The 229,647-nt window shown below is 69.0% G+C and carries 202 protein-coding genes (2 of these 202 running past the window's edge); 103 read left to right on the top strand and 99 right to left on the bottom strand.

Going from position 1 to position 229,647, the window contains the following annotated elements; translation table 11 throughout:
* The 5 genes from AC4HOU_RS17380 to AC4HOU_RS17360 form a co-directional block, all read right to left on the bottom strand.
* Positions 1–1,218, bottom strand: the start of a protein-coding gene (locus AC4HOU_RS17380) for an ABC transporter ATP-binding protein (protein ID WP_490724762.1). 2,622 nt of this gene lie to the left of the window's left edge; 1,218 of the gene's 3,840 nt are visible here — the first part of the coding sequence; its start codon is at positions 1,216–1,218; the stop codon falls past the left edge of the window.
* 226 nt (positions 1,219–1,444) lie between these two features.
* Positions 1,445–2,227, bottom strand: a complete 783-nt coding sequence (locus AC4HOU_RS17375; protein ID WP_490724761.1) for an ABC transporter permease — start codon at positions 2,225–2,227, stop codon at positions 1,445–1,447.
* Positions 2,224–3,219 carry an ATP-binding cassette domain-containing protein gene (locus tag AC4HOU_RS17370; RefSeq protein ID WP_490724760.1) on the bottom strand — a complete coding sequence of 332 codons (996 nt, stop codon included), beginning with the start codon at positions 3,217–3,219 and terminating at the stop codon, positions 2,224–2,226. Before AC4HOU_RS17370 ends, AC4HOU_RS17375 begins: the two co-directional genes overlap by 4 nt.
* Positions 3,216–3,962, bottom strand: coding sequence for a hypothetical protein (locus AC4HOU_RS17365; RefSeq protein ID WP_163809301.1), 747 nt, complete (start codon positions 3,960–3,962; stop codon positions 3,216–3,218). The genes AC4HOU_RS17370 and AC4HOU_RS17365 overlap by 4 nt, the downstream gene beginning before the upstream one ends.
* Before the next feature lie 161 nt (positions 3,963–4,123).
* The gene (locus AC4HOU_RS17360) at positions 4,124–5,149 is read right to left on the bottom strand and encodes a glutathione S-transferase family protein (protein WP_490724759.1); all 1,026 of its coding nucleotides are present in this window, start codon (positions 5,147–5,149) and stop codon (positions 4,124–4,126) included.
* Positions 5,150–5,199: 50 nt separating this feature from the next.
* On the opposite strand from AC4HOU_RS17360, the gene AC4HOU_RS17355 reads away from it, so the two are divergent.
* Together AC4HOU_RS17355 and AC4HOU_RS17350 are read left to right on the top strand one after the other, a co-directional pair.
* The gene (locus AC4HOU_RS17355) at positions 5,200–5,994 is read left to right on the top strand and encodes an enoyl-CoA hydratase/isomerase family protein (RefSeq protein WP_195019933.1); all 795 of its coding nucleotides are present in this window, start codon (positions 5,200–5,202) and stop codon (positions 5,992–5,994) included.
* A 122-nt stretch (positions 5,995–6,116) separates the two neighbouring features.
* Positions 6,117–7,421 (top strand): class I adenylate-forming enzyme family protein, encoded by a 1,305-nt coding sequence (locus AC4HOU_RS17350; RefSeq protein WP_490724758.1) that lies wholly within the window; start codon positions 6,117–6,119, stop codon positions 7,419–7,421.
* Positions 7,422–7,430: 9 nt separating this feature from the next.
* On the opposite strand, the gene AC4HOU_RS17345 is transcribed toward AC4HOU_RS17350, so the two are convergent.
* Positions 7,431–8,177 (bottom strand): tyrosine-protein phosphatase, encoded by a 747-nt coding sequence (locus tag AC4HOU_RS17345; RefSeq protein WP_194991386.1) that lies wholly within the window; start codon positions 8,175–8,177, stop codon positions 7,431–7,433.
* A 384-nt stretch (positions 8,178–8,561) separates the two neighbouring features.
* On the opposite strand from AC4HOU_RS17345, the gene AC4HOU_RS17340 reads away from it, so the two are divergent.
* Together AC4HOU_RS17340 and AC4HOU_RS17335 are read left to right on the top strand one after the other, a co-directional pair.
* On the top strand, positions 8,562–9,038 hold the full coding sequence (locus AC4HOU_RS17340; RefSeq protein WP_228806688.1) for a TetR family transcriptional regulator: 477 nt from the start codon (positions 8,562–8,564) through the stop codon (positions 9,036–9,038).
* A gap of 45 nt (positions 9,039–9,083) precedes the next feature.
* Positions 9,084–10,271 carry an alanine racemase gene (locus AC4HOU_RS17335; protein ID WP_490724757.1) on the top strand — a complete coding sequence of 396 codons (1,188 nt, stop codon included), beginning with the start codon at positions 9,084–9,086 and terminating at the stop codon, positions 10,269–10,271.
* Between the two features lie 218 nt (positions 10,272–10,489).
* Here the strand turns inward: AC4HOU_RS17335 and AC4HOU_RS17330 are convergent, their stop codons facing one another.
* Together AC4HOU_RS17330 and AC4HOU_RS17325 are read right to left on the bottom strand one after the other, a co-directional pair.
* Positions 10,490–14,314 carry an AAA domain-containing protein gene (locus AC4HOU_RS17330; RefSeq protein WP_490724756.1) on the bottom strand — a complete coding sequence of 1,275 codons (3,825 nt, stop codon included), beginning with the start codon at positions 14,312–14,314 and terminating at the stop codon, positions 10,490–10,492.
* 115 nt (positions 14,315–14,429) lie between these two features.
* A complete protein-coding gene (locus AC4HOU_RS17325) occupies positions 14,430–16,232 on the bottom strand; it encodes a DEAD/DEAH box helicase (RefSeq protein ID WP_163809311.1) in 1,803 nt (600 codons plus the stop codon).
* Between the two features lie 62 nt (positions 16,233–16,294).
* On the opposite strand from AC4HOU_RS17325, the gene AC4HOU_RS17320 reads away from it, so the two are divergent.
* Positions 16,295–17,149 carry a carbon-nitrogen hydrolase family protein gene (locus AC4HOU_RS17320; protein WP_163809313.1) on the top strand — a complete coding sequence of 285 codons (855 nt, stop codon included), beginning with the start codon at positions 16,295–16,297 and terminating at the stop codon, positions 17,147–17,149.
* A gap of 11 nt (positions 17,150–17,160) precedes the next feature.
* Positions 17,161–17,793, top strand: a complete 633-nt coding sequence (locus AC4HOU_RS17315; protein WP_163809315.1) for a phosphoribosyltransferase — start codon at positions 17,161–17,163, stop codon at positions 17,791–17,793.
* Positions 17,794–17,820: 27 nt separating this feature from the next.
* On the opposite strand, the gene AC4HOU_RS17310 is transcribed toward AC4HOU_RS17315, so the two are convergent.
* From AC4HOU_RS17310 to AC4HOU_RS17290, 5 genes are all read right to left on the bottom strand, one after another.
* Positions 17,821–18,564 (bottom strand): ESX secretion-associated protein EspG, encoded by a 744-nt coding sequence (locus AC4HOU_RS17310; protein WP_163809317.1) that lies wholly within the window; start codon positions 18,562–18,564, stop codon positions 17,821–17,823.
* A gap of 8 nt (positions 18,565–18,572) precedes the next feature.
* Positions 18,573–19,892, bottom strand: coding sequence for a PPE domain-containing protein (locus tag AC4HOU_RS17305; protein ID WP_490724755.1), 1,320 nt, complete (start codon positions 19,890–19,892; stop codon positions 18,573–18,575).
* On the bottom strand, positions 19,885–20,256 hold the full coding sequence (locus AC4HOU_RS17300) for a hypothetical protein (protein ID WP_163809321.1): 372 nt from the start codon (positions 20,254–20,256) through the stop codon (positions 19,885–19,887). The genes AC4HOU_RS17305 and AC4HOU_RS17300 overlap by 8 nt, the downstream gene beginning before the upstream one ends.
* Positions 20,257–20,299: 43 nt before the next feature.
* On the bottom strand, positions 20,300–21,037 hold the full coding sequence (locus AC4HOU_RS17295; RefSeq protein ID WP_490724754.1) for an alpha/beta hydrolase: 738 nt from the start codon (positions 21,035–21,037) through the stop codon (positions 20,300–20,302).
* 161 nt (positions 21,038–21,198) lie between these two features.
* Positions 21,199–22,158: a helix-turn-helix transcriptional regulator gene (locus AC4HOU_RS17290; RefSeq protein WP_490724753.1), complete on the bottom strand. Its 960-nt coding sequence runs from the start codon at positions 22,156–22,158 to the stop codon at positions 21,199–21,201.
* A gap of 94 nt (positions 22,159–22,252) precedes the next feature.
* Here AC4HOU_RS17290 and AC4HOU_RS17285 point away from each other — a divergent pair, with 94 nt between their 5' ends.
* The gene (locus AC4HOU_RS17285; RefSeq protein ID WP_194990220.1) at positions 22,253–23,401 is read left to right on the top strand and encodes an epoxide hydrolase family protein; all 1,149 of its coding nucleotides are present in this window, start codon (positions 22,253–22,255) and stop codon (positions 23,399–23,401) included.
* Positions 23,402–23,583: 182 nt separating this feature from the next.
* On the opposite strand, the gene AC4HOU_RS17280 is transcribed toward AC4HOU_RS17285, so the two are convergent.
* Complete coding sequence (locus AC4HOU_RS17280; protein ID WP_228816007.1) at positions 23,584–24,393, bottom strand: hypothetical protein; 810 nt, start codon at positions 24,391–24,393, stop codon at positions 23,584–23,586.
* Positions 24,394–24,635: 242 nt separating this feature from the next.
* Between AC4HOU_RS17280 and AC4HOU_RS17275 the strand changes: the two genes are divergently transcribed.
* Together AC4HOU_RS17275 and AC4HOU_RS17270 are read left to right on the top strand one after the other, a co-directional pair.
* A complete protein-coding gene (locus AC4HOU_RS17275; RefSeq protein ID WP_014352622.1) occupies positions 24,636–25,808 on the top strand; it encodes an acyl-CoA dehydrogenase family protein in 1,173 nt (390 codons plus the stop codon).
* Positions 25,809–25,817: 9 nt separating this feature from the next.
* Positions 25,818–26,945, top strand: coding sequence for an acyl-CoA dehydrogenase family protein (locus AC4HOU_RS17270; RefSeq protein ID WP_194990222.1), 1,128 nt, complete (start codon positions 25,818–25,820; stop codon positions 26,943–26,945).
* Positions 26,946–27,210: 265 nt separating this feature from the next.
* Here the strand turns inward: AC4HOU_RS17270 and AC4HOU_RS17265 are convergent, their stop codons facing one another.
* Positions 27,211–27,822: a hypothetical protein gene (locus AC4HOU_RS17265; RefSeq protein WP_195019926.1), complete on the bottom strand. Its 612-nt coding sequence runs from the start codon at positions 27,820–27,822 to the stop codon at positions 27,211–27,213.
* A gap of 316 nt (positions 27,823–28,138) precedes the next feature.
* Between AC4HOU_RS17265 and AC4HOU_RS17260 the strand changes: the two genes are divergently transcribed.
* Positions 28,139–28,414, top strand: a complete 276-nt coding sequence (locus tag AC4HOU_RS17260; protein ID WP_163809114.1) for a hypothetical protein — start codon at positions 28,139–28,141, stop codon at positions 28,412–28,414.
* A gap of 59 nt (positions 28,415–28,473) precedes the next feature.
* On the top strand, positions 28,474–29,322 hold the full coding sequence (locus AC4HOU_RS17255) for a GNAT family N-acetyltransferase (RefSeq protein ID WP_194990224.1): 849 nt from the start codon (positions 28,474–28,476) through the stop codon (positions 29,320–29,322).
* 93 nt (positions 29,323–29,415) lie between these two features.
* On the opposite strand, the gene AC4HOU_RS17250 is transcribed toward AC4HOU_RS17255, so the two are convergent.
* On the bottom strand, positions 29,416–30,021 hold the full coding sequence (locus AC4HOU_RS17250) for a TetR/AcrR family transcriptional regulator (RefSeq protein WP_194990225.1): 606 nt from the start codon (positions 30,019–30,021) through the stop codon (positions 29,416–29,418).
* 236 nt (positions 30,022–30,257) lie between these two features.
* On the opposite strand from AC4HOU_RS17250, the gene AC4HOU_RS17245 reads away from it, so the two are divergent.
* On the top strand, positions 30,258–32,048 hold the full coding sequence (locus AC4HOU_RS17245) for an ABC transporter ATP-binding protein (protein ID WP_194990226.1): 1,791 nt from the start codon (positions 30,258–30,260) through the stop codon (positions 32,046–32,048).
* The gene (locus tag AC4HOU_RS17240; RefSeq protein WP_195019925.1) at positions 32,045–33,790 is read left to right on the top strand and encodes an ABC transporter ATP-binding protein; all 1,746 of its coding nucleotides are present in this window, start codon (positions 32,045–32,047) and stop codon (positions 33,788–33,790) included. Before AC4HOU_RS17245 ends, AC4HOU_RS17240 begins: the two co-directional genes overlap by 4 nt.
* Before the next feature lie 208 nt (positions 33,791–33,998).
* Here AC4HOU_RS17240 and AC4HOU_RS17235 read toward each other — a convergent pair whose 3' ends face one another.
* Positions 33,999–34,550 (bottom strand): TetR/AcrR family transcriptional regulator, encoded by a 552-nt coding sequence (locus AC4HOU_RS17235; RefSeq protein ID WP_195019924.1) that lies wholly within the window; start codon positions 34,548–34,550, stop codon positions 33,999–34,001.
* A gap of 271 nt (positions 34,551–34,821) precedes the next feature.
* On the opposite strand from AC4HOU_RS17235, the gene AC4HOU_RS17230 reads away from it, so the two are divergent.
* The 4 genes from AC4HOU_RS17230 (at position 34,822) to AC4HOU_RS17215 (ending at position 39,226) form a co-directional block, all read left to right on the top strand.
* Positions 34,822–35,988, top strand: coding sequence for a cytochrome P450 (locus tag AC4HOU_RS17230; protein WP_195020839.1), 1,167 nt, complete (start codon positions 34,822–34,824; stop codon positions 35,986–35,988).
* 149 nt (positions 35,989–36,137) lie between these two features.
* Positions 36,138–37,223 (top strand): S-(hydroxymethyl)mycothiol dehydrogenase, encoded by a 1,086-nt coding sequence (locus AC4HOU_RS17225; RefSeq protein ID WP_195019923.1) that lies wholly within the window; start codon positions 36,138–36,140, stop codon positions 37,221–37,223.
* Entirely contained in the window at positions 37,220–37,843 is a 624-nt protein-coding gene (locus AC4HOU_RS17220; RefSeq protein ID WP_163809347.1) for an MBL fold metallo-hydrolase, read from the top strand. The genes AC4HOU_RS17225 and AC4HOU_RS17220 overlap by 4 nt, the downstream gene beginning before the upstream one ends.
* Before the next feature lie 165 nt (positions 37,844–38,008).
* Positions 38,009–39,226: a cytochrome P450 family protein gene (locus tag AC4HOU_RS17215; RefSeq protein ID WP_195019922.1), complete on the top strand. Its 1,218-nt coding sequence runs from the start codon at positions 38,009–38,011 to the stop codon at positions 39,224–39,226.
* Between the two features lie 147 nt (positions 39,227–39,373).
* On the opposite strand, the gene AC4HOU_RS17210 is transcribed toward AC4HOU_RS17215, so the two are convergent.
* The 8 genes from AC4HOU_RS17210 to AC4HOU_RS17175 form a co-directional block, all read right to left on the bottom strand.
* Entirely contained in the window at positions 39,374–41,578 is a 2,205-nt protein-coding gene (locus AC4HOU_RS17210) for a molybdopterin oxidoreductase family protein (RefSeq protein WP_195019921.1), read from the bottom strand.
* A gap of 100 nt (positions 41,579–41,678) precedes the next feature.
* A complete protein-coding gene (locus AC4HOU_RS17205; RefSeq protein ID WP_163809353.1) occupies positions 41,679–42,155 on the bottom strand; it encodes a nitroreductase family deazaflavin-dependent oxidoreductase in 477 nt (158 codons plus the stop codon).
* Between the two features lie 22 nt (positions 42,156–42,177).
* Positions 42,178–42,756 carry a TetR/AcrR family transcriptional regulator gene (locus tag AC4HOU_RS17200; protein WP_163809355.1) on the bottom strand — a complete coding sequence of 193 codons (579 nt, stop codon included), beginning with the start codon at positions 42,754–42,756 and terminating at the stop codon, positions 42,178–42,180.
* Between the two features lie 19 nt (positions 42,757–42,775).
* The gene (locus tag AC4HOU_RS17195) at positions 42,776–44,248 is read right to left on the bottom strand and encodes an FAD-dependent oxidoreductase (RefSeq protein ID WP_195019920.1); all 1,473 of its coding nucleotides are present in this window, start codon (positions 44,246–44,248) and stop codon (positions 42,776–42,778) included.
* A gap of 36 nt (positions 44,249–44,284) precedes the next feature.
* The gene (locus tag AC4HOU_RS17190; RefSeq protein ID WP_194991469.1) at positions 44,285–44,722 is read right to left on the bottom strand and encodes a carboxymuconolactone decarboxylase family protein; all 438 of its coding nucleotides are present in this window, start codon (positions 44,720–44,722) and stop codon (positions 44,285–44,287) included.
* A 67-nt stretch (positions 44,723–44,789) separates the two neighbouring features.
* Complete coding sequence (locus AC4HOU_RS17185) at positions 44,790–45,671, bottom strand: NAD(P)-dependent oxidoreductase (protein ID WP_195019919.1); 882 nt, start codon at positions 45,669–45,671, stop codon at positions 44,790–44,792.
* Positions 45,668–46,420 (bottom strand): SDR family oxidoreductase, encoded by a 753-nt coding sequence (locus tag AC4HOU_RS17180; RefSeq protein WP_163809363.1) that lies wholly within the window; start codon positions 46,418–46,420, stop codon positions 45,668–45,670. Before AC4HOU_RS17180 ends, AC4HOU_RS17185 begins: the two co-directional genes overlap by 4 nt.
* Before the next feature lie 32 nt (positions 46,421–46,452).
* Positions 46,453–47,931, bottom strand: coding sequence for an aldehyde dehydrogenase (locus tag AC4HOU_RS17175; protein ID WP_490724752.1), 1,479 nt, complete (start codon positions 47,929–47,931; stop codon positions 46,453–46,455).
* Positions 47,932–48,232: 301 nt separating this feature from the next.
* Here AC4HOU_RS17175 and AC4HOU_RS17170 point away from each other — a divergent pair, with 301 nt between their 5' ends.
* The 7 genes from AC4HOU_RS17170 to AC4HOU_RS17140 are packed head-to-tail and all read left to right on the top strand — an operon-like array spanning position 48,233 to position 54,078.
* Positions 48,233–49,438: a cytochrome P450 gene (locus tag AC4HOU_RS17170; RefSeq protein WP_194991472.1), complete on the top strand. Its 1,206-nt coding sequence runs from the start codon at positions 48,233–48,235 to the stop codon at positions 49,436–49,438.
* Between the two features lie 46 nt (positions 49,439–49,484).
* Positions 49,485–50,294, top strand: coding sequence for an SDR family oxidoreductase (locus AC4HOU_RS17165; RefSeq protein ID WP_163809370.1), 810 nt, complete (start codon positions 49,485–49,487; stop codon positions 50,292–50,294).
* Between the two features lie 2 nt (positions 50,295–50,296).
* Entirely contained in the window at positions 50,297–50,545 is a 249-nt protein-coding gene (locus AC4HOU_RS17160; protein WP_163809372.1) for a ferredoxin, read from the top strand.
* Positions 50,545–51,096, top strand: coding sequence for a Cif family virulence factor (locus tag AC4HOU_RS17155; RefSeq protein WP_163809374.1), 552 nt, complete (start codon positions 50,545–50,547; stop codon positions 51,094–51,096). Before AC4HOU_RS17160 ends, AC4HOU_RS17155 begins: the two co-directional genes overlap by 1 nt.
* Positions 51,097–51,100: 4 nt before the next feature.
* Complete coding sequence (locus AC4HOU_RS17150) at positions 51,101–52,351, top strand: hypothetical protein (protein WP_490724751.1); 1,251 nt, start codon at positions 51,101–51,103, stop codon at positions 52,349–52,351.
* A gap of 21 nt (positions 52,352–52,372) precedes the next feature.
* Positions 52,373–53,596: a cytochrome P450 gene (locus AC4HOU_RS17145; RefSeq protein ID WP_163809379.1), complete on the top strand. Its 1,224-nt coding sequence runs from the start codon at positions 52,373–52,375 to the stop codon at positions 53,594–53,596.
* Positions 53,593–54,078 carry a glutathione peroxidase gene (locus tag AC4HOU_RS17140; RefSeq protein WP_163809380.1) on the top strand — a complete coding sequence of 162 codons (486 nt, stop codon included), beginning with the start codon at positions 53,593–53,595 and terminating at the stop codon, positions 54,076–54,078. The genes AC4HOU_RS17145 and AC4HOU_RS17140 overlap by 4 nt, the downstream gene beginning before the upstream one ends.
* 90 nt (positions 54,079–54,168) lie before the next feature.
* Here the strand turns inward: AC4HOU_RS17140 and AC4HOU_RS17135 are convergent, their stop codons facing one another.
* Positions 54,169–55,521 carry a cytochrome P450 gene (locus AC4HOU_RS17135; protein WP_194992364.1) on the bottom strand — a complete coding sequence of 451 codons (1,353 nt, stop codon included), beginning with the start codon at positions 55,519–55,521 and terminating at the stop codon, positions 54,169–54,171.
* A gap of 213 nt (positions 55,522–55,734) precedes the next feature.
* Here AC4HOU_RS17135 and AC4HOU_RS17130 point away from each other — a divergent pair, with 213 nt between their 5' ends.
* Entirely contained in the window at positions 55,735–56,895 is a 1,161-nt protein-coding gene (locus tag AC4HOU_RS17130) for an MCE family protein (protein ID WP_267469111.1), read from the top strand.
* A 146-nt stretch (positions 56,896–57,041) separates the two neighbouring features.
* Here the strand turns inward: AC4HOU_RS17130 and AC4HOU_RS17125 are convergent, their stop codons facing one another.
* The 5 genes from AC4HOU_RS17125 to AC4HOU_RS17105 all read right to left on the bottom strand — a co-directional run bounded on the left by AC4HOU_RS17125 (position 57,042) and on the right by AC4HOU_RS17105 (position 61,312).
* Positions 57,042–57,971 carry a hydroxymethylglutaryl-CoA lyase-like TIM-barrel protein gene (locus AC4HOU_RS17125; RefSeq protein ID WP_194989936.1) on the bottom strand — a complete coding sequence of 310 codons (930 nt, stop codon included), beginning with the start codon at positions 57,969–57,971 and terminating at the stop codon, positions 57,042–57,044.
* The gene (locus AC4HOU_RS17120; RefSeq protein WP_163809386.1) at positions 57,962–58,141 is read right to left on the bottom strand and encodes a hypothetical protein; all 180 of its coding nucleotides are present in this window, start codon (positions 58,139–58,141) and stop codon (positions 57,962–57,964) included. The genes AC4HOU_RS17125 and AC4HOU_RS17120 overlap by 10 nt, the downstream gene beginning before the upstream one ends.
* The gene (locus AC4HOU_RS17115) at positions 58,138–59,370 is read right to left on the bottom strand and encodes a CaiB/BaiF CoA transferase family protein (protein ID WP_194989937.1); all 1,233 of its coding nucleotides are present in this window, start codon (positions 59,368–59,370) and stop codon (positions 58,138–58,140) included. Before AC4HOU_RS17115 ends, AC4HOU_RS17120 begins: the two co-directional genes overlap by 4 nt.
* A gap of 136 nt (positions 59,371–59,506) precedes the next feature.
* On the bottom strand, positions 59,507–60,442 hold the full coding sequence (locus tag AC4HOU_RS17110) for a TauD/TfdA dioxygenase family protein (RefSeq protein WP_163809390.1): 936 nt from the start codon (positions 60,440–60,442) through the stop codon (positions 59,507–59,509).
* Between the two features lie 99 nt (positions 60,443–60,541).
* Positions 60,542–61,312: a deoxyribonuclease IV gene (locus AC4HOU_RS17105; protein ID WP_036539336.1), complete on the bottom strand. Its 771-nt coding sequence runs from the start codon at positions 61,310–61,312 to the stop codon at positions 60,542–60,544.
* 109 nt (positions 61,313–61,421) lie between these two features.
* On the opposite strand from AC4HOU_RS17105, the gene AC4HOU_RS17100 reads away from it, so the two are divergent.
* From AC4HOU_RS17100 to AC4HOU_RS17085, 4 genes are all read left to right on the top strand, one after another.
* Positions 61,422–62,927: a serine/threonine-protein kinase gene (locus AC4HOU_RS17100; RefSeq protein ID WP_194989938.1), complete on the top strand. Its 1,506-nt coding sequence runs from the start codon at positions 61,422–61,424 to the stop codon at positions 62,925–62,927.
* A gap of 396 nt (positions 62,928–63,323) precedes the next feature.
* A complete protein-coding gene (locus AC4HOU_RS17095) occupies positions 63,324–65,213 on the top strand; it encodes a serine/threonine-protein kinase (RefSeq protein ID WP_490724750.1) in 1,890 nt (629 codons plus the stop codon).
* Between the two features lie 78 nt (positions 65,214–65,291).
* On the top strand, positions 65,292–66,068 hold the full coding sequence (locus tag AC4HOU_RS17090) for an ABC transporter ATP-binding protein (RefSeq protein ID WP_194989940.1): 777 nt from the start codon (positions 65,292–65,294) through the stop codon (positions 66,066–66,068).
* Complete coding sequence (locus tag AC4HOU_RS17085) at positions 66,068–68,656, top strand: ABC transporter permease (RefSeq protein WP_194989941.1); 2,589 nt, start codon at positions 66,068–66,070, stop codon at positions 68,654–68,656. Before AC4HOU_RS17090 ends, AC4HOU_RS17085 begins: the two co-directional genes overlap by 1 nt.
* Positions 68,657–68,722: 66 nt before the next feature.
* Here AC4HOU_RS17085 and AC4HOU_RS17080 read toward each other — a convergent pair whose 3' ends face one another.
* The 5 genes from AC4HOU_RS17080 to AC4HOU_RS17060 all read right to left on the bottom strand — a co-directional run bounded on the left by AC4HOU_RS17080 (position 68,723) and on the right by AC4HOU_RS17060 (position 77,184).
* A complete protein-coding gene (locus AC4HOU_RS17080; protein WP_194989947.1) occupies positions 68,723–69,913 on the bottom strand; it encodes an ADP-ribosylglycohydrolase family protein in 1,191 nt (396 codons plus the stop codon).
* Positions 69,914–70,017: 104 nt separating this feature from the next.
* The gene (locus tag AC4HOU_RS17075; protein WP_194989942.1) at positions 70,018–71,211 is read right to left on the bottom strand and encodes a VWA domain-containing protein; all 1,194 of its coding nucleotides are present in this window, start codon (positions 71,209–71,211) and stop codon (positions 70,018–70,020) included.
* Positions 71,208–73,589: a DUF5682 family protein gene (locus AC4HOU_RS17070; protein ID WP_194989943.1), complete on the bottom strand. Its 2,382-nt coding sequence runs from the start codon at positions 73,587–73,589 to the stop codon at positions 71,208–71,210. The genes AC4HOU_RS17075 and AC4HOU_RS17070 overlap by 4 nt, the downstream gene beginning before the upstream one ends.
* Positions 73,586–74,680, bottom strand: coding sequence for an ATP-binding protein (locus AC4HOU_RS17065; RefSeq protein ID WP_163809403.1), 1,095 nt, complete (start codon positions 74,678–74,680; stop codon positions 73,586–73,588). Before AC4HOU_RS17065 ends, AC4HOU_RS17070 begins: the two co-directional genes overlap by 4 nt.
* A complete protein-coding gene (locus tag AC4HOU_RS17060; protein WP_195019916.1) occupies positions 74,677–77,184 on the bottom strand; it encodes a DUF5691 domain-containing protein in 2,508 nt (835 codons plus the stop codon). The genes AC4HOU_RS17065 and AC4HOU_RS17060 overlap by 4 nt, the downstream gene beginning before the upstream one ends.
* Before the next feature lie 439 nt (positions 77,185–77,623).
* Here AC4HOU_RS17060 and AC4HOU_RS17055 point away from each other — a divergent pair, with 439 nt between their 5' ends.
* The 4 genes from AC4HOU_RS17055 (at position 77,624) to AC4HOU_RS17040 (ending at position 81,305) form a co-directional block, all read left to right on the top strand.
* A complete protein-coding gene (locus AC4HOU_RS17055) occupies positions 77,624–80,050 on the top strand; it encodes an AAA family ATPase (RefSeq protein WP_195019915.1) in 2,427 nt (808 codons plus the stop codon).
* A 125-nt stretch (positions 80,051–80,175) separates the two neighbouring features.
* A complete protein-coding gene (locus tag AC4HOU_RS17050; protein WP_163809409.1) occupies positions 80,176–80,544 on the top strand; it encodes a hypothetical protein in 369 nt (122 codons plus the stop codon).
* 60 nt (positions 80,545–80,604) lie between these two features.
* Positions 80,605–80,994: a YchJ family protein gene (locus AC4HOU_RS17045; protein ID WP_228815141.1), complete on the top strand. Its 390-nt coding sequence runs from the start codon at positions 80,605–80,607 to the stop codon at positions 80,992–80,994.
* A gap of 35 nt (positions 80,995–81,029) precedes the next feature.
* A complete protein-coding gene (locus AC4HOU_RS17040) occupies positions 81,030–81,305 on the top strand; it encodes an Rdx family protein (protein WP_194992625.1) in 276 nt (91 codons plus the stop codon).
* Between the two features lie 12 nt (positions 81,306–81,317).
* Here the strand turns inward: AC4HOU_RS17040 and AC4HOU_RS17035 are convergent, their stop codons facing one another.
* Positions 81,318–81,536: an FmdB family zinc ribbon protein gene (locus AC4HOU_RS17035; protein ID WP_163809413.1), complete on the bottom strand. Its 219-nt coding sequence runs from the start codon at positions 81,534–81,536 to the stop codon at positions 81,318–81,320.
* 174 nt (positions 81,537–81,710) lie between these two features.
* Here AC4HOU_RS17035 and AC4HOU_RS17030 point away from each other — a divergent pair, with 174 nt between their 5' ends.
* Positions 81,711–83,279, top strand: coding sequence for a carboxylesterase/lipase family protein (locus AC4HOU_RS17030; RefSeq protein WP_228815140.1), 1,569 nt, complete (start codon positions 81,711–81,713; stop codon positions 83,277–83,279).
* 55 nt (positions 83,280–83,334) lie between these two features.
* Here the strand turns inward: AC4HOU_RS17030 and AC4HOU_RS17025 are convergent, their stop codons facing one another.
* The 3 genes from AC4HOU_RS17025 to AC4HOU_RS17015 form a co-directional block, all read right to left on the bottom strand.
* Positions 83,335–84,639 carry a cytochrome P450 gene (locus AC4HOU_RS17025; RefSeq protein WP_195019914.1) on the bottom strand — a complete coding sequence of 435 codons (1,305 nt, stop codon included), beginning with the start codon at positions 84,637–84,639 and terminating at the stop codon, positions 83,335–83,337.
* A 121-nt stretch (positions 84,640–84,760) separates the two neighbouring features.
* Positions 84,761–85,483 (bottom strand): TIGR03089 family protein, encoded by a 723-nt coding sequence (locus AC4HOU_RS17020; protein WP_163809924.1) that lies wholly within the window; start codon positions 85,481–85,483, stop codon positions 84,761–84,763.
* A gap of 39 nt (positions 85,484–85,522) precedes the next feature.
* Positions 85,523–86,983: an LCP family protein gene (locus AC4HOU_RS17015; RefSeq protein ID WP_490724749.1), complete on the bottom strand. Its 1,461-nt coding sequence runs from the start codon at positions 86,981–86,983 to the stop codon at positions 85,523–85,525.
* A gap of 203 nt (positions 86,984–87,186) precedes the next feature.
* Between AC4HOU_RS17015 and rfbD the strand changes: the two genes are divergently transcribed.
* From rfbD to manB, 3 genes are read left to right on the top strand one after another with little or no spacing between them, the layout of a single operon-like run.
* Positions 87,187–88,068 carry a dTDP-4-dehydrorhamnose reductase gene (gene rfbD, locus AC4HOU_RS17010; protein WP_163809416.1) on the top strand — a complete coding sequence of 294 codons (882 nt, stop codon included), beginning with the start codon at positions 87,187–87,189 and terminating at the stop codon, positions 88,066–88,068.
* 11 nt (positions 88,069–88,079) lie between these two features.
* On the top strand, positions 88,080–88,979 hold the full coding sequence (locus tag AC4HOU_RS17005; RefSeq protein WP_138455653.1) for a glycosyltransferase family 2 protein: 900 nt from the start codon (positions 88,080–88,082) through the stop codon (positions 88,977–88,979).
* A gap of 43 nt (positions 88,980–89,022) precedes the next feature.
* Entirely contained in the window at positions 89,023–90,102 is a 1,080-nt protein-coding gene (gene manB / locus AC4HOU_RS17000; RefSeq protein WP_138449425.1) for a mannose-1-phosphate guanylyltransferase, read from the top strand.
* Between the two features lies 1 nt (position 90,103).
* Here the strand turns inward: manB and AC4HOU_RS16995 are convergent, their stop codons facing one another.
* Positions 90,104–90,316, bottom strand: coding sequence for a DUF4287 domain-containing protein (locus AC4HOU_RS16995; protein ID WP_194989736.1), 213 nt, complete (start codon positions 90,314–90,316; stop codon positions 90,104–90,106).
* A gap of 195 nt (positions 90,317–90,511) precedes the next feature.
* On the opposite strand from AC4HOU_RS16995, the gene AC4HOU_RS16990 reads away from it, so the two are divergent.
* Both AC4HOU_RS16990 and AC4HOU_RS16985 read left to right on the top strand, forming a co-directional pair.
* Positions 90,512–91,972, top strand: coding sequence for a phytoene desaturase family protein (locus tag AC4HOU_RS16990; protein ID WP_163809420.1), 1,461 nt, complete (start codon positions 90,512–90,514; stop codon positions 91,970–91,972).
* A 103-nt stretch (positions 91,973–92,075) separates the two neighbouring features.
* A complete protein-coding gene (locus AC4HOU_RS16985) occupies positions 92,076–93,149 on the top strand; it encodes an HtaA domain-containing protein (RefSeq protein ID WP_195019913.1) in 1,074 nt (357 codons plus the stop codon).
* Positions 93,150–93,211: 62 nt separating this feature from the next.
* Here AC4HOU_RS16985 and AC4HOU_RS16980 read toward each other — a convergent pair whose 3' ends face one another.
* From AC4HOU_RS16980 to AC4HOU_RS16950, 7 genes are all read right to left on the bottom strand, one after another.
* The gene (locus tag AC4HOU_RS16980) at positions 93,212–94,132 is read right to left on the bottom strand and encodes a cation diffusion facilitator family transporter (RefSeq protein WP_163809423.1); all 921 of its coding nucleotides are present in this window, start codon (positions 94,130–94,132) and stop codon (positions 93,212–93,214) included.
* Positions 94,133–94,305: 173 nt separating this feature from the next.
* The gene (gene manA, locus AC4HOU_RS16975) at positions 94,306–95,526 is read right to left on the bottom strand and encodes a mannose-6-phosphate isomerase, class I (RefSeq protein ID WP_195019912.1); all 1,221 of its coding nucleotides are present in this window, start codon (positions 95,524–95,526) and stop codon (positions 94,306–94,308) included.
* Entirely contained in the window at positions 95,526–96,749 is a 1,224-nt protein-coding gene (locus AC4HOU_RS16970; RefSeq protein WP_163809427.1) for a tobH protein, read from the bottom strand. The genes manA and AC4HOU_RS16970 overlap by 1 nt, the downstream gene beginning before the upstream one ends.
* Positions 96,750–96,984: 235 nt before the next feature.
* Positions 96,985–98,361 (bottom strand): phosphomannomutase/phosphoglucomutase, encoded by a 1,377-nt coding sequence (locus tag AC4HOU_RS16965; RefSeq protein ID WP_195019911.1) that lies wholly within the window; start codon positions 98,359–98,361, stop codon positions 96,985–96,987.
* Positions 98,362–98,429: 68 nt separating this feature from the next.
* Positions 98,430–98,810, bottom strand: a complete 381-nt coding sequence (locus AC4HOU_RS16960) for a DUF3499 domain-containing protein (protein ID WP_036539183.1) — start codon at positions 98,808–98,810, stop codon at positions 98,430–98,432.
* Between the two features lie 140 nt (positions 98,811–98,950).
* Positions 98,951–99,430, bottom strand: coding sequence for a metallopeptidase family protein (locus AC4HOU_RS16955; protein WP_165448897.1), 480 nt, complete (start codon positions 99,428–99,430; stop codon positions 98,951–98,953).
* Positions 99,431–99,522: 92 nt separating this feature from the next.
* On the bottom strand, positions 99,523–99,756 hold the full coding sequence (locus tag AC4HOU_RS16950; RefSeq protein ID WP_029901515.1) for a WhiB family transcriptional regulator: 234 nt from the start codon (positions 99,754–99,756) through the stop codon (positions 99,523–99,525).
* A 512-nt stretch (positions 99,757–100,268) separates the two neighbouring features.
* On the opposite strand from AC4HOU_RS16950, the gene cofD reads away from it, so the two are divergent.
* The 9 genes from cofD to ahcY all read left to right on the top strand — a co-directional run bounded on the left by cofD (position 100,269) and on the right by ahcY (position 108,651).
* Positions 100,269–101,267 carry a 2-phospho-L-lactate transferase gene (gene cofD / locus AC4HOU_RS16945; protein WP_175585760.1) on the top strand — a complete coding sequence of 333 codons (999 nt, stop codon included), beginning with the start codon at positions 100,269–100,271 and terminating at the stop codon, positions 101,265–101,267.
* Positions 101,264–102,610 carry a coenzyme F420-0:L-glutamate ligase gene (locus AC4HOU_RS16940; RefSeq protein WP_194989733.1) on the top strand — a complete coding sequence of 449 codons (1,347 nt, stop codon included), beginning with the start codon at positions 101,264–101,266 and terminating at the stop codon, positions 102,608–102,610. The genes cofD and AC4HOU_RS16940 overlap by 4 nt, the downstream gene beginning before the upstream one ends.
* Entirely contained in the window at positions 102,607–103,125 is a 519-nt protein-coding gene (locus AC4HOU_RS16935) for an NUDIX hydrolase (RefSeq protein WP_163809433.1), read from the top strand. Before AC4HOU_RS16940 ends, AC4HOU_RS16935 begins: the two co-directional genes overlap by 4 nt.
* Positions 103,126–103,326: 201 nt before the next feature.
* On the top strand, positions 103,327–104,571 hold the full coding sequence (locus tag AC4HOU_RS16930; RefSeq protein WP_195006759.1) for an alkane 1-monooxygenase: 1,245 nt from the start codon (positions 103,327–103,329) through the stop codon (positions 104,569–104,571).
* Entirely contained in the window at positions 104,568–104,750 is a 183-nt protein-coding gene (locus AC4HOU_RS16925; protein WP_490724748.1) for a rubredoxin, read from the top strand. Before AC4HOU_RS16930 ends, AC4HOU_RS16925 begins: the two co-directional genes overlap by 4 nt.
* A gap of 24 nt (positions 104,751–104,774) precedes the next feature.
* The gene (locus tag AC4HOU_RS16920) at positions 104,775–104,957 is read left to right on the top strand and encodes a rubredoxin (protein ID WP_104359917.1); all 183 of its coding nucleotides are present in this window, start codon (positions 104,775–104,777) and stop codon (positions 104,955–104,957) included.
* Between the two features lie 41 nt (positions 104,958–104,998).
* A complete protein-coding gene (locus AC4HOU_RS16915) occupies positions 104,999–105,619 on the top strand; it encodes a TetR/AcrR family transcriptional regulator (RefSeq protein ID WP_194989731.1) in 621 nt (206 codons plus the stop codon).
* A 296-nt stretch (positions 105,620–105,915) separates the two neighbouring features.
* Positions 105,916–107,076: an alkane 1-monooxygenase gene (locus AC4HOU_RS16910; RefSeq protein ID WP_175585761.1), complete on the top strand. Its 1,161-nt coding sequence runs from the start codon at positions 105,916–105,918 to the stop codon at positions 107,074–107,076.
* Between the two features lie 90 nt (positions 107,077–107,166).
* Complete coding sequence (gene ahcY / locus AC4HOU_RS16905) at positions 107,167–108,651, top strand: adenosylhomocysteinase (RefSeq protein WP_163809441.1); 1,485 nt, start codon at positions 107,167–107,169, stop codon at positions 108,649–108,651.
* 70 nt (positions 108,652–108,721) lie between these two features.
* Here the strand turns inward: ahcY and AC4HOU_RS16900 are convergent, their stop codons facing one another.
* Entirely contained in the window at positions 108,722–108,961 is a 240-nt protein-coding gene (locus AC4HOU_RS16900) for a hypothetical protein (RefSeq protein WP_194989730.1), read from the bottom strand.
* Positions 108,962–109,159: 198 nt separating this feature from the next.
* Between AC4HOU_RS16900 and AC4HOU_RS16895 the strand changes: the two genes are divergently transcribed.
* The 7 genes from AC4HOU_RS16895 to AC4HOU_RS16865 all read left to right on the top strand — a co-directional run bounded on the left by AC4HOU_RS16895 (position 109,160) and on the right by AC4HOU_RS16865 (position 117,375).
* On the top strand, positions 109,160–109,807 hold the full coding sequence (locus tag AC4HOU_RS16895; protein WP_194989729.1) for a dTMP kinase: 648 nt from the start codon (positions 109,160–109,162) through the stop codon (positions 109,805–109,807).
* A 78-nt stretch (positions 109,808–109,885) separates the two neighbouring features.
* Positions 109,886–110,563, top strand: a complete 678-nt coding sequence (gene mtrA, locus AC4HOU_RS16890; RefSeq protein ID WP_014352544.1) for an MtrAB system response regulator MtrA — start codon at positions 109,886–109,888, stop codon at positions 110,561–110,563.
* Between the two features lie 72 nt (positions 110,564–110,635).
* Positions 110,636–112,477: an MtrAB system histidine kinase MtrB gene (gene mtrB / locus AC4HOU_RS16885; protein WP_416381959.1), complete on the top strand. Its 1,842-nt coding sequence runs from the start codon at positions 110,636–110,638 to the stop codon at positions 112,475–112,477.
* A complete protein-coding gene (gene lpqB / locus AC4HOU_RS16880) occupies positions 112,474–114,297 on the top strand; it encodes an MtrAB system accessory lipoprotein LpqB (RefSeq protein ID WP_163809450.1) in 1,824 nt (607 codons plus the stop codon). Before mtrB ends, lpqB begins: the two co-directional genes overlap by 4 nt.
* A 57-nt stretch (positions 114,298–114,354) precedes the next feature.
* Complete coding sequence (locus AC4HOU_RS16875) at positions 114,355–114,987, top strand: ComF family protein (protein WP_194989783.1); 633 nt, start codon at positions 114,355–114,357, stop codon at positions 114,985–114,987.
* 194 nt (positions 114,988–115,181) lie between these two features.
* A complete protein-coding gene (hpf, locus tag AC4HOU_RS16870; protein WP_194989784.1) occupies positions 115,182–115,913 on the top strand; it encodes a ribosome hibernation-promoting factor, HPF/YfiA family in 732 nt (243 codons plus the stop codon).
* Between the two features lie 169 nt (positions 115,914–116,082).
* On the top strand, positions 116,083–117,375 hold the full coding sequence (locus tag AC4HOU_RS16865) for an acetyl-CoA C-acyltransferase (protein WP_163809456.1): 1,293 nt from the start codon (positions 116,083–116,085) through the stop codon (positions 117,373–117,375).
* Between the two features lie 71 nt (positions 117,376–117,446).
* On the opposite strand, the gene bluB is transcribed toward AC4HOU_RS16865, so the two are convergent.
* From bluB to AC4HOU_RS16835, 6 genes are all read right to left on the bottom strand, one after another.
* Entirely contained in the window at positions 117,447–118,100 is a 654-nt protein-coding gene (bluB, locus tag AC4HOU_RS16860) for a 5,6-dimethylbenzimidazole synthase (RefSeq protein ID WP_194989786.1), read from the bottom strand.
* Between the two features lie 104 nt (positions 118,101–118,204).
* Positions 118,205–119,458: a fatty acid desaturase family protein gene (locus AC4HOU_RS16855; RefSeq protein ID WP_163809461.1), complete on the bottom strand. Its 1,254-nt coding sequence runs from the start codon at positions 119,456–119,458 to the stop codon at positions 118,205–118,207.
* 95 nt (positions 119,459–119,553) lie between these two features.
* Positions 119,554–120,984: a fatty acid desaturase gene (locus tag AC4HOU_RS16850; protein ID WP_194989787.1), complete on the bottom strand. Its 1,431-nt coding sequence runs from the start codon at positions 120,982–120,984 to the stop codon at positions 119,554–119,556.
* Positions 120,985–121,112: 128 nt separating this feature from the next.
* On the bottom strand, positions 121,113–122,261 hold the full coding sequence (locus tag AC4HOU_RS16845; RefSeq protein WP_163809465.1) for a ferredoxin reductase: 1,149 nt from the start codon (positions 122,259–122,261) through the stop codon (positions 121,113–121,115).
* Between the two features lie 106 nt (positions 122,262–122,367).
* A complete protein-coding gene (locus AC4HOU_RS16840; protein ID WP_194989794.1) occupies positions 122,368–122,898 on the bottom strand; it encodes a DUF6912 family protein in 531 nt (176 codons plus the stop codon).
* A gap of 37 nt (positions 122,899–122,935) precedes the next feature.
* Entirely contained in the window at positions 122,936–124,360 is a 1,425-nt protein-coding gene (locus AC4HOU_RS16835; RefSeq protein WP_195019904.1) for a WS/DGAT/MGAT family O-acyltransferase, read from the bottom strand.
* A gap of 330 nt (positions 124,361–124,690) precedes the next feature.
* Here AC4HOU_RS16835 and secA point away from each other — a divergent pair, with 330 nt between their 5' ends.
* Positions 124,691–127,534 (top strand): preprotein translocase subunit SecA, encoded by a 2,844-nt coding sequence (gene secA, locus AC4HOU_RS16830; protein ID WP_490724747.1) that lies wholly within the window; start codon positions 124,691–124,693, stop codon positions 127,532–127,534.
* A gap of 161 nt (positions 127,535–127,695) precedes the next feature.
* Here secA and AC4HOU_RS16825 read toward each other — a convergent pair whose 3' ends face one another.
* Both AC4HOU_RS16825 and AC4HOU_RS16820 read right to left on the bottom strand, forming a co-directional pair.
* Complete coding sequence (locus AC4HOU_RS16825; protein ID WP_324191282.1) at positions 127,696–129,996, bottom strand: helix-turn-helix transcriptional regulator; 2,301 nt, start codon at positions 129,994–129,996, stop codon at positions 127,696–127,698.
* A 238-nt stretch (positions 129,997–130,234) separates the two neighbouring features.
* Positions 130,235–131,062, bottom strand: a complete 828-nt coding sequence (locus AC4HOU_RS16820) for an SDR family NAD(P)-dependent oxidoreductase (protein ID WP_194989791.1) — start codon at positions 131,060–131,062, stop codon at positions 130,235–130,237.
* A 247-nt stretch (positions 131,063–131,309) separates the two neighbouring features.
* Between AC4HOU_RS16820 and AC4HOU_RS16815 the strand changes: the two genes are divergently transcribed.
* Genes AC4HOU_RS16815 through AC4HOU_RS16760 form a run of 12 tightly spaced genes read left to right on the top strand, consistent with a single transcriptional unit; the run spans position 131,310 to position 145,401 of the window.
* A complete protein-coding gene (locus AC4HOU_RS16815; RefSeq protein ID WP_194989792.1) occupies positions 131,310–132,479 on the top strand; it encodes a DegT/DnrJ/EryC1/StrS family aminotransferase in 1,170 nt (389 codons plus the stop codon).
* A complete protein-coding gene (locus tag AC4HOU_RS16810) occupies positions 132,476–133,585 on the top strand; it encodes a DegT/DnrJ/EryC1/StrS family aminotransferase (RefSeq protein ID WP_194989793.1) in 1,110 nt (369 codons plus the stop codon). The genes AC4HOU_RS16815 and AC4HOU_RS16810 overlap by 4 nt, the downstream gene beginning before the upstream one ends.
* Positions 133,582–134,859, top strand: coding sequence for a nucleotide sugar dehydrogenase (locus AC4HOU_RS16805; protein ID WP_280498776.1), 1,278 nt, complete (start codon positions 133,582–133,584; stop codon positions 134,857–134,859). The genes AC4HOU_RS16810 and AC4HOU_RS16805 overlap by 4 nt, the downstream gene beginning before the upstream one ends.
* Positions 134,860–134,875: 16 nt before the next feature.
* A complete protein-coding gene (locus AC4HOU_RS16800; RefSeq protein WP_195019901.1) occupies positions 134,876–136,492 on the top strand; it encodes a class I adenylate-forming enzyme family protein in 1,617 nt (538 codons plus the stop codon).
* A gap of 41 nt (positions 136,493–136,533) precedes the next feature.
* Positions 136,534–137,727, top strand: coding sequence for an acyl-CoA dehydrogenase family protein (locus AC4HOU_RS16795; RefSeq protein WP_195019900.1), 1,194 nt, complete (start codon positions 136,534–136,536; stop codon positions 137,725–137,727).
* A complete protein-coding gene (locus AC4HOU_RS16790) occupies positions 137,724–138,860 on the top strand; it encodes an SDR family oxidoreductase (protein WP_194990156.1) in 1,137 nt (378 codons plus the stop codon). Before AC4HOU_RS16795 ends, AC4HOU_RS16790 begins: the two co-directional genes overlap by 4 nt.
* Positions 138,857–139,858 (top strand): NAD-dependent epimerase/dehydratase family protein, encoded by a 1,002-nt coding sequence (locus tag AC4HOU_RS16785; RefSeq protein ID WP_195019899.1) that lies wholly within the window; start codon positions 138,857–138,859, stop codon positions 139,856–139,858. Before AC4HOU_RS16790 ends, AC4HOU_RS16785 begins: the two co-directional genes overlap by 4 nt.
* Positions 139,855–141,363, top strand: coding sequence for a PEP-utilizing enzyme (locus AC4HOU_RS16780; RefSeq protein ID WP_194990154.1), 1,509 nt, complete (start codon positions 139,855–139,857; stop codon positions 141,361–141,363). Before AC4HOU_RS16785 ends, AC4HOU_RS16780 begins: the two co-directional genes overlap by 4 nt.
* A complete protein-coding gene (locus tag AC4HOU_RS16775; protein ID WP_194990153.1) occupies positions 141,360–141,689 on the top strand; it encodes an acyl carrier protein in 330 nt (109 codons plus the stop codon). Before AC4HOU_RS16780 ends, AC4HOU_RS16775 begins: the two co-directional genes overlap by 4 nt.
* On the top strand, positions 141,686–143,392 hold the full coding sequence (locus AC4HOU_RS16770) for an AMP-binding protein (protein WP_195019898.1): 1,707 nt from the start codon (positions 141,686–141,688) through the stop codon (positions 143,390–143,392). Before AC4HOU_RS16775 ends, AC4HOU_RS16770 begins: the two co-directional genes overlap by 4 nt.
* Complete coding sequence (locus AC4HOU_RS16765; RefSeq protein WP_195019897.1) at positions 143,392–144,810, top strand: PEP/pyruvate-binding domain-containing protein; 1,419 nt, start codon at positions 143,392–143,394, stop codon at positions 144,808–144,810. Before AC4HOU_RS16770 ends, AC4HOU_RS16765 begins: the two co-directional genes overlap by 1 nt.
* Before the next feature lie 3 nt (positions 144,811–144,813).
* Complete coding sequence (locus AC4HOU_RS16760; RefSeq protein WP_195019896.1) at positions 144,814–145,401, top strand: hypothetical protein; 588 nt, start codon at positions 144,814–144,816, stop codon at positions 145,399–145,401.
* A 38-nt stretch (positions 145,402–145,439) separates the two neighbouring features.
* On the opposite strand, the gene AC4HOU_RS16755 is transcribed toward AC4HOU_RS16760, so the two are convergent.
* The 7 genes from AC4HOU_RS16755 to AC4HOU_RS16725 are packed head-to-tail and all read right to left on the bottom strand — an operon-like array spanning position 145,440 to position 152,378.
* Entirely contained in the window at positions 145,440–146,690 is a 1,251-nt protein-coding gene (locus AC4HOU_RS16755) for a benzoate/H(+) symporter BenE family transporter (protein ID WP_490724746.1), read from the bottom strand.
* Positions 146,687–147,091 (bottom strand): DUF6917 domain-containing protein, encoded by a 405-nt coding sequence (locus AC4HOU_RS16750; protein ID WP_194990148.1) that lies wholly within the window; start codon positions 147,089–147,091, stop codon positions 146,687–146,689. The genes AC4HOU_RS16755 and AC4HOU_RS16750 overlap by 4 nt, the downstream gene beginning before the upstream one ends.
* Complete coding sequence (locus AC4HOU_RS16745) at positions 147,088–148,014, bottom strand: Gfo/Idh/MocA family protein (RefSeq protein WP_280498775.1); 927 nt, start codon at positions 148,012–148,014, stop codon at positions 147,088–147,090. The genes AC4HOU_RS16750 and AC4HOU_RS16745 overlap by 4 nt, the downstream gene beginning before the upstream one ends.
* Complete coding sequence (locus AC4HOU_RS16740) at positions 148,011–149,141, bottom strand: Ldh family oxidoreductase (RefSeq protein WP_195019894.1); 1,131 nt, start codon at positions 149,139–149,141, stop codon at positions 148,011–148,013. The genes AC4HOU_RS16745 and AC4HOU_RS16740 overlap by 4 nt, the downstream gene beginning before the upstream one ends.
* Positions 149,138–150,448, bottom strand: coding sequence for a M20/M25/M40 family metallo-hydrolase (locus tag AC4HOU_RS16735; RefSeq protein ID WP_195019893.1), 1,311 nt, complete (start codon positions 150,446–150,448; stop codon positions 149,138–149,140). Before AC4HOU_RS16735 ends, AC4HOU_RS16740 begins: the two co-directional genes overlap by 4 nt.
* Entirely contained in the window at positions 150,445–151,338 is an 894-nt protein-coding gene (locus tag AC4HOU_RS16730) for a sugar phosphate isomerase/epimerase family protein (RefSeq protein WP_194990145.1), read from the bottom strand. Before AC4HOU_RS16730 ends, AC4HOU_RS16735 begins: the two co-directional genes overlap by 4 nt.
* A gap of 5 nt (positions 151,339–151,343) precedes the next feature.
* Entirely contained in the window at positions 151,344–152,378 is a 1,035-nt protein-coding gene (locus AC4HOU_RS16725) for a Gfo/Idh/MocA family oxidoreductase (RefSeq protein WP_194990144.1), read from the bottom strand.
* A gap of 192 nt (positions 152,379–152,570) precedes the next feature.
* Here AC4HOU_RS16725 and AC4HOU_RS16720 point away from each other — a divergent pair, with 192 nt between their 5' ends.
* The 3 genes from AC4HOU_RS16720 (at position 152,571) to AC4HOU_RS16710 (ending at position 156,750) form a co-directional block, all read left to right on the top strand.
* Positions 152,571–153,503, top strand: a complete 933-nt coding sequence (locus AC4HOU_RS16720) for a UbiA family prenyltransferase (RefSeq protein WP_195006757.1) — start codon at positions 152,571–152,573, stop codon at positions 153,501–153,503.
* 71 nt (positions 153,504–153,574) lie between these two features.
* Positions 153,575–154,237: an ABC transporter ATP-binding protein gene (locus AC4HOU_RS16715; protein ID WP_490724745.1), complete on the top strand. Its 663-nt coding sequence runs from the start codon at positions 153,575–153,577 to the stop codon at positions 154,235–154,237.
* Positions 154,234–156,750, top strand: coding sequence for an ABC transporter permease (locus tag AC4HOU_RS16710; RefSeq protein ID WP_195006756.1), 2,517 nt, complete (start codon positions 154,234–154,236; stop codon positions 156,748–156,750). Before AC4HOU_RS16715 ends, AC4HOU_RS16710 begins: the two co-directional genes overlap by 4 nt.
* Before the next feature lie 109 nt (positions 156,751–156,859).
* Here AC4HOU_RS16710 and rsgA read toward each other — a convergent pair whose 3' ends face one another.
* From rsgA to AC4HOU_RS16690, 4 genes are all read right to left on the bottom strand, one after another.
* Positions 156,860–157,861 carry a ribosome small subunit-dependent GTPase A gene (gene rsgA / locus AC4HOU_RS16705; protein ID WP_228807156.1) on the bottom strand — a complete coding sequence of 334 codons (1,002 nt, stop codon included), beginning with the start codon at positions 157,859–157,861 and terminating at the stop codon, positions 156,860–156,862.
* On the bottom strand, positions 157,858–159,144 hold the full coding sequence (gene aroA / locus AC4HOU_RS16700) for a 3-phosphoshikimate 1-carboxyvinyltransferase (RefSeq protein ID WP_195006755.1): 1,287 nt from the start codon (positions 159,142–159,144) through the stop codon (positions 157,858–157,860). The genes rsgA and aroA overlap by 4 nt, the downstream gene beginning before the upstream one ends.
* A gap of 61 nt (positions 159,145–159,205) precedes the next feature.
* Positions 159,206–160,708, bottom strand: coding sequence for an aldehyde dehydrogenase family protein (locus AC4HOU_RS16695; protein WP_195019892.1), 1,503 nt, complete (start codon positions 160,706–160,708; stop codon positions 159,206–159,208).
* 140 nt (positions 160,709–160,848) lie between these two features.
* Positions 160,849–161,418, bottom strand: coding sequence for a hypothetical protein (locus AC4HOU_RS16690; RefSeq protein WP_195019891.1), 570 nt, complete (start codon positions 161,416–161,418; stop codon positions 160,849–160,851).
* Between the two features lie 146 nt (positions 161,419–161,564).
* Here AC4HOU_RS16690 and AC4HOU_RS16685 point away from each other — a divergent pair, with 146 nt between their 5' ends.
* Positions 161,565–162,359 carry an SOS response-associated peptidase gene (locus AC4HOU_RS16685; RefSeq protein ID WP_163809488.1) on the top strand — a complete coding sequence of 265 codons (795 nt, stop codon included), beginning with the start codon at positions 161,565–161,567 and terminating at the stop codon, positions 162,357–162,359.
* A gap of 156 nt (positions 162,360–162,515) precedes the next feature.
* Here the strand turns inward: AC4HOU_RS16685 and AC4HOU_RS16680 are convergent, their stop codons facing one another.
* Both AC4HOU_RS16680 and ybaK read right to left on the bottom strand, forming a co-directional pair.
* Positions 162,516–162,818 carry a hypothetical protein gene (locus AC4HOU_RS16680; protein WP_490724744.1) on the bottom strand — a complete coding sequence of 101 codons (303 nt, stop codon included), beginning with the start codon at positions 162,816–162,818 and terminating at the stop codon, positions 162,516–162,518.
* 119 nt (positions 162,819–162,937) lie between these two features.
* Positions 162,938–163,432 (bottom strand): Cys-tRNA(Pro) deacylase, encoded by a 495-nt coding sequence (ybaK, locus tag AC4HOU_RS16675; protein WP_490724743.1) that lies wholly within the window; start codon positions 163,430–163,432, stop codon positions 162,938–162,940.
* 294 nt (positions 163,433–163,726) lie between these two features.
* Here ybaK and AC4HOU_RS16670 point away from each other — a divergent pair, with 294 nt between their 5' ends.
* Both AC4HOU_RS16670 and rsrA read left to right on the top strand, forming a co-directional pair.
* Positions 163,727–164,455 (top strand): sigma-70 family RNA polymerase sigma factor, encoded by a 729-nt coding sequence (locus AC4HOU_RS16670; protein ID WP_490724847.1) that lies wholly within the window; start codon positions 163,727–163,729, stop codon positions 164,453–164,455.
* Entirely contained in the window at positions 164,452–164,751 is a 300-nt protein-coding gene (rsrA, locus tag AC4HOU_RS16665; protein ID WP_375139355.1) for a mycothiol system anti-sigma-R factor, read from the top strand. The genes AC4HOU_RS16670 and rsrA overlap by 4 nt, the downstream gene beginning before the upstream one ends.
* A gap of 95 nt (positions 164,752–164,846) precedes the next feature.
* On the opposite strand, the gene AC4HOU_RS16660 is transcribed toward rsrA, so the two are convergent.
* Complete coding sequence (locus AC4HOU_RS16660; RefSeq protein WP_022597109.1) at positions 164,847–164,921, bottom strand: 50S ribosomal protein bL37; 75 nt, start codon at positions 164,919–164,921, stop codon at positions 164,847–164,849.
* A 249-nt stretch (positions 164,922–165,170) separates the two neighbouring features.
* On the opposite strand from AC4HOU_RS16660, the gene AC4HOU_RS16655 reads away from it, so the two are divergent.
* Complete coding sequence (locus tag AC4HOU_RS16655) at positions 165,171–165,386, top strand: biotin/lipoyl-binding carrier protein (protein WP_014352520.1); 216 nt, start codon at positions 165,171–165,173, stop codon at positions 165,384–165,386.
* A 31-nt stretch (positions 165,387–165,417) separates the two neighbouring features.
* Entirely contained in the window at positions 165,418–166,932 is a 1,515-nt protein-coding gene (locus tag AC4HOU_RS16650; protein WP_163809495.1) for a sensor histidine kinase, read from the top strand.
* Positions 166,933–167,123: 191 nt separating this feature from the next.
* On the opposite strand, the gene AC4HOU_RS16645 is transcribed toward AC4HOU_RS16650, so the two are convergent.
* Positions 167,124–167,378 (bottom strand): WhiB family transcriptional regulator, encoded by a 255-nt coding sequence (locus tag AC4HOU_RS16645; protein WP_011211115.1) that lies wholly within the window; start codon positions 167,376–167,378, stop codon positions 167,124–167,126.
* Between the two features lie 250 nt (positions 167,379–167,628).
* Positions 167,629–168,573, bottom strand: a complete 945-nt coding sequence (locus AC4HOU_RS16640) for a diacylglycerol/lipid kinase family protein (protein ID WP_194992044.1) — start codon at positions 168,571–168,573, stop codon at positions 167,629–167,631.
* 76 nt (positions 168,574–168,649) lie between these two features.
* Between AC4HOU_RS16640 and AC4HOU_RS16635 the strand changes: the two genes are divergently transcribed.
* Positions 168,650–169,066 (top strand): hypothetical protein, encoded by a 417-nt coding sequence (locus AC4HOU_RS16635; RefSeq protein ID WP_048833594.1) that lies wholly within the window; start codon positions 168,650–168,652, stop codon positions 169,064–169,066.
* 27 nt (positions 169,067–169,093) lie between these two features.
* Here the strand turns inward: AC4HOU_RS16635 and AC4HOU_RS16630 are convergent, their stop codons facing one another.
* From AC4HOU_RS16630 to AC4HOU_RS16610, 5 genes are all read right to left on the bottom strand, one after another.
* Complete coding sequence (locus AC4HOU_RS16630; RefSeq protein ID WP_163809497.1) at positions 169,094–169,774, bottom strand: endonuclease V; 681 nt, start codon at positions 169,772–169,774, stop codon at positions 169,094–169,096.
* Entirely contained in the window at positions 169,774–170,259 is a 486-nt protein-coding gene (locus AC4HOU_RS16625; RefSeq protein WP_163809499.1) for a GNAT family N-acetyltransferase, read from the bottom strand. The genes AC4HOU_RS16630 and AC4HOU_RS16625 overlap by 1 nt, the downstream gene beginning before the upstream one ends.
* Positions 170,256–170,864, bottom strand: coding sequence for an acid phosphatase (locus AC4HOU_RS16620; RefSeq protein ID WP_490724742.1), 609 nt, complete (start codon positions 170,862–170,864; stop codon positions 170,256–170,258). The genes AC4HOU_RS16625 and AC4HOU_RS16620 overlap by 4 nt, the downstream gene beginning before the upstream one ends.
* Before the next feature lie 184 nt (positions 170,865–171,048).
* A complete protein-coding gene (locus AC4HOU_RS16615) occupies positions 171,049–172,275 on the bottom strand; it encodes an Rv3212 family protein (protein ID WP_490724741.1) in 1,227 nt (408 codons plus the stop codon).
* 159 nt (positions 172,276–172,434) lie between these two features.
* Entirely contained in the window at positions 172,435–174,249 is a 1,815-nt protein-coding gene (locus AC4HOU_RS16610) for a DEAD/DEAH box helicase (protein ID WP_195006982.1), read from the bottom strand.
* A 483-nt stretch (positions 174,250–174,732) separates the two neighbouring features.
* Between AC4HOU_RS16610 and AC4HOU_RS16605 the strand changes: the two genes are divergently transcribed.
* Positions 174,733–175,779, top strand: a complete 1,047-nt coding sequence (locus AC4HOU_RS16605; protein WP_195006753.1) for an alpha/beta hydrolase — start codon at positions 174,733–174,735, stop codon at positions 175,777–175,779.
* A gap of 81 nt (positions 175,780–175,860) precedes the next feature.
* Positions 175,861–176,562: a ferritin-like fold-containing protein gene (locus AC4HOU_RS16600; RefSeq protein WP_163809507.1), complete on the top strand. Its 702-nt coding sequence runs from the start codon at positions 175,861–175,863 to the stop codon at positions 176,560–176,562.
* 14 nt (positions 176,563–176,576) lie between these two features.
* Here AC4HOU_RS16600 and AC4HOU_RS16595 read toward each other — a convergent pair whose 3' ends face one another.
* Positions 176,577–177,836, bottom strand: a complete 1,260-nt coding sequence (locus AC4HOU_RS16595) for an MFS transporter (protein WP_490724740.1) — start codon at positions 177,834–177,836, stop codon at positions 176,577–176,579.
* 90 nt (positions 177,837–177,926) lie between these two features.
* Here AC4HOU_RS16595 and AC4HOU_RS16590 point away from each other — a divergent pair, with 90 nt between their 5' ends.
* Positions 177,927–178,505, top strand: a complete 579-nt coding sequence (locus AC4HOU_RS16590; RefSeq protein WP_490724739.1) for a helix-turn-helix domain-containing protein — start codon at positions 177,927–177,929, stop codon at positions 178,503–178,505.
* Positions 178,506–178,547: 42 nt separating this feature from the next.
* On the opposite strand, the gene AC4HOU_RS16585 is transcribed toward AC4HOU_RS16590, so the two are convergent.
* The gene (locus AC4HOU_RS16585) at positions 178,548–179,375 is read right to left on the bottom strand and encodes a helix-turn-helix domain-containing protein (protein ID WP_256672933.1); all 828 of its coding nucleotides are present in this window, start codon (positions 179,373–179,375) and stop codon (positions 178,548–178,550) included.
* A 102-nt stretch (positions 179,376–179,477) separates the two neighbouring features.
* Between AC4HOU_RS16585 and AC4HOU_RS16580 the strand changes: the two genes are divergently transcribed.
* Positions 179,478–180,026: a YceI family protein gene (locus tag AC4HOU_RS16580; RefSeq protein WP_163809515.1), complete on the top strand. Its 549-nt coding sequence runs from the start codon at positions 179,478–179,480 to the stop codon at positions 180,024–180,026.
* Positions 180,027–180,143: 117 nt separating this feature from the next.
* Positions 180,144–180,371: a DUF3107 domain-containing protein gene (locus tag AC4HOU_RS16575; protein WP_036539130.1), complete on the top strand. Its 228-nt coding sequence runs from the start codon at positions 180,144–180,146 to the stop codon at positions 180,369–180,371.
* A 74-nt stretch (positions 180,372–180,445) separates the two neighbouring features.
* Here AC4HOU_RS16575 and fasR read toward each other — a convergent pair whose 3' ends face one another.
* Positions 180,446–181,138: an HTH-type transcriptional activator FasR gene (gene fasR, locus AC4HOU_RS16570; RefSeq protein ID WP_163809517.1), complete on the bottom strand. Its 693-nt coding sequence runs from the start codon at positions 181,136–181,138 to the stop codon at positions 180,446–180,448.
* Positions 181,139–181,409: 271 nt separating this feature from the next.
* On the opposite strand from fasR, the gene AC4HOU_RS16565 reads away from it, so the two are divergent.
* From AC4HOU_RS16565 to AC4HOU_RS16555, 3 genes are all read left to right on the top strand, one after another.
* Positions 181,410–182,408 (top strand): DUF3152 domain-containing protein, encoded by a 999-nt coding sequence (locus AC4HOU_RS16565; RefSeq protein ID WP_280212701.1) that lies wholly within the window; start codon positions 181,410–181,412, stop codon positions 182,406–182,408.
* 170 nt (positions 182,409–182,578) lie between these two features.
* Complete coding sequence (gene moeZ / locus AC4HOU_RS16560; protein WP_163809519.1) at positions 182,579–183,763, top strand: adenylyltransferase/sulfurtransferase MoeZ; 1,185 nt, start codon at positions 182,579–182,581, stop codon at positions 183,761–183,763.
* Between the two features lie 76 nt (positions 183,764–183,839).
* On the top strand, positions 183,840–184,691 hold the full coding sequence (locus AC4HOU_RS16555; protein WP_194990264.1) for a TIGR02569 family protein: 852 nt from the start codon (positions 183,840–183,842) through the stop codon (positions 184,689–184,691).
* Between the two features lie 112 nt (positions 184,692–184,803).
* On the opposite strand, the gene AC4HOU_RS16550 is transcribed toward AC4HOU_RS16555, so the two are convergent.
* Both AC4HOU_RS16550 and AC4HOU_RS16545 read right to left on the bottom strand, forming a co-directional pair.
* Positions 184,804–186,279 (bottom strand): MFS transporter, encoded by a 1,476-nt coding sequence (locus tag AC4HOU_RS16550; RefSeq protein ID WP_490724738.1) that lies wholly within the window; start codon positions 186,277–186,279, stop codon positions 184,804–184,806.
* A gap of 214 nt (positions 186,280–186,493) precedes the next feature.
* Positions 186,494–187,177 (bottom strand): FadR/GntR family transcriptional regulator, encoded by a 684-nt coding sequence (locus tag AC4HOU_RS16545; RefSeq protein WP_195019886.1) that lies wholly within the window; start codon positions 187,175–187,177, stop codon positions 186,494–186,496.
* A 64-nt stretch (positions 187,178–187,241) separates the two neighbouring features.
* Between AC4HOU_RS16545 and AC4HOU_RS16540 the strand changes: the two genes are divergently transcribed.
* From AC4HOU_RS16540 to AC4HOU_RS16515, 6 genes are all read left to right on the top strand, one after another.
* Complete coding sequence (locus tag AC4HOU_RS16540) at positions 187,242–188,504, top strand: CynX/NimT family MFS transporter (protein WP_195019885.1); 1,263 nt, start codon at positions 187,242–187,244, stop codon at positions 188,502–188,504.
* A gap of 294 nt (positions 188,505–188,798) precedes the next feature.
* On the top strand, positions 188,799–190,274 hold the full coding sequence (locus AC4HOU_RS16535) for a nitrate/nitrite transporter (protein WP_163809526.1): 1,476 nt from the start codon (positions 188,799–188,801) through the stop codon (positions 190,272–190,274).
* Positions 190,275–190,300: 26 nt separating this feature from the next.
* Positions 190,301–192,850, top strand: a complete 2,550-nt coding sequence (nirB, locus tag AC4HOU_RS16530; protein WP_490724737.1) for a nitrite reductase large subunit NirB — start codon at positions 190,301–190,303, stop codon at positions 192,848–192,850.
* Between the two features lie 125 nt (positions 192,851–192,975).
* Complete coding sequence (gene nirD / locus AC4HOU_RS16525) at positions 192,976–193,377, top strand: nitrite reductase small subunit NirD (RefSeq protein ID WP_490724736.1); 402 nt, start codon at positions 192,976–192,978, stop codon at positions 193,375–193,377.
* The gene (locus tag AC4HOU_RS16520; RefSeq protein WP_163809533.1) at positions 193,374–194,594 is read left to right on the top strand and encodes a uroporphyrinogen-III synthase; all 1,221 of its coding nucleotides are present in this window, start codon (positions 193,374–193,376) and stop codon (positions 194,592–194,594) included. The genes nirD and AC4HOU_RS16520 overlap by 4 nt, the downstream gene beginning before the upstream one ends.
* Entirely contained in the window at positions 194,591–195,343 is a 753-nt protein-coding gene (locus tag AC4HOU_RS16515) for a sirohydrochlorin chelatase (protein WP_195006981.1), read from the top strand. Before AC4HOU_RS16520 ends, AC4HOU_RS16515 begins: the two co-directional genes overlap by 4 nt.
* Before the next feature lie 149 nt (positions 195,344–195,492).
* Here the strand turns inward: AC4HOU_RS16515 and AC4HOU_RS16510 are convergent, their stop codons facing one another.
* The gene (locus AC4HOU_RS16510) at positions 195,493–195,882 is read right to left on the bottom strand and encodes an ArsR/SmtB family transcription factor (RefSeq protein WP_195019884.1); all 390 of its coding nucleotides are present in this window, start codon (positions 195,880–195,882) and stop codon (positions 195,493–195,495) included.
* Positions 195,883–195,920: 38 nt separating this feature from the next.
* Between AC4HOU_RS16510 and AC4HOU_RS16505 the strand changes: the two genes are divergently transcribed.
* The gene (locus AC4HOU_RS16505; RefSeq protein ID WP_490724735.1) at positions 195,921–197,294 is read left to right on the top strand and encodes an MFS transporter; all 1,374 of its coding nucleotides are present in this window, start codon (positions 195,921–195,923) and stop codon (positions 197,292–197,294) included.
* Positions 197,295–197,458: 164 nt separating this feature from the next.
* Here AC4HOU_RS16505 and AC4HOU_RS16500 read toward each other — a convergent pair whose 3' ends face one another.
* Entirely contained in the window at positions 197,459–197,794 is a 336-nt protein-coding gene (locus AC4HOU_RS16500) for a TfoX/Sxy family protein (protein WP_163809539.1), read from the bottom strand.
* Between the two features lie 79 nt (positions 197,795–197,873).
* Positions 197,874–198,329 (bottom strand): VOC family protein, encoded by a 456-nt coding sequence (locus AC4HOU_RS16495; RefSeq protein WP_163809541.1) that lies wholly within the window; start codon positions 198,327–198,329, stop codon positions 197,874–197,876.
* Positions 198,330–198,501: 172 nt separating this feature from the next.
* Here AC4HOU_RS16495 and AC4HOU_RS16490 point away from each other — a divergent pair, with 172 nt between their 5' ends.
* The 3 genes from AC4HOU_RS16490 (at position 198,502) to AC4HOU_RS16480 (ending at position 200,763) form a co-directional block, all read left to right on the top strand.
* A complete protein-coding gene (locus AC4HOU_RS16490) occupies positions 198,502–198,861 on the top strand; it encodes a VOC family protein (protein ID WP_163809543.1) in 360 nt (119 codons plus the stop codon).
* Between the two features lie 18 nt (positions 198,862–198,879).
* Positions 198,880–199,962 (top strand): CapA family protein, encoded by a 1,083-nt coding sequence (locus AC4HOU_RS16485; RefSeq protein WP_490724734.1) that lies wholly within the window; start codon positions 198,880–198,882, stop codon positions 199,960–199,962.
* Between the two features lie 162 nt (positions 199,963–200,124).
* A complete protein-coding gene (locus tag AC4HOU_RS16480; protein ID WP_490724733.1) occupies positions 200,125–200,763 on the top strand; it encodes an NUDIX hydrolase in 639 nt (212 codons plus the stop codon).
* Between the two features lie 12 nt (positions 200,764–200,775).
* On the opposite strand, the gene AC4HOU_RS16475 is transcribed toward AC4HOU_RS16480, so the two are convergent.
* The 9 genes from AC4HOU_RS16475 to AC4HOU_RS16435 all read right to left on the bottom strand — a co-directional run bounded on the left by AC4HOU_RS16475 (position 200,776) and on the right by AC4HOU_RS16435 (position 213,297).
* Positions 200,776–201,777, bottom strand: coding sequence for an alpha/beta hydrolase (locus AC4HOU_RS16475; protein ID WP_490724732.1), 1,002 nt, complete (start codon positions 201,775–201,777; stop codon positions 200,776–200,778).
* A gap of 258 nt (positions 201,778–202,035) precedes the next feature.
* The gene (gene narI, locus AC4HOU_RS16470; RefSeq protein WP_163809548.1) at positions 202,036–202,794 is read right to left on the bottom strand and encodes a respiratory nitrate reductase subunit gamma; all 759 of its coding nucleotides are present in this window, start codon (positions 202,792–202,794) and stop codon (positions 202,036–202,038) included.
* Positions 202,791–203,471, bottom strand: a complete 681-nt coding sequence (narJ, locus tag AC4HOU_RS16465) for a nitrate reductase molybdenum cofactor assembly chaperone (protein ID WP_194990662.1) — start codon at positions 203,469–203,471, stop codon at positions 202,791–202,793. The genes narI and narJ overlap by 4 nt, the downstream gene beginning before the upstream one ends.
* 187 nt (positions 203,472–203,658) lie before the next feature.
* Positions 203,659–205,401, bottom strand: coding sequence for a nitrate reductase subunit beta (gene narH / locus AC4HOU_RS16460; protein ID WP_228815608.1), 1,743 nt, complete (start codon positions 205,399–205,401; stop codon positions 203,659–203,661).
* 10 nt (positions 205,402–205,411) lie between these two features.
* Positions 205,412–209,146: a nitrate reductase subunit alpha gene (locus AC4HOU_RS16455; RefSeq protein WP_195019878.1), complete on the bottom strand. Its 3,735-nt coding sequence runs from the start codon at positions 209,144–209,146 to the stop codon at positions 205,412–205,414.
* 376 nt (positions 209,147–209,522) lie between these two features.
* Positions 209,523–211,283, bottom strand: coding sequence for an NTP transferase domain-containing protein (locus AC4HOU_RS16450; RefSeq protein WP_490724731.1), 1,761 nt, complete (start codon positions 211,281–211,283; stop codon positions 209,523–209,525).
* A 105-nt stretch (positions 211,284–211,388) separates the two neighbouring features.
* On the bottom strand, positions 211,389–212,132 hold the full coding sequence (locus AC4HOU_RS16445) for a VOC family protein (protein ID WP_163809553.1): 744 nt from the start codon (positions 212,130–212,132) through the stop codon (positions 211,389–211,391).
* A gap of 71 nt (positions 212,133–212,203) precedes the next feature.
* Positions 212,204–212,521, bottom strand: a complete 318-nt coding sequence (locus AC4HOU_RS16440; RefSeq protein ID WP_490724730.1) for an MGMT family protein — start codon at positions 212,519–212,521, stop codon at positions 212,204–212,206.
* The gene (locus AC4HOU_RS16435; protein ID WP_163809555.1) at positions 212,521–213,297 is read right to left on the bottom strand and encodes an alpha/beta hydrolase; all 777 of its coding nucleotides are present in this window, start codon (positions 213,295–213,297) and stop codon (positions 212,521–212,523) included. Before AC4HOU_RS16435 ends, AC4HOU_RS16440 begins: the two co-directional genes overlap by 1 nt.
* A gap of 97 nt (positions 213,298–213,394) precedes the next feature.
* Here AC4HOU_RS16435 and AC4HOU_RS16430 point away from each other — a divergent pair, with 97 nt between their 5' ends.
* Positions 213,395–217,777 carry a PD-(D/E)XK nuclease family protein gene (locus tag AC4HOU_RS16430; RefSeq protein WP_490724846.1) on the top strand — a complete coding sequence of 1,461 codons (4,383 nt, stop codon included), beginning with the start codon at positions 213,395–213,397 and terminating at the stop codon, positions 217,775–217,777.
* Positions 217,774–221,127, top strand: a complete 3,354-nt coding sequence (locus AC4HOU_RS16425; protein ID WP_490724729.1) for an ATP-dependent helicase — start codon at positions 217,774–217,776, stop codon at positions 221,125–221,127. Before AC4HOU_RS16430 ends, AC4HOU_RS16425 begins: the two co-directional genes overlap by 4 nt.
* On the opposite strand, the gene AC4HOU_RS16420 is transcribed toward AC4HOU_RS16425, so the two are convergent.
* Entirely contained in the window at positions 221,102–221,512 is a 411-nt protein-coding gene (locus AC4HOU_RS16420; protein WP_195019873.1) for a DoxX family protein, read from the bottom strand. The genes AC4HOU_RS16425 and AC4HOU_RS16420 overlap by 26 nt on opposite strands.
* 175 nt (positions 221,513–221,687) lie before the next feature.
* Here AC4HOU_RS16420 and AC4HOU_RS16415 point away from each other — a divergent pair, with 175 nt between their 5' ends.
* Both AC4HOU_RS16415 and nudC read left to right on the top strand, forming a co-directional pair.
* The gene (locus AC4HOU_RS16415; RefSeq protein WP_175585775.1) at positions 221,688–222,758 is read left to right on the top strand and encodes a potassium channel family protein; all 1,071 of its coding nucleotides are present in this window, start codon (positions 221,688–221,690) and stop codon (positions 222,756–222,758) included.
* A gap of 34 nt (positions 222,759–222,792) precedes the next feature.
* Positions 222,793–223,692, top strand: coding sequence for an NAD(+) diphosphatase (gene nudC / locus AC4HOU_RS16410; protein ID WP_163809558.1), 900 nt, complete (start codon positions 222,793–222,795; stop codon positions 223,690–223,692).
* Between the two features lie 27 nt (positions 223,693–223,719).
* On the opposite strand, the gene AC4HOU_RS16405 is transcribed toward nudC, so the two are convergent.
* Positions 223,720–223,950, bottom strand: coding sequence for a mycoredoxin (locus AC4HOU_RS16405; RefSeq protein WP_175585776.1), 231 nt, complete (start codon positions 223,948–223,950; stop codon positions 223,720–223,722).
* 155 nt (positions 223,951–224,105) lie between these two features.
* Here AC4HOU_RS16405 and AC4HOU_RS16400 point away from each other — a divergent pair, with 155 nt between their 5' ends.
* From AC4HOU_RS16400 to AC4HOU_RS16385, 4 genes are all read left to right on the top strand, one after another.
* On the top strand, positions 224,106–226,262 hold the full coding sequence (locus tag AC4HOU_RS16400) for an ATP-dependent DNA helicase UvrD2 (protein WP_195020834.1): 2,157 nt from the start codon (positions 224,106–224,108) through the stop codon (positions 226,260–226,262).
* A gap of 106 nt (positions 226,263–226,368) precedes the next feature.
* Entirely contained in the window at positions 226,369–226,689 is a 321-nt protein-coding gene (locus AC4HOU_RS16395; protein WP_194991798.1) for a hypothetical protein, read from the top strand.
* Between the two features lie 137 nt (positions 226,690–226,826).
* A complete protein-coding gene (locus AC4HOU_RS16390) occupies positions 226,827–227,150 on the top strand; it encodes a WhiB family transcriptional regulator (protein WP_014352469.1) in 324 nt (107 codons plus the stop codon).
* A 263-nt stretch (positions 227,151–227,413) separates the two neighbouring features.
* Positions 227,414–227,971, top strand: coding sequence for a hypothetical protein (locus tag AC4HOU_RS16385; protein ID WP_163809561.1), 558 nt, complete (start codon positions 227,414–227,416; stop codon positions 227,969–227,971).
* Positions 227,972–228,024: 53 nt separating this feature from the next.
* Here the strand turns inward: AC4HOU_RS16385 and AC4HOU_RS16380 are convergent, their stop codons facing one another.
* Complete coding sequence (locus AC4HOU_RS16380) at positions 228,025–229,368, bottom strand: ABC1 kinase family protein (protein ID WP_195019872.1); 1,344 nt, start codon at positions 229,366–229,368, stop codon at positions 228,025–228,027.
* A gap of 76 nt (positions 229,369–229,444) precedes the next feature.
* Positions 229,445–229,647, bottom strand: partial view of a hypothetical protein gene (locus AC4HOU_RS16375; protein WP_228815132.1) — the 3' end only. The gene runs 658 nt beyond the window's last position; the window shows 203 of its 861 coding nt (coding positions 659–861); its start codon lies beyond the right edge, outside the window — the gene reads right to left on this strand; it ends in the stop codon at positions 229,445–229,447.

Genomic DNA, 229,647 nt, shown 5'->3' with positions numbered 1-229,647 from the left:
CCGGATCGCGCCGGAGTCGGGTGCGTAGAACCGGGGAAGCAGCAGGGACAGGGTGGTTTTGCCCGACCCCGCTGGCCCGATGATCGCCACCGTTTCCCCCGGCCGCACGGTGAGGTCGAGATCGCGCAGCACCGGCCGGTCCGGATCGAAACCGAAGGTCAGCGCGTCGATGTCGACACCGAGCGGTCCATCGGGCAGGTCCAGTGGATGCTCCGGATCGGCGACGGTGGGCGCGGCGTCGATCACCTGGAACACCCGTTCGGCGGCAGCCCGGGTGAGCTGGGCCATGATCACCACCGAGGCCATGGTGCGCGCGGTGGTGGTCATGGTGGCGACGTAGGCGGTGAAGGCGAGAAACGTGCCGAGGCCGATGCTGCCTCCCATGGCCAGCACCCCGCCGAGGGCGACCACACCGACCAGGCCCACCTGGGGGATGGCGGCCAGCGTCGGCGCGAAGCGGGAGTTGATGGTCGCGGCCCGCATGCGCTCGGCGAACAGCGTGCGGCCGTGCCGTTCGAGCAGGTCGACCATCCGCGCTTCCTGGCCGAACCCCTTGACCACCCGGACGCCGGTGACCGTTTCCTCGACGTGCTGGGCGAGGTCGGCCGCGCGTTGCTGCGCCGACCAGGTGGCCGCGTACAGCTTGGGCCGGATGCGGTACACCACCACCGCGATGGCGGGCACCACCAACAGCGCGACCGTGGCCAGCAGCGGCGACAGCCACATCATCACCGCCGCGGCGAGCACGAATTGCAGCAGCGACATTCCCGACAGCGGGGCCATCGCCAGCAGCCCCTGCACCAGTTGCAGGTCGGTGATCGAACGCGACACCACCTGCCCGGTGCGGATGGCGTCCTGCCCGGCGCCATCGAGCCGTTGCAGTGAGCCGAGCAGCTTCACCCGCAGCGCGTGCTGGACATCCAGCGACAGTCGTCCGGCCAGTAGCCGCCGCCCGAAGGAAGCGAGGAACCGGCCGAGGGCGAGCAGCACGAGCAGCCCGGCGACGGTCCCGATCACTCCGGTATCGCCGATGCCCGCCGCATCGACGGCCCGTTTGGTCAGCAGCGGCGCGACGATCTCGGCAGCCGCTCCCGCCAGCACCGCGGCAGCGATCCCGAGCACGGTGCGCCGATGGCGCGTGCTCTCCAGCCACAGCCGCCGAATCCAACCGGGCGCCCGCCCCACGCTTTCCGACCCCCCGACGACTTCTGTACTCACCCGCGCTCCTCCGCCTCCCCGAGTTTCTTGGCCGGACTCGGGTACCGAACCGGTAGCGTCGGCGGCCGGCGGTTTGTGCGTCTCTGGGCCTGTTGTGGACGTACCCGACGAGTTACCCGGCCCATCCGAGATCAGATGTTCCGGTGGCATCGACCATAACGACACCCACCGACAGACGGTTGTTCCCGCCGGACGATCGACATGAGTGAGTCGACCCGGTATCAGCTCACAGGTCGCGGGCGCGCACCGACCACCAGCCCAGGCCACCGATGCCGATGGTCCACAGCAGCAGCACCACGATCGCCGCCGGTGTCGGCGCCAGCAGGTCGGCGTCGGCGAAGGAGCCGGGCATCAGGGCGCTCACCGTCGACGACCCGGGCAGCAGGGTCGCCACTCCGGCGATGCCGAGGCCGGTGGTCACCAGCCAGATCAGCGGCTCGATCACCAGCAGCCAGCCGAGCACCAGCGCGACGCCGGTCCCGGGCGAGCGCAGCCACAGCCCCACGCCGGAGCCGATGACCGCCCAGCACACCGCCGCGACCAGCCCGCCGCCGAGCGCGGCGAACAGCTGCGCGGTGATCTCGAACTTCCCGTTGCCGAAGGCGAAAAGGCAGCCGAGCGCGACGAGCTCGACCGCCACCGCCGCACCCAGCGCAACAGCCGCCGTGACCAGCATTTTTGCGCCGACCAGCCGATCGCGGTCCGGAGTGAACATGGCCGTGATGGCCATCGTGTCGTGCCGGAATTCGGCACCGGCAGCGGCCGCGCCGTACCCGCCGGCCGCCAGCACGACCGCGATCAATGCCAGATACAGGCCGATGGTGGCGGCGCCGGTGGCCGGCTCGCCCTCGGGGTCGGCGGGTCCGGACAGGATCGCGGTGACCGAACTGGTCACCACGGCACAGGCGACCACCAGCGCCGCGAGCAATCGCGGCCAGCGCAGCGTCGCGGTCTTGCGGAGTTCGGAGTTGATCGCCGGCAGCAGGTCCGCGGGCAGGACGTCGATCATCGTGGAATCCCGTACGGCATCGGAGACGGTTGCGGAGGTCGAGCGGCGTGTGGCGGGGCGGCGGTGCCGGTGACCACCGGCCGGTGACGGGCCGCGGCGGTGAGCGAGGCCAGCACGCGGTCCGGGTGGATGGGGTCGGCGACGATGCTGTCGATGCGGACGCCTGCCGTACCGGCGACCGCCAGGATCTGCTCCTGGCTCGCCTCGGCGACGGCGAGCCTGCCGTCCTGGCGGATGACGGCATCGGTGTATCCGGCCACTGCCAGCGCCGTGGCCAGCGCGATCGCCGAGGATGTCGCCACAACCAGCCGGTCGGGATTATTGCGCCGCAGCCGCGACGGGCTGCCCTGGTACACCACCGAGCCCTCGCTGAGCACGATGATGGTGTCGGTGAACGGCAACACCGCGGCCAGGCTGCGCCCGGTGATCAGCGCGCTCCCGCCGCGGCCCGCGTGTCCGCGCAGGAAATCGGTGAGCCAGGCGTGTTCGACGCTGTCGAGTTCGAGGGTGGGGTCGTCGAGCACCAGCAATTGCGGGTTCGGCAGCAGGGCGGTCGCTATCGCGGCGCGCAGCTGACGTCCCGGGCTGAGCCCGTCGGGCTTGGTGCCGGCGAAGTCGGTCAGTCCGGTCAGCTCCAGGACCTCGCGCACCCGCCGGTCCAGCAGTCCAGCCGCGGCGGCGTAGATCCGCAGGTGGTCGCGGATGGTGCGGCCGGGGTGCAGCCCGCGCGGGTCGAGCACGCCGCCGACCACGGGTGCGTAGTCGGGCCGGTTAGCGACATCGAAACCGCCCGCCTGCACCGCACCGGCGGTGGGTTCGAGCAGCCCGAGCAGCACACCGGCCACCGTCGTCTTGCCGGCGTCCTCCGGGCCGACCAGCGCCGCGACGGTGCCGGGTGCGACCGTGAAACTCACGTCGCGCACGGCCTCGGTCAGGTCGTAGCGCTTGGTCAGTCCGCGGACGGCGAAGGCCTGCGGTCGTGCGGCGCTCACCGCGAGACGGCCGGGGGCGGCGGATAGGCGGAGGGCACCGCAGACGCTTCCAGCGCCGGCAGCGGATCGGCGTCGATGATCTGCGGCTGATCGGCCGGGAAGTGGGCAGGCGCGGGACCGAAGGCCTTGCGCGCGTTGTTGATCGTGGCCTTGCCGAGGGCGCGGTTGCCGGCCCCGCCGATCACCGCGCCGATGCCCGCTGGCAGCACCTTGCCCGCCATCAGGCCGGCGCGTTTGGTGATGAATCGGACGATGAACCGTTTGAGCAGCGACTCGTTCATACCTGCCACGCCGGGAATGCGGGTCGCGAACGCCGTGCCCCAGTTCTTGGCGGAATGGCCGATGCTCTTCTGCACGATCTCCATGCCGGTATCGCCGAGCACGACCGCGAGCACCAGCGCTCGCCGCTGCTCCTTGTCCTGTGGCCGCACACCGTGTACCGAGGCGACCGCGAGCGTGAACACCGCGGAGGCCTCCATGAAGAAGGTGGTTTCGGCGCTGACCGCGGCCAGCGCCGCGACCGTGCCAACGCCAGGCACCGCGGCCGTGGCGCCGACCGCGCTACCGCTGCCGGTGACCGCGAGCAGGTACTGCTTTTCCAGCCGCTCGATGATCTGCGCCGGGCTCTCGTCCGGATGCGCGCGCCGCAGCCGCGCCACGTACTTGGCGACCGCGGGGGCTTGCAGGCGGGATCCGGTATCGAGTAGCTCGACCACCGCTTTCTCGAACGCCTTGGTGAACACGGCCTCATCCTCCTCTTCGGCCTCTGCTGCGCAACTGTAGGGCACCTGCGCCATCAGCTCGTTCTGACAACGGATTACCCGCTGCAATAGGTTCCGACCCCACCGCGCGCCGATCGGCACGGTGGTTCGGGTCACGGCCCGGCGGCCGGGAGAACGGCTGCCTACCGCGGCTCGCGCAGCGCGGGCACTCGCTCGCTCAGCGGCGGCGGAGGCGGCGGGGTGCCATCGCCGAAGGGCCTGCCACCCAGCGCCTCGCGCCCGTGCGGGGTCAGCCAATTCGACAGATCGGGGCCCTTGGGCACGATGCGAGTGGGGTTGATATCGGTGTGCACCACGTAGTAGTGGGTCTTGATCTGTCCGAAATCGACGGTGTCACCGAATCCGGGCGTCTGGTAGAGGTCGCGCGCGTAGGCCCACAGCACCGGCATTTCGGCGAGCTTGTTGCGGTTGCATTTGAAATGCCCGTGGTAGACGGCGTCGAACCGGGCCAGTGTGGTGAACAGCCGCACGTCGGCCTCGGTGATGGTGTCGCCGACCAGATAGCGCTGCCCGGCCAGCCGGTCGCTGAGCCAATCCAGGGCGGTGAAGAGCCGGTCGTAGGCGTCGTCGTAGGCGTCCTGGGCGCCGGCGAAGCCGCAGCGGTAGACCCCATTGTTGACCTCGGTGAAGACCCGGCGGTTCACCTCGTCGATCTCCGCGCGCAGCGGCGGCGGATACAGCTGCGGCGCGCCCGGCCGATGGAACTCGGTCCATTCGGTGGAGAAATCAAGGGTGATCTGGGCGTAGTCGTTGGTCACCACCTGGCCGGTCGGCACATCGACCATCGCGGGCACGGTGATGCCGCGCGGGTAATCCGGGAAGCGGGCCAGGTAGGCATCGCGCAGGTGGTGGATGCCGAGCACCGGATCGACCTCGCCGTGGTCGAGATCGAAGGTCCAGCTGAGCTTGTCGTGGGTTGGTCCGCACAGTCCGAGCGAGATCACCTGTTCGAGCCCGAGCAGGCGACGCACGATGAGGGTGCGGTTGGCCCAGGGGCAGGCGCGGGCGGCGACCAGCCGGTACCGATCCGGCGCCACCGGATAGCCGTCTCGGCCGTCCGCGGTGATCCTGGTGGTGATGTAGTTGGTGTCACGCTTGAACTCGCCTGGCTCGACGTAGCTGCCTGCCTCCGATTCCGCCTTGGTCACACCGACAGTCTCGCAGATCCGGGGCGAGGCGAGGGCTTTACTCTGACCGAATGAGTGACACCAAACCCACCAGACTGGAACGCGAGATCGTCGGCGACGGTGCCGAGGTCGCGACATTGACTCTGGCGAATCCGCCGCTGAATCTGTTCGACCAGGCCATGTTCGATGCCCTCGTCGCCGATATCGCCGAGTTGACCGCGCGTCCGCCGCGCGCGCTGCTGTTGCGCGCCGAAGGCAAGGTCGTCTCCGGTGGGGTCGATGTGCACACCTTCGACGGCCTGACCGCCGAGCAGGGCGCCGAGCTCTGGCGCGATCTGTTCGCCAGGATCTGCCATCCGCTCGAGGCCCTGCCGTGCCCGGTGGTGTTCGCGGCGCACGGCCTCACCCTCACCGCGGCCTTCGAGATCGCGCTGGCCTGCGATCTGATCCTGGCCGCGCCCAAGGCGAAGTTCGGGCTGGTGGAGATCGTGGTCGGGCTGACGCCGTCGATGGGCGGCCCGCAGCGGCTGGCCGAGCGCGCGGGGTCGGGCCGGGCCCGCGAGCTGGTCATGACCGGCGACCTCTACGACGCGGCGACCATGGCCGAATGGGGTGTGGTGAACGGGGTGCACGAGGACCTCGACGCCGCCGCCACCGCCCTGGTGCACCGGCTGGCGCAGGGCCCGACCCGCGCGCACGCCGCGACCAAGAAGATCGTCGAGGCCTGGCGTTCGGGCGGTGTGGCGCATGCCGATTCGGTGACGCCCGAGGTGTCCGGCGAGCTGTTCGCCACCGAGGATCTGCGTGGCGCGGTCCGCAGCTTCCTGGAGCTCGGTCCGGGTAAGGCGACCTATACCGGACGCTGATCGGCCTTGCTCCCGGGCATCCGTGGATGACGACACGGAAACATTCGCCGACTCCGACCGCGAATTTGTGATCTGCGTCATATAGTCACAGTGCCCGACGGTTCGAAGCACGCGGAGGTCCGATGAGAGACGGTACGACGAGGCTCATCGGGCCGAGCGCGAACGAGGATGCTCAGGACGGTCTGCTGGTCGAATACCCGGCCGGGGAGCGGGCAGGCGATCCGCTGGCCCGCGGCGCCGACGGCGTGCTGCGCTACGGCAATCTCACCCCCGCGCTCACCGAACTGCTCGACCTCCAGGTGCATGCCTTCACCAACCGGGAGGCCGTGGTCGAGGTGGGCGGGCCCCGGCTCACCTACCGGGAGCTGTGGCATTCGGCCTCGCGCATCGCGGGCGGCCTGCAGGAGCACGGCATCGGCTACGGCGATCGGGTCGCGGTGCACCTGCCGGTCGGTGCGCGCTGGGTGCAGGCGTTCCTCGGCGCTTTGCTCAGCGGCGCCGTGCCGGTGCTGGTGCACGACGGGCTACCGGCCGCGGTCGCCGAGCGCGTGATCGCCGACAGCGGCGCCGATTTCGTCCTCGGTTCCGGTGGCCGCGGCTGCGGCTCGACCAGGGCCGGTGGCGGCGCCGAGGCGGAATTGCCCGACGGTGCTGCCTTCATCGACGACGGCGCCGCCCTCGACGATCTCGCCCTGCTCTGTTACACCAGCGGCACCGCCCCGGGCCCGCTGCTCCCCAAGGGCGTCGAGCTCACCAACGAGAACCTGCTCTCGGCCATCCGTTCGGTGGTCGGCGCCCTCGATCTGCCCACCGACGGATTACGCAACCTGGTGCTGCTGCCATTGGCGCACGCCAGCGGCTGCGTCGACCAGTTGCTGCCCACCTTCGCCGTCGGCGGCACCGTTGTGCTCGCGCCCGATACCGGACGGCTCGCCGAAACCCTTGCCGCCGAACGCATCGACATGATCGCCGCGACCCCGCGCGTCCTCGGCGCCCTGCTGCCGGAGCTGGCCGCCGAGCGCGCCGACGGCCTGCGTACCGAGAGTGTGGCGCGCATCAGCACCGCTGGCCATCGCGCCGAGCGCCAGACGGCCGGACTCGACGCGGACGAAGTGCGCGCGGTGTTCCCCGACGCGCGCCAGTGGGCGGTCTGGGGTGCCACCGAGACCAGCGGCATCGGGCTCGCCGTCGATGATTCGCCCGCCGATCCGACGGTGCTCGGATTGCCGTTCGGCGGCACCGAATTGGCGCTATGGGGTCCGCGCGCCGGGCACGGTCACGGCGAACTGCTGTGCCGGGGCCCGAACGTCACCCGCCGCTATTGGAACGACCCGAAGGCCACCGCGGCTCGTTTCACCGGCACCTGGTTCCATACCGGCGATCAGGTCACCATCGGCGCCGACGGTCTGGTTCGGCGCAGCGCGTAACCGGACCGCTCAGCCGACCAGGCGTTCACGCAGGCGTGCGCGCAACTCGGCGGTCAGGCCGACGGCATCCAGGTACCGGTCGATATCGCCGTGCAGCTCGCGCACCGAGTCCAGCCCGCTGCGCAGGTACTCCTCCCGCACGCCCAGCAGGTCGTCGGAGAAGACGTGATCCGGGCCGAGGTTCTCGATCAGCATCGCCTTCAGCACCGGGACCGCGGAGTTGCTGAGCAGGTAGTCGGCCAGCACGTCCGGCTCGTCGACGCCCACCGCGCGCAGCAGCGTCGCGATGGCCCAGCCGGTGCGATCCTTGCCCGCCGCGCAATGCACGAGCACCGCGCCGTCGCCGCGCACGACCGATTCGGCCAGGGCGAGGATGGCCGCGTGTGCCTCCGGACGTGCCGGGAACATCCGGTAGACCTCGATCATGTGCGCCTTGGCCGCGCCCGTCGCCGGATCGTGCGGCGGCGCTTCGCCCATATCGGAGTCGAACGGGGTGACCATGAGCCGGATGCCGTCGGGCAATCGGTCGGCGCCGTGTTTGGCGATCTCCGGCTGGCCGCGCAGGTCGTGCACGGCGCGCACGCCGAGTTCGCGCAGCACCGCGTGGCCGGTCTCGTCCAGGCTGCTGAGCTGTGCCGATCGCAGCAGGACGCCGGGCCGGATGGTGCCGCCGCCCGCGGTGGGCAGGCCGCCGAGGTCGCGGAAGTTGAAGGTGCCGGGGATCCGCAGGTGGCCGGCCAGGGGCGAGAGAGTCACTTGCTCAGGCTAACGTTCACCGGACGGGCACGGCCAGATGTCCGTTTTGCGAGGTCCAATTGTGTGATCGGACACAGCGCCCGGGCCGTGGAGTCGATCATGTCGTACGCTGATCGATGCTTTGTGCCGTACACGGGGAGGGGCGAGAGTGATGTTCGCGGAAGCGATTCCAGCGCAGTGCGGAAGAGTTCGACAGCGTTCCGTTTAGGTAACAAAACAATCTTTTAGTCTGAATTTACCCATGGAACTAGTTCTTAAACCCTGAAAACCTTCTACCATTGATGAACGCTGCCTGGATGGGCTGCACTTTCCCGACAAGTGCCCGCCAGGTAGTGAATCGCGGCCGACGAGGTACGCGAGATCTGTTCGCCGAGGGAGTCGTCGTTGATCGCACGTGGAGAATTGGTGGAGGCCCGATTGCGGCCGACCGTCTGCGAGGCAGTCGAGAATGCGGCTGCTTCGCTCGATATGCACGGTGTGCGCGCGCTGCGAGTGCTGCTGCACGCCGGTTTCAGCGCCTACTGGCCGTTGGTGAAGGCCACTCCGGCCAAGCAGTTGGAGGCCTACGAGGAGGCCGTCCAGCGCTTGCGTGAGCATTGGGACGGCGAGACCGAGGCCGATTCTGCCGCCGGGACTGGCCTGTTCCAGGACATGGATGCCGAGGCCGTCGTCTTCCTGGAGTTGTGCGCCCGGCATGCGGGCGCGCAGTGGCTCGAGCCGGTGGAAGCCATCGCCGCCTACGTCGTATCGGTCTTGCAGGGCGCGGTGCTGCGCTGGCTGGCCGACCGCGACGACGAGACGATCCTGGTGGTGCTCGACGATCTGGTATCGAGCCTGGCCACCCGCGCCGCGGACGCGTAACCGGTCTCCGCACAGTACTGGACGCCTGACCAGTTGCATGGTTGAGTGGGTGGGGTGACCGAAACGTCGCCGATCGCGCGGCTGCACGCCGCCACCGCCGATCTCGAGCCGCCCCTCGCCGCCCTCGACCTGGCCGCCCTGCGCGCCAATGCCGCCGACCTGGTGCGCCGCGCCGGTGGCGTTCCCATTCGCGTCGCCAGCAAATCCGTGCGCTGCCGCGCCGTGCTCGAAGAGGTCCTCGGTGCCGGGCTGACAGCCGACGGCGGATTCGCCGGAATCATGTCGTATTCGCTGGCCGAGGCCATCTGGCTGGTCCGGCTCGGCGCGCGTGATGTGCTGCTCGGCTACCCCGTCACCGACCGTGCCGCGCTGGCCGAACTCGGCGCCGACCCGGTGCTGCGCGACGCCATCACCTTGATGATCGACCATGTCGATCAGCTCGACCTCATCCGGGCGGCGGTCGGCAGCGAGAACGTGCGGCCGCGGGTCTGCCTGGATGTGGATGCCTCGCTGCGTATCGGGCCGCTGCATCTGGGGGTGCGGCGCTCACCGATTCGCAGTCCCGAACAGGCCGCCGTCTTGGCCGAAGCGGCGCATCGCCGTGGCTTCGACGTAGTCGGTGTGATGACCTACGAGGCCCAGATCGCGGGCCTGCCCGACAGCAATATCGCGGTGCGGCTGGTGAAGAAGGCCTCGGCCGCCGAGATCGGCCGCCGTCGCGGTGCGGTGGTCGATGCGGTGCGGTCGGTGGCCGGGCCGTTGCAGATCGTCAACAGCGGCGGAACTGGATCGATCGAGGTCAGCACGGCCGATGCCGTCGTCACGGAGGTCACCGCGGGATCCGGCCTCTACGCGCCCACGCTGTTCGATGACTACCGCGCGTTCAGCGTCACGCCGTCGCTGTTCTTCGCGCTGCCGGTGGTGCGCAAACCCGCCGACAAGATCGCCACCCTCTTCGGCGGCGGCTATATCGCTTCCGGCCCGGCCGGTGCGTCGCGGGTGCCGAAGCCGGTGTGGCCCACCGGTGTACGACTGATCGGCACCGAGGGCGCGGGAGAAGTGCAGACCCCGGTGACCGGCGCCGCCCACCTGCGCATCGGCGATCGGGTATGGATGCGCCACGCCAAGGCCGGGGAGCTGTGCGAGCGGTTCGACCGTGTGCACCTGGTCGACGGCGACGGCCGGCGCACCGCCGTGCCGACCTATCGCGGCGAAGGAAAATGCTTCGGCTGAGCGGGGCGTATACCGCGGAATAGGGGTCGAAAATTACCGGCTGTAGTAGTCGGAAATAAGAACGCCGAAATACGAAACCGACTGGTTTGAATAATTGCGGGCCCGTGCCGCCATTTCGCTGAGTCGTAACCGAGCGGGACGAACGCAATCGTCGGCCCGTTATACGGGTACTCCCAACCGGTATGTGCGGCGCCGAATTCGGCGGTCGCGCGCTCGGTTCAGCCCAGACGCAGAAAGCGCGACAACTCGGTCAGTTCCGCCGGTGTGCTGGGCAGGTACTCGGTCAGCAGGGGAGAGCGAATGATGATCGCCTTCCACAGCGCTCGGCACAGCGCGCCCTGCACGAGCGTGCGCGAGATCAGCGTCGACAGCCCGTGTGGCGCATCGGCCGGGCTCGACGTCGCCAGGGACACGATGACCACGGCCGCCTCCCGCCCGCGGAACAACTCCGGCGTGCCCACCAGCACATCGTCGATCTTGGCGCGGGCCAGCAGCGTCGAGATCCGCGCCACCTGAGCGCGATACGGGGTGACGACGAAGATGTCGTGCGGATGCAGCCGCCGCGTCGTCGCGCCGATCGTCCACGTCAGGCCGAGCAGCGCGCGCACCCGGCGCACCACCTCGCGGGCCTCGGCCACCGATTCGCTCGCATTGCCGTGGTGGTCCACCAGCACGGTGTCGATGCCGGGTTCGGTATCGGCGAGGCGGCGGGCCCGGGTGACGGTGTCGCTGGCGCGCAATCGGCCGCTGTAGTAGAGCCGCGAAATGGGTTCGGCCACCCGCGGATGCATTCGCCAGGTGCGGTCCAGGAAATAGCCGCGCTCGGCGGGCAGCGTGTCACAGCCGTCGATGAGCCGGCCGAGCACTGATGCGCCGACCGGTTCCGGATGGGCGGCGCCGAGGCGCTGGACGGGCGCGAACGGGACGCTCGGGGTTAGTGCTGGTGCGGGTACCGGATCGCCGATGACCAGCAGGTTGCGCGCGCTCACCGCGGCCGCGACCGCGTCGGCCAGGGGGAATCGCCCGGCGTCGGCGATCACCAGCAGATCCAGATCCCGATACGGCACCAGCTCCGGGTCGGCGAAATCGGCCGGGGCGCCGCCGATCACGCAGCCGTTGATCGCGTTGTCCAGGAAGCGCCGATACCGGCCCGCCTCGATGACGGCCCATTCGGGCGCCGGGATCGTGACGTCCTTCTTGGCCACCAGCTGCGGCAACACGCCGACCTCGACCACGGCGTCCAGCAGGTTCTCCACGATCGCCGGCGTCGGCGCCACCACGCCGACCCGCCATCGATAGCGGGTGACCATGCGCTCGATCACCCGCGCCGCGGTCGCCGTCTTCCCGGTGCCGGGCGGGCCCTGTACCGCCACATAGGAATCGTCGAGTGAGCGCACCGCCTCGGTGATGGCGGCGGCGTGATCACCGTGCACCCGGGGCAGCGGCCCACCGCCGCGCAGCCGGGGTGGGCGGCGGGCGAGGATGTCGAAGATCGCGCCGGCCGGGATCTGCGGCAACGTCATCAGCAGCTGCTGGGCCTGGTATTCGATCGCGGCGTGCACGTGGTCATCGGGAGCCGGCAGCCCGGGTGCGATCGCGGTGGGCAGATCGTCGAACGGGGCGCAGCCCGCGGGCAGGCGCTCCTCGAGCCGGACGGTGTCGTCGAACTCCGCGTCCACCGAGCATCCGAGCACCGTGGCGGTCGCCGTCGCACGCTGCCCGGCCGCCGCGACCATGCCCTCGGCCACCGGACGGTCGTAGAAGGTATGCACCGACGTGCCCGGCGCCAGCCCGCTGCCCGCGCCCATTCGCCCGGTCAGCGTGATGAATCGGCGCACGGTATCCCCGCGCGGGCCGATGTGCCATTTGGTGTCGACGGTGCCCCAATCGGCGACGAGCACGCCGGGCGCCTCCGGCCATTCGTCCACCGGATGGGTGAGCCGATCGGCATGCGCCCACCACAGCGGCTGCCGTTCCCGGCGCCGGAATCCCAGTGCCGCCGACATCAGCGAAGCAACCTGGCGGGCACTGGATTCGGCGTCTGGCCGGCACTCGGTCGAGCCCGAAGCTGCTGGCCCGTACTCGGTCGAGCCCGGAACCGCCGCCTCGTACTCGGTCGAGCCCGAAGCTGCTGGCCCGTACTCGGTCGAGCCCGGAACCGCCGCCTCGTGCCCGGCCGAGCTCGGAGCCGCTGCCTCGTATTCGGCCGTGCCTGGAGCAACTGCCTCGTGTTCGGTTGATCCGCACCGCAGCTCGATCACCGTGTCCAATGCGGAATCGGGGTTCTCGACCGGCGTGGAGCCGAGGGACCGGGCCGCTGCCGCACCGGTGTCGCCGATCGGCGCGGCCGGATCGGGCTCGTGCGGAGTTCTCCGCGTCGCACGCGTCGGTGAGGGTGCGGTGGTAGCCGCCGCGGGGAAGGGCTCGCCCGGTGCGGCCGGCACAGCAGGTGTTGCCACCGCGCTCGCGGCTATGTGCTCGTCCTGCGGTACGCGCTCGGCGAATTCGGCGAGGGCGGCTTCCAGTGGAGTCGGCCGGCCGAGCGGTTCCAGCCTCGCGGCGCGGCGCTCGGCGGCGGGCGCGGCCGGTGCGATGTGTAGTTCAGCGGCGCGGTCGAGCAGCCAGTCGCGCAGCCGCAGCACCGTCACACAGTCGCGGTCGGCATCCGCGCGGGGTTCGGGCGCGGGCAACAGCGCGCGCAGCCGGGCCGGCTCGTACGAGTCGACGCCGATCAGCAGCGCGCTACGCACGATCGGATACAGGTCGACGAAAACGCCGCCGCGCAGCAATTCGTCGATCAGATCCTCGCCGGTGCCGAAGCGGCCACCCGCGCACAGCAGGGCCGAGCGGACCGCCGCGGTGTAATGGAACACGTGCAGCCCTGGGTGGATCCGCCTGCGCCGGGCGATGATGTCGAGCACCTGGTCGAGCGCCGCGCGCTGCCGTGTCCGGGTCTCGGCGCCGGCATTGTCGAGTGCCGCCGGAACCAGTAGTGACACGTGCACACCGGCGGCGTCGGTGAGCTCGACGCGCAGCTGATCCGCCGGTGCCGGGTCGATGGTGAGGGCGAGATCGCCCGGGGTGCGGGCCGGCAGTGCGCCGAGCGCGGTGGGATCGATCGTGGTGTGGGCGGGACGGCCGGAATCGTCACGGCGCAGCTGGATCTCGGCTTGTCTGCGCAGCCGCAGCAAGGTGCGCGGACCCAGCTCGGGCACGGGCGGCAGCGGCTCGGCCGTCGTGCCCAGCCGGTCGATGGTGCCGATCCCGGCCTCGCGCAGCCGGGCCCGCGCGGTGCCGTTCATCCCGGCCACCAGCAGCAGATCGCGGGCGCTGGTGAGCGCGTCGACGCACACCGCGCATCGTCCGCAGGCCAGATAGCGCGGGTCGCCCCATTGGGCGGGCAGCAGTTCGCCCAGCTTCTCGTCCACGATGTGACGGACCCGTGCGCGGCGCGCGCGAAACACCGGAAGCAGTTCCGCCACGGGCAATGTGTGCGTCCGGCCGCGGTGTGACTGCGCGATCAGCGGGTCGACGGGAATCCCGGCTGCCTCGATCGCCGCCGCGCAACCGGCCAGTTCCAGCGCCGAGGTGATGTCGACGTCGTCCTCGCCGACGCCGTGCACGCGATACCGGACGCGATGCGCGGCGCGCACCAGAAAATCGGCGCGGCAGGCGAATTCGCCGTCGAAGAAGACCGCGCCCGCGATCACCGGTGCCTTGGCCCGTAGTGCGGCGAGGGTGTGGGCGTTGGCGGCGGTCAACGCGGCCGCGACATCGCCGTCCGCGCGATCCAGCTCGGTCCGCTCGGCGAAGCCGCCGATCTCGACGAGATCGGCGCCGTGCCGTCGCCGCAGCTCCGCCAGCAGTACGGCCCGTTCGGTCCGCCGGTTCTCCTCGGTTGAGTTCGGCGATGGGGTTGCGGCAGGCGCGGCACTCGCGGTGCCCAGATCGGCGTCGAGGGCGTGCAGCATCGCGAATTCGCACCGCGCGGCGCGGGCGAGGTCTGCGGCGGTGCTGACGACACGATCACCGAACACGAACAAACGCGGCCCTCCTGTGCCCGGACGGGACACCGGTCAGCGCTTCCTTGCGCACCGGACGGCAACACCTTAGCCAGCGGATCCGGTCGCGCCGCAGCCTGCCCGGCCCGGCGTGGCGTCAGGACCGGGGCTTGCGCCGCTCGTAGCGCTTACCGGAATCGCGCTCCCGGCGCGGGCCACGGGTGAACGAACGCTGCCCCGGCGGGCCCTGATCGAGCTGCAACTGGATGAGCTGACCGCTGATCCTGGTGCGCCGCAACGCTTCCAGCGTCTCCTGCGGCAGATTCGCGGGCAGCTCGACCAGGCTGTGGTCGGGCCGGATGCTGATATGACCGAAATCGCTGCGCCGCAGGCCGCCCTCGTTGGCGATCGCGCCCACGATCGCGCCCGGCACCACCCGATGCCGCTTGCCGACGCTGATCCGGTAGGTGGCCAGCTCCGCGCCGGTGGCCCGATGCCGTCCGCCGGAACCGCCGGGACGTTCGTCGTCGAAGCGGCGCGGCGACCGTTCGCGCTGCGGCCGCTCCACCGGCTCCGGTTCCGGTTCCATGAAGAAGTTGTCGCCGTCGTAGGAACCGACGGCCAGCGCGGCCGCGATATCGACCAGCGGGATGTTGTGCTCGCGCTCGTACTCCTCGATCAACTTGCGGAACAGCGCGAGGTTGGCGGAGTTGAGGTTTTCGGTGATGGCGTCACCGAACTTCGACACTCGCTGGGCATTGACGTCGTCGACGCTGGGCAGCTGCATCTCGGTGAGCGGATGCCTGGTGGCGCGCTCGATGGCCTTGAGTAGATGCCGCTCGCGCGGGGCGACGAACAGCAGCGCCTCACCGGAGCGGCCCGCGCGGCCGGTGCGGCCGATGCGGTGCACATAGGACTCGGTGTCGTGCGGGATGTCGTAGTTGACCACATGCGAGATGCGTTCCACGTCGAGGCCGCGGGCGGCGACGTCGGTGGCGACGAGGATGTCGAGCGTGCCCGCCTTGAGCTGGCCGATGGTGCGCTCACGCTGGGCCTGCGCGATATCGCCGTTGATGGCGGCGGCGGAGAAACCACGGGCCCGCAGCTTCTCGGCCAGCTCCTCGGTGGCCTGCTTGGTGCGCACGAAGATGATCATCGCCTCGAACGACTCGACCTCGAGGATGCGGGTCAGTGCGTCGAGTTTGCGCTGATGCGACACCTGCACCCAGCGCTGGGTGATGTTGACATTGGTGGAGGTCTTGGCCTTGACGGTGATCTCGACCGGATCGTTGAGGTACTGCTTGGAGATCTTGCGGATCGCCGCGGGCATGGTGGCCGAGAACAGCGCGACCTGCTTGTCGGCCGGAGTGTCGGCGAGGATGCGCTCGACGTCCTCCTGGAAGCCCATCTTCAGCATCTCGTCGGCCTCGTCGAGCACCAGATATTGCAGCTGCGACAGGTCGAGCGTGCCCTTTTCCAGGTGATCGATCACGCGCCCGGGCGTGCCGACCACGACGTGCGCGCCGCGCCGCAGCCCCGACAGCTGCACGCCATAGCTCTGACCGCCGTAGATCGGCAGCACATGCAGGCCGGGGATGTGCGTGGCGTACCGGCCGAAGGCCTCGGCCACCTGGATGGCCAGTTCACGGGTGGGGGCGAGCACCAGCGCGCGTGGAGCCTTACCGCCGGCCTCCAGCCCCATCAGGATCGGGATGGCGAAGGCGGCGGTCTTGCCGGTGCCGGTCTGCGCCAGACCGACGACGTCGGCGCCGGAGAGCAGTGGCGGGATCGTCGCGGCCTGGATCGGCGACGGCGATTCGTAGCCGACATCGGCGATGGCCCGCAGAATGCGGTCATCGATGCCGAGATCGGCGAACGTGGGGTCGACAGGGCTGGTATCGCCGCCCGCGGCGGCGGATTCGTCGTCGCTGGAAACGCTGTCGACCTGATTTGTGCTCATTGAGCAGCAGTTTACTGCCTTGCGGTGGCTGTCCCGGCCACCGGGCCAATACGGTGAGACCTATGCAACCGCAGAACACGGCCGCGACCGCGGCGACCGGGTCCGGGCGCGTCGAGGTCGCGGTGGTCCAGTTCGCGCCATCGACCGAGCCTTCACAGAATCTGCATCAGCTGCGCGAGCACGTGCGCGCGGCCGCCGAGGCCGGGGCGCAGGTGGTGGTCGCGCCGGAGTATTCGATGTTCGCCGTCAGCAGGCTCGACCATCGGGTCGTAGCCGTCGCCGAGCCGCTGACCGGGCCGTTCGTCACCGGACTCGCCGCGATCGCCGCCGATTACCACGTGCATCTGGTGGCCGGTGTGGTCGAGACGACCACGCCGGGAGAGGGCCGCATCCACAACACACTGGTCGCACTCGGACCGGACGGGACGCTACTGACGCAGTACCGCAAGGTGCACCTCTACGACGCGTTCGGCCACCGTGAATCCGAGGTCGTGCGGCCGGGAGCCGTGACCGATCCCGCGACGTTCACCGTGGGCGAGCTCACCTTCGGTTTGCAGACCTGCTTCGATCTGCGCTTCCCCGAGGGCTGCCGCCGGGTGGCCGCGGCCGGCGCGCAGGCCCTGCTGCTGCCCGCCCAATGGATTCCCGGACCGGGCAAGGTCGAGCAGTGGACGACGTTGTTGCGCGCCCGCGCCATCGAGAACACCGTCTATGTCGCGGCCGCCGATCAGAGTGCGCACCGTGGCGCGGGATCATCGATGATCGTCGACCCGGCCGGCGTGGTCCTGGCCGCACTCGGCGAGGAACCGGGCGTGCTCGTCGCGACCGCCGACATCGCACGGGTGCACGAGGTGCGGCTGGCCAACCCCAGCCTGGACCTGCGGCGATTCGAGGTCGTCGAGCGCGTGTCGGAGTAGCGTTCGAAGTAATGGTGTACAGCGATCGTGCCGCCGCCGGTCGCGCGCTGGGTAAGAGATTGTCCTACCTGCACGCGTCGAATCCGCTGGTGCTCGGTCTGCCGCGGGGCGGGGTGCCGGTGGCCGCCGCGGTGCGCGAGGTGATCGGCGGCGATCTGGACATATTGCTGGTGCGCAAGCTGGGCGTGCCCTGGCAGCCCGAGCTCGCGGTCGGCGCCATCGGCGAGGACGGCGCCAAGGTGATCAATACCGACGTGCTGGCCCACACCGGGCTCACCCATGACCGGGTCGACGAGATCGAAGCCGTCGAGCGGGCCGAGCTCGAACGTCGCCGGGCCGTCTGGCGCGGCGACCGCGAGGCGCTCGAGGTGGGCGGACGCACCGTCGTCCTCGTCGACGACGGCATGGCCACCGGTGCCAGCATGCTGGTCGCCTGCCGGGTCGCGCGGCTGCGGATGCCGGACCAGATCGTGGTCGGGGTGCCGGTGGCCTCGGCCGAAGCCATGGACCGGGTCGCGCTCGAAGCCGACGACGTGGTCTGCCCGCTGGTCCCGCCCAGCCTCGGCGGTGTCGGCAATGCCTACCGCGATTTCCATCAACTCGCCGACCACGAAGTGACCGAGCTACTGCGCGCCGACGTCTAGCCCGAGAGCGTCACCGGACCGGGGATCTCACCAGTGGTCGGCGAAGGTGCGCCGCTGTGCGGCGGTGACCATCGGCCGCAGATGCCCGGTGAACTGTTCGGCGTCCACCGCGACGATGTCGACGCTGTTGCCGGTGCGCACCAGGTAGCGGCCGTCGTCGGTGAGATCCACCCAGCACAGCACCCCGAAAGGATCCAGTTCCTCGTTACGCCGCACCGACACCACGATCTGGCCGATGCCGTCGCGGCGCTGCCGCAGCAGGGTCCGGATCCTTGCCGGTTCGGTGGGCCCGGCGACGGGCATCGTCACGAGATTGCGGCTGTCCTCGATCACCCGCGACAGCGGTGCGTTGAGCCGGGGTCCGGTGCCCGCCGGGAAGCCGGGAAGCATCGACACCACCCGGCCGGGCAGTGATGTGGCGCCGCCGGCGATCACCGTCAGCTCGGCACCGCGGTCCGGTGCACTGCCCGGGCGCTGGGCGGCGACCACCGCGACATTGCCGCTGGCGGCGCCGAGCACCCGGACCGGCGTGGGCGCGCCGTCCTCACCGCTGCGTTCACCGAACACCTCGACGCACACGTCCGGCCGGGCCAGCACGCGCAGCGCGGCCTCCAGGTCGGCGTCGAGGGTGCGTTCACACCATTCGGTCAGCGCGGGCAGTTGCGCGGCGCGTTCGGCGGTGTCACGCGCGGACAGTCGCACGGCCAGCGGGTAGGGGATACGGTCGCCGTCGGTCCGGGACCAGGCCATGGCGAACTGGTCCGGGGTCATGCTCCAGTTCACTCGTGTTCGGTCCACTCACCGAGGACCGGCGGCGTGGTGGGGTCGAGCGAGCCGATCAGCTCACCGCCCGCACCACCCGGTTCGAGGAAGGTCAGTTCGTCGTCGACGTAGTGCAGGTCGTCGTCCTCGTCGTCGAATTCGTCGGTCTTGGCCGGCGCCTGCTTCGGCGGGACCGGGCCTTGGCCCGAGCGGGTGGTGTCGGCGGCGGCCAGCGCGCCGCCCATCAGCCCGCCCATGGCGCCGGCGCTCATGCCGGTGATGGCCTCGCTGCTCGAGCCGTGCGAATCCTGCCGCTTCTCTTCCCGTTTGCGCTGGTCGTCGCCGCTGGTGTTCGCGGGAACCGAGGCGGGGGCCGCGACGGATGCGGGGGAGGTGACAGCAGATGCCGGTGCCGTGGCCGGCATTGCCGCCGGGCGGTCGACCGGTGCCGCCGAGGCGACAGCGGTGGGTGCGGTGCTCGCGGCGGCCGGGGTGGTGGCGGGCGGCGCCTGCGGTGCTGCCTCCGGTGCCGCGACGAGCGGTGCGGCGGCGGTCGCGGGAATCGTCGGCGGGGCGGCGGCGCCCGGCTCCGTGGCCTCGGCCGCCGGCGCCGCCGGCTGCTGCCCCGCCTCGGGCTCGGGGACACCGATGACGGCACCGACCGCGGCCGGTTGCGTGACCGGCCTGTCCGCGGCGGTATCCGGGACCACGATCGACACCGGGCCCGGCCGCGCGGCTTCCGGAGCAGGATCGGCCGCGTTCCCGGCCACCGCGTCCGGGAACGCGGGGATTCCGGCACCGGTGGGGATGAACGCGCTGGTGTAGATGCTCTCCATCACCCGGACCACATCCTGGCGGGAGTTCTCGACGGACTTGGCCGCGGTGACGTTCTCGCTCGCGCGTGAAGGATCCAGCAGCGCCGCCGCCAGATCCGGCTCGGTCTCCGAGGGGCCGGGCACCGCGCCACGCAGCGCCTCGGCCGCATCACCTGCCTGCCCGAGCCGCTGCCCGACCACCGTCATCACATCGGCGAGCTGCCTGCCCAACTGTTCGAAATCGCGCACCGCCGCGGCGGCCTGCTGGGCGGCGGCGCCGCGCCAGCCGTCGGCGATGGCCGAACGAATCTCGGTGTGCGCCTGGTCGATCGCATCGGTCAGGCCGGTGGCGGTGTTCTGCCAGGTCTGCTGGCCTGCCAGCAGGGTGGCGGGGGCCAGCTGCTGCACGGCGGCATGGATCTGCTGGTGAGTGAGGTTGTCGAAGATCTCGACCGTCGACGCGTAGTCGGGGTCGACGCGCTGGTGAGCGCCGCGTTCGGCGGCGCGCGGCATATTACGCATCGGCGGCCACCTTCCTGGTGGCGGCGGCGACGGCGTCGTCGGTATCGCGGTAGGCCGCGGCGGCGGCGCGGAAGGTGTGCGCGAGGCCGCGCGCGGCGGCCGCGTAATCGCGCAGCTGCGCGATGGCGTCGCCGGCCTTGCCCTCGAATCCGCGGCGCAGTGCGTCACCGGAGGCGAAGCCACCGAAACCCGGCAGTGTGGTGGCAGCGGCGAGTTGCTGGATCTGGATGTCGACCTGATCGGCGAGCTGTTCGTAGCGCAGGGCGCATTGTTCGTGCGCCCCCTCGGCCACCAGGACACCGTCGATCCACAGATCTCCGTTGTCGATCGCGGTACCGAGTGCGGCGATATCGTTGCGCTGCACCTCGTCCCCCTTCTTCCCATCGAGCTGCCTGCGCAGCTGTCGGTCACGAGCGCCGTGCCAACCCCTTGACGACTCCCAGCGTCCACTCCGCGATGTCGGCAGCGACCCGCGCGTGCACCGGCTCGTGCAGCAGATCGTGCCCGGCGTCGGCGTACTCCCGCAAATCTACCGATTCGTGGCGCTCAGTCCATACCCGCATCGCCTCGACCGGGGCGCGGCGATCGTCGGCGCCGTGCACGGCCAGCACCGGAAGCCGCGGCGGCAGCGGCGTTCCCGCGGCCTCCGGCGCCCCGCCGCCGAGCGCGCGGCGCGGCACCCCGGACAGCACCAGTGCGGTCAGCGTGTCCGCGGGCAATGACGGGACCAGCGGATAGTCGGCGGCGACGGTGTCGGTGCCGCGGATCGCGTCCGGATCGGCGGACTCCGCCGGTGGGAAGGCCGCGCCGAGTGCGCCGAGCGCGGTGACCGCGCCGAGCGAATGGCCCATCAGGATCAGCGGTGTCTCGGGGACTTGCGCCTGGACCAGTTCGATCATCGGTACCGCGTCTGCCACCAGTTCCCGCAGGGTGCCCGGCTGTTCTGGATCGCCTTCGCTGAGTCCGTGTCCGGCCGTGTCCAACGCCCACATCTCGATGTTCGCGCCGCGCAGCACCCGCGCGAACCGGTGGTAATGCCCACTGTGCTGACCGATGCCCGGCAGCAGTACCAGCACCGCCACCCGGCCCTCGTCCGGCCACCGCCGATAATGCATCCGGCCGCGCGCGCCGTCGAAGTAACCCATCACCGCATCGTCGCAGAATTCTTGGGGCAGTTGGGGACTCACGTTCTGGTACTGGTGCGTAGTTTTGCGGGCTCGAATATGGGATCCGTCACAGCCGGGCGGGCGCGGGACGTCGACGTCGGCGGCGGTGGATTCGCCGTCGGAATCATCGAGCAGTCCGGTTACCGAACAGCTCGCAGCGCCCGCTCGGCGAGGTCCCGGACGCGGTCCCGGAGTTCGGGCGGCTCGTGTACCTGGAACTCCGCGCCGAGGGCGAGCAGGCGTTGGGCCAGCCATTCGGGGGAGTCGTCGCGCTCGCAGTCCATCCGGCAGGAGGTGGGGCCGACCTCGATCAGGTCGCCGGGATCGTCACCGAGCCGGCCGGCGACCCGGGCCAGTGGCGCCTCGATGGTGACGCGGACCCGCAGCATCGGCGTGCCCCAATCGGTGCGGCGGCCCGCGACATAGGCCGCCGGATCCTCGGCGGGCAGGGCGCGCGGGGTGAACCGGGCGCCGGTCGGGCGGACACGGTCGATCCGATCGACCCGGAATATCCGCCAGTCCTCGCGGTCGAGGTCATAGCCGACCAGATACCAGCGCCGCCGGGACGGTACCAGGCCCGCCGGTTCGGCGTGCCGGGTGGTGCGTGCCCCCGTGCCGTCGCGATAGTCGAAGCGCACCCGCTCGGTATTGGTCACCGCGACGGCCAGGGCGGTGAGGACGTCGGCGTCCACTCCCACTCCCGCACCCGACGGCACCATCAGCGCGGTCCCCAGCACCCGTACCCGGCGCCGCAATTTCGCGGGCAGGACCTGCTCGAGTTTGGCCAGTGCGCGCACCGAGGCCTCCTCGATGCCGATGACGGCCGACCCGGCGGCTGCGCGCAGCCCGACCGCCAGCGCCACGGCCTCGTCATTGTCGACCAGCAGCGGCGGCATGGCGGCACCGGCGACCAGCCGATAACCACCGGCCGCGCCCATCGTCGCCTCGACCGGATACCCCAGATCCCGCAGCCGCTCGATATCGCGGCGCACGGTACGTCCGGTGACGCCGAGCCGTGCGGCCAGTTCGCTGCCCGGCCATTCCCGTGGTGTCTGGAGCAGCGACAGCAGCCGCAGCAGGCGTTCCGGAGTGTCGTTCATATTTCCCGAGGATTCCCGATAACTAGGACCTGATCAGTCCTATATGACTCCTAGCGTAGTCCGCGGATCACCCCCGAGCTCACAGGAGAAACCGATGTTCCCGATTCGCCCCTTCCGGATCGACATCCCGCAGGCCGACCTCGACGACCTGCACGAGCGGCTGGCCCGTACCCGCTGGAGCGCCCACCGGTTGCCGGGGGAGGGCTGGGAGCGCGGGGTTCCGCTGGACTACCTGAAGGAGCTGGCCGAATACTGGCGCACCGGATTCGATTGGCGGGCCCATGAAGCAGCGTTGAACGAGTTCCCGCAGTTCATCACCGAGATCGACGGTCTCGATGTGCATTTCGTTCATGTGCGCTCGGCGGACCCGGAGGCGATTCCGCTGCTGCTGACCCATGGCTGGCCGAATTCGTTCGTCGAGTTCAGCAAGACCATCGGCCTGCTCGCCGACCCACGGGCGCACGGTCTCGACGACGCCGTGGCCTTCCATGTGGTGGTCCCGTCGGTGCCCGGCTTCGCCTTCTCGGCCCCGCCCGCCGAGCCCGGCATGAGTACCGCGCGGGTGGCCGCGATGTGGGTGACGCTGATGGAGCGGCTCGGTTACGACCGATACGGCGTCCAGGGCGGCGACCTCGGCGCCTATATCGCACCAGAGATGGCCATCGCGGCCCCGGATCGGGTGATCGGCGTGCACCTCGACGGCGGTATCGGCATGCCGACCGCCGCGGACGTCCCGGCCATGACCGACGACGAACGCTCCGAATGGGATCTGATGCAGCAGTGGATGACCGGCGTCGATCACCACGCGCTATTGCATGCGGCCCCGCAGACCTTCGCGCACGCCTGGACCGATTCGCCGGTCGGCCTGCTGGCCTGGATGGTGCAGAAGTTCCACGAGTTCTCGCCGCTGCCCGAGTACACCATCGACCGCGACCACCTGCTCACCGATATCGCGCTGTACTGGTTCACCGACACCGCGGGTACGTCGTCGTGGCCGATGTACAACGGTCTCGGTGACGGCGGGTTCGCGTGGCCGAAAGGTCAGCGGCTGGTGCCGACGGGGACCTACGGCGGCGGGTCGGCGTTGATGCGGCGGTTGGCGGAGCGGGACAACGACATCGTGCACTGGCCGGAGGGGAATCGGGGCAATCACTTCGTCGCGATGGAAGTTCCGACTGCGCACGCCGCAGACATCGGCAAGTTCTTCGGCAGTGTCCGGTCAGCAGGTGAGCGGAACGGTTGAGCGTACGATCGAAATCGCTGGCCGCGCAGCGGGTCTGACGAGCGGTCGGCAGACCCGTCCACGTGGGGGATGATCCACATTTGGTCGCGATGGATCTGCCGGATCAGCAGTGGTCCCCGCGCAGGCGGGGGTGTGGCGGCCGAGAGTAGTACGGGCCGCCCGGGTCGGACGGCCCGTTACGCTCAGCGCCCGCCCTGCACCTGAGTGCCGGCAGGAACCTGCGGCTTGGGCGGCGCGGTGGTCGCGGCAGGAGCGGGCGCCGGAGCGGGCTCGGGTGCGGGCGGCGCCACGGCTTCGCCGGAACCGGCATTGCCGGAATCGCCGGGTGCGGGCGCCGGGGCCGGGCCGGGAGCCGGTGCCGGGCTCTCGGCGGGCGGCGGCAGCTGCACCGGCTGCTCGGCCACGGAGAACGTGCCGACGGTGGGCATCATCACGCAGCGCGCGCCGGGGTAATCGATGGTGCCCCACATGGAGGCCAGCACCGTGCCCGGCCCGCTGTTGACGGTCTTGGCCAGCGCCGGGGTGCCGAGTTCGGTGCGCTCGTCGAGCATGTCGATGCCGCTGGCCCCGTTGTTGATGTTCACCCACGCCACCACCAGGCCCGAGGACAGCGGGACGCCGGAATGCGCGGGCGTGGCGTGGAACATGAGGGTGCCCGGCGCGCTGTTGAGGCCGACGTTGGCGCTGGGGCCGTTCGCCGTTCCCGCGCCGATGATCGTGGTGACCAGGCCGTTGACGCCGCAACCGAAGGTGGGCGCCGGATAGGCGAAGGGGGCGAAGGCGCCGTTGATCTCGCGCAGCTTCGCCACATCGACCAGCTCGGTGTAGTCGCGCAGCGCCCCGACACCCGCGGTCGCGGCCTTGTCGCCTTCGGCGCGGTCGGCGAGCGCGGTCAGTCCCTTCTCGACCGGGGTCGGCGCCGGATCGGCGGTGGCCGTCGCGGTGAACGTCAGGGCGGCGCCTACTCCCAGGCAAGCCGTGGCCGCGGTCACACGTGCGATGGTTCTGCCGTTCACTGACTCAACTCCCTCGATCCGAACCACGGGACGGCCCGCGTCCCGTGCAGCAACGTACCAGGGGTGGCAGCTGTCCGCCGGGGTTGCTCGCGGCGACGGCGCAGATCAGCCCATCAGAGCATCGGTACGCGTGTCGCCCGGTTGTGATCCACTCGACAATGCACGATCTCCAAGGGGTAGGTTGGTCCGGGAGATACGAGACACGCAGGGAGATGCGTATGAAACTAGCCCTTTCCCCCGACGACGTCGCCTTCCGCGACGAGCTGCGCACGTTCTATCGCAACGAGATCCCCGCCGACATCCGTGACCGGGTCAAATACGGCCACGAGCTGTCACGCGAGGACATCGTCACCGCGCATAAGATCCTCAACGACAACGGCCTGGCCGTGCCCAACTGGCCGGTGGCCTGGGGCGGCAAGGACTGGACGCCGATGCAGCGCCACATCTGGCAGGACGAGATGCAACTCGCCTGCGTGCCGGAGCCGCTGACGTTCAACGCCCAGATGGTGGGCCCGGTCATCGCCCACTTCGGTTCCGAAGAGCTCAAGCAGCGCTTCCTGCCGCCCACCGCCGCGCTCGATATCTGGTGGTGCCAGGGCTTCTCCGAACCCGATGCCGGCTCGGACCTGGCCTCGCTGCGCACCACCGCGGTGCGCGACGGCGATTCCTACATCGTCAACGGCCAGAAGATCTGGACCACGCTGGCCCAGTACGCGGACTGGATCTTCTGCCTGGTCCGCACCGACCCGAACGCGCCGAAGAAGCAGGCCGGTATCTCGTTCCTGCTCTTCGATGTGAAATCGCCCGGCGTCACCATCCGCCCGATCAAGCTGATCGACGGCGGCTACGAGGTGAACGAGGTCTTCTTCGAAAACGTCCGGGTGCCCGCCGATCAGCTGGTCGGTGAGGAGAACATGGGCTGGACCTACGCGAAGTTCCTGCTCGGCAACGAGCGCACCGGCATCACCGGCGTCGGCCGGACCAAGGTCAAGATCGGGGTGGCCAAGGAATACGCCGCCGCCACCCGGTCGGGGTCGGGCACTCTGCTCGACGATCCGCTGTTCGCCGCGCGGGTGGCCGAACTGGAGAACGAACTGCTGGCGCTGGAGCTGACGCAGCTGCGGGTGGTCTCCAACTCCTCGGACGGCAAGCCGAATCCGGCGTCGTCGGTGTTGAAGCTGCGTGGTTCGGAATTGCAGCAGGCGGCCACCGAGCTGCTGCTCGACATCGCCGGCCCGGACGCCCTTCCGGTCGGCGCGGACGACATCGCCTCGCCCGGCTGGGCCCAGCGCAGCGGCCCCGGCTACCTGAACTATCGCAAGACAACCATCTACGGAGGTTCGAGCGAGGTGCAGCGCACCATCATCGCCTCCACGATCCTCGGATTGTGAGGCGACACCATGGATTTCGATCTCACCGATGAACAGGTCATGCTGCGCGACACCGTCCGCGAACTGCTGGCCCGCACCTACGATGCCGAAACCCGGCTGAAGGTCACCGAGACCGAGCTCGGCTGGAGCCGCGATGTGTGGCGTCAGCTGGCCGAACTCGGGGTGCTCGGGTTGAGCTTCTCCGAGGAGGACGGCGGCATGGGCGCCGGTCCGGTGGAGACCATGCTGGTCCTCGAGGAAGTCGGGCGCAGGCTCGCGCCCGAACCGATCCTGGACGCGGTGCTCGTACCGGGTGGGCTGGTGGCCGCGGCGGGTACGGCCGACCAGCGGCAGCGGATCCTGCCGGGGCTGGCCGCCGGTGACAAGCTGCTCGCCTTCGCGCATGCCGAACCGGGTATCCGCTGGCCCTCGGCGGAGATCACCACGCGCGCGGTGCCGCAGGGCGACGCCTATGTGCTCGCGGGTGTGAAGAACCCGGTCGCACACGCTGATTGCGCGGACGAGTTCGTGGTCAGCGCGGCCCTGCCGGACGGTGGTGTCGGCCTGTTCCTGGTCGCCGCCGACGCCAAGGGTGTCAACCGCACCCCGTACGCCACCGTCGACGGGCAGCGCGGCGCCCAGCTCGAATTCGATTCCAGCCCGGCGGAACTGCTCGGCGACAACGCCGATTCCTCCGCCGCGGTGCGGTCGGTGCTCGCGCAGGCTCAGGCCGGTCTGTGCGCCGAATCCATCGGCGCCATGGAGGAGGCGCTGCGGCTGACCACCGAATACCTGAAGACGCGCAAGCAGTTCGGGGTCACCCTGTCGAAGTTCCAGACGCTGACCCAGCGCGCGGCCAATATGTATGTGTCGCTGGAGTTGGCGCGCAGCATGAGCCTCTACCTCACCGCGTCGCTGGCCGACGGCAAGGACGACGCCGTCACGGTCTCGCGGGCCCGGTTGCAGGTGGGCCGATCCGCGCGCCACGTCGGTCAGGAGGCCATCCAGATGCACGGCGGCATCGGTGTCACGGCCGAATACCCGGTGGGCCACTACGTTGCCCGCCTCACCGCCATCGAGCGCACGCTCGGCGGTGGGCTCGAGCACCTCAATGTGCTCGCGTCGCAGGTGGGTAACTACGAGTTGCCGGAACTGTAAGTAGTCGCACGGTAGAACGGCCCCGGTGCGCTCACCGGGGCCGTTCGCTGTTTCACGGTGAAGGTGGACGCTGATACTCCCGTGCCGGGTGCCGGGTGCCGGGTGCCGGGTGCCGGGCCGGATGCCGGACGTCGGGTGCCCGGCCGGCGCCGGATGCAGCTCGGGATGCCGGGTGCCGGGCCGGGTGCCGGATGGCGGGCCGCGTGCCGGATGCGGCCTGAGCGGTCGTGATGCCCGGTGACCGGAGGACGGCTACCGGGTCGACTCAGTTCTCGCCGGGCCGCGTCGGCGCGACGTGCGGCGCACGCGGAGTCGGCTGCGGGTATCCCGATTCGGGTAGGTCCGGCAGTTCGGTGAAGGCGGGCCGGGTCGTCGGCCGGATGAACGTCGTCGTCTCCGGGTCGGGGCTTTCCCGATCCGCGCCGTCCGGCTCGTAGGTCGGCAGCGGGCGGGTGGTCCGGGCCGGGCGCGTGGTGGGGGTGCTGGTGGGTTCCCAGTCCTCGGTGGTGGCCGGCGGCTCCGTCGTCGTGGTGCGCTGGGCGCGCGGCCGGCGGGTAGTGGTCTCCGAGTCCTCGTCGACGCTGTCGGTGGAATCCTCGTCGGGGATCTCGGTGGCCCAGTGCGCGGGCAGGGTGCGGCGCGGGCCGGGATCGGGGGCGATCTTCCAGGTGGGCGAGGGCGGAATGATCACCTTCGACGCGGTGATGGTGGTGCCCTCGACGACCGGCGCCGGGGCATGCGACCCGGAACGGATCGGTGGTGGCGCGACGTAGGTGTCCTCGCTGCCGACGCCGCAGGCGCCGATGAGGACCAGACCGAGGGACACGGCACCGGCGGCCGCCACGGGACCGACGATTTTCGCCCTGTTGCTCTCCATCGGTGACGCTCCTGGGTAAGTACGAGTCGCGCTCACCCTAGACGAGCCCCGCTGTCCCGGCCAGATGGTGGTCGGCGTTATCCGCATGTGCCGGTGGCTGATCGGCTACCACGAACCGGCTCTGAAACATTGTTAGGTCAGATAACGAAGTGGTCACCTCGGCGTGTCGCGCAGCCGGGTGCGGCAGGATTCATTCGTTGTGGTCGTAGCGTATGTGATGCAAGTTACGCGTGAGACGCCTGAAACCTGGATGAGAGCGCATCGAGCGGTTGGCGCGCACGGAATTACTCAGAACGGCGTCATCGAGGAGTAGATGATGGGAGCTTCTTCGACCACCCCCCTGTCCGCCGCGGCCGCACCGGCCACGGCGCCGTCGCCGGATCTCGGCGACGCACCCGCACGTGCCGTACCCGCCGTCGTATCGCGGGTGCTGGCCTGGGTGTTCTTCATCGGTGGGCTCGTCGGTGCGATTCTCGGCATCGCGGGTCTGCACGTCGAAATCACCGTCGCCGGGCTCATTCTGGCCTGCACCACCGGCCTGATCCTGCTCAAACTGCGGGCCGACGCGGCCGGCTCCGCGGCCGCGAGCTGACCGGCGAGCCCGCCGAAAAGCGCGGGCACGCACCAGGCTTCGTTCTCTAGCCTGGATCCATGGAGATCGAGACCACTGGCGATGCCGTCCGATTCCGCGATCGGGCCGCCGCGGTGCTGCGCGAGGATCCCTTGCGGCACACGGTGATCGCCACGACCGTCAACAACATCGCCTCCGGGCTGGACAGCCCGCCGGTGCCGCCGGTGTTCGTCACCGCACGCAACGGCGGCGCCACCGGCATCGCCATGCGGGCCGGCCGTCGTGATATCTACCTCGGCGCGCTCTCGCCGGATGTCATCGCCGCCGTCGCGGACACCTTCGCCGCCACCGCACCGGATGCCGGTGGAGTGGAAGGCCCGACCGCCGTCGCCGAAGCCTTCGCCGAGCACTGGTGCGCGGCGCAGGGTGGCGACCCGGTTCCCGCCTTCGACACCACGCTGTACCGGCTGGGTGATCTCATCGCACCCTCCGTGCCCGGCTCCGCCAGGCAAGCCACCGAAGCGGATCTGGACCTGTGCATGTCGTGGATGACGGCCATGCGCGTCGAGACCGGCATCCCGGCCGGCGCCCCGTCGGCCGACGCGCTGCGCGCACGGATCCGCGCGGGCTCGTGGTGGTTGTGGGAAGACGGCGGCGCACCCGTGAGTCTCGTCGCCCGCCAGCTGCCGTCGTTCGGCTGGTCGCGCATCGGGCCCGTGTTCACTCCGCCGATCGCCCGTGGCAAGGGATACGCGAGTGCGCTCACCGCGCACGTCTCGCGGGTGGTGCTGGCCGAATCCGTCGATGTGTGCCTGTTCGCCGACACCGCCAACGACCTCACCAATCGGCTCTACCGCAGGCTGGGTTTCCGGCCGGTCGGCGACTACACCGCGTTCCGGTTCGCCAGCGCCGGATCCGCTGAGCGGTGAGCGGTTCGGAGGCGTCCGCTCGGCGTCGTTTCCGGTGACGATCCGTTCGGCGTCGCGGCGGCGGCCGGACCGGCTCGGGCCGCTGGTGCTTCGTCAGGCCGAAGTCTCGCCGGCCGGCCAGATGCCGCGCAGCGGTCGCAGTCCGTCCTCGACGTAATCGGCGACGGGGCGGGTGCCGCCATCGAGGTACCACTGTTCGAGGGCGGCGAAATATCCGAACGCCAACGCGTTGGCGGCTACCCGGGCCTGGGTGTCGGTGAGCCGGCCGGTCGACGCGATCAGTGGGGTGAGCCGTTGCGCGGTGCGGTCGGCCGAGGCGCAGGCGGCCATCCGCACCGACGGCTCGGTGAAGTGGTATCGAATACGGCGCCACGGCCCCGCGGCGTCGGTGGTGTCTTTCGTGTCGGGTTCGTCGGCGGCTTCGTCGCTGCGTACCGAGCGCAGCAGGCTGGCGATGGGATCGCGCGGGTCGACCATCGCTTCGATCTCCTCCGCGCTGAGCGTGTCGAATTCGTCGGCGACGATGATCCCCTCTTTTGTGCCGAAGAGGCGATAGACCGTCGACGGTGACACCTCGGCGGCCGCGGCGATCTCGTCGATGGTGACGGCGCTGAAGCCCTTCTCGTCGAAGAGGTCGAGGGCTCGTTCCTGGATGGTGTGCATCGCCTTGACGCGCCAGCGTTCGCGAAGTCCGCTCATGTGATCACGGTATCAGCAAGTAACTGTCTGGAGCATGAGGCTGTCTTTCAGACATTGACTGTCTGTAAACAGGATCGTACAGTCACTCTCTAGAGACAGTGACTTTCTGAAACCTGCGACCCGCGCGCACCGATCGCGCAGACCGCCCCACCCCGAAGGACCGGTGCCATGCATCGACCCGGCCACCACGAACCCGTCCCGGCAGTTGCCCGGAGGCGCCACGCGAGGGGACTGACATGACCGCCACCGACCTCGCCGATGCGCCGACCGCATCGTCCGAACCGCGATCCGCCCGTACGAACGACACCTCGGCAGCGGCGCTGCTGCGCCCGCACGTTCGGGGCTTCGCCGCCGTCATCGGCCTGCAAGTCATCGGTGCTGTTGCCGGGCTGGCGCCGCTGATCGCCGTGGTGGAGCTGGGCCGGGTGCTGCTGTCACCCGGCCCGATCGATGACGGCCGGGTCTGGGCGGCGGTGCTGCTCGGGGCGGGCGGCCTGTCCGTCCGGCTGCTGTTCACGGCCGCCTCGTCCGGGCTCGGGCACGTTCTCGACGGCCGGGTGCAGTTGTCGCTGCGCCGGCGGCTCGCCGCACATCTGGGCCGCGTGCCGATGGGTCTGCTCGCCCGGCGCCGCACCGGCGAGCTGGCCAAGGTGGTCGGCGAGGATGTGAGCGCGGTGCATCCGTTCATCGCGCATGCTCCCGGTGAGCTGGTGTCAGCGTTCGTGGTGCCGCTGGTGTCGCTGATCTATCTGCTCACCGTCGATTGGCGGCTCACCCTGATCACGCTGATCCCGGTGCTGCTGGCGGTGGCCCTGGTTCCGTTGATGATGACTCCGGCCCGGCAGCGCGAACAGCAGGAATTCGATGCGGCGATGGGGCGTATCGCCGACACCGCGGTCGAGTTCGTCCAAGGCATCGCGGTGGTGAAAGCCTTCGGCGGTGGTGACCGCGCGCACCGCCGATTCCGCACGGCGGTGGACGATTTCGCCGGCACCTTCGTGCGCTGGGTGCGCGGCATCTCCCCGATCGCCGCCGGGATGCAATTGGCGTTGTCGCCGCCGTTCGTGCTGCTCGTGGTGTTGACGGGCGGCGCGGCATTGATCACCGGCGGCAGCCTGGCGGCCGCGGACCTGCTGCCGTTCCTGCTGCTCGGGCTGGGCTTGACCGCACCGGTCGCGGCGCTCGGCCACGGATTCGACGATCTGCAAGCGGCCGGCCGTGCGCTCGGCCGGGTCCGTGCGGTGCTCGACGTCGAGCCGTTACCCGAACCAGCGCGCCCGGTCGCGCCACGAGGCCATCGGGTGCAGCTGCGCGATGTCCGATTCGCCTACGACTCCGGCCACGAGGTGCTGCGCGGCATCGACCTGGTGCTCGAACCGGGCACGGTCACCGCGCTCGCGGGACCGTCGGGCAGCGGCAAATCCACCCTGGTGCAACTGCTTCCGCGGTTCTTCGATCCGACGCACGGCAGCATCAGCATCGGCGGGGTCGACCTGCGCGAGATCGGCAGCTCCGCGCTCTACCGGACCGTCTCGTTCGTCTTCCAGGACGTGCGGCTGCTGCGCGCCTCGGTAGCCGACAATATCGCTCTCGCCGTGCCGCATGCCGAGCGCGAGCAGGTGGTGCGGGCCGCCCGGCTCGCGGGAATCCACCAGCGGATTCTCGAACTGCCACACGGCTACGACACGGTGCTCGGCGTCGACGCCGGACTGTCCGGCGGTGAGGCACAGCGGCTCTCGCTCGCCCGTGCGCTGCTGGCGGACACGCCGATCCTCGTCCTGGACGAGGCCACCGCATTCGCCGACCCGCTGACCGAACACGCGGTACGCCGGACCCTGTCGACACTGCGCGGTGAGCGGACCCTGCTGATCATCGCCCACCGGCTGGAGACCATCGCCGACGCCGACACCGTCGTCCTGCTGCGCGACGGCGAGATCGTCGAGCGCGGCGCGCCCGCCCGACTTCTGGCAGCCGACGGCGCATTCGCCGAATTCTGGCGCACACATCGAGGAGCTGAACTGCCATGATCGCCCTGCTGCTGCGCGTGCTCGGGCATACGTACGCCGGTCCGGTGCGCCGCGCCGTGGTCCTGATGACCGTCACCGCCATCGCCGAAGGATCGGCCTACGCCCTCCTGGTCCCGGTGCTGCGGGAGTTGTTCGGAAGCAGCCCCGGCAACGCCCGGCCGTGGCTCGCGGTATTCGCCGCCGCCGTCGCCGGTTACGCGGTGCTGCGCTATGTGAGCGATCTGGCCGGATTCCGGGCCGGAACCACGCTGCTGCGCGGTACCTATCACCGGCTCGGCGATCATCTGGCCCGGCTGCCGATCGGCTGGTACGGGCGTGACCGGGTGGGTGAGGTGTCGGTGCTGGCCAGCCGGGGCGTGCTGGAAGCGATGAGTGTGATCGCGCATCTGCTCGCGCCGTTCATCGCCGCGGTCGTGACGCCGCTGACGATCGTCGTCGTGATCGCCGTCGTCGACTGGCGGCTCGGCCTTGCCGCCCTGATCGCGGTGCCGCTCGTGGCGGCGATCCAGTCTCGGACCGCACCGGCGATGGCGGCCGCCGACGCCGAACGCCACGACCGCGACCGGCAGGCCGCCGGTCGCGTCATCGAATACCTCCAGGCACAGCCGGTGCTGCGGGCGGGCGGGCGCACCACCGAGCGATTCGGCCTGCTCGACGACGCGCTGCGCGGCATCGAGCGTGCCGCCCGCCGCTCCGCGCTGTCGGCCCTGCCCGGGGTCGTCGGTCTCACCGTCACCGTCCAGGCGATGTTCACCGCGCTGCTGGCCCTCGGGGCCTACCTCGCTGTGGGCGGAACCCTCGGCGCCGTCGAGGTCCTGGCGATCCTGGTGCTCGCGGCCCGCTGCGCCGACCCCGTGCTCGCGCTGGCCGACATCGGCGGCAAACTCCGCAGCGCACGCGCACAACTCGTCCGGATCGACGCGCTGCTGCGCACCGAGCCGCTGCCGGAGCCCGCGCACCCGGCCCGGCCGAGCGGCCACGAGCTGGAGTTCGACGCGGTCACCTTCCGTCGTGGCGGCCGCACGGTGATCGACGAGCTGAATCTGACCGTGCCGCAGGGCCGTCGGGTGGCGATCGTCGGGCCCTCCGGGGCGGGCAAGAGCACCCTGCTGCACCTCATCGCGCGCTTTCACGATGTGGACGCCGGCGCCGTGCGAGTGGGCGGTGTCGATGTCCGCGACCTCGGCACCGCCGCCCTGATGGCGCAGATCGCCGTCGTCTTCCAGGACGTCTACCTCTTCGACGGCACCATCGAAGACAACATCCGGCTCGGCAGGCCCGACGCCACCGACGCCGAAGTCCGCGCCGCCGCGAGCGCTGCCCAGCTGGACGAGGTGATCGAACGACTGCCCGGCGGGTGGCGCGCCGAGGTCGGTGAAGCCGGTGCCCGGTTGTCCGGTGGTGAACGTCAGCGCGTGTGCATTGCCCGCGCCCTGCTGAAGGACGCGCCCATCGTGCTGCTCGACGAGGTGACCTCCGCCCTGGATCCGGCCAACGAAGCGGCCGTGCACCGTGGCATCGAACGCCTGATGGCCGGGCGCACGGTGGTGCTGGTGGCTCATCGGCTGCACACCGTGCGCACCGCCGACCACGTCGTCTTCCTCGACGACGGCCGGATCGTGGAGGCGGGGTCCCCTGCGGATCTGCTGCGCAAGGGTGGTCGCTTCGCCGAGTTCTGGGGCATGTCCGTCGGCAGCGGGGCCGGCGGCGCGAGCGGGGATCGGTCTCAGGTCGTGTCGTGATTCATCCGATAGGCGGATGCCACCGGTTTGCGCCGTCACTACGGTGGGTAAAGGGTCGGGCCGCATGAGGAGGAAGACGTGAACATCATCGATCTCGGTTCGTCGGCACTGAACCTGGCGAACACCGTCACATCGCTGGCCGCCAACGTGACCTACCTGTTGCAGGCCTGGGGCCTGCTGTAATCCGAACAGCAGCAGGCACCTCGGGTCAGCGCCGGGTGGCGAAACCCGGTGCCACGAAGCGCCGCACCACCTGGCGTTCGGTGGCGGCGTCGGGGAGGGGCCAGGTGAGCAGGGCCAGCACCACTCGCACGATCCATTGCGCCGCTTCGTCGTCGGGGGCGCCGGTGAGGGTGGCGGCGATTCGGGACAGCACGGGGGAGCCGGTGAGCGCTTCCTCGCCGGTGGCGCGGGAGGCAAGCCAGCGGTACAGCACGGGATCGGCGCGGATCGCCGCCACCGAGGCCAGAATGGCTTCGACCACGCGGCGTGGACCGGTGTGACTGCCGATCGCGGCGGCGACGCGCTCGGAGACGGTGGCCGCCGAGTGCGCGAGGACGGCGTCGACGAGGGCGGCCTTCCCGCCGACATGGCGGTAGAGGGTGGCCCGCGAGCAACCGGCCCGTGCGGCCACCTCGTCCACGCCGACGTCATCGATGCCGCGTTCGAGGAACAATTCGGTGGCGGCGGCTTCGATGCGTGCGACAGCGGCCGCGCGGCGATCGCCGCCGGTGAGCCAGTCTCCGTGGTGCTGAGCCATGCCGGCGCCTCCTGAGATCGGTTGTCGTCTCAGGATGAGACAACCTCCATAATTTGTGTACCCCCGTAACCCGGCGAAATCCCCCGGAGGGTCGATGACGTCACCTCGGGGCTCTCTGCCGGATGTCTCGAGGCGAGACCACTGTTGACCCGGGTATCGGCAACAGCGCAGCGTCGAACCCGGTAACGGCAGACGAGAGCGGGAGCGCGCAGTGGTGGCACCGAGCGATATCGACATCTTCGACCCGGCGTATCTGGACGACCCGTATCCGATGTACCGGATGCTGCGCGAGCAGTCGCCGGTGTGGCGGGTTCCTGGAACCGACTTCTTCCTGGTGACGTCCTGGGACCTGGTGACCGAGGCGGCCACCCGGGTGGAGGACTTCTCCTCGAACCTGACCGGGGTGATGATCCACCAGCCGGAAGGCCCGCCGCTGGTCTTCGATATCGACGGTGGTGGTCGGGCCGTTCATGTGCTGGCCACAGCAGACGATCCGGTGCACGCCGCACACCGCAAGCTGGTCTTCCCGTATCTCGGCGCGCGCGTACGCGGCCTCGGGCAGCTGGTGCACGACCTGGTCGACCGGCTCTGGCAGGAGCAACTGCGCGGCGATCGCATCGATATCGCCACCGGGATCGCCGACCGGCTGCCGCTCGGGGTGGTCGCCGACATCATCGGATTGCCATCGCCGGACGTGCCGCGGTTGCTCGCCTGGGCCTATGACAGCACCGAGATGCTCGGTGGCATCGTCGCCGAGGGGCGGCTCCCGCGGCTGGTCACCTCCGCCGCCGAACTGGCCGGCTATCTGCATGATCAGCTCGCCCGCGCCCTCGCGCGCCCGGAAGGCACCGTGCCGGGCCTGCTGGACGTGCTCGCTTCGGCGTGCCGGCGCGGTGATCTCGAACCCGAGGTCGCCGTGCTGATCCTGGTGCAGCTGGTGGGCGCGGGCGGCGAGTCGACGGCGGGCCTGATCGCGAACGCGGCGCGGATCCTGGCCGAGCACCCGGTCTTACAGGATCGGCTGCGCACCGACACCGCCGCGATCCCGGCCTTCCTCGAGGAAGTGGCGCGGGTGGAATCGCCGTTTCGCGGACACCATCGCCATATCACCCGGGAGACCACGCTCGGCGGAGTGGTGCTGCCCGCGGGCGGTCATCTGTTGCTGATGTGGGGCGCGGCCAACCGCGACCCCGGCACCTTCGCCGAGCCCGACATCGTCGATATCGACCGCTCCGGCCGCACCACCCTGGCGTTCGGCAAGGGCGCGCATTTCTGCATCGGCGCTGCCCTGGCCAGGATGGAAGCACTGGCCGCGATCACCGTGCTGCTCACGCGCAGCAGCGGATTCGGCCTGGTGGACGATGCCCCGCCGCAGTGGGTTCCCAGCCTGATGGTCCGTCGGCACGCTCGGCTGCCATTGTGGATCCGGCAGCGCTGACCGGCGGCAGGGGCGGCTCCGGCGACGCCTGTGTCACTTCGGTTCCGGTCACCGGTACTCGAGGCGGGGATGGCCGACTTCCGGCCATACGTCCGGCTACGGTGAGAGCAGTGGCCCGCTCGGGCCGCGCCGCGCAGAGAGGAGAGATCGTGCCGCAGAACGTCCGAGGTGTCATCGCCCGTCGATCGGGTGCTCCGGTGGAACTCGTCACGGTCGTGATCCCGGATCCCGGCCCCAACGATGTGGTGGTGCGGGTGCAGGCGTGCGGGGTGTGCCACACCGATCTGACCTACCGTGAGGGCGGCATCAACGACGAATTCCCGTTCCTGCTCGGGCACGAGGCGGCGGGCATCGTGGAGACGGTCGGGGAATCGGTCACCCATGTCGAGGTGGGCGATTTCGTGGTGCTGAACTGGCGGGCGGTCTGCGGGCAGTGCCGCGCCTGTAAGCGGGGGCGGCCCTGGTACTGCTTCGACACCTTCAACGCCAGCAAGCCGATGACGCTCGAGGACGGCACCGAGCTCACCCCCGCCCTCGGCATCGGGGCGTTCGCCGACAAGACGCTGGTGCACGAGGGTCAGTGCACCAAGGTCGATCCGGAGACCGATCCGGCCGTCGCCGGACTGCTCGGCTGCGGTGTGATGGCCGGGCTCGGCGCGGCGATGAACACCGGCACTGTGGGCCGCGGTGATTCGGTGGCCGTGATCGGCTGCGGCGGTGTCGGCGATGCGGCGATCGCGGGCGCGCGGCTGGCGGGTGCGACGACGATCATCGCCGTCGACCGCGACCCGAGCAAGCTCGACGCGGCCCGCGAACTGGGTGCCACCCACGTCATCGACGCATCCACTGCCGACGCGGTGGCCGAAATCCAGGAACTCACCGGCGGTTTCGGCGCCGACGTGGTGATCGACGCGGTCGGCCGCCCGGAAACCTGGAAGCAGGCGTTCTACGCCCGCGACCTGGCGGGCACCGTCGTCCTGGTGGGCGTGCCGACTCCGGACATGACCCTCGAGATGCCGCTGATCGATTTCTTCAGCCGCGGTGGCGCGCTCAAATCCTCCTGGTACGGCGACTGCCTGCCCGAACGTGATTTCCCCACGCTGATCGAGCTGTATCGGCAGGGCAGGCTGCCGCTGGAGAAGTTCGTCACCGAACGAATCGGGCTCGACGCCGTGGAAGCGGCGTTCCACACCATGCACGGCGGCAAGGTGCTGCGTTCGGTGGTCGTGCTGTGACGCGGGTGGAGCGCATCGTCACCTCCGGCCAGTTCTGCCTGGACGGCGGCTGCTGGGATGTGGACAACAACATCTGGCTGGTCGGCGACGGCAACGAGGTGCTGATCATCGACGCCGCCCACGACGCCCGCCCGATCCTGGACGCGGTCGCGGGCAGGCACGTCACCGCCATCGTGTGCACGCACGCCCACAACGACCATGTCACCGTCGCTCCGCAGCTGTCGGCCGCCACCGGCGCGCCGATCCACCTGCATCCCGACGATGACGTGCTGTGGCAGCAGACCCATCCGGGCATCGAATACACCGCGCTCGCTGATCGGCAGCGGCTCGAGGTCGGCTCCACGCATCTCGAGGTGCTCCACACGCCGGGCCATTCCCCCGGCTCCTGCTGCCTCTACCTGCCCGAGCTCGGCGAAGTGTTCAGCGGCGACACCCTTTTCGAGGGCGGGCCGGGGGCCACCGGCCGCTCGTACTCGGACTACCCGACCATCCTGGCCTCGATCAACAACCGGTTGTTCGCGCTGCCGGAGGAGACGGTGGTGCACACCGGGCACGGGCCCGACACCACGCTGGGCGCCGAGCGCGCGAATGTCCCGGCCTCGGCGGACACCGAGTCCTGATCGGCGGACGGGCAGCGAAACCTGTTCTGCCGATGGCGGATAAGCGCTCACCAGCCGTGGCAATCGCCGGGTCGACGCGGGCGGGAATTCTGAGAGGATATCCGGCGCAAGGTATTTCATCGACCACGCGCCGCATAGATTGCGCTGTCTCGAAGGGCCACAGCCATGACGAGCCTGCCTGCTTTTCCCGCCGCCGACGAACGGCCACTCGATACCTGTCGCCGACTACAGAAGATCGCTCCCGTCGTCGAAGTCGAGTTTCCCGGTGGAGTGCCCGCCTATCTGGCGCTGACGCACAAGGCGGTCGAGGAGATCCTCGCCGGCGACAACAAGACCTTCGCCCGCGACCCGAAGCACTGGCCCGGGCTCTATGACGGATCGATCCCCGAGGACTGGCCGTTCCGGGCCATCGTCCAGGGCGATCACCTGTCCACCAAGGACGGCGCGGACCACCGCCGGTTGCGCGGGCTGGTCGGCAAGGGCTTCACACCCGCCCGGGTACGTGCGCTGGAACCGCGCATCCAGCAGCTCATCGACGGACTGCTGGACGATGTCGAGCGGGCCGGAGACGGGGTCGATCTGGTACCCGCCTTCTGCGACGCGCTGCCGATGGCCGTGATCAGTGAACTGTTCGGGGTGCCCGAGTCCGAGCGGGCCCAGCTGCGCCGGTGGACGCTGGCCTCGCTGTCGCAGAACGCCACGGCCGAGGAAGCCTTCGACACCCAGGTCGCGCTGCGTGGGTACCTGTACGAACTGGTGCGGCGCAAGGAGAACGAGCCCGGTGACGACCTCACCACCGATCTCGTTCGCGCTCGCGACGACGGGGAGCGGCTCACCACCGACGAACTGGTCGCGGTGTTGTGGCTGATGCTCATCGCCGGGCACGAGACGACCGTGTATCTGCTCGGCAATGCCGTGGTCGCGCTGTCGCAGCATCCCGATCAGCTCGCGACGACCAAGGCGCAGGACCGGTGGGCCGAGGTCGTCGAGGAGACCCTGCGCTATCGGCACTCGGTGATGATGACGAGCTTCCGGTTCACCCTCCAGGACGTGACCATCGCCGGTGTACCCATACCCAAGGGCAACGCGGTGGGGGTGGTCTATCAGGCTGCGGGTGTCGATCCCGAGCAGCACGGTGATACCGCGAACCAGTTCGACATCAACCGCGAGAAGGCCGCGCACCTCGGGTTCGGGCATGGACCGCGCTACTGCGTGGGGGCGCCGCTCGCGCGATTGGAGGGCCGCCTCGCGCTGGCCGCCCTGTATCGACGGTTCCCCGATCTGAGCCTGGCGATCGATGCGGATGACATCCCGCACGCCCCGTCGTTCTTCACGATCGGCCCACTGTCCATTCCGGTGAACCTCGGTACTGCCCGGGGCTGATACGAGCCTCGGGCGGATTCCGCGTGACGCATCGGGCTTGCCCCGGAGCGTCACGCGGGCCGGTGAAACGCCCACCCGGCCTTTCGGCGCACGTGGGTGCCCGTTGCCCCGGCGTCGCCGGGTGACAGTGGCCGTGCCGGATATCGGTCAGGGCGCCGCGGTGGTCGACACCGCGGCCGTCGCGGCGGCGCCGGGCGTCACCGCGCTCACCCGCACCCAGGTGTTGTTCACCGCGGCCGCGCCCGAGAGCGGGTCGGTGAGCGACGGGTCGTGCAGCAGGTTCACGTTGACGCCCGGCTTGGCGGCGGCCACACTCCAGCCGACGCCGGGTGCACCATGGCCCCAGCCGTGCGGGATGGCGACGACGCCGCGGCGGATGTCGTCGCTGATCTCGACCGGCAGCGTGATCGCGCCGACGGGGGAGGCGACGGTGGCCGAATCACCGTCGGCGAGACCGCGTTCGGTGGCGTCGTCGGGGTGCATGAGCACGGTGCAGCGGTCGCGGCCCTTCATCATCGTCGGGATGTTGTGCAGCCAGGAATTGTTGCTGCGCAGGTGGCGCCGGCCGATGAGTTTGAGGTCGAAGCCTTCGCCGGGGGCGGTCAGTGCCCGACCGGCCGCGGCATCGTCGAGCACGGCGGTGATGGCGCGCAGGAAGTCGGGCGGCGCGAGCTGCACCTTACGGTCGCGGGTACCGATGAGTTCGGGCAGCCGCGGCCGCAAGGGGCCGAGGTCGACGCCGCCCGCGGCCTCGCGGATCCGCTTGATGGTCAACCCCTTACGACCCTTGCGCAGCACACCGTACGGGCCCGTCGCGACGGCGGCGGCGATCATCCGTTGCGGACTCAGTTGCGCGAACACCGCATCGGCGGCGCGCCCGGTGAGCCGGCGGACGGGCAGCGGCACCACCTCGGTGATCAGCCGGGCCAGGATCTGCCAGTCCTCCATGGCATCGGCGGGTGGGTCGAACACCTTGGCGTCGTAGCGGGCGTTGTTGCGCACACTGAACACCGGGAACAGGATGTTGAGTTCCTCGCGTTCCAGCGGGGACACCGGCGGCAGGATGATATCGGCGTGGCGCGTGGTCTCGGTGATGTACATGTCCACGGCCACATAGAAATCGAGCGAGGACAGCGCCGCTTCCAGCCGCCCGCCCTGCGGGGTGGACAGCACCGGATTCCCGGCGTAGGTGATCATCGCCTTGATCTGGCCGGGCCCCTCGGTCAGGATCTCCTCGGCCAGCACACCGACGGGTAGCTCGCTGCGGAAGGATTTGTGCGCTCCCGAGCGGTCGGTCCACGCGCCGTGGCCCATCGGCAGGTATTTCGCGTAGCGAGCGGCGTCGACGGGTGGAGTGCCGAACATCTGGCCGCCGGCCCGGTCGAGATTTCCGGTGACGGCGTTGATCGTGTTGACCAGCCAGTGCGTCAGCGTGCCCGTGACCTGCTGGCACACCCCGATCCTGGCGTACAGCACCGCCGAGGGCGCCGCCGCGTGATCGCGGGCCAGGCGCCGGATGGTGTCGGCGTCGACGCCCGCGTGCGGTGCCATGGTTTCCGGCGTGGTGTCGGCGACCAAGCGGCGCAACCGTTCCCAGCCGGCGCATTGTTCGCCCACGGCGCGCTCGTCGTACAACTTTTCGGCGACCAGCACGTGCAGCATGCCGAGCAGCAGATACACATCTCCGCCCGGTGCGACGGCGACGTGCTCGTCGGCCAGCCGCGCCGTCTCGGTGCGCCGCGGGTCGATGACGACGACGCTGCCGCCGCGCCCGCGCACATCGCGGATGCGCTGCTTGGCGCCGGGCATGGTGGTGATGGATCCGTTCGAGACCGCCGGGTTGGCGCCGAGGATCACCAGCCGGTCGGTGCGGTCGATATCGGCCACCGGCATCAGCACGTTGGAACCGAACATCCGCCAGGCCGTGAATTCCTGCGGGAATTGGTCGATCGAGGAGGCGGAGAAGAAGTTCCTGGTCATCAGGGCGGCGCGCAGCAGGCCGCCGTAGAGCACCGAGGTGCTGTGCGCGGCCGGGTTGCCCATGTACATGCCGATGGCGCTGGGGCCGTGCGCGGAGCGGATCGCGCGGAGACGCCGGCCGATCTCGCCGAACGCCTCGTCCCATCCGATCGGCTCGAAGCCGTCGCCGACGCGCCGCATCGGCGTGCGCAGCCGGTCCGGATCGTGGTGCAGGCCGCCCATGGCCGTGGCCTTCGGGCAGATGTAGCCCTTGGACAGCACGTCCTCGCGATTGCCCTCGATGCGGGTGACCCGCTCGTCTTCGACCGTGACCAGGATTCCGCAATGCGCCTCGCACAGCGTGCACTGCCGCGCGACCGTTCTCGTGCTCATCGATGAACCCGCCCCTTCTGTCGACGTCGGAGTCCACGCTATCGGGTGAACGGGCCGGATAGATCCGACTACGGTCGGATTTCTCGGCAGCTCAGCCGAATTACCGGGGTTCGAGGACGACCACCGGAATCTTTCGGTCGGTCCACGACTGGTAGCTGTCGAAATCGGCGTACAGATCCACCAGCATCGGCCACAACCGCGCGCGCTCCGCATCGTCGGCGACGTGGGCCCGCACCAGCCGGCGTTCGGTGCCGATCTGCACCGCGGCCTCGGGATCGGCGACCAGATTGTGGTACCACTGCGGATTGTTCGGCAGCCCGCCCTGTGAGGCCACGACCACCAGATTCGCGCCGTCGACCAGGTACACCAGCGGTGTGGTGAACACCTTGCCGGACTTGCGTCCTCGATGTTCGAGCAGCAGATTGGGCGCGGGTTTGCGGAAGGCTGCCCCGACGCGCCAGTTCTTGCCGATCCGGCCGCCGCTGCGCTGGTACAGCCACACATGCGCGCGCGACATGAGCTTGATGATCTTCGGTACCAACGGCGAATCGAGCTTGGGTGGGCGTTTGGTCGGCACAGCGGTTTCCGTTCAGGTGAGGTCAGCCCAGGATGAGCAGCGCGGATTTCTCGATGCGGTCGGCGATTTCGGAGTACGAGCCATATCCCATGCCCGCGCGCACCAAGGCGCCCGCGTAGAGCAGTTCCAGCGATTCGACGACGTCGTCGTCGGCATCGGCACCGAGCGCGCGCACGATCCGTTTGCGGATCTCGCCGCCGATCCGGCCGCGCAGATGCGCCACATCGGGATCGCGGCCGAGCAGTGCGCTGGTCACCGCGCCGGACACCTGCTGCTCATCGGCGACGAGCATGGCGATATTGCGCAGTTCGGCAACCACCCGGACCTTGGGGTCGGGGTCGTCGCTGACCGGCGACGGTGAGGCCGCCAGCCGCCGCCAGAAGATCTCGGCGACCAGATGTTCCTTGGAGGAGAAGTAGGTGTAGGCGGTGGCCGTGCCGACCCCGGCCGCCGCGGCGACCATCCGGATGGTCATCCCCGCGAATCCTTCGCGCGCGAGGACCTCCACCGCCGCCTTGGTCAGCTTGTCGACGGTGTCGGCCTGCTTCTCGGTGAGGCGACGCCGGGTCGCCTCGAGGATGATGGAATCGCCTTCGGACATGTGTCTGGATACTACATTCTCAGTTCTTGGCCGCGGCGATGCCCGCGCGGCGTCCGTAGAAGCTGCCGTCGCCGAGCGAGGCCCCGCTGACGTAGCCGCCGGCGCAGATCCCGGAGGTGCAGCGCCCGGCGGCGTACAGCCCGGCGATGGGTTGCCCGTCGACGTGCAGCACCCGGCTGTCCAGATCGGTGCGCAGCCCGCCGAGGGTGAATCCCGCGGTGAATCCGCGCATGTCGAAGCCGGCGACCGCGCCCTCGATCGGCGTCACCCATTCCGGCTTCTTGCCGAGCAGCGGATCGGCGCCCTCAGCGGCGTGCCGGTTGTACACCTCGACCGTCGAGGTGAGCGCGCCCGCGGGCAGCCCCATCTCGGACTCGAGTTCGGCGACCGATTCCGCGGCCCAGGTGGGCGGCTGACGGAAGAAGGGAGTCGAGGTCTCGGTGATGAGCGCTTGTTCGTAGGCGGCCTCGCCGATGATCAGATAGGCCTGGTTGTCCTGCTGGATCAGGGTGGCCTGGCCGATCCGGCCGGGATAGGTGTCCTCGGCGATGTAGCGCTGGCCGCGCCCGTTGACGAGGATGCCGCGCGCGAGCATCTGCGGATCGCCGAAGAAGGCGACCTCGGTGGCGTCCATGTGGGCCAGCTCGGCGCCGAGGGCCTGGGCCACCCGGATGCCGATGCCGTCGTGTTCCTCGATGGCGGCCGCGGGCCGTCCGATCAGCCGCGGTGCGTACCCCTCGATCATCTGCTGCTGGTAGGCGAAGCTGCCGGTGGCGAGCACCACGCCGCGCTCGGCTCGGATCGCGACCTGCTGTCCGTAGCGTTTGGCGATCACGCCGACCACCCGCTCGCCGTCGACCACCAGGCGCTGGATCCGCATGTCGTATTCGACACCGACGCCGAGCTTTTCGGCGGTCTCGGCCAGTGGCTTCATGAGCATGTAGCCGCCGCCCTTCTCCCCGGTGCGCTTATCGGCCATCTGCGGCACGTGGCCGCGCGGGGCCGGGTCGGCGATGGTGTTGAACGGCGCCGCGTTCTCGCCGCCGGTGTACATCAGGCCCTCGTCGTGTGGCGGCTCCCAGCCGGGTTCGGCCCAGAACTCCTCCTTGAACGGCACCCCGTTGGCCACCAGCCATTCGTAGTGTTCGACGCTGCCCTCGCAGTAGTCGATGATCTTCTCCCGGTCCGCCCCCGGTCCGAGCGCCGCCAGCAGGAACTCGGCCATGTTCTGCGGGGTGTCGTCGAAGCCGAGCGCCCGCTGCAATGGGGTGCCGCCGCCGAGGTAGATGAATCCGCCGGCCAGCGCGGCCGCACCACCCCAGCCGCCGGTGCGTTCCAGGATCAGCACGCTCGCGCCGGCGCGTGCGGCCTCGATCGCGGCGCACACCCCGGCGATGCCGTAACCGGCGACGACGACGTCGGCGGTGTGATCCCAGCTCGCCACCTCCGTCACGGGCAGCGGGCGAACGGTGGTCGGTGTCGATTCAGCCATGCTGTGTACTCCTCACAAATCCGGGTCCGCGCGACGTCATGGCTTCGGTGGCTCGGCTGCGGATTCCTGCTGCTTCTGCTTGTCCCGCGCCGCCTTCTTCTGCTGCCCGACGATCGTGGTGATCGAGATGTCGAGCTTGCTGCCGTTCGGCCAGCCGATGTAGTGGCACAGGAACAGTGCGATCTCGTGCAGTTCTTCCTCGGTGAGTTCACCGTTGCGCAGGGCAGCCCCGATCTGGATGGCCGCGGTGTCCATCAGGCCCTGGGCGGTGAGCGCGCCGAGCAGCACCAGCCTGCGATCGCGGATGCTCAAGCCCGGCCGGGACCAGACGTTGGCGAACAGGTGGTCGGCGGTCATCGCGAAATGGTCGCTGGGATAGTCCTGGAAGGGCGTGCCGTACACCTCCTCCATCTTCGCCAGGCCGCGTTCACGCAGGGTGGGTTGGGTGCCGTTGGGTTCGGTCGGTTCGCTCATGCGGGCATCTCCTGGTCGGCGGTGGTCGGGGCGCCCGATGGGGTCGGCGCGTGGCTTGATCGTCGGCTCATGAGCCCTCCGGCGCGGGCGGCGGAACACCGAGACCCGGCCCGAGATGCTCGCGCGCCAGCGCGGCCAGCGGCAGGTCGATGCCGAGCCTGCGGCCCAGATCCAGCGCCAGGGCCAGATCCTTGTCGCCGAGATCGCGCACGTGGCCCATGATCGGCAGCCAGAAATCGCCCTCGGCGATCGGGCCGGTGCGCTCGCGCAGCATGATGGCGCCGGGCCCACCGGTCACGGCGTCGGAATGGCGGACCACCTTGCCGAGCGTGGTGATATCGAGTCCGGCCGCCTCGGCCAGCCGCTGGGCCTCGGTGGCCGCGGTGAAGGCGACGAAATGAACCAGGTTGCGGGCCAGCTTCATTCGAGTTCCGGCACCCACCGGCCCGGCGTGCACGATGAGGTCGCCGAAACACCTGAACGGTTCGCGCACTCGGGCGAAGGCCGTCTCGCTGCCGCCGACCATCACCGCCAGCGCACCACGGTTCGCGCCGGGCGCGCCACCGCTGACCGGTGCGTCGACCAGTTCCACTCCGTGCTCGGCGCATCGAGCGGCCAGGTCGACCGCCGTCGAATCGCTGATGGTGGAGTGCACCGCGACGACGGTGCCGGGGGCGGCGGTCTCCAGCAGCCCGCCGGGACCGGCCACCACCTGGCGGACCTGCGCGTCGTCGACCACGACCACCGAGATCACCGCGCACTTGGCGGCGAGTTCGGCCGCCGTGGACGCGGACTCGGCGCCGGCGTCGGTGAACGGCGCCACCGCCTCGGCGCGGGTATCGCAGACGGTGAGCCCGCCCGGCCAGTCGAGCAGCCGCTTCGCCATCGGGGCGCCCATGCTCCCCAGGCCGATGAAGCCGACCCTGGCACCGGCCTCCGGGGTACTCACGACCGGAACACCTGCCCGCCATCGACATTGAAGATCTGTCCGGTGACCCAGCTCGCCTCGTCCGACAACAGGTACAGGCAGGCGCCGACCAGATCCTCCGGGGTGCCCATCCGCTTGAGCGGCAGCCGCTTGATCATGTCCTCGACGATGACACCCGGCGTCACGGTTTTGGTGGCTTCGGTATCAATAGGTCCGGGGGCGATCGCATTGATGCGGATCTTCGAACCACCGAGCTCGAAGGCCAGCTGCTGGGTCAGGCCGTTGATGCCGACCTTCGCCAGCCCGTAGAACCCCGAATACACCCACGCCGCGGTGGAGGACTGGTTGACGATCGACCCGCCGCCCCGCGCGGCCATGTGCTGCCAGACCGCGCGGGTCATGATCAGCGCGCCGTTGAGGTTGACGTTCATGAACCGCTGGTAGTAGTCCCACGGCACGGTGAGCAGCAGGTCCAGCTTCATATCGCCGTAGATGGCGGCATTGTTGACCAGGTGGTCGATGCCGCCGAATTTCTCGACCGTGAAATCGGCCAGCGCCGTGGCGGATTCCGGATCGGAGACGTCGACCTCGGCGAAGACGGCCGAGCCGCCGTCGGCCACGATCTTCTCCGCGACCGCCGTGCCGAGTTCGGTATTGCGGTCGGCGACCACGACATTGGCGCCCTCGGCGGCCAAGGCTTGGGCGTAGGCGGCGCCGATGCCGCGCGCGGCTCCGGTGACGATGGCCGACTTTCCGGTGAAACGGACCATGATGGGTGCTCCTGATGAGGTAGGGGTGGCGGTCAGCTGGGTTCGGCGGTGGCGATGAGCTTGGTTTCCAGGTATTCCTCGAACCCGGCCACGCCCATCTCGCGCCCGATTCCGGACTGCTTGTATCCGCCGAACGGTGCGTCGGCGGAGTACCAGATGCCGCCGTTGACGCCGAGCGTCCCGGTGCGCACGCCGTCGGTGACGCGGCGGATGCGTTCCGGATCGGTGCCCCATACCGCGCCGGACAGGCCGTAGGGGGAGTCGTTGGCCAGGCGGATGGCGTCGTCGTCGCCGTCGTGCGGGATCACCACGAGCACCGGGCCGAAGATCTCCTCGGTGGCGATGGCGGAGTCGGGTGCAACGTCGGCGATCAGCGTCGGTTCGATGAAGTAGCCGCGGTCGCGCCCGGCCGGACGTCCGCCGCCGGCCACGATGCGCCCGCCCTCGTCCCGGGCGATCGCCAGATAACGTTCCACCCGGTCGCGCTGCCGGGCCGAGATGAGCGGGCCGCAGACGGTGCCGGGGGCGGACGGATCGCCGGGGACTATGCCGCCCATGGTGGTCGCCGCGATCTGCACGGCCTGCTCGTAGGCGGCGCGGGGGACCAGCAGCCGGGTGGTCAGCGCACAGCCCTGCCCGGCATGCACACACACCGAGAAGGCGGTGACGCCGACGGCCGCGCCGATATCGGCATCGTCGAGCACGATGGCCGCCGATTTACCGCCGAGTTCGAGGAAGGTCTTCTTGATGGTGGCCGCGGCCGCCGTCATCACCGCGCGACCGGTGGCGGTGGACCCGGTGAAGCTCACCATGTCCACGCGCGGGTCGGAACTCAGCTGCGCGCCGAGACTGTGATCATCGGAGGTCACGATGTTCACCACGCCCGCCGGGATATCGGTGTGCTCGGCGATGATCCGTCCGACCGCCGCCGCGCACCACGGGGTGTTCGGCGCGGGTTTGAGCACGACGGTATTGCCCGCCGCGAGCGCCGGGCCGAGCTTGGCGAAATTGATCTGGTGCGGGAAATTCCACGGGGTGATGGCGCCGACCACGCCGGTCGCCTCGCGCCGCAGCACCCGGCGGCTGCTGATGCCCATCGGCGCGGCGACGCCGAGATCGGTTTCCCAGTTGTAGTTCTCGGCCAGCTTCGCGGCGAAGTCCAGGTCGGCGATCGGGCCTTCCAGCTGCGGTCCGCGGGTGAACATGATGGGCGCGCCCGCCTCGGCGACGGTGATCTCGCGCAGCTGCTCGACATTGTCCTGGAGCGCGGTGCGCAGCTGAGTGAGGCAGTGCGCGCGGAAGGCGTGGTCGCGGGACCAGTCCGTGGTGTCGAAAGCCGTGCGGGCGGCGGCGATGGCAGCGTCCATATCGGCGGCGTCGGCATTGGCGGCGTGCCCGAGTTCCTCCTCGGTCGCCGGGTTCACGGTGCTGAAGACGCCGGCACCGCCCTTGTCGATCAGCGTCGCGCCGATCAGCAGGGGAGCACCGTCTGCGGACAGCAGACTGTTCATAGTCGACTCCGTAAGTGTCTGGACAGGTGTACGGAATATAGTCCGGGCTCTTTCGGTTAGGCAAGAACTTGTTCTAGAAAACCAGTCAACCGCCACGGGGATCCACGGTGGGCGCAACCCGACTGCTTCGTGCGGGGAAATCGGTACGCGAAGGGCAATAATGCTGGCTAAACCGCCGGAATCGTTGTCGGCGGGCGGGGACGCTGGTACCGTCCAGACACATGTCCAGCTATGTGTCTCTACCGGACGGTGACGGCCGGATCTCAGCGGAGAACTGGTTATCGAATGCGAGGTGGGCGCGATGACGGCCGCGTCGGTGGAACCACTGATCTTCGATCCCTATGACTACGCCTTCCACGAGGATCCCTACCCCGTCTATCGGCGGCTGCGCGCCGAGGCGCCGCTGTACTACAACCCCGACCTGGATTTCTGGGCGTTGTCCCGGCACGCCGACGTCTTCGCCGGCTTCCGTGATGCCACCCGGCTCTCCAGTGCCAACGGGGTATCGCTGGATCCCGCCGCGTGGGGGCCGCACGCCCATCACGTGATGTCGTTCCTGGCCATGGACGATCCGCGGCATATGCGGATGCGCCGGCTGGTGTTCAAAGGATTCACGCCCAAACGGGTCGCCGAGATGACCGACCGCATCCGCGAGCTCACCCTCGAACATCTCGAACCCGGCTTCGCGGGCGAGAAGCTCGACTGGATCGAGGATTTCGCGGGCAAACTGCCGATGGACGTCATCTCCGAGATGCTCGGGGTGCCCGCCGCCGATCGCGCCGAGATCCGCAGGCTCGCCGACCTGGTGGTCCACCGCGAGGACGGTGTGCTCGACGTGCCGATGGCCGCCATCGAGGCCTCGGTCGCGCTGATCGGCTACTACACCGAGATGGTGGCCCAGCGCCGCAAGCAGCCACTCGACGATCTCACTTCCGCGCTGCTCGACGCCGAGATCGACGGCGACCGCCTCACCGATCAGGAAATCATCGGCTTCATGTTCCTGATGGTGATCGCCGGGAACGAGACCACCACCAAACTGCTCGGCAATGCGCTGTACTGGGGAGCGCGCAATCCCGGCGAGTACGCCAAGGTCGCCGCCGACCCGGGCATGGTCGCCGATTGGGTCGAGGAGACCCTGCGCTATGACACCTCGAGCCAGATCGTCGCGCGCACCGCGACGGTGGATATCCCGCAGCACGGTGGCGTCATCCCGGCGGGGTCGAAGGTACTGCTGCTGATCGGTTCGGCCAATCGCGATGCCGAGGTGTTCGACGACGCCGACAGCTACCGCATCGAACGCAACGACAAGGGTGCGCTGGTGAGTTTCGGTGCGGGCGTGCACTTCTGCCTCGGCGCGCACCTGGCCCGCCTGGAGGCCACCGTCGCGCTCGAGGAGTTCGCCGCCCGCACGCGCGCCTACGAGGTGCACGAGGCGGAGGTCGAGCGGGTGCATTCGACCAATGTGCGCGGGTTCGCCCGGCTTCCGATCTCGGTGCGGCCCCGATGACGCCGCCCACCCGAACCGATCACACCCCGAGACAGGAGGTGCGCTGATGCCGCGCTTCGAACCCCACCCCGCCCGGCGGCCCGCCCTGATCGCCGGCGCGTCCTCCGGCATCGGCGCCGCCACCGCCGTCGCCCTCGCCGAACTCGGCCACCCGGTGACGCTCGGCGCCCGGCGCGTGGAGCTGTGCGAAGAACTCGCCGGCAAGATCCGCGCCGACGGCGGCGAGGCCATCGCCCAGCGGCTCGACGTCACCGACGCGGCCTCGGTCGAGGAATTCGTTACGGCCGCCGAGCGGGCGCACGGCCCGGCCGAGATCCTGGTCTCCGGCGCGGGTGATATCGAATTCTCGCTGGTCGAGGAGATGGACCCGGAACGTTTTGCCCAGCAGGTGCAGGTGCATCTGATCGGCGCGCACCGGCTGGTGCACGCGGTACTGCCGGGCATGGTCGAGCGGCAGCGCGGCGATCTGGTGCTGATCAGCTCCGACTGTGCGCCCGCGCCGCGTCCGCGCACCGGCGCCTATAGCGCCGCCAAGGCCGGGCTGGAAGCCATGGTCACCCAGTTGCGGATGGAATTGGAGGGCAGCGGGATCCGCGCCTCCATGGTGCGACCAGGCCCGACGCTCACCGGCATGGGCATGAATTCCACCCCCGAGGTGGTGGGTCCGTTGCTCGAGGACTGGAAGGACTGGGGTTTCGCCCGGCATCCGTACATGCTGCGGGCCTCCGATCTCGCGGCCGCGGTGGTGGCGGTGGTGAGTACGCCGCGCGGATCGCATCTGGTGTCGGTGGAGGTGCAGCCGGAGGCGCCGCTACGGCAGCGCCGCACCTCCCGGCGCGCGCCGGAAGGGGAGTAGCGGTGCGGATACGGGTCGATCTGGATCTGTGCCAGGGGCATGCGGTCTGCCAGGACGAGGCCCCCGACATCTTCACGGTCCCCAAACGCGGGCAGGTCGTCGTCGAGAACGAGAACCCCGATGACGCCGCCCGCCCGGACATCGAACGGGCAGTGCGGTACTGCCCGACCCAGGCGTTGTCGATCGTCGACGATGCCGCCACCGATTCCGCGTCGAGCGGGACCGGCGAATCTCAGGAAGGTAGACGGTGATGGCAGGTTTCGATCGCGCGGAACTCGACGAGATGGTGCGGCGCTGGGTGGAGGCCAACCGCAGCTGTGAGGACAAGCGTGACTGGGCGCCGCTGGCCGAGATGTACACCGAGGACGCCACCTACGGCTGGAACTACGGCCCGACCCAGGAATTCATGGCGGTCGGTCGCGACGAGATCCGGGATCTGGCGCTGGTGCAGGAGATGCAGGGCCTGGAGGGGTGGACCTATCCCTATCAGGAATTCGTCATCGATGAGCGGTCGGGCAATGTCATCGGGCTGTGGAAGCAGCTCGCCGATGTCACCAGGGCCGACGGCAGCCACTACAGTCCGCACGGTATCGGCGGCAGCTGGTTCCGCTACGGTGGCAATTTCCAGTGGTCGTGGCAGCGCGATTTCTTCGACTTCGGCAATGTGTCGGCGCTGTTCATGGAGATGATCCAGCAGAACGCGCTGACCGAAGGCATGCAGAAGCGGATCCAGCGTTCGGTATCGGGTGAGCCGCTGCCCGGCTGGTACCGCATCGGTGAATCCCCGGTTCCGCTGTGGTGACGGCATGTCCGAACCGATGAGCAATTACGCGGATCTCTCGCGGGACACGCTCGCGACGCTGCTGCCGGAACTGCTGTTGAGCGGGCATCTGATCGATCGCTCCGGAATGGCGCACACCATCGGCGCTTTCGGGCGCGAGGGCATGACCGAGGTGGCCATCACCGAATGGCAGCTGGCCAGCCCGGTCTACACCCGCCGCATGCAGCGAGCCCTCGGTTTCACCGGGGACACGGTGGAGACCATCTTCAAGGGGCTCCAATTCGATATCGGCGCCCCACCACAATTCATGGATTTCCGGTACCGGTTACACGACGAGCGGCACGGCGAATTCTGGCTCGACCATTGCGGAGCGCTGGCCGATGTCGAGCCGCTCGGTACCGATTTCGTCATCGCCATGTGCCATGACATCGAAGACCCCACCTTCGACGCCACGGCCCTGGCGACCAATCCGCACGCTCAGGTGCGGCCGGTGCATCGCCCGCCGCGCGAGCCGGCCGACCGGAAGCCGGTGTGCGCGTGGACGGTTACCATCGATCCGGCCCATATCCCGCCACCGGTTCCGGAGGGCGCGGAGCTGGTCGCGGGATCAGCGGCGGCGCACACCAGGCTGACGGCCATCGATCCCGGCGAGGAAGGACGCGGCGACTATGCGGGGCCGCTGCTCAGCGATATCCGCTTCGCCGATTTCTCCCGTTCGGCGCTGATCCGGCTGGCCGATGAGGTGTGCCTGCAACATCATCTGCTCACCCTCGCCTTCGCGATCGCGGTGCGCAGGCGCACGGATCCGGAATCCGCGCTCGATATCCTGCGCAAACAATTCGCGGGTATTGCCGGTTTGACCTCGGAACGGTTGCGCACGGCGCTCGGGCTCGGCACCGATGTGCCCGCGCTGATCGAGGTGTTGCGCCACCATCCCGCCGTCAACCCGTTGCCCTACACCGGCATCCGGGTGGAAGCGGAGGGTGACACGGTGCTGCTGCGTTTCCCCCGGCACAGCGATGCCGTCGCCGACGGCGCGTGGCCGGCGCTGATCGCTCCAGAGCACACCAAGGCGCTCGATGCCATGGTGCGCGGGGTCAATTCGTGCTTCCACGTCAGTGCGACCGCCATGGCCGAGGACGAATGGACGGCCAGGATCGCGCTGGGCGACGAGCCCGCCAGGGAGGCCATCGAAGTCGCGATCGCCAAGGTCAGCACCGGTGCCGGTTTCACCTTCGCCGACCGCGGCATCCCGCTGCCCCTCACGGTCGTGTGACCGATTCCGAAAGGACACCCCATGACATCGACCTTGCCCACGGGATTCGATTTCACCGACCCGGCCCTGTGGGCCGAACGCAGCCCCGTCGAGGAATTCGCGCAGTTGCGCCGGACCGCGCCGGTCTGGTGGAACGCCCAAACCGATGAGAGCTCCGGCGGTTTCCGCGACGGCGGCTTCTGGGTGGTCAGCAAGCTGGCCGATATCAAGGAGATCTCGCGTCATCCGGAGCTGTACTCCTCGCAGGAAAAGGGCGCGATCATCCGGTTGCCGGGTGACATCACCCCCGAGCAGATGGAGGTGACCGGCGCACTGCTGGTCAATATGGACCCGCCGAAGCACTCCAAGATCCGCCGGATCATCTCCAAGGGTTTCACCCCGCGGGCGGTGGAGGGTCTACGCGCGGCGCTCACCGAACGGGCCGCGAAGATCGTGCACGAGGCCAAGAAGACCGGAGGCGGGGATTTCGTCACCCAGGTCGCGTGCGAGTTGCCGTTGCAGGCCATCGCCGAACTGCTGGGCGTTCCGCAAGAGGATCGGCGCAAGCTGTTCGACTGGTCGAATCAGATGCTCAACTACGACGACCCCGAATACGGCGATTCCACCATGGCCTCGGCCGAAATCCTCGGCTACGCCTGGAATATGGCCGAGCAGCGCCGGGCCACCCCGGTCGACGATATCGTCACCCAACTGATCAACGCCGATCTCGACGGCGAAGGGCTCGGCTCCGACGAATTCGGGTTCTTCGTCATCCTGCTCGCCGTCGCCGGCAATGAGACCACCCGCAACGCGATCACCCACGGCATGAAGGCATTCGTGGACCATCCCGAACAGTGGGAGCTCTACCGCGAGCAACGCCCGCGCACCGCACCGGATGAAATCGTGCGCTGGGCCACCCCGGTGACCGCCTTCCAGCGCACCGCCACCGAGGACCTCACCCTGGGCGGACAGCACATCGCCAAAGGTCAGCGCCTCGGCCTGTTCTACAGCTCGGCCAATTTCGATGAAGACGGCTTCACCGACCCGTTCACCTTCGATATCCTGCGCGACCCGAATCCGCACGTCGGTTTCGGCGGCACCGGCGCGCACTACTGCGTCGGGGCCAACCTGGCCAAGCTGGAAATCGACCTCATGTTCAACGCCATTGCCGACGCGATGCCCGAGATCACCCCGGTGGCCGATCCGGTACGGTTGCGCTCGGGGTGGATCAACGGAATCAAGAATTGGCAGGTGCGATACGAGTGAACGTTCGAGACATTCCGGTGCGCACGCTGTCCGGTGAGCAGTCCACGCTCGCCGGACTCGTCGGTGACCGGGTCGTGCTGCTGGTGAACGTGGCCTCCAAATGCGGGCTGACCCCGCAATATTCGGGCCTGGTCGAGCTCCAGAAGAGCTACGGCGACCGCGGATTCAGCGTGGTCGGCGTGCCGTGCAATCAGTTCATGGGCCAGGAGCCGGGCACCGCGGAGGAAATCCAGCAGTTCTGCTCGATGACCTACGGCGTGGATTTCCCGCTGCTGGAGAAGACCGACGTCAACGGTGAGGGCAGGCACCCGCTGTACCAGGGGCTGGTGGAGACGGCCGACGCCGAGGGCGCGGCAGGCGATATCCAGTGGAACTTCGAGAAGTTCCTGATCGCCCGCGACGGCACGGTGGCCGGCCGGTTCCGTCCGCGCACCACTCCCGACGACGCCGCGCTGGTCGCCGCGGTCGAAGCGCTGCTCTGACCTAGCACCCGCACGGACGCACCACGCTGCTCTGAAGCGGCAATGAACAATGGGGCCCGCTCGGCTGAGCGGGCCCCATTGTTCATTTGTTCATTTCTGTCGTCTGCGATAGCGCACCGTGCAGGGCTTCGCCAGCTGCACCACCATCTTGCTGTGGTCGTTGCGGTATTGCTCCGAGGGCAAGGTCATCTCGAATTCCCAATCCCGCAGCAGGATCGAGAAGATCGCCTTCAACTGCATCAAGGCGAAGGGCGCGCCGACGCAGCGGTGCCTGCCCGCGCCGAACGGAATCCAGGTCCACCGGTTGAGGATGTCTTCCTGGTTCGGATCGATATAGCGGCCGGGATCGAAGGTATCCGGGTGCGGGAAATCCTCGGCGATCCGGTTCGAGATCGCCGGGCTCGCCGCGACCATATCGCCGGGCTCGATCCGGCTACCGCACACCTCGAATTCATCGCGCGCCACCCGCATCAGGATGATCAGCGGCGGATGCAGCCGCAGCGTCTCTTTCAGGACCGCCTCGAGCTGTGGGATCTGCCGTAGCGCACCGAAACTGATATCGGAGCCGTCGCTGTAGAGCTCATCGAGTTCGGCGACCACTTTCCGCAATTGCTCCGGGTGCCGCAGCAATTCGATGACGCTCCACGCCGCGGTACCCGAGGTGGTGTGGTGCCCGGCGAACATCATCGAGATGAAGATGCCGGTGATCTCGCTGGCGCTGAATCGTGGCTTGCCGTCCTCGCCGGGCACCGAGACCAGCACGTCGAGCATGTCGCGATCGCCGGCATCGGCGGGCGGATTCGCCGCGCGGGTGTCCATGATCTCCTGCACCAGCGCCACCAGTTCCCGGCGCGCGGCATCGCGGCGGCGGAAACTCTCGATCGGTGCGTACGGATCCACATAGGCCAGTGCGTCGGTACCGCGTTCGAGATCGTGATACAGCTGCGCGAACCGGCCGTCGAGCTGATTGCGGAATTTCACCCCGATCAGGCAGGCCGAGGAGGTGTAGATGGTCAGTTCGGCGAAGAAATCGAGCAGGTCGATTTCTCCCGAATCACCCCAGTTCGCCACCATCCGATCCACCTCGGCGGCGATCGTCGCGGCGTGCCCGCGCATCTGATCGCCGCGCAGGGCCTGGTTGTGCAGCATTTCCTTGCGACGCTCGGGGCTGGCGTCGAACACCACACCCGCACCGAAGATCGGTTTCATGAACGGATACGCCGCACCCTGATCCAGATCCTCATCGCCCGCGCGGAAGAAGAACTCGTTGGCCTCGGCCCCGGTCAGCAGGATGACCCGTTTTCCGGCGAGTTCGAACGCGCCGACGTCGCCGCATTCCTCCCGCACACGGCGCATCAGCGCGATCGGGTCGACCCGGAACTCGTCGAGATGGCCGTATTCGGAGTCGCCGCCGGAAACTCGTTGCGGCTGCACCAGAGTCATCGAAAACCTCCCGGTGATCACTGTCCAGACATATGATGGACACGTGTCTGGACAGTACTACGACACGACTGGGCCCGGCAAGCGATCCTCGATCGCGCCCGGTCCGCAAGGCGGCAGTGCCGTACCGGTTCGTCGGTAAGCAGGTGAGCGGTGGATTCGAGACAACACACCGGGACCGAACGTTTCGTGCTGCTCCGGGTGACGTGGCAGCTACTGCGCTGGAAAATCGCCGCGGCCGCAATGGTTTTCGGTCTCGCCGGAGTGCTGGTGCTCACCTGGTCGATGTACGCGGGCGGCTTCGCGACGACGGCGACCGTCACCGTCGAGGCACCGCGCAGCGGGCTGGTGCTCGACCCGGACGCCAAGGTGCGGTTTCGCGGCGCGCAGATCGGCCGGGTCGTCGGCATCGAGCACGCGGGGGACCGAGCGCGGTTGCGGCTCGAACTGGAGCCGGATCTGCTGGGGCTGGTACCCGCCGATGCGAGCGTCGATATCCGCTCCACCACGGTGTTCGGCGCGAAGTACGTCAACTTCGTGGCGCCCGCGCGCGCGTCGACGGCGTCGCTGCGCCCGGGGGCGGTGGTGCGGGCCGAGGACGTGACCGTGGAATTCAATACTGTCTTCCAGCGACTCACCGATGTGCTCGACCACATCGATCCCGCCCAGCTCAACGCCACCCTCACCGCCATCGGCACCGCGCTGCACGGACGCGGCGCGACCATGGGCGATCTGCTCGCCGACGCCGACCGATATCTGCGCGAGATCAACCCGCACCTGCCCGCGCTGCGCCGCGATGTGGCGGGCGCGGCCCAGGTCACCGAGACCTACGCCGATACGGCGCCCGACCTGCTGCGCACCCTTGGCAATGCCACCGTCACCAGCGCCACCGTCGGCGCGCACACCGCCGAGCTGGACACTCTGCTACTCGATCTCATCGGCCTCGCCGACACCACCGGCGCGGTGCTCGGGGAAAGCGAACAGCCGCTGGTGTCCGGGCTGGAACTGCTGCTGCCGACCGCGCAGTTGCTGCACGAATACAAGCCGGTGCTCAACTGTGTGGTGCGCGGCTTGGCCAAGGCCATGCCACTGGCCGAGGCCATGATCGGCGGCATCAAGCCGGGCGCGATCTTCAACGCGAGTTTCATGTACGGCGCGGAGGCGTACAAATATCCGGAGGACGCACCGAAGGTCAATGCGACCGGCGGGCCACGCTGCGACGGCATTCTCGATCGAGTGCCCGGCTCGCATGCGCCCTATGTGGTCACCGATACCGCCGAATCCGATCCGTACGCACCGTCGACGACCTTGCACTCGAACGGTCCGTCGGTGTTCCAGGTGCTGTTCGCCGGGCTGCCGGGCATGGCACCTCGGTGAGGACCGCCCCGGCGCGGTCGCCGCAACGTCACCGCGGTAGTCGGCGGCGGTGGTCGACGGCAGCCCGGTGACGGCTGGTGCCGCACAGCGCCCGGCCGGTGCGATCCATCGACCCGGATCGGTCGCCGCGAGCCGCCGCCGCGCGGTCAGGATGTGCGGATCACCCAGTCGAACGCTCGCGCCTCCGAACGTGCGCCCTGTGTGGTGCGCGAACGATTCGGCTCGCCGAGTTCGCCGAGGATGCCGTCGGTGAGCCCGACCAGCTCGGCCAGCACGGCGGGCGTGAACCAGCCCGGGCGGGTGGCGAAGAGCAGGTCCTCGGTGGCGGTATTGCCGCTGGCACCAGGGGCGAACGGGCAGCCGCCGAGCCCGCCGAGCGAGCCGTCCACCATGGCGGCGCCCGCGCCGATCGCGGCCAGAGAGTTCGCCACGCCCATGCCCCAGGTGTCGTGGCCGTGGAAGACGATGCGCCGCTGCGGTGTCCGCTCGCGCACCGCGCTCACCAGGGCCGAGACCTCGGCGGGATAGGCCTGTCCGAGCGTGTCGGCGAGCACGATGTCATCGGAGCCCTCGGTGCGCGGATCGGATGCGATGGCCAGCACCCGCGCCGGATCGACCCGGCCGTCGAACGGACAGGTGAACGCGGTGGCCAGGCACAACTGAATCGAGCCGCCCGCTTCCCGGGCGATGCGCACGGCGTCGGGCATGGCGGCGACGCTGGCCTCGGTATCGCGACCGATATTGGCGCGGTTGTGCGCGTCCGACACCGAGAAGCAGTACTGGAAATTGCGCACGCCCGCCGCGGCGGCCTTCTCCACGTGGCGCGGCGTCGCTACCCACAGCCAGCAGTGCTCGAGTTCCTCGGGCGTCAGAGCCGCGACCAGTTCCATGCTGTTGGCCATCGGCGGCACCAGATCCGGGCGCGCCAGCGAACCGATCTCCAGCGCGGGCACGCCGAGCGCGAGCAGCCTGCGCACGATCTCGACCTTGTGCTCCACCGGCAACGGCTTACCGGTCAATTGCAGACCATCGCGCAGGGTGACATCGCGCAGCAGCGGAGCGGCGGTCACAGCCATCGCGGGGCCCGCTTGTCCTGGGCTTGCGGCGGAACGCACATCACACCGCCGCACGGTTTCTCGTTCATGCCCGCCGGATTGGGGTGCACGGTCGGGCGGCGATGTTCGGGGGCCTTCAGCTCCCAGCGGCCGCGGGCCGGTGGACGGCGCGGGGTACGACGGCGCCTCACGAGGCCGCCTCCTGCTCCCGCGCGCCGGTGAGGGCGTCGACCTCGGCCTCGGTCATGCCGAGCAGCTCGGTCAGCACCTGGCCGGTGTGCTCGCCGAGATCCGGGCCCACCGAACGGATCGGCAGCGACCGGTCACCGATCACCGGGACGATGCCGGTGAAGCCCACCTGTTTGGGTTCGGGTTCGCCGACGTCGACCGGGAAGTGCTGGATCATATTGCGCGCGGCGTACTGCTCGTCGGCGACGATATCGGCGGCGGTGTAGATCGGCCCGCACGGGATCGCGGCCTCTTCCAGGACGCGCAGCGCCTCCGCGCGGGTATGCCGGATCGTCCATTCGCCGATGGCGGCGTCGAGGCGGTCGCGGTGCCGCCAGCGGCCGGCGTTGTCCTGTAGTTCCGGGTCGGCGGCGAGGTCGGGGCGTTCGATCACCTTCATGTAGCGCTGGAAGATGGCGTCGCCGTTACCGCCGATGATGATGCTGGTGCCGTCGGAGCACGGGTAGGCGTTGCTCGGTGCGATGCCTTCCATCCGGCCGCCCACCCGCTCGCGGTTGATGCCGTAGGCCAGATAGTCCGGGACCAGCGATTCCATCACCGACAAGATGGCCTCGTTGAGCGCCACATCGATCACCCGCTGCGCCAGCGGCACCGCCGTGCTGCTGCGCTCGCGCTGGAACAATGCCATCACCGTGCCGAACGCGGCGTAGATCCCGGCGATGGAATCGCCGATGGACACACCGACCCGCACCGGCGGGCGGTCCGGGTCGCCGACCAGCTCACGCAGTCCGCCCACTGCCTCGGCCACCGCGGCGAACCCTGGGCGGGCGGCCAGCGGCCCGGTCTGGCCGTAGGCGGAGATGCGTGTGATCACCAGATTCGGGTTGGCGGCCTCGAGCACCTCGGGTCCGAGACCCCATTTCTCCAGCATGCCGGGCCGGAAGTTCTCCAGCAGCACATCGCAGTGGCGCACCAGGTCGAGCACCACCGCGCGCCCGGCCTCGGTGCGCAGATCCAGCGTGATCGACTTCTTATTGCGGTTGATGGTGCGATAGAGCATCGAGGTGTCGCCGCCGTATAGGCGCCAATTGCGCAGCTCGTCGCCGGTGCCGGGACGTTCGACCTTGATCACCTCGGCGCCGAAATCGCCGAGGATACGTCCGGCGGTCGGTGCGGCCACATAATTGCCGAGTTCCAGGACGCGCACACCGTCCAGGGGCCTGATGCTCATGGCCAACAGTGTGGACCATGGGCGTGCTCGCCCGGCGGTCGCCTCCGCCGGGCGGGTCGTGTCGGGCGGTATCCGGTCCCACCCGCCCGGGGTTGTGCGTGGTGACCTTGCGCCGTCGCCGCCGGGCCCTGGCCGGTCAGGCGGCGTGGGCCCGTGGGACGTCGATGATCGAGTAATGCTCGGCATTACCGGTGCGGACGGTGCTGAGGGCGCCGTCCACGCCGACCGGGATATCGCCGGCCAGGGTGATCCGGGTGAGCTTGCGCGGCTGATCGTCGTAATCGTCGACGGCATAGTGCTGGGTGGCGCGGTTGTCCCAGATCGCGACGTCACCGTCGGACCAGTTCCAGCGCACGGTGTGCTCGAGCTTGGTGACCCGATCCTGGAACAACCGGAACAACGCCTGCGATTCGGTCGCCGAGAGGCCGACGAAATTCTTGACGAAATGGCCGAGCAGCAGCGCCCGCTCGCCGGTCTCCGGATGCACCCGCACCACCGGATGCTCGGTCTCGTACAGCGTCGACTCGAACTCGGCCCGGTACTCGCGCTGATGATCGGTGGGTTCGGTGCCGGTGCGTGTGGCGTAGTCGTAGGCATTGGTGTGCACCGCGCGCAGATTCTCCGCCAGCAGTTTGAGCGGGTCGGGCAGCGAATCGTAGGCGGCGACGGTCGAGGCCCAGGTGGTGGAGCCGCCGTAGGAGGGCAGCCGCACCGCGCGCAGGATCGACGCCTTCGGAACGCGGTCGACGAAGGTGACGTCGGTATGCCAGCTGTTGGCGCGGCCGCGTTCGGAATCGATGGCAAGCGATTTCACTCCCGCCGAGGTGACGGTCGGATGCGGAGTGGTCGGGCTGCCGAGCAGTTGCGCGAACGCGTACTGGCCGTCCTCGTCGAGGTGCTGCTGGCCGCGGAAGAAGATCACCTTGTGTTCCAGCAGCGCGCGGTGGATCGTGGCGACGGTCGTGGCATCCAGATCTGCGCCGAGCCGGACACCGTCGATCCGGGCACCGATGCGGGAACCGAGCTTGACCACCGAGACGGTGGCGGCGGACGTGGCGTTGTCGACGGTCATGAGGCACCTTCGCGGGAGAGCGGATGTTGATACCGCGAGCACACCACCGCCCCGCCCGCATCGACAGGTTTACGGTCGGCCTGATCCCAACGCAGGCGCTCAGCCGACGTGTTCGCGCAGATACGCCATATCGTCGGCGACGCCCTCGGCCGGAGTCTCCAGGATCACCGGTGCGTCGGCGGTGCGGCAGACCTCGGCCAGCAGCTGCGGGTCGATGGTGCCGTCGGCGAAATTGGCGTGCCGGTCGGCGCCGGAATTGAACTCGTCGCGGGAGGAATTCAGGTGCACCAGATCGATGCGCCCGGTGATCGCCCGGATCCGCTCGACCACGCCGACCAGGTCTTCACCACCGGCCCAGGCGTGGCAGGTGTCGAGGCAGAAGCCCGCACCGAACTCGCCGACCGCGTCCCACAGCCGGGCGATCGAATCGAAATGCCGCGCCATGGCATGGTTTCCGCCCGCGGTGTTCTCGATCAGGATCGGTACCGCGAAGCCGCCCTTGTCCTGCTGACGTTCGAACAACTTGCGCCAGTTGACGATCCCCGCCTCGATCTCCTCATCGGAGCGGACGTGCCCGCCGTGCACCACCAGGCCGAACGCGCCGATATCGGCCGCGGCCTTCGCCTGCTGGGCGACGGCATTGCGCGACGGCATACGCAGCCGATTGTTCAGGCTGGCCACATTGATCTGATACGACGAATGCACCACCACATCGATCGGGCTGGCCAGGATCTGCTCGGCCCGTGGATGCGGCTGTGGTTTATCCCAGCTCTGCGGATCGACGACGAACAACTGGATGAGATCGGCGCCGAGTTTCTCACCCCAGCCGATCGGATCGCTGTCGAGCCGGACATGTGCTCCAATGCGCATGCAGTCACCATATCGACCGCCACCGACAGCGTCGCCGGTGTTGCGCCCTGGCGGGTCGGCGAGATACATCCGTAGGATTGGATCCGACCCGGAGAGGGGGGTGTGTACGGTGCTGGCGCCTGGCGACGAGTTCGTGGGTTACACCATCCGCAAGGTGCTCGGCCGCGGCGGTATGGGCACCGTCTATCTGGCCAAGCATCCCCGGCTACCCCGGCTGACCGCGCTGAAGCTGCTCAACCGGGAGCTCTACACCGACAACGAGATCCGGCGCCGTTTCGAACGCGAAGCCGATCTGGCCGCCCAGCTCGATCACCCGAACATCGTCACCGTCTACGACCGTGGCGCCGAGGACCGGCAGCTGTGGATCTCCATGCAGTTCGTGCCCGGCGCCGATGCCTCCATCGCCGATGTGAATGTGCTGGCGCCGGGGCGCGCGGTGCAGATCGTCGCCGAAACCGCGGCCGCACTCGATTTCGCGCACGCCAACCGGGTGCTGCACCGCGATGTGAAACCGGCGAACATCCTGCTCGCCAAAGCGCCGATCGGGCAGCCCGAGCGGGTGCTGCTCACCGATTTCGGTATCGCGGGCATGCGCGACAGCGACACCACGCTCAGCTCGGCCGACACGATCACCGCGACGCTCGCCTTCGCCGCGCCCGAACAACTCACCGGCGCCAAACTCGATCATCGCGGCGATCAATACTCGCTGGCCTGCACGCTGTACTGGCTGCTGACCGGCGATTCGCCCTATGCGGCGCCCACGCCGGCGGCCGTGATCAACGGCCACCTGACCGCTCCGGTGCCGCGGCTGAGCCGGGTCCGGCCAGGGCTGCCGCCCGCCCTCGACGATGTGCTCGCCCGCGCGCTGGCCAAGGACCCGGTCGACCGGTTCGCCAGTTGCACCGAGTTCGCCGCCGCCGCACGCCGGGCGCTGGGCAATGCCGGGGCGCCGCAGCCCTACACCGGATGGCTGCCCGCGCACGGCGCGCACCTGGCCGCACCGCACGCACCGGGCCCGCGCCACGGCCATCCCGGCCCGCCGGCCGGTTACCAGCCGCCGCCGCATGCGGCTCCGCCCTCGCGTGGTGTTGCCCTGCACCGCCACCCACAAGGCCGGGTGCCCGGTCCGCACCATCCCGGGATGCCGCCGCATTCCGCGCCGCCCCGCCACTCGGCACCGCCACCGCCTGGCCCGCCACCGAGCTCACCGACCGGCCACCCGGTGGCACCGCCCGTGCCGCCGCTGAGTTCGCCCACCGGCCGACCCGTGGCACCGCACGCGCGTGGCCCCGAGTCACGGCCGGACAACCGGTTCCCGCCCGGCCCGCCGCACCAACCCGCTCCGATGCCGTCGCACGGCCCGTATGGCGGCCCCGGTGGCGGTCAACCACCGCGCCGCGGGCAGCACCGACCGGGCGATGCGCCACCGCCGGGAACCCGGCCGGTCCCGCACTCGGCGCAGCAGAGCGGGCCGCCGCCGCAGGCGCCGCGCCGGCCACCCACCCCGGCGGTGATCGACCTGCCGGGCGCCCCGCGCCGGATCGGCAGGGCCCCGTTCGGCGGTTCACCGGCCCAGCCGCGGCAGCCCCCGCCGGAGCCGGAGTCGCAGGCCTGATCGAGCTCGCAGGGGCTGGTGACCGAAAGCCGGCTGTTCGAGGCGTGTGCCGCTGACGGCTTGTTCCGGGACGTAGGACTGCTCGACCGCAGACCGGGCCGGGACCGACGTCACCGACGACCCGGTCCGCGGGGCCGGGTGCGAGCGATCGTGGGCCGCGGATGGCGTCTTCGCCGACGTCCTGACGGGGCCTGCGCCGCGCTCGGATAGATGGCGCTGGTGGGGGCTGTCGACGAGCCGAGCCCGGTTCCCGCGACCCGGCGGCCGAGTGCCGGACTGCTGCTATGGTTTCGGTGCTTTCCGTGGTCGGGCCCAGACAGGTTCGACCATGTGTTCTTTTTGCCTGTACGCCTGTTCATCGGTGGGTCCCGGTGGGCGGCGGGAAGTGGAGCAGAAATGCTGGCCAACGGCGACGTTTTCGCCGGCTATGTCATCGACCGCGAACTGGGGCGCGGTGGCATGGGCTCGGTGTACCTCGCGAAACATCCGCGGCTGCCGCGGATGACGGCGTTGAAGCTGCTGAACCGCGAGATGTTCTTCGACAAGGAGGTGCGGGCGCGGTTCGAACGGGAGGCGGACCTGGTCGCCCGGCTCGATCACCCGAGCATCGTCACCGTCTACGACCGCGGGCTCGAAGACGAGCAGCTGTGGATCTCGATGCACTACATCGACGGCATCGACGCCGCATCGGTGGATCCGCGCAGGCTGCCGCCCGAACGCGCGGTGCAGATCATCAAAGAGACCGCCGACGCGCTCGATTACGCGCACGGCATGGGGGTGCTGCACCGCGACGTCAAACCGGCCAACATCCTGCTCGCTCGCTCCACCGGGGGCCGCGGCGAACGGGTCTACCTCACCGACTTCGGCATCGCCCGCCTGCGCGACGACACCGGCCACCTCACCCAGACCGGCACCTTCACCGCCACCCTGGCCTACGCCTCGCCCGAACAGCTCACCGGCGCGACCCTGGACCACCGCTCCGACCAGTATTCGCTGGCCTGCACCCTGTTCTGGCTGTTCACCGGGCACGGCCCGTTCCAGGCCACCAACCCCGCCGCGGTCATCCAGGGCCATCTCCAGTCACCGCCCCCCGCCCTGAGTTCGGTGCGGCCCGGCCTGCCGCAGGCCTTGGACGGTGTGCTGGCCAAGGCGATGGCCAAGCGGCCCGACGATCGTTTCGCCTCCTGCTCGGAGTTCGCCGCCGCCGCACAGCACGCGCTGAGCATGCCGAGCGCGCCCGCCATGCCGATCGCGGGCCCGACCGCGCAGGGGATGCCGCTGCAGGGCGGACCACGCACCGCGATGGGGCAGACCCAGGCGCCCTATCCGACGGCCAACGCGCAGTTCACCAGCGGTGCGACGGCCCAGCCGCATGGCAGCGGCACCCATCAGCAGCCCTTCGGCAGCGGCACGCACCAGCAGCCGCACGGCAGTGGCACGCACCAGCAGCCCTTCGGCAGCGGCACGCACCAGCAGCCGCACGGCAGTGGCACGCACCAGCAGCCCTTCGGCAGCGGCACCCATCAGCAGCCGCAGCCGTTCGCGAGCAGCCCCGCGGTACCCGCGCCGCCGCCGCCGATGGCGAACCAGAATCCGTACGCGCAGCGCTCCGGATTCAACCAGTCGCCCCCGCCGATGTCACCGGTGTATTCGCCGCAGTCGCCGAAGAAGAACACCGGCCTGATCATCGGTATCTGCGTCGGGTTGGTGCTGCTGCTGGTGGTGGTCATCGGCATCATCGCCGCCGTCGCGAGCAACGATTCGAGTTCGGCGAGCGGATCGACCTCGTCCACCACGACCGCGACCAGCGTCGCCCCGGTGCCGGCGACGGCGGATTCGATCAGCAAGGAATTCCCGGCCATGGTGCCTGCCTCGAGCACCGGTGACGTCGGCTACCACAACGCCAAATGCTGGGAGACCGAACCGCAGTACGCGCCCGAACCCGAGATCGGCGAACCCGATTTCGGCAACTACGGCTGGCAGTGGCGCTGCTACGGCGGCGCCGACAACGACGATCCGTTCTACCGCTTCTACGTCTACGACAGCGCCGCCGATGTGCAGGCGGTGATCGACGGACTGCCCGCGAGCGCGACCAAGTCCTCCGATGCCAACGGCGGCCAGACCTACACCAACTACAAGATCGACTCCGACGGGCCGAAGATGATCACCGTCTTCACCGGCGAGCCCGAGCGCGCCCAGTACCTGATGTACACCGACGGCATCGTCGGCACCATCGACCAGGTGCTGACGTGGTGGAAGTCGGCGCCGTTGAGCTCCCCGAACTGAACGATTCCCCGGTCATCCCTGCGGTCTGGGTGGATTCCCCGATGGCGCGAGGGCGCGAACGCCGACAGACTGGTCACCATGACCTCGCACGCCGTTGGCATCGATCAGGCCCAGACGCAGGCTCCGGCCGTCGTCGCGGCCACCGCCGAAAACCTGACCAAGGTGTACGGGACCGGAGACACCCAGGTCACCGCGCTGGATTCGGTGTCGGCCGAATTCGTCAAGGGCGAATTCACCGCGATCATGGGACCTTCCGGCTCCGGAAAATCCACCCTGATGCATTGCCTGGCCGGGCTGGACAGCGCCAGCTCGGGCACGGTGCGCATCGGTGACACCGCCCTGAACGAGTTATCGGACAAACAGATGACGCGGCTGCGGCGCGATCGCATCGGCTTCGTCTTCCAGGCGTTCAACCTGGTCCCCACGCTGACGGCGCTGGAGAACATCACCCTGCCGCTGGACATCGCCGGGCGCGCCCCCGACCAGCAGTGGCTCGACACAGTGCTGGACCGGCTCGGACTCAGCGACCGGCTGACCCACCGGCCGAGCGAACTGTCCGGCGGGCAGCAGCAGCGGGTGGCCTGCGCGCGGGCGCTGGCGGGCAAACCGGAGATCATCTTCGGCGACGAACCGACGGGCAATCTGGATTCGCGCTCCTCCGGTGAGGTGCTCTCGATTCTGCGCACCGCCGTCGACGAATTCGGGCAGACGGTCGTCGTCGTCACCCACGACCCGCACGCCGCCTCCTTCGCCGACCGGGTCGTCTTCCTCGCCGACGGCCGCATCGTCGACGAATTGCGCGGCCCCACCGCGGAATCGGTACTGGATCGGATGAAGGCACTGGAGACCAAGTGATGGCGGGCAACCCGATGCGCAAGGTCGCCTTGCGCAATCTCGCCGCGCACAAGGTGCGGCTCGCGCTCACGCTGTTGTCGGTGGTGCTGGGAACCGCCTTCATCGCGGGCTCATTCGTCTTCACCGACACCTTGCAGCGCACCTTCGACGGCATCTTCGCCGATGAGGCCAAGGGTGTGGCGGTACGGGTCAGTCCCGAGGAACGGCAGTCGCTCGGCGTGCCCGACAGCGTGGTCGACGAGATCGCCGGTATGGACGGTGTGGGTGCGGTCGCACCCGGCGTGAACGGCACGCTGGTGTTGCTCACCCCGGACGGCACCAAGGCCGTGCAGACCGGCGGCGCACCGACCGTCGGCCAGGCCTATCTTCCGCCGGAACGCGCCGTCGCCGAACCCGAGGAGTTCACTGCGGGGGCACCGCCGGCCCGGGCGGGGGAGATCGCGCTCAACAGCGGCGGCGCCGAACGCGCCGGCCTCTCGGTGGGCGATCGGACCAAGGTGCTGATCCCTTCGCAGGGCACCATCGAGGTCACGCTCACCGGCATCTACGATCTCGCCACCGAAACCGGCGGCTTCATCGGTGTGTTGTTCGACGAGCAGCAGGCCAGGCAGTTGTTCACCGACGGCAAGCACGTCGCCTACGTGGACGTCGCCGCTCGCGGCATCTCCGGCGAGGATCTGCGTGACCGCATCGACGAGGCGCTGCCCGATTACAAGGTGCAGACCGGTGATCAGGTCCGCGCCGAGCTGAAGGCCGAGATCTCCGACGCCCTCAACTTCATCAACTATTTTCTGCTCGCGTTCGGCGCGATCGCCCTGATCGTCGGCACGTTCATCATCTACAACACCTTCTCCATGATCGTCGCGCAACGGCTGCGGGAGCTCGCGCTGCTGCGAGCCGTCGGCGCCAGCAGCCGCCAGGTCGGCAGCTCGGTGGTGGTGGAGGCCGTGGTGATCGGCGTCATCGGCAGTGCGATCGGTCTGCTCGCGGGCGTCGGGCTGGCGTTCGGGCTGTCGGCGGTGCTCAACGCGTTCGATCTCGGCCTGCCGACCGGTTCGATGACGGTGCTGCCGCGCACGATCCTGGTCGGGCTGCTGGTCGGGTTGCTGGTCACGGTGACGAGCGCCTACGCGCCGGCCCGGCGGGCCGCGAAGATTCCGCCGGTGCAGGCCATGCGGGAGGAATTCGCCTCGGCCGGTGAGTCGCTGCGGGTGCGCACCTGGATCGGGCTGGCGCTCGCGGTCGTCGGCGTGGTGCTCGTGGTGGTCGGCGCGCAGTCGACCGGCGGAACGGCAGCGGCGACCGTCGGTGTCGGTGCGCTGGCGCTGATCTTCGCGGTACTGCTGGCGTCGCCCGCCCTGTCCCGGCCGGTGGTGGGCGGACTCGGGCTGCTGCTGCGTCCGTTCGGGCCGATCGGTGCGATGGCGCGCAACAACGCCGTGCGCAACCCCCGCCGGACCGCCGCGACGGCCTTCGCGCTCACCCTCGGGTTGATGTTGGTCTCGGCCATCGGCATGCTCGGCGCCTCCGCGAAGGCCAGCGTCGGCGTGCTGGTGGACAAGGGCGTGGCCGCCGACTACGTGCTGGCCGGGCCGCAGATGGGCGGGCCGCAGTCGGTCGGTGTTCCCGCACCGGCGGTGGCGGCCGCCCGCGAGGTCCCCGGGGTGGCCGAAGTGGTGGCGATCCGGGGTGTCAGCGTGAAGATCGACGATGACGAGGAATTCGGCACCTCGCCCGATGGGCCACTGGATCGGGTGCTGAACTACGACGTCCTCAGCGGTACCGGCACTCTCGGTGAGCGCGACATCCTGATCGCCGAAGACGAAGCGGCCGAACACGATCTGCGCGCGGGCCAGCAGATCACGCTCACCAGCATGGACAAGAAGCAGATACCCGTCACCGTCGCGGGCGTCTACCGGAAGTCGCCGTTGATGGGTCCGCTGGTCGTGCCCTCGGCCGTATTCGACCAGGTGATGCCGCCGAACCTGCGCATCAACGTGCTGGCCCTCGTCGCGGCCGAGCCGGGAGCCGACCTCGCCGCCATGCGCACCGCGCTGGAACAGGCCACCGTGCAATCGGTGGCAGGCAACCACACGCCGGGGACCGGTGCGGATCAGCCGACGGAGGCCTCGCTGGTCCAGGTGCAGGACCGCGAGGAGTTCAAGGGCGCACAGGGCAGGCAGATCAACACCATGCTCGCCATCCTGTACGGCCTGCTGGCTCTGGCGGTGGTGATCGCGATCCTCGGCATCGTCAACACCCTGGCGCTGTCGGTGGTGGAGCGCCGCCGCGAGATCGGCATGCTGCGCGCCGTCGGCACCCAGCGCGCCCAGGTCCGCCGAACCATCTACCTGGAATCCATGCTCATCGCGGTTTTCGGCGCCATCGTCGGCGCGATCCTCGGGCTCGGCCTCGGCGTCGGATTCCTGCGCACCCTCCGCGATCTCGGGTTGGACCAGATCGCGGTCCCGTGGGGGCAGCTGGTACTGATGCTGATCGGTTCAGCGGTGGTCGGTGTACTCGCCGCGCTGTGGCCAGCGGTGCGCGCGGCGCGGACGCCACCGCTGGCGGCTATCGCGGATCTGTAGGGAGGTTGCGGGCCGATCGTATTCGTCTGCCCCGCAACCTCATTCGGTGCACGGCCGCGGTGGGCCTCAGCCGTGGAAGCGGGCGGCCCAGTGCGGGTCGATGTAATAGTCCGGACCGACAGGCGGGCGCGGCCCGAACTCCATGGTGAAATCCTGCGCGAGTGCCCAGACCGGACCGGCGATTTCGCACGCGCCGGCCCAGTCCTCGGGAATTGCTTGGTAGCCGTAGCGGGCACCGAGAAGATTGCCGCACATGGCGCCCGTGGCATCGCTGTCGCCGGAGTGGTTGACCGCGGCGCGCAGTCCCCGTTCGACGATCTGCTGCGGTGTGCCGCCCACCGATTCCGCGGTGAGGGCGGCATAGACGGCCATGGCGAGAGCCTCCGGCGCGGTCCACCCCGCACCCAGCGATTCGATCTGTTCGGGGCTCGGCGGGCCGCTCGCTGCCGACCGGACCGCAGCCGCCAGAGCCGTGGACACCTCGCGGTGATGGTTGTGCCGGCCCAGTTCTGTGCGGGCCAGGTCGACGGCGGAGGGCAGGTCGTTGCCGGTCCAGAGTCCGGAGATGATCGCAGCGAACGTGCCGGCGGCCAGCCATCCGCTCGGGTGACCGTGGGTGAGCGCGGCTGCCTCGCAGGCCAGGTCGAAGGAGCGGGCGGGGTGGGGGAGGAATCCGCAGGCAGCCACCCGAACCGCACCGGCCGAGCCCTTGGAGTCGTTGATCGGTGTGCTGGTGGTGCCCAATGGGCTACGCGACTGCTGCCGTTCGGCCGCGCGGAGCAGAGCGGTGAGCACGGTCCGCGATGCTCCGCGACGCTCGGCGACGGCAGGTAGCTCGAGCAAGCCGCTGCGCAGCGGGTATTGCTCGGCCGGAACCGAATCCAGCTGAGTGCGCAGCCACTCCACACACATCGCCTGCAACATGCCAACCGTCGGCGCGCCGGTTCCGCGGTCGCGCGCGCGGACGCTGCTGCGGATCATTGCCTCGACCATCAACAAGGCGAGCTGGCTCTCCTCGGACGTTCGGCCGGTGAATTCGGTGGGTTGATTGCTGTACTCGGCCACCTTTCCGCGGTACCCGTCGCGCCCGTATCGGTCCCGGATCTCGGCGAGCGTCAGCTCTTCCACGGCCGCGCCGAGCGCGTCCCCCACGGCCCCTCCGAGCAGACACCCGTGCGCGATCGGAAACGTGGTGGGCGGGATCTCCGACAGCCGCGGATACGACACCGGGAAGCTCGGCTCTGCGACAGCGAACATGTCAGGTGAGGGCATACCCGGCAGCGGTGGCTCGCCGGAGAAGACGAAAGGTTCCGGGAGGACGTTGTCCCAAGGGTTCGGCGGCAGTGGCAAGTCGTTATCGGTCACGGTCGTCCTGTGGTGGTGTTCGCCCAGGTGCGGATGTCGCCGCGGTTGAGGGCCAGGGCGAGGAGGTCGGGGAAGCGGTCGGGGGTGCAGGCGTAGGCGGGGATGCCGAGGGCGTCGAGGGCGGCGGCGTTGTCGTGGTCATAGGCGGGGGCGCCGTCGTCGGAGAGAGCGAGCAGGACGACGATCTGGACGCCGGATTCCTTCAGTGCGTTGACACGGCGCAGCATGTCCTCGCGGATGCCGCCCTCGTAGAGATCGGAGATCAGCACGAACAGCGTTTCCTCGGGCCGGGTCACCAGGGTCTGGCAGTAGGCGAGGGCACGGTTGATATCGGTGCCGCCGCCGAGTTGGGTGCCGAACAGCATGTCGACCGGGTCGGTCAGGTGCTCGGTCAGATCCACCACTTCGGTGTCGAACACCACCAGCGAGGTGCGCAGCGAGCGCATGGAGGCCAGTACGGCGCCGAATACGGACGCGTACACCACGCTCGAGGCCATGGAGCCGGATTGGTCGATGGCCAGCACCACATCGCGGCGCACCGCCTTGGCGCGGCGACCGTAGCCGACCAGCCGTTCGGGGACGACGGTGCGCTGCTCGGGCAGATAGTGCGCCAGATTCTTGCGAATGGTGCGATCCCAGTCGATATCGCGAGGACGCGGCCTGCTCACCCGCGCCGCGCGGTCGAGCGCGCCACTCACCGCGGCCACGGTGCGCGCGGCCATCCTCCGCTCGATATCGCGCACCACCTGCTCCACCACCGTCCGCGCGGTGGACCTGGTGGTTTCCGGCATCACCCGGTTCAGGCTGAGCAGGGTGCCGACCAGGTGCACATCCGGCTCCACCGCCTCGAGCAACTCCGGTTCCAGTAGCAACTGCGTGAGATCCAGCCGTTCGATGGCATCGCGCTGCATCACCTCCACCACCGACGACGGGAAATAGGTGCGGATATCGCCGAGCCAGCGCGCTACCCGCGGCGCCGACCCCTGCAGGCCGGCCGAGCGCGGCCCCGAACCGGCGGGCGGATCGCTGTCGTAGAGCGTGGACAGCGCGCCGTCCATGGCGGCATCGTCGGCCGAGCCGAGGCCACCGAGTTCGGGTTCGGCCGCGGCGCCGAGCACCAGACGCCAACGGCGCGCCGAGGATTCGCTGTCGACAGCCTCGGTAGCGGCGCGATCGGGCGTGTCGTTCATGGTCGGGCTCCCAGGATCTCGGCGACCACGCGCATCGCGCGTGCGCCCCGGTCGAGGTCCAGTGGCCGCACGCTCGCAGCACCGGCGGTGGCGGGGACTCCGTCGCGGACCGCGGCGCCGATGGCACGGCGTTCGCCCGTTTCGAAGGCGCCGAAGGTCCGGCGCAGCAGCGGCAGGGTCTGAACGAACTGGTCATCGTCGAGCGTGCGCAGCCAATCGTCGACCAGCCGCAGCAATGCGCGGTCGTGCACCAGCAGCAGTCCGCGTCCGCCGAGGAACCCGTCGATCCACTCCGCCTTGGCGGCGGCGGAGCTGCCGATGGACAACGCCGCGGCGAGTCTGCGCGCGGATTCGGCCCGGTCGATCCGGTCGGCGTCGCACAGCAGCCGCACCGTACGGCCCACGATCGCGCCGTGCACATCATCGCGGTCGGCGATGCGGTGCAGGGTCGCCAGCCATGCCTCGCGGGCTTCGGTGTCGTCCCGGATGTGGATCGCGGTGTGCCCGGCGTCGATCAGGCCGCGCAGCTCCAGCGCCGCATCGGTGTCCAGGCCGGTGACCGCACCGGGAAGGCCGGCACAGATGCGGATGAGCATGCCGTCGGCGACGTGGGTGAGCGCGGCGGTATCGGTGCCGCGCACGTCGCCGTAGCGCAGGGTGCGCACCAGCCCGGGTAGTGCGGCCAGCAGATGGGTGACGTCGTGGTCGAGCGCGGCCACCGATTCCAGCCTGCCGATGAGTTCGCCGACGGCGCCGCCCAGATCGGCGAGCAAGGCAAGGCCGAGCGCGTCGGTGAGGTCGCCGACGGTACGGTCTGCGCGGGCCGCGGTGTCGAGCAGCTTGGTTTCGGCGGCGGAGGCGACGGTGGTGCCCCAGCGTGACGCCTCGATCACCGCCACCGCGAATTCCGGTTCCCACTGCAGGGTCCAGGTTTCGCGGAAGGTGCCGGTGGCGCGTACCTCGCTGTCGGTGGGCGTGCCCCATTCGACGTCCAGGATCCGCAGCTGGTGCAGTAGCCGGGATTTGCGGCGGTCGCGTTCCTTGCGCAGATCCAATTCCATCAGGGTGGGCTCGGGCTGCTGTTTCAGCCGCAGGGTGCGGGCCCTGGCACGCAGGTCGGCGTCCAGGGGCACCGTCGGCGTCGTCGCCGGGACCGCCCCGATGGCCTCGCCGACCACCAATTCGGCGCCGACCAACCGGAGCATGCTCTCATCGCCGTCGCACAGTACCGCTCTGGTGGCCTCGGTGACCTCCGACAACCCGGCCAGCGGCCGATCACGCAGCGCCGCCAGCGTTTCCGCCAGCCGCACGGCCTCGATGATGTGCGCGCTCGACACCGGAAGATCATGCCTGCGGAGCGCGCCAGCGACCTTGGTCAGCCAGCGGACGATGGGCTGCTCGGTGTGGGTGAACAGGTGGTGGTACCAGCCGGGGGAGGTGACACCGGCACCGTATCCGGAGGCCGAGGAGAGCCGCGAATGCGTCCACGGCACCCAGGTCAGCCGGGCCTTCACTTTCGGCAGCCCCTTTAACAGCCGTGCGTCGGCGGCAGCGGGGCCGAGCGGTTCGACGAGCGCCGGCGCATGCCAGGCCCCGCAGACGATCGCGACGCGCTGCGCTCCGTCCTTCAGCGCCTTCCGGATCGTCTGCCGCATGTAGGCCTCACGCCGCAGTGTGTGTCGGTCGATCCGATCAGCCGGTGATATCGGCGGATGGAGCCGCTCGCCGTCGGCTTGGGCGCCGCTGTCGTGCGATCCGGTGGGGCGGCTCCGGCCGCGCCGTGGGCGGCTGTCGGCGCTCGCTGGTTCCGGCGGCGCCGACGGTGAATGCGTCGTGGAGTCGCCGGTCGGCTCAACGCCGGCGATGCTGTCGCGCAGGGCGCGCATCGCCTCGGTCAGGGCGTCGAAGGTGTCGATGTCGGTGGTCGATTCGACGATCGCGTCCCACCAGCGTTCGGCGTCGTCGTAGCCGGCGGCGGAGGCGAGTTCGGCGAGCGGGTCGACGCGGTCGCCGGGTTCGGCGTCCAGCGCGAGCACAGTGGTGGCCGGCAGATCGCAGAAGCGCACGGGCACATCGTGTTCTGCCGCGTAACGCAGTGCCTGCCACTCCGGCGAGAACTGCGCGAACGGCCAGAACGCGGCGCGGGTCGGCGCGTCGGGGACGTAGGCGAGCATGGCGACCGGCGGCACCAGGCCCGGGTCGGCGACGAATGCGGTGAGCGGATCGGCGTCGGCCGGTCCTTCGATCAAGATCGTGTCAGGACGATAGTGATCAAGGGCGAGCCGCAGCGACCTGGCCGAACCCGGCCCGTGATGACGGATCCCGAACACCCGGGTCCGAGGCTCGGCGGCGCCAGGACCGCCGGCGGGTTCGCTCATCCGCCGGCCTCTCGGCAGGCGCGATAGAAATCGGACCACTCCGGGCGCTCGCGGACCACGGCCTCCAGGTATTCGGTCCACACCACCGCATCGGCCACCGGATCCTTGATCACCGAACCGAGCACCGCGCCCGCCACATCGCTCGCGCGCAGCACGCCGTCACCGAAATGCGCCGACAGCGCGAGACCATTGGTGATCACCGAGATGGCCTCGGCGGTCGACAGGGTGCCCGAGGGCGATTTCAGCTTCGTACGTCCGTCGGCGGTGACGCCGTCGCGCAGCTCACGGAAGATCCGCACCACCCGGCGCACCTCCTCGGCGGCCGCGGGCACCTCGGGCAACTCGAGCGTCGAACCCAGCTGCGCGACCCGGCGGGTGACGATGGCGACCTCGTCTTCCTCGCTCGCGGGCAGCGGCAGCACCACCGTGTTGAAGCGACGCCGCAAGGCCGAGGACAGCTCGTTGACGCCGCGGTCGCGGTCGTTGGCGGTGGCGATGACATTGAACCCCTTGGCGGCCTGCACCTCCGCGCCCAGTTCCGGAATCGGCAGCGTCTTCTCCGACAGCACCGTGATCAGCGCGTCCTGCACATCCGAGGGGATGCGGGTGAGTTCCTCGATCCGGGCGATGGCTCCGGTGCGCATGGCGGTGAGCACCGGTGACGGCACCAGCGCACCGTCGCTCGGCCCTTCCGCGAGCAGCCGTGCGTAGTTCCAGCCGTAGCGAATCGATTCCTCACCGGTACCGGAGGTGCCCTGCACCAGCAGCGTGGAGGCGCCGCTGATGGCCGCGGAAAGGTGTTCCGACACCCAGGTTTTGGCGGTGCCGGGCACGCCGAGCAGAAGCAGCGCCCGATCGGTGGCCAGGGTGGCCACGGCGACTTCCATCAGCCGGCGTGGCCCCACATACTTCGGGCTGATCACCGTGCCGTCGCCGAGGGTGCCGCCGAGCAGGTAGGTGACAACGGCCCATGGCGACAGCCGCCACGACGGTGGCCGCGGTCGGTCGTCCACGGCGGCGAGGGCCCGCAGTTCGTCGGCGAAGGCCTGTTCGGCGTGCGGACGCAGCAGATGGGATTCGGTGGCGGTCACTGCAACTCCTCGAGCATCGTCGATCGGGTGGTGATGTCGTCGGCGAGCCGGTCGAAGGCCCGCGCCCAGGCCGGATCGCCGCAGCGGCGGGCCAGGTTCGTCGCCAGAGCTGCCGACGTCGGCGGCAGGTGCACCGACGCGGCGGTCAGCAATGACCGGTGCGCGGTCGGGGTGGTGCCGTGCGCTCCTGGACGACGTTCGGCCGCTCGCGCGCGTTCCTGGAGCAACAGCAGCACATGCCGGGCCACCGGCTCCGGCCACGGATGGCCGACGGCGGGCAGCAGCGCCTCGATCTCCGACAGCCAGGCACCGTCGAGCCGCAGCACATGCTGGCTCCGATCGGCCGGTGGGAGCAGGCCGAACAGTTCCCGGCGACGCAACATGGCCAGGTCCGAGGGGACTCCGGCGTCGAACAGCGCTCGCGCCCATCGCGGATCGCGTTCGGCGAGGGTGGCGTCGACCCAGCCATCGAACATCGGTTGCCGGAACCGGTCGTCGATGGCGGCGCCGGTGGCGCGCTGCGGGGAATGCAGCACCGCCTCCCAATGCGCCAGCGGTGTCGCGGCCACCAGATGACGCAACCGCCCGGCGGTGACATCGGGTGCGCCGGCCCAGCGATACCCGTATTCCCCGGTGCGGTCGGTGATGCCGTCACGCACGGCAGCGGTATCGAGCTCGTCCGGTATGTCGATGTTCACCTGGGCGTGCAGTGCCTTCCGGCCGATACGCACCCAGGCCGCGGCGCGTTCGGTCATGCGCTGGGAGAAAGCCGAATCCGGCAGCAGCCGCAGCAGCCCGGCCGCGGTCCGGCGCACATCGCCGCGCCGATCGTCGAGCGCGGACTCGAGCAGCGGCTCGTCGGCCGCGCTGATCCGGTGCTCCAGGACGGCGAGCAGCTCGGCCTTCAGCGGCCCCGACTCCGACTCCCATGCCGTGTGCAGCACCGTCCGCGCGGCGGCCGGGTCGCGTTGCCGCAGCGCGGCCAGCCACTCGGCCCGCTCGGCCGGTTGCCCGAGACGCCAGGCCGCATCGGATCCGGTGGGCTCGACCGCCGCCGCACCGTGGCGGATCAAGGTGTGCCAGGCCGGATTGCGCTCGGCCAGCCACCGGCCCCGCGTTCCCGCCAGCCGTAGCAACGGTTCTCGCACATCGGCGTGCCCAGCGGCGTATTCGAGCAGTTGCGCGCACAGCACGTCGGGAGCGCGGTAGTCCAATGGCGCGGCGGCACTCAGCCATTCGGGCAGGAAGCGCGAGCGGTCGCGCAACAGCTGCGTCAACCGCTCGGCGGCGGCGCGGGGCACCTGCCCGCGCGGATCGTCCTCGGCCGGTTCCGGTAGGTCGGCGCGGCCCGGGAGGATGCCACCGCGAGCGAAGGCGGCATCCAGGGCGGCGGATTCGAGCAGAAGCAGAGCGGGATCGGTGTCCAACTGCCGCACCTCGGCGGCGACGGGGGGAGGCAGCGCTGCGGTCGGTGGCGGTCGGCGCGCGGTGCCGAGCAGTGCCGCCGAGGCCAATTCGGCCGAGGCGACCGCCCCGCGCCCGCCGGGCCCGCTCACCACGGTGCCGATGTCGATCACCGCACCCGAGGCCAGCACCGACAGGGGCAGCAGGCCACTGTCGGTCCATTCGGCCGTCACGGTCACCGGATGGCCGCCGGAGACGCCGAGCAGGTCCCACTGCGGGTCGAGGGTCGCCAGCGGGAGTGCGGCGCCGCTGGTTTCGGCCAGCTGCCAGCCCTCCTCGCCCGGCACCGGCACGACGTCGGCGAGCAGCATCGGCCAGGAGCCGAGCCATGGATCGGCAGCGAGTGCCTCGGTATAGCGGTTCAGGGCCGCCTCGAGACCGGACATCGGTTCTCGCGGCACCGTGGTGAACGGTTCGGCGCCACCGTGCGCTGCGCCCCATAGCGCCCGCAACGGCGCCGCCGCCGGGTAGAAGTGCAGATCGGCCTCGGCCATCATGCCGAGCGCCGGTGCTTCGACCGCGAAGCCGGGCGAACCGAAATTGTGGTCGATCAGCAGTGCCCAGCGGCCGCTGCGCCGCCCGAACAGCCAGGTGCGCCGGGTGTAGAGCCGGTCGTCCTCGGTGACGCGGACGCCGAGCGTCATCCATTGGTCGCGGACGGCGGGTTCGGCCCGTACCGAATCCGCCCTGGTGGGGTAGCCGATACGGGTGCGGACGCTGGCGGCCAGCGGCGGCGCGAGCTCGTCGAGCCTGCGGTGCGCGGTGACGAGCAGATGCAGCCGGGCATACCGGTCGAGCACCACCTGCGGCCAGTCGGAGCGGGTGATCACGGCCGCGGGCACCTGCCGCAGGATCGCCGCCACTCCGGGCGCCTGCGCGTCCACCATGCGCGCCGCCATCGCTTCGAACGCGCCGAACGACCGATCCGACTGCGCCAGCCCGGTGCGCACCTGGTCGGCCAGCCAGATATCGAGTTCGGCCAATCCCGCGCTCACCCGCACCCGGCGTTGCGCCGTGGCCGGGTTCTGGCGCGCAGTCACCGGCTCTGCCTCACGTGCTCCATACTTCCCCCGCTCCTCGAGCCCCCTGCATTCGGTCCCCGGATTTCTACCGCATCGCACCGACAAGTTCCCTCGCCACCCGGATCTACCTGGGAAATCCGCTGTGCCGTCGAATTTTTCGGCGACGGTCGGCCGAGCGTGCGCTTGCGCACACGGGTGAGCTCTGGCATTCTGACCTGTTCGGCTCGCCCGAGCCACCCTGCACAGGGTGACACACCAACGAGCTGCCCGTCGGGGCTGGCGAGGGGTGGACATCGGAGCGCAGCCCCGCGTTTCGATGGCCAATTCCATCCCCGCGGGCAGTTTCTCGTCTGTGCCTGCGCCCGGCTATCGGGTAGCGTTTCGGACAGCTTTCGTACAGTGCGACCGCGCGCGGGGTGGAGGGTGCGCCGCGGTTCGGTGGTGCAGGGGGTGGTGTATGCGCACGAATTCCGAGACCGGCCCGGGGAGTCGGCACGCGCCCCGCTTGGCCGAGCTGGTCACCCGGCGGCTCGAATCCGATCCCGCGGTCACCGCGGATATCGCGCACACCGTGCTGGCGGCTCTCGGCGATCTCGAATCGAGCGAACCGGCAGCAGAATTCGGGGCCGCGGGTATTTTCCTGCGGGCGATCCGAGTGCGCGGGTTCCGTGGAATCGGTGCCGAGGCCACTCTCGAGCTGGCGCCCGGCCCCGGTCTGACCTTGGTGGTCGGCCGCAACGGCAGCGGTAAATCCAGTTTCGCCGAGGCCGCGGAACTGGCGCTGACCGGCGGCAACCGGCGTTGGGACGGCCGGTCGGCGGCCTGGCGCGAGGGCTGGCGCAATCTGCACGAACCCGAAACCGCGCGTATCGAACTGGAATTACTCGCCGGCGGCGAGCAGCCCGCGCTCACCGTCGTCAAGGAATGGGCACCAGGTGCCGCGCTGACGGAAGCGCGGTGGACCCAGCGCACGGCCGCGGGCCCGGCGCCGTTCCCCGCGCGCCGCTGGTCGGTGCCGCTCGAGCTGTACCGCCCGTTCCTGTCCTACAGCGAACTCGGTGCCTTGGTCGACGGCAAACCGAGCGAGCTGTTCGACGCGTTGCATCAACTGCTCGGACTCGATGAACTCACCTTCGCGCAGGAGACCATCCGGATGCGGCGGCTCGAGCTCGAACGCGCGGCCCGCGACTCCCGCCAGGAACGGCTCGAACTGCTCGCCGATCTGGCCGCCGTGGCCGACGACCGCGCCATCCGGATGACCGAACTGCTGCGCCCGCCCGCGCCGGACCTGGCCGCGGTGGAAGCCGAGCTGTTCGGCACCGGCTCGGGCGGCGAACCCGAGGGCCTGCGCGCCATCGTGCGCCTGCGGTTGCCGTCGGAGGCCGAGGTCGCCGAGGTCGCCGCCCGGCTGGCCGCCTGCGGCACCGCGCTCGACCGCGATTCCACCGCCGACGCCGAGGCCGATCTGCGCATCCTCGACCTGCTCACCCGCGCCCGTGAGCACGCCGCCCGCACCGGGCCGTGCCCGTGTCCGGTGTGCGGACAGGGCAGTCTCGACCAGCAGTGGTCCCGGGCCGCCGAGGCCTCCATCGCCCAATTGAGCGAGCGGGTGGCCGCGCTGGCCGGCGCTCGTAGCGAGCTGAGCGATGCGTTGCGGGCGGCGCGCTCGCTACCGGAACAGATTCCGGCGGAGCTGGCCTTCGATCCGCGCAACCCACCAACGGTCGACACCGCGGCGGCCCGGCGGGCCTGGTCGGAATGGGCGGCGCTCACCAACGCCGAGTACACCCCGGAGCTGCCCGGGCGGCTGCTGGCCGCGCACGCGCGGCTGGTCGACGAGCTCGACTTCTTGCAGCAGGGCACCCGCAAGGAACTCGACCGGCTCGACGAGGTCTGGGCGCCGCTGACGCCGCGTATCGCCGCGTGGCTCGACGGGGCCTGCGCGGTGGCCGCGCATGCCGACGAGCTGCGCACGGTGCGCAAGGCCGAGGAGTGGCTCAAGGCGGCCACCGCCGGCCTGCGTGGGGAACGGATGGCGCCACTAGAGACGACAGCGCGCTGGGTATGGCACAGCCTGCGTCAGCAGAGCAACGTCGAACTGGGCGGCATCCGGCTGCAAGGCAATGTGAACACCGCGCGGCGGGTTCTGCTCGACGTCACCGTCGACGAGGTGGACGGCGCCGCACTCGGGGTGATGAGCCAGGGCGAGCTGCACGCCCTCGGGCTCTCGCTGTTCCTGCCCCGCGCGACCGTGGAGGACAGCCCGTTCCGATTCGTCATGATCGACGATCCGGTGCAGGCGATGGACCCGGCCAAGGTCGACGGGCTGGCCAGGGTACTGGCGACGGTGGCCTGGACCCGGCAGGTGGTGGTGTTCACCCATGACGAGCGGCTGGCCGAGGCGGTGCGCCGGATGCAGATCGACGCCAGGGTGCTCGAGGTGCAGCGGCGCGAGCGTTCCCGGGTGGAGGTGCGGGTGTCCGGCGATCCGGTGCTGCGCTACCTCGACGACGCCCGCGCGCTCACCCGCACCCCCCAGCTGCCACCCGCGATCGCCGACGAACTCGTCGCCACCTGCTGCCGTTCGGCGCTGGAAGCGGCGAGCCTGGCCAGGGCGCGGCGCACGCTGCTCGCCGACGGCGTCGACCATCGTGAGGTGCAGCGCCTGATCGATACCGCACAATCCACCAGAGCCATGGTGGCGCTCGCGGTCCTCGGGCCGTCCGGCCGGATCGAAGATCTGGGCAAACACCTTGCTCGCGAAGGCAAATGGGCTGTCGGTGCGCTCCGTGACGCCACCGCGGGCGCGCATGTGCCGATCGGGCGCAGCATGCAGGAGTTGATCGCCGATACCGAAAAGCTCGTCGAATGGCTGGCGCGATGAGTGAGGAAGCCGGCCCTGCCCGGCGCCGACGACGTCGGGGCGCGCGTGGCAGCGGCGGACGATCTCGCGGGCCGCGGCAGCGGCCGCGCCCGAACGGCCCGCCTCGCGACGAAACGCACATCGGCGTGGACCGTCCGAGCGTCGCCGAGCGGCTGGCCGCCGTCGACGGGCTGCTCGACGGCAGCGTCACCGACGCGGGCGGTCTGTGGTCGCGGGCGACGGCGTGGATTCTGCGGATCGCGCTGGAGCAGGTCGTCGACGAGCTGTGGATCCGGGTGGCGCCGGAGCTGATGCGCTGCCCCATGCGCGCCCAATTGCTGGCCCTGCGCACCTTCGCCGGACCGTTCACCGCCGCGCGGATCGCGACTTTGTGGTCGGCGCTGTCGCATGCGGCCCACCATCACGACTACGAGCTGGCGCCTGCCGTCATCGAGCTGCGGCGCTGGCGGGAGGAAACCGCGCGCATCGCCGACGAGCTCGCCACGATCGGATGAGCACCGGCCTGCCCGGCTCCCGGTTGGTCCGGACGGCGGCGGGTGAGCATGATCGGTGTCATGGATCAGACGCAGCCATGTCCGTGCCGGCGCGGCGAACCGTTCGGCAGCTGCTGCGGGCCGCTCTTGGCGGGCGAGCGCGATGCGCCGACCGCCGAGGCACTGATGCGCTCGCGCTACACCGCCTTCGCTGTCGGTGACGTCGGCTATCTGCGCCGGTCCTGGCATCGGCGCAGCCGCCCGGCGACCCTCGAACTCGATCCGGACCAGCGCTGGCTGTTCCTCGAGATCCAGCGGACCGAACGCGGCGGGCCCTTCGACGACACCGGCACGGTCGAGTTCACCGCGCACTACCGCGACGGCGCAGGCCGCGGCGCCCTGCACGAGGTCAGCCGCTTCGTGCGAGAGGACGGACGCTGGGTCTACCTCGACGGCGACGTCAGCGCCTGATCCGCGTGCGCGCCGCTCCCGGTAGGGTTCGCCGCATGCCCCGTGTCGCGATCGAGTACTGCACCCAGTGCCGCTGGCTGCTACGCGCGAGCTGGATGGCGCAGGAACTGCTGAGTACCTTCGCCACCGAACTCGGCGAGGTCGCCCTGGTGCCGGGGACGGGCGGCGTCTTCCGGATCACCGTCGACGGCGAGCAGATCTGGGAACGCAAGGCCGACGGCGGTTTCCCCGAGATCGCGGTGCTCAAGCAGCGGGTGCGCGACCGGGTGGCCCCTGACCGCGACCTCGGCCACGTCGACCGCAGGGACTGAACGGGCGCGGCCTCAGCCGCAGCAGCCGCCTCCACAGCACCCACCGGAGGGGCGCGGCGCGGCGGCGGGCGCCGGTGCGGCGGCTCGGCCGACGGTTGCGAAGGTGGTGAGTAGTTTGACGGTGTCGTCGTGCCCGTTCGGGCAGGGAGCCGGCGCGGACGCCTCGGCCATCGGACGGTTCACCTCGAACGTGTCACCGCAGCTGCGACACCGAAAGTTGTAACTCGGCATCGGCCAAGTGTAGCGAGCAGGTGACCCAGCAGACATTCGCCGCGGAATTGCCCGCTGAGCTGGGCCGCCGACGCGCCCGGGCGCGACGCGCCGTCAGATGGTTCGCTTCGGTCACCACGGGTGTCATGAACACCGTCGTACCCTCGATAGACAGAGGTATGAGGAGGGTCCGCGATGAGCACTGAGTTGATTCGAGCGACGGCCACGCAGGACGAGTCCGGACCGGTGGCCGAGACCGACTACGGCCGGGTGCGCGGTGTGCGCGACGGCGGGGTGCTCGTCTGGCGCGGTGTCCCCTACGCCGCCGCACCGGCAGGCCCGCACCGGTTCTCCCTGCCCCGTCCACCGCAGACCTGGGACGGCATCCGCGACACCATCGAGTCCGGTCAGATCGCGCCGCAGAACATGGACAACACCGTTCCCATCGACAAGGGCCTGCGGATGGGGGAGGACTGTCTGTGGCTCAATGTCTTCGCTCCGGCGGGCACTGATGGCGGCCCGCACCCGGTCATGGTGTGGTTGCACGGTGGCGCGTACTGCCTTGGTACCGCGGCGCAGGGCATCTACGACGGCCGCAGGCTGGTCGAGACCGGCGATGTCGTGGTGGTGACGGTGAACTACCGCATCGGGGCGCTCGGCTTCCTCGATCTGTCCTCGCTGTCGCCGGATTTCGTGTCCAATCTCGGCCTGCACGATCAGCTGTTCGCGCTGGAGTGGGTGCAGCGCAATATCGCCGCGTTCGGCGGCGACCCGGACAATGTCACCCTGTTCGGTGAATCCTCGGGCGGCGGCTGCGTGACCGCGCTGCTCACCGCGCCGCGCGCGGCCGGCCTGTTCCATCGCGCGATCGCGCAGAGTCCGCCCGCGACAACGGTTTTCGGGCGCGAACGCGCGGCCGGAGTTGCCGACAGGTTCCTGGAGCTGATCGATCTGCCCCGCGAGCGCTCGGGCGAACTGCTCGAGTGCCCGATCGACCGGATCATCGATGCGGCCGCGATCCTGATCGATGAAGTACCGATCCAGGCCCCCGGCACCTTGGCCGCGGCCCCGGTGGTCGACGGCGACCTGCTGCCCGGCTATCCCACCGACCGTTTCCGTGACGGGCTCTCGCATCGGGTGCCGCTGATCATCGGCACCAACAAAGACGAGGCGTCGCTGTTCCGGCTGTTCCGCTCACCGATCATGCCGGTCACCCCGGAAGCGGTGAACGCCATGCTCAATGGTGTGCAGGAAAGCCATCCGGGAATGTCGCACGAACGCATCGCCGAGATCACCTCCGCCTACCCCGATCTGGCCAAGCCGCGCGGTGCGCTGGCCATGTCCACCGATGCCGCGTTCCGGATGCCCGCGCACTGGGTGGCCGATACCCATTCCCGGCATTCGCGCACCTGGATGTACCGGTTCGACCACGCAACCCCGATGTTGCGGGCGGCGCGGGTCGGGGCCGGGCACGCCACCGAATTGCCCTATGTCTTCGGCAATTTCGGCACCTTCAACCACGATCCGACGTTCTGGCTCGGCGGCCGCAAGGTGGCCACCGAGGTCTCCGGACGGATGATGCGGCGCTGGTTGGCCTTCGCCCACCACGGTGTGCCTGCCGCGCTCGACGGGTCCAAACATTGGCCGCCCTATCACGAGCAGACCCGCACCACCCTGCTCATCGACGCCGTCGACCGGGTGGTCGACGACCCCGACCACGACCTGCACACCGCCTGGGGCGAGCAAGCGGTCGGCTTCGCCTGAGCGGCGCCCGGGCGGGCGGGCCATCCCCACCCCGGCCCGCCCGGGACACCGCTGCTCAGACGCCGGAGTGTTGCGGGCTGCGCGCCCGTGGACCGAGGTTCACCGGCATCTGCTCGTATCCGTGCAGCGTGAACAGCTGCCTGCGGCGCGGCGGGCCTTCCAGCCGGAGCTCGGGGAAACGCTCGAACAGCGCGCGCAGCGCATAGCCGGCTTCCATGCGGGCCAGGCTCGCGCCCAGGCAGACGTGGATGCCGCTGCTGAAGGTGAGATGGTCCTTCGCGTTGGCCCGGGTGATATCGAAGCGTGCCGGATCATCGAAGACGGCCGGGTCGCGGTTCGCACCCGCCAGTGACAGCACGATCGTGGCGCCGGCTCGCAGCGGCACGCCCTCGAACTCGAGATCCGCGAGGGCGGTGCGCGCGGTGGTCTGCACGGGAGGATCGAAGCGCAACACTTCCTCCACCGCGTTCGGCCACAGCTCGGGTTCCTCGCGGAGCCGGGCGAGTTGGCCCGGGTGGGCGAGCAGCTGAATGACGCCGTTGCCGATCAGGTTGACCGTGGTCTCGAAACCCGCGCCCATCAGCAGGCTCGCGGTCGCGATCAGTTCCTCGGTGTTCAGTTCACCGGCGGTGACCAGGGAGCTGAGGATGTCGTCACCGGGGTGTCGGCGCAGGCGCTCGATGTGCTCGATCAGGTAGTGGTTCATGAAGTGGGTCGCGTCCATGGCGCGCTGGTGTGCCCGCCAGGAGATCCCCAGGTCCAGCAGTGGCGTCATTCGATCGCCCCACTTCAGGAACATCTCGCGATCGGCGTCCGGGAAGCCGAGCATTTCGGAGATGATCGCGATCGGCACCTGCGCGGCATAAGCCTGCACCAGATCGGCCGATCCGTGCGCGGGCAGCGCGTCGAGCAATTCGGTGGTGACGCTCTCGACCCGGTCGCGTAGCTTGCCGATGGCCCGCGGGGTGAAGGCCGACGACACCGGTTTGCGCATCCTGGTGTGCTCGGGCGGGTCGATCACCAGCATCGACGGCGGCTCCACCGGATTGGGCGGTACCGGGAAATGCTTGGCCAACCGCTGTAGGGGGCCGGGCACGAAGCTCTCGGGTGCGCGTGCACCGAACCGGTTGTCTCGCAGGATCGCTCGGCTCAGCCCGTGATCGAAGGTGACCCAGGACAGCGCCGCGCGCTGCAACCCGCCCGCACCGCGTAGCTGTTCGATCAGCGGATAGGGATCGTCTACCCCGACGGGCCCGCCCATCAACTGGGCGAACGCATCGCCGCGCCGCGCTTGCGTCCGCAGGACAGCACGGGGCGCACCGTGCACCGACAACCACCGGAACAAATACTGCGGCTTCATCTCTCACCCGACCCCATCGTCTGATGTGTGCGATATCACCACGGTACGGAACCGGCGCAGCGGCGGGAACGTCCCAGAGTCGGAGTATCGACCTATACCACGGTAGGAGCCCGGACCGGCCTCATCCGCGCAGCGCGGTGACCCGTTCGGTCTCCACACGCCGCTCCCGCAGCGCTGGATCCGGGTTGACGACCTGGACCAGCGAGGCCCCCGCGGCGAGCACCGCGACGAAACCGTCGATGAGCTCGGCAGGGGTCTCCCACGGGGTGCTCGACAGCACCCGGTCGCCCTCGGAGAAGCCTTGCCGCAGCGCCGAAGTGCGCGCCTCGGCGAGAACCTCCGACACCGACATCCCGTCCAGCGCCACACCGATGCCGCCGGGCAGGAACTGGTCGCCGTGTACCCGGACCGAGGTGGCGAAATCGGTGACGCCGATCGGCAGATCACGCACCGGCGCACCCATCGGATCCAGCGACAGCACCGCGACCTCGCCGGCACCGTCGGTGTCGTCGAGCCGCTCGACGGTGGACAGGGCGAGGTCGGCGTCGGGATCGGCGTGCAGTACCACCTCGGTGCCCGCCCACCAGCAGCCGAGCAGCACCGCCGCGGTCTGCCAGTGCGCGGGCAGCAGCACCGCCACCCGCGCGCCGGGGGTGAGCCCGAATTCATCGCGCACGAGATTGGCGGTTTTGGCCGCCCAGTTCGCCAGCGTGAGCCCGGACAGTTCGATTCTGGCCCCGGTGGCATCGTCGTAGTAGGTGACGCGCGGACCCGCGGGTTCGCGCGCGAGGATCGGGTCGAGCACCGCCTCGGTGAGGGTCAGTGCTTGCTCGAGATCACGCATCGGCTGGTTCACGCTCACTGGCTGTTGGCTGCGCGGTGGCTAATTCACGCATGTCGGTCCGTTCTTGCCTGCATCGATCGGCGGAGCGGGCGGTACGGGGGTGGCGGAGGTCGACGGAGTGTCGAAGTCGAACATGCCGCCCGCCTGCGACCCGGGTCCAGAATAGTCGCTCGCCAGCACCACGCTCACCGTATCCGGCGCAACCGTCTCGTCGGCGAGCACCGTCAGCCCGCCCAGCGCCTCGGCCACCGCCTTGGCCTTCGGGTCCGAGGTCGAGGACGCGAGCACCCGGCTGCTCGTGACCGGATCGCCGGAGTAATTGTCCACCTCGCCCTGCTGGAAGCCCTTGGCGCTCAAGGCCTGTGCGACGGCACCGGCCAGTCCGCCGACCAGGCTCGCGTTGAACACGTTGACCGTGACCGATGACGGCGCGACCGCGGGCTCGGCGGGTTCGTCGCTGTCCTCGCCGACCAGCGAGGCCACATACGATTTCACCGCCTTCGGCTCCACCCGCACCACCGATTCGCCCTCGGGGGTGGTGCCGTTGAGATCGGCCACCGGGATGGTCTCGAAGGTGACCTTGCCGCCGGTCAGGTCCTGGAGTTGTTGCAGGAATGCCAGCACATCCCAGTCCTCGTCGAGCACGATGGTGCGCCCGACCGCCTCGCTCAACTCGCTGAGCCTGCTCGGATTGCTCAGGGTGTCCTTGCTGAGCACCTGCTGCACCAGCTGGGCCATGAACACCTGCTGACGCACGATGCGGTCCAGGTCGCCGCGCGGCAGATCGTGGCGCTGGCGTACGAAACTCAGCGCGCGCGGGCCGTCGAGCCGCTGTCTGCCCGCCGGGAACGAGGCGCCGGACATCCATTCGTCGACCGGATTGTTCAGGCAGACGTCCACCCCGCCCACGGCGTCGGTGAGCAGCACGAACCCGAGCAGGCTGACCTCGGCGTAGTGGTCGACGGTGATGCCGGTCAGCCCGGCGACGGTCTTGACAAGGGCCTGGCGGCCCGCCTGGGTGGACTTGCGTTCGGCCTCGTCCTCGGCGACGCCCTCGTCCAGCAGCTCCTGCTGTTGCTCCTGCTTGGTGATGCCGTAGGCGGAGTTGATCTTGCCCTTGCCGAGGCCGGGGATGTCGACGTAGGAGTCGCGGGGGATGGAGATGGCGGTCGCGGAGCTGCCGTCGTTGGGGACCCGGACCAGCACGATGGTGTCGGTATTGGTGCCGATCTCATCGCCGGCGTGCAGCATCGCGCGTTCGGCGTCGGTCAGCGGGTTGCCGTGCGCGTCGGTACGCGAATCGACGCCGACCAGCAGGATGTCGACCGCGCCGTCGCGCCCGCCGCCGAGGCCCAGATCGGAGATGCGTTCGATATTGGAGATGAGGCTGTCCACGCTGCGCCAGGCCAGGCCGGTGACCACCAGCACCAGCACAGCGATCACGGCCACCAGCGCACGCATGGGGCCGAACGAACCCGGTTCCCATTCCGTGCGGGACATCGGTGCGCCACCCCCACTTGCCGTCCTGCGCTGCGCCACCTGCAGTCCTCTCCACCCCGTCGGGTCCGCTCGTCGGACCCGGCGATCGATTCCAGTCCTTTCGACTCAGCGTCGCTCATGACACCCAGCCCCATCACGAGGCTAACCAACGGCAACGGCGGTGGAGCCGAACCGCTGGTGCGACGGCGTGCCAGACTGACCGCATGAGCGCCGCTACACCTCCGGAAACACCCGCCGACCCCGACCTGGCCGAGCGGGTGGTCGTCACCGGTGCGGGCGGACTGCTCGGGCACGAGTTGCGCCGGTTCGCGCCCGCCGCGCGCGCCTTCGGTCACCGCGAACTCGATATCACCGACGCCGACGCGGTGCGCGCGATCGTCGGTCCAGGCGCGGTGATCATCAACTGCGCCGCCTTCACCAACGTCGACGCCGCCGAATCCGAGCGGGCCGCCGCGTTCGCGGCCAACGAGACGGGCCCCGCGGTACTGGCGGCGGTCTGTGCCGAGGCAGGGGCGCGGCTGATCCATATCTCCACCGACTACGTCTTCGACGGCACCGCGACCCGGCCCTACGAGACGTCCGACCCCACTGCGCCCCTGTCGGTCTACGGACAGTCGAAACTGGCCGGCGAACACGCGGTATTGAACTCGGCCGCGCAGGCCCACGTGGTCCGCACCTCTTGGGTCTTCCGCGCGGCGGGCGGCGACTTCGTCGCGACGATGCTGAAGCTCGAACGCGAACGCGACAGCATCGACGTAGTGGACGACCAACTCAGCTGCCCCACCTACGGCGGCGATCTGGCGCTCGGCCTGCTGGAACTGGCCCGCACTCCACAGGCCCCCCGGCTGTTGCACGCCACCAACTCCGGCACCGCGAGCCGATTCGATCTGGCGCAGGCGGTATTCGCCGGAGTCGGCGCGGATCCGCAGCGAGTACGGCCGTGTGATTCCTCGAAGTTCCCCAGACCCGCTCGGCGCCCGGCGTATTCGGTGCTGTCCGGTACTTCGTGGGCCGACGCCGGGCTGACGCCGCTGCGGGATTGGCGCTCGGCGCTCGAGGACGCGTTGCAGCGCCGCTCCGGTTAGGCTGGACCGCTGTGAGCCCCTCCGATTCCACGGGTCAGCCGAGCCTGGCCGTCGTCACGGTCACCTACTCGCCCGGCGAGCACCTCGAGCACTTCATCAGCACGCTGGCCACCGCCACCGCGGAGAAGCCGCAGGTGATCCTGGCCGACAACGGGTCGGTCGACGGTGTGCCGGAAATGGTGGCCGAGGCCAACTCGCATGTGCGGCTGCTACGCACCGGAGGCAATATCGGCTACGGTGGCGCCATCAACCGGGCCGTGGCCGAACTGGACCCGTCGATCGAATTCATCGTCATCTCCAACCCGGACATCCGCTGGGGCAACGACGCCATCGACGAGCTGCTGGCCGCGGCGCAGCGCTGGCCCCGCGCCGGTGCGCTCGGTCCGATGGTGCGCGAACCGGACGGCAGCATCTACCCGTCGGCGCGTTCGGTACCCGGCCTGCTCGACGGTGCCGGTCACGCCATCCTCGGCTCCATCTGGAAGTCGAACCCTTGGACCGTGCGCTACCGCCAGGAGAACGAGCAGATCTCCGAACGCACGGTGGGGTGGCTGTCGGGGTCGTGCCTGTTGGTGCGCCGGGCGGCGTTCGACGCCATCGACGGCTTCGACTCGCGCTACTTCATGTACATGGAAGACGTCGACTTCGGCGACCGGATGGGCCGCGCGGGCTGGCACAACGTCTTCGTGCCGAGCGCCGAGGTCACCCATGCCAAGGGCCACGCCGCGGGCAGGCATCCCGAGCTGATGCTGCCCGCCCACCACGCCAGTGCCTACCGCTTCCAGGCGGACCGGCATCCGCACTGGTGGCAGGCCCCGTTGCGGCTGGCGCTGCGGGTCGGACTTGCGGTTCGCTCCCGGATTGCGGTTCGATCTGCGCTGCGCGCGAAGGCGCGTGACGAAGCTTCGTGAGTGCACCGCTCGCGGACGATCCACTGTGAACAGAGGACCCTCGATGTCAGGACATTCAGGCACCGACGCCGTGATTCTGGTCGGCGGTCAGGGGACGCGGCTGCGTCCGCTGACCCTGTCGGCGCCCAAGCCGATGCTGCCCACCGCCGGTCTGCCGTTCCTGACCCACCTGCTGGCCCGGATCGCCGAAGCGGGCATCACCCACGTCGTGCTCGGCACCTCGTTCAAGGCCGAGGTGTTCGAGGAACACTTCGGTGACGGCGCCGACCTCGGCCTCGAGATCGAGTACGTCACCGAGACCGAACCGCTGGGCACCGGCGGCGGCATCCGCAACGTGCTGCCCAAACTGCGCGCGGACAACGTCATGGTGTTCAACGGTGACGTGCTCGGCGGCACCGATCTCGGCGCCATCCTCGACACCCATGAATCCACCAAGGCCGACGTCACGCTGCATCTGGTGCGGGTGAGTGATCCGCGGGCCTTCGGCTGCGTGCCGACCGACGAGAACGGCCGGGTCACCGCGTTCCTGGAGAAGACCCAGGACCCGCCGACCGATCAGATCAATGCCGGTTGCTACGTGTTCCGGCGCGAGTACATCGAGAAGATCCCGTCCGGGCGTCCGGTGTCGGTGGAGCGCGAGGTGTTCCCTGCGCTGCTCACCGAGGGTGCCAGGGTGCAGGGCCACGTCGACACCTCGTACTGGCGGGACATGGGCACCCCGGAAGATTTCGTGCGCGGTTCGGCGGATCTGGTGCGCGGAATCGCGCCCTCGCCCGCGCTGCCCGGTCAGCGTGGTGAGTCGCTGGTGCACCAGGGTGCCGGGGTGGCGCCGGGTGCGCTGCTGATCGGTGGCACCGTGGTGGGCCGCGGCGCCGAGGTCGGTGCCGGCGCCCGCCTCGACGGTGCGGTGCTGTTCGACGGTGCCCGGGTGGAGGCCGGGGCGACGGTGGAGCGTTCGATCATCGGCTTCGGCGCCCGGATCGGCCCGCGGGCGCTGGTCCGTGACGCCGTCATCGGTGACGGCGCCAGTGTCGGCGCCCGCTGTGAGCTGTTGCGCGGCGCGCGGGTCTGGCCCGGGGTCGAGATCCCCGACGGCGGTATCCGCTTCTCCACCGACGTCTGACTCAGGACGCCCACTTCTCCGGGTGCAGGAAATGCTGGGTGATGGCGTTGGCGTGGCCGTGCCCGAAGCCGTGCTCGGTCTTCAGCCAGTCGACCAGTTCCTTGTGCGAGGCACGGCCCGATTCGGCCATCGCGGTCTTCCACTCGTCGATGCCGCGGCCGTAGGTGGCCTCGATGGAGGGGAAGTAGGACGCGGGGCCGTGCGGCTTGGTCATCGGATCTCCTGATCGTTCGCGCTGTGTGGTGCTACCCGTACAGACGGATCCGGCTGCGCGGAAATCATCGCAGCCCCAACGTGTTGCCGGTCACACCGCGCCCGGATCGAAAAACGCCGGCCCGCTGTCTGTGGTCCGTGCTCGTATCGGGATGGGAACCGGCGCGCGTCCGGCGATCCACGGCACAATCGGGGCATGGCTGATGTCGTGGTGGTGGGGTCGGGACCGAACGGGCTGGCGGCGGCGGTGGTGCTGGCGCGGGCCGGGCTGTCGGTCGAGGTGTACGAGGCGCAGGACACCGCGGGCGGGGGTTGCCGGACCGCCGAGGTGACGCTGCCCGGCTTCCACCACGACACCTGCGCCGGCGCGCATCCGATGGCCCTGGCCTCACCGTTCTTCCGGGCTTTCGATCTCGCCGAGCACGGTGTGGAGCTGCTGACGCCGGAGGCGTCCTATGCCCATCCCCTCGACGGCGGCCGGGCAGGCGTCGCCTGGCGCGATCTCGAGCGCACCGCCGACGGGCTGGGCGCGGACGGCCGGGCCTGGCGTTCGCTGTTCGAGCCGCTGGTGCGGGACTGGCCGCGGGTGGTGGATCTGGCCATGTCGGATATGCGGCATGTGCCCGCGCTGTCGCCGACCGCCGTGCGGTTCGGGCTGCGCATGCTCGAACAGGGCTCGCCGCTGTGGAATGTCCGGTTCCGCGAGCAGGAGGCCCCGGCGTTGCTGTCGGGAGTGGCCACCCATGCCATTACCGAACCGCGCGCGCTGCCCGCCGTCGGGGCGGGGCTGCTGCTCGGCACGCTGGCCCACGCCGGCGGCTGGGTGATCCCGCGCGGCGGCAGTCAGGCCATCGTCGACGCGCTGATCAGCGAGCTCGAGCGGCTGGGGGGACGGGTGATCACCGGACATCGCGTCGATTCGCTGGCGGAGTTCGACAGCGCCCGCGCGATCGTCCTCGATACCGCGCCCACCGAACTGCTGCGCTTGGGCGGCGAGCGGCTGCCGGACCGCTACCGTCGCAAACTCGGCCGATTCCGCTACGGCGGCGCGGCATGCAAGATCGATTTCGCGCTGTCGGGGCCGGTGCCCTGGCAGGCCGAGGGCTGCGCGTCGGCGGGAACGCTGCATCTGATCGGCACCCGAGACGAGGCCATGGCGGCCGAACGGGCCGTCGCCGCCGGACGGCACGCCGAGCGGCCCTACGTGCTGTCCATCCAGCCCGGTGTGGTCGATCCCGGCCGGGCGCCCGAGGGCAAACACACCTTCTACACCTACGCGCATGTTCCGAACGGCTCCGACCGCGACATCAGCGACGCCGTGATCGCGCAGATCGAACGGTTCGCTCCCGGCTTCCGCGATCTGATCCTCGCAACCAATGTGCGCACCGCCGCGCAGATGCCCGCCCACAACGCCAACTACGTCGGCGGCGACATCTCCGCCGGCGCGATGAACCTGCGCCAGACGGCCTTCCGCCCACTGGCGCGCTGGAACCCGTACGCCACCCCGCTGCCCGGCGTGTACCTGTGCTCGTCATCGACCCCGCCCGGGCCGGGTGTGCACGGCATGTCCGGCCTGCACGCCGCCCAGCACGTGTTGCGTTCGCGCTTCGGTGTGCGCAGTGATCCGCTGGACCTGCTGCGGGCAGGCAGGGCCTGACATCGGTATCCGACGAGAACGGCCGTGATCATGGCGGAGGTCACGTCGTGTAGGGCCGAACGCCCCTACGACGACCGATCCCGCACGTCATAGATTCGCAGGTGTGAGAACAACACTGCTGGCAGTCGTCGCCGTCGCCGCGGTCACGGGCACCGGGGCTGTCGTCGGCGTCGCACCCACCGCCACCGCCCAGCCCGCGCCCGCGATCGAATTGTTCACCGCCGACGGCCGGACTCCGCTGGCCGATACCCCTGTCCACGTCGGCGACACCATCGTCGTCAAGGGCCGCGGCTTCGACCCCGAGGCCAACACCTCCGGTCTTCCGGTACCGGTCCCGCCCGGTGTACCGCATGGCACCTTCGTCACCTTCGGCGCGTTCGCCCCGCAGTGGCGGCCGTCCGAAGGCGCCCCGACCAGCGCCCGCGCCGCGCAACGGTCGGCCGTGCAGTGGGTGCTGTCGAGATCCGCGCTGGATCGGGTGCCGAGCGCACCGTTCGATTTCCAGCGCACCATCCGCCACCAGTGGGTCGAACTCGAACCGGATGGCGAGTTCACCGCCGCCCTGCAGGTGCGGCTGCCCGAACAGATCCCGACCGGTGCGCGCTTCGGCGTCTACACCTACGGCGCGGCCGAGGCGATCAACCCGGCCCAGGAGCTGGCCGCACCGGTGGTGTTCGATCCGGCGCCCGGCCCGAACGCGCCCGCACCGCCCCCGCAGGACCTGCGCTGGGCGCTCGCCCCGAATTTCGAATCCACCGTCACCGACACCCTCCAGGGCGCCCTGGCCGGGTCCGGCGGCGCCGGCGTCCACGACGACGGCAGCATCGGATTCACCTTCGACTCCGCCGAGCTCGACGCGGCCGGTTACGGCACGCTGCGCTACCGCGGCACCGTCGTCGCCGCGACCCGCTTCCACCTCGGCGAGATCGCCATCGCGAACCCGTGGATCGAATTCACCCCCGAGGGCACCTGGCTCACCGCCGAGACCTCGACCTCCGACACCGTCGGCGCGGATTCACTGGCCCGCACCCGGCTGGCCCGCCTGGAGACCGGCCCGGCACCGGGCGCCACGCAGTGGACCGCGGTGCCCGCTCGTTTCGAGCCGACGCTGCGGCCCGCCTCGCTACTGCCGTATGCGAACACCCAGGCCGCGCCGGTCAGCTTCCACATCGGCTGAGCGCGACCGACAGCGCCCCCGCACCGCGGGTGCGGGGCGGGGGCGCTCGGGTCCGGGGATGGTCAGGCCGGCTGCGTCCGGTACAGGTCGGGCTCCAGATAGATCACCCGCGCGGCAGGCACGGCGGCCCGCACACGCGCCTCCGCGTCGTCGATCGCGGACGCGATGGCGGCGATGTCCAGACCGGGCGTGATGGCGACCTTCGCGGCCACCAGCAGCTCCTCCGGGCCCATGTACTGGGTCTTGCAGTGGATGATGCGGTCGATGCGCTCCCCGTCGACGAGGTTGGCGCGGATGGCCCGGTCTTCCTCGGGCGTGGCGCCCTCACCGATGAGCAGGCTCTGCATCTCGATGATCAGCACGATCGCGATCACCCCGAGCAGGCCACCGATGGCCAGGGTGCCGATGCCGTCGAAGATCGCGTTGTCGGTGATCATGGTCAGGCCGACACCGGCGAGGGCGAAGATCAGGCCGATCAGCGCGCCGGTGTCCTCCAGCAGCACCACCGGCAGCTCCGGGCTGCGCGAATTGCGGATGAACCGCCACCAGCTCGCCCGGCCCTTGAGCGGGCGCGATTCGCGCACGGCGGTGGTGAAACTGTAGGTCTCCAGGCCGATCGCGATCACCAGGATGACGACCGCGACCAGCGGCGAACTCAGCTCCTCCGGATGCTGGATCTTGTGGATCCCCTCGTAGATCGCATACACCGAGCCAAGGGTGAACAGCACCAGCGCGACGACGAACGAATAGAAGTAGCGGTTGCGGCCGTAGCCGAACTGATGCAGCTCGTCGGCCTCTTTCTCGGCGCGACGCTGACCGAGCAGCAGCAGGCCCTGGTTGGAAGTATCGGCAACCGAGTGCACGCCCTCGGCGAGCATGGACGCCGATCCGGTGATCGCCGCACCGACGAACTTGGCCACAGCGATACCCGCGTTCGCCAGCAACGCGGCGACAATCGCCTTCTTCCCACCACTAGCCGACATCCGGCCGCCCTCCTGTTCGATGTGCCGCACCGTCGCCGTGGTGCGCAGTCGGAGTCCGATCGGTCCTTGCCGGACCGGACCGGGCCGCGAAACAGACTATGCGAGTCGCGCGCTGCGCGCTGTCCCGGATCCGGATAGCGGCCCCCGGCGCCGGCGTTTCGATACGCAGCCGGTCAGGACGCCCCGCCGACGCAGGCGCAGAACACCTGGGCCGGGCCGTCCACGGCTTGCGCGCGGACGTCGCTGTCGGCGGCCGAGATCCAGGCCGCGGCACCGCGTTCGAGCACCAGTTCGGATCCGCCCTGCAACAGTCGCACCGAACCCTCGGTGCACAGCACGATGCCGGGGCCGGCCTCGGTGAGCGGCACCAGCGCTGCACCTGCGGTCAGATCGAAACGCCGCAGCGCGAATTCCGGCGCGGGCGTGCGGTAGCGCACCGATCCGTCGCCCGCCGGTTCGGGCAGCACGATCGGCAGGTCGATCGGCTCGAAGTCCAAGACCGCCAGCAACTCCGGGACATCGACGTGCTTGGGGGTGAGGCCGCCGCGCAGCACGTTGTCGGAGTTGGCCATGATCTCGACGCCGAGCCCGCGCAGGTAGGCGTGCAGGTTGCCGGCGTCGAGGAACAGGGCCTGACCGGGCTCCAGGGTCAACCGGTTGAGCAGCAGCGCGGCCAGCACCCCGGCATCGCCCGGGTAGTTTTCGGCCAGTTCCAGTGCGGTCCTGGCCTCGGCGGCGAATTTGCGTTTGCGGCTGGACAGATAGCGCACGCAGCCGTCGAGTACCTGCGGCAGCAGCGTGGCGAGGACGTTCTGCGGCAGCGTGATCCAGGTGGTGAACAGGGTGCGCAGTCCGGCCGAATCCGGTTGGGCGGCGAGCAGATCCGCGTACGACCCCAGGGCCGCGACATCGAGGGCACGCAGCAATTCCACCGTACGTTTCGGTTCCCGGAATCCGGCCAGCGCTTCGAATCGGTCCAGCGCCACCACCAGTTCCGGCTTGTGGTTCTCGTCGCGGTAATTGCGCATCGGCGAATCCAGCGGCACCCCGGCCTGGTTCTCCCGGTGGAATCCGGCGGCGGCCTGCGCGGAACTGGGATGGGCCTGCAGCGACAACGGCTCCTCGGCGGCGAGGATCTTGAGCAGGAACGGTAGCCGACCACCGAATTCCGGTGCCGCCGGGCCGAGTTCCCGATCCGGATCGGCCGAGACCAGTTCCAGCAGCGACGTCGTCGAGCCGTTGCCGATCCGCACCTGAGCCGGATCGGCGGGATGGGCGCCGAACCACAATTCGGCTTCCGGATGGGCCGAGGGGACCGGACGGCCGCACAGCTTGGCGAGCGAGGTGCGCGAGCCCCATGCGTAAGAGCGCAGCGCACCGACGAGTTCGTGCACTAGTAGCGTCCCCCGTCGAACTGGTCCGAGCCGAACTGTTCGGGGGCCGCACCGGTGGTGACCTCGCGGGCACCGATCAGGCGCAGGTAGGCGGCGGTCATCTCGAGTCGAAGAGCGAGGACGGCGAGGCGTTCCAGATCGCCGCCGCGCGCGCGTGTCTCGCCCTCGGTTTCCTCCGGCTTCGGGGCCGAGGGATCGGTGAGGTCGCTGCGCAGCAGCTCGAGGTCGGCGGCGACCAGGTCGGCGTCCACCAGGCCGGATCCGGCGCCGGAGAAGATGGCGAGTTTGCGGCGCGCGGCCACCTCGTCGGGGTCGGTGCTGAGCACCAGCACCCGCATCCGCTCGACCGGAGCCGGACCGTCGAGCTGCTCGTCGTGGAACAGCGGGTCGTAGTCGGGGGCGGTTTCGCCCGTCGCTGCGATCATGCGCGGATGCGCGGCGACGGCGCCCGCGAGGTCGACCGCGGTGGCGATGCGCCCCGCCGACTGCAACAGCACCTCGGCGGCGTGGCCCGCGAGTTCGGTGGCGGCGGGAGAATCGCCCGCGAGCACCAGCGCACGCTGCTGCATCCGGGTGGCCAGGGTCTTGGCCGGATTGCGGAAGGCCTCGTGCTGGGGACCGTCGCGCAGCGCTTCGGCGTCCACCAGATCGGCCAGATCGCCCAGCGCGGGCAGCGACGGCGCACTGCGGGCGGGGTCGATCGCCCGCAGGACGGCGATACCGATCGCCAGATAACGCAGCAGCCGGTTGTGATCCAGGACCGGCAGCCGCGGCGAGAGCAGGGCCGAGCGGCCCGCCGCGACCGCCCGCAGCGGGCCCTCGTGCGGTGCGGCGACGATGACTTCCGCGCCGCGCCGCTGTGCCCGGTCGACGGCGTCGACGAGCCGCGGATCGCCCGCGTCGTCGCCGGCGACCACCACGACGTCGAGCGGACCGACCCACGGCGGCACCGCGACCACGGGCACGATCGGCAGGCCTGCTCGATCCCCGAGCGCGGTGATCAGCAGCCGCGCCGCGCGGGTGGCCCGGCCGGGTCCACAGACGAAGACAAGGCTGCGTGGGCGCAGACCGTCCAGCCGCTCCAGGATGCCCTCGTCGACGGCGGCCGCGGTAGCGCGGATCTGGGCGCCACCGGATGCGGCCGAGCGCAGGGCGCCGCCGCTGTCGGCAGCCTCGAGCGACTCCGCGTCGTCGAGGTCGAGCACCGGTGTTCCAGCGATCATCGGGCGTCCCACCTCCCCTCATCGCGCTGTGTTCGCCGTCGGCCCGCACCCTTCGATGTGCTGTCCACCGGGACCGTGCCACTCCGGATGGGGCCGGGCGAATCCAAGGTCTGTGCTTCCACTATTCCAGTCGGGAACCGACTATGCCCGGGATCCAGGGTTGGGAAGATCGCTCTGTCCCGGTGCTCGAATCCCGAGCGTGTGATTCCTTTCCTCAGTAATTCCACTATCCCAGTCAGGACCGGACGATGCTCAGGATCTCAGTCACGAGTGCGTCTACTTCCTCCGGCGATCTGGCTTCGACGTTCAGACGTAGCAGCGGTTCGGTATTGGAGGCGCGCAGGTTGAACCACGCGTGGTCGGGTAGGTACACGGTGACGCCGTCGAGGCGGTCCACCGACACCACCCGGTCGGCGAAGGCGTCCAGCACCGCGCCGGTGCGTTCGGCGGCGTCGTCGACGGTGGAGTTGATCTCGCCGGAGGCCGCGTAGCTGTTGTAGGAGGCCATCAGCTCCGAAACCGGGCGGTCCTTCTCGCCGAGCGCGGCCAGCACGTGCAGCGCGGCCAGCATGCCGGAGTCGGCGCCCCAGAAATCCCGGAAGTAGTAGTGCGCGGAGTGCTCGCCGCCGAACACCGCGCCGGTGGCCGCCATCTGCTGCTTGATGAAGGAATGGCCCACCCGGGTACGCACCGGGGTGCCGCCCAGTTCGGTGACGAGTTCGGGCACCGCGCGCGAGGTGATCAGGTTGTGGATGATCACCGCGCCCGGCTCCTTGCCGAGTTCGCGTTCGGCGACCAGCGCGGTGATCGCCGACGGCGAGACCGGATCACCGTTCTCGTCGACGACGAAACAGCGGTCGGCGTCGCCGTCGAAGGCCAGGCCGATATCGGCGCCGCTGGTGCGGACCAGCTGCTGGAGGTCGATCAGGTTCTTCGGGTCGAGCGGGTTGGCCTCGTGGTTGGGGAAGCTGCCGTCGAGTTCGAAGTACAGCGGCACGATCTTCACCTGCGGCAGGGCGCCGAGCACCGCGGGGACGGTGTGGCCACCCATCCCGTTGCCCGCGTCCACGGCGATCGTCAACGAGCGGATGCCGGACAGGTCGACCAGTTCACGCAGGAAGCCCGCGTAGTCGTCGAGCAGGTCGGTCTCGGTGGCGGTGCCGCGCGGGCCGTCGTAGCCGGGCACGCCCGCGGTCACCTCGGCGGCGATGGTGGCCAGGCCGGTGTCCTGACCGACCGGCAGCGCCTTCGCGCGGCACAGCTTGATGCCGTTGTACTGGGCGGGGTTGTGGCTGGCGGTGAACATCGCGCCGGGGCAATCCAGCTTGCCGGAGGCGAAGTAGAGCTGATCGGTGGAGGCCAGGCCGATGTGCACCACATCGAGGCCCTGCCCGAGCACGCCCGCGGCGAAGGCGGCCGCCAGTTCGGGGGAGGAGTCGCGCATATCGTGTCCGATGACGATGCGCCGCGCGTTCTCGGCGCGCATCAGCCGCGCGAACGAAGCGCCTACGTCGGAGACGAATTCGGCGTCGATCTGGTCACCGACCACACCGCGTACGTCGTAGGCCTTGATCACCGCGTTCACGAAATCGGCAGAGCGGGCGACTGTCATAGCGAACACCCTAGTGCCCGGTCGGTGTGGCGCTCACATGGTCCCGGCGATTGCCCGCGGGCGCGGCCTCAGCTGGGCGGATCGGGCAGCACACGCAGATGTCCACGGCGCCCCGTGCGGGTGGTGCGCGGCGGTGGAGGCGTGTAATCGCGGTAGCCGCGCTGGTCGGGTTCGGGCGGGCGACGGCGTAGTCCGGCTTCGCGGACCGCCTCGGCCAGTGCCGTCAGATCGTCGTCGTCGGGTGTGCTGGAGGAGAATCCGCCTTCGTGCCGGACCATGTCCCAGCCCTTGGGTGCGGTGATGCGCGAGGCGTGGGTCTCGCAGAGGTCCCAGGAGTGGGGTTCGGCTACCGTCGCGAGCGGACCGACCACCGCGGTGGAGTCCGAGTAGACATAGGTGAGCGTCGCGACGGCCGGATTCTTGCAACCTGGTCGGCAGCAACGACGCATGGGAATCACGCCAGTGAGAGTAACCCCCTTGACGGCCGGGAGTGGGCAGACACGCTCAGTGAATCCCGTCCTATCGGCGCGTCGTGCATCACTCGGCCGGGGTCAGCGGGGGATTTCCGGGCCGATGCCCCCGGCCGGGATCAGTTCGGTTCGGGGTCGATGACGTCCGGATCGACGCCGAGATAGGTGGCGATCTGCTGGACCAGAACCTCGCGCAGCAGATCCACGAGATCGTCCGGATCGCCTGCCCGCAGTTCGAGCGGTTTGCGGAACAGCACCACGCGAGCGCGGATCGGAGTGCCGTGCCGGTCGACGCCGGCCGGGATGAGCCGCGACAGCGGTACCGGACCGTCGGCCACGACCTCGTCCGGCCAGGTGACCGAATCAGGGTGCAGCGGACGGATTTTCGGCACGTCATCGACGGCGATATCGAGTTTCGTGAGCCGGTCGTGCCACCGCGAATCCAGCGGAGCGAACGCCTCGAGCACCAGGCGGTCGAACTTCTGCCCGCGGGTGCGCCAGGCGGGGACCGTCGGCGGCAGCATCGGCCCGCGTACCCCGCGGCCGCGGCGGGTCACCGACCGGGCTGTCGGGGGACGACGATTGCGCGAACGTGCCATACCGCAAACGTTAGTCAGGTGCGGTTGCCCACCTCGGCCCGCCCCGGCCGCAGGCGCCGAGGCGGGCCGGCCGGGACCTGTCCGGTCCTTGCTCAGCCGATGCCGCGCTTGAGCCTGCGGCGCTCGCGTTCGGACAACCCGCCCCAGATGCCGAACCGTTCATCGTGTGCGAGTGCGTATTCCAGGCACTCGTCCCGTACCTCGCAGCCCATGCAGATCCGTTTCGCCTCGCGGGTCGAGCCGCCCTTCTCGGGGAAGAACGCCTCCGGATCGGTCTGCGCGCACAGGGCACGTTCCTGCCACTGTTCTTCGATCGACTCGAACATCTCGTCGAAACCCGGCACGACCAAGCTGAGTCGGGGCGCCGAGTCTCGCTCACCCCCCTCGTGGTCCTTCCACCCGGCCTCTGCGCAGACGCTACGTGCTGCGCCTGCCGTGGAATCGGTTTGCGATACGCCGCCCGGCATGCCCGAAGGGGCCAGCTCATTGGCCATCGCTCCGCCTCCTCACTGTGTGTTAGCGCAGAATGCTTCTTTCCGCCGGACCAACACGCCTACCGACGGCACTACTCCGCGACGTTGTCTCGCGGACATCCCCGAGCATGCCGTCCCGTTCGAACATTCGTTCGAAAAACCGTTCGCGCCTTGAACTCTCGCGCGATCCCGGAATGACATGACTGTGATTAGACACGCCGGACGCAGCGATGGTCAAGCCGCTGTCGCTATTCCGTTACTATCCGGCAGCGCTTTCGAAGACGATCTTGAACCATCACATAGCAAATGACCAGCAAATATAGGTCCGAGCGCGGCCGATCGAGGGGCGCTTAGGCTATGTGGATGTGACTTCAGAACAAGCGGACATCGCACCCGTCAATGGGCCCCGCATCGCCGTCCTGGTCGGCGGAGTGGGTGGTGCGCGGTTCCTTCAGGGTGTTCGGGAACTTCTCCCCGAAGCCGACGTTTCGGCGATCGTCAATGTCGGCGACGACGTGTGGATGCACGGGCTCCGAATTTGTCCCGACCTCGATACCTGCATGTATACCCTCGGTGGCGGCATCGATACCGAACGCGGCTGGGGCCGGGTGGGCGAAACCTGGCACGCCAAGGAAGAGCTGGCGAAATACCACGCGCAGCCGGACTGGTTCGGTCTGGGTGACCGCGATATCGCCACCCACTTGGTTCGCACGGAAATGCTGAACGCCGGTTACCCGCTATCTGCGGTGACCGAAGCGCTGTGCAATCGATGGCAACCCGGTGTGAAACTGATCCCGGCAACCGATGATCGATGTGAAACCCACGTCGTTGTCAGTGACCCGGACAACCCTGGCGAACGCCGCGCGATCCATTTTCAAGAGTGGTGGGTTCGATACCGCGCGGGTATCGAAACTCATGGATTCGCCACAATCGGCGCGGATCAAGCCAAACCGGCGCCAAATGTGATCGATGTCATAGGATCTGCCGATGTGGTCTTGCTCGCACCCTCGAACCCGGTGGTGAGTATCGGAGCCATTCTCGCGGTGCCCGGCATCCGCGGCGCACTGCGCACCACCGACGCGAAGGTCATCGGCATCTCGCCGGTGATCGACGGAAAACCGTTGCGCGGCATGGCCGATGAGTGCCTGTCGGTGATCGGGGTGGAAACCTCGGCCGAGGCGGTCGGCCGGCATTACGGCGCGCGCTCGGCGACCGGCATCCTGGACGGCTGGCTGGTGCACACCACCGACACCGCCGAGGTGCCGGGCGTCGAGGTCCGCAGTGTGCCCCTGCTGATGACCGACCCGCCGACGACCGCCGAAATGGTGCGTGCCGCACTGGATCTCGCGGGGGTCAAGCCGTGACCGGGCCCGCCGACCACGGCGCGGGCGAGCTGCGGCTGCTGCCGATCACCGGGCTGCCGGAATTCCGCCCGGGCGACGATCTCGCCGAACACATCGCCGCGCGCGCACCCTGGCTGGCCGACGGCGACGTGCTCGTGGTCACCAGCAAGATCGTCGCCAAGGTCGAGGGCCGCATCGTCGCCGCACCGCTGGACCCGGAGGAACGCGACACCGCGCGCCGGGCGCTGGTCGATCAGGAGGCCGTGCGGGTGCTGGCCCGCAAGGGGCGCACCCTCATCACCGAGAACCGGCTCGGCATCGTGCAGGCCGCCTCCGGCGTCGACGGATCGAATGTGGAGCGGGGCGAATTGGTGCTGCTGCCAGTCGATCCCGATGCCAGCGCGAAGGCGTTGCGCTCGGCGCTGGCCGAGCGGCTCGGGGTGGAGGTCGCGGTCGTGGTCACCGACACCATGGGCCGGGCCTGGCGCAACGGCCAGATCGACGCGGCGATCGGGGCGTCCGGGCTGCGCGTGCTGCACGATTACGCGGGCGCCGTCGACGGGCAGGGCAACGAACTGCACGTCACCCAGGTGGCCATCGCCGATGAGCTGGCCGCGGCCGCCGATCTGGTGAAGGGCAAGCTCGGCGGTGTCCCGGTGGCGGTGGTGCGCGGTCTGCCCCTCACCGACGATGCGTCCAGCGCAGCCGATCTCGTGCGCCGCGGCACCGACGACCTGTTCTGGCTCGGCACCGCCGAGGCGATCGAACTCGGCCGCTCGCAGGCGGTGCTGCTGCGGCGGTCGGTGCGCGAGTTCGCGGCCGATCCGGTCGATCCGGAACGGGTGCGCGCGGCGGTGTCGGTGGCGTTGACCGCCCCCGCCCCGCATCACACCCGCCCGGTGCGCTTCGTCTGGCTGCGCGATCGCGCGCTACGGGAGCGTCTGCTGACGGCGATGGCCGACAAGTGGCGCGCCGATCTCACCGCCGACGGCCTGCCCGCCGATCGGGTGGAACGCCGGATCGCGCGTGGCCGCATCCTTTTCGACGCGCCCGAGGTGATCATCCCGTGCTGCGTGCCCGACGGCGCGCACGACTATCCGGACGACCGGCGCCGGGCCGCCGAGCAGACGATGTTCACCGTCGCGGTGGGCGCGGCGGTGCAGGGGCTGCTGGTGGCGCTGGCGACCGAGGGGCTCGGCAGCTGCTGGATCGGTTCGACCATCTTCGCGCCGGAGACCACGCGCGAGGTGCTCGGCCTGGCCGGCGACTGGAACCCGCTGGGCGCCATCGCGATCGGCCATCCGCTCGACGAGCTCACCCCGCGCCCGCCGCGCGCGCCCGGTGACGCGCTGGTCGAGCTGTGAGCGCGGAGTCGCTGCACGCCTCGGCGACCGAGCTGCTCGAGGCGTGGTCGCCCGCCGTGGGGCCGGACGCTTCGCTGCGCGAGGCGATGCTCGCGTTTCTCGGCTCCGCACCGCGCGGATGTCTGCGTGAGCACGCCGCCGGGCACATCACCGCTTCGGCGGTGGTGTTCTCCGCCGACGGCGACGAGGTCTTGCTGACGCTGCATCCGCGGGTCGGCCGGTGGATTCAGCTCGGCGGGCATTGCGAGGAGAACGACCGCACGGTGGCCGATGCCGCGCTGCGTGAGGCCACCGAGGAATCGGGCATCGCCGGGCTGCGCTTGGAGCCCGGCCTCTACGGCGCCCAGGCGCATCCGATCACCTGCTCACTCGGGGTGCCGACCCGGCATCTCGATCTGCTGTTCCGGATCACCGCGCCGGCGGGGGCGGTGCCGGTGCGCAGCGCCGAGTCGACGGATCTGCGGTGGTGGCCGGTCGGCGCGTTGCCGGACGATGCCGATGTGCTGATTCGCTGACCACCATCGGCCGTCACAGGGCGCCCGCACAGCCTGTGCGGGCGCCCTTGTCATGTCCAGGAGATCACGGCCCGGTCACCAGGTCACAGACGCTTTACAAATTGATCGGTTTGTATAGACCGAGGACAAAGCAAGGGCTATCGTCAACTTCACGTGGTAGTGCACATCACATGTGATGTGTGTCGCATGGAGGAGACGACGATGTCTACTGATGCCGAAACCGCAGGTCTGGCGGCCGAGACGCCGGCCTGGCGGGACCGGAAGCGGTATATGTGGCTGTGGGGTCTGTTCGCGCCCACCGGACTGTTCACCATCGGGCTTCCGCTCGTCTGGGCGCTGAACGAACTGGGCTGGACCCGCCTGGCGCATGTGCCGTTCTGGCTGGGCCCGATCCTGGTGTATCTGGTCATCCCGCTGGCCGACATCTTCTTCGGCCCGGACGGCTCCAACCCGCCCGACGAGGTGATGGAGTGGCTGGAAAACGACAAGTACTACCGCTACCTGACCTACCTGTACCTGCCGTTCCAGTACGCCTCGCTGATCATGGCCTGCTACCTGATCACCGCCGACGACCTGAGCTGGCTCGGCATCGACGGCGGCCTGCTGGTGGTGGACAAGATCGGCCTGGCCATCACGGTCGGCATCATCGGCGGTATCGGTATCAACACCGCCCACGAACTCGGCCACAAGAAGGTCGATCTGGAGCGCTGGCTCTCGCGCATCGCGTTGGCCCAGTCCTGCTACGGCCACTTCTACATCGAGCACAACCGCGGCCATCACGTGCGCGTCGCGACCCCGGAGGATCCGGCGAGTTCCCGGGTAGGCGAGACGTTCTGGGCCTTCTGGCCGCGCACCGTCGCCGGCGGTCTGCGCTCGTCGTGGCGGTTGGAGAAGACCCGCTTGGAGCGGCTCGGCAAGAAGCCGTGGACCTTGCAGAACGAGGTGCTCAGTGCCTGGCTGATGTCGGTGCTGCTGTTCGCGGTGCTGATCGCGGTGTTCGGTATCGAGGTGCTGCCGTATCTGCTGTTGCAGGCGTTGATCGGATTCAGCCTGCTGGAGGCGGTCAACTACCTGGAGCACTACGGGCTGGTGCGCCAGCGCACGGCCAGTGGACGCTACGAGCGGCCGGCGCCGGTGCACAGCTGGAACAGCGACCACCTGGTGACCAACATTTTCCTGTATCACCTGCAGCGCCACAGCGACCACCATGCCTACCCCACCCGCCGCTATCAGACGCTGCGCAGCTGGGATGGCGCGCCGAATCTGCCCAGCGGGTACGCGAGCATGATCCTGCTCGCCTACTTCCCGCCGATCTGGCGCCGGGTGATGGACAAGCGGGTCCTCGCGCACTACGACGGCGATATCACCAGGGCCAATATCCACCCGGCCAAGCGGGACAAGGTGCTGGCCCGCTACGGCGCGGCCGGGCAGGAGGCCACGCCGTGAGCGCGTATCGGTGCCCGGTGTGCGACTACGTCTACGACGAGGCCACCGGCGAGCCGCATGAGGGCTTCCCGGCGCGCACGCCCTGGTCCGCGGTGCCCGACGACTGGTGCTGTCCGGACTGCGGGGTGCGGGAAAAAATCGATTTCGAGCCGGTCGGCAGCGATCAGGCGAGCCGGTAGACCGGCGCGGGAGAAGAGGACGACATGACCGAGTACAAGCTGTACCAGTGCATCCAGTGCGGGTTCGAATACGACGAGGCCAAGGGCTGGCCGGAGGACGGCATCGCGCCCGGCACCCGCTGGGACGACATCCCCGACGACTGGACCTGCCCGGACTGCGGCGCCGCCAAGGCCGACTTCTTCATGGTCGAGATCGAGCGCTCGTGAGATTTTTGACTGCGACAGATGCCCGTGCCAATGTCGCAGGCATGCCGCGCAACGGGTCCAGACTTCCCTACCAGGAGGCCGCACGGGAGCTGCTGCGCAGCTCGGTCCTGGACGCCATGCGCGAACTGCTCACCGAGCGCGACTGGTCCAAGATCACCCTCGGGGATGTGGCCACTCGCGCCGGTGTCAGCAGGCAGACGCTGTACAACGAATTCGGCTCGCGCGCGGGCCTCGCCCAGGCCTATGCGCTGCGATTGGCCGACGATCTGGTCGACCACGTCGGGGCCGCCATCGACGACAACGTCGGCGACGCGCGCGCGGCGTTCCGGCAGGGATTGTCCGGCTTCTTCGTCGAGGCCGCCGCCGACCCGCTGGTGCGTTCGCTGGTCGCGGGCGAGGTCAAGCTCGATCTGCTGCGGCTGATCACCCTTGATGCCGAGCCGCTGGTCGAGCACGCCACCGAGCGGCTGTCGGTCGCGTTCCGGCACAGCTGGGTCGATGCCACCGCCGCCGAGGCCGATGTGCTGGCCCAGGCGCTCGTGCGGATCGCACTGAGCTACATCCCCACCCCGCCCGCTCCTGGGCGCGACGCACCCGAGGAGTTGAGCGCGCTGCTCGGTCCGTATGTCGAGGCGATTCTGGCCGCGCGCGGGGTGCAGTAGCTGCGGTGCTGCCGGGCCGCGGCCGAGGGGGCTCGACACCGCGGTGGGCGTGGCTGTCGTGAACCGACCAGTTACGCCATGGTGGCCTTTTAATGCGGCGACGACCCGCTGCGTGCAAGCAGCAAGCCCGTGCCACAGGTATGCCGTGATGTCGCTCACATGCTTGACGAGACAACGCGCTCTTATCAGCGCTGTAACGGTCACCACGTTTCCCAGCCAACGGAAGGTGTAACAGACCACACGTCTGCGACTATGGATCTCCGTCGGTGTCAGGGTTCATTTTTAGCGGGGCAAGCGTGCAAACGGTTGGCAAACCGAGGGGATCGGCCGATCCCAAACGCCACTTGTGGTCTCTCGGTCTCATCGCGCCTGCGTGCGCGTTGCTGCCTTCTCAACTGGTGTTGCATACCGGGTTGACCATCTTCTGGTGGATCGGCCCGATCATCGTGCTGATCGTGATTCCGGTGCTGGATCAACTCGTCGGCGAGGACGGCAGCAACCCGCGCGACGAGGACTACGAGCTGCTGTCCAACGACCGCTACTACCGGTGGTGCACCTACCTGTTCCTGCCCATCCAGCTGATCGGCCTGGTCGTGGCCGGCTACCTGTGGTCCGGCGACGAACTGAGCATCGTCGACAAACTCGGGCTGGCCTCCACCCTCGGCCTGGTCTCCGGCATCGGGATCAACGCCGCCCATGAACTCGGCCACCGCGTCGAACGCCTGGAACGCTGGCTGGCCAAGATCGCGCTGGCCCAGTCCGGCTACGGGCATTTCTTCGTCGAGCACAACCGCGGCCACCACATGCGGGTGGCCACGCCGGAGGATCCGGCCAGCGCCAGGCTCGGTGAATCGCTGTGGGAATTCCTGCCGCGCAGCGTGTCCGGCGGATTCCGCTCGGCGATCCGGCTCGAGCGCGCCCGGCTGGCCCGCCGCGATCTCGGCTGGTGGAGCGTGCACAACCACATCCTGCAGGCCTGGTCGATGACGGTGGTCCTGTTCGGCGGCCTGATGGTGGCCTTCGGCGTGCGAATCCTGCCCTACCTGCTGCTGCAGGCCGTCATCGGCGTGATGCTGCTGGAGACGGTCAACTACGTCGAGCACTACGGGCTGCTGCGTGAGCGCAGGCCCAGCGGCCGCTACCGGCGCTGCTCGCCGCGCGACAGCTGGAACAGCGACCGGCTCGTCACCAATATCTTCCTGTTCCACCTCCAGCGGCACAGCGACCACCACGCCAACCCCGGCCGCCGCTATCAGACCCTGCGCAGTTCGCAACAGGCGCCGCAACTGCCCGCCGGCTACGCCACCATGATCCTGCTCGCGGCCATCCCGCCGCTGTGGCGGCGGGTGATGGATCCGCGCGTGCTCGCGCACTACGACGGGGACATCACCCGCGCCAATATCGCTCCGCGCAGGCGGGTTCGGATGCTGGCCAGGCACGGGGCGGCCACGGCCTGAGTCCGGTGACTCGGTTGCCGAGCACCGGTGCGGTGGGAGCGACTAGCCTTGCTTCGGAACCGATATCCGGAGAGAGGCTGATCCAGGCGCATGACGACCTCAGAACTTCCCGCACGTACGTCGCTGACCGCTGATGTCCGTAACGGCATCGATTACAAGGTGGCGGATCTGTCCTTGGCCGAGTTCGGTCGTAAGGAGATCCGGCTTGCCGAGCACGAGATGCCCGGCCTGATGGCTTTGCGTCGCGAATACGCCGACGTGGCGCCGCTGAAGGGCGCGCGTATCTCGGGTTCGCTGCACATGACGGTGCAGACCGCGGTGCTGATCGAGACCCTGACCGCACTGGGCGCGCAGGTGCGCTGGGCCTCGTGCAACATCTTCTCCACCCAGGACCATGCCGCGGCCGCGGTCGTCGTCGGCCCGAACGGCACCGTCGACGAGCCCAAGGGCACCCCGGTGTTCGCCTGGAAGGGCGAGACGCTGGAGGAGTACTGGTGGGCGGCCGAGCAGATGCTCACCTGGCCGGATGAGCCGGCCAACATGATCCTCGACGACGGCGGCGACGCCACCATGCTGGTGCTGCGTGGCGCGCAGTTCGAGAAGGCGGGCGTGGTCCCACCGGCCGACGAGGAGCACTCCGCCGAGTACACGGTGTTCTTGAACCTGCTGCGGGAGCGTTTCGAGACCGACAAGGGTAAGTGGAGCGCGATCGCCGAGAGCGTGCGCGGCGTCACCGAGGAGACCACCACCGGTGTGCTCCGGCTGTACCAGTTCGCGGCGGCGGGGGAGTTGGTGTTCCCGGCGATCAACGTCAACGACTCGGTCACCAAGTCGAAGTTCGACAACAAGTACGGCACCCGCCATTCCCTCATCGACGGCATCAACCGCGGCACCGATGTGCTCATCGGCGGCAAGAAGGTGCTGATCTGCGGTTACGGCGATGTGGGTAAGGGGTGCGCGGAATCGCTTGCCGGACAGGGCGCCCGGGTGCAGGTCACCGAAATCGATCCGATCAACGCGCTGCAGGCGCTGATGGACGGCTACGACGTCGTCACCGTGGAGCAGGCCATCGCCGATGCCGATATCGTCATCACCTCCACCGGCAACAAGGACATCATCACCCTCGATCACATGAAGGCGATGAAGGATCAGGCCATCCTCGGCAATATCGGTCACTTCGACAACGAGATCGATATGGCGGCGCTGGAGCGTTCGGGCGCAACGCGTTTGAACATCAAGCCGCAGGTCGATCTGTGGACCTTCGGCGAGAGCGGCAAGTCGATCATCGTGCTGTCGGAGGGTCGTCTGCTGAACCTGGGCAACGCCACCGGCCACCCCTCGTTCGTGATGAGCAACAGCTTCTCCAACCAGGTGATCGCTCAGATCGAGTTGTGGACCAAGCCCGACGAGTACGACAACGAGGTCTACCGGCTGCCCAAGCACCTCGATGAGAAGGTCGCGCGGATCCACGTCGAGGCGCTCGGCGGCACGCTGACCAAGCTCACCAAGGATCAGGCCGAATACATCGGCGTCGATGTCGAGGGCCCGTACAAGCCCGACCACTACCGCTACTGATCCAGCGATACGGGAAGTGGCCCGTCGACGGAGACGTCGACGGGCCACTCTCGTTGTGGCGATGACCGGATCAGCACACCGTGCCGGGGGTGCAGCCGCGCCCGATCTGGCCCAGCAGCTCCAGTACGTCCACCACCATGTCCGCGCTTCCCGACGCGCTGCCGGTGCCGCTGTCATCGATCGGGACGACCGCGGCGGGCGCCGCGGGCTCGAGAGCGAGGGGCGCCGCCGTGGCGGTGGCACCGCCGGTGACGGTGACCCCGAGCGCGACGGCAACGGCTGCGGTGTGCAGGACGTGCTTCAACGACATGTGTGCGTTCTCCCTAGTGACGATGGGCGTTCGAATGCTCCGGGGCGGAATCGGTCCGGGCATGTCGACCATTCCCGCTACGCTCGTCCATCGCGAGACCCGAATCCTGTTGGGATCAGAATCGCGGGCACTTCACCCATGTGCGCCTCCCGCCGAAGGATTTTCCGGCCCGAGCCGGCCCCGAGTACCCTGCTGGCCATGGGTGAACTGATCGCGGTCGAGGGGCTCGACGGCGCCGGTAAGCGGACGCTGATCGAGGGTCTGCTGGCGGCCCTGCGCGAGCGGGGGCTGCGCGCGGGCACGCTCGCCTTCCCCGGCTACGGCCGCTCGATTCACGCCGACCTCGCCGCCGAGGCATTGCGCGGATCGCACGGCGACCTCGCCGCCTCGATCAATGCCATGGCAGTCCTGTTCGCGCTCGACCGCGCCGATGCGGCGATGGAGCTGTCGAACCTGTTGGACAGCAACGACATCGTGATCCTGGATCGCTATGTCGCTTCCAACGCAGCGTATTCCGCCGCCCGGGCCGAACAGTCCGCCGACGGCGAAATCGTCGGCTGGGTGGGCGATTTGGAATTCGGCCGGCTGAAGCTGCCGGTGCCCGCGCTCACCGTGCTGCTCGATGTGCCCACCGAGGTGGCCGCCGAACGTGCCCGCAGGCGCGGCGAACTCGATGCGACGCGGGCACTCGACGCCTACGAGCGCGACGCTGGATTACAGGCTCGCACCGGTGCGGTGTACCGGGAGCTGGCCGAGCGGGACTGGTACGGCCCGTGGTGGACATACCGATCCGATGACGATCGCGCCGCCCTACTCGCCCGTTGTGTGGAAATCCTGGGCGAATAAGGTTGGATATGCGGCGCGCATGCACCAGTAATGCGCGTGGTGGCCCGATACTGGCGTGGGAGATGACAACATAGAGATATGAAGCCGAAGATTCTGGTCGTCGACGACGATATGGCACTCGCAGAGATGCTCACGATCGTCCTGCGCGGGGAAGGGTTCGACCCGCATGTGGTCGGCGACGGCACGCAGGCGCTGTCGGCGGTCCGGGAAATCCGCCCCGATCTGGTGCTGCTGGACCTGATGCTGCCGGGCATGAACGGCATCGACGTCTGCCGCGTGCTGCGGGCCGACTCGGGGGTCCCGATCGTGATGCTCACCGCCAAGACCGACACGGTCGACGTGGTGCTCGGCCTGGAGTCCGGCGCCGACGATTACATCGTCAAGCCCTTCAAGCCGAAGGAGCTCGTGGCCCGCGTGCGCGCGCGGCTGCGCCGCACCGAGGAAGAGCCCGCCGAACTGCTCACCATCGCCGACATCGTCATCGACGTGCCCGCGCACAAGGTGAGCCGCGAAGGTCAGCAGATCTCGCTGACGCCGCTCGAGTTCGACCTGCTGGTGGCGCTCGCGCGCAAACCGCGGCAGGTGTTCACCCGTGAGGTCCTGCTCGAACAGGTCTGGGGCTACCGGCACGCCGCCGATACCCGTCTGGTGAACGTGCACGTCCAGCGCCTGCGCGCCAAGGTCGAGAAGGATCCCGAGAACCCGGAGATCGTGCTGACCGTGCGTGGGGTTGGGTACAAGGCCGGACCGCCGTGATCGGTCGTCGGTCCGGGTCGATGACTCGGAGGCGGCGGCTTGCCTGAGCACGAAGGCGGCCGCCTCGCCTCGCTGCAGCGAGGGCTCGCGCCGGTGGGTTCGTGGTTCAAGGGTGTCGGGAGTTCGCTCGGCCATCTGTGGCGGCGGTCGTTGCAGCTGCGCGTCATCGTCTCGACGCTGACGTTGTCGCTGATCGTCATCACGATCCTCGGTGTGGTGCTCACCAGCCAGATCACCGATCGGCTGCTGGACGCCAAGATCAACGCGGCGATCGAGGAGATGGACCGCGCCCGCGCCACGGTGCAGAGCCAATTGCAGGGCGCCCACGATCCTGCGCTGCTGCGCCAACGCTTGGCCGATGCCCGCACCGCGGTCTCCGATCGCGGTGGCGAGAGCCGGTCCGGCAGCGCGGCGGGCAGCTTCGACTCGGCGTTGAGCATCGTCGGCGGCACCCCGCCGCAGCAGATCACCGCGGGCCCGATCGAGCAGATCCCGGACGAGCTGCGCCGCTTTGTGCAGGGCAACCAGGTGAGCTACCAGTTCGCCACGGTGAACGATCCGGACGGCTACCAGGGCCGTGCCCTCATCATCGGCAGTCCGAGCGCCGACAACCCGACCCTCGAGACCTACCTGATCTTCCCGCTGGGAAACGAGGAGCGGTCGCTGGCGCTGATGCGCGGCACCATGATGGTCGGCGGTCTGGTGTTGCTGGTGCTGCTGGCCGCGATCACCGCGCTGGTCACCCGGCAGGTGGTATTGCCGATCCGGTCGGCGGCGCGGATCGCCAGCCGATTCGCCGACGGCCGGCTGCGCGAGCGCATGCTGGTGCGCGGCGAGGACGATATGGCGCGGCTGGCCGAGGCGTTCAACGAGATGGCCGAGAGCCTGTCCAACCAGATCACCCAGCTCGAGGAGTTCGGCAATCTGCAACGCCGGTTCACCTCCGACGTCAGCCATGAGCTGCGCACACCGTTGACCACGGTGCGCATGGCCGCCGACCTCATCCACAGCAGCAGCGAAGACCTCGACCCGGCCCTCGCGCGCAGCGCCGAGCTGCTGGTCACCGAGCTGGACCGGTTCGAGGGACTGCTCAACGACCTGCTCGAGATCAGTCGCCACGACGCGGGTGTGGCCGAGTTGCAGGTCGAATCGCTGGATGTGCGAATGTGCGTGCGCGCCGCGGTCTCGACGGTGCGGCATCTGGCCAAGGAATCCGGCGTGGAGGTGGTCGTCGACCTGCCGGAGGAGCCGGTGGTCGCCGAGGTCGATCCGCGCCGAGTGGAGCGGGTGCTGCGTAACCTGCTGGCCAACGCCATCGACCACAGCGAGGGCAAGCCGGTGCTGATCCGGATGCGCGGCGACAGCGAGGCCAATGCCGTCGCCATGGTCGTGCGCGATCAGGGCGTCGGGCTGCGTCCGGGGGAGGAGAAGCTGGTCTTCAGCCGGTTCTGGCGTTCGGATCCGTCCCGGATGCGGCGTTCCGGAGGTACCGGGCTCGGCCTGTCGATCAGCGTCGAGGACGCGAATCTGCACGATGGCAAACTGGAGGCCTGGGGTGAGCTCGGCGTCGGCGCCAGCTTCCGGCTGACGTTGCCACTGGTGCGCGGCCGCAAGATGGGCAAGAGCCCGCTGCCGTTGGAGCCGGGCGTGCGCAAGGTCCGCGCGGTTGCCGAACTGCCCGCGGCGGAGGCCGAATCCGCTCCGTCCGCGGCCGGCCCGGCGATCTCGGAGGCCGGCGGCCCCGGCGCGGCCGAGGCGCAGACCTCCGGCCCGGACCAGGACTCCGATACCGCGACGACCCGACCGGCCGAGGATGCGCGAGCCACCCGGACCGGCACGCCTCACGACGGCGCATCCGGCACCGGCTCACCCACCGACGCCGTGCTCACCGACACCGGAGACAAACAGCCATGACCATGCGGCCCACCGACCCCAGCAGAACGCCGCGCGGGCGATTACTCGCCGCGCTGGCGGCCGCGCTGGCCGGGGTCCTGCTGCTGGGTGGTTGCGCGAGCCTGCCGGAATCCTCGCAACCGCAGGCGCTTGGCACCATCAACCGGGAACCGACCTCCGCCGGCCCGCCCGCGCCACTGGAGGGCCGCGATCCCGGCCTGCTGCTGCTGGATTTCCTGCAAGCCAGCGCCGATCCGACCAACCGGCATCTGGCCGCCAGGCAGTACATGAACCCATCGGCGGCCACCAAATGGAACGACGCCGCGGGCACGGTGATCGTCGAGCGGCCCGACACCCTGCTGGAATCGCGCACCGAAACCACCGCGACCTACCGCATCCGCGCCCAGCGCGTGGCCGAGCTCGCCCCCGACGGCGCCTACCGCGCCATCGACGGACCGCCGCTCGAGTACAAGGTCGAGATGAGCAAGGTCGACGGCGAATGGCGCATCGATGAGCTGCCCGACGGCGTCGTCATCGATAAGCCCGCGTTCGCCAAGTTCTACCGGCGTTACGTGCTGTACTTCGTCGATCCGACCGGCAGCGCGCTGGTGCCGGATCCGCGGTGGATCGCCTCGCCGAAGGATCAGCTGACCCAGCGGCTGCTCACCCTGCTCGGTGAGGGCCCGCAGCCGGCCATCGCCCCCGTGGTGCGCAATGAACTCGACGCCCGGCGGGTGACGTTGCGCGGCCCGATCACCAAGGCCAACGGTGACCCGGAGGAGGTCGGCGTCGGTCTCGGCGGGGTACGCATCGACCTCGCGGGCGCCTCCGCGCTCGCGCCACGGGAACGGGAACTGCTGGCCGCCCAGATCGTGCTCACGCTGGCCAAGGCCGACGTCCTCGGCCCGTACCTGCTGCTGGCCGACGGCAAACCGCTCGATGAGCGCTTCGCCGCCAACGGCTGGTCGGTGGCCGATATCCACCAGTACAGTCCCGAGGCCTTCGCGCAGAACCAGACGGGGTTGCACGCGTTGCGCGATGGTGCCCTGGTCGAGGTGAACAGCGACGGAATCGCTCCGGCTCCCGGCTATTTCGGCGCGGTGCGCAATCTGCAATCGGTGGCGATCACTCCCGACGGCCAGCTGGTCGCCGCTGTGGCGGATGCGGGCAGGCCCGCTCCGGAACCGCCGCGAACGCTGATGATCGGCAGCTACGGCGGCAACCAGTTCCCGGTCGCCGAGGGCACCACCATCAGCCGCCCGTCCTGGACGGTGGACGGTACGGCCGCCTGGGCAGTGATCGACGGCGAGCGGGTGATCCGGGTGGTCAACGATCGCTCCACCGGCAACGTCTCGGTCCAGGATGTCGACATCTCCGCGCTGACCAGCGGCTCCAGCGGGCTGCGGCTGCCCATCACGGAGGTCAGGATCGCGCGATCCGGCGTGCGGGCCGCGCTGATCGCCGACGGCAAGGTGTACGTGGCGGTGGTCGAACGGCGCCCGGACGGCAAGTTCGCGCTGACCTCACCGCTGCCCATCGCGGTCGGGCTCAGCACGCCGGCGGTCTCGTTGAACTGGCTGACCGCCGACACCATCATCTTGGCCCGCGACGGTGACGTCGACCCGGTCAGTACCGTCTCCATCGACGGTTCCCAGCTGATCTCGCAGACCACCCGTAACCTCACCCCGCCGGTCCGCTCGGTGACGGCGGCCCCGGACCACCAGTACGTGGCCGATTCCCGGGCGGTGCTGGAGTTCACCACCAATCCCGAAGGTGGCGAACAATATTGGCGTGAGGTGCCCGGCCTGGGCGCCAGCGCGGTACCGATCCTGCCCGGCTGACCCCAGCTTTCCCGTCGCGGATCCGTTCGTGTCGGTGGGTGCGGGCACACTCGGGCGATGCGAACACTGCTGGATCTGGTGTTGCCCCTGGAATGCGCCGGCTGTGCGAGCGCGGGCGCTGGCTGGTGCGCGCGGTGCGACGCCCATCTGGCCGGTGCGCCGCAGCGGGTGCGCCCGCGCACCGATCCCGGCGTCCCGTGCTGGGCGTTGAGCCGCTACACCGGCCCGCCGCGCCGGGCGGTGCTGGCCGCCAAGGAACGCCGCAGGCGGGATCTGGCCCATCCGCTCGGCCGTGCGCTGGCCCGCGGCATCGGCCGGCTGCGGGCCGACACCCGGCCGGTGGTGCTGATCCCGGCACCCAGCCGCCGGGTCGCCGCCCGGCGCCGCGGCGGCGATCCGGTGGTGCGTTCGGCCGCCGCGGCAGCGGGTTGGCTGCCCGGTTGCCAGGTGCTGCCGGTGCTGACCGTGTGGCCGGGTGTACACGACTCCGTCGGCCTTTCCGCCGGTGAACGCAGACACAACTTGCGAGGCCGTATCATGACCGCCCCCATTCCGGCGCTGCCGGAAAACGCGCAGGTGGTGCTGGTCGACGATGTGCTGACGACCGGGGCGACGGCCGCCGAGTCGATCCGTGCGCTGACCGGGGCCGGGGTGGCCGTCGACGCGGTGTTGGTGACGTGCGCGGCTTGACTTCAGGAAATTTGCGTGAACAGTGGCGGACCAGCGGTTGTCGTACTAGCGTCGCGGTCACACACCCGAACCGGCAGTTTGGAGGTGGGTCTCGGACACATGGTGCCGAGCGGCTGTCATCCGGCAGACCGACCGGCACGTCTCAATCCCGCCGCACGCCAATCGGGTCGTGCGGCCAGATCCGGGAGGTACGCGTGACGACTTCTTCACGACCTTCAGTGCAAGATGTAGATCCTTCGACGCTGGACGCTCAGCGGGCCGAGCAACCCGAGGCGGACCGCCCACGAGCCACCCGCGCCGACATCGTGGTGAAGGGCCGCAATGTCGAGGTCCCCGACCATTACCGAATTTATGTGTCGGAGAAGCTATCTCGACTGGAACGCTTCGACCCGTCGATATTCCTGTTCGATGTCGAGCTGTTCCACGAGCGCAATCGTCGTCAACGCAAGGCCTGCCAGCGTGTGGAGATCACCGCCCGTGGCAAAGGTCCGGTCGTGCGCGCGGAAGCCTGCGCGGACAGCTTCTACGCCGCCTTCGAATCGGTGACGGCGAAGCTGGAGAGCCGGCTGCGCCGCACCAAGGACCGCCGCCGGGTGCACTACGGCGAGAAGACGCCGGTCTCGGTCGCCCAGGCCACCGCGGACCTGATCGACGAGTCGCTGTTCGAGCCGGGCGGAGGGGCGCATGAGCACCCCGACGAGTCCCGCGGCCGGGAAAGTGATGAGCACGCCGACTACGCGGCGGGCCCCGGCCATATCGTGCGCACGAAGGTGCACCCGGACACGCCGATGACGGTCGACGACGCCCTGTACCAGATGGAACTCGTCGGGCACGATTTCTTCCTGTTCCACGACAAGGAAACCGACCGACCCTCGGTGGTCTATCGCCGACATGCCTTCGATTACGGCTTGATCCGACTGGCCTGACGGCCACGCCGAGGCCGCGGTTCGAGCACCGCCGCCACGGCATTCGATGATTCCCGGCGACCCGGCCGGTGCTTGGCGCACCGGCCGGGTCTCGTCGTTTCCGGCGTTTCCTCGACGCACAACTTACTTCTGAGTAAGTTGGAGGGTCCGATGGCTGAAAGGAATTCGCATGGCAACCAGGGCTGCTCGCCGTGCCGTGATCGTCTCCGGCGCACGGACTCCGTTCGTGCGCGCGTTCACCGATTACACCCGGCTGGATTCGATCGACCTCGCCGATATCGCGGTACGCGGTCTGCTGGAACGCACCGGCCTGGCCGGGGACCAGGTGCAGGCGATCGTGTGGGGTGGGGTGGTGCTGCCCAGCGCGGCACCCAATATCGCGCGTGAGATCGCCCTGGATCTGAAGCTGGACCCGGGCTGCGAGGGCTATACCGTCACCCGGGCCTGCGCCTCGGGTTTGCAGGCGGTGACCTCGGCGGCCGCGGCCATCGAGCGCGGTGAATACGACATCATGATCGCCGGCGGCAGCGATTCCACCAGCGGCGCCGAGGTCAAGCTGCCACAGAAGATCGTGCACGCGATGGCGCCGCTGGCGCTGGGTAAACCGAAACCCAAGGACTATCTGTCGGCGATCGCTCAGCTGGCGCCGTTCACCGATCTGCTGCCTTCGCGGCCGAAGATCGCCGAACGCACCACCGGTGAGGTGATGGGGGAGTCGGCGGAGAAGATGGCGCGCATCCACGGCATCAGCCGGGCCGCCCAGGACGAATTCGCCGCCCGCTCCCACCACCGGGCCGCCGCCGCCATCGCCTCTGGCCGTTTCGACCGGGAGGTGCTCGCGGTCGACACTCCCGACGGCGCGAGGATCACCCGCGACGGGTTGGTCCGCGCCGACACCGGTGTCGAGAAGCTGGCGAAGCTGAAGCCGGTGTTCGCCGAGGACGGCAGCGTCACCGCCGGCAATGCCAGCCCGCTCACCGACGGCGCGTCGGCGGTGCTGCTGATGAGCGAGGAGACCGCGCGGGCGCTGGGCTACCAGCCGCTCGCGGCGTTCCGCTCCTGGAGCTATGTCAGCGTCGATCCCACCGACCAGGTGCTCATCGGCCCGGCCATCTCCATGCCGCGGGCGCTGGACAAGGCGGGCATGTCCTTGGCCGACGTGGACCTGGTCGACATCCACGAGGCGTTCGCCGCCCAGACCCTGTCGGTGCTGTCGGCACTGGCCAGCGACGAATGGGCCAAGACCCGGCTGGACCGCGATACCGCGGTCGGCGAGGTCGATATCGACACGCTGAACGTGCACGGCGGCTCGGTGTCGATCGGGCATCCGTTCGGCGCGACCGGGGCCCGGATGGTGACGACCATGGCGAACGAATTGGCCCTGTCCGGGAAGGAGACCGCGCTACTCGGGATCTGTGCCGCCGGCGGTATCGGTGCGTCGGCGGTGCTCGAGCGGGTCTGAGCGGGCTGTCGAGGCGACGGGAGCCCGGCCGGGGTGCGGCGCCCGGGCCGATCGTCCGCTCGGGTGGCCGGTCAGCGGGGATCGGGGTCGGCGCAACCGAAGGTCTCGCGGTGCACCGCCTGGTGGACCGGCCGTCCGGCGCGCCACCCGAACCGTTCCAGATCGGGGACCTGCTGGAATTCCCGCACCGGCCCGACGCACAGCCAGGCGATCGGGCGGATTCCCTCCGGCGCCCCGATCAGTTCGCTCAGGAATCCCGGCTCGTAGAACGACACCCATCCCACGCCGACGCCCTCGGCGGTGGCGGCCAGCCAGAGGTTCTGGATCGCGAGAACCGCTGAGTACACGCCTGTCTCGGGGACGGTGGCGCGCCCGAGTACCTGCGGCCCGCCTCGGTCGTGGTCATAGGTGACCACGATCCCGGTGCCGCTCTGCTCGATGCCTTCGATCTTGATCGGGTCGAAGGTGGCCGCGCGGTCCGGTGGCAGGCTGTCGTGGAACTCACGGCGCTTTCCGGCGACGTGCTCCGCGAAGGTGCGCAACCGGTCCCGATCACGCACCACGACGAAATCCCACGGTTGCGAATTGCCGACGCTGGGCGCGCGATGGGCGGCGTCGAGGATGCGCCACAGGGTGTCGTCGTCGACGATCTCGCCGGTGAATTCGGCGCGGACATCGCGGCGCATCCGGATGGCGTCGTACACGGATATCGGTGGAGCACTCACCCGGAGAGTCAATCACGGGGGATCCACCGGGCCTGCGTGCCACGGGCCCGGCCCGCACATCACCGAGGTGAAGGCGGGCCGGGTGCACGTCGACGAGCCGAATATCAGCCGATCGGCAGGGCCTTACGGGCGAAGCGGCGGCGGCCCTCCGCCAGCGCCGTGCGCAGTCCACGACGGCGACCGGTGACCGGGTCGAAGCTCGGCGTGGTGTTGCCGTTGAACTTGCGCTCGGACGCGGTCTCCGGGGCGTCGTCGGCGGTGTGGCGCAGGTACTTGTTCGGCAGCGACAGCTTCAGGATGGTGCGCCAGGCCTTGAAGTACTGCACCGGAAGCGAGCCTGTGGTGTAGGGCAGGTCGTACTTCTCGGCCAGTGCACGCACCCGGACCGCGATCTCGGCGTACCGGTTGCTCGGCAGGTCCGGGAAGATGTGGTGCTCGATCTGGTGACTCAGGTTGCCGGTCATGAAGTGCATGATCGGGCCGCCGGAGATGTTGGCGCTGCCGAGCATCTGCCGCAGGTACCACTCGCCCTGGGTCTCGTTGTCGATATCGGCCTTGGTGAACTTCTCCGCCCCGTCCGGGAAGTGGCCGCAGAAGATGACTGCATTGGTCCAGACATTGCGGACCATGTTCGCGGCCAGATTGGCGGTGAGCGTGCTGAAGAACGCCGGGCCGGTCAGCAGCGGGAACACCACGTAGTCCTTGAGCGTCTGCTTACCGATCTTGGTGAGCACCTCAGCACGCTTGCGTTCGAACTCGGCCCGCTCGGGGGAGCCGGGCTTGTACTTGCCCGCGGCCAGCTTGCCCAACTCCAGATGCTGGATGGCGACGCCGTACTCGAAGAACAGCTGCAACACCAGGTTGTACACCGGGTTGCCGAGGTAGAACGGCTTCCAGCGCTGATCGCGCGTCACGCGCAGCAGGCCGTAGCCGATGTCGTCGTCCATGCCGAGCACATTGGTGTACTTGTGGTGCAGGTAGTTGTGGGTGTGCTTCCAGTGCTTGGCCGGACCGGTGTTGTCCCATTCCCAGGAGCTGGAGTGGATTTCCGGATCGTTCATCCAGTCCCACTGGCCGTGCATGACGTTGTGCCCGATCTCCATGTTCTCGATGATCTTGGCGGTGCCGAGCAGGGCCACGCCGGCCAGCCAGGCCGGCGGCAGGAAGCTGGCGAACAGCACGGTGCGGCCGCTGATCTCGAGCGCACGCTGCAACCTGATGACATTGCGGATGTAGCGTGCGTCTCGTTCACCACGCGAGGATTCGATTTCCCGCCGAATCGCGTCGAACTCCGCGCCGAGTGCCTCCACATCGGCTTCGGTGAGGTGCGCGTACTCCTTGACATCCGAGATCGCCATGGCGGTTACAGTACCGTAAGTTACGAGACCGTAGGTTGCCGAGATCTTGCCGAAATTGTGGCAAATCCCGCATTGCCTTCAGCCGGTGGAACCTGTTATTTTCCCGCCCGCCGTGACCGGTACTCGCGGCGCAGCGACTCCCGTTCCGACTTCGCCCGCTCCTTCAGCGAGCGCTTGGCCTCGCGCAGCACTTCCTTCTCGTGCCTTGCCTTCTCCTTGAGGGCGCGCTTGGCCTCGCGCAGCACCTCTTTCTCGTGCCTTGCCTTCTCCTGGAGCACCGTCCTGGCCTCGTGCATGGCCGAGCGCAGGCCCCGGCGGCGACCCGTGGCCGGATCGATGGACCAGTGCAGATGCTCGGTGCCGGACCAGTTCGTCACCGGCGAGGGCAGGGTGATGCCGGCGAACTTGCGTTCGGAGGAGGTTTCGGGCGCATCGTCGGAGGTGCGGCGCAGGAACCGGTCCGGCAACGCCAGCTTGTGAATGGTGCGGAACGCCAGCAGATACTGCTTGCCCAGCGAACCCGTGGTGTAGGGCAGGTCGTACTTGTCGCACAGCTCGCGCACCCGCTGGGAGACCTCCGCGTAGCGGTTGCTCGGCAGATCCGGGAACAGGTGATGCTCGATCTGGTAGCAGAGATTGCCGCTCATGAACGCCATCGCGGGTCCGGCCTTGAAATTGGCACTGCCGAGCATCTGGCGCAGGTACCACTCGCCGCTGGTCTCGTCTTCGAGCTGCTCGATGGTGAATTTCTCGGCACCGTCGGGGAAGTGGCCGCAGAAGATCACCGCGTAGGCCCACAGGTTGCGGATCAGGTTCGCGGTCGCGTTGGCCTTCAGCGTCGACATGAAGGCCGGCCCGGTGAGCGCGGGATAGAACAGGAAGTCCTTGGCCACCTGCCTGGCGATCTTGCGGCCGAACACGATATTGGGTTCGGACTTCAGCTGACGGCGGGGAATGCCCGCCAGTTCCTTCTCGATGCTCCAGTCGTGCAGCGCGATGCCCCACTCGAAGGTCGCCGCCAGGATCAGGTTCGCCACCGGCTGCACCAGGTGCACCGGGCGCCAGGGCTCGTCCCTGGTCATCCGCAGGATGCCGAAGCCGAGATCCTCGTCCTTGCCCAGCACGTTGGTGTAGGTGTGATGGGAGTAGTTGTGCGCGCGGCGCCACTGCGCCGACGGGCCCGTCATATCCCATTCCCAGGTGGTGGAGTGGATCTCCGGATCGTTCATCCAGTCCCACTGGCCGTGGCTGATGTTGTGGCCGAGCTCCATGTTCTCGATGATCTTGGCCACCGACAGCAGCGCGGTGCCGGTGACCCAGGCCCAGCGGTTGCGGCTGCCGAACAGCACGGCGCGCCCGGCCACTTCCAGCGCGCGCTGGGCGGCAATGGTGCGACGGATGTATTTGGCGTCCCGTTCGCCCAGCGACTGCTCCACCGACCGGCGCACGGAATCGAGCTCATGTCCGAGGGTCTCGATGTCGGTGGCCGTCAGATGGGCAAAGGCTTTGATGTCGGTGATGGCCACCGGCGTCCCTTCTGTCTTCGATCAGCCCGGCGGGCCGTATCCGATCGGCCGCGAGGGGCCGTAGTCGACTTACCCAGAGGGTACCCGCCGAACACCCGATTCAGTCGCGTCCGATCGACCGGACTCGCTCAGACGTCGAGCGTGCAGTCACCGGCCGCGGCCGACACACAGGTCTGAACCTTCTCGCCTTCGCGCTTCTCGTTACCGTTGCGCAGATCGCGGGCATGCCCGGAGGCGATGGTGACCACACAGGTCTGGCAGATACCCATCCGGCAGCCGAACGGCATCTGCACACCGGCCGCCTCGCCTGCCTCGAGCAGGCTGGTCGCACCGTCCACCTCGGTGGTGCGGCCGCTGCGCCCGAAGGTGACGGTGCCGCCCTCACCGACCGCGGAACGCTCGATCTCGAATCGCTCGACGTGCAGCCGCTCGCTGATACCGGCCTCGGCCCAGTGCTTTTCGATGTCGTCGAGCATCGGCAGCGGTCCGCAGGCCCAGGTCTGGCGTTCGCGCCAATCGGGGATGCGCTCGTCGAGCGCGGCCACGCTGAACTTGCCCTGCTGGCCGGTGAGCTGCAGCTGCGCGGTGAAGCCGGGATGCTTGGCGTCGAGCTCGCGCAGTTCATCGCCGAACATGACGTCCTCGGCGGTGCGCGCGGAATGAATGTGCACCACATCGGTGACCACCTCGCGGCGGTCCATCGCCCGCAGCATCGACATCACCGGAGTGATGCCGCTGCCGGCGGTGAGGAACAACACCTTCTCCGGCGGCGGAGACGGCAGCACGAACGAGCCCTGCGGTGCGGCCAGGCGCACGATGGTGCCCACCGGGACGCCGTTGACCAGATGGCTGGACAGGAAGCCCTCCGGCATCGCCTTGACCGCGATGGAGATGACCTTCTGCTTGCCCCTGCGTCCGCCGGCCTCGGCATCGGTCCAGTCCGGGGGGCAGGTGAGCGAGTAGGAGCGCCAATGCCAGCGGCCGTCGACCAGCAGGCCGATGCCGATGTACTGGCCGGGCTGGTACTGGAAGTCGAAGCCCCAGCCCGGCTTGATCACCAGGGTCGCCGAATCAGCGGTCTCCGAGCGCACGTCGACGATGCGTCCGCGCAGCTCCCTGGCCGACCACAGCGGGTTGGCCAGGTGCAAGTAGTCGTCGGGCAGCAGCGGGGTGGTCACCCTGGCCACCGCGCCGCGCAGCACGTTCAACCGTCCGCCGCGCTCGGCGACGCTCGCGGCCGGTGCCTCGAGCCAATCGCGGACACTCTTGAAAACCATCGCTGCCGTTCGTCTCCCTGATCGTTGGCGGACCGGTCCACCGCCTGCCCGCAAGGTTACGGCATCGTAGGTTATCCGCTCGGTGCGGTGGTGTCAGGACGACGGCTCAGAGTAATTCGAGCAGGAACGGCAATTCCTGGGCGGCGTACCAGGCCAGCTGATGGTCCTCGGCGTCGCCGAGGACGAATTCGGCATCCGGATCGCCGAGGTCGGCGGCGTCGATGACGTCGACCGCCTTGGCGACCGCCGGTTCGGCGTCGGCCAGGTCGACGTGCACCGAGGCGATCCGGTCGTAGGTGATCGGAGCGGACAGCCGCACCACGGCGTCGTCGAGGTCGGGGCGCAGCTTCGCGCCGGTGACGTCGGCGGCGATCACCGCCCTGCGGTAGACCGGGGCATCCGGCAGGGCCGCAGGCGCCGCCTCGTCGGGTTCGTCGCCGGAAGCCATGGCCTCGGTGATGGCGTCGCGTTCGGCGGCGATCAACCGCAGCGCGGCGCGGGCGGCCTCGCCCATGGCGACCTCGGCCAGTTCCTCGTCGTCGCCGGAGGCGTAGGCCTCCCGCAGCGCCGGGGTGACCGCGAACGCCGTCGCGCCGACCGCGCGCAGCTCACGCTGTTCGACCAGGTCGCGCAGCATCGGCACGGTCGCGGGCACATAGACGCGCAGCTTGCTCTCAGAGGCAGGCACCGAGCATCTCCTCCATGGATTCGTGCACCGACGCCGACAGCACCCCGATATCGGCCATCGCATCGCGGTCGGCATTGAGCCCGTAGAAGACCCGCCCGTCATAGGACGTGATCCCGATGCTCGTCACCTGATTACGCAGCAACGGCGACACCGGATACATCTCCAGCATCCGCGCGCCACCGATGTACATCGGCGTCTGCGGACCCGGCGCGTTGGTGATCACCAGATTGAACGTGTGTTCTGCGAAGGTACTCGCCGCCCGCACACTCATCGCGTGCAGGCTGGCCGGTGCGAATCCGGCCAGATGCACCAGGGTGCGCGCCCGCACACCGCGCCTGCTCTTGGCGGTGGCCTCGGTGGCGTGCGAGATGTGCGACAGCCGCATCACCGGATTGGGTTCGCCGACGGGCAGGTCGATGAGGAACGAGGACACCTCACCGGCGGGGTTGACGGTGTCGTCGGCGCCGTCGACGTAGACCGACATCGGCACCACCGCCCGCAGCACGCTCGAGTCGACCAGCGCCTCGCCGCGTGAGAGCAGCCAGTTGCGCAGCGCGCCGGTGACCACCGCCAGGATCGCGTCGTTGATCGAGCAGTCGAAGCGGCGCTTGATCTTGCGGTAATCCTCCAGCCCGGTGGTGACGACGTCGAACCGGCGCTGCCGGGAGGTGCGGGCATTGAGCGGACTGTCCGGGGCGCCGGTGGTGACCGATCGCACCGTCGACACCACCGAATCGACCGCGCGCCCGGCGGCGCCGAGCAATCCGAAGCCGCTCGAACCCGCCTCCCGCAGCACCTCGATCGCCTCGCTGGGCTGGCCTGCCAGCTGGGTCAGCGCGCCCACCAGCAGTTCGGTATCGCTCGGCTCGCGCGGGGCGCACCAGGCGTCGTCGGCGAAGCCACGCGGTGAGGTGCCCGAATCCAGGATGACGTGCCCGATCTCCAGCGCGCTCTCGCCGTCGACCAGGGCGGAGTGGGATTTGGTGAACACCGCGCAGCGCCCGCCCGAGAGGCCCTCGATCAGATACATCTCCCACAGCGGCCTGCCCTGATCGAGTGGACGCGAGGAGAGCCGGGCCACCAGTTCGTGCAGCTGTTCGTCGGAGCCGGGAGCCGGCAGCGCGGAGCGGCGGATGTGGTAGTTGATGTCGAATCGGCTGTCTTCCACCCAGACCGGCCTGCCAAGCGACAGCGGGATCTCGCGCACCTTCCTGCGGTAGCGCGGCACCAGCGAGAGCCGGGACTCGACCAGATCGACCAGGCGGTCGTAGTCGAGCACGGGCTTGCTGTGACCGTCGCCGGAATCGGCGGTGGTGTTCTGGAGGATCGCGAGAGAGCCGATGTGGATCGGGTTGCTGCTCGACTCGAGTCGATAGAAGGACGCGTCCTGCGGCGTCAGCCTCGTGATCACGCTGCCCGATGCTCCTTCCCGTGCCGCCTCCGCGAGCAGCCCGTCCCGACCATTGTGGTCCCGCCACATCGATTCTTGTCCCATTCTGTGGCATCTCCCGCGAATGCGTCGTGCACGGGTACCGTTGGGTTCATCCACATCGACACCGCGCGTGACGATGGCTGCCCCGCCGGTCCTCGGCCCGGCCCTGCGAGCGGCTGACCACGGCGCCTACCATGGGTGCCGCATTACCATGAAGCGAGCTGCGGCTTCCGCACCACGCGGGCCGTGCGTACCGGCCCGGGGGGCCGGGGACACGACGACACACCGACCAGAGGACTGACGAGACCCGTGCCTGCGCTGACACTGACGAGGTTGCTACGGATTGGTGAGGGTCGCATGGTCAAGCGGCTGTCCCACCTCGCCGAGGAGGTTCTCGCACTCGAGTCCGACTACGAGGACTTCACCGACGACGAGCTGCGCGCCAAAACCGAGGAGTTCAAGCAGCGCTACGCCGATGGTGAAACCCTCGACGACCTGCTGCTAGAGGCGTTCGCGGTGGCCCGCGAAGCATCGTGGCGGGTGCTGAACCAGAAGCACTACAAGGTTCAGATCATGGGTGGCGCCGCGCTGCACCTGGGCAATATCGCCGAGATGAAGACCGGTGAGGGCAAGACCCTGACCTCGGTGCTGCCCGCCTACCTCAACGCCATCAGCGGCGACGGCGTGCACATCGTCACCACCAACGACTACCTCGCCAAGCGCGACTCCGAGTGGATGGGCCGCGTGCACCGCTTCCTCGGGCTCGAGGTCGGCTCGATCCTGTCCGGCATGACGCCCGCGCAGCGTCGCCTGGCCTACAACGCCGACATCACCTACGGCACCAACAACGAGTTCGGCTTCGACTACCTGCGCGACAACATGACCCACTCGCTGGAGGATCTGGTCCAGCGCGGGCACAACTTCGCCGTGGTCGACGAGGTCGACTCCATCCTCATCGACGAGGCCCGCACCCCGCTGATCATCTCCGGGCCGGCCGACGCCTCCTCGAAGTGGTACGCCGAATTCGCGCGCATCGCGCCGCTGCTGAAGAAGGACCTGCACTACGAGGTCGACATCAAGAAGCGCACCATCGGTGTGCACGAGGCCGGCGTCGAATTCGTCGAAGATCAGCTCGGCATCGACAACCTCTACGAGGCCGCGAACTCGCCGCTGGTGAGCTACCTGAACAACGCCATCAAGGCCAAGGAGCTCTACACCCGCGACAAGGACTACATCGTCCGCGACGGCGAAGTGATCATCGTCGACGAGTTCACCGGCCGCATCCTGGTCGGCCGCCGCTACAACGAGGGCATGCACCAGGCGATCGAGGCCAAGGAAGGCGTCGAGATCCAGCCGGAGAACCAGACGCTGGCCACCATCACGCTGCAGAACTACTTCCGGCTCTACGACAAGCTCTCGGGCATGACCGGTACCGCCGAAACCGAGGCGGCCGAGCTGCACCAGATCTACAACCTCGGCGTCATCCCGATCCCCACCAACAAGCCGATGATCCGCGCCGACCAGGCCGACCTCATCTACAAGACCGAGGAATCCAAGTTCGCTGCCGTGGTCGACGATGTCGTCGAGCGGCACGAAAAGGGCCAGCCGGTGCTGATCGGTACCACCAGCGTCGAGCGCTCGGAGTACCTGTCCAAGCAGTTCACCAAGCGCGGTATCGCGCACAACGTGCTGAACGCGAAGTTCCACGAGAAGGAAGCCGAGATCATCGCCGAGGCCGGTCGGCCGGGCGCGGTCACGGTGGCGACCAATATGGCCGGTCGTGGTACCGACGTCGTGCTCGGCGGTAACCCCGACATCATCGCCGACATCATGCTGCGTAAACAGGGCCTGGACCCGGTGAACACGCCCGAGGAGTACGAGGCCGCCTGGCTGCCCACCCTCGAGCAGGTCAAGGCGCAGACCGCCGAAGACGCCGACAAGGTGCGTGAGGCGGGCGGGCTGTACGTGCTGGGCACCGAGCGGCACGAGTCGCGTCGTATCGACAACCAGCTGCGTGGTCGCGCCGGTCGTCAGGGCGATCCCGGTGAATCGCGGTTCTACCTCTCCCTCGGTGACGAGCTCATGCGCCGCTTCAACGGTGCCGCGCTGGAAGCCATCATGACCAGGCTGAACCTGCCCGATGATGTGCCGATCGAGGCGAAGATGGTCTCCAAGGCCATCAAGAGCGCGCAGACCCAGGTCGAGCAGCAGAACTTCGAGATCCGCAAGAACGTCCTCAAATACGACGAGGTGATGAACCAGCAGCGCACCGTCATCTACGGCGAGCGCAACCGGATTCTGCGCGGTGAGGACATGGAGGGCCAGGTCCAGGAGATGATCACCGATGTGATCACCGCCTACGTCGACGGCGCCACCGCCGAGGGCTACGTCGAGGACTGGGACCTGGAAAAGCTCTGGACGGCGCTGAAGATGTTGTACCCGGTGGGGCTGGACCACAAGGAGCTGGTCGGCGAGACCGGCATCGGCGAGGCGGGTGAACTGACCCGCGAGGAACTGCTCGAGGCGCTGCTGCAAGACGCGCACGACGCCTACGCCAAGCGGGAGGCCGAGATCGACGGCCTGGCAGGCGAGGGCAGCATGCGCACGCTGGAGCGTCAGGTGCTGCTCCAGGTCCTCGACCACAAGTGGCGTGAGCACCTCTACGAGATGGACTACCTCAAGGAGGGCATCGGCCTGCGCGCGATGGCCCAGCGCGACCCGCTGGTCGAATACCAGCGCGAGGGTTTCGACATGTTCACCGCGATGCTCGACGGCCTGAAGGAAGAGTCGGTCGGCTACCTGTTCAACCTCCAGGTCGAGGTGCAGCAGCCGCAGCCGGAAGGCGTCGCGGTCCAGCCCGGTCTGCGTTCGCCCGTCGGCGCCGGTGCTCCGGCGGCGCCGGTTCCCGCCGCCCCCGCTCAGCCCGCCGCCAACGGCGCTCCGGCTGCCCTGCGCGCCAAGGGCATCGACACCTCCGGCCCGCGTGGCCTGAGCTACTCCGGCCCGGACGAGGGCGGCCACGCCGCCGTGCACAGCGCCTCGGAGGAATACGGCGAGGGCGATGATTCCCACGCCACCCGCCGCGAGCGCCGCGAAGCCGCCCGGGCCCAGGCCAAGGGCAAGCGTGCACCGAAGACGCGTCGTAAGCACTGAACATTGAACGGTGAAGGCGCTCATGGGTTTCCATGGGCGCCTTCGCTGTTCCCGGACCCCGATCTCCGGTGAGCCGACCGCCGCGCCGTTGGCGAATTCACTGACCGGCCCGGCGTACCGGGTTGATTCATCGCGGGAATGGTCCGCAGATGAAACCCATGTCAGAGCGTCGGTTCTCGTTCCACCAGCAGGGCCACGTGCAATCGTGACGGGCAGTCCAGTTTCGTCATGACCTGGCGCAGATGATTGACCACGGTCCATTCGGCGATGCCCAGCCTGCTGGCGATCATTCGATTGGTCATACCGGAACCGACGAGCTGGGCCACCTCGAGCTGCCTACGGGTGAGCCGACTCAGCTGCGAATCCATACTGTGCGACACGATCGGGGCCGCCAATGCGGCGGCGACCGCCTCGCGCAATTCCTCGATCGCACTGGTGCGCAGCGTGGATTGGAACCGGCCGCGCCGGGACCGGCCGTGATCCGGTTGCCCGGCGTCCTTGCCGGTGATCGGACGCGTCGGGCAGAACCGGGCCCATACGAGGTCGTGCTGGTGGCGCAGGGTCGCGGCGATCGCGCTGTAGTCGGGCCCGGCCTGCGTGTAGGCGCGGACGCATCCGTCGAGCGCGGTGAGTACTTCGATCGGGAACCGGGCGGCGTCGGTCGTTTCCAGCACCTCGCGATACAGCCGCAGCGCTGTCGCCGCGTCCAGCGGTGACCGGTGTTCGGCGATCGCGTTGAGAGCGGCCGAGCGCAGCTGGCTCGGCTCCAGATCGCGCACGCGCTGACAGGCCTGCCTCCACTCCGGTGCGGTGGCGTCGCCGAGCAGCGGGCTGATCAGTTCGACCCACCGCCGGTACGTCCTCGGAAGCAGGGGCGGATCGTCGAGTGCCGAGTCGAATTCGGCGCGCGCCCGGTCGTAGTCACCCGCGCGGCGATGGGCTTCGCCACGCAATAGGGCCACCATGGCGCGTAGGTTCGGGGAGGCCGCGACCAGCGGTGTGCTGTCGAGCAGTTGGATCGCTCGCTGGTGTCGGCCGACACGCAACGCGGCGCAGGCCAAGAGCATCCGGCACTGCACGAGCACCTCCGCGCCCGCGTGTTGTGCGGCCAGCACGGATTCCAGCAGTGCCTCGGCTTCTGCGAGGTATCCGTGGCGGACCCAGGTGTTGCCGAGCCGGGCGATCAAGCGCACGCCGCGTTCGGGGTCGTGGCCTTCGAACAGGTGGGCCAGCGCGGCGAGCAGGTCCGGTCCGCAGGTGCGGACGGTTTCGGCCGCGCCACGACCGTAGACGCTGTGGAAGCCGGGCGCGCCCAGTTCCTCGGCCAGCCGGCAGGTGCTGTCCAGGTAGGTCGCGCGAACCCGCGCGGCCCGGGCGGGATCATCGGCGAGCGTGCGGCGGCAGTAGCTGTACACCATCCAGTCCAGCCGGAAGCCGGAATGCCCTGTCTCGTCGGTCACCGGCTGGATCAGGCTGTGCTGTACCAGGAGTGCGAGCAGATCGGTTGTCGTGCGCCGATCGGTGCCCCCGAGCAGGTTGGCGAGTTCGATATCGACTACGTCCACGCATTCCGACATGCGCAGCAGCAGTTCGAACGCCGAGGGGCGCAGTGCGTTGACACTCCATGCGGTGGCATCCCAGACCGTGCGATGACGTTTGGGGATGTTGACGAACCTGAGGCCCTCGAGTTCGGTGCTGGCGTTGATCGCTCGCAGCGTCGCTGCCGGACCGATACGACCGATCGTGCAGGCCGCTATCTCCAGCGCCAGCGGGATTCCGTCTACGGCGTGGGCGATTTCGTCGAGCACGAGCCGGTCGACCAGTGCGGCCGCACCGCGGTAGTGGCTGTCGATGCTGGACAGGATGAGTTCGGAGGCGGGGGAGGTCGCGGGGTTGTATTCGCCGTCGACGGTGTCACCGGCGTCGAGCGCCAACGGCGGGACGCAGAAGACGCATTCGTCGTAGAGGTTGAGTGGGACCCGGCTGGTGGTCAGCACGATCAGTGCGGGGCAGCAGGACAGCAATTCCATGATGTCATGGGAGATCTCGGTGCTGACGTGGTCGCAGTTGTCCAGCACGAGGATGGTGTCGGCGCTGCCGATCGAAGCCACGAGGTGATCGATGGGGCGTTCCCCCGCGCCGGGTTCGGCTGGTTCGAACGCGGCCAGGATCGGTTGCCAGGCCTTTCCGTCGGCCCGTTGATCGGACAGGTCGATGATCTTGTGGTCATATGACCGAAATGCTTCGCCGGCGAGCACTTCCCGGCACAACCTGCTCTTCCCGACGCCAACGGTTCCGGTGAGCGTGAGCAGCCGGATCCCTTTCTGCAGCAGAAGATCCTCGATTCTGCGAGTTTCGGATTCTCTGCCCAGGAACTCAGGGATTCTGAGATCGGTATCAGCGGCCGGGAAACCCTGCGACTGGGCCGATAGTCGGTGTGAGGTCGACTCTTGAGAATTCATCCAGTACCCCCAAGCGATAGCCGGGTGCAATCCACCGGGGCCGGTGGACCACACCTTCGGTTTCTCGCTATGTCATTCATCGCGAAACCCATGATCGCTCACGAAGGTGATCCCGGGCAGCGTAGCAGGAAGAAGAACAAATGTGTTCGCTTTGAAGATTCTTACCCCTCAACGAACTAGGTTGCCGAGCGGCTGCTCGGCGCGACCTCGCTCGACGTGATTTATAGGACTCCTTTCCTCAAATACCCGATGCCACCAGCAGGCGTGCTGCCGTTCGGGGTGAAAACAAGCCGACCAGTCGGACCCCGTGCACCGCCCATGGCTCGATGCGGACCGGTTGCTTGCGGATCGCGACGGCGATCCAGCGCGCCGCCTCCTCCGGGGTCAGCGCATGCTGGGCAGCGTATTTGCCGGTCGGGGCGAGCATTGCGGTACGCACGGAGGGGAAGTTGACCGCGCTGACGCGGATGCCGTCCCGGGAGAGCTCGGCATCGAGACAGCGTCCGAAGGTCACCAATGCCGTCTTCGAGGCCAGGTATGCCGAAAAGTATGGTGAGGTCTCGAATCCGACGCCCCACGTACCCACATTGACGACCTGACCCGACCCCTGCGTGCGCATGGCAGGCAGGAGGCCGAGCGTCAGGCGGACCGCGGCGAAGTAGTTGATCGCCATCGTGCGCTCATAGTCGTGGAACCGGTCCACCGCGTCCAGGACCGGCCTGCGGATGGATCGGCCGGCATTGTTGATCAGCACATCGACATGTCCGAAAGTGTCTGCTACCCAGGCGATCACCTTGTCCACCTGCTCGGGGACGGTGAGATCGGCGACGGCATACGCTGCCGAACCACCCGCCGCAGTGATCTGGTCGGCCAGTTCGGCGATCTCGTGTTCCCGCCGGGCGACCAGCAGAACGTGTGCGCCACCGGCGCCGAGCAGCCGGGCCGTCGCCGCCCCGATTCCCGACGACGCGCCGGTGATCAGGACACGTTTGCCGGCCAGCCATCCGGACGGGTACCGCCGCGAGGTACGGAACCTGGAGTGCAGCAGCAGACGGGGGGTCTTCATGTGCGTGATCGAACCACAGGCAGCGCCGGGCGTTTGCTGATTAGCAGGTGACAACGCTCATGGCAGGTTATTGCCAGTGGCATCGGATGTGATGTGGCACATAGTGTGCCGGTGACGCGTAATCCGCTGCCGAACGGCATATTCGGGCGCGATATCACCGCTGAGAATCTTGCACGGGGAGGAAATTCATGGAAACTCGAAGCGAATCGGGTGTTTCTGCCCTGTTAATCGTCGAAAGAGCCGAGGCATGATCCCGACCCGGCATTCTGTGCCCTTTTTCTCGCAGGCCGAGTCGTTCACCGGGCAATGGCCCGAGATTCGCAAGAACGTCGATGCGGTATTCGATCGCGGTAAGTATTCACACGGGCGTCAGGTAGCGCAGCTGGAACACGCGATCGCGGGTTACACCGGTGCGCGGCACGCGATCGCGGTCAACAGCGGTACCGATGCGCTCGTTCTGCTGTTGCGTTCGCTGGGTATCGGTCCGGGCGATGAGGTGATCGTGCCCGCGTTCACCTTTTTCGCCACCGCATCGTCGGTCGCGCTGACCGGTGCCGTTCCGGTGTTCGCCGACATCACCGAGGACGGCGACTACGCCCTGTGTCCCGACTCGGCGGCGGCCGCGGTGACCGAACGCACCCGCGCGATCATGCCGGTGCACCTGTTCCACCAGCTCGCCGACCTCGGCGCACTCGGCGCACTGGCCGCCGCGCACGGCATCGACCTGATCGAGGACAGCGCCGAAGCCATCGGCATGCGCTGGGACGGCAGGCACGCCGGATTGCTCGGCCGCGGTGGTGTGCTCTCCTTCTTTCCCACCAAGACTCTCGGCGCGCTCGGTGATGCCGGGATGGTGATCACCGATGACGATTCCATTGCGGCGAGAGCGGATACGCTGCGTCACCACGGGCGGATGGGTCGCACCGTCGACCACATCGCGGGTATCTCCAATCTGTCGGGCGCCTCGGGCACCAACAGCAAAATGGATGACATCCAGGCCGCGATTCTGCTGGCGAAACTCACGGTGCTCGATAGCGATATCGCGCGCCGCGCGGAGCTGGCCGCCACCTACACCGAACGTTTGCGTGATATCCCGGGCATCGTGCGGACACCCCGGACGGTCGAACGCGCGGTCGCGGTCGAGGGCGTCTTCTACGTGTATCTGATCGAAGTGGAGCAGCGCGACGAACTCGTCGCATTCCTGACCGAGCGTGGCATCGGCACCGAAATCTACTATCCGCGGCCACTGCATCATCAGCCCTGCTTCCGCGGCGAGCGCCACCCGATCGGCAGCCTGCCGCGGGCGGAGGCCGCGGCGACGCGCACCGTGGCGCTGCCGTTCTACCCGGATCTCACCGAAACCGATATCGATGCCGTGTGCACGGCGATCGCCGATTTCTACCGAGGTGCTCGATGATCCCGTTCTTTCCGCCCGATCTTTTCGAAGAAGATCGCGCGACTCTGCATGAGCTACTGCATGAACTCGGCACCAGCGCGGAGCAGAAGTTCATCCTCGGCGCACGGGTGGCCGAACTCGAGGCCAAGGTCGTCGCGGAGACCGGGGCCCGCCATGCGGTGGCGTGCAGCAGCGGGACCGGAGGGCTGGAGCTGTGTGTGGCCGCCCTCGGGATCGGGCCGGGCGATGAGGTCATCGTGCCCGCGTTCTGCTGCCAGCCGGTGGCCAGCTCGGTTGTCAATGCCGGGGCGGTGCCGATCTTCGTCGACGTCGATCCGTGGACGATGGTGATGGATCCCGATGCGGCCGAGGCCGCGATCACCGAACGCACCAAGGCGCTGATGCCGGCGCATCTGTTTTCCATCATGGCCGATATGCCGAGATACCGGGAGATCGCCGACCGGCACGGGCTGGCGCTGATCGAGGATGCCGCCGTCGCGCAGGGCGCGGTGCTCGGTGAGGTACCCGCCGGGCGTTGGGGTGAACTCGGTGTCTTCTCGTTCTTCCAGGTCAAGGCGATGGGAACGATCGGTGAGGGCGGAATCGTGTTGACCGATGACGCCGATCTCGCCGCCGCGGTGCGCATGCATCGCAACCATGGCCAGGACGGGGTGACCAGGTTCATGCACCATGTGGTGGGGCAGAACAAGCGTCTCGACGAGCTGGTGGCGTCGTTCCAGCTGGCCCGATGGGATGGCTTCGCGGCGCGCTTGGAACGCCGCGCCCGCATCGCCGACTACTACACCGAGCGTTTCGCGGGGCTGGCCGAGCACGGTATCCAGGCGCCGCCGCCGGGGCGTGACGGCCGCTGCTACTACGTGTATTCGCTCCAGGTGCGACGCCGTGAGGATCTTCGTGCCTGGTTGACCTCTCGGGATATCGGCAGCCACGTCTACTATCCGGTGCCGCTGCCGGAGCAGCCGGCCTTCGAGGCCTTCGCCCCCGAATACCCGCTGCCGCATTCACGTCATGCCAGCAGCACCAATCTGGCGATACCGATCTGGCCGCATCTGAGTGACACCCAGGTCGAATACATCGCCGACACCGTCTGCGAGTTCGTCTCGTGAGCGCGGCGTCGATGGACAAGATCGTGGTGGTCGGCCAAGGCTATGTCGGCTTGCCGCTCGCGGTGGCGGTGGCCGAGAATGGCAGACGCGTCATCGGACTCGATATCGACCAGGAGCGGGTGGCCGCACTGATCCGGGGCCGATCGCATATCGCCGATATCAGCTCCGAACGGCTTGCCGCGGTATTGGCTGCCGGCACCTATGTGCCGACCTGCGACCCGTCCGATGCCGATGGGTTCGATATCGCGGTGGTCACGGCGCCGACCCCGCTCGACGCCGCGCATACCCCGGATCTGACCTGGGTGCGCATGGCTGCCGCCGATCTCGGTCGCAGATTGCGGCCGGGTTGCCTGGTGATCCTGGAATCGACCAGCTTCCCCGGCACCACCGAGGAGGTGGTGGCCCCCATTCTGGCCGCGGAGTCCGGTTTGCGGCCCGGCGAGGACTTCGATCTGGGGTTCAGCCCCGAGCGTATCGATCCCGGCAACGCCCACTGGACGCTGGAAACCACGCCGAAGGTGGTCTCGGCGACATCCCCCGAGTCGCTGGCGCGGGTGCGCGAATTTTACGAGATCTTCCTCGAGCACACCGTCGAGGCGAGTAATCCGCGGGTGGCCGAGCTGGCCAAGGTGTTCGAGAACACCTTCCGGCAGGTCAATATCGCGCTGGTCAACGAGCTGACGATGCATGCGCGCAGGCTGGGCATCGATGCTTGGGAAGCGCTCGACATCGCGGGTACCAAGCCGTTCGGATTCATGCGGTTCTCACCCGGTCCAGGCGTCGGCGGTCATTGCTTGCCGATCGATCCGATGTACCTCGCGTGGAAAGTGCAGCAGGACACCGGCCATCCGTTCCGGATCGTCGAACTGGCGCAGTCGATCAACGATTCGATGCCCGCTTATGTGGTCGAGCGCATCGCCGAGGGGCTCGCCCGGCGTGGCGGGGCCCTGCTCGGAGCCCGTGTGCTCGTGCTCGGGCTGTCCTACAAACCCGATATCGCCGATATCCGCGAATCTCCCGCGGTCGCGGTATGCGAGTTGCTGGTTCAAGCGGGGGCCCAGGTGTCCTATGTCGACGAACTCGTGGGGGAGAAGCCCGAGCCCGCCGGCCTGACGCCGGCCGAACTGACCGAGGCCGAGCTCGCCGCGGCCGATGTCGTGGTCGTGCTCGCCGACCACAACCACCTCGACTACGACTTCGTCGCCGAACACGCCCGCTACGTGTTCGACACTCGCCGCCGGCTACCCGGCCGAGCCGGCGTCGAGACGCTCTGACAGACAGGGGTACACCATGGCACGACCGATCAATTTCGGCCTGCTGTTCGACCGGATGGCGGAACAACCCGTTGCGTCGCAATTCCATCTGGACCGCCCGTTCGCGATCGCTCCCGATCGGGGAATCCTCTACAGCACGGCGGCTCTCGCCGATCTGGTGGCCCAGACCAGCGGGTGGATCGCGGCTGCCGGGGTGCGTCCCGGCGATCGTGTGGCGGTGATCCAGGACAATCACTTCGACATCCTGCTGACCTCGGCGGCCGCCATCCGCATGGGCGCCGTGCCCGCTCAGATCGCCGCCGCCAACGGCCCCGACGCCTTGCGTGCCCTGCTGGCCCGGCTGCAACCCGCGCTGGTGGTGACCTCGACCGATGTCGTGTCCCGGATCCTGAAGGCCGGTTCGGATCTGCTGGCCGGAGTGCGCACCGTCGTGCTGGACTCACCCGGCACGCCTGTGGATCGCACCGAGTGGCCCGTCGGCGCCATCGCGCTCGACGATGTCCGCGGCGCCGCACCGGCACCGGTGCACTCCATCGAGCACGACGTGCCGATGATGATGACCCACACCTCGGGCACCACCGGCGTGCCCAAGATCGTGGTCCAGTCCGCCCGGACCCTGGTCGAGGCCAGCAGGCTGGAGTTGCTGCGGCTGCCGTTCGTGGTGAGCAAGCGCAAAGACACCGTGCTGTCGTCGATTTCGTTCGCGCACTGGCGGGCGGTGACCTGGATGGTCGCGCAGGCCCGGTTCGCTCCCGCCAAACTGGTGCTGGTCGCCGACAACGACCCCGATCGGGTGGGAGAGGTGTTGCGCACCCACCGCCCGACGAGTGTGGAGGCCTGCCCCAATGTCTTCCAGCGCTGGCGATCGCTGACCGACACCCATGCCGAGGAGCTCTCGCAGGTCCGGCTCTACATCTCCACCTTCGATATGGTGCATCCGCCGACGGTGCGCGCGTTCTTGAACGCGTCCAGGCGCAGGCTGCCGCTGTGGGTGGCATCGTGGGGACAAAGCGAATGCGGTCCGATCTCGAGCGCGATCTTCACTCGGCGGCGGTTGCGCCGCACGGGAGTGCCGGTCACCAACGATGTCGGCTGGACGGTGCCCACGGTGGCCAGGGTGCGCATCGTCGACCAGGAGACCGGTCAGCGGCGCGGTATCGGGCGCGCCCGCCAGGGCTTGATGCTGGCCAGTACCAAGGGCCGATGCCTGGACTACCTCGGTGAGAACGACCGCCACGACCGCAAGCGGAACGGAATGTGGTTCAACACCGGCGATGTCGGCTATCGCGACTGGCTGGGCCGGATCCGGCTGGTCGATCGCGAGGTCGATGTGATCCCGGGGATGAGCGCGCTCGAGCTGGAGAGCACGCTGCTCGACCGGCTCCGGCACGCCACCGAAGTCACCGTCCTCGGGGTGCCGGGTCGGCTGCCGCTGCCGGTGCTGTGCCTGGACCGCGAACTCGACGCCGCGGAGTGGGCCGACGCCGTGCGTGACCTGCCACCGCTGGACCAGCCCGTGGTGCTGCCCTGGGCCGAGCTGCCCCGCACCGCCACCTGGAAGGTGCGCCGCCATGCGCTGCGGGCGTCGGTGCTCGGCACCGACGAGACCTATGGCACCGGTCGGTGGACGTGATCGGCCGGCGACCGGTGGGAAGAAATACGAAGGAGTGCGACGTGACGGCAGGTCCGACGAGGACACAGCAGGGGCCCGCGGCAGCGGAGCTCGGACCAGTGGTGGAGAAGGTGATGGACGGCGTCGAGAACGCCTTCGCCGCACGCCGATTCCCGCGCCAGGTACTGACCGGGCTCGCCGAACAGGGGGTGCTGCGGCGGCGTTGGGCTGTCGGCGACAATCCGGCCGGCGATGTCGCCTACGGTGTCGCCCTCGGTGACGCATTGAGTTCGCGTGCGCCCGCGGGCATCGCGATCGGGGTATCGCTGCACACCGAGACCGTGTTGTCGATGCTGCACCGCTTCGCCGGTGATTCGGACTACCTGAACCAGTTGCGCGAGGATGCCGTGGACGGCCGGATGGTCGGTGCGGTGGCGGCCAGCGAACCACGTGGCGGTAGCGACCTGTCGGCGGTGTGCACGACGGCACGACCCACCTCATCGGGCTGGGTGATCGACGGCGCCAAGAAGTACGTATCCCTCGGCGCGGTTGCCGATTTCGCGGTGGTGCTGTGCCGGATGACCGATGCCGACGGCACGCCGACCGATCGGCATGCCACCATCGTGGTGCCGCTGGCGCAGGCCACCCGGATTCGAGAGCACGACAAACTGGGCACCCACGCACTCGACACCGTCGCGGTGGAGTTCCACCGAGTCGAGGTGCCACGGAACGCGCTGCTCGGCCGGGCGGGTCTCGGTGTGCTGAACCTGAACTATGGTTTGTCGTTCGAGCGTTTGGCGATCGCGGCGCAGGTGGCTGGTGGTTGTGCCGCCGCTATCGGGCTGGCCGTCGAGCACAGCGAACGGCGCACCCAATTCGGCAAGCGGCTGCGTGATCACCAGTATCTGGCCTTCCGGCTGGCCGAGTTGCAGGCCGAGGCGGATGTCCTCAAGTGCGCGGTGGACGAGGTGGCCCGCCAGGTGATGGCCGGGCCGCTGGACCGCGCGCTGATCTCGCGTATCGCCGGGTTGAAACTCCAGGCCGCTCGCGCAGGTGAGCGCCTGATCAGCGAGGCGATGCAAACCTTCGGCGGTCCGGGCTATCTCACCGGTGAAACGCCGTTCGGGCAGTTCTGGAACGACATCCGGGTGGCCCGGATCGGGGCGGGCACCGACGAGATGATGCTGGCCATCGTCAGCGACACGCTGACCGGTCTGCCGCAGATGTACGACCGACTGATCCGGATCACCACATGAGCGCGGCGCGGCCGACGATCCTGGTGGCCGGCCTCAGCGGCCAGGTGGGGCAGGGATTCGCCGAAGAGGTGCTGGGGTCGCAGTCACCGTTCACACCGACGGCGCTGGTGCGCCGCCGGTTGCGCAACAACCTGGCGGGCGCACCCGGAGCGGGTGACCGGATCGACCAGCTGATCGGTGACGTCACCGCACCGTCATGGGGCCTCGACGATGCGCAGGTCGATCGCCTCGATGCGATCGGTGCCGTGGTGAATCTGGCGGGTGTCGTCGACTGGACCGCCTCACAGGCCGAGATGGACCGCATCAACTATCTGGGTGCGGTGACCGGACTCGAACTGGCACAGCGGCTTTCGCAGCGGCACGGCCGACCGGTGCCCTACCTCTACACCAGTACCGCCTATGTCGCCGGCACCATGGGCGGTCGCATCGCCGAGCAGCAGCACGATCCGCATCCCGACCGGACGCCTTACGAGCTGAGCAAATGGTTCGCCGAACGGCATCTGCTGCGTACCGCCGCCAAAACCGGGCACCCGGTGCTGATCGCGCGCATCGGTGGCGTGATCGGCAGTTCGCGCAGTCGCTCGACCACCCGGTACAGCTCGCTGTATCAGCTGGTGACGCCGCTGTCGCGTGGGCAGATGCCGGTGCTGCCGGTGCAGCGCGGGGCGCGGGTGGACATCCTGCCGCGCGATGTCGTCGGTGAGGGTTTGGTGCGCCTACTCGACCACGGCGCCCGCACCGACCACGACAGCTGGCGCGGTGGCGCGTTGGTGCACCTGTGCGCGGGCGACTATGCGCCCACCCTGGAGGCACTGATGACGCTGCTGCGCTCCAAGGACACGGCTGGGCGCTATCAGCCACCGCGACTGGTGACCGTCTCGCCGCGCGCGCAACGGCTGACAGAGAACGTGGCCTTGAAATACGCGCGGTGGAGCCGGGAAATGGGCAACCGGCTCTTCGGACTGCGTTATGTCTCGATCGATCGGGTCTTCGAACGTTCGCGCCTGCACGCGTTGACCGGCGGCTGGGTGCCCGAGACGACGGCCGAGACGGTGCTGGATGTGGCGTTCGGACTCGACTATGCCCGCCCTGCCGACGATTTCGCCGATCTGCCGCTGGGGAGGTTCGCATGAAGGTACTGGTCATCGGGGCCAGCGGTTACCTCGGCCACGCGGTGGTCGGTCGGCTGGCCGAACAGGGTCATGAACTGGTGGAGCTGAGCCGGTCGGGTTCGGCGCTGGCAGGCATCGGTGTGGCCGGTGATGTCTGCGTCCCGGGGTTCGGGCTCTCGCCGGCGGTGCGCGGTCAGCTGGCTCAGGTCGATGCGATCGTGTCCTGTGTCGGTTCGGTCGGGATGTCCTCCGAGCCAACCGAGATGGTGAACCTGCACGTCAACGGCACCCGGACGGTCCTCGAATTCGCCGGCGAATGCACCGGATTGCGCCGGCTGGTGCATGTGTCGAGTGTGCTGGCACTCGGGCGGGCGAGCGGACTGATCACCAACCGGGATCTGTCGCGCGGACAGACCTTCCGCAACTGGTACGAATACGCCAAGTACCGCGCCGAACTGCTGGTCCGGCGGGAACGGAACCTACCGGTGAGTGTGCTGCGGCTGGGTACGCTGCTCGGCCCGGCGCCCGCGCACCTCATTCCGCGCACCGGCGGACCGGTCGCCGCGCTCGGACATCTGCTCAGCGGTATGCCGCTGGCTTTGGCCGAACGCGGCGAATACCCGGTGTACGCCACCGATATCGGTGCGAGCTCGACCGTGGTGGCGCGGTTGCTGTCATCGGAAGAGCCGGGGGTGCGCACCTACACCTATTTCGATCCGGCCCTGCCCACTCTCGCCCATGTGCTGACCGAGCTGTGCCGCGCCCGTGGCGTGACACCGAAGCTGGTGGCGGGCAGCGGGTTCGCTCTCGGAATGCAGCGCGGCTTGGCGCGGCGCTTCGGCATCGAATCCGGGGTCGCCGACTACGCGCGCCCGCTGTTCCGCTTCGATCCGCGGATACTCGATGAGCTCCCCGGAGGGCCGGTCGAGTCCACCCCCGACTATCTGGCCGAGACCGGACGCGCGCTGTGCCTGCCCGACCGTGCCATCGCGACCATCGCCGAGGGAGGGCGACTGTGACGACATCCATGGCGACCGGTGGCCGCTGCCGGGTGGACACCGCACCGCATCCCATATTGCAGGTCTATTCCGCGGGCAACTTCGGCGAGATCGCACCCGAACGGCTCTCGCCGATGTCGTGGTCGCTGGTCGGGCGGCCGATGGAACTGGGTACCCGCCGGTTCGTCTCCGATATCCTGCGGGCTCCGACCTGGGCCACCGGATCGCACTACGTGTTCACCGGTTACTTCCATTGCCGCCCGTACCACAATCTCAGCGCGTACTGCCATATCGCCGAACATGTCGACCTGCTGACCCCCGAGGATGTGACCGCGGCTTATTTCGAGGGGATCGAACCACCAGCGGCACTGCTCGGCAAACGGCCGGGCCGCATCACCCGGCATCGCGCCACCGCGCGCATGCTGCGCGAGCTGGTCAATCTGCGCCCGCGGGTGATCGAGCTGGAACAACGGGTGTTCGATTTCGAGAACCTGGTCCAGGACGTGTTCGACGCCGGTGCCGATTGGCGGCTCGGAGAACTGGCCGAAGTGGGCAATACCCTGCTCGAATCGGCCTGGCACCTGCACATCATCGGCACCTCCGGTTCGATCGCCGCCGATGTTCTCCAGCGCACCGCGATCAATCGGCTGGCCGCACACGGTAGTTCGGTGGTCAACTGGCTCAAGGAGCCGGCGGAGCTGCCCTGGGGGCCGCTGGTGGAGTTGGCGCCGATCGCGGGCGGTCCGGCCGAATTCGTCAAACAACCCTTCTACGAGGTGGCCGACACCACCGCGCCGTGGTGCGACTTCACCCTGCCGCCGATGGGCGCGGCCGTGCGGACCGGACGTGACCACGTCGACCTGACGCCGCGCGAGGCCCTGGTCGGCATGCACGAATCCTGGCGCGGGCGCGGTATCGATGCCACCGTGCTGTTCCTCGGTGACGTCATGGCGCTGCGGGAGCACAGCAAGTCACTGGCGATGCGGCTGCTGCACGCCCACCGCCGGTTCATCCCGCGGCTGGCCCGGTTGCGCGGTGTCGGCCAGGACGATTGGCCGTATCTGTCGATGTCCGAACTGCGTGCCGACGCCCTGCCCGACGCGGTCGAGATCGAAGCCCGCAGGCAGTCGTGTGAGGACTCGCTGGCTCTGCACATGCCCGACTACCTGGACTTCACCCCCGGTGCGCCCGGTGCCCATCAGCCGGTGCGCACGCCGTGCGGGGTCTCGGCGGGCACCTACGACGGGGTCGCGATCGGACTCGACGAGATCCCTTCGGAGCCCGGTGCGGTGCTGGTGTGCGAGAGCGCCGACGCCAACATCATGCCGCTGCTGCCGTTCGTGTCGGCGGTGGTTACCGCGCGCGGCAGCCGCTATTCCCATGTGGCCATCATCTGCCGCGAGATCGGCATTCCGGCAGTGGTGTCCCATCCACTCGCGACCGAGATCAAGCCCGGTCAACGCGTCCATGTCGACGGTGACAAGGGCCTGGTGACAATCATCGATGACAAAGGAGAGGTCCTATGAGTGAGCACGCATCCCGCGCTCAGCGGTCGGCTGAGGATGCGGCGCTGGAGGATCCGCAGGTGGTGCTGTCGGCCATCGAGGACGAACTCGGTGTCGGTCGTCCCCGCCCGGACCTGCGGATGACCGATTCGATCCGCGAGGACATCAACCTGGATTCGCTGTCGTTGATGGAAGCCATGACCCGGGTCGAGGAACGCTACGGCATCGAACTCATCGACAACCCCGAGATCGGGTCGGTGGAGACGGTGGCTGATCTGGTCGGATTGATCCAGCGGATCTACCGGCAGTCCCGGGACGAGGACGGCGACAACAGAGGCGCGGCATGAAGTCGGTCGCCGAATGGTTGCTCGAGCCGGTAGCCGATGGCGGGCTGGCGTTGTGCGAGGGTTCCGAATGGGCGCACCATCCCTACCCGGTGCTGGCCGATGAGTCCTTCGGTGCTGTGGAAACGTTGCGTGAGCACGGAATTCACAAGGGGGACCGGGTAGCGCTGCTCCTGCCCTCCGGTGCGCCGTTCGTGCGGTTCTTCTTCGCCGCGATGGCGATGGGCGCGGTGCCGACCGTGGTGGCGCCGCCAGGGTTGCACGGCAGCACACCCTACGCCGACTATGTGCGGGCGTTGCTGTGCGCGCTGGACCCCGCAGCCGTGATCGCGGAGCCCGCGACTCTGCGGCTGCTGCCACCGGCCCCGTGGGGCGCCGTCGCCGCGCCCGCCCGCATCGATGCCACCGCCCCGGTCGCGGCCGGGTCTGCCACCGTGATGGATCCGGTGCTCGGCGATGAGACCGCGCTGATCCAGTTCACCTCCGGTTCCACCAGTACTCCGCGTGCGGTGCGGCTGAGTGCGGGTTCGATCGTCGCCCATATCGATATGCTCAAGGCCGCGCTGTATGTGCGCGGCGCCCATCAGACCGAGTCGTTCGGGTCCTGGTTGCCGCTGCACCACGATATGGGGTTGATCGGCAACTTCCTGACCCCGGTCAGCCACGGTAAGGATCTGTGGCTGATGCGCCCGGAACAGTTCGTGCGCAGACCTGGCCTGTGGTTGGAGCTGTTCGGCAAGTATGCGGTGAACCATTCGGCCGCACCGAACTTCGCTATCGAGCGGATCGTGCGGACGGTGAGCGCCAAGAGTCTGGCCGGGATGAACTTCGCCGATTGGCGCACCCTGATCGTCGGTTCGGACCGGATCTCGCTCGGCGCCATGCGGGCGCTGTACGAGCTGTTGGAGCCCTTCGGCTTCGGCGCCGATGTCATCACTCCCGGTTACGGTATGGCCGAGACGACCTTGGCGGTCTCGACCACTCGCCGCGAGCCGGTCCAGGCGCTGCTGGTGGATGCCGCCAGTCTGCGCGCGGGGGCGCCGGTGCGGGTGCGGGCCACCGAGACACTGCGGGAACCGGTTCAGGCCGACGCCGATGTCGTGCGAGTGGTCGACTGCGGGGTGCCGTTGCCCGGTGCTGCGGTCTCGGTCGCCGACGAAGACGGGAACGCGCTGGGCGAGGACCACATCGGTGAGCTCGTCGTCGAATCGCCTGCGTTGTTCAGCGGCTATCTGAACGACGGCGCCGACGGTGGCCAACCCCGGCGCTACGCCACCGGCGACCTCGGTTTCTGCCGCGATGGGCGCGTGTATGTACTCGGCCGGCTCGGCAATTCGGTGAAGGTCAACGGCCAGTTCGTCACCGCCGAGGATCTCGAGATCGCGCTCGCCGAACGATTGGGGATGCCGCACGACAAGATCGTGGTGGTGCTGCGTGATCTGGGCGCGCAGACAGCGCCAGCGGTGCTGATCGCGTTCCAGCAGCGACTCACCGAGGAGCGCACCGCCAAGGCGCTGACCGTGCTGGCCCGTTCCGGCATCTCCGCCGAGCGTGCCGCGTTGGCGACGGTGGCACCGCTGGCCATTCCGCGGACCACCAGTGGTAAGCCCAAACGGATTCCGCTGTGGGAGGCCATCGAGTCCGGTGCCGTCGCGGCGAAATGGGGACATGTCGGCTCGGATTCGCCGCTGTGGGGGTGCCGTTGATGTCGCAGCGCGATCGGAAGAGTCTGGGCAACAAAGGATTCCACCTTGTCGAACTGGCCGGTCGGGGCTACCCGGTGCCGCCGTTCGATGTGCTCACCGCCGAACACGTCGCCGCGGGGGTCGCCAGGGACGAGGTGTCCGAGCTGTTGGGCGAGCTGCGCACGCGGGCGCACTCGCTCATGGGCGCCGATCGTCCGGTCGGGTTCGCGGTGCGATCCAGCCCGCCGGTGAGCATGCCGGGCATGATGGACACGATCCTGGCAGTAGGGCTGGGGGAGCACGATCTACCCGCGCTCTCGGTCCTGCTGGCAGGCGACGAACCCGCCGCTGCGCTGGTGGCCGAGGGCCGGCGTGCGCTGCGGGCGCAGGTGGGATCGGATCCCGGCGTTGATCCGGTGGATCAGGTGCTGGCCGCCGTCGAAGCGGTGCGGGCGTCCTGGGACAACGAGCGGGCCAGGCAGTACCGCCGTGCCCATGACATCGGCGAGGACAACGGGCCGGCGGTCGTGGTGCAGGTGATGGCGTTCGGTTCCGGGGCGCTCTCCGGTAGCGGCGTCGCCTTCAGCCATGATCCGCGCACCGGACGTCCGGGTCTGTCCGGGGAGTACCTGCCGGCCAGCACGGGCGAGGCCCTGGTGGCGGGGCAGGTGACACCCGAGCCGTTGGACCGGCTCGCGGCCCAGTGCCCGAGCGCCTACGCACACCTCGATGCCGTGGTGCGGGAATTGTTCCGCTGGCACAAGCACCTGGTCGAGGTGGAGTTCGTCGTCGAAACGGGCACGTTGTGGCTGGTACAGCTGCGTGCCGCCACCGCATCCCCGGCCGCGCACACCCATGTCGCCATCGACGCGTGGCGGAGCGGGGTGCTCGACCGCGACACCGCGCTGACGCGACTGTCGGCCGAGGCGCTCGGTGCCGATTCCACGGCGCGGGCGGCCGAGGGCCATGCCGCCCTGCTGGCCACCGGGGTGCCCGCGTCGCCGGGGGTGGCGGTGGGCCGCGTGGTGTGCGCGTCGGAGCAGGTGCTCGCGCATCCGGACGAGCCGGTGGTGCTGCTGCGTCCGCGGACCGAACCGGAGGATTTCGTCGGGATGGTCAATGCGGCCGGAATCGTCACCATGGAGGGCGGTTTCGGCTCCCATGCCGCGGTGGTGGCCCGTGAGCTCGGGGTGCCCGCGGTGGTGGGTGTCGGCGACGGATCGCAATCGGTGGTGGGTCTGGCACCCGACACCACCGTGACGGTATGCGGCACGACCGGCCGGATCTGGGCGGGCGAGGTGCCGGTGGAATCGGGCACCGCGGTGCCGTGGCCTGCGGATCTGCTCGGACCCGAACCGGCGGGGTCGGATCGGCAGCACCAGGTGCGAACCCTGCTGGCCGGGGCCGGGGCCGGTGGTGCCGTCAACGAAAGGAGTTAGACGATGATCGGCGAAACAATCGACGACGATCTCATGCGATTGCGGCTGCTACAGGCGCTGCGGGTGGCGGGCTGGCTCGACCGTGACCGGCTCGCCGCCGCGGTCGCCGATCTCGACGGTATCGACATCGATGCCGAACTGGCCGCGCTCACCGGCGCCGGATCGATGCGATCGGTGCAGACGCCCAAGGGACAGCTGCACGGGCTGACGCCGGAGGGCACCGCGACCGCCGAACGCGCGCTGACGGGTGAACTCCGACAGCGGGTGCTGCCCGAGGCCGCGGAGCTGGTCCGGCTGCTCGATCGGTTCGAGCGGGCCGATCCGGTGCTGAAGCAGGTGGTGACCGCGTTTCAGCGGGAGCGCAGCGACGCGGGTGCGGCCGCGGTGGCGGACTTCCACGCCGAGCATGCCGGCCTGCTCGGCGAGATCGGCGCGGCGGGCGCGCTCTGGGCCGGGTACCCACAGCGCTTCGCGGGCGCGGTCGCCGCTATCGAGTCAGGGCAGCACGACTACGTCGCCTCGCCGATGCTCGACAGCTACCACACGCTCTGGCATCTGCTGCATCGGGAACTGCGGATGTTCGCCGGCTGATCGGCCGGCGGCCATCGGATTCGGCGGCCCGGCAGTCTCTACCGAGACGGCCGGGCCGCCGTGCTGTTGTCGCTGTCCTCGGACCGGTCGCGCCGGTTCAGCGCCCGATCGGCCACCACTCCGAGGACCAGGCCCCAGAACGCGGAGCTGATGCCGAACAGGCTCACACCGGAGGCGGTCACCAGCAGGGCGAGCAATGCCGCCTCCCGGGTCCTGGAGCATTCCATGGCGCCGGTCAGCCCGGTGAGCAGTGCGCCGAGCAGCGCGATACCGGCCACCGAGAGCACCAGCGGTTCGGGCAGACCGGAGAACATCGTCAGCAGCGCCGCGCCCACCGAACCGATTACCAGATACCAGACACCACAGCTGATACCGGCGATGTAGCGGCGCCGCGGATCCGGATGGGCCTGCGCTCCGGCGCAGATCGCGGCGGTGATCGCGGCCAGGTTGATGGCATGCGCACCGAAGGGCGCCAAGGCCAATGAGGCGAAACCCGTGCAACCGAGTACCTTACGATCGTCGACCCGGTAACCGGAGGCACGCAGCACCGCCAGTCCTGGCGCGTTCTGAGCTGCCATGGTGACCACGAACAGGGGCAGGGCGAGCCCGACGATCGCCGGTACGGTCGGTTGCGGGACGGTCACCATCGGATGCGCCGCACCCCAAACGCCGGTCGGCACGTGCACCTGTCCCGCGGCCACCGCGGCGGCGACCGCAGCCACCGACGCCGCGATCACGGCATAGCGGGCCGAGAACCGCTTGGTGACCAGGTACGCGGCCAGGGCCAGCATCGGTACCAGGACGTCATCACGCATGGACCGGAACACATCGAGTCCGAACGACAGCAGGATGCCCGCCAGTACCGCCGAGAGCACCGGTGCCGGTACATGTTCGAGTACGAGGCCGAACCATCCGGTCGCCGCCACCACCAGCGTCGCCACTGCCGACACGACGAAGGCCGCCACGCACGCCGGATAGCCGTATTCGGCCAGCGCGGTGGTGAGCAGCGCGGCACCGGGGGTGGACCAGGCGGCGACGATCGGGGTCCGGGTCCACGCGCTCGCGACCAGGCTCACCGTGCCGCTGCCGATCGAGATCGCCCATACCCAGGAGGTTGTCTGCGCGTCGGACAACCCGCCCGCGGACGCGGCGGCGAGGACCACCACCATCGGACCGGCATAGGAGACCGCGACCGCAATGAACCCGGCGACCACCGCGGATACCGACAGATCGCGCCACAGTGCCCGTGCCCCGGCCAGCGCGCGAGCGTGCACCGAGCGCGCGGTCACGACTGGGTGAAAGTGATCGAGGAACCCGGACGCAACCCCAGTTCGGGACCGGTGCGCGGGGTTTCGGTGCGGATCAGGATGTTGTAGTGGTTGGGCACGTGGCAGGTGTCGAATCCGAGGACTTCGCCGATCGCTACTCCGTCGACATGTACTCGGTCGCCGCGGTCGATCACACCGGGCGCGCAGATCTCGGTGAACCCGAGGAATCCGACCCGGTCCACCCGGGCGCCGATGGCGGTGTCGTCGTGATCGGTGGTCACCAGTTCATGGATCTCGCCGCGAAGCACGCAGCGGCTGGCGAATTCCGATACGGCCATCCCACGATCGTCGCGCCGGTGCCGCAGCACCTTCACCACCGAGCCGGCCACCGTGCACTTGTCACCGTCTTCGACCGGATTCATCGCACCCTCTCCACCTCGGCCGCCCGGTAGGCAGCGGTGACCAGTTCCAGCGCGATCAGCCCGTCGTCACCGTAGTCGTCGCCGGTGCGTACCCTGGCCGCGAAATCGGCGAGGATTCCGGCGTATTCATGCCACAGGGAACCCTTGAACTCGTCCACGCCGGCAAGCGCGTCGGCGTAGAGCACCGTACCGTCGGCGTAGGTCACTTCGACGTCCTTGCGTTCCCCGCCGTGATAGGCCCAATCCAGTAGCACTTCGGCGCTCGCGCCCCCGGGCGCGTCGAACAGCAGTCGTGCCCATCGGTCGACGCCCGCGCTGTCACGACGGATATCGGCACCCGTCAAGGACAGCTCGGGCAGGAACATGCGGACGGTGTCGATCGCGTTGGGCCCGTTGTCGGCGACGCAGCCACCCCCGCATCGGCTCATATCGAGATACCAGTTGTCGTCACCGATGTGATCTTCGATGAGCTCGTCGTAATGGGCACGCACCGCGCGGACCGCGCCGTGCTCGCGTCCGCGTTCGACGAGGGCGCGGAAGTGGCTGTTGTACCTGCGGTGGAAGGCGGTGAAGAGCGTGACGCGTGCCGCCTTCGCCTCGGCGCACAACCTACGGGCATCGTCGAGGTCGGTGGCCAGCGGCTTCTCCACGCACACCGCGACACCGGCGCGGATCGCATCGGAGCACAGCTGAGCGTGGATATCGTTGGGTACGTTCACGATCACCGCATCGAGATCGGCCTCGGCCAGCATGGTGTGGTGGTCGGCGAAACGGCGATGGGTCCCGGCGCGAGCGGCCAGCCGATCCTCGCGGACATCGCACACCGCGATCAGTTCCACCCCCGGCACCTGCTCGAACGCTGCCAGATAGTAGCGGGAGATGACGCCGAGTCCGATCAGCCCGATCCGGAGCGGAGCGTTCACTCCACCACCGCCTCGGGCGCGTCCAGCCCCGCCGCCGCTGCGACGGCAAGAAGCTCGGCATACAGTGCCGTCGACACCGTTACGCCATCGATGCGCGCGGCCTCGGACAGCTCATGTTCGCGCACACCCGGATAGGAGACCGGATGTGCTTGATCTACCGGCGCACAGGCGCGCAGGGCGGCGAACATGGCGTGCGCAGCCGCATCGAAACCGTCGTCGCCACGGCTGACGGCCGGATCGATCACCATGGCGAAATAGCCGATGTTGTCATCGCGACCGGTAGGCCCACCGGTGCCGGTGAACGCTTCGGTGGCGGGCCCCAGACCGGCCGAGGACACCAGGGCCGACAGGATCTCCACCGTCAGCGCCAGTCCATAACCCTTGTACGCACCGGTTTCGGGCTGCCCACCCAACCAGACGGGGAAGCCGTCGCCACGATCGAGCGCACCGGGATCGGTGACCGGAGTTCCCGCGCGATCGACGAGCCAGCCGGGCGGGATCGGCTCACCACGTCGAGCGGCGGCGCGGATCTTGCCCGTCGGCACCGACGTCGTGCTCATATCCAGTACGAACGGTGCGGCACCTGGCCCGGCCGGTGCGGCCACACTGAGCGGATTGGTCCCCAGCATGGCGTAGCTGCCACCCGGAGGCCGGGTGATCCGTTGTGCACCGCAATTGGACGACAGCACCGCGATCAGTCCACGCTTGGCGAACTCGCCGGTGTGATAGCCCGCGCAGCCGAAATGGGTGGCATTGCGCACGAAGCAGATACCGACGCCATGACGCGAAGCGCGGTCGGCCGCCTCGGCCAGGACCGCTCCGGCCGTCCACAGCCCGAGCGAGCGGCCCGCGTCGATGATCGCGGTCGCGGTGGTGTCGGAGACGATCGTGAGTTCGCCGGCGGGATCCACCCGGCCGTCGTCGAACAGCGGTAGATACAGCCTGGTCAGATTGGCCAGACCGTGCGAGCTCATACCGGCGGCATCACCGTAGACGAGCGCCGCGGCGGCTACCGCGGCGCGCTGTGGGGACAGCCCACGGGCGGTGAACACCGCGGCGGTGAACTCGACCAGTTCGTCATGGCCGATCCGGACCGCGGTGGCGGTGTCGGTTTCCGATGTCGTCATCGGGTGTAGCTCCTCTCCAGGGTCGGGTCGGTGGCGATCGCGGCGGCGAAGCGGCCGACGAGGCCGCCGATCTGCCCGGCGTAGGTATCGAGATCGGCCAGTTCGGCGAATTCGCCCGCGGCGTGGGCGTTGTTCGCGTCGAGATCGCCGGGTCCGAAGATCACCGCGCCCACGTCGGGCTGTTCGGCGAGCCAGATGGCATCACAGGTGAACCCCGGCTCGTCCGCCGGGACCAGCGGGATCTCGGCCGCGCCCGCCGCGATCCGCAGTGTGTGGCTGTCCTGCGAATCCAGCGCGGGCAAACCACTTTTGAGCCAGGTGAGGTGGGTGATGGCGGCGGCATCGGCCGCGGTGCGTCCCAGCAGGACCGAATCGGCGTGCCGCGCGGAGAAGTCGGCCAGCAGCCCGGGCAACAGCTGCTCGAGGGCGGATCGGATGCGGTTGCCGGTGGCCGTGTCGGCGTAGGCGATATTGAGCAGCAGGGTGCCGCTGCCGTAGACCCGATTGTGCACCTCGCCGGTGTGCAAACCGGCCACGCAGACGCGCCCACCGTCGGCCCATCGCGGCGCGGCTTCGGCCAGGGCGTGCGCGAGGTAGCCGAGGAGCACGCTCGCGTTGTGTCCGGTGCCGGGCCGGTCGTCGATGGCATCGTCGCCGGTGACGCTGATCCGCGCGGTCATGGCCGCGGTGCTGCGGGTCAGCAGTCGCCCCCCGGTGGGCTCGCAGAAGACATTGATCCGGCCGTACAGCCCCGCCTCGAGCAGCGGCCGGGTGCCGAAGGTGCCCATGGCCCCGCCCTCCTCCCCGGCCACCGCCTGCACGAGTACCCCGAACTGGCTGCCGGCCGGGTCCAGGTCCGACAGCGCCGATCGAAGTCCGGCCAGCAGTGCCACGGCGGGACCCTTGGCATCGATCGCGCCGCGGCCGATGACCCGGCCGCCCTCCACCCGAGGTTCGGGGACTCCGGCGACCGTATCGAGGTGAACGTTGAACATGATCGTGCGTTCCACCGGGACCGTTGGGCCCCACCGCAACACCAGGCTCGGCTGACAGTCGAGGAAATCGGCCCGCTCGGCCGCGCACTCCCGCACCGTCAGCGGCACGTCGGGACGCTGAAGCACCGCGGGGTCGGGCGCGGTGTGCGAATGCACCCGCATACCGAAGCCCGCAGCCGCCTGCGCATAACGCCGGCCGGCCGCCCGCAGCCGCGGTGGCGGTCCGTTCGGGTCCTCCATCGGACCTACGGTGGGCATGGCGAGCAGTTCGACCAGCAAGGCCAGATCGGACTCGGTGAAGGTGCCGGTCATGCGCGCGTTCCCGCAGCGGCGTGCTCGGCCAGAAACCGCTCGAAATCGCGACCGTAGGACACGAATTCGCTACTGTCGCCGATCTGGGTCAGTTGTTCGTGCGGGCGCAGCGACAGATGCGGTTCGATGGAGAAGTAGCCGCGGTAGCCGTGCGCGCGCAGCAGGCCGATGCTCTCGGCGACGCGGCATTCGCCATGGCCCGGTGCCACATACCGGGTGTTCGCCGCCGTGCCCACCGCGTCCTTGACGTGTACGTGCTCGACGAATTCGACTGTTTCGGCGAGGTAGTCGACCTCGTCGTAGCCGTAGGCGCGACCGTTGCCGGTATCGAACAGCAACCGTAGCGCCGGCGAGTCGACGGTGGCGACGAGATCCACCGCGCGCCGTGGATCCGTGCCCGCCCAACCGGCGCAGTTCTCGTGCAGCAACACGATCGCGCTGTCGTGCGCGATCGTGGCGAGCAGGCGCATCCGCCGCAGCACCTCGGCCCGCCAGTGTGCCTGCGACCGCGCATCGTCGGCGCTCGTCTCGTCCCGCGGATAGGACATCACCCGCACATACCGGCAGCCGAGTCGTGCGGCCCGATCGGCCAGCACGCGCAACTCCGTCAGATCGGGCTCCATCGGGGTGGCGATGGACCGGCCCCAGTTGCCGATTCGCGAGTCCAGGCACACCACGTCGAGCCCGGACTCGGCGACCGCGTCCGCTACGGACTCGAATCGCGCGTCGTCCAGATCGGCGAGCGCAATGCCGTCGATGGTGCGCAATTCGATTCCCGGCCAGCCCAGATCGTTCAGGGCGCGCAACTGCTCACCGAGGTCGGCATGGGCTTCGTCACCGATCCCGGCGAGCGGGTTCGGTTGGGTTCGGTCAGCGGGTTCGGGGCGCATCGGCGTCACCGTCCTTCGGCGCGGGCTCGGGTGTTGTGGCAATGGGTCTTCGCCTCGGCCAGCACCGCGACCACCCGCTGATTCAGTTCGAGGGACGAGACCGCCGGACCGGCCGCGGTGCCGCTGAAACGGCGGTAGGTGTCGACAAAGCAGGCGAACATCGCATCGTCGTCGAAGGTTTCGATGGCCGGCGCGGCCAGGCCGTCGGCGCCGGCCGCGCGCACCGATATCCGTCCCACCAGATCGACCGAGTTGATCGGATAGCTGCCGGTCACCGTGCCGTTGGCGAACCGCACCGTGATCCGGCGCTCGGTGAACGGGCTGTCGAGGTCGGACACGATATCGGTCACCGTGCCATTCGTATGGCGCAGCTTCATGCCCGCTCCGCCCATATCCGGCACGACCTGGTGCCGCATGGGCGGCGTGTCGCGGATCCAGGCCGAGGTCATCGTGGCATCGCCGCACAGGGACAGCACCACGCCCACACTGTGCGGCGGTTCCACATCGAAGGCATTGGTGTGGCTGCGTGAGCGCAGCGACAGTTGCAGCCGGGGTTTGCGTTGGCGGATCGAAACCGTCCGTACCTCGCCGAGTGTGCCCGCGGCCATGATCGCCTTGATGCGCGCGGTTACCTCACTGAACAGCCACGGTGCGACCACCGCGATATCCAGGCCGTATCGATCGCGCAGCGCGCGGACGCGTTCGGTGGTGGCGACATCGGTGCCGAGTGGCTTCTCGATCAGGAACTTGCCGAATCCCAGCTCTGCCAGCTCCGCGACCACCGTATCGCGCACCGTCGGCGGCGTGCACAGATGCACCATCGTGGCAGCGGGGTCGCAGCGAACGGCTGCTTCCGCCAGCGACGCGACGGGCTCGACCCCATCGGTGACGGTGGCGGCGGGGTCGAAGCCCAGTGGCGTGGTCTCGTCGAAGACCTCGGCCAGCGCGGGATCTGCTCGACGGCGACGGCGAATGGTGTCCAGCACCCGCAGGTGCAGATCTCTACCGGAATGTCCGAGGCCGACCACGAATGAGCGCAACGAGTTCTCGATTCGTTTCTGGGCGGTGCGATGAATGCGTGCGCGCCGGGATGACTTTGCTGCCTCCATTCATCCGCATTCGGCATGCTGCTGGCGACTGGCAACCTTCTGCCATTGCCGCCATTCGAGGCGAACTGCCAGGCTGTGGCGATCGCAGCCGCCGCGGGCCGCGGTTGATGGAGGTGAAATACCATGCCCGGTTCGATGGTCGTCACCACGGAGAAGGTCGGCGCCTACGCCAGACTCGGGAACATCTACTTCTTCGATCAGCACTTGTGTTTTCTGGTCGCGCTGTCATTGTTGCCGTACGCGGTGCTGCGTGACACCGGCAACTGGTGGTGCATGCTGGCACTGTTCGCGGGATACTATCTGCTGCACCATGCCACCGCGTCGTTCGACGATATCTCGGGTTTCCGGGACGGTTCGGATGCGCGCAACTATCTGGACAATCCGAATTTCAAGCGCAAAGCCGAATACAAACCGCTGATCCTCGGTCAGCTCACCTTGCGCGAGGCCCTCTGGTGCGCCTGGTCGTGCACGGTTGTCGGCGGTATTCTGCTGACGATCGGATTCATTGCCGCGCCATTTCATCCGATCTGGTTGGTGATTTTCGCGGCCCTGATGGTCGTGCTCTGCCTGCAATATTCGTACGGCTTGAATCTGAGCCATATCGGCGGTCAGGAGCTGGTTCTCTTCTGTGGGATCAGCCTGCCGGTTCCGGTGATGTATCTGCTGTTCACCGGCGAGATGAAGCCGGTGGTGATCATGCAGACGTTGCTGCTCGGACTGTGGCAGATGCTGGTGTCGATGTACTCCAATCTGCACGACCGCGAGGTGGATCTGGCCAACGGTCGCATCAATATGGTCACCAAAGCCGCACCGCGCAGCGTGGAGCGAATGGTGATCGGTTTCATGGTGGCCGAGCCGGTGGTTGTCGTGGGATTCGTCGCGGCGGCCGGTGTTTCGCCGTGGTATCTGGCGATGTTGATCCCGATCGGCGCGCTACGGGTGAAGCAGTTCCGAGACGGTGCCGACGATGCCTTGTCGGCTCGCCTGCTGGGCAGGCGGATTCTCGAATTGGGCATCGCCCTACTGGTGGTCCTCAATATAATCACCCAGCATTGATCAGGGTGGGTTCGTCGAAATCGAAAGGACGTCCGATGGGCGATAGTCGCATTGTGGTAGCAGCCGACGACGTGAGCAGGGACTTCAGTGATGGCGAGTCGGTGATCCATGTGGTGCGCAACTGCACGCTCAGCGTGTCCTCCGGTGAGATCGTGGCGATCGTCGGTAAGAGCGGTAGCGGCAAGTCGACCCTGTGCAATCTGCTGTCCGGCCTGGACACTCCGACGTCCGGCTCGGTCAGCCTGCTCGGCCGCAACCTGACCGACTACACCGACACCGAGATGTCGCGGATTCGGGCTGCCCAGATCGGGTTCGTCTTGCAGAAGGACAACCTGGTGACATCGTTGACGCTGGAGGAGAACGTAGCCGCGCCACTGATCTTCGCGGGCACCAAACGTTCGGAGGCGTTGCGCGCGGCACGTGCCATGCTGGACGATGTCGGCCTCGGACATCGGCTGAGCGCCTGGCCGACCTCGGTCTCCGGTGGTGAGGCCCAGCGTGCCGCGGTCGCGCGTGCCTGCGTCGGTAAACCGGCCGTGGTGTTCGCCGACGAGCCCACCGGCGCATTGGATTCCGAGAACGGCCGGATCGTCATGGATCTGTTCAAGAAGCTGGTCGGCCAGCACGAATCGGCGGGTGTGATGGTCACCCACGATATGGATCTGGCTGCCGAGGCCGACCGGGTGGTTCGCCTGGTCGACGGCACCCTCGAGGACGTCGAGGTGGGTGTGTGAACGGCATCGGACCGGCGCTGACGGTCGCCCGCGCCTTCGCCTACAGCTGGATTCGCCGCCCGATCCGTTTGACCGCCGCGATCACCGCGGGCATCGGTGGTGTCATGCTCACCACGGCGGTGCTGCTCATCGCCGCGACGGTGCTCGGCGCGGTGCGCAGCGCTCCGGTGCAGGGTTTCGCGGCCGGAACCCTCGCGGTGGAGGCGCAATCGCCGGCCGGTATGTCGGCCGATCTGGTCGACAAGATCGGCAGCGAGACCGGCACGGTGCGGTCGCGAATGCTGGTGGGAAATACGAAGATCGATGTCGATGGTGAGTTCACCTCGGTGGTCGTGCTCGGCGTCGATCTGAACCTGCCCCGCATGCTGGAGCCCACGGCATTGAGCGGTGGCAATATGGGGTTGCTCGCCCCGAATACGGTGTACATGTCGCGGGATTGGGCCACGGACAAGGGCATCGCCGATGGCGACACCGTCACCGTGTCGACCCCGACCGGTCGGCAGCAGTGGAAGGTCGCCGGACTGCTCGAGCAGGACTTCGCCAATGGCGGTGCCGTGCTGGTCGCTCCGATCGGCAATGTCGCGACCGCGTTCGACCGGGGCGACCGCACCGACGTCTTGTTGATGCAGCCCGGCGCCGGCGCGAGCGGTGACGCGATCGCCGACAAGACCCGTTCCCTGCTCGACGGTGCCGCCGTGGTGAAGGCGCCCGCGGATCTGCTCTCCGGCTACAACCGCACGTTCAAGACCCCGTTGTCGATCCTGGCCATGTTCGCCGCCATCGCGATCATGACCTCGGGCGTGGTGTTGTTCCTGACCTGGCGTCTGGTGCTGGCCGATGCGGCGCCGATTCTGTCACGGTTGCGCCTGCTCGGTGCGCGTCACCGCGATCTGATCCTCGGCTCCGGCGCGGTGATGTTGCCGATTCTGTTGTTCACCTATCTCATCGGCGCGGTCGCGGGCCTGTTCCTCGGCAGCAGGCTATCGGCGTTCACCACCCAGATCACCAATCTCACCCAGCAGGCGCTCAATCCGGGCTTCCCCTGGCTGCCCGCGGTGCTCGGCGCCTTCGGTGGCGCGGTGGTGATGTTCGGCTTCGCCTGGCTGTCGGGGTTGCGGCGGCTGCGCTCGGTGGCGCCGATCGACGCGATGAACAACCGCGACACCCAGGCGGTCCGCACCTCCAAGGTCACCGCGCCGCTGGCCGGCGCCGTGGTGGCGGTGGTGCTCGGGGTGCTGATCCTGCTGCTGGCACCGCCGCTGTTCAAATCGGCGGCGCTGGTGCCGCTGCTGTTCGCGGTCGCGGTGCTGGCCACGGTGCTTCCCGTGCTGGCCGGCGCCGGTCTGCGTACCGGAACGAGCGGGCCGACCGGCATGTTCGTCGGTCGCCATCTCGAAGTGGGCTGGCGCCGCAATGCCGCGTTGACCATCACGTTCGCGGTGGCGATGGTCATGTCGATCTCGATGTCCGGGGTGTCGACGAGCATCAAGAACGAGGTGGGCAACTCGGTGGACCGCTGGTCCTCGGTCGATCTGTTCGTCCAGGCGGCACCGACCGGTGAGTTGCTCACCGGTGAGGCACTACCGATGTCGATGCTCGATGAACTCGAAACCTTGCCCGGTGTCCGCTCGGCCTACGGTTTCTCCCTCACCGCGGTCGGCATCGATGACACCCGCTACCCGCTGTGGTCGTGGTCCGGGCAGCGGCTCGGTGAGCTGACCCGGCTCCAGGTGCTCGAAGGCCCGGAGCAGGTGCTGGACAGCCTCACCGACGACACGGTGGCGGTGACGTCGAACTTCGCCCGCACTCAGAACTACGACCTCGGCGACACCTTGGACCTGCCGACCCCCGATGGTCACCGGCAGGTGCGTATCACCGCCATCGTCGACGATTCGGTGTCCGACGGCGGCACCATCATCGTCAGCGAAAGCCTGTTCCGCACCATCGCGGGCAATGGTGACATCACCACCGTCGGCATCGACCTGCTGCCGGGAGCCGATCGAGGCCAGGTCGAGCAGGCGGTGATGGCGATGCTGCACGATCGGTATCCGCGGGCGCAGTCGACCGACGCGGCCGGTCTGCGTGCCGGATTCGTCTCGCTGACCGGGCGTCTGGTCAGTGCGTTCGAGGCGTTCGCCTGGGTGATGTTCATCGTGGCGACCGCGGTCGGTGCCGCGACCCTGGCCTCCAATCTGGCCGAGCGGCAACGCAGTATCGCGCTGACCCGGCTGGTCGGCGGTGCGCGCACCTCGGTGCGGCGGCAACTGCTCATCGAGGCGGTGGTGATCGCCATCGTGGCCTGGCTCGTCGCCGTGCCGGGTGGGTTGCTGGCCATACCCGCCATGATGAGTGCCCTGTCGGTGCAGAGTGGCCTGCTGCCACCGGTGACGGTCCCGGTGCCACTGCTGGTACTCAGTCTGCCGCTCACCTTCCTCGCGGTCGGTGCGGCGCTGTTCATCGCCCGGCGGTCCTCCCGCGAGATTCCACTGGCCGAACTGATCGCTCAGGAATGACCGGCCTGAACGTTCGGTAATGAGCTGGTGGACGAGCCCCCGGCCCGGTGTTTCGCCGGGCCGGGGGCTCATATCGTCGTCGCATCCGGCACCGCCGCACCGGATCGGATCACCAGGGGTCGTTGGAGTTCAGTGCGGTCAGCAATTGCCGGATCGCCGCGACCCGCCGCTGTTTGCCCGGTAGCTCGTCCAATGCGCATTCCGGATCGGCGGGTGGGCCGAGATGGGTGCATCCGCGCGGGCAATCCTCGATGGCCTCGGCCAGATCGGCGAAGGCGGCGATGACATCGTCGGGCGTGATGTGGGCGAGCCCGAAGGAGCGAACGCCCGGGGTATCGATGACCCAGCCGCCCGCGGGCAGGGGCAGGGCCACCGATTGGGTGGAGGTGTGCTTGCCCTTGCCGACGCCGGAAACCTCGCCGACGGCGCGGTCGGCGTCGGGGACCAGGCGGTTGACGAGAGTGGATTTGCCGACGCCGGAATGACCGATGAAGGCGGTGAGGTGGCCGGTGAGCAGGTTGAGCACCGGCTCGATGGGGTCGTCGACGCCGCCGTAGACGATGGTGAGATCGAGATCGTCGAAGAGGGTGGCGAATTCGGAGTCGGCGGCCAGGTCGTGTTTGGTCAGGCACAGGATCGGTTGCAGCCCACCGGCATACGCGGCGACCATGGCGCGTTCCACGAATCCGGTGCGCGGCGGCGGGTCGGCCAGCGCGACGACGATGAACAGCCGTTCGGCATTGCCGACCACCACCCGCTCGAAGGGGTCGGTGTCATCAGCGGTGCGGCGCAGGACCGTTCGGCGTTCGACGACGCGCACGATGCGAGCCAGGGTGTCGGGTTTGCCGGACAGATCGCCGACGACGTCGACCTGATCGCCGACGACGATCGGGGTCCGGCCGAGCTCACGCGCGCGCATCGCGACGATCAGCCGGTCCGGATCCCCATCGAGCACACATCCCCAGCGGCCTCGGTCCACCGACACCACCATGGCGGATTCGGCATCGTTGTGTTGCGGACGGGTCTTGGTGCGCGGACGCGAACTCTTACCGGGACGCACCCGCACATCGGATTCGTCGTAGCCGGCCAGAGAGCGCCCGCGCCGGCTCAGCGCACCGCTCCCTGATCGGCGGGATCGAGCATCCGTTCCCACAGCGACACGAAATCGGGCAAGGTTTTCGCCGTCGTGCCGATGTCCTCGATCTCGACCCCGGGGACGGTGAGGCCGAGAATCGCACCGGCGGTGGCCATCCGGTGGTCGGCGTAGGAATGCCAGCGGCCGCCGGTGAGCGGAGCGGGCACGATCTCGAGTCCGTCCTCGGTCTCGGTGACATTGCCGCCGAGCCGGTTGATCTCGGTGGACAGCGCGGCCAGTCGGTCTGTCTCGTGCCCGCGCAGGTGCGCGATACCGCGCAGGTAGGACGGCGAATCGGCGAGCGCGGCGAGGGCGGCCACGGTGGGGGTGAGCTCGCCGACGTCGTGCAGGTCGATGTCGATACCGGCCAGCCGGTCCGGGCCGCTGACGGTCAGCACACCGTCGAAGATGCGCGCCTCGGCGCCCATCCGCACCAGGATCTCCCGGATGACGTCGCCGGGCTGGGTGGTCAGCCGCGGCCAGTGCGGAATGCTGACGCTACCTCCGGTGACCGCCGCCGCGGCGAGGAACGGCGTCGCGTTCGACAGGTCCGGCTCGACCTCCCAATCCACGGCTGCGATCGGGCCGGGCGTCACGACCCAGGTCTGCGCCTTGCGGCTGTCGGCGGGCGCTTGCACCTGCACGTCGGCGTGCCGCAGCATTTCCACCGTCATCTCGATATGCGGCATCGACGGCAGCGCCTTGCCGTCGTGATGGACGGTGATTCCCTCGTCGAACCGTGCCGCCGACAGCAGCAGGCCGGAGACGAATTGCGAGGAACCCGAGGCATCGATGGTCACCGCACCGCCGCGCAGGCCTGCTGCGCCGTGCACGGTGAACGGCAGGGCGTCACCCTCGATCCGCGCGCCGAGCCCGCGCAACGCGTCGAGGATGGTGCGCAGCGGGCGGACCCGGGCCTGGGCGTCTCCGTCGAAGGCCACCGCACCGTCGGCGAGAGTGGCCAGCGGCGGCAGGAACCGCATCACGGTGCCCGCCAGCCCGCAGTCGACCGAGCCGCCGCGCAGGGTGCCCGGGGTGACGGTGAGAGTTTCGGCATCCCCGTCGATCCGCACGCCGAGGGCCCGCAGCGCGTCGATCATCAGGTTGGTGTCGCGGCTGCGCAGCGCACCGGTGATCGTCGACGGCCCCTCGGCGAGCGCGGCCAGGATCAGTGCTCTGTTGGTGATCGATTTCGATCCGGGCAGGGTCACGGTCGCGTGCACGGGGGCGTCGACATGGGGCGCTGGCCAGAAATTCACCCGTCCATCTTCGCTTATCCGCGGCGCGGATACACGGGCGGCGTGCAATCCGCCCGTTCTGTTACTTGTGCCTCCCATGCAACACCGGCACCAGGCGACGCAGAAGTTTCATGGTCGACTGGGTGCGGGAGTAGCTGAGCAGGGTCATACCCGGGATGCTGAACCGCTGGATCGCGATCGAATGGGGGCTGACGAATTCGCGCAGGCCCTGCTCGCCGTGGATGCGGCCGATGCCGGAATCACCGCTGCCGCCGAAGGGCAGCCCCGGAATGGCGGCGAAGCCGAGCACCGAATTCACCGAGGTGGCCCCGGCGCGCAGCCGGCGGGCGATCTCGAGCCCCTGCTTGCGCGAGTACACCGCCGAGCCGAGGCTGTAGGTGGAGTCGTTGGCCAGGGCGATCGCCTCGTCGACGCTGTCGACGGTGCGAATGGTCACGGTGGGGCCGAAGGTTTCCTCCTTGACCGCCGCCGAATCCTCGGGGGCATCCAGCAGCACGACCGGCTCGATGAAGGGGGCCTTGACCGATTCCGGACCACCGACCACGGCGGTGGCGCCCTTGGCGATGGCGTCGTCGATGTGGCGGCGCACGATATCCACCTGGCTCGGCATCGTCATCGGGCCGTAGTTGGCACCGGCCTCGGCCCCGGGCTTGACATCGGTCAGGATGCGGCTCACCTCGGCCACGAACTCCTCGCGCACCGAGCGATGCACGTACACGCGCTCGACGCCGGCGCAGGTCTGGCCGCTGTTGGAGGTGGCGCCCCAGGCGACGGCGTCCGCCGCGGCCTTCACATCGGCGTCCGGTGCCACGATCACGGCGTCCTTGCCGCCGCATTCCAGCAGTACCGGGGTGAGGGTGTCGGCGGCGGCCGCCATGATCTTGCGACCGGTGCCGGGCGAGCCGGTGAACGCGATCTTGTCCACGCCGGCGCGCACCAGCGCCGCTCCGGTGGCGCCGTAACCGTTGACGGTGGTGAACACGCCCTCCGGCAGGTCCGGATTGGCCTTGGTGAACGCCTCGGCGAGGAAATTGCCGATGCCGGTGGAGTATTCGCTGGGCTTGAACACCACAGTGTTGCCGGCGGCGAGCGCATAGGCGATGGAACCGTTGGGGGTGTAGACGGGATAGTTCCACGGGCCGATCACGCCGACAACGCCCAGCGGGCGATGCTCGAGCCGGGCCGAGAAGTTCGACATGAGCGCGCCGGGGGAGATCTTCTTGGGCGCCAGCACCTTCTTGGCGTGCTTGGCCGCCCAGGCGATGTGCTCGAGGGCGAGCATGAGCTCGAGGAAGGCGTCGTCGAGCGGCTTGCCGTTCTCGGCGTGGATCAGTGCGCAGAACTCGTCGGATTCGGCGACCAGCCGGCTCGACCAGCGCAGCAACGCTTTACGGCGCTCGTCGAAATCGAGTGCGGACCAGGTCTCGGCGGCCTTGCGGGCGGTGGCGACGGCGGCGCGCACGGCGTCCTCGTCGGCGATGGGGTAGGTGGCCAGGGTCGCGCCGGAGGCGGGGTCGACCGAGGTGAGCACCGTGTCCGCGGGGGCGGCGTCGGTCGTTGTCACAGGGGCTCCTCATGCCGGGCGCCCGGACGATCGGCCGGGGCGCTGGGTGGTGGCGTGGCTTGTCGGGCGCATGCCGAGTGGGCCGGAGGAAACCCTCCGACTCGTTGAGAGAATGTTATGGCATTACTCTCAGGGTGTCATCAGTTCTGGGTGATCGATTCGACAGCGGGCGCCGGCGCCGAGGATCCCGAACGCAGATCGGTGACCACTGCGGGGGTGAAATCGAACAGATTCGGATCGAATTCCGCGCTGAGCGGATTCAGATTGCAGATCGTGCCCACCACGTAGACCCCGCGCGGGAGTCCGGGAAACGAACCGGTGATCTGCCCGGTCGCCGAGGCGAGCTGGATCCGCGGGCCCGCGGCGAGTGCGCCCTCGGCGATCAGCCGTTGCAGCAGTGCGAAAACATCGGGTTCGCGTCCGCTGAGGGTGTCGATGGCGGCGGGAGCGAGGATCGGTGCGGCCACCAGTACGTCGACGACGGCGGTGGTGCATTCACCCCGGATCACGGGGAAGACGTCGCGCCGGTTGGGCACATTGTCGATGGTGTAGTCGATGGTGGTGCCCGAGACCGTAGCGGTGAGCGAGACGGGTGGTCGCGGGTCCTGTGCGGCGGCCACGGCGGGCAGGGCGGTGGTGGCGAGACCGGTGAGCGCGAGCACTGCGCAAACTCGGGCGACGGTGGAACGGAAGGAGCCGGATCTGAGCATGGATCTCTCCTCGTCGTGGAATCCGCTCACGCTAACAGTCGCACGCAGGTCACAGGCCGATTTCCGGGTGGTGTCCTGGCAGCGGATCCGGTGTGCGAGGGCCGAGTTCGCCGCCGGTGTCGGTGCCCGGTGGCAGTATCGGGAATATGTGCGGACGCTATGCGACGACGACCAACCCCGGCCGGCTCGCGGTCGAGCTGGACGCGATCGACGAGACCGGCGAGGAACCAGGTTCGGCGGGTTCCGATCGCGGCGGCGCGAATTACAACGTCGCCCCGACGACGCAGGTGCTGACGGTGGTCGAGCGCCACGACCACGACCACCCCGACGACGACCCGCGCCTGCGGATCCGCCGCATGCGCTGGGGCCTGATCCCGCATTGGACCAAAGCGGCCGAACCGGGGGTGCCGGTGAAGGGCAAACCGCTGTTCAACGCGCGCGCCGACAAGGCCGCCACCACCCCGTCGTTCCGGGACGCGGTGAAGTATCGCCGGTGCCTGGTGCCGATGGACGGCTGGTACGAGTGGCTGGTGCAGCCGGATCCGTCCGGCGCCAAGAGCAAAGTCGTCAAGCACCCGTATTTCATGTCGGCCGCCGACGGTTCGCGGCTGTACATGGCCGGCTTGTGGTCGGTGTGGCGCGACAAAAGCCTGCCCGAGGCCGAGCCGCTGCTGTCGTGCACCATCCTGACCACCGATGCCGTCGGCGATCTCACTCGCATCCACGACCGGATGCCCTTGCCGATGCCGCGCGAGCACTGGGATGCCTGGCTGGATCCGGATCACCCGGCGCCGGCCGAACTGCTGCGACCGCCGACGCCGGAGCTGGTCGCCGGTATTGCCGCACGGCCGGTGTCACCGCGGGTCAACAGCGTGCGCAATAACGGGCCCGAGCTGTTGGAGCCGGTCGGCGAGGAGTCCGAACAGATCAGCTTGCTGTAAGCGCCGGGGCTCGCGTTCCGCGCGCCGCCCATAGGAGACCTGGTCCGGGCCGCTGTGGGTGCTGTCCGCCCACCTCGGAGCGACAACGAGCGACAACATTGAGAATTGTCGCTCCGAGGTCGGCGAAGATATGTCCTGCGTGACCGGGCGGTCGGGTCAGATCGAGCAGCCCACCGTCGGCGTCACGACGTTCAAACCGCATTTGAGGATGTTCGCGGCCAGGTCGATGACCTCGCTGGCCAGCCCGCCGCCGAACTCCTCGGCGCGCTGGGCGCGCTCGTCCTTCTCGGGTTCGCCGGCAGTGCCGCCGTCTTCCCCACCCTCGAACGGGTAGCTGGGCTGGCCGCCCTGCGGCGCGGCGACCGCGGCCGGGGTAGACAGCACCGCGGGGCCCGCGGCCAGGATCAACGCCCCGGACAGGGCGACGATCGTGGTGCGCAGACGTTGGCGCGGGGACATTCGCATCACATCCTCGGATCGGTCGGAAACTTGGCGCTTCAATTGACGCACACCGAACCGCCCGAGGCGAGGTTTGACGGCGTGGCGCCCCAGCGTTTCCTGCGCGGCGCCACCGAGTTTCAGCCCGCGACCACCGGCGCGACGACCGCGTCGGTCAATCGGATCAGGTCGGCCGGTGCCAACTCGATCTCGAGTCCGCGCCGTCCGGCGCTGCACAGGATGCGTTCCCAGCGGGTCGCCGAGGCGTCCACGACGGTCGGCAGGGCCTTGCGCTGGCCCAGCGGTGAAATCCCGCCCAGCACATAGCCGGTGCCGCGCTCGGCCTTCGCCCGGTCGGCCATGGCGGCCTTGGGTGCGCCGAGTGCGGCGGCCGCCGCCTTCAGCGACAGGCTCCGCGGCACCGGCAGCACCGCGACGGCGAGCGATCCGGTCGACAGTTCCAGCACCAGCGTCTTGAAGATCTGTCCTGGGTCCAGACCCAGCTCGGTCGCGAGCGCGTCGACCGCCTCGGTGCCGTAGGAGTCGGTGCGCGGGTCATGGGCGTAGGCGTGCACCCGATGCTCGGTCGCGGCCTGCACGAGGGTGCGGATCGCGGGGGTGGAGGCTCGTGCCATACCGGTCACCCTAAGTCGGCTGTCGAGCCGATTTCGCCGCCGAGTCCAACGGCCCGCTGGAAGCCGCTCGCGGCCTCGAACCCGGACCGCTACCGGATTCGACGCCGCCGGGACCGCTCGCGCGGACTCGGGAACACCGTGAGTGGTTCCTCTGTTGCATGCGGTAACAGCGATCGCGCGTGATTCCCGGCGGAGTGCGTGACGGCTCGCATTCCGTCGCCGCGCAGGTCCGGCGCAGTCCATGAAGGAGGAGCGTTGCCCGTTCTGGTCGAAGAACGCCCGGTATGGACCGAGGTGCCGCAAGCTCGGTTCCCGGCGGAAACACTGGTGCCGGTAGATTTGGCGGAGACGCCGATCGAAGGGACACCTGTGACGAGCGACGAAGACGTGGCGGAGGATCCGACCGCGCTGGCTCAGCGGTTCGAGCGCGACGCGCTCCCGCTGCTCGACCAGCTCTACGGCGCCGCGCTGCGTATGACCAGGAACCCGGCCGACGCCGAGGACCTGGTGCAGGAGACCTACGTCAAGGCCTACCAGGGCTTCAAGTCCTTCAAGGAGGGCACCAACCTGCGTGCCTGGCTGTACCGGATCCTGACCAACACCTACATCAACTCCTACCGCAAGAAGCAGCGTCAGCCCGCGCAGTACCCGACCGACGAGATCACCGACTGGCAGCTGGCCGCGACCGCCGAGCACACCTCGACCGGGCTGCGTTCGGCCGAGGTGGAGGCGCTGGACGCGCTGCCCGACGACGACATCAAGGCCGCGTTGCAGGAGCTGCCGGAGGAATTCCGGATGGCGGTGTACTACGCCGATGTCGAAGGCTTCCCGTACAAGGAGATCGCCGACATCATGGGCACGCCTATCGGTACGGTGATGTCCCGGCTGCATCGCGGCCGTAAGCAACTGAAGGGTTTGCTCGCCGACGTGGCGCGCGAACGTGGATTCAACCGCGCCGGGGGCACGTCAGACGATACGTCCGCGTCCACCGCGGACACGGTGCGCCAGGAGGTCAAGCAGTGAGCGCCGAGCACGATCCCGACATGGAGCTCGACTGCACGGCGGTACTCGCCGATGTGTGGCTGATGCTCGACGGTGAATGCGACGACTCGACCCGTGCGCGGCTACAGCACCATATGGATCACTGCGCGCCGTGCATCGAGGCCTACGGCATCGAGGAGAAGCTCAAGGGCCTGCTCAGCCGCAAATGCGGCGGCGACCGCGCGCCCGATTCGCTGCGCGAGCGGTTGACCGTGGAGATCCGCCGGTCGGTGACGATGCGCCAGGAGACCACCCGCATCGAATCCGCGGAGTCCTGAGCGGGTCCGGCACCCGGAAAACGAACGAGCGGCACGTCCTTCCGTCAGGAAGTGACGTGCCGCTCGTTTTCGGTCGAAGACCGAGCGAACGCGCGTCAGGCGTTCGGACGCTTGCCATGGTTGGCGGCGTTGCCCTTGCGGCTGCGCTTCTTACGGCCACGTTTACCCATCGGTAGCTCCCGGATCACCCCCGCCTGCGCGGGGAACTCGTCGATAATTGGGACAGTCTCCCCGCATGCGCGGGCAAAGACGAATCCTCCCCGCCGGTGCGGGGCCCGTGCCAATCTACCGCACACTCCGGCGGCGCCGACCGGGGGATTCCTCGGCGAAGGCGGTGGCCGGGAGTGTGATTGGCTATATCGTCAGCGGGACCTGCCGCCCACGGCGGTGACCCATACAACAGAGGCGAACGGGGTGTCATGGCTGAGGAAGTACGTGCGGAGATGGTCTCGACAGTGCTGACGGTGGAGGTCGCCGTCGGTGACAGGGTGACCCACGACCAGACTCTGGTGCTGCTCGAGTCGATGAAGATGGAGATTCCGGTGATCACCGAGGTCGGTGGCGAGGTCACCTCGATCGCGGTCACCCCCGGTCAGGTACTGCAGCAGGGCGATCTGATCGCCGTCATCTCCTGAGCGCGGGCGGAATCGAAGCGACTGATCGATCATGGCGACACTGAGCGAGCTGCTGGCCGAACACACCGATCTACCCGGCGTCGCGGTGGATCATCTGCAGCGGGTGGTGGGGGATTGGCAGCTGCTCGCGGATCTGTCCTTCGCTGATCTGCTGCTGTGGGTGGGTGCTGGACCCGTCACCGACGGAGCCGACATCGTGTGCGTGGCGCAGTGCAGGCCCACCACCGCGCCCACCGTGCACTACGAGGATCTCGTCGGCACCCAGGCGCTGCGGACCGAGCATCCGCAGGTGTTCGAGGCCCTCACCACCGGCCGGATCGTGCGCACCGACGGCGAGGCCGACGCCAAGGGTGTCTACCACCCGCATCCGGTGGACGCCATCCGTGAAGCCATCCCGGTGCGCTGCGGCGACGATGTGATCGCGGTCTTGAGCCGCGACACCGACCTGCAGCGTTCCAAGGTGCGCAGCACCCTGGAGATCGCCTATGTGGCGTGTGCCGACGATCTGTGCCAGATGATCGCCGACGGCACCTTCCCGACCACCGAGGATCGTGCGGCCACCCATTCCAGCCCGCGCGCCGGCGACGGGTTCATCCGGCTCGATACCGAGGGCATCGTCACCTACGCCAGCCCCAACGCGCTCTCGGCCTATCACCGGATGGGCCTGCAGGCCGATCTGGCCGGCCAGGATCTGGCCGTCACCACGCGTTCACTGATCACCGATCCGTTCGATGCGCAAGAAGTGGTCGGCGATATTCAGGCCGCGCTGGCCGGGCGGACCGGGCGCCGGATGGAGGTCGAGGCCAGAGGCGCGACAGTGCTGTTGCGCACCCTGGTGCTGCGTCCGCACGGGCAGCTGGCCGGTGCCGCGGTGCTGGTGCGCGACGTCACCGAGGTCAAGCGCCGCGACCGTGCGCTGCTGAGCAAGGACGCCACCATCCGGGAGATCCACCACCGGGTGAAGAACAACCTGCAGACTGTGGCCGCACTGCTGCGGTTGCAGGCCCGCCGCACCGAGAACGAGGAGGCGCAGGTCGCGCTGACCGAATCGGTCCGCCGCGTCACCTCCATCGCCTCGGTGCACGAGATGCTGTCGATGTCGGTCGATGAAGAGGTCGATCTCGACGAGGTGGTGGACCGGCTGCTGCCGATCATGGCCGACGTCGCGACCGTGCACACCGCGCGGATCAAGGTGCGCCGGGCGGGTTCGCTCGGTGTGTTCTCCGCCGAACGGGCGACACCGTTGGTGATGGTGCTGACCGAGCTGGTGCAGAACGCCATCGAGCATGCCTTCGATGCCGGCGAGAACGGTACCGTGACGATTCGTTCGGAGCGTTCGGCGCGCTGGCTCGACGTCATCATCAGCGACGACGGCCGTGGCCTTCCGCCCGGTTTCAGCCTGGAATCCTCCGATCGCCTCGGCCTGCAGATCGTGCGGACGCTGGTGACGGCGGAGCTGGGCGGTTCCATCGGCCTGCATCCTGGCGCCGATATCGGCACCGACGCGGTGCTGCGGGTTCCGCTCGGTCGGCGTTCGGGCCGCTGAACCCTCGGCCTGCCCAGCCGCGGAAAACGACTGGTCAAGCCCCGTTTTCGAGCGAAGCGAGAGCGAGCTCCCAGAGTTCGCGGCCCGTGTCGGGCGGCGTGAAAAATAACAGAGCCCGGCACCTCAGCGGGTGCCGGGCCGAATGCGATTCGGGTCCGGGCTGGGGCCCGAATCGCTCGTCTGACCGAGGGTCAGACGACCGTGCGGGTGCGGGTGCGCGCGTTGCGGCGTTTGAGCGCCCGACGCTCGTCCTCGCTCATGCCTCCCCACACACCGGCATCCTGTCCGGACTTCAGGGCCCACGACAGGCAGTCGGCGGTTACCGGGCAACGAGCGCAGACCAGCTTGGCATCGGCAATCTGCGCGAGCGCCGGACCACTGTTACCCACCGGGAAGAACAGTTCGGGGTCCTCGTCGCGACAGATGGCCTTGTGGCGCCAGTCCATTCCTCTGCTCCTTTACTGGGCGCCACAAATGGCGCCGATGGTTTGTGGATCGTTCACTTGTGCGACCTGAATGTTTCCGCACGGTTGCTTGTGAATGCTTTCACGAACACCGTAGATGTCAATAGGTATCCGGTGCACCGTGGGGAAGCTCACGCTCTGAAGGTCCCGCATGGGGAGCCTGCCCGGTCCTTTGTACTCGCTCCGCCGAGTTTTCGCAGCACAACGGCGATGTTTTTCACCTCGGCGAGTCTCACGACGGGCGCGGCGCGACGACTTCCAGCACGTCGGGGACCGCGGTGAAATCCACCACGTTGCGTTTGCCGATGAAGTCGCCATCGATTTGCAGGCCGATCTCCTGATCGGTCTCGATTCGCACCGACGCCACGTCGTCTTCGCGAAACAATTTGCGTGACTTCGGGTTTCCGTTCGGTGCCAGAAGTTGGCCGGCGACCCGCAAAGTCGGCAGCAAAGCCATCGATCGCATGGCGAACACGCCGAGCCCGGATTCGAAGGCGGTGCCCGGGTTGGTGCGCACGGGGGTGGCGTTCAGGTAGGTCCACGGACTGGTGTTGGTCACGAAGGCGTAATGCACGCCCTCGACCGGGTCGTGTCCGGGAACCATGACGGTGGCCTCGGGCTTGTGCCGTTTGGCCCGGAAGAACTGGCGCACCGTGGTCGCCAGATAGCGCACCGGAGTGGCGGCTTTTCCGTTCGCGCGGCTGGCGTCGATGGCCTCGCACACGTCGGCGTCCAGGCCGACGCCCGCGCTGAAGCAGAACCAGCGATCGTCGGCGATGCCGAGCCCGATGCGGCGGTCGTCGTTCACCGACAGCAGGTCGATCAGCTGGTTGGTGGCCGCGACCGGATCGGGTTTCAGGCCGAGAGCACGCGCGAAGACGTTGGCCGAGCCGCCGGGGATCACGCCGAGCCGCGGCCGCCACGCCTGGCCGTCGTCCACCTGGGGCAGCGGCAGGAACCCGTTGATCGTCTCGTTGACGGTGCCGTCGCCACCGTGCACGACGATGAGATCCATCTCATTGGTCGCCGCCCACTGGGCGAGCTCGGCGGCATGGCCCCGATGCTGGGTATGGGCGACGGTCAATTGCGTCCGGCTCTCCAGCGCATGGGCCAGCAGGTCCCTGGTGGCCGCGGTGGTAGAGGTGGCATTCGGATTCACGATCAACAACGTCCGCACCTACGCACCTTAATTCAGCCGGGTTACCGGTTCGGCCGATGCCACGGTCGTCGGGCCCGCGACCTACCCTGGTCGGGTGGCTGAGCGAGATGACGTCGGAACGGTGCCGGGCACGGTGCGTGGCGCCGGTGGGCTGGTGGCCTTGGAGGGCGCCGTCGCGGTGACGGTAGCGATCGTGCTGGTGGTGCGAGGTCTGCTCGGCCACGATCAGAGCCAGGCCAGCGGATACGGCACGGCCGCGTGGTTCGTGATCCTCGGCGGTGCGGTGCTGGCGGCGGGGATCGGCCTGCTGCTCGGCCAGCGCTGGGGCCGGGCCATCGCGGTGATCGCGCAGTTGTTGCTGTTGCCGGTGGTGTGGTCGTTGCTGACCGATTCCCATCAGCCGTTCTACGGCGCCCTGCTCGGTGTGGTGGTGGTCGGGGCGTTGGTGTTGTTGTTCACACCGGCCACCAGTCGCTGGATGGCCCGCGAGTACGGCATCGATCCGGACTGACGCCGCCGAACCGCCCGTCACTTCGGTTCAGCGTGTGGTCGCTTCTTTCAGCGCCTGACGGCACAGGTGATCGGCGCGCCGGGTGGTCTCCGGCAGCCGGTACTTCGGCGTCAGCGCGAGCACCTGGGCACAGGCGGTGTCCAGGTCGATGAGGTGGCCGACCGAGACGAACACCGGCTTCACCCCGGCGCGGGTGCGCAGCGCCCGGCCGACGACCTCGCCGTCGATGGTGATGTCGGCCTGTGCGCCGCGTTCGGGGCCGGGCTCGCCGCATTCACCCCAGGCCGATTTGGCGACGCCGATGGTCGGCAGCCCGGTGACCACGCCGACATGGCAGGCGAAACCGAACCGGCGCGGATGAGCAAGGCCCTGGGCATCGCAGACCAGTAGGTCGGGCGCGTCGGTGAGCCGTTGCAGGGCGGTGACCGTGGTGGGCATTTCGCGGAACGAGAGCAGCCCGGGGATGTAGGGAAATGTGGTGGTTCCGTAGGCCACGGTGGTGTCGACGGTCTCCAGGGTCTGCGCGTCCACGACGACGATGGCCGCGGCGACGGTGCCATCGTGGTGATAGGCGGAGTCGAGCCCGGCAATGGTGCGAAAGCGCGGTGGCCGCGGATTCTCGGCGCGCACCAGCGGACGCAGCTCATCCTGCATCGCCATCGCCTCGGTTTCCGAGGCCGGCCAGCGGTCCGGCAGCGACAGCCACATCAGCGATCTCCGGCCAGGGCCGCCAGCGCCTTACCGGACAACCGGTAGCCCACCCAGTCGTCCTGTACGTCCGCGCCAAGGGACTCGTAGAAGTCGATGGACGGGGTGTTCCAGGTGAGCACCGACCAGCAGACCCGGCTGTATCCGTTGCGCACCGCCTCCTCGGCCAGCGCCGCGATGAGCGCCTTACCGAGCCCGGTGCCGCGCGCCTGTGGCTTGACGAACAGATCCTCCAGGTAGATGCCGTGCACGCCGTCCCAGGTGGAGTAGTTCAGGAACCAGATGGCACAGCCGGCCACTTCCTCGCCAACGGTGGCGACATGGGCGAACAGCGCGGGGGCGGGCCCGAACAGCGCGGTGTGCAGTTGTTCGGCGGTGAGGGTGCACTCGTGCCCGGCCTTCTCGTATTCGGCCAGGTCGTAGACCAGCTCGACCAGGGCGGGCACATCCTCGGGGACCGCGCGGCGGATGGCGGTGCCGGTCATCGGGAGAGCTCCTCGGCCGGGACGAGGTTGTGGCCGCGGACGGTGCGTGCGCCGTGGTCGTAGCCGAGCACGCTGATCGCGCCGGTCGTCATGGCGAACCGGCGGCCCTCCCGGATATCGAACTCGCACCAGCGGGCGATGAGGACGCGGGAGAAATGCCCGTGCCCGACCAGCACCACATCGCGTTCGGCCAGTTGTTCGGTGGCGGTGGCCAGGACCCGGTCGGCGCGGGCGCGCACCTGCTCGGCGGATTCCCCGCCGGGCACCGGGTGGGTCCAGACCGTCCAGCCGGGCACCGTCTCCCGGATCTCGGTGGTGGTGCGGCCCTCGTAGTCGCCGTAATCCCATTCGGCCAGGTCGGCGTCGACGATGGCCGATGCGAGGCCCGCCAGCTCCGCGGTGCGCGCCGCGCGCAGACGCGGACTGGTGTACACGGCCGGGGCGCGCAGTTTCAGGTCCGTGAGCAGCTGTCCGGCCGCGCGGGCCTGCTGTTCGCCACGCTCGGTGAGCGGCAGATCGGTGGTGCTGGTGTGCTTGCGTTGCGCGGACCAGGTGGTCTCACCGTGGCGCAGGACTATCAGCCGGGCATGCTCGAGTTCGGACATGTGATCCATCATGAGCCACCGTGCTCGCGCCGGGGAGGTTCGCCTGCGGAGCATGGCGGTATCGCTCGGCCCACGCGGCCGCCGTGCCCGGCCGACGCCGGCCCGTCGGCGGACGAGCCGGGTGCCCCGGTGGCTGCTGTGCGCATGATGGTGAGTGTGCCATCGGGCACCGACAGAAACGGGTTCAGCCCAGTGCCACCAGCTGATCGCCGCGATGTTCGAGAACGACATCGCCCAGCACGCCCAGTGCGATGGGGGAGCCGTCGTATCCCTTGCGGTCCACCGGGATCCGAGTGACCTCCGTGCCCGTCGCCGGGTCCAGCGCGGCGATGGCGCCCTCGACCGGAACGAGGATATGCCCGGCCATCAATGCCGGGCTGCCGAGTGCGCCCGCGGCCGTCCACATCGGGTCGAAAGTACTGGCGTTCAAGGCGATCAGGCTGTTGCCGGTGAACACCAGGTAGGCCGAGCCGATCCGAGTCGTGCTGGTCGTGTCGGCCAGCGGAGCCGAAAGTTCATGCGCCACCAGGGGATTGCCGGTGGCATCGAAGACCGCCAGCCGGGGCGGCGCGGCCTCGGGTGCGGCGGCGCCCGGCAGGTAGAGCACGATGCGGTTGTCCGACACCGCGATCACTTCCGCGTCGGGCGAATCGGTGCCGGGTCCGTTCAGCTCGCGGGAACCGAATTCCTTGGGGACGCGGTAGTCCTTGGGTGCGGGATCGAGCACCGTCAGCCGGTTGGCGGCGTCGCCGGGGCAGCGCTCGAGTACCGCGAGACGCGACGGGCTCGAACCCGCCGAGATCAGCGAACACCCTTGGCGCGGTTGCGATTTGGAGATCTCTCTGGCCTCGACCCGACCGTACTCGAGTGTCCGCACCAGATCCGAGCGCCACATCTCCAACCGGCGTGGCCCCTGGGCCAGCACATAGGTGCCGTCCACCGACAAGGCGATCTCGGAGTCCATCTCGCTGCTGCGAGCGGCCGTGCGCGACCCGTCCGAGCCGAGCAGCATGGTGGTCTGGCTGCATCCGCGATCGTCGCGATAGACCGCGATCACGGTGCCGAACTGGGACTGCACACCGCACAGCGGAATATCGCGCCGGTAATGCCAGATTTCTTTTCCGGTGCGCGGATCGCGCCCGGTGACGGTGCCGCCGTCCGCGGTGACCACAACGCCACCGGAGGTGAGCGCCTCGGTGCCTGCCCCGTCGGGCGCGTGCCAGAGTTCGCGCAGCTCGCTGGGCAGCGCCGACGCGGCGGGTGGGGTGTCGACCGGGGTGTCCGCGACGACCGACTCGGTGCCGCGCGCATCCGACTGGATCCACACCACCAGAGCCGCGATCGCCAGTACGAGGGCGATCGCGACCGCGATGAGGATGTCGGCGCGGGTCCGCCGCTCGGGTGCGAGCACGTGTGCGAGATTAGCGGATCGGTGCGAGCGCCGATGACATCGCCGTGCCGGGCGGTGGGCGGTCCCGATGTGGTTCGCGCGCGGGCGCGCGGCCCGGTCCGGCAACGAAAAATGCTGGTGGGCGCGGTTCGCGCCCACCAGCATCGCGGGGGTGTTCGATCAGGCGGAGACGCCTGCGGTGCTGTTCGCCTCGACCGGCGTGGCCGAATCCGCTGTCGAGGATTCACCGGCGGGCTTGCGGCGACGACGCCTGCGCCGGGCGGGCGGCTCGCCGCCGGTCTCGGCATCGGCGCTCTCGGCCGCTGGTTCCTCGGCAGTGGTCGCCTCGGCGGCGCCACTCGCCGCTGCCGTGTCGTCGGCCTCGGCGACGCCGTTCGCCTCGGCGGTCCCGCTCGCCTCCGCGGTGGCACCGTCCTCGGCTGACGACTTGCGGCGACGACGCCTGCGCCGGGCCGGACGATCGCTCTCGTCGCCGGTCGCGTCCTCGGCAGCGGCCGAACCGGCCTCCGTCTCGCCCTGCGCGTCGGCATCGCCGGTGCTCATGGTGGCCTCACCGTCGATCGGCTTGCCGCCACGGGTGCGCCTGCGGTTGCGCTTGCGCGGGGTGCGCTCGGGGCGCTCGACGACCTCGGCGTCCTCCTCGCGTTCCCGCTTCGGCTTGCGGATGGTGCCGGTGACACCTTCCGGGATGCCGAGATCCGAGAACAGATGCGGTGAGCGCGAATACGTTTCGACCGGCTCGGGGATGCCGAGGCCGAGGGCCTTGTCGATGCTCGCCCAGCGGTTGAGCTCGTCCCAGTCGATCAGCGTCACCGCGACGCCGGTGCGCCCGGCGCGACCGGTACGGCCGATGCGGTGCACGTAGGTCTTCTCGTCCTCGGGGCACTGATAGTTGATGACGTGGGTGACGTCATCGATATCGATGCCGCGCGCGGCCACGTCGGTGGCGACCAGCACGTCGATGGTGCCCTTGCGGAACTTCGCCAGCGCCTTCTCGCGCGCGATCTGGCCGAGGTCACCGTGCACCGCGCCGACCGCGAAACCACGTTCGGCCAGATCGTCGGCCACCTTCTGCGCGGTGCGCTTGGTGCGGGTGAAGATCATGGTGGCGCCGCGGCTTTCGGCCTGCAGCACGCGGGCGACCAATTCGCTCTTGTCGAGCGCGTGCGCCCGGTAGACGAACTGGGCGGTGCGATCGTGCACCGCGGAATCGTGCGGCTCCTCGGCCCGGATATGGGTCGGGCGGGTGAGGAATGTGCGGGCCAGGGTGATGATCGGGCCGGGCATGGTGGCCGAGAACAGCATCGTCTGCCGTTTATCCGGGACCATCCCCAGAATGCGTTCGATATCGGGCAGGAAGCCCAGATCGAGCATTTCGTCGGCCTCGTCGAGGACGAGCACGCCGACCTTGCCGAGGATCAGATGCTGCTGATTGGCCAGGTCGAGCAGCCGGCCGGGGGTGCCGACGACGACGTCGACGCCGTGGCGCAACGCCTCGATCTGCGCCTCATAGGGGCGGCCACCGTAAATGGAGACCACCTTCAGCGGCCCCTGGTGATTGGTCAGGTATTTGCTCGCGTTCTCCAGGTCCTTGGTGACCTGGAGGCAGAGTTCGCGGGTGGGGACGATGACCAGCGCCCGCGGCGTTCCGTCCAGCGGGGTGGTGCCCGATTCAGCGGTGGCGATGCGATGCAGCAGCGGCACACCGAATCCGAAGGTCTTGCCCATGCCGGTGCGGGCCTGACCGATGAGGTCTTCTCCGGCCAATGCCAGCGGCAGGGTGAGTTCCTGGATGGCGAAAGTGCGTTCGATACCGATCTCACCGAGCGCGCGCACGATTTCCGGGCGCACCCCCAATTCGGTGAATGTCGGGGCGGTATGTGTTGCGTCCAGTTCGGCCGTCAGCAGGGTGTCCGCCAGTCCCGGTTCCTGTTCGACTGTGATCTTGCTCAGGGTTCGTGCCTTCCTCGTTATCGCGTCACGCGCGCACGAGGCGTGGGGCGGACCGGCCGGTCCGCGACGACCACGTATCCGCCTGTGATGCTCACCGGTCGCGGCCGGATGTCAGCGGTACCCGCCGGAGTGGGGGCTGCCTGGGAGACATCGGCGCGGCGCATCGGTGACGCGGATCTGGTGCGCGCACATTTTCCGTGGACATCGTCTTGCGCGCCGGGCCGACAGCTGTGTCGGGGGATGATCGGGTAACTCGATCGGGCGCGAAATTTTCGTTGTCCGTGGTGATTGTAGCGTGATATTGTGCTCGGCCCGGAAATCCGGCGTGAAAATGGCCGGGACATAAGTTCGTTTTCGGTGCCTACACCGGCGATCAGTGGTGCGCGACACGGTAATTCATCGGGCGTGGCGGATGGGTGATATCGGCGACAGTCGGGCCCGCGGAGGCCCTGCTCGTCACACCGTGGGTGTTACCGACGGTACCAGATGTGAGACATTCGTGTGGTGAGCATCGCAGACACCGTCACCCTCGCCGCGCGCAACGCCTGGGCCCTGACCTTCGGCTCCGGTGTGGCCGATCCGGAACCGACACCGTCGACCGTGCTGTGGGATCAGCCGCATCGCACGCTGCTGCGTTTCGGCGGCGCCTGCGCCGACGCCGGCTCCGCGGTGCTGCTCGTGCCCCCGCTGGCCGCCCCCGCCACCTGCTTCGATCTGCAGCCGGACCAGAGCGTCGCCCGGTTCCTGCTGGAGACCGGTCGCGCACCGTACCTGGTCGACTACGGCGAGATCACCTTCGCCGACCGCCGGATGGGCTTCGAGGACTGGATCGATGACATCCTGCCCGAGGCTGTGCTGCGCGCGTCGGCCGATCGGGGTGGCGCGCCCGTCGACCTAGTCGGCTGGTCGCTCGGCGGCACCCTGTCACTGCTGACGGCCGCGGCGAACACACAGCTGCCGATCCGGTCGATCACCGGGGTCGGCGCGCCGCTGGACTACGACAAGATGACCGGCATCCCGCAACTGCGCGCGGTCGCCAAGCTGACCGGTGGCCAGGCGGTATCCACCGTGGTGCGTGCGGCCGGCGGGGTGCCCGCAGGACTCACCCGGCTCGCCTACCGGTCCACCGCCTGGGAACGCGAACTCAAGCGGCCGTGGTTCGTCGCCAGCAATATCGCCCGCACCGAGACCCTGGCCCGGATGGAGACCATCGACCGATTCATGGCCGAGATGCCCGGCTATCCCGGCCGGTTCTACGGGCAGCTGTGGGGCAGGCTCATTTTGAACAACGACATCGGCCGCGGCGTGGTGCGGCTGGGGCAGCGGCATATCGCACTTGCCGACGTCACCGCGCCGGTGCTGCTGGTCGGCGGCCCGACCGACGTCATCACTCCGGCCGCCGCCGTGGAAGCCGGACTGCGCACGCTCAGCGGCGCCGCCTCGGTGCGCTACGAAACCGCGCCCGGCAGCCATCTCGGGATCCTGACCGGCCCCACCGCACGCGACACGACCTGGACCTACCTGGATAAATTCCTCGCCACCGGGGTCTGACCGGGCCGCGGTGTGCTACCCGGCTCGGGCGCACGGGTCGAGCCGCGACGCGCCGCCCGCCGGGTATTACGCTGGTGTCCCATGGGAGCACAGTCACCTGCCGCGCTGGGCGTTTCGCCGACCGGCCCGGTTTCGCCGTCCATTCCCGCCGACCATCCCGGGGTGACCGATCTGTTCGCGGTGCTCGCCTACGGTGAGATCTCCGCGTTCTACCGGCTCGCCGAGGAGGCCAAGCTCTCGCCCACCGTCCGCGGCAAGGTCGCGGTGGCGAAGATGGCCGCCGCCGAAATGGAGCATTTCACGCGGCTGGAGACGGCGCTGTCGGAGCGCGGCGCCGACATCTTCGAGGTGATGGCGCCCTTCGTGCGGGCCCTCGACGCCTATCACGCCTCCACCGACCCGTCCACGTGGCTCGAGTCGATGGTGAAGTTCTACGTCGGTGACGGCATCGCCGCCGACTTCTACCGCGAGATCGCCGGTGTGCTCAGCCCCGACGTCGCCGACGTGGTGCGCGATGTGCTGGCCGAGACCGGGCATTCGGAGTTCGTGGTGGACGAGGTGCGCCGCGCGGTGGCCGCCAGCCGCTCCGAGCGCGACCGGCTGACGCTGTGGGGTCGCCGCCTGCTCGGCGAGGCGATCACCCAGGCCCAGTACGTGATGGCCCAGCGCGACGAGCTCACCGAACTGGTGCTCGCCGCCACCGGCGACCTCAACGGCATCGCCACCCTGTTCGAGCGCATGCAGGCCAGCCACGCCGAACGGATGGCGGTGCTCGGGCTCTAGGCGATCGCCCCGGGTCATCGCGTCGGCATACCGGCGCGATCGGTGAGCACGAGCGGCAGTGCTGCCAGCGCCAGCAGCGCCCCGATCCAGCACACCGAGGTCAGGGTGGCGCCGCGGGACAACGGCACGGCCGCCAGTACCGGCGTGATGCTGATACCGAGCTGGAAGGCCGACACGGTGGTGGCCCCGGCCAGCGTCGGGGCGTCGCCCGCGAGGGCGAACACCCGCCCGTACAGCGCGGGATTGAGGACGAACGCTGCCACACCGAGCAGAAACACCGTCGGCACGACCAGCCAGACCCGGTCGATGGCGGCGACCATCACCGCCGACAGCACCGCGATGGCCGTGGCGCCCGTCGCCAGCGCCAGATGCGGCCGCCGGTCGGAGATGCGGCCGCCGATGGGCAAGCCCGCGAAAGCGCCGACGCCGAACAGTGCCAGGATCGCCGGGATCCATACCTCGGCCACCGCGGTGATCTCGGCGAGCATCGCCGCGAGATAGTTGAACGTCACCATGTACGCGGCCGTCGTCGCGATCGTGATCGCGTAGATCCCCCACAGGCGCGGTGACCGCATGGTGCGCAGTTCCCTGGCCACGCTCGGCCGGGCGGCCGGAGCTCCGGAGTCCGCGCCGGGCAGGCCGAGCCTGCATCCGATCATGGCGGCGACGGTCAGCAGGACGACCGCCCAGAAACCGCCACGCCAGTCGGTGAAGTGGCTGAGCAGCGTCCCCGCGGGACCGCCGGCGACCATGGCGATGCTCAGCCCGCTGACGACCACGCCGGACGCCCTGGCCGTTCGATCCGAGGCCACCAAGCTGATGGCTGTCACCGACGCGATCGCGAAGAACCCCGCATAGGCGACGCCGGAAACGGCCCGGGAAATCAGCAGCACCTGGTAATTACCGACCAGGCCGGCGACGATGCCCGCCGCGAAGATCCCCTGCGTGACCAGCAGGGCCGTGCGGCGCGGCCAGCGCAGGCCGAGGACCGCGAGCGGTGGTCCGCCGAGCACCACGCCGAGCGCGAACGCGGTGATGAGCATCCCCGCCGAGGACAGCGTCGTGTCCAGATCGTCGGCGACCGCGGGTAGCACCCCGGCCAGCAGGAATTCGGCCGTGCCCATCGCGAACAAGCTGAATCCCAGCAGGTAGACGCCGAGGGGTAGGCGGTCGGACCGTGCGCGGCCCGCAGCACCGCGCGGTCGGGGCGAGGACAATCGGTCCCCGCCGGTTGCGGGTGTGGACCCGCCCAGTGCTGTTGTTGTTGTGTCCATCCGGATCACCTCCGCCGACAGCATCGCGGCCGATTTGCGGTATCAGCAAAGATTCTTGCTGAAATTGGGACGGATTCGCTTCGATGGGCCATGGATGGGCAGCCGAGCGTCGATGCCGTCATCGAGCAGATCGCACCGCGATTGCGCCGGGCGCGGGAGAAGAAGGGCGTCAGCCTCGCCGAACTCGCACGCGCCACCGGGATCTCGACCAGCACGCTGTCGCGGCTGGAATCGGCACAGCGCAAACCGAGTCTGGAACTGCTGCTGCCGATCACCGCTGCTCTCGGCGTACCGCTCGACGAGGTCGTGGCCTCGCCCAGAATCGCCGACCCGCGAGCACCGCGGCCGACGCAGGCCACGGACGGCCGGGTGTTGATTCCGCTCTCACGGCACCGTGGCGAACCACGCGCCTACATCATGACCATTCCGGCCACCGACGATGAGCCGTTCTTGCGCACCCACACCGGATACGAGTGGTTGTACGTACTGCGCGGACGGCTACGAGTACGGCTGGGTGCCCGCGATTTCGTGATGAGTGCCGGCGAGGCGGCCGAGTTCGACTGCCGGATTCCGCACTGGTTCGGCGCGACCGGCCGCGGGAGTGTCGAGGTGCTGAGCCTGTTCGGCCCACAGGGTGAGCGCATACACGTGCGCACCTCGCGGCTCTGAGACCGGCCGGCGCTTACGAGCCGTCAGGTGGATTCGCCGACGCTATTCGTTGGCCGCGCGGTCGCGGACCAGGTGCAGGCCGGTGGCCTGGACCCGGTCGGCGAGCCAGACGACCAGGCTCTGATCGCCGGTCGTTTCCAAGGTCTCGAACGGCACGTCCAGCTCACCGAGCACCGGATGGTCGAAGCGCAGCAGCGGCACGGTCGGCTCGTTGAGACGTTGCGGAGTCCAGCGTTCGGCGAAATCCGGGTGGCCGCGCAACCGATCGATCGTCTCGCGCAGTGCGTCGTCGGCGGGCCAGCGCACCATCGCGCGATTGAGGGCCGCCGCGAAGGCGTCCGCGGCCTGCGACCAATTGCGCAGCACCCGCCGGGCCGCGGGATGGGTGAAGGTGAACCGGGCGAGGTTGGGCGAGGAATCGTCGAGCAGCCCGAGCGGTGCGGCGAAATCCGCCCACGCGGCGTTCCAATCGAGCACATTCAGTTGCCTGCCGACCACGAAGGCCGGGGTCGGCGCGAGCGCGCGCAGCACCTGCTGGATGGTCTCGGGCACCTGCTCCGGCTCGGCCTCCCCGCCGGGGCAGCGTGAGCCGTCGGCGGCGGTCAGCGCGAGGATGTTGAACTGGTAGCGCGCCTCACCACGTAGTAACAACGCGTCGGCGAGGGCCTCCACCACGGCCGGAGACGGATTGTTGTCACGGCCCTGCTCCAGCCGCGCCAGATAGTCGGCACTGACGCCGGCCCGCACCGCGACCTCTTCACGGCGCAGTCCCGGGGTGCGGCGGCGGCGCCCCTCGGGCAATCCGAGATCGCCCGGGCGCAGTTCCGCGCGCCGGGCGACCAGGAATTCGGCGAACCTGCTTCGTGCCATGCCGTCCATCGTGCCTCGTCGGGGCCGGCTTATCCGCGCCCTGCCAGGTCCAGGATAACGGCGGTCTGGTTAGCGGACCGCGGTCCGGTCATGGTGGAACCCATGACTACACCGGAAACCACCACCGCCACCCAGCAGCTGCGCCCCGGATCCTGGACCCTGGATCCCGCGCACTCGACCGTCGCGTTCACCATCCGCCACCTCGGCATCTCCAAGGTGCGCGGCAGCTTCACCAAATTCGACACCGAGTTTGTCGTCGACGAATCCGGGGCCGCGACCATCGGCGCCACCATCTACCTCGACTCGTTCGACACCGGCAACCCCGACCGCGACGCCCACGTACGCACCGCCGACTTCCTCGACGTGGCCAACCGGCCGACGCTGACCTTCCGCGCCACCGAGCCGGTCCGGATCTCGGAGACGTTCACCGTCCAGGGCGAGGCGACGCTCGGCCAGATCACCAAGCCGGTCACCCTCGAGGTCGAATGGGGCGGGGTGCAGGAGTTCGGCGCGACCGGCGACAACCACGCCGGATTCTCCGCGACCGGCACCATCAAGCGCACCGACTTCGGCGTCGGCGGCCCGCTGCCCGGCATGCTCAGCGATGCGGTCAAGGTCGAACTCGACATCCAGCTCGTCGAGCCGAAGTAGCAGCCGGGGCGCGGTGCGGGTGTTTCGCTGACAGCGCAGGCGGTCAGGTGCCTGCACCCCGCGGGGCTGCATTAGCCTTGGTGCGACAGCACACGACTCTATGTTCGGAGGTTGGCCGTGGAGGTCAAGATCGGTATTTCGGATAGCCCGCGCGAGCTCGTCATCACCAGCTCGCAGACCCCCGACGAGGTCGAGGCGCTGGTGTCCGGTGCCCTCAGCGGTGATAGCGGTGTCGTCTCGCTGACCGACGAGAAGGGTCGCAAGTTCCTGATCCAGGCCGCCAAGGTCGCCTACGTCGAGATCGGCACCGCCACCGGCGGCCGAGTCGGCTTCGCCGCCGTCTGAGAAACAGCCGAACGAAGAGCCCCCGGCGTCCGGTCGAACCGGATGCCGGGGGCTCTGTCGTTGATCGGCCGTGCCTACTGATCGTGGCGGGCGCGCAGCACTTCCTCGATGGGGTGCAGCGGCACGTGGGACAGCCCGCCCCATGCCAGTGCGACCGTGGTGTCGACGGCCTCGTCCTTCGGGATCGGGCGGTCGGCTTCCAGCCAGTAGCGTGCGGTGAACTGGCTCGCGCCCACCAGGCCGACCGCAAGGATGCGGGCGCGGTACGGGTCGAGGCCGGAGTCGTGGGCCACCAGATCGAAGACGGCGTCCACACAGGCTTCGGTGGCCTGCTCCACCCGACGCTGCACCTGCGGCTCGTTGGTCAGGTCCGATTCGAAGACCAGCCGGAAGCCCTGCATCTCGTTGTCGACGAAGTCGAAGTAGGCCTGCACCGCCGCGCGCACGCGCTGCCGGTTGTCGGTGGTGGAGCGCAGCGCCTGGCGCACGCTCGACACCAGCATGTCGACGTAGTTCTGCAGCACCGCGACGTAGAGTTCGAGCTTGCTGGTGAAGTGCTGGTAGAGCACCGGCTTGCTGACGCCGGCGCATTGCGAGATCTCGTCCATACCCGCGGCGTGATAGCCACGCAGCACGAACACCTCACTGGCAGCGGCGAGCAGCTGCTGGCGTCGTTCGTCGCGCGGCAGCCTGGTGCCGCGCTTGGCCGGGGTCATGGCCTCGGACGACGTTCTGCGGGACGTCATCCGGTCCACGAGGTCAGTCATTTCGGATCTCCCAGTCGATTCCCCGGCAAAAGGGGTGTGCACCGGGTTATCCACAGCACGATACCCGCTCGCGTCACACTTTCCGATGGGGGTGGTGAATGCATAGCCATCGGTGAGAAATCTCGCAGTGATCTGCCGCCCCGCCGATGCATGGTGCCGCGGTCTTTCGCACTGTGAGAGGCTGTTTCCCGTGACCGACCGACCGGAAAAGCCGACCGGCGGCGGGCGCGATGCGCACCGCCCCCATGGTTCCGAGGACTCCGGTTCCGCAGTGACGAGCCCCGTGGCATGGCCGGACTCCAGCACCTCCGACCGCTCGCGGCAACCATTGCGCGCACGCTGGGACCCCACCGCACCGGACGAGAAGGCTCGTTCGCGTGCCCCGCGACCGTCGCGTGATGTGAAGAAGCAGAGCGCCATCGGCCGATTCGTGTCCACCTACGGCTGGCGGGCGTATGCGCTGCCGGTGTTGTTCGCGGTGACGCTCATCGTGATCGTCGATGCCATCCGCACCGGGCCGGACCCCGCGCCCGCGGCGGGGGAACCCGGATTCGGGCGGCTGAGCCCGCCGGCGGCGAGCGCGGGTGTCATCGGCGCCCCGCCCGGTGACGGCAAGTTCCCCGACGATCTGCCCACCGGTGCGCTGCCCGAGGGCGGCCAGTTCGTGGAGAACGGCGCGGGGACCTGGCGGGTGGTGCCGGGGACCAGCGCGCAGGTGGGTATCGGGGAGCAGTACGTGTTCAGCTACACCGTCGAGATCGAGGACGGTCTCGACACCACCGGTTACGGCGGTGACGCCTCGGTGGCCAAGATGGTCGACTCCACGCTGGCCAATCCGAAGAGCTGGACTCATGACCGCAAGTTCGCCTTCCGCCGGGTGGATCAGGGCGAACCGGATTTCCGGGTCTCGCTCACCTCGCGCCAAACGGCGCGCACCGCATGCGGTTTCGAGATCGAGATCGACTCCTCCTGCTACAACTCCGACCTGGGCCGGGTGGTGTTGTCGGAGGCCCGCTGGGTGCGCGGCGCGCTGGCGTTCGAGGGCGATATCGGTTCCTACCGGCAGTACCTGGTGAACCACGAGGTCGGCCACGCCATCGGTTACCACCAGCATCAGCCCTGCGAGACCGACGGCGGCCTGGCGCCGGTGATGATGCAGCAGACCTTCGGCGTGGAGAACAACGTCATCGCCACCCTCGACCCCGACGGGGTGGTGCCGATGGACGGTAAACGCTGCCGGTTCAATCCCTGGCCGTACCCGCGCGGCTGAACCGGCCTACGCCGGGGTCGGCATGGCCCGGCCCGGTTGTCGCCCGGCACTGTCCATGCGCGACCATGGGCGGGGAAGAACGGCCGGGTCCTCGGTGTTGCACCGATAGCGCACCGAGGTGTGCGCCCGACGCATCGTGACCGGCCCATTCGATTCGAGGAGTTCTGGACGTGTCATCACCGAAGTCCCTGCCGCCACTGGTCGAGCCGGCCGCGGAGCTGACCAGGGACGAGGTCGCCCGCTACAGCCGCCACCTGATCATTCCCGATGTGGGCGTGGACGGGCAGAAGCGGCTGAAGAATGCCAAGGTGCTGGTGATCGGCGCGGGTGGGCTCGGCTCGCCCGCACTGCTGTACCTGGCCGCCGCCGGTGTCGGCACGCTCGGCATCGTCGAATTCGACGAGGTCGACCTGTCCAACCTGCAACGCCAGGTCATCCACGGCGAATCCGATATCGGCCGTTCCAAGGCCGACAGCGCCCGTGATTCCATTCTGGAGATCAACTCCGGCATCGACGTGCGACTGCACAAGATCCGGCTGGAGCCGGACAACGCCGTCGAGCTGTTCTCCGAATACGACCTGATCGTCGACGGCACCGACAACTTCGCCACCCGCTACCTGGTCAACGACGCCGCCGTCCTCGCGGGCAAGCCCTACGTGTGGGGCTCGATCTACCGCTTCGAGGGCCAGGTGTCGGTGTTCTGGGAGGACGCACCCGACGGCCGCGGCATCAACTACCGCGATCTCTACCCGGAGGCGCCGCCGCCGGGCATGGTGCCGTCCTGCGCCGAGGGCGGTGTGCTCGGTGTGCTGTGCGCATCCATCGGCTCGATCATGGTGACCGAGACGATCAAGCTGATCACCGGCATCGGCGACCCGCTGCTGGGCCGGCTGATGGTCTACGACGCACTGGATATGACCTACCGGACCATCAAGCTGCGCCGCGATCCGGAGCGTCAGCCGATCACCGAACTGATCGACTACGACGCGTTCTGCGGTGTGGTGAGCGAGGAAGGCCAGGCGGCCGCCGCCGGTTCGACCGTCACCGCGCGTGAGCTGAAGGAGATGCTCGACGCCGGCAAGGACGTCGCGATCATCGATGTGCGCGAGCCCGTCGAATGGGACATCGTGCGGATCGAGGGCGCGACGCTGATCCCGAAGGACCGCATCCTGTCCGGTGAGGCGCTGTCGGAACTGCCGCAGAATCGGCCGATCGTGCTGCACTGCAAGACCGGTATCCGGTCCGCGGAGGCGCTGGCCGCGCTCAAACGCGCGGGCTTCGCCGACGCCACCCATCTGCAGGGCGGTGTGATCGCCTGGGCGAACCAGGTCGACCCCTCACTCCCGGTGTACTGAGCGACCGCCCAGCGCATCGCCGGCAACCTCGGCGCGGCGCCCGTTTCGGGCGCGTCGCCGGGAGTACGGTACGGCCGTGACATCTGTGGAGCCTCCCGAGCATGTGCGAGCCACGTTCGGCCTGCGCGAGGTGACGCCGATTGCGCTGGGCGACTGGGAAGGCGGCTGGCGCCTCGGTGACGTGGTGCTCAGCCCGGTCGCCGATCACGCACGGGCGGCCTGGTCGGCGAAGGTGCGCGAAACGCTGAAGGTCGACGGGCTGCGCCTGGCGCGGCCGGTGCGCGCCACCGACGGCCGCTACGTCGTCTCCGGCTGGCGGGCGGACACCTTCCTGGAAGGTATTCCGGAACCCCGGCACGACGAGGTGGTGTCGGTGTCGCTGCGGTTGCATGCCGCCACCGCGCATCTCGAGCGGCCGCGGTTCCTGGTGCAGCCGCCGGTGGCGCCGTGGATGGACGTCGACGTCTTCGTTGCCGCCGACCGCGCCGCCTGGGAGGCGGTGCCGCTGCGCAGCCTGCGCGCGGGCGGGGCGCTGCCGACGACGTCACCGGATGGCAGGCACAGCATGGAGTTGATCGGGCAGCTGGCCACCCTGCGTAAACCGGTGCACACGCCCGCGCAGCTGGTGCACGGCGACCTGTTCGGCACCGTATTGTTCTCCGGCGCCGACACTCCCGGGCTCAGCGACATCACCCCGTACTGGCGTCCGGCCGCGTGGGCCGCGGGTGTGGTCGTGGTGGACGCGCTGTCGTGGGGTGGTGCCGACGACGGCCTGTTGGAGCGCTGGTCGGATCTGCCGGAGTGGCCGCAGATGTTGTTGCGGGCGGTGATGTTCCGGCTCGCGGTGCACGCCTTGCATCCACGATCGACCCCGGAGGCCCTGCCCGGCCTGGCCCGCACCGCGGATATGGTTCGGTTCCTGCTCTGACTCGCTGCTGCACCCGGTCGACTCCGTCCGCGCTGATTCGGCGCTCCCGGTCGACGCGCACCGGGTGCGGCGCCGCATCGACGACGCCACACCCGGTGCGGCCGAACCCATCTCAGACGTTCGCGTACGCCAGTGACGGAACCCGCGCCACCGCGAACGACGAGCGCAGGTAGAACCACCACGTCACGCCCGCCATCACCAGGAAGGCGATCGCATACGCCCAGAAGGCGGGCGACATGCTGCCGAAGTTGATGTTGGACAGTCGAAGCGCCTGCTGCAGCAGGTATCCGCCGGAGGCGCCGATCGCCCCGATGACGCCGATCGCCGCACCCGCCTGCCGTTTCGCCGAGGCCGCCGCCTCGGCCGGATCGAGATCGTGCTCGGCGGCGTACTTGCGTGCTTCGGCGCTGAAGATCGACGGGATCATCCGGTAGGTGGAGCCGTTGCCGATGCCGGTGAGCACGAACAGCAGCAGGAACGAGATCAGGTACAGCGGAAAGCTCTTCAGCTCCAGCGCGGCCATGATCAACGCCACCGCGATGGCCATACCGCCGAACACCCCGAGGGTGATCTTGGCGCCGCCGACCCGGTCGGAGATCCAGCCACCGAACGGTCTGCTGAACGAACCGACCAGGGCGCCGAGGAAGGCGAGATTGCCGAGGGTGGTGATCCAGCCGATATTCGCCAGGTTCGGGAAGTTGGCCTTGATCAGTGTGGGGAAGGCGAAGGAGAAGCCGATGAACGAGCCGAAGGTGCCGATGTAGAGCAGCGACATCACCCAGGTGTGCGGATTGGTCAGCGCGAGCCGATAGGACCGGCCGTCGGACTTCGCGGTGCGCAGGCTGTCCATGCAGCGCACCGCGCCGACGGTAGCGATCAGGATGAACGGCACCCACACCAGCACCGCGAGGGTGATCCCGAGCCGGTAGCCGGCCGGGTCCTTCGCGGTCAGATGCGTGCCGAGGGTGATCAGCAGCGGCAGGATCAGCTGGGTCTGCGCGACGCCGAGATTGCCGCCCGCGGCGTTGATGCCGAGGGCCGCACCCTTTTTCCCTTCCGGGAAGAAGAAGGAGATATTGGCCATCGAGGACGAGAAGTTGCCGCCACCCACGCCCGCGAGCGCCGCCAGCAACAGGAACACCCACATCGGGGTCTCGGGCTGATTGACGAAGTAGGCCAGTCCGAGGGTTGGCAGCAACAGCATCGCCGCGCTGAACGCGGTGAAGGCGCGGCCGCCGAAGCGGGGGATGGCGAAGGTGTAGGGGATGCGCAGGGCCGCACCGACCATCGTCGGGGTGGAGGTGAGCAGCAGGGCGTTGCTCACCGCGACCGGATCGCCCTTGCCGAGCCCGGCCAGGAAGCCGAATCCGGCCGCGCCCATGCTGGTGACGACCGACCCCCAGATGACCCAGACGCTGAATCCGAGGTTCTCGGCGAACACCGAGAAGGCGAGATTCTTGCGGGCCGTGCGCGCCCCGCCGGATTCCCAGAACTCGGGGTCGTCGGGTTCCCAGGTGTCGATCCAGCGTCCGCGCCTCTGATAGCTGAACGACGGTGTGTGACTGCCGGTGTCGATTGTCGCGGTCATCGGCTCCCTCTCGATCGCACTGCGACCGCTCCCTCATCGTGGCAGCGCTGCCTCATCGCAGCGGCGTGGTGCCCTGACCGGTTCGTCGCGAGCCGTCGGGTGCCTGAGCGGTCGAATCACAAGGTAGGAGCCGGTTGTTGCGCTCACGTGGCGCGCAGTGACGATCGCGGCACATCCGCCTCACCGGTGATCAGGCACACCGGTGACGGGTTGGTTACTCGGCCTCGCTGCCCGGTGCCGGATACTCGGCGAGCAGGGATCCGAGGAAGCAGCGAGCGGCCTGCGCGGCGCGTTCGGGATCGCCGTCGATGACGGCCTGGACCAGTTCGCGATGTTCGGCGTCGTAGGAATCGCCGTATTTCGAGGTGCGCGAGCGGATGCCCGCCTCGATCACCGGCAGCAGCGAATCGTAGAACTCCAGGTACACCGCGTTGTGGCTGGCGACGACGATGGCGCGGTGCAGTTGCACGTCGGCCTCGATGGCCGCGGGGTTGTCCTCGTCCCAGGACTTGCTGCGTTCTTCCAGCAGCCGCCGCATGGTGGCGATATCGGTCTCGTCGCGGCGCTGCGCGGCGAGGGCGGCCGCGGTGGTGTCGAGGGCTTGGCGCAGTTCCAGGATGTCGCGTTCCTGGGCGTCGGCGAAGTACTTGGCCAGCGCGCCGCTGACTTCGGAGTTGGCGATCACGTAGGTGCCCGAACCCTGACGCCGTTCGAGCATCCCGGCATGGACGAGCGCCTGCACCGCCTCGCGCAGCGTATTTCGCCCGGTGCCGGTGAGTTCGGCGAGTTCGGGCTCGGTGGGTATGCGTGAGCCGATCGGCCAACGGCCCGAGCGTATTTCGGCCCGGAGCTGTTCGGTGACCTGCGCGATGAGACTGGTGCGGCGGACGGGTTGCACCGCAACAGGGTACCGCTCGTCACATCGGCTTGCTCCCGTCATCCGGTCATCCTATGATTTCTCGGTGACCGCAACCCTGCCCGGAACCACCAGCAGCCCCGCAGGCTCGTCGACGGCCGAGCGTCGTCGTGCGCTGACCGAGGGCAGGCTGCTCGTACTCGCGGCGATCATCATGTCGGCGCTGGTGCTGCGCGTCGCGGTCACCGCCTTCACCCCGCTGGCCGAGGAGATCGGCCACGAGATCGGGTACGGCACCGCCGTCGTCGGCGTCTTCGGCATGATCCCCACCCTGATGTTCTCCCTGTCCGGGCTGCTGACGCCGGTCATGGTGCGCAGGCTCGGCCTGGAACGCACCGCGCTGGTCGCCATGCTGATGGCCGGTCTCGGCATGCTCATCCGGGTGTTCGTCTCCGGCACCGCGGAACTGTTCGTCTTCTCGGCGCTGGCCCTCGGCGGTATGGGCGTCGGCAATGTGGTGATCCCGCCGCTGGTCAAGCGGTACTTCCCGGACCGGCTCGCGATCGTCAGCGCGCTCTACATCACCATGGTGCAGATCGGCACCGTGCTGCCCGCGCTGGTGGCGGTGCCGGTCGCCGAGGCGCACGGCTGGCGGATCTCGCTCGGCATGTGGGCGCTGCTCGGCTTCGCGGCTGCCGTCCCGTGGTTGGGGGTGCTGCGCGATCGGCGCGGCCGCGACAAGGTCGACACCACCGCCCTGCCCGCGGGCAAGGCCGCCACCGGCAAGGCGTGGCGCTCGCCGGTGGCCTGGGGCATGGCCGGCATGTTCGGCATGACCTCGCTGACCACCTATTCGATGTTCACCTGGCTGCCGACGATCTTCGCCGACGCCGGCGCGAGCGCGGCCTTCGGCGGCACCATGGTCGCGTTGTTCGCGGTGGTCGGGCTGGTCGCCGCCCTGACAGCGCCCACCGTCGCGGCCCGGATGACCAACCCGTTTCCCGTGGTGATCGGCTGCGCGGTGTGTTTCTTCGTCGCCTTCACCGGTCTGCTGATCGCGCCGATGAGCGCGCCGATCCTGTGGGTGATCGTGCTCGGGCTTGGCCCGAGCACCTTCCCGATGGCGCTGACGCTGATCAACCTGCGTACCCGCACCCCGGCCGGTTCGGCCTCGCTGTCGGGCTTCACCCAGGGCGTCGGCTACGCGGTGGCCTGTGCCGGTCCGGTGCTGTTCGGCATGCTGCACACCGCCACCGGCGGCTGGGCCGCGCCGTTCGCCTTCCTCGGGGTGGCCGTGCTGGTGTTGCTGACCGGTGCCTGGCAGGCGTGCAAGCCGCGCATGCTCGAGGACACCTGGTCGGCTCGCTGAACGAGCTCCCGGCGCCGCCGCTGATGACCCGGCGGCGGCGCCGGATGCCGGCGCGCTGATTCGTAGGACTTGCGGCCGAGCGTGACGCAGGTCATGCTGACAGGCGACCTCACCGCGCCGGAGCGCGCGAGCAGGCGTTCGGACACCTGCGGAAACCGTTGCGTCACATGCCGGAAACATCTCACCCGCATTTCCCGTGCAGCGTGAGCAACCGTTGATTTGACGGTCATTTTCCGCAGCATTTCGGCAATACCCGTTTCCTACCGTTGGGCCAACCGATTTTGGGAGGCCCTGTTGTTGAGCACGCTGACGCGTAACCGCAACCTCGAGCATTGGGATGCCGAGGATGTCGCGGCCTGGGAAGCAGGCGGCAAGGACATCGCCAAGCGCAATCTGATCTGGTCGGTGGTCGCCGAGCACATCGGCTTCTCGGTCTGGTCGATCTGGTCGGTGATGGTGCTGTTCATGCCCGCCGACGAGTTCGGCATCGACCCGGCGGGCAAGTTCTTCCTCGCGGCGGTGCCGACCCTGGTCGGCGGTTTGCTCCGGATCCCCTACACCGTGGCCACCGCCCGCTTCGGCGGCCGCAACTGGACCATTTTCAGCGCGTTCATGCTGCTCATCCCGACGTTGCTGACGTTGTACTTCATCAATCAGCCCGGCACCTCCTACACCACCTTCGTGATCGTGGCGGCGTTCGCCGGCTTCGGCGGCGGCAACTTCGCCTCCTCGATGACCAATATCAACGCCTTCTACCCGCAGCGGCTCAAGGGCTGGGCGCTCGGTCTGAACGCGGCGGGCGGCAATATCGGCGTCCCGGTCATCCAGCTGCTCGGGCTGTTGGTGCTCGCCACCCTCGGTGACGGCTACGGCTCGCTGATCTGCGCGATCTACCTGGTGCTCGTGGCACTGTCCGGTCTGGGCGCCGCGCTGTTCATGGACAACCTGAAGAACCAGAAAGCCGACCTGTCCTACATGGTGAAGGCGCTGAGGGTGCCGCAGTCCTGGGCCATCGCCTTTCTCTACATCGGCACCTTCGGTTCGTTCATCGGTTACAGCTTCGCCTTCGGCCAGATCCTGCAGATCAGCTTCAAGGCGGGCGGCGACACTGTCGCGCAGGCCGCGGTGCACGCCGCGTCGATCGCCTTCATCGGCCCGCTGCTCGGCTCGCTGGCCCGCCCGTACGGCGGCAAACTGGCCGACCGGATCGGCGGAAGCAAGGTCACCATCGTCGTCTTCGGCGCGATGATGGCCGCCGCCCTCGTCGTCGGCCTGGCGAGCACGAGGGCCGACAGCAACGGCGGCGTGGCGACCGGCGGGGTGATGACGGTGATGGTGATCGGTTTCATCGCGCTGTTCGTGCTCTCCGGCTTCGGCAACGGCGCCGTCACCAAGATCATCCCGTCGGTGTTCGACGCGAAGTCCAAGAGCCTGGACGCGAGCCCCGCCGAGCAGGCCGCCTGGTCGCAGAACACCTCGGGTGCGTTGATCGGTTTCGTCGGCGCCATCGGTGCGCTCGGCGGAGTCGGCATCAACCTGGTGCTGCGCTCGTCGTATTCGTCCACGCAGTCCGCCACCACCGCCTTCTGGGTGTTCATGGGCTTCTACGTCGCCTGTGCCCTCGTCACCTGGGCGGTGTTCTTGCGCAGGCCGAGCCTGCGGGTCCGCGATTCCGGCACCGACGTCGTGGTCGAGGCCGAGGCCCTGGTTCTGGAAGCCGAGGCCGCCAACTCCACCACCCGGTCCACCAACTCGTCGGCTCGCGCCTGACACCGATCATCCACGGAGGGACAGTCATGAATTCGACAGTCGAACCCACTCAGCGCAAGACCGTGGTGGTCGCAGGCCATGGCATGGTCGGGCACCGGTTCGTGGAGGCGCTGCGCTCCCGCGACGAGGCAGGCCAGTGGCAGGTCGTGATCCTCAGCGAGGAGAAGCTGGCCGCCTACGACCGCGTCGGGCTCTCGTCCTACGTGGGCAACTGGGACGCCAGTGCGCTCGCCCTGCCCGGCAACGAGTACGCCGGCGACGAGCTGGTGGAGCTGCGGCTGGGCCAGCGCGCCGAATCCATCGACCGTGCCGCCCGCAAGATCACCACCTCGACCGGTGAGACCATCGGCTACGACGCGCTGGTGCTGGCCACCGGCTCCTACGCCTTCGTGCCGCCGGTGCCCGGCCACGACAGCGACGGCTGCTTCGTCTACCGCACCCTCGACGACCTCGACGGCATCCGGGACACCGCCGCTGCGGCCGGGCCGGGCGCGCACGGTGTGGTCGTCGGCGGTGGTCTGCTGGGTCTGGAGGCGGCCAATGCGCTGCGCCTGCTCGGCATGACCCCGCACGTCGTCGAATTCGCCGACCGGCTGATGCCCGCCCAGGTCGACGCGGGCGGCGCCGCCATCCTGGAGAAGCTGGTCTCGGATCTGGGCCTGCATGTGCACACCGGCGTCGGCACCTCCTCGATCGAGACGGTCGAGGGCGCGGGCCCGGCGACCAAGCTCAAGGTGACCCTGTCCGACGACAGCACCATCGACGCCGCGATGGTGGTGTTCTCCGCCGGTATCCGTCCGCGCGACGAGATCGCCCGCGAGGCCGGCCTCGAGGTGGGCCCGCGCGGCGGCATCATCACCGACCTGGGAATGCAGACCTCGGACCCGAACATCTACGCCGTCGGTGAATGCGCCGCGGTCGAGGGTGTCTGCTACGGCCTGGTCGCGCCCGGCTACACCACCGCCGAGATCGTCGCCGACCGGCTGCTCGGCGGGGCGGGGGAGTTCCCCGGCGCGGATATGTCGACCAAGCTGAAGCTGCTCGGTGTCGACGTCGCCAGTTTCGGTGACGCGCACGGCACCACCGAGGGCGCGCTGTCGGTGGTGTTGCACGATGCCGCCAAGGGCACCTACGCCAAGCTGGTCATCTCCGACGACGCGCAGACCCTGCTCGGCGGCATCCTGGTCGGTGACGCCTCGCAGTACGCGGCGCTGCGTCCGCTGGTCGGGCGTCCGCTGCCCGCCGAGCCCGCCGCGCTGATCTCCCCGGCCGGTGCCGAACTCGGCGCCGACGCCCTGCCCGACGACGCGCAGATCTGTTCCTGCAACAACGTCAGCAAGGGTGCCATCTGCGGGGCCATCGCCGAGGGCGCCTGCGATATCGCCGGCGTCAAGAGCTGCACCAACGCGGGCACCTCGTGTGGTGGCTGTGTGCCGATGATCAAGAAGCTGCTCGAGCAGTCCGGCGTGGAGATGTCGAAGGCGCTGTGCGAGCACTTCGAGCAGTCGCGCGCCGAGCTGTTCGACATCGTCCAGGTCACCGGTATCCGCACCTTCTCCGAGCTGATCGGCAAGTACGGCAAGGGCACCGGCTGCGATATCTGCAAGCCCACCGTGGCCTCCATCCTGGCCTCCACCTCGAGCGATCACATCCTCGACGGCGAGCAGGCCGCACTCCAGGACACCAACGACCACTTCCTGGCCAACCTGCAGAAGAACGGCACCTATTCGGTGGTGCCGCGGATGCCCGGTGGTGAGGTCACCGCCGAGCAGCTGATCGTGATCGGTGAGGTGGCCAAGGAATTCGACCTCTACGTGAAGGTCACCGGCGGGCAGCGCATCGACCTGTTCGGCGCGCGGGTGGACCAGCTGCCGCTGGTCTGGAAGCGGCTGGTCGACGCGGGCATGGAATCCGGCCACGCGTACGGCAAGTCGCTGCGCACCGTCAAGAGCTGCGTCGGTTCCACCTGGTGCCGCTACGGTCAGCAGGATTCGGTCGGCATGGCCGTGCTGCTGGAGAAGCGCTACCGCGGTCTGCGCTCGCCGCACAAGCTCAAGCTCGCGGTGTCCGGTTGCGCCCGGGAGTGCGCGGAGGCGCGCGGCAAGGACGTCGGCGTGATCGCCACCGAGAACGGCTGGAACCTCTACGTCGGCGGTAACGGCGGCCTCACGCCCAAGCACGCCGTGCTGCTGGCCGGTGAGCTCGACGACGAGACGCTGATCAAGTACATCGACCGCTACCTGATGTTCTACATCCGCACCGCCGACCGGTTGCAGCGCACCGCGCCGTGGCAGGAATCGCTGGAAGGCGGCATCGAGTACGTCAAGCAGGTGGTCTGCGAGGACAGCCTCGGTATCGCCGCCGACCTGGAAGCGGCCATGGCCAAGCACGTGGAGGGCTACCGCGACGAATGGGCGGCGGTGCTCGAGGACGAGGACAAGCTCTCGCGCTTCGTGTCCTTCGTCAACGCACCAGAAGAGGCCGACCCGACGATCTCGTTCGACGACAGCGGCGAGCGCAAGGTGCCGGTCCTGCTCGGCCTGCCCGACATGCCAGGAGTCGGCAGCCGCGCCTGACCGGCAGCGGGCGTGCGCTCGGGATCTCGGTCCCGCCGCAACTGCTACGCCCGGGAAATGACTGCTTAACCGCGAGGAAACAGGGCGCCGGTACCAATGGGTAAGGCGTTTGGAGGAGAACCCCGATGACCGTGATCGAAACCACCGGCATTGCCCCGGCCACCACCGGATGGACCCAGGCCTGCCGTCTCGACTACCTGATCCCAGGCCGCGGCGTTGCGGTGTTGCTGAAGGGCGGCCGCCAAGCCGCACTGTTCCTGCATTCGGACGGCGCGGTGTACGCCGTCGGCAATATCGATCCGTTCGGCCGGGCCGCGGTGATGTCGCGCGGCATCATCGGCGACCGCGGTGGCGTGCCCGTGGTGGCTTCGCCGCTGCTCAAGCAGGCGTTTTCGCTGATCGACGGGCATTGCCTCGACGAGGAGTCGGTGTCGCTGCCGGTCTACCGGGTTCGCGTCGACGACGGCATCGTCTCGGTGTCGAACGAACCCGTCGTGGGCGGTACGGACTCGGACGGATCGGCATGACGACTCTCGACGCGGGCGCGTCGCTCGCGGGCTTCACCGTCGGCATCACGGCCGCACGACGTTCCGAGGAGTTCGCCACCCTGCTCACCCGGCGCGGCGCGACCATCGTGTCCGCGCCGGCCATCCGCATCATCCCGCTGGCCGACGACACCGAACTAGAACGGGTCACCCGTCAGCTGGTCGACGATCCGCCGCAGATCACCGTGGCCACCACCGGTATCGGTTTCCGTGGCTGGATGGAGGCCGCCGAAGGCTGGGGGCTGGCCGAACGGCTGCGCGACACCCTGGCGAGCACCAGGGTGGTGGCCCGCGGCCCGAAGGCCAAGGGCGCCATCCGCGCAGCCGAACTGCGCGAGGAATGGTCGCCTGCCTCGGAGTCCTCGGCCGAGGTGCTCGATCACCTGCTGGCCGAGGGTGTGGAAGGCGTGCGGATCGCGGTGCAGCTGCACGGCGCGACCACCGAATGGGAGCCGGTTCCCGATTTCTGTGAGGTGCTGCGCTGCGCGGGCGCCGATGTGGTGCCGGTGCCGGTCTACCGCTGGACGCCGCCCGACGACCAGGGCCCGATGGATCAGCTGATCGAGGCCGTCGTCACCTCTAGCCTGGACTGCGTCACGTTCACCAGCGCACCCGCCGTGGCGTCGATGTTGATGCGCGCCAAGGAAACCGGGATGATCGAGGGCCTGCTGCACGCCCTGCGCGGCCGGGTGCTCGCCGCCTGCGTCGGACCGATCACCGCGGCTCCGCTCGAGGAGCTCGGGGTGCCGACGTCGATGCCCGCCCGGGCCCGGCTCGGGGCGCTCGCCCGCCACGTCGCCGAGGAATTGCCCCGGCGCGCCAACCGGATTCACGCCGCCGGGCACACCATCAGCGTGCGCGGCGGCTGCGTGGTCGTCGACGGCGTGGTGCGTCAGCTCGCACCCGCGCCGATGTCGCTGATGCGTTCGCTGGCACGGCAGCCCGGCCGGGTCGTCTCCCGGGAGGACCTGCTGGCGGCCCTGCCCGGTGGCGGTGACGACACCCACGCCGTGGAGACGGCGATCGCGCGCCTGCGTGCGGGCCTCGGCACGCCGAAGGCCATTCAGACCGTGGTCAAACGCGGTTACCGACTGGCGCTCGACCCGGCCGAATGTACCGACAACAACCCACGTCCCGTGGTGCCCGGAGTCGGAACGCCGACCCGGGCACCACGCTTTGCTCAGGCGGTCACATGGTGAGCGCGCCCGCCCTGGTGCTGGTCGCGCACGGCACCCGAAGCACCAAGGGCGTGCAGATGATCGCGAGCCTGGCCGAGGCGGTCGCGCGCGAGCTCGACCGCCCGGGGCTGGACGGCATCGACGAATTCGGCGTGCCCCGCGTGCGCACCGCGTTCGTCGACGTCCTCGGCCCCTCGCCCTCGGAGGTCCTGCGCGATCTGGACGACCGCGCGGAAACCGTTCCGGCCGTGGTGGTTCCGGCGTTCCTGGCGTCGGGCTACCACGTCTACCAGGACGTGCCCCGCGAGATCGCCGAGAGCGCCCACCCGGCCGTCGCGGTGACCCCGGCCATGGGCCCCGACCCGGCCCTGGCCAGGATCATGCACCTGCGCTTGCGCGCGGCCGGTTGGCGTCCCGGCGACGCGGTGGTCTTCGCCGCCGCCGGCTCCTCCGACGCCCGCGCCCGCCAGGACGTCCGCCGAGCCGCCGGCATGCTCGCCGAAAACCTCGGCAGCCCGGTCCGCATCGCCTACGTCGCCACCGGCGCACCTCGCGTGCCCGAGGTCGTCGCGCACCTGCGCGAGAACGGCGCACAGCGCGTCTTCATCGCGTCGTACCTGCTGGCCCACGGCCTGTTCCATCAGCGCCTGCACGACGCCGGTGCGGATGGCGTCGCCGAACCGATCGGCGTCCATCCGGCGGTGGTGCGGTTGATCGCCGACCGGTACCGGGCGGCGGCCAGGGAATTGGTGCAGACCCGGGTTCGGTGAGCGGATCGCTGTCTGATTCGTGGGGCCGGCACGACTCGTCGAGCTGATGCGCCGGGACGTCGAACCGTCCGGTGTCGCAGCGCTATACGGCGGCCGGGTGGCGCTGATCGAGGGCCTGTCACAGTCCCCTGGACTGACCGCCGTTCACGTCACCCGTCGGCGACTCGATGCGTAATCGACGGCACCTCCGGATCCGCCCGATGGTGTGGCGGCACCCCGGGCCCCGCGTGCTCCGCGTTGTGGATCGCGTCGATCACCAACTGCCGGACGTGGGCGTTCTCGATGCTGTAGTAGACCGTCGTTCCCGAGCGGCGGGTGCGGACGAGGCGGGCCATGCGGAGTTTGGCCAGGTGCTGGGAGACCGATGCGGCAGGCTTCTCGACGTACTCGGCGAGTTCGTTGACAGACCGTTCGCCGCTGGTCAGGGCCCAGAGGACGCGGATTCGGGTGCCGTCGGCGAGCATGCGGAAGATCTCGACGACGAGGTCGAGTTCGTCGTCGGGAATACGGGGCGGCAGTTCCTTGCTATCTGCATCCATACGTAGATAATAAACCTCGTAGGAAGCAGGAGCGCCCGATGATCACCTCGTTGTTCGCCAACCGCGACTATCTGCGGCTGTTCACTGCCCAGGTGACCGCCCTGTTCGGTACCGGGCTCACCACGGTGGCGCTCGGTCTGCTCGCCTACGAACTCGCCGGCGCCGATGCGGCGGCGGTGCTGGGTATCGCGCTCACCATCAAGATGCTGGTCTATGTGACGGTGGCGCCGATCGTGGGCGCTTATGCCGACCGGTTGCCGCGCCGGACGTTCCTCGTCGGGCTGCACGTGATCCGCGCGCTGGTGGTGCTGGCGCTGCCGTTCATCGATCAGATCTGGCAGATCTACGTCCTGATCGCGGTGTTGCAAACCGCCTCGGCCGCCTACACCCCGACCTACCAGGCGATCATTCCCGACATCCTGCCCGATGAGCGCCAGTACACCCGTGCGCTGTCGGCCGCGCAGCTGGCCGCGACGATGGAGACGCTACTCAGCCCGATGCTCGCCGCGGCGGCGCTGGCGCTGGTGAGCTTCCACTGGCTGTTCGTCGGAACCGCGATCGGCTTCGTGGTCTCGGCTCTGCTGGTGATCGCGACCCGGATACCCGAGGCGGGCAGCGCAGGCGACAGTTCGTTCCTCGAGCGGATCTCGGTGGGCATGCGCATCTTCGCCGCCACTCCGCGGCTGCGCGGGCTGCTCGGCCTGAACCTGGTCGTCGCCGCGGCGGGCTCGGTCGTCATGGTCAACACCGTCAACTACGTGCGCGACACGCTCGGCGGCACCCAGTCGGGTGTGGCCATGTTGCTGGCCGCCAACGGGTTCGGCACCACGCTCGTCGCGCTGACGTTGCCCCGCATCCTCGATCGGGTCGGCGCCCGGCCCGTCATGCTCATCGGCGCGGCCGCCCTGCTCGCGGGCCTCGGAGCGGCGATCGCCCTGTCGATGGCTGCCGGAGGCGAATGGCGTTGGGGCGCAGTGCTCGCGGTATGGGCGTTGATCGGCGCGGGTACTGCCGCGGTACTGACCCCGACCGGCCAGGTGTTGCGGCGTTCGTCGCGGCCGGCCGATCGCCCGGCCCTGTTCGCCGCCCAGTTCTCGCTCTCCCACGTGGCCTGGCTGCTCACCTACCCGATCACCGGATGGCTCAGCACCACAGCCGGTTTCACCCTCACCTGGGTCACGCTGGCCGTGTTCGCCGCCGCCGGGCTCGCCGTGGCACTGCGCGCCTGGCCGCGGCACGATCCGGCGGTGATCACCCACCTGCACGAGGTGGGCACCATCGACCCGGCCCGGCTGGCCGACGCCATCCAGGTGAGCGAGCGGCTGTACCAGCACACGCACGAGTTCGTCATCGATGCCGAACATCCGCGCTGGCCGAGCCGGTCCGGTCGCGAACTCGCCCTCGCCGGTTGAGAACGAACCGCACGGCCCCGAACCCTCGCAGTCACAACGGCGTTCCGGTCACCGGGCACAGCGAGTGCCGGGTAGGCTGAGCGCCGGGCTCCGAGGGGGCGGGGCCCGGTCAGGCGGCCCGGGCGTTCGCCGAGAATCTGCGCGCCCGCGTCGAAACCGCCTGATCAATCCTTGGGAGGTAGCGAACGGGCGAATTCGACGCCCCGGTCCACCCATTCGCGTAGACGGGCCTCGTCCTCGACGTGTGTCGCCGCCACCCGCACCCAGCCCGTCATCTCCCGGGAACCCATCACCGCCTGCTGGACGGCGTCATCGTCGATGAGCTGCTCGCCGAGTTCGGACCCGACCCGGACCAGCAGGCCGCCCTTCCCGCTGACGGCCAGCGCCATATTGCCGCCGACCAGGAAGGACAGACCACCGAACATCTTGCGTTCGGCGACCGTGGGGCCCGGCTCGATGAGGTCGCGGATGCGCTCGGCCAATTCCTCGTCGTATGCCATGGGACACAGTGTGGACCCGGGCACCGACACATCCCGGACCCGATCGGATTCGGGGCCGGGATTCGCCGGAACGCCGGAATCAGGCCCGGTCGTAGGCGTCCTGCAAGGCCCGCGCGTCGATCTTGGACATGGTGCGCAGGGCCGTCCCAACGGCGATGGTCTTGGCCGGATCGTCGCCGCCCATGAGCTTGGGCAGCACCGATGGCACCACCTGCCACGACAGCCCGTAGCGGTCGGTGAGCCAGCCACACGGGCCCGGCTCGCCGCCCTCGGTGAGGGCATCCCACAGCCGGTCGACCTCGTCCTGGGTGTCGACGACGATCTGCAATGACGCCGCGTCGCTGTGCGGGTGTCCCGGTCCGCCGTTCATCAAGGTGACCGCGTGCCCGCCGAGATCGAGGGTGACGGTGAAGGCCGCCCCGCCGTCGGTGCGGGTGACCTCCACGACCCGCGAATTCGGCACGACCGACGCGTAGAACTCGCCCGCCTGCTCGGCCGCGTTGTCGAACCACAGGAAGGTGTTGACGCTGGACATGATGTTCTCCTCTGCTCGGGTGTGACGTGCTGTCATCCCGTAGTCGGAGCCGACTCGACCTCCTCGACACATCTCGGTCGATTCTCGAAGAATTTTTTCGTTCGGCTCCGCTGCAGGTCGGCGAGGTGCGCAAACGACCACGACCGCACACCCGCGCTGATAGCGTTTCGACATGATCACCGGTGCGCATTCCATCCTCTACGCGAGCGACGCCGAGGCCGCGCGCGCGTTCTTCCGTGACGTGCTCGGCTTGGCGCATGTGGATGCCGGGCACGGCTGGCTGATCTTCAAGTCGCCGCCCGCCGAGCTGGCCGTGCATCCCACCGGGCCGGCCGGGGGTGGTCGCAGCGAGATGTATCTGATGTGCGACGACCTCGCGTCCACGATCGCCGAGCTGCGCGCCAAAGGCGTCGAGGTGGCCGACGAGGTCGAGGAAGCCGGATGGGGCCGCGTCACCCGGTTGACCGTGCCCGGCGCGGGCGAGATCGGCCTCTACGAGCCGCTGCACCCCACCGCCTACGACCTGGACTGATCTGCTGCGGGAGGCGCCATGCCGGTCGCGGTGCTGCTGGGAGGTGACGTCATGCTCGGCCGTGGCGTCGACCAGATCCTGCCGCGACCCGGCCGGCCCGAGCTGCGCGAGTCCTGGGTGCGCGACGCCAGGCAGTACGTCGCCGCCGCTGAGCGGGTCAACGGCCCCATTCCGCGACCCGTCGCCGCCGACTGGCCGTGGGGTGAGGTGCCGCAGATCCTCGACGAGCTCGCACCCGACATCCGAATTCTCAATCTGGAAACCGCGATCACCGCCGACGGCAGCTTCGAGCCGGACAAGGGCATTCACTACCGGATGCATCCGGGCAATATCGCGGCCCTCACCGCGATCGCGCCCGACGCCTGCGCGCTCGCCAACAACCACGCCCTCGATTTCGGACGGCAGGGCCTGCTCGACACCCTCGAGGCCTTAGCGCGGACGCGGATCCGGGCGGTGGGCGCGGGCCGGGACCTGGCGGCCGCCCGGGCTCCGGCGATCCTGCCGCTGGCGCAGGGACGCCGCGCGCTGGTCGTGTCGGTGGGGGCCCGATCCAGCGGGGTGCCCGCATCGTGGGCGGCGGGTCCGGACCGCCCTGGACTGTGGTGGATCGATCATCCCGGCGCACGCAGCGCCGAGGAGATCGCCGGCGAGCTCTCGGCCCATCGGCGACCCGGTGACGTGCTGATCGTGTCGGTGCACTGGGGGCCGAACTGGGGCTACGGAATCAGCAGGAGCGAACAGGAATTCGCGCACCGCTTGATCCGTGCGGGCGTCGACATCGTGCACGGCCATTCGGCGCACCATCCGCGGCCGATCGAGGTGTACCGCGGCAAACCGATTCTGTACGGGTGCGGAGACGTCATCGATGACTACGAGGGCATCGGCGGTCACGAGACGTACCGCCCGGATCTGCGCCTGCTGTACCTGGTCACCGTCGGCGGCGAGCCCACGGTGCGGATGCTGCCGTTGTCCGTGCGACGGATGCGGTTGCGACGCGCCGGCGGCGTTCAGGCGCGCTGGTTGCGGGATCGGCTCGCCGATATCAGTGCCCGGTTCGGGACGCGGGTCCATCTCGATGCGGACGATCTGCTGACGATCTGAGCGGTGCGGGGAGCGGGCGCGGTGGGGTCCCATCCAGCGAACGTCCGGGTGCTCGCGCCGACACGAACGGCGTTATCGTCGGATGAATACCGGCCGACCAGGATGCCGACAGCATCCGCACTGGTGCGGCCGGAGTGGCTCGAACGACGGTGAGGTGCGTTGATGTCCGACGGCAGTGTGACACGGTGGGCGGCCCAGCCCGATGGCGACACCAGAACCGCACTGGCCGACGCGATGAGCCATTTCGCCCGCCGAGCCGTCGAGCCGGATGGTCACAAGCCCGCCGCGGTGGCCATCGCCGTCGTGACGTCGTCGGAAGGCCCGGGGATCTGGCTGACCGAACGGGCACCAACGCTGCGGGCTCATGCCGGCCAGTTCGCGTTGCCCGGCGGCCGCTTGGACGCCGGTGAGGATGCGATCGCGGCGGCCCTGCGCGAACTGCACGAGGAACTCGGCGTCGAACTGCAACGATCCGACGTGCTCGGATTGCTCGACGACTACCCGACCAGATCCGGCTACATCATGACGCCGGTGGTCGTGTGGGTGGGTGCCGATCCTGGTGTGCTGCCGAATCCCGCCGAAGTGGCCATCGTGCACCGCATCTCGTTCACCGAACTGGATGTGGCGCCCGAGTTCGGCCGCATCCCCGGGTCCGAGCGGCCGCTGATCCGATTGCCGTTGCTCGGCGGTCACCTGCATGCTCCGACGGCGGCGATCATGTATCAGTTCCGTGAGGTGGCGCTGCATCGCAGGCATACCAGGGTCGATCACATCGAACAGCCCCGCTTCGCCTGGGAATGACGCGACGAACTCCTACACCCCGAGCGCGGGGGCGAACACCGACCACGACTGGTGCATATCGTCCTGCCAGTACTCCCACGCGTGCGTACCGTGGCGCAGGTTGACCGTCGCCGGAATGCGCTGCGCGACGAGGCTGTCCACGAGCGGGCGGGTGCAGCCGTTGACGAAGGTTTCCATCGCACCGCCGACGAGCATGCGATCGGCCAGTTTGATCGGGTTGCCGTTGATATCGGGCGAGGCCAGGGTTTCGTGCACGCCCGGGCCGCCGTTACCGGAGGAGACATAGACCGCGAGCCCGCGCAAGCGATCCAGATGCAGCATGGGATCGTGCTCGGCCCACGCCGGATGTCCGGGCGGGCCCCACATATTGGCGGCATTGGCGCCGAACACGCCGAGCTGAGTGAACACGGTGGCCACTGCCATCGGATCACTGGTGCGGGTGCAACCGCTGAACGCGCCGACAGCCTGGTAGAGACCCGGTGAGCGAATCGCGAGGTTCAGCGCCGAGGTAGCCGACATCGACAGTCCCGCAACGGCATTGCGCCCCGAGGTCTGGAAGCGCTCGGCCAGCAGCGGTGGCAGCTCCCGGCTCAGGAACGTCTCCCACTGATTGCGGCCGAGCACCGGATCGTCGGCCAGCCAGTCGGTGTAGTAACTGGCCCGCCCACTCATCGGCACCACCACGTTGACGTGCTTGTCCGAGAAGAACTGCGCCACATCGGTGCGCCGCGTCCACGGCCCGCCGTCTTCCCCGCCGTCCACCGCGTTCAGCAGATACAACGTCGGGGCGCCCGCACCCGGATGCGACATCCACAAGGTGATCGGCCGATTCATGGCCGCCGAATGGACCACCACCTCCAGCTGGCGCCCACCCAGTGGACGCACTGACAGGATCGCCGATTCACCGGGCGCGGCGGCCGCCGGAGCCGGGAATATCACCGCCACCACTGCGGTCGGTAACAGAAGCGCGCCGAGCGCGAGAAGGACCACCAGGCATCGCGGAAGCCGGTACATGACTGGTGTTGTATCACGTGGTCCCGGCGCGTCGGCCGCAATGACGGGCGTGTTCGCGGGGGCGGATCAGCCCGCGCACTGTGATGTTCAGCCGTGGAACAGCTGCTCGACGTCCTCGACCGCCAGTGACCGGTCGAGCCATCGGTACAGGGTGTCCCGGTCATCGCAGGATTCGATTCGGTGGGCCAACTCGGTCGGATCTAGAAGCGGTAGCCCAGTGCGCGACCTCGTAAACGGAAGAGGCTGCGTTGGCCGGCTCTACCGCCACCGCTCCGGCGTGACCGGTGAATCCCAGGCCCGCGAGTACCGGCGCTTGTCCGGCGCGGCGATTTCCTTGCTCCGATACACCACATACGGCCGCACCAGGTAACCGATCGGCGCGCTGAACATGTGGACCAGGCGGGTGTAGGGCCACAGGAAGACCAGGGTGAGGACGACGAGGCCGTGCAGCTGGAACGGCCAGGGGGTGTCGACCATCAGTTCGGGCTGGGGGTTGAGGGTGAACAGGCTGCGGAACCAGGGGGAGACGGTTTCGCGGTAGTTGTAGGTGCCGAAGAGCAGGTTCGCGCCCCAGGTGTTCATCAGGCCGGTCACCAGGGCGGCGGTGAGCAGGGCGTACATGAGTTTGTCGTTACCGGTGGTGGCCTTGCGGACCGCGGTGACGGTGAAACGGCGGTAGAGCAGGATGCCGACGCCGGCGAGCACCGACAGGCCCGCCACCGAGCCCGCGCCGACCGCGATCAGATGGTAGGTGTGCTCGCTGATGCCGACAGCCTCGGTCCACGATTCGGGAATCAGTACACCGAGCACATGCCCGCCGAACACGCCGACCATGCCGAAGTGGAACAGCGGGCTGCCCAGCCGCAGCAGGCGGCTCTCGTACACCTGCGACGACCGCGTGGTCCAGCCGAATTGGTCGTTGCGGTAGCGCCAGATGTGACCGAGCACGAACGAGGTGAAGGCGATGTAGGGCAGGATCAGCCACAGTTCGGTCGGCAGGTGCAGTGGTGCGTTCATCGTCGGCCTTCGGCTTGTTCGAACATCGTGGGATCCATGGCGAAGGGGTCGAGCCCGACCTCTTCTTCCGGCGGGCCCTGGGCGGCGAGTTCGGCGATCTTGCGCCGATCGGCGGTGGTCAGCGGCGGCAGCGTGGCGACGACGGCCGCCAGCACCCCCGCATACGGGGAACCGCTGTCCGACAACGACAGTCGCAGCAGCTCCAGCACCGGCACGTGCTCGCCGAGCAGCCGCTCACCGCCGATCGGGTCGACGGTGGCCGCGAATTCCAGCAGCACCGGCAGATGGTCGGGCAGTTCCTCGTCACCGAGTTCGACCCCGGCGTGCCGGTAGGCGTGCTTGAACCGCAGCAGTGCCATCCCGCGTTTACGCGTGTCGCCGTAGGCGTAGAAGGTCAGGTGCAGGCTGGCGCGGCGGCGCATATCGAAGGTTTCGACATACTGGGCGGCCAGTTCCAGCGGGGGAGTGGTCCGCAGATGCAGCACCACGGCCTCGAGCGGGGACCGCACGGCGTCGGGCAGCTGCGCCACCGCTTCGGCCAGCTGGTCGAGCACCTTGAAAGTGTCCGCGCTCGGGTAGTCGAGCAGGAGCGCGGCGGTCCGCCACACCAGTCGCCTATCTCGATCACTCAGGGCGACAACCGGTTCTGGTCGCCGCCGGATCTTCAGCAGCGCCATGGTGAGCCTCCCATTGTGCGAGTCCGCGCCGTCCGGGCGGGCACGGCCGTATGTGCCCGAGCCCCTGCAGACAGTGAGTCGAGCGGGCCGCGCCCCGCCCCGGCGACGACAATGGCCCGGCCCGGCGCCGACAGGATCGCTACGGCCGGACGGGCGTTCACCGGGTAGTCACAGGACTGCCTGCCGGTCATGGCCGCCCGCCCGTCGCGCTACCCGCGGTGTCGGCGAGTTCGTCGCCCGCGGTGCCGTCGACCGCATGGCCGTTCGTTCCGTTGCCCGCGGCTGCGTTCCCTGCGTGACCGTTGCCGGCCGAACCGTTGCCGTTACCGGAGCCCGCGCTCCCGTTCGCACTCGGCAGCAAGCCCGAGGTGCTCTTCCCATCCCAGTTCAGCAGATTGATCCGCCCCGACTTCTCTGCGGGTGCGGCCTGATTGGTGTCGGTGAGGCTGAACTTCTCCACCATCTGGTCGAACGCGGTCATACCCGGCCCGCCGTCGGTGTCGAGCGAGCAGCCGGTGGCCAGCGAATCCAGTTCGTGCGCCTTGGACGTCGCGCCCTGGGGGATGACGTAGCGGTGCTCGTATTTGGCGATGGCCAGCAGCCGGTACATGGCCTCGATCTCTTCCGGCTCCAACCGCACCGAGGGTGCGATCGAGGGGTCGGGCTCCATGCCGAGGTTCACCGACCGCATGAACGAGCGCATGGCCGCCAGCCGCTGCAAAGAAGCGCGCACCGGGCCGATCTCACCGGCGGTGAACAGTTCGGCCAGGTACTCCACCGGGATCCGCAGCGCGTCGATGGCGCCGAACAGGTTGCCCGCGTCCTCGGCGTCGTGCCCGGTCTCCGAGAGCACGTCCACCACCGGCGACAGCGGCGGCACGTACCAGACCATCGGCATGGTGCGGTATTCCGGATGTAGCGGCAGCGCGATCTGGTAATCGACGATCAGCTTGTAGACCGGCGAATCCTGCGCGGCCTGAATCCAATCCGGCGAGATACCGGCCCGTTCGGCCTCGGCGATCACCCGCGGGTCGTGGGGATTGAGGAACACCCCGAGCTGCGACGGGTAGAGGTCCTTGGTGTCGGTGACCGAGGCGGCCTCGAGCACGGCATCGGCGTCGTAGAGCATCACGCCGATGTAGCGCAGCCGCCCGACGCAGGTCTCCGAGCACACCGTCGGAATGCCGACCTCGACGCGCGGGTAGCAGAAGGTGCATTTCTCGGCTTTGCCGGTCTTGTGGTTGAAGTAGATCTTCTTGTAGGGGCAGCCGGTGATGCACTGGCGCCAGCCACGGCATTTGTCCTGGTCGACCAGCACGATGCCGTCCTCGGCGCGCTTGTAGATCGCACCGGACGGGCACGAGGCGGCACACGAAGGATTCAGGCAGTGCTCGCAGATGCGCGGCAGGTAGAACATGAAGGTCTCTTCGAACTCCAGTTTCACCTTGTTCTCGAGCTTGTCGAGCAGCGGGTCCTTACCGACCTGCTCAGGACCCGAACCCAGGTCGTCGTCCCAGTTGGCGCCCCAGGTGACCTTGGTGTCCTCGCCGGTGATCAGCGATTTCGGTCGCGCCACCGGCGTGGTGTCGGTGGGCGGGGAGGACAGCAGGTTGTCGTAGTCGTAGCTCCACGGCTCGTAGTAGTCCTCCACCGTGGGCAGGTCCGGGTTGGCGAAGATGTTGAGCAGCCGCTTCATCCGCGAACCGGACTTCAGGGTCAGCTTGCCGCGCTTGTTCAGCGCCCAGCCGCCCTTCCATTTCTCCTGGTCCTGATATTGCCGGGGATAGCCCTGACCGGGCCGGGTCTCCACATTGTTGAACCAGACGTACTCGGTGCCACCGCGATTGGTCCAGGCCTGCTTGCAGGTGACCGAACAGGTGTGGCAGCCGATGCATTTGTCGAGGTTCATGACCATCGCCAGCTGTGCCATGACGCGCATGTCAGTACTCCACTTTCTGGCTGCGTCGACGAATGGTGGTGACTTCGTCGCGCTGGTTTCCGGTCGGCCCGTGATAGTTCAGGGCGAACGACTGCTGGGCGTAGCCGCCGATGAGGTGGGAGGGCTTGATCATGATCCGGGTGAGCGCGTTGTGGATACCGCCGCGCTTGCCCTTGCCGTTGAACGGTTTACCGGAGGCCGCGCTGTCATCCGGGCCCTCGATGCGCGGCACGTCCACCGCCCGGTCCTGGGCGTGGTACATGAACACGGTGCCCTCCGGCATCCGGTGGCTGACGATGGCGCGGGCGACGACCACACCGTTGCGGTTGATCGCCTCGATCCAATCGTTGTCGGCCACACCGATCTTGGCGGCGTCCCTGTCCGACATCCAGATCGTCTGCCCGCCGCGCGAGAGCGTCAGCATGTGCAGGTTGTCCTGGTAGGCGGAGTGGATCGACCACTTCGAATGCGGGGTCAGGTAGCGCACCGTGACGCCGCGTTCGCCGACCTCGCCGACATTCGGCTCGCGGAACAGCGCCGTCATATCCAGCGGTGGCCGGAAGATCGGCAGCTGTTCGCCGAGTTCGATCATCCAGTCGTGGTCGAGGTAGAAGTGCTGGCGTCCGGTGAGGGTGTGCCAGGGCTTGAGCCGTTCGGTGTTGATGGTGAACGGGGAGTAGCGGCGGCCACCGGTCTCGCTGCCGGACCATTCCGGTGAGGTGATCACCGGCACCGGGCGGGCCTGGGTGTCGGCGAAGGTGATCCGCTTGCCCTCGTGTTCGGCGGCCAGATCGGCCATTTCGGTGCCGGTGCGCCGTTCCAGCGCCTCGAAACCTTCCACCGCGAGCCGGCCGTTGGTGGTGCCCGACAGCGCGAGGATGGCCTCGGCGGCGTGGGTGTCCTTGGCCAGCGACGGACGCCCCTGCGCCACGCCCGAGACCACGGTGCCGTTCATGCCGGCCAGGTATTCGACTTCCTGATCGGGCAGCGTCGTGACGCCCTTGGTGGTCAGGCCGAGGGTCTCCACCAGCGGCCCGAGCGCGGCCATCTTCTCCGCGATCTTGCTGTAATCGCGTTCGACGACCACCAGCTTCGGCATGGTCTTACCCGGAACGGGTTCGCATTCACCGGCTTTCCAGTCCAGTACACGTCCACCGGCCTGGGCCATGGCGTCGGGCGAATCATGCTGCAACGGCACCGCGACGATGTCCTTGCGCACGCCGAGATGCTTTTCCGCCATCCAGGAGAAGCCGCGGGCGATGCGGTGGAAGGCGTCGAAATCGGTCTTGGCCTCCCACGGCGGGGAGATGGCGGGGGAGAAGGCGTGCACGAACGGGTGCATATCGGTCGAGGACAGATCGTGCTTCTCGTACCAGGTGGCGGCGGGCAGCACGATATCGGAGAACAGCGTGGTGCTGGTCATCCGGAAATCCAGCGACAGCAGCAGATCCAGCTTGCCGGTCGGCGCTTCCTCGCGCCAGGTCAGTTCCTGCGGACGCACGCCGGTGGCATCGGAGGTCTGCAGGTTGGAGCCGCAGCCCAGTAGATGCTTCTGGAAGTACTCGTTGCCCTTACCCGAGGAGCCGAGCAGGTTGGCCCGCCACACGGTGAGCACGCGGGGGAAGTTCTCCGGTGCGTCCGGATCCTCGCAGGCGAAGTTCAGCTCACCGGATTTCAGCCCGTCGACGACGTGCTCGGCCGGCGATTTGCCCGCCTGCTCGGCCTCGTCGGCCAGATCGAGCGGGTTGCGGTCGAACGTCGGATAGGTCGGCATCCAGCCGAGACGGCTCGCGAGAGCGATATTGTCGGCGGCCGTGCGGCCGGTGAACCGGCCGTCGCCCAGCGGGGAGGCGAAGGTGTCGGAGGTGAACGGGTCGTAGCGCCACTGATCGTTGGTCAGATACCAGAACACGGTGCCCTGCATCTGCCGCGGCGGACGCTGCCAGTCGGTCGCGAAAGCCAGTGTGGACCAGCCGGTCACCGGGCGGCACTTCTCCTGGCCGACGTAATGCGCCCAGCCACCGCCGTTGACGCCCTGGCAGCCGGTGAGCAGCGTCAAGGTGAAGAACGCCCGATAGATCTGATCGGAGTGGAACCAATGGTTGGTGCCCGCACCCATCAGGATCATCGAGCGACCGCCGGAACGATCGGCGTTATCGGCGAATTCGCGGGCGATGCGGGCCGCCTGCTTGGCGGGCACACCGGTGATCGCCTCCTGCCAGGCCGGGGTGTAGGGCTCGGAGGGGTCGTCGAAACCGGTGGGCCAGCTGCCGGGCAGGCCGCTGCGGGCCACGCCGTACTGCGCGAGCAGCAGGTCGAAGACGGTGGTGACGCGCTTGCCCGCCAGGAACATCGTCGGCACGCCACGGGTCAGCACACCAGGGGTGTCGGTGTCGAAGCGCGGGAACTGCACGGCCGCAGCGTCGTCGGTGCGGCCGTGCAGGGTCAGCAGGGGATCGACGTCCCCGAGGTCCAGATTCCAGCGTCCGGTGCCGTCCTCGCCGAAGCGGTCGCCGAGAGAACCGTTGGGCACCACCGGATTACCGTCGGCATCCAGCAGCACGGTGCGGAACTCGGCGGCCTCGGCGTCGCTGCCGAGATCGGCGGAGGTGAGGAACTTGCCCGGCACGAAGACGCCGTCGCGTTCGTCCAGGGTGATCAGGTAGGGCAGATCGGTGTAGCGCTTGATGTAATCGAGGAAGCGCGGGGTAGACTTCTCGACGAAGAATTCCTTGAGCACCACATGACCCATGGCCATGGCCAGCGCGGCATCGGTGCCGGGACGGGCGGGCACCCATTCGTCGGCGAACTTGGTGTTGTCGGCGTAGTCGGGGGAGACCACCACGACCTTCTGGCCGCGATAGCGGGCCTCGGTCATGTAGTGCGCGTCCGGGGTCCGGGTCACCGGGACGTTGGAGCCCCACATGATGAGGTAACCGGCGTCGAACCAGTCGGCCGATTCCGGCACGTCGGTCTGGTCGCCGAAGACCTGCGGTGAGGCCACCGGCAGGTCGGCGTACCAGTCGTAGAACGACAGCATCGAACCGCCGAGCAGCGAGATGAACCGCGCACCCACCGCATGGCTGACCATCGACATGGCCGGAATCGGCGAGAAGCCTGCGACCCGGTCGGGCCCGTACTGCTTGATCGTGTAGACGTGCGCGGCGGCGGCGATCTCGGCGGCTTCCCACCACTCCGCGCGGACGAACCCACCTTTGCCGCGAGCGGCCTTGTACGCCTTGGCCTTTGCGGGGTCTTCGACGATCTCCCCCCACGCCAGCACCGGGTCCTTGAGCCGCGATTTGGCCTCGCGGTACAGCTCGAGCAGGGTGCCGCGCACGTACGGGTAGCGCACCCGGGCGGGGGAGTAGGTGTACCAGGAGAACGACGCGCCACGCGGGCAGCCGCGCGGCTCGTACTCGGGCTTGTCCGAGCCCACCGAGGGGTAGTCGGTCTGCTGCGACTCCCAGGTGATCACGCCGTCCTTGACGTAGATCTTCCAGGAACACGAGCCGGTGCAGTTGACGCCGTGGGTGGAGCGCACCACCTTGTCGTGGGACCAGCGGTCGCGGTAGAACTCGTCGGCGCTGCGGCCGCCGGTCTTGTGCACGGTGCGGTGGTCGGCCGAGATTTCGCCGCGGTGGAAGTATTTGCCCAGCCGCAGGAGAGCGTCGCCGGCGTCGGGCCGGTGAGCCGGATCGGAGGGCGCGGAACCCTGAGTGCGTGAATTAACCACGACGCCCCCTTCGAGCGGTGAAATCGGGCTGATGTCCCGACTGTAAGGAGGCGGCGACCGGCGTCCAAACGAATCTCTCACAGCGCTCAGTGCAAGCCGGTGAGCTGTGAGGTGAGCGCAATCCGGTTGTCATTCCGCGGGGTGCGTTCGGCACCTCGATTGCGGGGGCGACCTGGGAAAACGTGGCATCCGTCGCTGTCGGACAGCGTGCCGACCGCCGGTTTTCGGCCTATCGGTGAAGCTTTGGAAACCGCCGCTTCTCGGTCGCTTTACATTTGTTAACACAGCGAAAGTGGCGGGCACCACTCCTATTCGCGCATGAATTGCCGGATTCGGATAATTCCGCGGATTCGCGAACCGGATGCGGCGGCGTACCTCAGCCCGGCAGCGGCAGGAACTCGACCAGCGCACCGTCACGGGCATCGGCGGGCACGATGACGAGCCCGTCGTGGCCGAGTAGCCCGCCGAGGTGGGCGGTGCGGACCGCGGGTTCGCCGCGCCAGCCGCCGCCCGGGTCGGCCACCGCGGGGACGATCCGCGCGACCGGGCCCGCGATCTCGCTCGCATTGTGCAGCGGTCCCAGCAGTGCTCGCGCCGGATGGGCGCCGGTGCGGCCCTCGACCACCGCGCCCGCCAGGGCGGTGAGCACCGCGACGGCGGCGAACGGGTTGCCGGGCAGACCGAGCACCGTCGCGCCCGAGTTCAGCTCCGCGACGACGGTCGAGCCGCCAGGACGCAGCCGCAACCGATGCACCAGGATGCGGGCGTCGGCGCGACGCAGCGCGGACCGGAGTTGATCGGCGGCGCCGGAACCGGTCGCCCCCACCACGACCAGCAGATCGAAACCCTCGGTGCCGGTGAGCACCTCGTCGAAGCCGTGCGGTGTGTCGCGCAGGTGGACCCGGTCGACGGTGCGAATACCGTGCCGGGCCAGCAGATGCGGCAGGATCGGTCCGATGGAATCGCGGGTCTGCCCGCCGTGCAACGGGCCGGATGCGCGAATCTCATCGCCGGTCATGACGATTCGGGCCCGGACCGGCCCGCGCACCGCGGCCTCGGGGATCTCGACGGCGGCGGCGGTGGAGATCAGCGCGGGCGTGACCGGAGTGCCCTCCTCGGCGATGAGATCACCGCGCTCCAGATCCTCGCCACGATGGCGGATATCGCCGCGCACCGGGGTATCGGGCAGCCGGCGCAGGTAGTGGTCGTCGCCGACCTCGGCGAACTCGTCACGCAGCACAGCGGTGGTGCCGTCGGGGACGTGCGCGCCGGTCGCGACGCGCACCGCCTCACCGGGGAGCAGACCGACCGGGCGCTGGCCACCGGCGAAACCGATGTCGGCGCGTAGACGCCACGGACCGTCACCGGCGACGGCGTAACCATCCATGGCCGAGACGTCGAAACGCGGCAGCGGCCCCGCCGCCCGGATCGGCGCGGCCAGCGCCGCGCCGGCGACTTCGAACAGTTCGGTGTGGTAGGAGGTCAGCCGGGAGAGGTTGTCGCGCAACGTTTGTCGTGCATCCTCCAGCGTCGACGGCGGCGGCTGATGACCGGGGGCACGCCCACCGTCGATGACGGCCCGTGCCGCGCGCACCTCCTCGTCGGTGTCGCAGTCGGTGATGCCGTTCAACCGCACCATCACCGTGTCGTCCGGGACGAGGGCCTTCATCGGTTGGTTGACCAGTGAATCCAGGCGGCTGAGCCGGGCGGCCAGCGCGTCGCGGCGCCACACGCCGATCAGGTACTGCGGGCGGCCGGATTCGTCGGCCGCGAACACGGCGTCGGCGCCCGATTGATCGCTGCGCCGCAGCAGATCGGCCACCGCCCACTCGGTCAGGAACGGCAGATCCGCTGCGAGCACCACGATGCGCGGGGCGGCTCCGGCGCCGAGTGCGCGCACACCGGCGCCGATCGCGGCGACCGGTCCCGCGCCCGGCGGCACCTCACGCACCTGCCAGACGTTCGGATCCAATTCGGGCCTGCGGGGCCCGACGACGACGGTCTGCCCGCAGCCCGCGACCGCGTCGAGCGCGACATGCAGCATCGACCGGCCCCCGATCACGATCGCCGGTTTGTCGACACCACCCATCCGGCTCGCCCGGCCCCCGGCGAGCACGATCGCGTCAGCGGCCGTCACCGGCCGCGGCCCTCGCTGTGGTTCGACATGGGTCCATGCTAGTTCGACGAGCCCGGGCGGCCATGCCGCGCGCGCCGCGACGGTCTGTGCGCACCGGAGGCGGGTTCAGAGCGCCGAACCGTCGTAGTCGGGTGCGAGCAGGTAGAACTCATTGGTGTCGGGGTCGGCCAGCGGCAGCCCCGGTTCGGCGCCGGAGGGTTCGATCGTGCGCGCTCCGGCGGCCCTGAGCCGGGCGATCTCGGCGGTCGGGTCGTCGGCGGGAAACGCCGCGACGTCCAGGCGCAACCGGTTACGGCCCTGCTTGGCCTCGGAGGTCTCGACGAATTCCAGCCAGCTCCCGAGACCGGTCGGCGAGCGCAGGCCGGTCACCGGCGATCCGGCCCGCGAGATCGGCCACCCGGAGGCGACCGACCAGAATTGCGCGAGCCGCTGCGGATCGAAGGTGTCGACCACGATCGCCGCCACCGCGCCGGTGTCCACATACTCCTCGCGCGGCTCCAGGACGCAGAACTCGTTGCCCTCCGGGTCGGCGAGCACGGTCCACGGCACGGCACCCTGCCCGATGTCGATCGCGCGGGCACCCAGGGCCATCGCACGATCGACCTGCATGCGCTGGTGGTCGGTGGATCGGCTGGCCACATCGAGATGGATCCGGTTCTTACCGGTCTTGGCGCGGGAGGCGGGAACAAAGGTCAGCGCGAGGTCGGAGCCGGCGGCGTCCGGCCCCGCGACGTCGACTTCACCCGGGCGGTCCAGCGTCACCGTCCAGCCGAGCAGTCGCGCCCAGAAATCCGCCACCATACGTGGCTGGTCCGCATCGAATACCACACACGCGAGACGGGTGGTCATGTGTCCACGGTAACCGCACATTCGCCCGGGAGGGGTGGATTGCGTGTTACCCGGCGTGCTGCTCAGGGTCGTCAGGACCCCGGAGTCGGCTCGTCGGGGAAGGTGAAGCGGGCGACGCGCAGATCCACCCGGCCGTCGCGCACCGGGACACCCTCGGCGGTGAGCAGCCGCAGTTGTTTGTCGGCCAGGTGCGCTGCGGGGCGGCCGGCGGCGCCGAGCACCCGATGCCAGGGCAGATCGGCGGAATCGGTGCGTATGATCCAGCCGACGGTGCGTGGCGTCGACAGACCCGCCGCCGCGGCGATATCGCCGTAGGTGGCCACCCGCCCGCGCGGGATCGACGCGACCAACTCGCGGACGCGTTCGATCTCGGCATCGCTGGTCGGCATCAGAGCACGGAACGGATCAGTTCGGCGGTCCGCTCGGGCAGTGCCTGGGCCACCATGTGGTCGCAATCCCATTCGTGCACGGTCAGGTTCGGGCCCATATGGGTGGTGAGCGCCTCCCGGAACTCTGGCGTGACGAACGGCGGGTCCACCTTCATGGCCTGCACCAGCACCGTCGGCAGGTGCTGCGGTGGCAGCACGTAGTGGCGAGCGAGCTGGCCCCAATAGGAGTTGATGGCTGGCAGGCTCATCCGCCAGCCCACTCGTCCGTTCGCGGTGGGCATCAGGTGTTCGTCCAGTTCGGCCTGCAACAGCTCGGGCGCGACATCACCCCAGCCGGTATGCAGTTTGTCCATCCTGGCCTGCTCGACGTCGTCGTAGTCCTGGGAGGCCAGCGTCGACATGGCGATCTCGTGCAGCCGGGTCGGGTCCAGCGCGATGGCCGGATCGAGCAGCACCAGGTTGCGGGCCAGTTGCGGATGGTTGTGCACCAGATGCAGGGCGCAGGCGCCGCCGAAGGAATGCGCGACCAGCACCACGGGCTCATCGGTCTCATCAGCCAGCAGCTCGACCAGGTCGTGCACGATCGTCTCGAAATTCCACGGCGGCAGCGACGTGGAACGACCGTGTCCGCGCAGGTCGGGGGCGACGATCCGGACATCGGGCAGCAGCCGTTCGGCCAGGTCGGCCCAGCGCCTGCCGTGGCCGGTCACCCCGTGCAGGGCGAGGACCACCGGACCGGTGCTCGGGCCGAAACGGTGAACGTGGAGTGGGGACACGATGACATTTTGACCGTTGACCAATTCCGTCGCAGCACCAGGCGGCGCGGCGCCGCCATCGGGAGTGTCGGCCTCGTCTGTTGCAATAGCCCCCGTGGTGCGATCGGATAACGCCGTGCGGCTGGTTCGCCGGAAAGTGGCGGCGCCCGGACCCAGGGTCTGGAGCGCCGAGGTCCGCGCGCTGTTCGCCGCCGCCGCCGACCCGGGCGGCATCCGCCCCGGCACCGGCGTATGGCAGGTTCTCGGCGGCCCCGGTACCGGCAAGACCGCCCTGCTGGTCGACCTGGCCGCCGACCGCATCGCCGCGGGCGCCGACCCCGAGTCCGTGCTGTTGCTCACCCACTCGAAAAACGCGGCCGCGGCGGTGCGCGATGCGATCACCGCGCGACTGTCGGCACCGCCGGAGATCCCACCAACGGAGCCCGCCTCCCCGCCGGACGATCCCGGACCGGGCGACAGCCTGTTCGAACCGCCGCCGGACCCGGAGGCGCCCTGGGATGACGCGGGGCTGTTCGCACTGGACGAGCTGGACGCGGCATTGGATGCCGGCGACGGGATGGGGCAGGACGGTCCGCACCGTCCGGAAACCGGCGGCCGCGCCGGGCCGGACGCCGCGGAGGAACCGTCGAGCGCCCAGGTAACGGAGTCCTTCGACCGGGCGCGGGCCGCGGGGTCCGCGCCGAATGACGAAGGTGGCGATTCCTCCGGTGCTGTGCGGGCCGCCGATGCGGGGCAGGCGTCCGCGGGTGTCCGCGAGCCCGTCGATGCGGGGTCGGCTGCCGCCGGGTCCGGGGCCGCGCACTTCGTCGGGGTGCCGGGTGCGACCAGGGAACCGCTGGTGCGCACGATCCACTCGTATGCCTTCGCCGTGCTGCGCCGCCATGCCGTCGCGCACGGCAATCCGCCGCCGCGGTTGCTGACCGGATCGGAGCAGGATGCCGTGTTGCGGGAGATGTTGCGCGGCGATCTGATCGATATCGCCGACGGCGCGACCCACCTATGGCCGCAGCGGCTGCATCCCGCGCTCGGACTCGCCGGTTTCGCCGATCAGCTGCGTGATCTGATGCTGCGGGCCACCGAACGGGGACTGGGTCCGGAGGATCTGATCCGGCTCGGACGTGAGCGCGATAAGCCGGAATGGGTGGCGGCGGGCCGGTTCGCCGCGCGGTACGAGCAGGCGATGCTGCTGCGCTGGTCGGTGGGCGTGGCCGCGCCGGAGGCATCCGCGCCCGCCCTGAACGCGGCCGAACTCGTCGGTGCGGCATTGGACGCGTTGGCCACCGATGAGAAGCTGCTGGCCGCCGAACGAGATCGGTTGCGGTATCTGCTGGTCGACGACGCCCAGCATCTCGACCCGCAGGCCGCGATGCTGGTGCGGGTGCTGAGCGCGGGCGCGACCATGACCGTCGTCGCCGGCGATCCCGATCAGGGTGTGTTCGCCTTTCGTGGTGCGGATGCGCGCTTCCTGGTCGACCTCGACGTGCCGGACCGTCAGCGCATTGTGCTGCGCGAGAACCATCGATCGGTGCCCGCGGTGCGGCTGGCGGTCGCTCGGGTCGCGTCCCGGTTGCCCGGCAGCGCACCACAACGCCCGAGGGTGGATGCCCAGGCCGACACCGCGCCCGACGCCGGCGCCGATGTCCGGGTCCGGGTGCTCGCCACGCCGGCGAAAGAGGCGGCGCTGATCGCCGACCATCTGCGGCGCGCGCACCTCACCGACGGCGTGCCGTGGTCGGGCATGGCGGTCGTGGTGCGCTCGGTCCCGCTGTCGCTGCCGCCGTTGCGCCGCGCCTTGCTGGCCGCGGGCGTGCCGGTGCGCCAGCCCGCCCTCGACACCCCCTTGGCGCGGCGGCGCGGCGCGGCCTGGATGCTGTCGTCGCTGCGCGCGATCCTCGCCTCGGAGGCCGCGACGAGCGCCGACCCGGCCGGGACGCCGCATCGCCACGAAGCGCTGTTCACCCCCGACGACGCCCTCGACCTGCTGTCCGGCCCGCTCGGCGCCGCCGACCAGATCGCCCTGCGCCGGCTGCGCCGCGGTATCCGCCGCACGGCACTCGGCCTGGAACGCGCCGCCACCCGTCACGGTGACGCGCCGTGGTCCTCCGACGCCGAAACCCCTTCGGCCCCTGGTGATCCCCACACAGAACTGGACGATCTGCTCCCGGATCCGGCCGACGCAGCTCTCCATCTTCCGGCCGACCCGCTCGTTCCGGGCCCTGCCGACCTGCTCGCTCCGGAACCACCCGACCTGCCGCCGCCCCCGGATCCGGCCGATACCGAGCTGCACATTCCCGCCGATGCGCTTGTCCCGCACGACCATGACCAGCTGCCGCCGCCGGACCCGATCGACGCCGACATCACCCCCGAGTGGACGATCGAACAAGCTTCGCGCCTGTCGGCCGACGCCGACTGGTACGGCATCGATCTCGATCCCTTCGATCGCGAAGCGGACCGCTACGGGCTCAGCACGGAGACTGACGATGCGGATGCGGACGCCACACGCGATCCGGCTGACCTGCGGCCCGATCCACCGCGCGGCGCCTCGCCCTCCGAACAGTCCTCCGCCGAGGTGCTGCGCGATCTGCTGCTCGGCGTCGGCGACCAGCGGATCCTCGCGGGCCTCACCGAGGTCGAATCCGCTCCGCTGCGGCGGGCGCTGACCGCACTGGATCGGGCACGGAAGGCACGACGGCGCGGGGGCGGGCTCGAAGACGTGCTCTGGGCGTTGTGGACCGGATCGCGGTTGGAGCGGCGCTGGGTCGCGCAGTCCGAGCGCGGTGGTGCCGCCGGTGCGCAGGCCGATCGGGATCTGGATGCGGCGGTCGCCCTGTTCGATGCCGCCGCGGCCTACGTCGACCGGCTGCCCCGCGCGGGCATCGAGGGCTTCGTGGAATACCTGCTGCATCAGGAGATTCCGCACGATACGTCGGTGCGCACCAGTCCCGTCGAGGCGGTGGAGCTGCTCAGCGCGCACGCCGCCGCAGGACGGGAATGGGAGGTGGTGGCCGTCGCCGGGGTGCAGGAGGGAATCTGGCCGGATCCGCGTCCGCGCGGCACCTTGCTGCACACCGAGGATCTGGTCGACGTCGCCGCGGGAGTGCTCACCGAGGGCGAACGGATGAGCCGGGCGGCCCCGATCCTGGCCGAGGAGCGCAGGCTGCTGCTGGTGGCATGCAGCCGCGCCCGCCGATCACTGCTGGTCACCGCGGTGGAATCGGTCACGGGCGACCGTGATCTGGTGCCCTCGCGGTTCCTGGCCGAACTGCTCGGCCACGACGATGAGGGCGAACCCGGCGCGCTGCCGGTCGAAGATCCGGGCCGCGCGTTGGTGATGGGTTCGCTGGTGGCCGAATTGCGCGGGGTGGTCTGCGATCCCGAGGCCGATCCACAGCGTCGTCGCCGGGCCGCCCGCCATCTCGCCCGGCTCGCGGACGCGGGCGTGCGCGGTACCGCGCCCGACGATTGGTACGGCACCGCCGACCTCAGTACCGAGCGCCCCCTGTGGGACGACGACGAATCCGCGGTCGCGCTCTCACCGTCGACGGTCGAACTGCTGCGTACCTGCCCGTTGCGCTGGGCGCTGGAACGCCACGGCGGCACCGACGGCGACAATCCGCACGCGGTCAAGGGCAACCTGGTGCACACCCTGGTCCAGGCCCTGGCCGGCAAGGTGCCGACCAGCCAGGTGCGGGCCGCGCTCCAGGCGGTCTGGGACTCGGTGGACGGCGATCAGGGCTGGCATTCCCGGCAGGAGCGCCGCCGCACCGAAGCGATGCTGGAAACCTTCCTGGCCTGGGTCGACAACACCCGCGGCGAACTCACCCAGGTCGGCATCGAGGTGCCGGTGGACTGTGTGCTTCCGCCGCGCTCCGACGACGAGCCGCCGGTGCGTATCCGCGGCCGCGTCGACCGCCTCGAACGCGACGCCCAGGGCCGCTTCGTCATCGTCGATGTGAAGACCGGCAAGAACCCGGTCTCGGTCAAGGCCGTCGAGGACCATGCCCAGCTGGCGACCTACCAGGTCGCCGCCGCGTTCGGCGCGCTCGACGCCCTCTCCGGTGAATCCGCCGATGAGCCGAGCGATCTCGACGCCGCCGCCACGGATATCAACGGGAACGCCGAGGTCGACGGGCGCAGCGAGATCGAGAACCGTGCCGATGAGGCCGGCGGCCTCGCCGGCGAACCGGCGGAACAACGCGAGCCCACCGATCGGGGCGACCCGCACCTCGAGCTCGGCGAACCCGGCGGCGCCCGCCTCGTCTACGTCGCCAAACCGCACACCCGCGACGGCGCGACCCAGCGCACCCAGCAACCCCTCGACGGCGAAGCCCTGCACACCTGGCGCGGCACCATCCACGACGCCGCGGCCGCCACCAAGGGGCCCAGCTATCTGGCCATGCGCAATGACGGCTGCCGGCACTGCGCCGTCGCCGGCAGCTGCCCGGTCCAGGACACCGGACGCCAGGTGACCGACGAATGAGTGCGCGGGTCACGCCGTGGCAGCTCGCCGAGGCTCTCGGCCTGCCGCCACCCACCGACGAGCAGGCCGCGGTGATCGCGGCCCCGCCCGGGCCGACGCTGGTGGTGGCGGGTGCGGGGGCGGGCAAAACCGAGACGATGGCCGCGCGCGTGGTCTGGATGGTCGCCAATCGCCTGGTGCTGCCCGATGAAGTGCTCGGCCTGACCTTCACCCGAAAAGCGGCCCAGCAGCTGACCACCCGTATCCGCACCCGGCTGGCCCGGCTCGCTGGGGCGCCGCTGCTGCGCGAACTCGATCCCAGCGGCGGCATGCGCGCCTCGCTGGCCGGTGCGGAACCCGAGATCAGCACCTACCACTCCTATGCGGGCAGGCTGCTGACCGAACACGGCCTGCTGCTGCCGGTGGAACCCTCGGCGACGCTGCTCACCGAGACACAGTTGTGGCAGTTGGCCCATCAGGTGGTGCGCACCTGGGACGGCGATCTGGACACCGAGCGCACGCCGGTCTCGGTCACCGAGGCGGTGCTGGCGCTGTCGGGGCAGCTGGCCGAACATCTGGTGGAGCCGGAGGAACTGGCCGAGGCGCATACCGAACTCGAGAAGCTGGTGCACACCCTGCCCGCGGGTCCGCGCCAGCGCGGCGGCCCGAGCCAGGAACTGCTGAAGATCCTGAAGGTGCAGCGTGAGCGGGTGGCACTGCTGCCGCTGGTGCGGCAGCTGGGTGAGGCGTTGCGCCGGCGCGGCGCCCTGGACTTCGGGGCGCAGATGTCGCTCGCGGCGCGGCTGTCGGCCGAGCACGCCGAGGTGGGTGCGGCCGAACGGGCGCGTTTCCGGCTGGTCCTGCTCGACGAATACCAGGACACCGGCCACGCCCAGCGCATCCTGCTGGCGGCGTTGTTCGGCGGCACCGGAACCGGCGACCGCCCCGCGGTGACCGCGGTGGGCGATCCCATGCAGTCCATCTACGGCTGGCGCGGGGCTTCCGCGGCCAACCTCCCACGTTTCGCCACCGACTTTCCCGCCGCACCCGGAGTTCCCGCGCCGACGCTGTCGCTGCTGACCAGCTGGCGCAATCCGCCCGAGGCGCTGGCGCTGGCCAATCTGGTGGCAGAACCCTTGCGCCGCAAGGCGATCGAGGGCGGTGGGGTCACCGTGGACGCATTGCGCGCCAAGCCCGCCGCCGAACCGGGCACGGTGGCGTTGGCGCTCACCGACACCGTGGCCGCCGAACGCGAGTGGTTCGCCACCCGGATCGCGGCCGACTGGCAGGCCCGCCACGACGCGGGCGAGCAGCCGCCGACGTCAGCGGTGCTGGTGCGCCGCAACGCCGACGCCGCGCCGATCGCCGAAGCCCTGCGTGAGCAGGGCTTGCCGGTGGAGATCGTCGGCCTCGGCGGCCTGCTGGCCACCCCGGAGGTCGCCGACGTCGTCGCCACCCTGCGGTTGATCGCCGAACCCGGCGCGGGCAGCGCGGCCGTGCGCATCCTGACCGGTGCGCGCTGGCGCATCGGGGTCTCGGATCTGTCGGCGCTGGCCGGGCGGGCCAGGGAGTTGTCGATCGGACGCGGCACCGCGGCCACCGGCGATATCACCGACGGCGCGGCCCTGGCCGTCGCGCTGCGCGAGGTCGCCCCGGAACCGGCGGAGCAGGCGGGGCTCGCCGACGCCATCGCCGACCCCGGCCCGGCCGAACAGTATTCGCCCGATGGCTACCGCCGCATCGTCGCCTTGGGACGCGAACTGGCCGCTCTGCGTGAACGCAGCGGGCAGCCGTTGACCGAGCTGGTCGCCGATGTGGAACGCACCATCGGAGTCGGCGTCGAGACCCAGGCCCGCCGCGCCATGTCCGGTGCGGGCGCGGGCCGGGAACATCTGGACGCCTTCGCCGAAGTGGTCGCGGGTTACGCCGGGGACAGCGGAGCCTCGCTGAGCGGTCTGCTCGCCTTCCTCACCGCCGCCGAATCGGTGGAGAACGGCTTGGAACCGGGTGAGGTGGAGGTCGCCAAGGATCGCGTGCAGGTGCTCACCGTGCACGCGGCGAAGGGGCTGGAATGGGAGATCGTCGCCGTACCGCATGTGGTGCGCGATGTGTTCCCGTCCGGCAAGGCCTCCGGCAGCTGGCTCGGCGCCCTCGCCGAACTGCCCACCGCGCTGCGCGGTGACCGCGCCCGCGCCGACGACGGCGCCGACGGTGTGCCGGTCCTCGACCTGACCGACCTCTACGACCGGGCCGATCTGGACCGTGCCATCAAGGAACACAAGGCCGCACTCGACCGCCGCCGCCTCGACGAGGACCGCAGGCTGTTCTATGTCGCGCTCACCAGAACCGAACGCATGCTGCTGGTTTCGGGTCACTACTGGTCGGATTCGAGCCCGTCGGTCAAGGGGCCGTCGGACTTCCTGCTCGAACTGAAACAAGCCGTCGAAGATCCGGACAGTCCGGCCCACGGCGCCGCGGAACTGGCCCGCTGGGACGATCCGCCCGAACCCGACGCCGTCAACCCGTTCACCGACAACCCGCCCACTGCGCCATGGCCACGCGATCCGCTGGGCCGCCGCCGCGCCCCGATCGAACAGGGTGCGCAGCTGGTGCGCGCCGCGATGGCGGAACTGGCGGCCGACCCGGTGACACCCGAGGACGACGACGACCCCGATGGCTGGGCCGCCGATGTGGAAGCCCTGCTGGCCGAACATCGCAGCGCCACCGGCGTCGCCGAAGAAGTGGAACTGCCGAGCAGCCTGCCCGCGACGGCGCTGGTGGAGCTGCGCGCCGATCCGGCGCGACTGGCCGCCCGGCTGCGCCGTCCGCTGCCGTATCCGCCGAATCCGCTGGCCAGGCGCGGCACCGCCTTCCATGCCTGGGTGCAACGCTGGTTCGCCGCCGATGGTCTGCTCGGCCTGGACGAACTCCCCGGCGCGGCCGACACCGCCGATAGCGCCGACGCCGAACTCGCCCGCATGCAGGAGGCCTTCCTGTCCTCGCGCTGGGCGCACCGTAGCCCCATCGAGGTGGAGGTGCCGTTCGAAACCACCATCGCGGGCACCGTGATCCGCGGCCGGATGGACGCGGTCTTCGCCGAACCGGACGGCCGCTGGACCGTCGTGGACTGGAAGACCGGCGCCGAACCGAATGCAGCCGACGAACAAGCGGTCGCGGTGCAGCTCGCCGTCTACCGTCTGGCCTGGGCGCGGCTGACGGCGGCGCGCACCGGCGCCGATCCCGACGAGTTGCTCGGCCGGATCGGCGCCGCGTTCCACTATGTGCGCAGCGGCCGTACCGTCGCGCCGGTCGATCTGCCGGGCGCGAGCGAGTTGACCGAGCTGATCAGATCCGCGGCGCCCGCCGGCTGACCGACAGGGCGGTGGTGATCATCGGAATCTGCAACGGCAGCCGCAGCACCGAGATCAGCTTGATCGGCCAACTCGCCTTCGAGCTGCTCATCGAATCCACCGCGAACTGGATGTTCGCCGGGAACACCGCGACGAACAGCGCGGCGGCCAGCCGACCGCCCAGGCGCCGGGTGCGCGGCACCGCGAGCGCTGTCGCCACGCCGATCTCGGCCACCCCCGAGGCGTAGGTGTAGCCGCGCGCCCGGCCCGGCAGCTTGGGCGGCACGATCGAATCGAACGGCTTGGGGACCACGAAATGCAGCACACCCATTCCGAACAGCGCCGCTGCCATGAGCAGCGCCGGCTTGCGGCTGGTATCGGGTGCGGTGGACTCGGAAACTGCCATGCCGCTCACTCTAAGCGGGTATCCACCGCGGCGGCAGGCCCACCTCGTCGCGTCGAGGCGCTCGACCGGCGCGGTGACGGGGTAGGCTCCCGTGCTGTGCCGGAGGGAGAAACAATGCCGGAACCGGTGACATCGACCGGGATCGGCGCCGGGGACACAGGGACGGGTGAGTGCGTTGCTCGATGACCTGGGTGACCGCGCGCGCAGCGGATTGGGGCGGCTGACCGACCGGCCGGACTTCGCACTCGTGGGAGTGCTGCGCATTCCCGAAGCGCAAGCCAGCCCGTGGATCTCACTGACCCGCCGGGTGCTGTTCGCGATCGGGCTGCTGTTCGGCGCCGCGCTGGTGGTCTACATCGGCCGCGACGGCTACCGGGACGCCTCCGAGAATCCGCTGTCGTTCCTGGACGCGCTGTACTACGCGACGGTGTCGCTGTCGACCACCGGGTACGGCGACATCTCGCCGGTCACCCCGCTGGCCAGGCTGGTCAACATCATCGTCATCACCCCGCTGCGCGTGCTGTTCCTCATCGTGCTCGTCGGCACCACGCTCAGCGTGCTGACGGAACGGTCCCGCCAGGCATTCAAGATTCAGCGTTGGAGGCACAGCGTGCGCAATCACACCGTCGTCATCGGCTACGGCACCAAGGGCCGCACCGCGATCGACGCCATGCTCGGCGACGGGGCGTCGCCGAGTGAGATCGTCGTTGTCGACACCGACTCCGTCGCGTTGGAGGCCGCCGCCAACGCCGGTCTGGTCACCGTGCACGGTTCGGCGTCCCAGTCGGATGTGCTGCGGCTGGCCGGTGTGCAGAACGCCTCCTCGATCGTGGTCGCCACCAACCGTGACGACACCGCGGTGCTGGTCACGCTGACCGCCCGCGAACTCACCAAGAGCGCCAAGATCGTGGCCTCCATCCGCGAGGCCGAGAACACCCATCTGCTGCGTCAGTCCGGTGCCGATTCGGTGGTGGTGTCCTCGGAGACCGCGGGCAGGCTGCTCGGCATCGCGACCACGAAACCGACGGTGGTGGAGATGATCGAGGATCTGCTGACCCCGGAGCAGGGCTTCGCGGTGGCCGAACGCGAGGTCGAGCCCGGTGAGGTCGGCGGATCGCCGCGCCACCTCAGCGACATCGTGCTCGGCGTGGTGCGGGCGGGCGAGTTGATCCGCGTCGGCGAACCGGAGGTCGACGCCCTCGACCACGGCGACAAGCTGCTGTATCTGCGCCGCGCCGGGCGCTGATCCGCCCCGCCGGGCCTCCACTAAGCTCGGCGTTGTGGCATTCCAGCTCAACAGCGTTCCGCTGCTTTCCCGTTCCGTCGTCGACCGGGCCGAGGAGGTGCGCGCCGACCCGCAGGCGTTGAAGGAGGGCTGGTCCACCGCGAAACTGCTGCGGATCAACCGGCGCGGCCAGGTGCGTTTCGACGACGGCGCCCTGGTCTTCGATCAGGCGGTCGAGCTCGCCGCCGAACCGGATCCGGCCGCGGTGTTCCTCGGCGTCGCCGACGGTGTGCACCTGTGGGCGGTCCGCGATCCCGAACTCTCCGGCTCGCTGCTGGATCTGCGCGCCATGGCCGCCACCGTCGACGATGTCACCGCTGGCCTGCTGTCCACCGCGCTCGCGCTGCTGAACTGGCACGACAAGGCCGGTTTTCACGCGGCCGACGGCACCGCGACCGTCGCCGTCAAAGGCGGCTGGTCACGCACCACCGAAGCGGGGCTCGAAGAGTTCCCGCGCATCGACCCCGCGGTGATCTGCCTGATCCACGACGGCGGCGATCGGGTGCTGCTGGCCCGTCAGCACAGCTGGCCGGAGACCCTGTTCTCGCTGCTGGCCGGGTTCGTGGAGGCGGGCGAATCGCTGGAGCGCTGCGTCGAACGCGAAATGCGTGAAGAAGTGGGGCTCGACGTCAGCGAGATCCACTATCTCGGCAGTCAGCCGTGGCCGTTCCCGCGCTCACTGATGCTCGGTTTCAGCGCCGTCGCCGATCCGGCGCAGCCGCTGGTGTTCTCCGACGGCGAGATCGCCGACGCGCACTGGTTCACCCGCGCCGAAGTGCGCGAAGCGCTGGCGGCGGGCGACTGGTCGAACCGCGCGGACAACGCCCGATTGCTGCTGCCCGGTTCGATCTCGATCGCCCGCACCATTGTGGAATCCTGGGCCGCGCTCGACTGAGCGCGCTGCCCAGGGTGCGAGCTGCGGTCAGGAAATGGTGGCCAGCGCCTGCTTGACCTGGGCCAACGATGGATTGGTCGCGGTCGAACCGTCGGAGTACTTCACCGTCGGGACCACATGGTTGCCGCCGTTGACGCTGCCGACGAACTCGGCGGACGCGGGGTCCTGCTCGATATCGATCTCGACATAGGTGATGCCCGCCTCGTCCAGCTGCTTCTTCAGCCTGCGGCAGTAGCCGCACCAGGTGGTCGAGTACATCGTCAGGTCAGGAGTCTGCTCGGTCACGGTCGGTGCAACGCCGGGCCGGCCGTTCCTGTTCCGGGCCGCCGCTGCCGTGCCCATCACAGCTGTCCGCGTTCGCCTGCCACGGCGGTGAGCCGGCAGCCGCCCGGTTGTCGGTGCGCACTGTCATGATGGAGCGCGTGCCCGCACTCGACCTCTCCGCCCTCGACCCCGAGCAGGCCGCCGCCGTGCGGGCGCCGCGCGGGCCGGTGTGCGTGCTCGCCGGCGCGGGAACCGGCAAGACCAGGACCATCACCTACCGGATCGCGCATCTGGTCGCGGCCGGGCAGGTCAAGGCCGACCAGGTGCTCGCGGTCACCTTCACCGCACGAGCCGCCGGGGAGCTGCGCGCACGCCTGCGCGCACTCGGCCTCGGCGGCGAGGCGAACCAGGTGCAGGCGCGCACCTTCCACGCGGCGGCGCTGCGTCAGCTGCGCTATTTCTGGCCCCAGGTCGTCGGCGAGGTGCCGTGGCGACTGCTCGACAGCAAGTTCCCGGTGGTCGCCCAGGCCGCGCACCGGGTGGGTCTGCCGTCGGGCACCGAGAGCGTGCGCGATCTGCTCAGCGAGATCGAATGGGCCAAGTCCTCGCTCATCGCGCCCGAGGATTATCCGGCCGCGGCTGCTCGTCATCACCGCGATCTCCCGTTCGATGCGCAACGGATCGCGCAGGTCTACACCGGCTACGAAGCGCTCAAGACCTCACCGGACGGCCTGCTGCTCGATTTCGACGATCTGCTGCTGCACACCGCCGCCGCGCTCGAGGACTATCCGGCCGTGGCCGATGAGTTCCGCGGCCGCTACCGCTGTTTCGTCGTCGACGAATACCAGGACGTCACCCCCCTGCAGCAGCGGGTGCTCGACGCCTGGCTGGGCGATCGCGACGATCTGACCGTCGTCGGCGACGCCAACCAGACGATCTACTCCTTCACCGGTGCCAGCCCCGCCCATCTGCTGGATTTCTCGCGGCGCTTCCCGGATGCCACCGTCATCCGGCTCGAACGCGACTACCGCTCCACACCCCAGGTGGTGTCGCTGGCGAACCGGGTCATCGGGATGGCGCGCGGCCGCATCGCAGGCACCCGGCTACAGCTGATCGGCCAGCGCCCCGACGGGCCGGAGCCCACCTTCACCGAATACGACGACGTGCCGGCCGAGGCGGCAGGCGTGGCCCGGGATATCGCGGAGCTGATCGCGGCGGGCACGCCCGCCTCGGAGATCGCGGTGCTCTACCGGATCAACGCGCAATCGGAAACCTATGAGCAGGCGCTCACCGAGCGCGGCATCCCCTACCAGGTGCGCGGTGGTGAGGGCTTCTTCACCCGCGCCGAGGTCCGCCAGGCCGTGCAGGCGCTGCGCCAGGCCGCGGCCCGCGACGATCTGCCCGATCAGGCCCGCACCGGTGCCGCGCTGGTCACCCTGGTGCGCGCGGTGCTCGCCCCGCTCGGGCTCACCGCCACCGAACCCGCGGGCGCGCAGGCCAGGGAGAAGTGGTCGTCGCTGATGGCGCTGGTGCAGCTCACCGAGGAACTCGTCACGCACGACGAGCAGCTCGATCTGCCGGGCCTGCTGCGCGAGCTGGCCGCGCGCGCCGAGGCCAGGCATCCGCCGACCGTCCAGGGCGTCACCCTGGCGTCGTTGCACGCGGCCAAGGGCCTGGAATGGGATGCCACCTTCCTGGTCGGGCTGTCCGACGGCACCCTGCCGATCGCGCACGTCCTCGCCGACGACGGCTCGGTCGCCGATCAGGCCGCGCTCGAAGAGGAACGCCGCCTGCTCTACGTCGGCGTCACCAGGGCACGCGAACATCTGCGCTTGTCGTGGGCACTGGCCCGCAACGAGGGCGGCCGCCGCACCCGGCGCCGTTCCCGTTTCCTGAACGGCCTGGTCCCCGACGATTCCCCGGCGTCGCGGATCGCCGCGCCGACCATCGAACGCGCCGGCGACGGCACCCGTCCGCTGTGCCGCATCTGCGCCAAGCCACTGCTCGGCACCTATGCGACGATGCTCGGCCGCTGCCGCAGATGTCCCGCCGAACTCGACGCCGAACTGCTTGCCGCGCTGCGGGAATGGCGTGCCGAGAAGGCCCAGGCCCAGCGGCTGCGCGAGTTCAGCGTGTTCACCGACACCACGCTCACCGCGATCGCCGAACAACTACCCGCCGATGACGCTGCTCTGGCCGCGATTTCGGGAATCGGCGCCCGCAAGATCGAACAGTACGGCGCCGACGTCATCGCGCTGGTGCGCTCGCGCACCGGAAAGAATCACAAAACCGCAGGTAGAAAATAGGTTGTCGGTTCTCCCGAGATCGCATACGGTGGGAGACACGCAACGGGAGGCCATCCCGGCGCGCACAGTTCAGACAGATTACGAGTACAGGAGGGAGGCAGACGAAATGGACAACATCACCGCTTTCGATGTGATGGGCACCGGCGCGACCACGTCGGCTGTTTCTGCCTCCCGGGGGATCCTCGCCATGCAGGGGATCGGTCTGTCCGGCGTCGGTGGTTTCGGTACGCACCTGGATTACGCGCCCACCCCGATTCTCATCGATCCGCAGGACAAGCCCAGCGCGGGCTGGCATCCGGCAGCTGCCTTCGCAGTCGCCGGGGCTTTTGTCGCCGAAGCCGGCAATGAGCCGGTGCAGGCAGCACGCCTCCGCAACGCACACCCAGCGTCCGTGATCAGGACTCGACTCAGATGTCGACCTAGGTAGGGAACACTCCCCGCCTCCTGGCCACGGATCGCAAGAAGCGAAACCGTGGCCAGATTTTTCCGGCCCTTCAGCCGGCAGCACCGGTTTCGCGGAATGAACGACACCGAACCGCTGCAAACGAGCTGAAGGAGAACGACGTGTTCACCGCAGAGAGCTGGCCGACGGCCACTGCTGACGTGACATGCCGAACCGTGGCAACCGCTCCCCGTGACCAGGAGGTCACCACCACCCTGCCGTGCCGGGCAGGGGACCCTGACCTGTGGTTCGCCGAGAGCCCGGTCCAGTTGGAGCAGGCCAAGGCGCTGTGCGCGTCCTGCCCCATCCGCAAGGGCTGCCTGAGCGCTGCCATCGATCGCCGTGAGCCGTGGGGCGTGTGGGGCGGAGAGATCTTCGACCAGGGTGTCGTGATCGCTCGCAAGCGGCCCCGTGGCCGTCCCCGCAAGGTCGCGACATGCGTCTGATGGCCGCGCCGACGGCGCGCCGGGTCCGCGGCCCGAGTACCGGTGGCACGCCGGTCGGGCCGCGGACCGCCGAACGACCAACCGCCCAGCCGATCCGGCTGGGCGGTTGCCTTTTATTGGGGGAGTAGGGATTTCGTGTCCGCGGCGCGATCGCGCCTTGCAAACATCTCAGTTCATTGCTATATGAAATCTATGCCTTGAGTTTCAGGTTTTCCGCGCTGCGCCGCGGAGAACTTCAACCTTGTTCTCGGAGGTTTCGACGCATGAATCACGCTCTCGGCCACCCCGTTGCCACCATCGCGCCCCACGGACGCGCCGCAGCGCCCGTTCACCCGAATGTCCCGCCGAACCGATATGCCGGGCAGAACGTGCCGATCCCGGCCGACTGGCCGAGCGAATGGCATCCGGGCATGCTGTGGTGGGATGCGCGCACCGTCCTGGTGACACGGGCCGATCCGTCGGGTCGCTGGACCACCAGCACCCATCTCGTGGTGCCGATCGACCGCGGCAGGCTGGCCTTCCGCACCTCGTCCTACTCGCTGGAGACCCAGCATCTCGCCCGGGACCGGCGAGTCATCGTGCAGGCAGGCGATTGGCGCGGCAAGCCCGCCGTCGGCTCGCGCCAGCATCAGGGCGTCGCCGAATTCGTCGGCGCGGGACCGCTGTTCGACAAGATCTGCACGGGGCTGCGCGCCAAGTACGGGATGCGCGCGGGACTGGCCCGGCTGTATCACGGCGTCACGATGGGTTCCGCACCCTACGGCGACACCGCCGTCGTGGTGACCGTCCACGAAACGCCCCAGCTGCCACCGGCGGGCTGACCGGCACCCGGGCGCGCACCTCGGCGATCGGCCGGAGTGCGCGCCGTCCTGGACTAGGCGCTGTTGCGCTGCTCGCGGAATCCGGGCATCCAGGTCGCGGCCAGCTGCATGAACGGGACCTCGGCGTCGAGCTGTGCGGCGATGCCGATCGAGCCCGCCAGCACCCGGAAGATCATGACGTGTTCGGCGGGCAGCATCAGGGCACGCGCGGTCTTCATCTCCGGACTGTTGAAATCCGAGGCGCGCCCGGCCACCCGCTGCATCCACTTGCGGGTGAAGTGGAACGAATCGGACTTGATCGGATCGGTGAACGGGCGCAGGTAGTCCGCGATCTCCTGATGGGTGATCACCCGCCCAGGAATCACCCAGCCGTTCTCGTGCAGCAGGGCGGTGAGCTCCTCGAACTCCTCGTCGACCGCCAGCGCCAGGATCCGGCCGAGCAGCTCGGGGAAACCATTGGGCAGTGGGGCGCAGGCACCGAAATCGATGACGGCCAGCTTGCCTTCCTGGGTCATCATGAAGTTGCCCGGATGTGGATCGGCGTGCAGCAGGCCCGCCAGTTCCGGTGCGGAGAAATGGAATCGGCCCATCAGTGTGGCAACCCGGTTGCGCAGTTCCCGGGTGCCCTCGGGATCGGCGTTGCCGGCCGCGATGATCGCGGAAACCGGTGTGCCATCGAGCCATTCGGTGACGATCACCTTCGGCGCGCTGGCCACCACCTTCGGCACGACGAACTCCGGATGCCCGTCGTAGGCCTTGGCGAAGGCGCGCTGATTGTTCGCCTCGTTGCGGTAGTCGAGTTCTTCCTCGGTGCGTTCGGTGATCTCGGCGAGGATCGGCTTCACATCGGCGCCGGGGATGACCGAGGAGATCAGGCCGGTCATCCGTGACAGAGTCTTGAGATCCGCGCGCAAGGCCTCGTCGGCGCCGGGGTACTGCACCTTCACGGCCACCGTGCGCCCATCCGACCACACCGCGCGATGCACCTGGCCGATGCTGGCCGAGGCGGCGGGGACGTCATCGAAGGAGCGGAACCTGGTGCGCCACTGGGTACCGAGCTGTTGATCGAGCACCCGGTACACGGTCTCGATGGGCATCGGCGGGGCGGCCGCCTGCAGCTTGGTCAGTGCCTCGCGGTAGTGCTCGCCGAACTCCTCGGGGACCGCGGCCTCCATCACGCTGAGCGCCTGGCCGAATTTCATCGCACCGCCCTTGAGCTCACCGAGGACGGTGAACAGCTGCTCGGCGGCCTTCTGGTTCAGCTGGGCGTTGATCTCGCCCTTGTCACCCCCGGCCAGCTTCTTACCGAAACCGACAGCGGCTCGCCCGGCGATCCCGAGGGGAATCTTGGCTAACTTCGCGTTGCGGGAGGAGCTGCGGCGCACGATCTCGGACACGTACCCATCATGGCGGACCGGGCGGCCGCTGTGCCATCGAAATCCGCTGAGAATCGGCGTTCTGGAGTGGTACCCGTCACACCTGGGCGCTGTGATCGGCGCGAATACGGCGGCACACACAACGCTCGTGCGGCACCCGATGCCGGATCCGCAGCCGGTAGGACCCAGAGTCCAGCTCCAACTGGGCATGCAGAACGGCCGGGCGTCTGCGGACCGAACAGGCGATGATCGACTCCAGCTCACGCAAGGCCAGCGCGGCGGTGGCCTCGATCTCGGGCG

The sequence above is a fragment of the Nocardia sp. JCM 38205 genome (genome assembly GCF_058222935.1).
This window is presented reverse-complemented; position numbering and strand designations above follow the sequence as displayed.

What these genes read in the sequence shown, in the direction of transcription:
- AC4HOU_RS17080 (WP_194989947.1), bottom strand. Translation starts at nt 69,913, where the DNA reads ATGTTCGCTGTCGCAGAGCCGAGCTTCCCGGTGTCGTATCCGCGGCTG.
- AC4HOU_RS17325 (WP_163809311.1), bottom strand. Translation starts at nt 16,232, where the DNA reads ATGAGCACAAATCAGGTCGACAGCGTTTCCAGCGACGACGAATCCGCC.
- AC4HOU_RS16855 (WP_163809461.1), bottom strand. Translation starts at nt 119,458, where the DNA reads ATGGCGATCTCGGATGTCAAGGAGTACGCGCACCTCACCGAAGCCGAT.
- AC4HOU_RS17310 (WP_163809317.1), bottom strand. Translation starts at nt 18,564, where the DNA reads ATGACCCCGGACCAGTTCGCCATGGCCTGGTCCCGGACCGACGGCGAC.
- AC4HOU_RS17245 (WP_194990226.1), top strand. Translation starts at nt 30,258, where the DNA reads ATGACCGCCACCGACCTCGCCGATGCGCCGACCGCATCGTCCGAACCG.
- AC4HOU_RS16645 (WP_011211115.1), bottom strand. Translation starts at nt 167,378, where the DNA reads ATGGACTGGCGCCACAAGGCCATCTGTCGCGACGAGGACCCCGAACTG.
- AC4HOU_RS17135 (WP_194992364.1), bottom strand. Translation starts at nt 55,521, where the DNA reads ATGACTCTGGTGCAGCCGCAACGAGTTTCCGGCGGCGACTCCGAATAC.
- AC4HOU_RS16385 (WP_163809561.1), top strand. Translation starts at nt 227,414, where the DNA reads ATGAATCACGCTCTCGGCCACCCCGTTGCCACCATCGCGCCCCACGGA.
- AC4HOU_RS16475 (WP_490724732.1), bottom strand. Translation starts at nt 201,777, where the DNA reads ATGTACCGGCTTCCGCGATGCCTGGTGGTCCTTCTCGCGCTCGGCGCG.
- AC4HOU_RS16400 (WP_195020834.1), top strand. Translation starts at nt 224,106, where the DNA reads ATGGAGCGCGTGCCCGCACTCGACCTCTCCGCCCTCGACCCCGAGCAG.
- AC4HOU_RS16900 (WP_194989730.1), bottom strand. Translation starts at nt 108,961, where the DNA reads ATGTCGTTGAAGCACGTCCTGCACACCGCAGCCGTTGCCGTCGCGCTC.
- AC4HOU_RS17270 (WP_194990222.1), top strand. Translation starts at nt 25,818, where the DNA reads ATGGATTTCGATCTCACCGATGAACAGGTCATGCTGCGCGACACCGTC.
- AC4HOU_RS16865 (WP_163809456.1), top strand. Translation starts at nt 116,083, where the DNA reads ATGGCAACCAGGGCTGCTCGCCGTGCCGTGATCGTCTCCGGCGCACGG.
- AC4HOU_RS17350 (WP_490724758.1), top strand. Translation starts at nt 6,117, where the DNA reads ATGAGAGACGGTACGACGAGGCTCATCGGGCCGAGCGCGAACGAGGAT.
- AC4HOU_RS16825 (WP_324191282.1), bottom strand. Translation starts at nt 129,996, where the DNA reads ATGAATTCTCAAGAGTCGACCTCACACCGACTATCGGCCCAGTCGCAG.
- AC4HOU_RS16775 (WP_194990153.1), top strand. Translation starts at nt 141,360, where the DNA reads ATGAGTGAGCACGCATCCCGCGCTCAGCGGTCGGCTGAGGATGCGGCG.
- AC4HOU_RS16425 (WP_490724729.1), top strand. Translation starts at nt 217,774, where the DNA reads ATGAGTGCGCGGGTCACGCCGTGGCAGCTCGCCGAGGCTCTCGGCCTG.
- AC4HOU_RS17295 (WP_490724754.1), bottom strand. Translation starts at nt 21,037, where the DNA reads ATGGGTTACTTCGACGGCGCGCGCGGCCGGATGCATTATCGGCGGTGG.
- AC4HOU_RS17375 (WP_490724761.1), bottom strand. Translation starts at nt 2,227, where the DNA reads ATGATCGACGTCCTGCCCGCGGACCTGCTGCCGGCGATCAACTCCGAA.
- AC4HOU_RS17275 (WP_014352622.1), top strand. Translation starts at nt 24,636, where the DNA reads ATGAAACTAGCCCTTTCCCCCGACGACGTCGCCTTCCGCGACGAGCTG.
- AC4HOU_RS16960 (WP_036539183.1), bottom strand. Translation starts at nt 98,810, where the DNA reads ATGCGTCGTTGCTGCCGACCAGGTTGCAAGAATCCGGCCGTCGCGACG.
- AC4HOU_RS17040 (WP_194992625.1), top strand. Translation starts at nt 81,030, where the DNA reads ATGCCCCGTGTCGCGATCGAGTACTGCACCCAGTGCCGCTGGCTGCTA.
- AC4HOU_RS16950 (WP_029901515.1), bottom strand. Translation starts at nt 99,756, where the DNA reads ATGTTCGAGTCGATCGAAGAACAGTGGCAGGAACGTGCCCTGTGCGCG.
- AC4HOU_RS16580 (WP_163809515.1), top strand. Translation starts at nt 179,478, where the DNA reads ATGACTACACCGGAAACCACCACCGCCACCCAGCAGCTGCGCCCCGGA.
- AC4HOU_RS16930 (WP_195006759.1), top strand. Translation starts at nt 103,327, where the DNA reads ATGTCTACTGATGCCGAAACCGCAGGTCTGGCGGCCGAGACGCCGGCC.
- AC4HOU_RS16765 (WP_195019897.1), top strand. Translation starts at nt 143,392, where the DNA reads ATGTCGCAGCGCGATCGGAAGAGTCTGGGCAACAAAGGATTCCACCTT.
- AC4HOU_RS16680 (WP_490724744.1), bottom strand. Translation starts at nt 162,818, where the DNA reads ATGTCCCCGCGCCAACGTCTGCGCACCACGATCGTCGCCCTGTCCGGG.
- AC4HOU_RS17170 (WP_194991472.1), top strand. Translation starts at nt 48,233, where the DNA reads ATGACGGCCGCGTCGGTGGAACCACTGATCTTCGATCCCTATGACTAC.
- AC4HOU_RS16625 (WP_163809499.1), bottom strand. Translation starts at nt 170,259, where the DNA reads ATGACCGGCACCGCCATCCGCCGCGCGGTCCCCGAGGATGTGCCCGCC.
- AC4HOU_RS17210 (WP_195019921.1), bottom strand. Translation starts at nt 41,578, where the DNA reads ATGAGCACGAGAACGGTCGCGCGGCAGTGCACGCTGTGCGAGGCGCAT.
- AC4HOU_RS16495 (WP_163809541.1), bottom strand. Translation starts at nt 198,329, where the DNA reads ATGTCCAGCGTCAACACCTTCCTGTGGTTCGACAACGCGGCCGAGCAG.
- AC4HOU_RS16750 (WP_194990148.1), bottom strand. Translation starts at nt 147,091, where the DNA reads ATGAATCCGGTCGAAGACGGTGACAAGTGCACGGTGGCCGGCTCGGTG.
- AC4HOU_RS17155 (WP_163809374.1), top strand. Translation starts at nt 50,545, where the DNA reads ATGGCAGGTTTCGATCGCGCGGAACTCGACGAGATGGTGCGGCGCTGG.
- AC4HOU_RS17045 (WP_228815141.1), top strand. Translation starts at nt 80,605, where the DNA reads ATGGATCAGACGCAGCCATGTCCGTGCCGGCGCGGCGAACCGTTCGGC.
- AC4HOU_RS17180 (WP_163809363.1), bottom strand. Translation starts at nt 46,420, where the DNA reads ATGGTCCGTTTCACCGGAAAGTCGGCCATCGTCACCGGAGCCGCGCGC.
- AC4HOU_RS16420 (WP_195019873.1), bottom strand. Translation starts at nt 221,512, where the DNA reads ATGGCAGTTTCCGAGTCCACCGCACCCGATACCAGCCGCAAGCCGGCG.
- AC4HOU_RS16760 (WP_195019896.1), top strand. Translation starts at nt 144,814, where the DNA reads ATGATCGGCGAAACAATCGACGACGATCTCATGCGATTGCGGCTGCTA.
- AC4HOU_RS16720 (WP_195006757.1), top strand. Translation starts at nt 152,571, where the DNA reads ATGCCCGGTTCGATGGTCGTCACCACGGAGAAGGTCGGCGCCTACGCC.
- AC4HOU_RS17090 (WP_194989940.1), top strand. Translation starts at nt 65,292, where the DNA reads ATGACCTCGCACGCCGTTGGCATCGATCAGGCCCAGACGCAGGCTCCG.
- AC4HOU_RS17165 (WP_163809370.1), top strand. Translation starts at nt 49,485, where the DNA reads ATGCCGCGCTTCGAACCCCACCCCGCCCGGCGGCCCGCCCTGATCGCC.
- AC4HOU_RS17290 (WP_490724753.1), bottom strand. Translation starts at nt 22,158, where the DNA reads ATGAACGACACTCCGGAACGCCTGCTGCGGCTGCTGTCGCTGCTCCAG.
- AC4HOU_RS16650 (WP_163809495.1), top strand. Translation starts at nt 165,418, where the DNA reads ATGGCGACACTGAGCGAGCTGCTGGCCGAACACACCGATCTACCCGGC.
- AC4HOU_RS17240 (WP_195019925.1), top strand. Translation starts at nt 32,045, where the DNA reads ATGATCGCCCTGCTGCTGCGCGTGCTCGGGCATACGTACGCCGGTCCG.
- AC4HOU_RS16690 (WP_195019891.1), bottom strand. Translation starts at nt 161,418, where the DNA reads ATGCTCAGATCCGGCTCCTTCCGTTCCACCGTCGCCCGAGTTTGCGCA.
- AC4HOU_RS16550 (WP_490724738.1), bottom strand. Translation starts at nt 186,279, where the DNA reads ATGACCGCGACAATCGACACCGGCAGTCACACACCGTCGTTCAGCTAT.
- AC4HOU_RS16800 (WP_195019901.1), top strand. Translation starts at nt 134,876, where the DNA reads ATGGCACGACCGATCAATTTCGGCCTGCTGTTCGACCGGATGGCGGAA.
- AC4HOU_RS16980 (WP_163809423.1), bottom strand. Translation starts at nt 94,132, where the DNA reads ATGTCGGCTAGTGGTGGGAAGAAGGCGATTGTCGCCGCGTTGCTGGCG.
- AC4HOU_RS16810 (WP_194989793.1), top strand. Translation starts at nt 132,476, where the DNA reads ATGATCCCGTTCTTTCCGCCCGATCTTTTCGAAGAAGATCGCGCGACT.
- fasR (WP_163809517.1), bottom strand. Translation starts at nt 181,138, where the DNA reads ATGACTGACCTCGTGGACCGGATGACGTCCCGCAGAACGTCGTCCGAG.
- AC4HOU_RS16440 (WP_490724730.1), bottom strand. Translation starts at nt 212,521, where the DNA reads ATGCCGACCAGCGATGCCGAGATCGAACGCGTCCGCGAGTTGGTCGCG.
- AC4HOU_RS17315 (WP_163809315.1), top strand. Translation starts at nt 17,161, where the DNA reads ATGGTGTACAGCGATCGTGCCGCCGCCGGTCGCGCGCTGGGTAAGAGA.
- AC4HOU_RS16620 (WP_490724742.1), bottom strand. Translation starts at nt 170,864, where the DNA reads ATGTCCGAACTCGAGCATGCCCGGCTGATAGTCCTGCGCCACGGTGAG.
- AC4HOU_RS17125 (WP_194989936.1), bottom strand. Translation starts at nt 57,971, where the DNA reads ATGGCTGTGACCGCCGCTCCGCTGCTGCGCGATGTCACCCTGCGCGAT.
- AC4HOU_RS16820 (WP_194989791.1), bottom strand. Translation starts at nt 131,062, where the DNA reads ATGAAGACCCCCCGTCTGCTGCTGCACTCCAGGTTCCGTACCTCGCGG.
- AC4HOU_RS16405 (WP_175585776.1), bottom strand. Translation starts at nt 223,950, where the DNA reads ATGTACTCGACCACCTGGTGCGGCTACTGCCGCAGGCTGAAGAAGCAG.
- manB (WP_138449425.1), top strand. Translation starts at nt 89,023, where the DNA reads ATGTCAGGACATTCAGGCACCGACGCCGTGATTCTGGTCGGCGGTCAG.
- AC4HOU_RS16845 (WP_163809465.1), bottom strand. Translation starts at nt 122,261, where the DNA reads ATGGTTTTCAAGAGTGTCCGCGATTGGCTCGAGGCACCGGCCGCGAGC.
- rfbD (WP_163809416.1), top strand. Translation starts at nt 87,187, where the DNA reads ATGAGCGCCGCTACACCTCCGGAAACACCCGCCGACCCCGACCTGGCC.
- AC4HOU_RS17175 (WP_490724752.1), bottom strand. Translation starts at nt 47,931, where the DNA reads ATGAACAGTCTGCTGTCCGCAGACGGTGCTCCCCTGCTGATCGGCGCG.
- AC4HOU_RS17200 (WP_163809355.1), bottom strand. Translation starts at nt 42,756, where the DNA reads ATGTCCGAAGGCGATTCCATCATCCTCGAGGCGACCCGGCGTCGCCTC.
- AC4HOU_RS17075 (WP_194989942.1), bottom strand. Translation starts at nt 71,211, where the DNA reads ATGAACGACACGCCCGATCGCGCCGCTACCGAGGCTGTCGACAGCGAA.
- AC4HOU_RS16875 (WP_194989783.1), top strand. Translation starts at nt 114,355, where the DNA reads ATGCGAACACTGCTGGATCTGGTGTTGCCCCTGGAATGCGCCGGCTGT.
- AC4HOU_RS17030 (WP_228815140.1), top strand. Translation starts at nt 81,711, where the DNA reads ATGAGCACTGAGTTGATTCGAGCGACGGCCACGCAGGACGAGTCCGGA.
- AC4HOU_RS17070 (WP_194989943.1), bottom strand. Translation starts at nt 73,589, where the DNA reads ATGAGCGAACCCGCCGGCGGTCCTGGCGCCGCCGAGCCTCGGACCCGG.
- AC4HOU_RS16500 (WP_163809539.1), bottom strand. Translation starts at nt 197,794, where the DNA reads ATGGCATACGACGAGGAATTGGCCGAGCGCATCCGCGACCTCATCGAG.
- narJ (WP_194990662.1), bottom strand. Translation starts at nt 203,471, where the DNA reads ATGGCGCTGCTGAAGATCCGGCGGCGACCAGAACCGGTTGTCGCCCTG.
- AC4HOU_RS16520 (WP_163809533.1), top strand. Translation starts at nt 193,374, where the DNA reads ATGACGACTCTCGACGCGGGCGCGTCGCTCGCGGGCTTCACCGTCGGC.
- AC4HOU_RS17250 (WP_194990225.1), bottom strand. Translation starts at nt 30,021, where the DNA reads ATGAGCGGACTTCGCGAACGCTGGCGCGTCAAGGCGATGCACACCATC.
- AC4HOU_RS16965 (WP_195019911.1), bottom strand. Translation starts at nt 98,361, where the DNA reads ATGACAGTCGCCCGCTCTGCCGATTTCGTGAACGCGGTGATCAAGGCC.
- AC4HOU_RS17110 (WP_163809390.1), bottom strand. Translation starts at nt 60,442, where the DNA reads ATGACCGTCGACAACGCCACGTCCGCCGCCACCGTCTCGGTGGTCAAG.
- AC4HOU_RS16995 (WP_194989736.1), bottom strand. Translation starts at nt 90,316, where the DNA reads ATGACCAAGCCGCACGGCCCCGCGTCCTACTTCCCCTCCATCGAGGCC.
- AC4HOU_RS16595 (WP_490724740.1), bottom strand. Translation starts at nt 177,836, where the DNA reads ATGGACACAACAACAACAGCACTGGGCGGGTCCACACCCGCAACCGGC.
- AC4HOU_RS16480 (WP_490724733.1), top strand. Translation starts at nt 200,125, where the DNA reads ATGTCCGACGGCAGTGTGACACGGTGGGCGGCCCAGCCCGATGGCGAC.
- nirD (WP_490724736.1), top strand. Translation starts at nt 192,976, where the DNA reads ATGACCGTGATCGAAACCACCGGCATTGCCCCGGCCACCACCGGATGG.
- AC4HOU_RS17195 (WP_195019920.1), bottom strand. Translation starts at nt 44,248, where the DNA reads ATGGCTGAATCGACACCGACCACCGTTCGCCCGCTGCCCGTGACGGAG.
- AC4HOU_RS16735 (WP_195019893.1), bottom strand. Translation starts at nt 150,448, where the DNA reads ATGACCGGCACCTTCACCGAGTCCGATCTGGCCTTGCTGGTCGAACTG.
- AC4HOU_RS16490 (WP_163809543.1), top strand. Translation starts at nt 198,502, where the DNA reads ATGATCACCGGTGCGCATTCCATCCTCTACGCGAGCGACGCCGAGGCC.
- AC4HOU_RS16485 (WP_490724734.1), top strand. Translation starts at nt 198,880, where the DNA reads ATGCCGGTCGCGGTGCTGCTGGGAGGTGACGTCATGCTCGGCCGTGGC.
- AC4HOU_RS16955 (WP_165448897.1), bottom strand. Translation starts at nt 99,430, where the DNA reads ATGGCACGTTCGCGCAATCGTCGTCCCCCGACAGCCCGGTCGGTGACC.
- AC4HOU_RS17265 (WP_195019926.1), bottom strand. Translation starts at nt 27,822, where the DNA reads ATGGAGAGCAACAGGGCGAAAATCGTCGGTCCCGTGGCGGCCGCCGGT.
- AC4HOU_RS16395 (WP_194991798.1), top strand. Translation starts at nt 226,369, where the DNA reads ATGGACAACATCACCGCTTTCGATGTGATGGGCACCGGCGCGACCACG.
- AC4HOU_RS17305 (WP_490724755.1), bottom strand. Translation starts at nt 19,892, where the DNA reads ATGCGTAATATGCCGCGCGCCGCCGAACGCGGCGCTCACCAGCGCGTC.
- AC4HOU_RS17105 (WP_036539336.1), bottom strand. Translation starts at nt 61,312, where the DNA reads ATGCGCATTGGAGCACATGTCCGGCTCGACAGCGATCCGATCGGCTGG.
- AC4HOU_RS17115 (WP_194989937.1), bottom strand. Translation starts at nt 59,370, where the DNA reads ATGAGCATCAGGCCCCTGGACGGTGTGCGCGTCCTGGAACTCGGCAAT.
- AC4HOU_RS16630 (WP_163809497.1), bottom strand. Translation starts at nt 169,774, where the DNA reads ATGTGGCTGTCGCTGCCGGACCGCTGGCCGGCCTCGGAAACCGAGGCG.
- AC4HOU_RS16685 (WP_163809488.1), top strand. Translation starts at nt 161,565, where the DNA reads ATGTGCGGACGCTATGCGACGACGACCAACCCCGGCCGGCTCGCGGTC.
- AC4HOU_RS17085 (WP_194989941.1), top strand. Translation starts at nt 66,068, where the DNA reads ATGGCGGGCAACCCGATGCGCAAGGTCGCCTTGCGCAATCTCGCCGCG.
- AC4HOU_RS17355 (WP_195019933.1), top strand. Translation starts at nt 5,200, where the DNA reads ATGAGTGACACCAAACCCACCAGACTGGAACGCGAGATCGTCGGCGAC.
- lpqB (WP_163809450.1), top strand. Translation starts at nt 112,474, where the DNA reads ATGACCATGCGGCCCACCGACCCCAGCAGAACGCCGCGCGGGCGATTA.
- AC4HOU_RS17095 (WP_490724750.1), top strand. Translation starts at nt 63,324, where the DNA reads ATGCTGGCCAACGGCGACGTTTTCGCCGGCTATGTCATCGACCGCGAA.
- AC4HOU_RS16785 (WP_195019899.1), top strand. Translation starts at nt 138,857, where the DNA reads ATGAAGGTACTGGTCATCGGGGCCAGCGGTTACCTCGGCCACGCGGTG.
- AC4HOU_RS16770 (WP_195019898.1), top strand. Translation starts at nt 141,686, where the DNA reads ATGAAGTCGGTCGCCGAATGGTTGCTCGAGCCGGTAGCCGATGGCGGG.
- AC4HOU_RS16730 (WP_194990145.1), bottom strand. Translation starts at nt 151,338, where the DNA reads ATGCGCCCCGAACCCGCTGACCGAACCCAACCGAACCCGCTCGCCGGG.
- AC4HOU_RS16915 (WP_194989731.1), top strand. Translation starts at nt 104,999, where the DNA reads ATGCCGCGCAACGGGTCCAGACTTCCCTACCAGGAGGCCGCACGGGAG.
- AC4HOU_RS17035 (WP_163809413.1), bottom strand. Translation starts at nt 81,536, where the DNA reads ATGCCGAGTTACAACTTTCGGTGTCGCAGCTGCGGTGACACGTTCGAG.
- AC4HOU_RS17015 (WP_490724749.1), bottom strand. Translation starts at nt 86,983, where the DNA reads ATGTCCCGCACGGAATGGGAACCGGGTTCGTTCGGCCCCATGCGTGCG.
- AC4HOU_RS17285 (WP_194990220.1), top strand. Translation starts at nt 22,253, where the DNA reads ATGTTCCCGATTCGCCCCTTCCGGATCGACATCCCGCAGGCCGACCTC.
- narH (WP_228815608.1), bottom strand. Translation starts at nt 205,401, where the DNA reads ATGGCACAGCTGGCGATGGTCATGAACCTCGACAAATGCATCGGCTGC.
- AC4HOU_RS16790 (WP_194990156.1), top strand. Translation starts at nt 137,724, where the DNA reads ATGAGCGCGGCGCGGCCGACGATCCTGGTGGCCGGCCTCAGCGGCCAG.
- AC4HOU_RS17020 (WP_163809924.1), bottom strand. Translation starts at nt 85,483, where the DNA reads ATGCGTGATCTCGAGCAAGCACTGACCCTCACCGAGGCGGTGCTCGAC.
- narI (WP_163809548.1), bottom strand. Translation starts at nt 202,794, where the DNA reads ATGAACGCACCACTGCACCTGCCGACCGAACTGTGGCTGATCCTGCCC.
- AC4HOU_RS17255 (WP_194990224.1), top strand. Translation starts at nt 28,474, where the DNA reads ATGGAGATCGAGACCACTGGCGATGCCGTCCGATTCCGCGATCGGGCC.
- AC4HOU_RS16655 (WP_014352520.1), top strand. Translation starts at nt 165,171, where the DNA reads ATGGCTGAGGAAGTACGTGCGGAGATGGTCTCGACAGTGCTGACGGTG.
- AC4HOU_RS17190 (WP_194991469.1), bottom strand. Translation starts at nt 44,722, where the DNA reads ATGAGCGAACCGACCGAACCCAACGGCACCCAACCCACCCTGCGTGAA.
- AC4HOU_RS17215 (WP_195019922.1), top strand. Translation starts at nt 38,009, where the DNA reads ATGACGAGCCTGCCTGCTTTTCCCGCCGCCGACGAACGGCCACTCGAT.
- AC4HOU_RS16815 (WP_194989792.1), top strand. Translation starts at nt 131,310, where the DNA reads ATGATCCCGACCCGGCATTCTGTGCCCTTTTTCTCGCAGGCCGAGTCG.
- AC4HOU_RS16600 (WP_163809507.1), top strand. Translation starts at nt 175,861, where the DNA reads ATGGGAGCACAGTCACCTGCCGCGCTGGGCGTTTCGCCGACCGGCCCG.
- nirB (WP_490724737.1), top strand. Translation starts at nt 190,301, where the DNA reads ATGAATTCGACAGTCGAACCCACTCAGCGCAAGACCGTGGTGGTCGCA.
- AC4HOU_RS16990 (WP_163809420.1), top strand. Translation starts at nt 90,512, where the DNA reads ATGGCTGATGTCGTGGTGGTGGGGTCGGGACCGAACGGGCTGGCGGCG.
- AC4HOU_RS16895 (WP_194989729.1), top strand. Translation starts at nt 109,160, where the DNA reads ATGGGTGAACTGATCGCGGTCGAGGGGCTCGACGGCGCCGGTAAGCGG.
- AC4HOU_RS16590 (WP_490724739.1), top strand. Translation starts at nt 177,927, where the DNA reads ATGGATGGGCAGCCGAGCGTCGATGCCGTCATCGAGCAGATCGCACCG.
- AC4HOU_RS17260 (WP_163809114.1), top strand. Translation starts at nt 28,139, where the DNA reads ATGGGAGCTTCTTCGACCACCCCCCTGTCCGCCGCGGCCGCACCGGCC.
- AC4HOU_RS17025 (WP_195019914.1), bottom strand. Translation starts at nt 84,639, where the DNA reads ATGAAGCCGCAGTATTTGTTCCGGTGGTTGTCGGTGCACGGTGCGCCC.
- AC4HOU_RS17230 (WP_195020839.1), top strand. Translation starts at nt 34,822, where the DNA reads ATGTACCGGATGCTGCGCGAGCAGTCGCCGGTGTGGCGGGTTCCTGGA.
- AC4HOU_RS17235 (WP_195019924.1), bottom strand. Translation starts at nt 34,550, where the DNA reads ATGGCTCAGCACCACGGAGACTGGCTCACCGGCGGCGATCGCCGCGCG.
- AC4HOU_RS17150 (WP_490724751.1), top strand. Translation starts at nt 51,101, where the DNA reads ATGTCCGAACCGATGAGCAATTACGCGGATCTCTCGCGGGACACGCTC.
- AC4HOU_RS17145 (WP_163809379.1), top strand. Translation starts at nt 52,373, where the DNA reads ATGACATCGACCTTGCCCACGGGATTCGATTTCACCGACCCGGCCCTG.
- AC4HOU_RS16920 (WP_104359917.1), top strand. Translation starts at nt 104,775, where the DNA reads ATGACCGAGTACAAGCTGTACCAGTGCATCCAGTGCGGGTTCGAATAC.
- AC4HOU_RS17055 (WP_195019915.1), top strand. Translation starts at nt 77,624, where the DNA reads ATGCGCACGAATTCCGAGACCGGCCCGGGGAGTCGGCACGCGCCCCGC.
- AC4HOU_RS16740 (WP_195019894.1), bottom strand. Translation starts at nt 149,141, where the DNA reads ATGACGACATCGGAAACCGACACCGCCACCGCGGTCCGGATCGGCCAT.
- AC4HOU_RS16510 (WP_195019884.1), bottom strand. Translation starts at nt 195,882, where the DNA reads ATGGATGCAGATAGCAAGGAACTGCCGCCCCGTATTCCCGACGACGAA.
- AC4HOU_RS16970 (WP_163809427.1), bottom strand. Translation starts at nt 96,749, where the DNA reads ATGATCGCTGGAACACCGGTGCTCGACCTCGACGACGCGGAGTCGCTC.
- AC4HOU_RS16585 (WP_256672933.1), bottom strand. Translation starts at nt 179,375, where the DNA reads ATGGCACGAAGCAGGTTCGCCGAATTCCTGGTCGCCCGGCGCGCGGAA.
- mtrA (WP_014352544.1), top strand. Translation starts at nt 109,886, where the DNA reads ATGAAGCCGAAGATTCTGGTCGTCGACGACGATATGGCACTCGCAGAG.
- AC4HOU_RS17320 (WP_163809313.1), top strand. Translation starts at nt 16,295, where the DNA reads ATGCAACCGCAGAACACGGCCGCGACCGCGGCGACCGGGTCCGGGCGC.
- AC4HOU_RS16505 (WP_490724735.1), top strand. Translation starts at nt 195,921, where the DNA reads ATGATCACCTCGTTGTTCGCCAACCGCGACTATCTGCGGCTGTTCACT.
- AC4HOU_RS16445 (WP_163809553.1), bottom strand. Translation starts at nt 212,132, where the DNA reads ATGACCACCCGTCTCGCGTGTGTGGTATTCGATGCGGACCAGCCACGT.
- AC4HOU_RS16840 (WP_194989794.1), bottom strand. Translation starts at nt 122,898, where the DNA reads ATGCTGCGCGACCTGGTCGAACAGCGTGAGCTGCGCGCGGTCGGCGCG.
- ahcY (WP_163809441.1), top strand. Translation starts at nt 107,167, where the DNA reads ATGACGACCTCAGAACTTCCCGCACGTACGTCGCTGACCGCTGATGTC.
- ybaK (WP_490724743.1), bottom strand. Translation starts at nt 163,432, where the DNA reads ATGGCACGAGCCTCCACCCCCGCGATCCGCACCCTCGTGCAGGCCGCG.